Annotated in this window: 199 protein-coding genes, 1 tRNA gene and 8 pseudogenes (2 of these 208 only partly in view); 89 read left to right on the top strand and 119 right to left on the bottom strand. The window is 74.9% G+C overall.

Going from position 1 to position 224274, the window contains the following annotated elements:
- From HUT16_RS30110 to HUT16_RS30100, 3 genes are all read right to left on the bottom strand, one after another.
- On the bottom strand, positions 1-831 hold the 5' portion of the coding sequence (locus HUT16_RS30110; RefSeq protein ID WP_176191192.1) for a M24 family metallopeptidase. The gene continues 12 nt to the left of window position 1, outside the view; the window shows 831 of its 843 coding nt (coding positions 1-831); it begins with the start codon at positions 829-831; its stop codon lies off the left edge, out of view.
- Between the two features lies 1 nt (position 832).
- A complete protein-coding gene (locus tag HUT16_RS30105) occupies positions 833-1912 on the bottom strand; it encodes a PDR/VanB family oxidoreductase (protein WP_176191191.1) in 1080 nt (359 codons plus the stop codon).
- Positions 1913-2110: 198 nt separating this feature from the next.
- Positions 2111-3004, bottom strand: coding sequence for a metal-dependent hydrolase (locus HUT16_RS30100; protein WP_176191190.1), 894 nt, complete (start codon positions 3002-3004; stop codon positions 2111-2113).
- 205 nt (positions 3005-3209) lie between these two features.
- Here HUT16_RS30100 and HUT16_RS30095 point away from each other — a divergent pair, with 205 nt between their 5' ends.
- Both HUT16_RS30095 and HUT16_RS30090 read left to right on the top strand, forming a co-directional pair.
- Positions 3210-3500 (top strand): hypothetical protein, encoded by a 291-nt coding sequence (locus HUT16_RS30095; protein WP_254898049.1) that lies wholly within the window; start codon positions 3210-3212, stop codon positions 3498-3500.
- Positions 3497-4039 (top strand): pyridoxamine 5'-phosphate oxidase family protein, encoded by a 543-nt coding sequence (locus HUT16_RS30090; protein WP_176191189.1) that lies wholly within the window; start codon positions 3497-3499, stop codon positions 4037-4039. Before HUT16_RS30095 ends, HUT16_RS30090 begins: the two co-directional genes overlap by 4 nt.
- Positions 4040-4054: 15 nt before the next feature.
- Here HUT16_RS30090 and HUT16_RS30085 read toward each other — a convergent pair whose 3' ends face one another.
- Entirely contained in the window at positions 4055-4420 is a 366-nt protein-coding gene (locus HUT16_RS30085; RefSeq protein WP_176191188.1) for a hypothetical protein, read from the bottom strand.
- A 142-nt stretch (positions 4421-4562) separates the two neighbouring features.
- The gene (locus HUT16_RS30080) at positions 4563-5270 is read right to left on the bottom strand and encodes an SMI1/KNR4 family protein (protein ID WP_176191187.1); all 708 of its coding nucleotides are present in this window, start codon (positions 5268-5270) and stop codon (positions 4563-4565) included.
- A gap of 156 nt (positions 5271-5426) precedes the next feature.
- Between HUT16_RS30080 and HUT16_RS30075 the strand changes: the two are divergent.
- Positions 5427-5825 (top strand): annotated as a pseudogene (locus HUT16_RS30075) (helix-turn-helix domain-containing protein); the annotation flags it as partial.
- A 176-nt stretch (positions 5826-6001) separates the two neighbouring features.
- Here the strand turns inward: HUT16_RS30075 and HUT16_RS30070 are convergent.
- Positions 6002-6973: an alpha/beta hydrolase gene (locus HUT16_RS30070; protein ID WP_254898048.1), complete on the bottom strand. Its 972-nt coding sequence runs from the start codon at positions 6971-6973 to the stop codon at positions 6002-6004.
- 759 nt (positions 6974-7732) lie between these two features.
- On the opposite strand from HUT16_RS30070, the gene HUT16_RS30065 reads away from it, so the two are divergent.
- Positions 7733-8323, top strand: a complete 591-nt coding sequence (locus HUT16_RS30065) for a DUF3592 domain-containing protein (RefSeq protein ID WP_368662719.1) — start codon at positions 7733-7735, stop codon at positions 8321-8323.
- Between the two features lie 148 nt (positions 8324-8471).
- Positions 8472-10043, top strand: coding sequence for a Na+/H+ antiporter (locus HUT16_RS30060; protein WP_176191185.1), 1572 nt, complete (start codon positions 8472-8474; stop codon positions 10041-10043).
- A 21-nt stretch (positions 10044-10064) separates the two neighbouring features.
- Here the strand turns inward: HUT16_RS30060 and helR are convergent, their stop codons facing one another.
- Both helR and HUT16_RS30050 read right to left on the bottom strand, forming a co-directional pair.
- Positions 10065-12224 (bottom strand): RNA polymerase recycling motor ATPase HelR, encoded by a 2160-nt coding sequence (gene helR / locus HUT16_RS30055; RefSeq protein ID WP_176191184.1) that lies wholly within the window; start codon positions 12222-12224, stop codon positions 10065-10067.
- Positions 12225-12582: 358 nt separating this feature from the next.
- Entirely contained in the window at positions 12583-13896 is a 1314-nt protein-coding gene (locus tag HUT16_RS30050; protein WP_254898047.1) for a DUF3533 domain-containing protein, read from the bottom strand.
- A 222-nt stretch (positions 13897-14118) separates the two neighbouring features.
- On the opposite strand from HUT16_RS30050, the gene HUT16_RS30045 reads away from it, so the two are divergent.
- The gene (locus tag HUT16_RS30045; RefSeq protein ID WP_176191183.1) at positions 14119-15183 is read left to right on the top strand and encodes a helix-turn-helix domain-containing protein; all 1065 of its coding nucleotides are present in this window, start codon (positions 14119-14121) and stop codon (positions 15181-15183) included.
- 185 nt (positions 15184-15368) lie between these two features.
- On the opposite strand, the gene HUT16_RS30040 is transcribed toward HUT16_RS30045, so the two are convergent.
- From HUT16_RS30040 to HUT16_RS30005, 9 genes and pseudogenes are all read right to left on the bottom strand, one after another.
- Positions 15369-15995 carry a GNAT family N-acetyltransferase gene (locus tag HUT16_RS30040; RefSeq protein ID WP_176191182.1) on the bottom strand — a complete coding sequence of 209 codons (627 nt, stop codon included), beginning with the start codon at positions 15993-15995 and terminating at the stop codon, positions 15369-15371.
- Between the two features lie 52 nt (positions 15996-16047).
- Positions 16048-16830, bottom strand: coding sequence for an IclR family transcriptional regulator (locus HUT16_RS30035; protein ID WP_176191181.1), 783 nt, complete (start codon positions 16828-16830; stop codon positions 16048-16050).
- 185 nt (positions 16831-17015) lie between these two features.
- Complete coding sequence (locus tag HUT16_RS30030) at positions 17016-18476, bottom strand: catalase (RefSeq protein WP_176191180.1); 1461 nt, start codon at positions 18474-18476, stop codon at positions 17016-17018.
- A 125-nt stretch (positions 18477-18601) separates the two neighbouring features.
- Positions 18602-19750, bottom strand: coding sequence for an allantoicase (gene alc, locus HUT16_RS30025; protein WP_176191179.1), 1149 nt, complete (start codon positions 19748-19750; stop codon positions 18602-18604).
- 38 nt (positions 19751-19788) lie between these two features.
- The gene (allB, locus tag HUT16_RS30020) at positions 19789-21141 is read right to left on the bottom strand and encodes an allantoinase AllB (protein ID WP_176191178.1); all 1353 of its coding nucleotides are present in this window, start codon (positions 21139-21141) and stop codon (positions 19789-19791) included.
- 112 nt (positions 21142-21253) lie between these two features.
- Positions 21254-21427, bottom strand: coding sequence for a hypothetical protein (locus HUT16_RS39895; protein ID WP_368662754.1), 174 nt, complete (start codon positions 21425-21427; stop codon positions 21254-21256).
- Between the two features lie 91 nt (positions 21428-21518).
- Positions 21519-22363: pseudogene (locus HUT16_RS30015) on the bottom strand (glycerate kinase); the annotation flags it as partial.
- A 199-nt stretch (positions 22364-22562) separates the two neighbouring features.
- Positions 22563-23453: a 2-hydroxy-3-oxopropionate reductase gene (locus tag HUT16_RS30010; protein ID WP_176191177.1), complete on the bottom strand. Its 891-nt coding sequence runs from the start codon at positions 23451-23453 to the stop codon at positions 22563-22565.
- Between the two features lie 54 nt (positions 23454-23507).
- A complete protein-coding gene (locus HUT16_RS30005; protein WP_176191176.1) occupies positions 23508-24353 on the bottom strand; it encodes a TIM barrel protein in 846 nt (281 codons plus the stop codon).
- 197 nt (positions 24354-24550) lie between these two features.
- On the opposite strand from HUT16_RS30005, the gene HUT16_RS30000 reads away from it, so the two are divergent.
- From HUT16_RS30000 to HUT16_RS29970, 7 genes are all read left to right on the top strand, one after another.
- On the top strand, positions 24551-24853 hold the full coding sequence (locus HUT16_RS30000; protein ID WP_176191175.1) for a thiamine-binding protein: 303 nt from the start codon (positions 24551-24553) through the stop codon (positions 24851-24853).
- On the top strand, positions 24850-25221 hold the full coding sequence (locus HUT16_RS29995; RefSeq protein ID WP_176191174.1) for a helix-turn-helix domain-containing protein: 372 nt from the start codon (positions 24850-24852) through the stop codon (positions 25219-25221). The genes HUT16_RS30000 and HUT16_RS29995 overlap by 4 nt, the downstream gene beginning before the upstream one ends.
- A 153-nt stretch (positions 25222-25374) precedes the next feature.
- Positions 25375-25881: a 2-oxo-4-hydroxy-4-carboxy-5-ureidoimidazoline decarboxylase gene (gene uraD / locus HUT16_RS29990; protein WP_176191173.1), complete on the top strand. Its 507-nt coding sequence runs from the start codon at positions 25375-25377 to the stop codon at positions 25879-25881.
- A 44-nt stretch (positions 25882-25925) separates the two neighbouring features.
- Complete coding sequence (gene uraH, locus HUT16_RS29985; RefSeq protein WP_176191172.1) at positions 25926-26258, top strand: hydroxyisourate hydrolase; 333 nt, start codon at positions 25926-25928, stop codon at positions 26256-26258.
- 31 nt (positions 26259-26289) lie between these two features.
- On the top strand, positions 26290-27210 hold the full coding sequence (gene pucL, locus HUT16_RS29980) for a factor-independent urate hydroxylase (protein ID WP_176191171.1): 921 nt from the start codon (positions 26290-26292) through the stop codon (positions 27208-27210).
- Between the two features lie 211 nt (positions 27211-27421).
- Positions 27422-28843, top strand: coding sequence for a nucleobase:cation symporter-2 family protein (locus tag HUT16_RS29975; protein ID WP_176191170.1), 1422 nt, complete (start codon positions 27422-27424; stop codon positions 28841-28843).
- A complete protein-coding gene (locus HUT16_RS29970; RefSeq protein WP_176191169.1) occupies positions 28804-30186 on the top strand; it encodes an 8-oxoguanine deaminase in 1383 nt (460 codons plus the stop codon). The genes HUT16_RS29975 and HUT16_RS29970 overlap by 40 nt, the downstream gene beginning before the upstream one ends.
- Before the next feature lie 370 nt (positions 30187-30556).
- Here HUT16_RS29970 and HUT16_RS29965 read toward each other — a convergent pair whose 3' ends face one another.
- The 3 genes from HUT16_RS29965 to aceB form a co-directional block, all read right to left on the bottom strand.
- A complete protein-coding gene (locus HUT16_RS29965) occupies positions 30557-32182 on the bottom strand; it encodes a TROVE domain-containing protein (protein ID WP_176191168.1) in 1626 nt (541 codons plus the stop codon).
- A 354-nt stretch (positions 32183-32536) separates the two neighbouring features.
- Positions 32537-32625: transfer RNA gene (locus tag HUT16_RS29960), tRNA-Lys, on the bottom strand.
- 59 nt (positions 32626-32684) lie between these two features.
- Positions 32685-34331: a malate synthase A gene (gene aceB / locus HUT16_RS29955; RefSeq protein ID WP_176191167.1), complete on the bottom strand. Its 1647-nt coding sequence runs from the start codon at positions 34329-34331 to the stop codon at positions 32685-32687.
- A gap of 136 nt (positions 34332-34467) precedes the next feature.
- Between aceB and HUT16_RS29950 the strand changes: the two genes are divergently transcribed.
- Positions 34468-35238 (top strand): IclR family transcriptional regulator, encoded by a 771-nt coding sequence (locus tag HUT16_RS29950; protein ID WP_176191166.1) that lies wholly within the window; start codon positions 34468-34470, stop codon positions 35236-35238.
- Between the two features lie 7 nt (positions 35239-35245).
- On the opposite strand, the gene HUT16_RS29945 is transcribed toward HUT16_RS29950, so the two are convergent.
- The gene (locus tag HUT16_RS29945; protein ID WP_176191165.1) at positions 35246-36583 is read right to left on the bottom strand and encodes an SUKH-4 family immunity protein; all 1338 of its coding nucleotides are present in this window, start codon (positions 36581-36583) and stop codon (positions 35246-35248) included.
- A 103-nt stretch (positions 36584-36686) separates the two neighbouring features.
- Complete coding sequence (locus tag HUT16_RS29940) at positions 36687-37292, bottom strand: hypothetical protein (protein ID WP_254898045.1); 606 nt, start codon at positions 37290-37292, stop codon at positions 36687-36689.
- A 92-nt stretch (positions 37293-37384) separates the two neighbouring features.
- Here HUT16_RS29940 and HUT16_RS29935 point away from each other — a divergent pair, with 92 nt between their 5' ends.
- Positions 37385-37834, top strand: coding sequence for a hypothetical protein (locus HUT16_RS29935; RefSeq protein ID WP_176191164.1), 450 nt, complete (start codon positions 37385-37387; stop codon positions 37832-37834).
- Between the two features lie 214 nt (positions 37835-38048).
- Here the strand turns inward: HUT16_RS29935 and HUT16_RS29930 are convergent, their stop codons facing one another.
- Together HUT16_RS29930 and HUT16_RS29925 are read right to left on the bottom strand one after the other, a co-directional pair.
- Positions 38049-39230: a family 16 glycosylhydrolase gene (locus HUT16_RS29930; protein WP_176191163.1), complete on the bottom strand. Its 1182-nt coding sequence runs from the start codon at positions 39228-39230 to the stop codon at positions 38049-38051.
- 452 nt (positions 39231-39682) lie between these two features.
- Positions 39683-40105, bottom strand: coding sequence for a hypothetical protein (locus tag HUT16_RS29925; RefSeq protein WP_176191162.1), 423 nt, complete (start codon positions 40103-40105; stop codon positions 39683-39685).
- 347 nt (positions 40106-40452) lie between these two features.
- On the opposite strand from HUT16_RS29925, the gene HUT16_RS29920 reads away from it, so the two are divergent.
- Both HUT16_RS29920 and HUT16_RS29915 read left to right on the top strand, forming a co-directional pair.
- Entirely contained in the window at positions 40453-40848 is a 396-nt protein-coding gene (locus HUT16_RS29920; protein ID WP_176191161.1) for a ribonuclease domain-containing protein, read from the top strand.
- Positions 40849-40982: 134 nt separating this feature from the next.
- The gene (locus HUT16_RS29915; protein ID WP_176191160.1) at positions 40983-41312 is read left to right on the top strand and encodes a hypothetical protein; all 330 of its coding nucleotides are present in this window, start codon (positions 40983-40985) and stop codon (positions 41310-41312) included.
- Between the two features lie 128 nt (positions 41313-41440).
- On the opposite strand, the gene HUT16_RS29910 is transcribed toward HUT16_RS29915, so the two are convergent.
- The 3 genes from HUT16_RS29910 to HUT16_RS29900 all read right to left on the bottom strand — a co-directional run bounded on the left by HUT16_RS29910 (position 41441) and on the right by HUT16_RS29900 (position 44863).
- Positions 41441-42628 carry an esterase family protein gene (locus tag HUT16_RS29910; RefSeq protein ID WP_176191159.1) on the bottom strand — a complete coding sequence of 396 codons (1188 nt, stop codon included), beginning with the start codon at positions 42626-42628 and terminating at the stop codon, positions 41441-41443.
- A 380-nt stretch (positions 42629-43008) separates the two neighbouring features.
- On the bottom strand, positions 43009-43872 hold the full coding sequence (locus HUT16_RS29905; protein ID WP_176191158.1) for a universal stress protein: 864 nt from the start codon (positions 43870-43872) through the stop codon (positions 43009-43011).
- Between the two features lie 103 nt (positions 43873-43975).
- Positions 43976-44863 (bottom strand): alpha/beta fold hydrolase, encoded by an 888-nt coding sequence (locus HUT16_RS29900; protein ID WP_254898390.1) that lies wholly within the window; start codon positions 44861-44863, stop codon positions 43976-43978.
- Positions 44864-45895: 1032 nt separating this feature from the next.
- On the opposite strand from HUT16_RS29900, the gene HUT16_RS29890 reads away from it, so the two are divergent.
- From HUT16_RS29890 to HUT16_RS29880, 3 genes are all read left to right on the top strand, one after another.
- On the top strand, positions 45896-46447 hold the full coding sequence (locus tag HUT16_RS29890) for a sensor histidine kinase (protein WP_176191156.1): 552 nt from the start codon (positions 45896-45898) through the stop codon (positions 46445-46447).
- The gene (locus HUT16_RS29885; protein ID WP_176191155.1) at positions 46438-47124 is read left to right on the top strand and encodes a response regulator transcription factor; all 687 of its coding nucleotides are present in this window, start codon (positions 46438-46440) and stop codon (positions 47122-47124) included. Before HUT16_RS29890 ends, HUT16_RS29885 begins: the two co-directional genes overlap by 10 nt.
- Positions 47125-47204: 80 nt before the next feature.
- A complete protein-coding gene (locus tag HUT16_RS29880; RefSeq protein WP_176191154.1) occupies positions 47205-47609 on the top strand; it encodes a hypothetical protein in 405 nt (134 codons plus the stop codon).
- Between the two features lie 26 nt (positions 47610-47635).
- On the opposite strand, the gene HUT16_RS29875 is transcribed toward HUT16_RS29880, so the two are convergent.
- From HUT16_RS29875 to HUT16_RS29855, 5 genes are all read right to left on the bottom strand, one after another.
- Positions 47636-49288, bottom strand: coding sequence for a bifunctional aspartate transaminase/aspartate 4-decarboxylase (locus HUT16_RS29875; RefSeq protein ID WP_176191153.1), 1653 nt, complete (start codon positions 49286-49288; stop codon positions 47636-47638).
- Between the two features lie 25 nt (positions 49289-49313).
- The gene (gene aspT / locus HUT16_RS29870; protein WP_176191152.1) at positions 49314-51011 is read right to left on the bottom strand and encodes an aspartate-alanine antiporter; all 1698 of its coding nucleotides are present in this window, start codon (positions 51009-51011) and stop codon (positions 49314-49316) included.
- A gap of 6 nt (positions 51012-51017) precedes the next feature.
- Positions 51018-52700 (bottom strand): aspartate-alanine antiporter, encoded by a 1683-nt coding sequence (gene aspT / locus HUT16_RS29865; protein ID WP_176191151.1) that lies wholly within the window; start codon positions 52698-52700, stop codon positions 51018-51020.
- Between the two features lie 37 nt (positions 52701-52737).
- Complete coding sequence (locus HUT16_RS29860) at positions 52738-52884, bottom strand: hypothetical protein (protein ID WP_176191150.1); 147 nt, start codon at positions 52882-52884, stop codon at positions 52738-52740.
- Positions 52885-52949: 65 nt separating this feature from the next.
- The gene (locus tag HUT16_RS29855; RefSeq protein ID WP_176191149.1) at positions 52950-55130 is read right to left on the bottom strand and encodes an MMPL family transporter; all 2181 of its coding nucleotides are present in this window, start codon (positions 55128-55130) and stop codon (positions 52950-52952) included.
- A gap of 198 nt (positions 55131-55328) precedes the next feature.
- Here HUT16_RS29855 and HUT16_RS29850 point away from each other — a divergent pair, with 198 nt between their 5' ends.
- Positions 55329-55976, top strand: coding sequence for an RNA polymerase sigma factor (locus tag HUT16_RS29850; protein ID WP_176191148.1), 648 nt, complete (start codon positions 55329-55331; stop codon positions 55974-55976).
- Positions 55963-56904, top strand: a complete 942-nt coding sequence (locus HUT16_RS29845; protein ID WP_176191147.1) for a CU044_5270 family protein — start codon at positions 55963-55965, stop codon at positions 56902-56904. Before HUT16_RS29850 ends, HUT16_RS29845 begins: the two co-directional genes overlap by 14 nt.
- Before the next feature lie 131 nt (positions 56905-57035).
- Here HUT16_RS29845 and HUT16_RS29840 read toward each other — a convergent pair whose 3' ends face one another.
- The gene (locus tag HUT16_RS29840) at positions 57036-60410 is read right to left on the bottom strand and encodes a BTAD domain-containing putative transcriptional regulator (protein ID WP_254898044.1); all 3375 of its coding nucleotides are present in this window, start codon (positions 60408-60410) and stop codon (positions 57036-57038) included.
- A gap of 119 nt (positions 60411-60529) precedes the next feature.
- On the opposite strand from HUT16_RS29840, the gene HUT16_RS29835 reads away from it, so the two are divergent.
- Positions 60530-60901 carry a hypothetical protein gene (locus HUT16_RS29835; RefSeq protein WP_176191146.1) on the top strand — a complete coding sequence of 124 codons (372 nt, stop codon included), beginning with the start codon at positions 60530-60532 and terminating at the stop codon, positions 60899-60901.
- A 122-nt stretch (positions 60902-61023) separates the two neighbouring features.
- Entirely contained in the window at positions 61024-61650 is a 627-nt protein-coding gene (locus tag HUT16_RS29830) for a hypothetical protein (RefSeq protein WP_176191145.1), read from the top strand.
- A 21-nt stretch (positions 61651-61671) separates the two neighbouring features.
- Here HUT16_RS29830 and HUT16_RS29825 read toward each other — a convergent pair whose 3' ends face one another.
- On the bottom strand, positions 61672-62121 hold the full coding sequence (locus HUT16_RS29825; RefSeq protein WP_176191144.1) for a group III truncated hemoglobin: 450 nt from the start codon (positions 62119-62121) through the stop codon (positions 61672-61674).
- A gap of 143 nt (positions 62122-62264) precedes the next feature.
- Here HUT16_RS29825 and HUT16_RS29820 point away from each other — a divergent pair, with 143 nt between their 5' ends.
- Positions 62265-63254: an aldo/keto reductase gene (locus HUT16_RS29820; protein ID WP_176191143.1), complete on the top strand. Its 990-nt coding sequence runs from the start codon at positions 62265-62267 to the stop codon at positions 63252-63254.
- A 65-nt stretch (positions 63255-63319) separates the two neighbouring features.
- Here HUT16_RS29820 and HUT16_RS29815 read toward each other — a convergent pair whose 3' ends face one another.
- From HUT16_RS29815 to HUT16_RS29790, 6 genes are all read right to left on the bottom strand, one after another.
- On the bottom strand, positions 63320-64390 hold the full coding sequence (locus HUT16_RS29815) for an LLM class flavin-dependent oxidoreductase (RefSeq protein ID WP_176191142.1): 1071 nt from the start codon (positions 64388-64390) through the stop codon (positions 63320-63322).
- A 5-nt stretch (positions 64391-64395) separates the two neighbouring features.
- Entirely contained in the window at positions 64396-65304 is a 909-nt protein-coding gene (locus HUT16_RS29810) for an ABC transporter substrate-binding protein (RefSeq protein WP_176191141.1), read from the bottom strand.
- Between the two features lie 26 nt (positions 65305-65330).
- Positions 65331-66095, bottom strand: a complete 765-nt coding sequence (locus tag HUT16_RS29805) for an ABC transporter ATP-binding protein (RefSeq protein ID WP_176191140.1) — start codon at positions 66093-66095, stop codon at positions 65331-65333.
- A complete protein-coding gene (locus HUT16_RS29800) occupies positions 66092-66940 on the bottom strand; it encodes an ABC transporter permease (protein WP_176191139.1) in 849 nt (282 codons plus the stop codon). Before HUT16_RS29800 ends, HUT16_RS29805 begins: the two co-directional genes overlap by 4 nt.
- Positions 66937-67977 carry an NrtA/SsuA/CpmA family ABC transporter substrate-binding protein gene (locus tag HUT16_RS29795; protein ID WP_176191138.1) on the bottom strand — a complete coding sequence of 347 codons (1041 nt, stop codon included), beginning with the start codon at positions 67975-67977 and terminating at the stop codon, positions 66937-66939. The genes HUT16_RS29800 and HUT16_RS29795 overlap by 4 nt, the downstream gene beginning before the upstream one ends.
- Before the next feature lie 77 nt (positions 67978-68054).
- Positions 68055-69065 carry an ABC transporter substrate-binding protein gene (locus HUT16_RS29790; protein ID WP_176191137.1) on the bottom strand — a complete coding sequence of 337 codons (1011 nt, stop codon included), beginning with the start codon at positions 69063-69065 and terminating at the stop codon, positions 68055-68057.
- A gap of 355 nt (positions 69066-69420) precedes the next feature.
- On the opposite strand from HUT16_RS29790, the gene HUT16_RS29785 reads away from it, so the two are divergent.
- A complete protein-coding gene (locus HUT16_RS29785; RefSeq protein WP_176191136.1) occupies positions 69421-70191 on the top strand; it encodes an IclR family transcriptional regulator in 771 nt (256 codons plus the stop codon).
- A gap of 87 nt (positions 70192-70278) precedes the next feature.
- Here the strand turns inward: HUT16_RS29785 and HUT16_RS29780 are convergent, their stop codons facing one another.
- From HUT16_RS29780 to HUT16_RS29755, 6 genes are all read right to left on the bottom strand, one after another.
- Positions 70279-70920 (bottom strand): winged helix-turn-helix domain-containing protein, encoded by a 642-nt coding sequence (locus HUT16_RS29780; protein ID WP_176191135.1) that lies wholly within the window; start codon positions 70918-70920, stop codon positions 70279-70281.
- Between the two features lie 591 nt (positions 70921-71511).
- On the bottom strand, positions 71512-72123 hold the full coding sequence (locus HUT16_RS29775) for an ATP/GTP-binding protein (protein WP_176191134.1): 612 nt from the start codon (positions 72121-72123) through the stop codon (positions 71512-71514).
- Positions 72104-72613: a DUF742 domain-containing protein gene (locus HUT16_RS29770; RefSeq protein ID WP_176191133.1), complete on the bottom strand. Its 510-nt coding sequence runs from the start codon at positions 72611-72613 to the stop codon at positions 72104-72106. The genes HUT16_RS29775 and HUT16_RS29770 overlap by 20 nt, the downstream gene beginning before the upstream one ends.
- Before the next feature lie 8 nt (positions 72614-72621).
- Complete coding sequence (locus tag HUT16_RS29765; protein ID WP_176191132.1) at positions 72622-73041, bottom strand: roadblock/LC7 domain-containing protein; 420 nt, start codon at positions 73039-73041, stop codon at positions 72622-72624.
- Positions 73038-73439, bottom strand: coding sequence for a hypothetical protein (locus HUT16_RS29760; protein ID WP_176191131.1), 402 nt, complete (start codon positions 73437-73439; stop codon positions 73038-73040). Before HUT16_RS29760 ends, HUT16_RS29765 begins: the two co-directional genes overlap by 4 nt.
- 5 nt (positions 73440-73444) lie before the next feature.
- Positions 73445-75808 (bottom strand): nitrate- and nitrite sensing domain-containing protein, encoded by a 2364-nt coding sequence (locus tag HUT16_RS29755; protein ID WP_176191130.1) that lies wholly within the window; start codon positions 75806-75808, stop codon positions 73445-73447.
- A gap of 342 nt (positions 75809-76150) precedes the next feature.
- Here HUT16_RS29755 and HUT16_RS29750 point away from each other — a divergent pair, with 342 nt between their 5' ends.
- Both HUT16_RS29750 and HUT16_RS29745 read left to right on the top strand, forming a co-directional pair.
- Positions 76151-77971, top strand: a complete 1821-nt coding sequence (locus HUT16_RS29750) for a long-chain fatty acid--CoA ligase (RefSeq protein ID WP_176191129.1) — start codon at positions 76151-76153, stop codon at positions 77969-77971.
- Positions 77972-78122: 151 nt separating this feature from the next.
- A complete protein-coding gene (locus HUT16_RS29745; protein ID WP_176191128.1) occupies positions 78123-79241 on the top strand; it encodes a polysaccharide deacetylase family protein in 1119 nt (372 codons plus the stop codon).
- Positions 79242-79340: 99 nt separating this feature from the next.
- Here HUT16_RS29745 and HUT16_RS29740 read toward each other — a convergent pair whose 3' ends face one another.
- Positions 79341-80138: an SGNH/GDSL hydrolase family protein gene (locus tag HUT16_RS29740; RefSeq protein ID WP_176191127.1), complete on the bottom strand. Its 798-nt coding sequence runs from the start codon at positions 80136-80138 to the stop codon at positions 79341-79343.
- 1012 nt (positions 80139-81150) lie between these two features.
- On the opposite strand from HUT16_RS29740, the gene HUT16_RS29730 reads away from it, so the two are divergent.
- From HUT16_RS29730 to HUT16_RS39880, 4 genes and pseudogenes are all read left to right on the top strand, one after another.
- Positions 81151-82323 (top strand): exonuclease SbcCD subunit D, encoded by a 1173-nt coding sequence (locus HUT16_RS29730; protein ID WP_176191126.1) that lies wholly within the window; start codon positions 81151-81153, stop codon positions 82321-82323.
- A gap of 31 nt (positions 82324-82354) precedes the next feature.
- A pseudogene (locus tag HUT16_RS39890) lies at positions 82355-82852 on the top strand (AAA family ATPase); the annotation flags it as partial.
- A 952-nt stretch (positions 82853-83804) separates the two neighbouring features.
- The gene (locus HUT16_RS39885; protein ID WP_368662753.1) at positions 83805-84953 is read left to right on the top strand and encodes a hypothetical protein; all 1149 of its coding nucleotides are present in this window, start codon (positions 83805-83807) and stop codon (positions 84951-84953) included.
- Positions 84881-85378 carry an SbcC/MukB-like Walker B domain-containing protein gene (locus HUT16_RS39880; protein WP_368662748.1) on the top strand — a complete coding sequence of 166 codons (498 nt, stop codon included), beginning with the start codon at positions 84881-84883 and terminating at the stop codon, positions 85376-85378. The genes HUT16_RS39885 and HUT16_RS39880 overlap by 73 nt, the downstream gene beginning before the upstream one ends.
- 23 nt (positions 85379-85401) lie before the next feature.
- Here the strand turns inward: HUT16_RS39880 and HUT16_RS29720 are convergent, their stop codons facing one another.
- The 4 genes from HUT16_RS29720 to HUT16_RS29705 all read right to left on the bottom strand — a co-directional run bounded on the left by HUT16_RS29720 (position 85402) and on the right by HUT16_RS29705 (position 87543).
- On the bottom strand, positions 85402-86271 hold the full coding sequence (locus HUT16_RS29720; protein ID WP_176191125.1) for an alpha/beta fold hydrolase: 870 nt from the start codon (positions 86269-86271) through the stop codon (positions 85402-85404).
- On the bottom strand, positions 86220-86450 hold the full coding sequence (locus HUT16_RS29715; RefSeq protein ID WP_176184176.1) for a hypothetical protein: 231 nt from the start codon (positions 86448-86450) through the stop codon (positions 86220-86222). The genes HUT16_RS29720 and HUT16_RS29715 overlap by 52 nt, the downstream gene beginning before the upstream one ends.
- Positions 86451-86618: 168 nt before the next feature.
- Entirely contained in the window at positions 86619-87041 is a 423-nt protein-coding gene (locus tag HUT16_RS29710) for a secondary thiamine-phosphate synthase enzyme YjbQ (protein ID WP_176191124.1), read from the bottom strand.
- A gap of 226 nt (positions 87042-87267) precedes the next feature.
- Complete coding sequence (locus HUT16_RS29705) at positions 87268-87543, bottom strand: hypothetical protein (protein ID WP_176191123.1); 276 nt, start codon at positions 87541-87543, stop codon at positions 87268-87270.
- Positions 87544-88354: 811 nt separating this feature from the next.
- On the opposite strand from HUT16_RS29705, the gene HUT16_RS29700 reads away from it, so the two are divergent.
- From HUT16_RS29700 to HUT16_RS29690, 3 genes and pseudogenes are all read left to right on the top strand, one after another.
- A complete protein-coding gene (locus tag HUT16_RS29700) occupies positions 88355-90535 on the top strand; it encodes a bifunctional glycosyltransferase/CDP-glycerol:glycerophosphate glycerophosphotransferase (RefSeq protein ID WP_176191122.1) in 2181 nt (726 codons plus the stop codon).
- A gap of 231 nt (positions 90536-90766) precedes the next feature.
- A complete protein-coding gene (locus HUT16_RS29695; RefSeq protein ID WP_176191121.1) occupies positions 90767-91438 on the top strand; it encodes a 1-acyl-sn-glycerol-3-phosphate acyltransferase in 672 nt (223 codons plus the stop codon).
- A 123-nt stretch (positions 91439-91561) separates the two neighbouring features.
- A pseudogene (locus HUT16_RS29690) lies at positions 91562-92242 on the top strand (NADPH-dependent F420 reductase); the annotation flags it as partial.
- 46 nt (positions 92243-92288) lie between these two features.
- Here the strand turns inward: HUT16_RS29690 and HUT16_RS29685 are convergent.
- The 10 genes and pseudogenes from HUT16_RS29685 to HUT16_RS29640 all read right to left on the bottom strand — a co-directional run bounded on the left by HUT16_RS29685 (position 92289) and on the right by HUT16_RS29640 (position 104221).
- On the bottom strand, positions 92289-94097 hold the full coding sequence (locus tag HUT16_RS29685) for an ABC transporter ATP-binding protein (protein WP_176191119.1): 1809 nt from the start codon (positions 94095-94097) through the stop codon (positions 92289-92291).
- Positions 94098-94200: 103 nt separating this feature from the next.
- A complete protein-coding gene (locus HUT16_RS29680) occupies positions 94201-94974 on the bottom strand; it encodes an SDR family oxidoreductase (RefSeq protein WP_176191118.1) in 774 nt (257 codons plus the stop codon).
- 345 nt (positions 94975-95319) lie between these two features.
- Positions 95320-96453, bottom strand: coding sequence for an FAD-dependent monooxygenase (locus HUT16_RS29675; protein ID WP_176191117.1), 1134 nt, complete (start codon positions 96451-96453; stop codon positions 95320-95322).
- 71 nt (positions 96454-96524) lie between these two features.
- The gene (locus tag HUT16_RS29670) at positions 96525-97088 is read right to left on the bottom strand and encodes an ATP/GTP-binding protein (RefSeq protein ID WP_176191116.1); all 564 of its coding nucleotides are present in this window, start codon (positions 97086-97088) and stop codon (positions 96525-96527) included.
- A gap of 1 nt (position 97089) precedes the next feature.
- A pseudogene (locus HUT16_RS29665) lies at positions 97090-97440 on the bottom strand (DUF742 domain-containing protein); the annotation flags it as partial.
- A gap of 65 nt (positions 97441-97505) precedes the next feature.
- Positions 97506-97943: a roadblock/LC7 domain-containing protein gene (locus tag HUT16_RS29660; protein ID WP_176191115.1), complete on the bottom strand. Its 438-nt coding sequence runs from the start codon at positions 97941-97943 to the stop codon at positions 97506-97508.
- Positions 97944-98760: 817 nt separating this feature from the next.
- Positions 98761-100545 (bottom strand): annotated as a pseudogene (locus HUT16_RS29655) (nitrate- and nitrite sensing domain-containing protein); the annotation flags it as partial.
- A 324-nt stretch (positions 100546-100869) separates the two neighbouring features.
- Positions 100870-101760, bottom strand: a complete 891-nt coding sequence (locus HUT16_RS29650) for an SDR family oxidoreductase (RefSeq protein WP_176191114.1) — start codon at positions 101758-101760, stop codon at positions 100870-100872.
- Complete coding sequence (locus tag HUT16_RS29645; protein WP_176191113.1) at positions 101757-102683, bottom strand: alpha/beta fold hydrolase; 927 nt, start codon at positions 102681-102683, stop codon at positions 101757-101759. Before HUT16_RS29645 ends, HUT16_RS29650 begins: the two co-directional genes overlap by 4 nt.
- Entirely contained in the window at positions 102680-104221 is a 1542-nt protein-coding gene (locus HUT16_RS29640) for an NAD(P)/FAD-dependent oxidoreductase (protein WP_176191112.1), read from the bottom strand. Before HUT16_RS29640 ends, HUT16_RS29645 begins: the two co-directional genes overlap by 4 nt.
- Before the next feature lie 242 nt (positions 104222-104463).
- On the opposite strand from HUT16_RS29640, the gene HUT16_RS29635 reads away from it, so the two are divergent.
- Together HUT16_RS29635 and HUT16_RS29630 are read left to right on the top strand one after the other, a co-directional pair.
- Positions 104464-105210: a MerR family transcriptional regulator gene (locus HUT16_RS29635; protein WP_368662718.1), complete on the top strand. Its 747-nt coding sequence runs from the start codon at positions 104464-104466 to the stop codon at positions 105208-105210.
- Between the two features lie 126 nt (positions 105211-105336).
- Entirely contained in the window at positions 105337-106137 is an 801-nt protein-coding gene (locus tag HUT16_RS29630) for an inositol monophosphatase family protein (protein WP_254898388.1), read from the top strand.
- 61 nt (positions 106138-106198) lie between these two features.
- Here HUT16_RS29630 and HUT16_RS29625 read toward each other — a convergent pair whose 3' ends face one another.
- Entirely contained in the window at positions 106199-107767 is a 1569-nt protein-coding gene (locus tag HUT16_RS29625; protein ID WP_254898043.1) for a pyridoxal-dependent decarboxylase, read from the bottom strand.
- Positions 107768-107784: 17 nt separating this feature from the next.
- Positions 107785-109158, bottom strand: a complete 1374-nt coding sequence (locus tag HUT16_RS29620; protein ID WP_176191109.1) for a diaminobutyrate--2-oxoglutarate transaminase family protein — start codon at positions 109156-109158, stop codon at positions 107785-107787.
- A 250-nt stretch (positions 109159-109408) separates the two neighbouring features.
- Here HUT16_RS29620 and HUT16_RS29615 point away from each other — a divergent pair, with 250 nt between their 5' ends.
- Positions 109409-110014, top strand: a complete 606-nt coding sequence (locus HUT16_RS29615; protein WP_176191108.1) for a class I SAM-dependent methyltransferase — start codon at positions 109409-109411, stop codon at positions 110012-110014.
- A 7-nt stretch (positions 110015-110021) separates the two neighbouring features.
- Here the strand turns inward: HUT16_RS29615 and HUT16_RS29610 are convergent, their stop codons facing one another.
- The 4 genes from HUT16_RS29610 to HUT16_RS29595 all read right to left on the bottom strand — a co-directional run bounded on the left by HUT16_RS29610 (position 110022) and on the right by HUT16_RS29595 (position 113656).
- Positions 110022-110633, bottom strand: coding sequence for a two-component system response regulator (locus tag HUT16_RS29610; RefSeq protein ID WP_176192929.1), 612 nt, complete (start codon positions 110631-110633; stop codon positions 110022-110024).
- A gap of 89 nt (positions 110634-110722) precedes the next feature.
- The gene (locus tag HUT16_RS29605) at positions 110723-111691 is read right to left on the bottom strand and encodes a hypothetical protein (RefSeq protein WP_176191107.1); all 969 of its coding nucleotides are present in this window, start codon (positions 111689-111691) and stop codon (positions 110723-110725) included.
- Between the two features lie 58 nt (positions 111692-111749).
- The gene (locus HUT16_RS29600; RefSeq protein WP_254898042.1) at positions 111750-112508 is read right to left on the bottom strand and encodes a response regulator transcription factor; all 759 of its coding nucleotides are present in this window, start codon (positions 112506-112508) and stop codon (positions 111750-111752) included.
- A complete protein-coding gene (locus HUT16_RS29595; protein ID WP_176191106.1) occupies positions 112505-113656 on the bottom strand; it encodes a sensor histidine kinase in 1152 nt (383 codons plus the stop codon). The genes HUT16_RS29600 and HUT16_RS29595 overlap by 4 nt, the downstream gene beginning before the upstream one ends.
- Before the next feature lie 247 nt (positions 113657-113903).
- Here HUT16_RS29595 and HUT16_RS29590 point away from each other — a divergent pair, with 247 nt between their 5' ends.
- Entirely contained in the window at positions 113904-114551 is a 648-nt protein-coding gene (locus HUT16_RS29590; protein ID WP_176191105.1) for a DUF2306 domain-containing protein, read from the top strand.
- A 51-nt stretch (positions 114552-114602) separates the two neighbouring features.
- On the opposite strand, the gene HUT16_RS29585 is transcribed toward HUT16_RS29590, so the two are convergent.
- The 9 genes and pseudogenes from HUT16_RS29585 to HUT16_RS29550 form a co-directional block, all read right to left on the bottom strand.
- Positions 114603-115442, bottom strand: a complete 840-nt coding sequence (locus tag HUT16_RS29585) for an alpha/beta fold hydrolase (RefSeq protein ID WP_176191104.1) — start codon at positions 115440-115442, stop codon at positions 114603-114605.
- Positions 115439-115981: an MFS transporter gene (locus HUT16_RS38710; protein ID WP_254898041.1), complete on the bottom strand. Its 543-nt coding sequence runs from the start codon at positions 115979-115981 to the stop codon at positions 115439-115441. The genes HUT16_RS29585 and HUT16_RS38710 overlap by 4 nt, the downstream gene beginning before the upstream one ends.
- A gap of 116 nt (positions 115982-116097) precedes the next feature.
- A pseudogene (locus HUT16_RS38705) lies at positions 116098-116694 on the bottom strand (MFS transporter); the annotation flags it as partial.
- A gap of 158 nt (positions 116695-116852) precedes the next feature.
- A complete protein-coding gene (locus HUT16_RS29575; RefSeq protein WP_176191103.1) occupies positions 116853-117446 on the bottom strand; it encodes an ATP/GTP-binding protein in 594 nt (197 codons plus the stop codon).
- The gene (locus HUT16_RS29570) at positions 117427-117852 is read right to left on the bottom strand and encodes a DUF742 domain-containing protein (protein WP_176191102.1); all 426 of its coding nucleotides are present in this window, start codon (positions 117850-117852) and stop codon (positions 117427-117429) included. Before HUT16_RS29570 ends, HUT16_RS29575 begins: the two co-directional genes overlap by 20 nt.
- Positions 117853-117903: 51 nt before the next feature.
- The gene (locus HUT16_RS29565) at positions 117904-118305 is read right to left on the bottom strand and encodes a roadblock/LC7 domain-containing protein (protein ID WP_176191101.1); all 402 of its coding nucleotides are present in this window, start codon (positions 118303-118305) and stop codon (positions 117904-117906) included.
- Positions 118302-120548, bottom strand: a complete 2247-nt coding sequence (locus HUT16_RS29560) for a nitrate- and nitrite sensing domain-containing protein (protein WP_254898387.1) — start codon at positions 120546-120548, stop codon at positions 118302-118304. The genes HUT16_RS29565 and HUT16_RS29560 overlap by 4 nt, the downstream gene beginning before the upstream one ends.
- Before the next feature lie 368 nt (positions 120549-120916).
- Positions 120917-121699, bottom strand: a complete 783-nt coding sequence (locus HUT16_RS29555; RefSeq protein ID WP_176191100.1) for an MHYT domain-containing protein — start codon at positions 121697-121699, stop codon at positions 120917-120919.
- Positions 121700-121968: 269 nt separating this feature from the next.
- On the bottom strand, positions 121969-123333 hold the full coding sequence (locus HUT16_RS29550) for a cytochrome P450 (protein WP_176191099.1): 1365 nt from the start codon (positions 123331-123333) through the stop codon (positions 121969-121971).
- A 272-nt stretch (positions 123334-123605) separates the two neighbouring features.
- Between HUT16_RS29550 and modA the strand changes: the two genes are divergently transcribed.
- The 7 genes from modA to HUT16_RS29515 all read left to right on the top strand — a co-directional run bounded on the left by modA (position 123606) and on the right by HUT16_RS29515 (position 131571).
- On the top strand, positions 123606-124403 hold the full coding sequence (gene modA, locus HUT16_RS29545; RefSeq protein ID WP_176191098.1) for a molybdate ABC transporter substrate-binding protein: 798 nt from the start codon (positions 123606-123608) through the stop codon (positions 124401-124403).
- Positions 124400-125245 carry an ABC transporter permease gene (locus HUT16_RS29540; RefSeq protein ID WP_176191097.1) on the top strand — a complete coding sequence of 282 codons (846 nt, stop codon included), beginning with the start codon at positions 124400-124402 and terminating at the stop codon, positions 125243-125245. The genes modA and HUT16_RS29540 overlap by 4 nt, the downstream gene beginning before the upstream one ends.
- Entirely contained in the window at positions 125242-126336 is a 1095-nt protein-coding gene (locus tag HUT16_RS29535) for an ABC transporter ATP-binding protein (protein WP_176191096.1), read from the top strand. Before HUT16_RS29540 ends, HUT16_RS29535 begins: the two co-directional genes overlap by 4 nt.
- A gap of 276 nt (positions 126337-126612) precedes the next feature.
- The gene (locus HUT16_RS29530) at positions 126613-127137 is read left to right on the top strand and encodes an SMI1/KNR4 family protein (RefSeq protein ID WP_176191095.1); all 525 of its coding nucleotides are present in this window, start codon (positions 126613-126615) and stop codon (positions 127135-127137) included.
- 6 nt (positions 127138-127143) lie between these two features.
- Positions 127144-127536, top strand: a complete 393-nt coding sequence (locus tag HUT16_RS29525) for a hypothetical protein (RefSeq protein WP_254898040.1) — start codon at positions 127144-127146, stop codon at positions 127534-127536.
- Positions 127537-127684: 148 nt separating this feature from the next.
- Positions 127685-130381, top strand: coding sequence for an MXAN_6230/SCO0854 family RING domain-containing protein (locus tag HUT16_RS29520; RefSeq protein ID WP_176191094.1), 2697 nt, complete (start codon positions 127685-127687; stop codon positions 130379-130381).
- Between the two features lie 248 nt (positions 130382-130629).
- Positions 130630-131571 carry a DMT family transporter gene (locus HUT16_RS29515; protein ID WP_176191093.1) on the top strand — a complete coding sequence of 314 codons (942 nt, stop codon included), beginning with the start codon at positions 130630-130632 and terminating at the stop codon, positions 131569-131571.
- A gap of 57 nt (positions 131572-131628) precedes the next feature.
- On the opposite strand, the gene HUT16_RS29510 is transcribed toward HUT16_RS29515, so the two are convergent.
- Positions 131629-132450, bottom strand: coding sequence for an SDR family NAD(P)-dependent oxidoreductase (locus tag HUT16_RS29510; RefSeq protein ID WP_176191092.1), 822 nt, complete (start codon positions 132448-132450; stop codon positions 131629-131631).
- Between the two features lie 189 nt (positions 132451-132639).
- On the opposite strand from HUT16_RS29510, the gene HUT16_RS29505 reads away from it, so the two are divergent.
- From HUT16_RS29505 to HUT16_RS29495, 3 genes are all read left to right on the top strand, one after another.
- A complete protein-coding gene (locus tag HUT16_RS29505) occupies positions 132640-133560 on the top strand; it encodes a LysR family transcriptional regulator (RefSeq protein ID WP_176191091.1) in 921 nt (306 codons plus the stop codon).
- A gap of 184 nt (positions 133561-133744) precedes the next feature.
- Entirely contained in the window at positions 133745-134593 is an 849-nt protein-coding gene (locus tag HUT16_RS29500) for a 3'(2'),5'-bisphosphate nucleotidase CysQ (protein ID WP_176191090.1), read from the top strand.
- Between the two features lie 41 nt (positions 134594-134634).
- Positions 134635-135231 (top strand): NADPH-dependent F420 reductase, encoded by a 597-nt coding sequence (locus HUT16_RS29495; protein ID WP_176191089.1) that lies wholly within the window; start codon positions 134635-134637, stop codon positions 135229-135231.
- Positions 135232-135314: 83 nt separating this feature from the next.
- On the opposite strand, the gene pulA is transcribed toward HUT16_RS29495, so the two are convergent.
- From pulA to HUT16_RS29465, 6 genes are all read right to left on the bottom strand, one after another.
- On the bottom strand, positions 135315-138686 hold the full coding sequence (pulA, locus tag HUT16_RS29490) for a pullulanase-type alpha-1,6-glucosidase (protein ID WP_176191088.1): 3372 nt from the start codon (positions 138684-138686) through the stop codon (positions 135315-135317).
- 89 nt (positions 138687-138775) lie between these two features.
- Positions 138776-140482, bottom strand: a complete 1707-nt coding sequence (locus tag HUT16_RS29485) for a glycoside hydrolase family 13 protein (protein WP_176191087.1) — start codon at positions 140480-140482, stop codon at positions 138776-138778.
- A 124-nt stretch (positions 140483-140606) separates the two neighbouring features.
- Positions 140607-141500 (bottom strand): sugar ABC transporter permease, encoded by an 894-nt coding sequence (locus HUT16_RS29480; protein ID WP_176191086.1) that lies wholly within the window; start codon positions 141498-141500, stop codon positions 140607-140609.
- Entirely contained in the window at positions 141500-142381 is an 882-nt protein-coding gene (locus HUT16_RS29475) for a carbohydrate ABC transporter permease (protein ID WP_254898386.1), read from the bottom strand. Before HUT16_RS29475 ends, HUT16_RS29480 begins: the two co-directional genes overlap by 1 nt.
- Positions 142382-142577: 196 nt before the next feature.
- Complete coding sequence (locus tag HUT16_RS29470) at positions 142578-143855, bottom strand: extracellular solute-binding protein (protein WP_176191084.1); 1278 nt, start codon at positions 143853-143855, stop codon at positions 142578-142580.
- 342 nt (positions 143856-144197) lie between these two features.
- Positions 144198-145271: a LacI family DNA-binding transcriptional regulator gene (locus HUT16_RS29465; protein ID WP_176191083.1), complete on the bottom strand. Its 1074-nt coding sequence runs from the start codon at positions 145269-145271 to the stop codon at positions 144198-144200.
- 435 nt (positions 145272-145706) lie between these two features.
- Between HUT16_RS29465 and HUT16_RS39415 the strand changes: the two genes are divergently transcribed.
- On the top strand, positions 145707-148307 hold the full coding sequence (locus HUT16_RS39415) for an alpha-amylase family glycosyl hydrolase (RefSeq protein WP_176191082.1): 2601 nt from the start codon (positions 145707-145709) through the stop codon (positions 148305-148307).
- A gap of 291 nt (positions 148308-148598) precedes the next feature.
- Here the strand turns inward: HUT16_RS39415 and HUT16_RS29455 are convergent, their stop codons facing one another.
- Both HUT16_RS29455 and HUT16_RS29450 read right to left on the bottom strand, forming a co-directional pair.
- Complete coding sequence (locus tag HUT16_RS29455) at positions 148599-149339, bottom strand: peptidyl-tRNA hydrolase (protein WP_254898384.1); 741 nt, start codon at positions 149337-149339, stop codon at positions 148599-148601.
- A 104-nt stretch (positions 149340-149443) separates the two neighbouring features.
- Positions 149444-150361, bottom strand: a complete 918-nt coding sequence (locus HUT16_RS29450) for a hypothetical protein (protein WP_176191080.1) — start codon at positions 150359-150361, stop codon at positions 149444-149446.
- A gap of 143 nt (positions 150362-150504) precedes the next feature.
- Between HUT16_RS29450 and HUT16_RS29445 the strand changes: the two genes are divergently transcribed.
- Positions 150505-150876 carry a YbjQ family protein gene (locus HUT16_RS29445; protein WP_176191079.1) on the top strand — a complete coding sequence of 124 codons (372 nt, stop codon included), beginning with the start codon at positions 150505-150507 and terminating at the stop codon, positions 150874-150876.
- 64 nt (positions 150877-150940) lie between these two features.
- Here HUT16_RS29445 and HUT16_RS29440 read toward each other — a convergent pair whose 3' ends face one another.
- Entirely contained in the window at positions 150941-152044 is a 1104-nt protein-coding gene (locus tag HUT16_RS29440; RefSeq protein WP_176191078.1) for a vWA domain-containing protein, read from the bottom strand.
- A 377-nt stretch (positions 152045-152421) separates the two neighbouring features.
- The gene (locus HUT16_RS29435) at positions 152422-153624 is read right to left on the bottom strand and encodes an MFS transporter (RefSeq protein WP_176191077.1); all 1203 of its coding nucleotides are present in this window, start codon (positions 153622-153624) and stop codon (positions 152422-152424) included.
- 299 nt (positions 153625-153923) lie between these two features.
- Between HUT16_RS29435 and HUT16_RS29430 the strand changes: the two genes are divergently transcribed.
- Positions 153924-154823, top strand: coding sequence for a RimK family alpha-L-glutamate ligase (locus HUT16_RS29430; protein ID WP_176191076.1), 900 nt, complete (start codon positions 153924-153926; stop codon positions 154821-154823).
- Between the two features lie 14 nt (positions 154824-154837).
- The gene (locus tag HUT16_RS29425) at positions 154838-155992 is read left to right on the top strand and encodes an FAD-dependent oxidoreductase (protein WP_254898039.1); all 1155 of its coding nucleotides are present in this window, start codon (positions 154838-154840) and stop codon (positions 155990-155992) included.
- Positions 155993-156016: 24 nt separating this feature from the next.
- On the opposite strand, the gene HUT16_RS29420 is transcribed toward HUT16_RS29425, so the two are convergent.
- On the bottom strand, positions 156017-156976 hold the full coding sequence (locus tag HUT16_RS29420; RefSeq protein ID WP_254898038.1) for a YafY family protein: 960 nt from the start codon (positions 156974-156976) through the stop codon (positions 156017-156019).
- A 327-nt stretch (positions 156977-157303) separates the two neighbouring features.
- On the opposite strand from HUT16_RS29420, the gene HUT16_RS29415 reads away from it, so the two are divergent.
- Entirely contained in the window at positions 157304-157993 is a 690-nt protein-coding gene (locus tag HUT16_RS29415; protein WP_176191074.1) for an alpha/beta fold hydrolase, read from the top strand.
- Positions 157994-157999: 6 nt separating this feature from the next.
- Here HUT16_RS29415 and paaE read toward each other — a convergent pair whose 3' ends face one another.
- The 6 genes from paaE to HUT16_RS29385 all read right to left on the bottom strand — a co-directional run bounded on the left by paaE (position 158000) and on the right by HUT16_RS29385 (position 163018).
- Positions 158000-159067, bottom strand: coding sequence for a 1,2-phenylacetyl-CoA epoxidase subunit PaaE (gene paaE, locus HUT16_RS29410; RefSeq protein ID WP_176191073.1), 1068 nt, complete (start codon positions 159065-159067; stop codon positions 158000-158002).
- The gene (gene paaD / locus HUT16_RS29405; protein WP_176191072.1) at positions 159067-159552 is read right to left on the bottom strand and encodes a 1,2-phenylacetyl-CoA epoxidase subunit PaaD; all 486 of its coding nucleotides are present in this window, start codon (positions 159550-159552) and stop codon (positions 159067-159069) included. Before paaD ends, paaE begins: the two co-directional genes overlap by 1 nt.
- Positions 159546-160427, bottom strand: coding sequence for a 1,2-phenylacetyl-CoA epoxidase subunit PaaC (gene paaC / locus HUT16_RS29400; protein ID WP_176191071.1), 882 nt, complete (start codon positions 160425-160427; stop codon positions 159546-159548). The genes paaD and paaC overlap by 7 nt, the downstream gene beginning before the upstream one ends.
- 32 nt (positions 160428-160459) lie before the next feature.
- Entirely contained in the window at positions 160460-160753 is a 294-nt protein-coding gene (paaB, locus tag HUT16_RS29395; protein WP_176191070.1) for a 1,2-phenylacetyl-CoA epoxidase subunit PaaB, read from the bottom strand.
- Positions 160750-161715 carry a 1,2-phenylacetyl-CoA epoxidase subunit PaaA gene (paaA, locus tag HUT16_RS29390; protein WP_176191069.1) on the bottom strand — a complete coding sequence of 322 codons (966 nt, stop codon included), beginning with the start codon at positions 161713-161715 and terminating at the stop codon, positions 160750-160752. The genes paaB and paaA overlap by 4 nt, the downstream gene beginning before the upstream one ends.
- Positions 161716-161845: 130 nt before the next feature.
- Entirely contained in the window at positions 161846-163018 is a 1173-nt protein-coding gene (locus HUT16_RS29385) for a M20 family metallopeptidase (protein WP_217712106.1), read from the bottom strand.
- A 710-nt stretch (positions 163019-163728) separates the two neighbouring features.
- Here HUT16_RS29385 and HUT16_RS29380 point away from each other — a divergent pair.
- Entirely contained in the window at positions 163729-164634 is a 906-nt protein-coding gene (locus HUT16_RS29380; RefSeq protein WP_176191068.1) for an ADP-ribosylglycohydrolase family protein, read from the top strand.
- Between the two features lie 66 nt (positions 164635-164700).
- Here HUT16_RS29380 and HUT16_RS29375 read toward each other — a convergent pair whose 3' ends face one another.
- The 5 genes from HUT16_RS29375 to HUT16_RS29355 all read right to left on the bottom strand — a co-directional run bounded on the left by HUT16_RS29375 (position 164701) and on the right by HUT16_RS29355 (position 167887).
- A complete protein-coding gene (locus HUT16_RS29375) occupies positions 164701-164967 on the bottom strand; it encodes a GlsB/YeaQ/YmgE family stress response membrane protein (RefSeq protein ID WP_176191067.1) in 267 nt (88 codons plus the stop codon).
- A 169-nt stretch (positions 164968-165136) separates the two neighbouring features.
- Positions 165137-166153, bottom strand: a complete 1017-nt coding sequence (locus HUT16_RS29370; RefSeq protein WP_176191066.1) for a terpene synthase family protein — start codon at positions 166151-166153, stop codon at positions 165137-165139.
- A gap of 249 nt (positions 166154-166402) precedes the next feature.
- On the bottom strand, positions 166403-166753 hold the full coding sequence (locus HUT16_RS29365) for a hypothetical protein (RefSeq protein WP_368662717.1): 351 nt from the start codon (positions 166751-166753) through the stop codon (positions 166403-166405).
- The gene (locus tag HUT16_RS29360; protein ID WP_176191065.1) at positions 166750-167304 is read right to left on the bottom strand and encodes an RNA polymerase sigma factor; all 555 of its coding nucleotides are present in this window, start codon (positions 167302-167304) and stop codon (positions 166750-166752) included. Before HUT16_RS29360 ends, HUT16_RS29365 begins: the two co-directional genes overlap by 4 nt.
- A gap of 214 nt (positions 167305-167518) precedes the next feature.
- The gene (locus HUT16_RS29355) at positions 167519-167887 is read right to left on the bottom strand and encodes a VOC family protein (protein ID WP_176191064.1); all 369 of its coding nucleotides are present in this window, start codon (positions 167885-167887) and stop codon (positions 167519-167521) included.
- Positions 167888-167973: 86 nt separating this feature from the next.
- Between HUT16_RS29355 and HUT16_RS29350 the strand changes: the two genes are divergently transcribed.
- From HUT16_RS29350 to HUT16_RS29290, 14 genes are all read left to right on the top strand, one after another.
- Positions 167974-168408, top strand: coding sequence for a DUF4440 domain-containing protein (locus HUT16_RS29350; RefSeq protein WP_176191063.1), 435 nt, complete (start codon positions 167974-167976; stop codon positions 168406-168408).
- 251 nt (positions 168409-168659) lie between these two features.
- Complete coding sequence (locus HUT16_RS29345) at positions 168660-169367, top strand: response regulator transcription factor (protein ID WP_176191062.1); 708 nt, start codon at positions 168660-168662, stop codon at positions 169365-169367.
- Positions 169364-170806, top strand: coding sequence for a sensor histidine kinase KdpD (locus tag HUT16_RS29340; protein ID WP_176191061.1), 1443 nt, complete (start codon positions 169364-169366; stop codon positions 170804-170806). The genes HUT16_RS29345 and HUT16_RS29340 overlap by 4 nt, the downstream gene beginning before the upstream one ends.
- Positions 170807-171369: 563 nt before the next feature.
- On the top strand, positions 171370-171504 hold the full coding sequence (locus tag HUT16_RS39410; RefSeq protein ID WP_303392110.1) for a hypothetical protein: 135 nt from the start codon (positions 171370-171372) through the stop codon (positions 171502-171504).
- A 59-nt stretch (positions 171505-171563) separates the two neighbouring features.
- The gene (locus HUT16_RS29335) at positions 171564-173744 is read left to right on the top strand and encodes a Scr1 family TA system antitoxin-like transcriptional regulator (RefSeq protein WP_176191060.1); all 2181 of its coding nucleotides are present in this window, start codon (positions 171564-171566) and stop codon (positions 173742-173744) included.
- A gap of 179 nt (positions 173745-173923) precedes the next feature.
- The gene (locus tag HUT16_RS29330) at positions 173924-174307 is read left to right on the top strand and encodes a hypothetical protein (RefSeq protein ID WP_176191059.1); all 384 of its coding nucleotides are present in this window, start codon (positions 173924-173926) and stop codon (positions 174305-174307) included.
- Entirely contained in the window at positions 174304-174510 is a 207-nt protein-coding gene (locus HUT16_RS29325) for a hypothetical protein (protein WP_176191058.1), read from the top strand. The genes HUT16_RS29330 and HUT16_RS29325 overlap by 4 nt, the downstream gene beginning before the upstream one ends.
- Before the next feature lie 433 nt (positions 174511-174943).
- Positions 174944-175504, top strand: coding sequence for a cysteine dioxygenase family protein (locus HUT16_RS29320; protein WP_176191057.1), 561 nt, complete (start codon positions 174944-174946; stop codon positions 175502-175504).
- Positions 175498-175896, top strand: a complete 399-nt coding sequence (locus HUT16_RS29315) for a rhodanese-like domain-containing protein (protein ID WP_176191056.1) — start codon at positions 175498-175500, stop codon at positions 175894-175896. Before HUT16_RS29320 ends, HUT16_RS29315 begins: the two co-directional genes overlap by 7 nt.
- A gap of 130 nt (positions 175897-176026) precedes the next feature.
- On the top strand, positions 176027-177079 hold the full coding sequence (locus tag HUT16_RS29310) for an ABC transporter ATP-binding protein (protein WP_176191055.1): 1053 nt from the start codon (positions 176027-176029) through the stop codon (positions 177077-177079).
- A complete protein-coding gene (locus HUT16_RS29305) occupies positions 177066-177728 on the top strand; it encodes an ABC transporter permease (protein ID WP_176191054.1) in 663 nt (220 codons plus the stop codon). The genes HUT16_RS29310 and HUT16_RS29305 overlap by 14 nt, the downstream gene beginning before the upstream one ends.
- Complete coding sequence (locus tag HUT16_RS29300) at positions 177725-178471, top strand: ABC transporter permease (protein WP_176191053.1); 747 nt, start codon at positions 177725-177727, stop codon at positions 178469-178471. Before HUT16_RS29305 ends, HUT16_RS29300 begins: the two co-directional genes overlap by 4 nt.
- Positions 178468-179409, top strand: coding sequence for an ABC transporter substrate-binding protein (locus tag HUT16_RS29295; protein WP_176191052.1), 942 nt, complete (start codon positions 178468-178470; stop codon positions 179407-179409). The genes HUT16_RS29300 and HUT16_RS29295 overlap by 4 nt, the downstream gene beginning before the upstream one ends.
- A 327-nt stretch (positions 179410-179736) precedes the next feature.
- Positions 179737-181782, top strand: coding sequence for a glycosyl hydrolase family 18 protein (locus tag HUT16_RS29290; RefSeq protein WP_176191051.1), 2046 nt, complete (start codon positions 179737-179739; stop codon positions 181780-181782).
- A gap of 141 nt (positions 181783-181923) precedes the next feature.
- On the opposite strand, the gene HUT16_RS29285 is transcribed toward HUT16_RS29290, so the two are convergent.
- The 3 genes from HUT16_RS29285 to HUT16_RS29275 form a co-directional block, all read right to left on the bottom strand.
- Complete coding sequence (locus HUT16_RS29285; RefSeq protein ID WP_176191050.1) at positions 181924-183195, bottom strand: multidrug effflux MFS transporter; 1272 nt, start codon at positions 183193-183195, stop codon at positions 181924-181926.
- A 315-nt stretch (positions 183196-183510) separates the two neighbouring features.
- Positions 183511-183969 (bottom strand): hypothetical protein, encoded by a 459-nt coding sequence (locus HUT16_RS29280; protein WP_176191049.1) that lies wholly within the window; start codon positions 183967-183969, stop codon positions 183511-183513.
- 165 nt (positions 183970-184134) lie between these two features.
- On the bottom strand, positions 184135-185307 hold the full coding sequence (locus HUT16_RS29275) for an acyl-CoA dehydrogenase family protein (RefSeq protein WP_176191048.1): 1173 nt from the start codon (positions 185305-185307) through the stop codon (positions 184135-184137).
- A gap of 178 nt (positions 185308-185485) precedes the next feature.
- On the opposite strand from HUT16_RS29275, the gene HUT16_RS29270 reads away from it, so the two are divergent.
- Positions 185486-186892 (top strand): aspartate ammonia-lyase, encoded by a 1407-nt coding sequence (locus HUT16_RS29270; RefSeq protein WP_176191047.1) that lies wholly within the window; start codon positions 185486-185488, stop codon positions 186890-186892.
- Between the two features lie 115 nt (positions 186893-187007).
- Here the strand turns inward: HUT16_RS29270 and HUT16_RS29265 are convergent, their stop codons facing one another.
- Entirely contained in the window at positions 187008-187451 is a 444-nt protein-coding gene (locus HUT16_RS29265; RefSeq protein ID WP_176191046.1) for an SPW repeat protein, read from the bottom strand.
- Between the two features lie 494 nt (positions 187452-187945).
- Here HUT16_RS29265 and HUT16_RS29260 point away from each other — a divergent pair, with 494 nt between their 5' ends.
- The 8 genes from HUT16_RS29260 to HUT16_RS29225 all read left to right on the top strand — a co-directional run bounded on the left by HUT16_RS29260 (position 187946) and on the right by HUT16_RS29225 (position 196065).
- A complete protein-coding gene (locus HUT16_RS29260) occupies positions 187946-188905 on the top strand; it encodes a phosphoribosyltransferase family protein (protein ID WP_368662716.1) in 960 nt (319 codons plus the stop codon).
- Positions 188906-189038: 133 nt separating this feature from the next.
- Entirely contained in the window at positions 189039-190250 is a 1212-nt protein-coding gene (gene hppD, locus HUT16_RS29255; protein ID WP_176191045.1) for a 4-hydroxyphenylpyruvate dioxygenase, read from the top strand.
- Positions 190251-190285: 35 nt separating this feature from the next.
- Positions 190286-191473, top strand: a complete 1188-nt coding sequence (locus HUT16_RS29250) for a homogentisate 1,2-dioxygenase (protein WP_176191044.1) — start codon at positions 190286-190288, stop codon at positions 191471-191473.
- Positions 191452-192264: a hypothetical protein gene (locus HUT16_RS29245; protein WP_176191043.1), complete on the top strand. Its 813-nt coding sequence runs from the start codon at positions 191452-191454 to the stop codon at positions 192262-192264. Before HUT16_RS29250 ends, HUT16_RS29245 begins: the two co-directional genes overlap by 22 nt.
- Positions 192261-193478 carry a fumarylacetoacetase gene (fahA, locus tag HUT16_RS29240; RefSeq protein ID WP_176191042.1) on the top strand — a complete coding sequence of 406 codons (1218 nt, stop codon included), beginning with the start codon at positions 192261-192263 and terminating at the stop codon, positions 193476-193478. Before HUT16_RS29245 ends, fahA begins: the two co-directional genes overlap by 4 nt.
- Positions 193479-193737: 259 nt before the next feature.
- Positions 193738-193917 carry a hypothetical protein gene (locus tag HUT16_RS29235; protein ID WP_176191041.1) on the top strand — a complete coding sequence of 60 codons (180 nt, stop codon included), beginning with the start codon at positions 193738-193740 and terminating at the stop codon, positions 193915-193917.
- Between the two features lie 197 nt (positions 193918-194114).
- A complete protein-coding gene (locus HUT16_RS29230) occupies positions 194115-195176 on the top strand; it encodes an enoyl-CoA hydratase/isomerase family protein (RefSeq protein WP_176191040.1) in 1062 nt (353 codons plus the stop codon).
- 112 nt (positions 195177-195288) lie between these two features.
- A complete protein-coding gene (locus HUT16_RS29225; RefSeq protein ID WP_176191039.1) occupies positions 195289-196065 on the top strand; it encodes an enoyl-CoA hydratase in 777 nt (258 codons plus the stop codon).
- A 1209-nt stretch (positions 196066-197274) separates the two neighbouring features.
- Here the strand turns inward: HUT16_RS29225 and HUT16_RS29215 are convergent.
- Together HUT16_RS29215 and HUT16_RS29210 are read right to left on the bottom strand one after the other, a co-directional pair.
- On the bottom strand, positions 197275-198318 hold the full coding sequence (locus tag HUT16_RS29215; protein ID WP_176191037.1) for a VanZ family protein: 1044 nt from the start codon (positions 198316-198318) through the stop codon (positions 197275-197277).
- A gap of 173 nt (positions 198319-198491) precedes the next feature.
- Entirely contained in the window at positions 198492-200324 is a 1833-nt protein-coding gene (locus HUT16_RS29210) for an NAD(P)-binding protein (RefSeq protein ID WP_176191036.1), read from the bottom strand.
- 175 nt (positions 200325-200499) lie between these two features.
- Here HUT16_RS29210 and HUT16_RS29205 point away from each other — a divergent pair, with 175 nt between their 5' ends.
- Positions 200500-201099, top strand: coding sequence for an HdeD family acid-resistance protein (locus HUT16_RS29205; protein WP_176191035.1), 600 nt, complete (start codon positions 200500-200502; stop codon positions 201097-201099).
- Between the two features lie 90 nt (positions 201100-201189).
- On the opposite strand, the gene HUT16_RS29200 is transcribed toward HUT16_RS29205, so the two are convergent.
- From HUT16_RS29200 to HUT16_RS29190, 3 genes are all read right to left on the bottom strand, one after another.
- Positions 201190-202113: an RNA polymerase sigma-70 factor gene (locus HUT16_RS29200; protein ID WP_176191034.1), complete on the bottom strand. Its 924-nt coding sequence runs from the start codon at positions 202111-202113 to the stop codon at positions 201190-201192.
- A gap of 37 nt (positions 202114-202150) precedes the next feature.
- Positions 202151-202624 carry a carboxymuconolactone decarboxylase family protein gene (locus HUT16_RS29195; protein WP_176191033.1) on the bottom strand — a complete coding sequence of 158 codons (474 nt, stop codon included), beginning with the start codon at positions 202622-202624 and terminating at the stop codon, positions 202151-202153.
- Between the two features lie 149 nt (positions 202625-202773).
- Positions 202774-204105 carry a lipase family protein gene (locus tag HUT16_RS29190; protein ID WP_176191032.1) on the bottom strand — a complete coding sequence of 444 codons (1332 nt, stop codon included), beginning with the start codon at positions 204103-204105 and terminating at the stop codon, positions 202774-202776.
- 160 nt (positions 204106-204265) lie between these two features.
- Between HUT16_RS29190 and HUT16_RS29185 the strand changes: the two genes are divergently transcribed.
- On the top strand, positions 204266-205630 hold the full coding sequence (locus HUT16_RS29185) for a CdaR family transcriptional regulator (protein WP_176191031.1): 1365 nt from the start codon (positions 204266-204268) through the stop codon (positions 205628-205630).
- A gap of 121 nt (positions 205631-205751) precedes the next feature.
- Here HUT16_RS29185 and HUT16_RS29180 read toward each other — a convergent pair whose 3' ends face one another.
- The 3 genes from HUT16_RS29180 to HUT16_RS29170 are packed head-to-tail and all read right to left on the bottom strand — an operon-like array spanning position 205752 to position 208422.
- On the bottom strand, positions 205752-206426 hold the full coding sequence (locus tag HUT16_RS29180) for an MBL fold metallo-hydrolase (RefSeq protein WP_176191030.1): 675 nt from the start codon (positions 206424-206426) through the stop codon (positions 205752-205754).
- Positions 206427-206431: 5 nt separating this feature from the next.
- Positions 206432-207412 carry a zinc-binding dehydrogenase gene (locus HUT16_RS29175; protein WP_176191029.1) on the bottom strand — a complete coding sequence of 327 codons (981 nt, stop codon included), beginning with the start codon at positions 207410-207412 and terminating at the stop codon, positions 206432-206434.
- 56 nt (positions 207413-207468) lie between these two features.
- Complete coding sequence (locus tag HUT16_RS29170) at positions 207469-208422, bottom strand: aldo/keto reductase (protein WP_176191028.1); 954 nt, start codon at positions 208420-208422, stop codon at positions 207469-207471.
- 384 nt (positions 208423-208806) lie between these two features.
- On the opposite strand from HUT16_RS29170, the gene HUT16_RS29165 reads away from it, so the two are divergent.
- A complete protein-coding gene (locus HUT16_RS29165) occupies positions 208807-209262 on the top strand; it encodes a MarR family winged helix-turn-helix transcriptional regulator (RefSeq protein WP_176191027.1) in 456 nt (151 codons plus the stop codon).
- Between the two features lie 166 nt (positions 209263-209428).
- Here the strand turns inward: HUT16_RS29165 and HUT16_RS38685 are convergent.
- Positions 209429-209962 (bottom strand): annotated as a pseudogene (locus tag HUT16_RS38685) (LysE family translocator); the annotation flags it as partial.
- Between the two features lie 109 nt (positions 209963-210071).
- Here HUT16_RS38685 and HUT16_RS29160 point away from each other — a divergent pair.
- A complete protein-coding gene (locus HUT16_RS29160; RefSeq protein WP_176191026.1) occupies positions 210072-210542 on the top strand; it encodes an Lrp/AsnC family transcriptional regulator in 471 nt (156 codons plus the stop codon).
- 87 nt (positions 210543-210629) lie between these two features.
- Here the strand turns inward: HUT16_RS29160 and HUT16_RS29155 are convergent, their stop codons facing one another.
- A complete protein-coding gene (locus tag HUT16_RS29155; protein ID WP_176191025.1) occupies positions 210630-210995 on the bottom strand; it encodes an antibiotic biosynthesis monooxygenase in 366 nt (121 codons plus the stop codon).
- A 167-nt stretch (positions 210996-211162) separates the two neighbouring features.
- On the opposite strand from HUT16_RS29155, the gene HUT16_RS29150 reads away from it, so the two are divergent.
- Complete coding sequence (locus HUT16_RS29150; protein ID WP_033254825.1) at positions 211163-211420, top strand: hypothetical protein; 258 nt, start codon at positions 211163-211165, stop codon at positions 211418-211420.
- A 66-nt stretch (positions 211421-211486) separates the two neighbouring features.
- Here the strand turns inward: HUT16_RS29150 and HUT16_RS29145 are convergent, their stop codons facing one another.
- Both HUT16_RS29145 and HUT16_RS29140 read right to left on the bottom strand, forming a co-directional pair.
- Positions 211487-212692 carry a cytochrome P450 gene (locus HUT16_RS29145; RefSeq protein WP_176191024.1) on the bottom strand — a complete coding sequence of 402 codons (1206 nt, stop codon included), beginning with the start codon at positions 212690-212692 and terminating at the stop codon, positions 211487-211489.
- A gap of 82 nt (positions 212693-212774) precedes the next feature.
- A complete protein-coding gene (locus tag HUT16_RS29140) occupies positions 212775-213704 on the bottom strand; it encodes an EI24 domain-containing protein (protein ID WP_176191023.1) in 930 nt (309 codons plus the stop codon).
- A gap of 165 nt (positions 213705-213869) precedes the next feature.
- On the opposite strand from HUT16_RS29140, the gene HUT16_RS29135 reads away from it, so the two are divergent.
- Positions 213870-214331, top strand: coding sequence for a nucleoside deaminase (locus HUT16_RS29135; RefSeq protein ID WP_176191022.1), 462 nt, complete (start codon positions 213870-213872; stop codon positions 214329-214331).
- Between the two features lie 66 nt (positions 214332-214397).
- On the opposite strand, the gene HUT16_RS29130 is transcribed toward HUT16_RS29135, so the two are convergent.
- Positions 214398-216356 carry a hypothetical protein gene (locus HUT16_RS29130; RefSeq protein WP_176191021.1) on the bottom strand — a complete coding sequence of 653 codons (1959 nt, stop codon included), beginning with the start codon at positions 216354-216356 and terminating at the stop codon, positions 214398-214400.
- Between the two features lie 253 nt (positions 216357-216609).
- Complete coding sequence (locus tag HUT16_RS29125; RefSeq protein WP_176191020.1) at positions 216610-218094, bottom strand: lipase maturation factor family protein; 1485 nt, start codon at positions 218092-218094, stop codon at positions 216610-216612.
- Positions 218095-218474: 380 nt separating this feature from the next.
- Between HUT16_RS29125 and HUT16_RS29120 the strand changes: the two genes are divergently transcribed.
- Positions 218475-219419, top strand: coding sequence for an EamA family transporter (locus HUT16_RS29120; protein WP_254898037.1), 945 nt, complete (start codon positions 218475-218477; stop codon positions 219417-219419).
- Positions 219420-219579: 160 nt separating this feature from the next.
- The gene (locus HUT16_RS29115) at positions 219580-220668 is read left to right on the top strand and encodes a sugar ABC transporter substrate-binding protein (protein ID WP_176191019.1); all 1089 of its coding nucleotides are present in this window, start codon (positions 219580-219582) and stop codon (positions 220666-220668) included.
- Here the strand turns inward: HUT16_RS29115 and HUT16_RS29110 are convergent.
- Entirely contained in the window at positions 220662-221951 is a 1290-nt protein-coding gene (locus HUT16_RS29110; protein WP_176191018.1) for an MFS transporter, read from the bottom strand. The two genes, HUT16_RS29115 and HUT16_RS29110, sit on opposite strands and share 7 nt — an antisense overlap.
- A 197-nt stretch (positions 221952-222148) precedes the next feature.
- Between HUT16_RS29110 and HUT16_RS29105 the strand changes: the two genes are divergently transcribed.
- Both HUT16_RS29105 and HUT16_RS29100 read left to right on the top strand, forming a co-directional pair.
- Positions 222149-222640, top strand: a complete 492-nt coding sequence (locus HUT16_RS29105) for a hypothetical protein (protein ID WP_176191017.1) — start codon at positions 222149-222151, stop codon at positions 222638-222640.
- Positions 222637-223122 carry a hypothetical protein gene (locus HUT16_RS29100; RefSeq protein ID WP_176191016.1) on the top strand — a complete coding sequence of 162 codons (486 nt, stop codon included), beginning with the start codon at positions 222637-222639 and terminating at the stop codon, positions 223120-223122. Before HUT16_RS29105 ends, HUT16_RS29100 begins: the two co-directional genes overlap by 4 nt.
- On the opposite strand, the gene HUT16_RS29095 is transcribed toward HUT16_RS29100, so the two are convergent.
- Positions 223089-224084: a DMT family transporter gene (locus HUT16_RS29095; RefSeq protein ID WP_254898036.1), complete on the bottom strand. Its 996-nt coding sequence runs from the start codon at positions 224082-224084 to the stop codon at positions 223089-223091. The two genes, HUT16_RS29100 and HUT16_RS29095, sit on opposite strands and share 34 nt — an antisense overlap.
- 44 nt (positions 224085-224128) lie before the next feature.
- On the opposite strand from HUT16_RS29095, the gene HUT16_RS29090 reads away from it, so the two are divergent.
- Positions 224129-224274: the 5' portion of a PLP-dependent aminotransferase family protein gene (locus HUT16_RS29090; protein WP_176191015.1), read on the top strand. The gene runs 1270 nt beyond the window's last position; 146 of the gene's 1416 nt are visible here — the first part of the coding sequence; it begins with the start codon at positions 224129-224131; its stop codon lies off the right edge, out of view.

Below are 224274 nucleotides of genomic sequence, written 5' to 3'. Positions count from 1 at the left end.
CTCCTGGAGTGCCCAGCGCCGCACGTGCGGCAGGTCGTCGTCGAGCCAGTACGCGTCCTCGTCGGTGACGACGAGGAGTTCCTCGAACTTGATGCCCACGTCGCGGAAGCCGATGTGCGGCTCGACCGCCCACAGGCCCGGGGTCGGGGCGTGCCGGGAGGCCCGGCCGCCCGCCCACAGCGGGGACCTGCCCTCCAGGCGCTCCTTCACCAGTTCGCGTCCCAGGGTCTGCAGCGTACGCACCCCGAAGCCGAACAGGTTGACCCCGGCCGGGCCGCGGGCGGTGTTCCGGGTCACCTGGTGGCCGATCACCCGGCCCGGGTAGACCTGGTGCCGGTTGTCGTAGCCGTGCGCGGCGAGTTGGGCGTCGACGGCGGCGTACACCTCGGCGAGCGGCTTGCGGGCCCGGACCTCGCGCAGGATCAGCTCGCGGTAGACCTTGAGGTCCTTGGCGAGCAGGTCCCAGACGGGGTTCTCGCCGACCTTGCCGCCGTAGCCGATGTCGGCGGTGTAGCCGTCCACCACGGGGGCGCAGTCCAGCACGTACGGCATGCCCTCGGCGAGCACCCGGGAGCCGGCGAAGAACTGCAGCGGGGTGTGGAAGTGCCGGAAGGCGGTGCGGTCGCCGAACCAGGCGAACGGCACGTGGAAGAAGTCCTGCACCCCGGCGCGCACCAGGCAGCGGCGCAGCTCGGCGGTGGCCTGGCGTTCGGTGACGCCGGGCTCGATCCAGGCGGCGACCTGCTCGGCGCAGTGGTAGGCGAGCTGCTGGACCTCGCGGAACTTCGCCAGGTCGCGCTCGTCGTAGCGGAATCGCGGCGGCTGCGGCACCTCACACCTCCAGGACGAGGGTCTCGCCCTCGGCGGCCCGGGACACGCAGGGCAGCAGCAGGCCGGCCGCCCGCTGCTCCGCGGTCAGGCGGCGGTCGCGGTGCTCGGGCGTCCCGGCGGACACCTTGAGCACGCAGGTGCCGCAGAAGCCCTGCCGGCACGAGTACGGCAGGTCGGGGCGCGCCTCGCGGGCGACGTCGAGGGCGGAGCGGTCCGCCGGGACGGTCAGTGTCGTGTCACCGATCCGGAGGGAGAACGGGCGGCCGCCCTGGACCGGCGCGGCCCCGAAGCGTTCGAAGTGCAGCGCGGCGGCGGGCGAGGCGGGCAGCGCGCGCTGGACGGCGAGCAGCATCGGCGCGGGCCCGCACACGTAGACGGCGGCGCCCCGGGGCGCATGCGCGAGCAGTTCGGCCGCGTCGGGGACGCCGTGCGCGTCGTCGGTGCGGACGGTCACCCGGGCCGGGTCGAGCGCGGTCAGCTCGGCGGTGAACGGGAGCGCGGCGGCGGTGCGCCCGGTGTGCACCAACCGCCAGTCGACGCCCGCCCGCTGGGCGGCCCGGGCCATCGGGAGCAACGGGGTGACGCCGATGCCGCCGGCCAGGAACAGCACCTTCTCCTCCCCGCAGAACGCGAAGCCGTTGCGCGGCCGGCGCACCCGCAGCCGCACGCCCACGTGCAGCGCGTCGTGCACCTCGACGGAGCCCCCGCCGCCGTCCGCGATCCGGCGCACCGCGATCCGGTAGGCGTGCCGGTCGGCCGGGTCGCCGCACAGCGAGTAGTGGCGCTCCCGTCCGGACGGCAGGGTCAGCACGATCCGCGCCCCCGGCTGCCACGCCGGCAGCGTCCCCCCGGACGGGTCGGCCAGCCGCAGTTCCACCACGTCCTCGGCCACCACCCGGTGCGAGACCACCACCAGGTACAGCGGCGGCACCCCCCGCGCCTCCCCCCGGCGCGGGCTGCGCCGCAGCCCGGGCCGGCCCAGCGCGGGGCTGTACCAGTCGCCGAAGGCGGTCAGCCGGGCGAAGAAGCGGTCGGCCCGCGGCCGTCCGTAGAGGTCGGGGGGCGGCGTTTCGAGATCCATGGGGGCACGGCTCCATCGGGAGAGGGGCTGCGAAGCCAGGGGCGCGGGGAACTGCGCGAGGGGGGACGGGACGCGGTTAGGGTCCGGGCACGGACAGCCGCCCGTACGTGGACAGCCGTCCGGGCGCGGACGGCCGTCCGGGCGCGGACGGCCGTCCGCATGCGGGCAGCCGCCGGTCGCGGGTGGGCGGGGCCGGCTTCAGTGCGTCGCGGCGGCTTTCGCCGCGGGCGACTTCGCCAGGTACGCGAGCGCCTGGGAGGAGCTGCCCTCGCGGGTGGGGTGGTAGCGGGGGCCGAAGTACCGGGCGGCGGAGCGCAGGAAGCGTCCCGGTTCGGGGAGCAGGCCGCGCCGCGCGGCGCGCTGGGCCTCGCGCCAGGTGGGGACGATCCGGCCCTCCAGGGTGGGGTCGGCGGCGAGCATGAAGCGGGCGCCGCGGATCCACAGGTGGACCAGGAGCGGTCCGGAGACGAACATGCCGCGGACCCGGCGCAGGTAGCCGGGGTCGAGGTGGCGCATCAGGTCGTAGGCGACGCTGCGGTGCTCGACCTCCTCGGCGCCGTGCCAGCGCAGCAGGTCGAGCATGGTGGGGTCGGCCTTGGCCCGGTCGAGGCCGGGCGAGTTGAGGGCCCAGTTGCCGAGGAAGGCGGTGAAGTGCTCGATCGCGGCGACGAAGGCGACGCGTTCGATGGTGTTCTCGCGGCGCTGGCGGGCGGTCAGCCCGGGCTTGTCGCCGAGGACGCGGTGGAACAGCCAGCTGATCTGCCGGACGTACGGGCGGGGGTCGAGGCCCTGGCCGAGCAGGTGGTCGAGCACCTCCTGGTGGGCCTCGGCGTGGATCGCCTCCTGCCCGATGAAGCCGAGCACCTCCTCGCGCAGCTGCTCGTCCCGGATCAGCGGCAGGGCGTCCTTGAACACCTTGACGAACCACCGCTCGCCCTCGGGCAGCAGCAGGTGCAGGACGTTGATGGTGTGGGTGGCCATCGGCTCGTCGGGGATCCAGTGCAGGGGCAGTTCGGACCAGTCGAAGTGCACGTCGCGCGGTTCGAGCACCAGGCTGTCGTGCACGGTGACGGGCGGGGTGGGGCGGGGCATGGGGATGCCTCCTGACGCGCGGTGGACGAGGGGGCGGCCCGGGGACCGTCCGGCGGGCACACCGGCAAACTACTCGCGGGTAGCGGGCCCGACAAGGGTTTCGACCACTCTTATCAACATCGAGTCTAATAAGCCGCCCGATCGGGTGACTCCGGCCCCGCAAACCCGTTTGCCACCGCCCGCGCCAACCGCCAGTGTGTCTCCCGTGCCAGGGCAACGGAAGCGCAAGCGCCGGCAGGCGGAGACCCACCGCCGCCGGGCCGAGGCGTACGCGGGCTGGCAGTGGCACCTGCTCCACTCGACGCAGGACGCCGACGAGTTCCGGGACTACGTCCGCCGGCTGCGCACCGCGTCCTCCTCCCCGTACGACGAGTCCCGGCTGCGGCTGGACGTCCACTGCGGGCGGCTGGTCCACCCGACGAGCTACCGGGTCAGCGTGCTGATGCCGCCCGGCTCCCCGCCGCCGCAACCGCCCTTCCCCCCGGAGCACCCGTGACCGACGCCCCCTCCCCCCTCGTCCGCGCCCTGATCGCCCACCCGGTGCTGGCCGCCCCCGGCTACCCGCCGCCGGACCACGCGCCCACCGGCCCGGCCGAACTGTTCACCGCCTGGCTGCTGGACGCGCTGGCCGCCGGCCTCCCGGACGCGCAGGTGCTGACGCTCGCCACGGTCGACGCCGAGGGCCGCCCGGACGCCCGGGTGCTCGTCCTGCGGGACGTCGAACTCCCCACCGCCGCCTGGCACTTCTGGACCGACCCCGGCTCCCCCAAGGCCCGCCAGCTCGCCGCCCACCCGGCCACCGCCCTCACCGCCTACTGGCCCGCCCACGGCCGCCAGGTCCGCCTGCGCGGCCCGGTCCGCCCCTCCCCCGCCTGCCCCACCCCCGCCCCCGATCTGCACTGCTACGCCCTGCACCCCGACCAGGCCGAGTTCTGGCAGGCGGCCCCCGACCGCCACCACCTGCGCCGCCGCCACACCCGCACCCCCACCGGCTGGACCGACACCGGCTGGACCGACACCCGCCTGCCCGGCTAGGAGCCGTCCGGCCGATCATGCTGCTCGTTGGGCTTCAGGTGTGTCGAAGACCGGCGTGAGCTGGATGGCCCGCTCAACGGTGTTGCGCTCCTTGTACCGCTCCTCGTCGAAGCCCGGTGGCCGTCCACTGTGCGATCCCTTGCACAGGCGGGCGGTCCGGCTGTCGGCCTTCTCCTGGATCGCGTGCCGGATGCCGGGGCGCCGCAGGCACTGACGGCAAGGGCCGTTGCTGTACGCCTTGTCGGCCGCGACACCGCCGGGCCTCTTGCGGAGCCTGCCCAGCCCGAACCACTCCGGCAGATCGCACCAACGATCCGACCAGCCGACAGTCGCGTGATCGGCCGGACGGTTCCCAGTACTCCGGTGGGACTTCGCGATCATGTCGGTCTCCCGGTTCAACCTTGCCAGCCATGGGCCACGACGCGCACATCACGCGGCGTGTGAACTGGTGGGAAGAAGAAGGCCAGGGCATCGGCACGGCAGAATGGGAAGGCGTTGATCGCTCCAGCCGGCGTCTCGGACTCTACTCGTCGAACCAGCGGAGCCAGATGGGCGTACCTACGCCTGCGTTCCATCTCCGGTAAGCGGCATGGTGCTGTTCGGGCGTCGTCAGTGACTCCTCGTGAGCGAGCCAGTCGAGGTACCACTCCGCAAAGGTTGCGGCCTGGCGGTCATCGTTCAACAGCGGGTTCAGGCGATCGCACGTAGCGCGCCCGTCGAACCACATGGTTCCTCGCATGGGCCCGCTGACCACCAGGAGCGCGGAGAAGGCGCAGCCGTGGTCGACGAGGAAGACGGCTCCGGTGGTCCGAGCGGCTTCAGCCGCATCCGCGGCCTCCTCCCAAGCGTCGTGATCAGCTCGGTAAGCCGCATCGGAGACATGGTCCTCCCGCTTCGGCTCGCTCTCCCAGACGTCATCGCTTGCCGCGAGCGCGCTGTCGTGGTCGGGGAAGGGAACGTGCAGCTTCGCATGGTCCTCGTATCGGGCGCCGACCCAGTCCCAGCGCGCCCCGTCGAACCGCAGTGTCCGCACCCAGCCGCCGGCGCTGACATTGAGCAGATACTGGCGATAGTCGTCGGGGAACGTCACGCCGAACTGGTCCTCTGCTTGGCGTACTTGCGTCTCACTCAGGGCTCCTGGGAGACCACCACGTCTGTCGACGCCCATTCCCTGCCGTGCGTAGAGCGCAACAGTCCGATCCCGCACCTCGTTCCAGTCCACTGCCTGCATGCCCGGCAAGATAGCCGGTCGACCGACCACGCACTGCACCGACCCCGGACATCGCGCCGCGTCGGAGGCCACGACTCAGCGACGAAGATCACGATCTACGGCTGGAGTACTGCGGGACCTGAAAGGGTGATGTCGGGGCTGTTTGCCTGATGGTGAGTGGTCTCCTCCAGTAGCTCTGTCGGCGTGAGGTACGCGCAGGGCGGCGGGCCGACCGGCGCCGAGAGGGCTGCGCGGGAGCGGATCCGGTTGCAGGCCGTGGAACGCTTCGAGCCGGGGCGGAAGAACAGGGAGATCGCTGCCGCATTGCGGGTGAACAAGCAGTCGGTCGAGCGGTGGCGGCGGGCCTGGCGCGAGCATGGAAAGGTCGCCGTCCGGTCGAAGGGATCCCCAAGGCGCCCGGGGCTCGGACCTGGCCGGCCCACCAGGCTGGAAAGGGAGCTGGAGCGTGGCCCGCTCGCACACGGGTGGGCGGACCGGCGGTGGACGCTCGCGCGGATCAAGACGCTGATCGGCCGGCTGTTCCACGTCTCGTACCCCGTCGGGGGCACGTGGCATCTGCTCAAGCGCCTCGTCCGGTCGTGGCAGCAGCCCGCCCGTCGCGCGATCGAGCGCGACGACTGCTGTCGAGGTGTGGCGGCAGGAGACCTGACCGCGGGTAGGAGCATCGCGGCGGGGCGCAACACACGACCGGCCCTCGAGGACGAGGCCGGGCATACGCGCCCTGGGCGGGCTCAGTCGGCCGGGCCGAGCAGTCGCCGCAGCCAGTCGCGGCGGGCTGCCACCGCCGTGCGGCTGATCGCGGCGGCCGGGGCGAGGGTGTCGAAGCCGTGGCAGGCGCCGGGCCAGACGTGGAGTTCGGCGGGGGCTCCGTCGCGCCAGAGGGCGTGCGCGTAGGCGGTGACCTCGTCGCGGAAGGTCTCGGCGGAGCCGACCTCCAGGTAGGCGGGGGGCAGTCGGGAGAGGTCGCGGGCCCGGGCGGGGGCGGCGTACGGGGGGAGGTCGGGGGCGCGGTACAGCGGGCCGAGGGCGGCCTGCCAGGCGGTGGCGTTGGAGACGGCGTCCCAGGTGTCGTGCCCGGCGGCCTGCCGGGTGGAGGCGGTGGTGCCGCGGTCGTCCAGCATCGGGCTGAGCAGCAGTTGGCCGAGCGGCGCCGGACCGCCCTCGTCGCGCAGCAGCAGGGCGAGCGCGGCGGCCAGCCCGCCACCGGCGCTCTTGCCCGCGAGGACGATCCGCCCGGGGTCGATCCGCAACCGCTCGGCGTGCCGGACGGCCCAGTGCAGGGCGGTGCGGCAGGCGTGCAGCGGGGCGGGGTAGCGGGCGGCGGGGGCCAGCGGGTAGTCGACGGAGAGCACGGCCAGCCCGAGCGGCTCGGCCGACTCCCGCAGCACGCGTGGCAGGACGGCGTACGCGTTGCCGCCGATCAGGCCGCCGCCGTGCAGGTAGAGCAGCGCGGGCAACGGCCCGTGCGCCCCGGCCGGGCGGGCGGCGACCAGCGGGGTGCCGTCGGCGTCGTGCTCGGTGGCCTCGAAGCGCCCGCCGTCGGCGAGTTGCCGCAGGGTCGGCCTGGGCCGCCGGGCGGCGTCCCGACGCTGCCACTGCGCCAGGGCGTCGGGCGTCAGCGGGGCGGGCACGCCGCCGCGTGCGGCCAGGGCAGCGGCCAACTCGACGTCCAGGTGGGGCTGCTGCCCGGCGGCTCGGCTCACCGGGGAACCTGACCCGAGCCCGAGCCAGGCATCCACGAACAACGGGACGGCAAGGGCAGTTGCTCGGCCAGGGCGTCGGAGGCCAGCGGGGCGGGCACGCCGCCGCGCGCGGCCAGGGCAGCGGCCAACTCGACGTCCAGGTGGGGCTGCTGCCCGGCGGCTCGGCTCACCGGGGAACCTGACCCGAGCCCGAGCCAGGCATCCACGAACAACGGGACGGCAAGGGCAGTTGCTCGGCCAGGGCGTCGGAGGCCAGCGGGGCGGGCACGCCGCCGCGCGCGGCCAGGGCAGCGGCCAACTCGACGTCCAGGTACGGTTGGTGCCCGGCGGCTCGGCTCACCGGGGAACCAGACCCGAGCCCGGACCAGGCATCCACGAACAACGGGACGACGAAAGCGGCAAGGGCGGCGAGGGCGGCTGCTCGGTCATGGCGTCGAGTATCCGCCGGGCCCGGCCCGCCCGCCGGGAATCGAGCCATCGACATTGGACTGGACCATTCACCTGCGGCCGCTAGCATCACGCCCATGGACGACACGGTGGTCCCGGACGAGCCGCGCTGGCCGGGCCTTTCGGGCGGGCGCTGGTTCGGTGCCGGGTTCTTCGCGGCCCTGGTGGCGGCGGGCGGTTTCGGGGCGGCCCGGGCGCAGCTGTCCCAGCCCGCCGCCGAGGGGTGGGTGCTGGCGGGGCTGGCGCTGTTCGGCACGTTCCTGGCGTTCGTGTGCGGGCAGTTGATCGCCCGCGGCGGCGGACCGGACGGCGGTGTCCCGGTGTTCGGCGCGGGCACGGCCGTGCTGGCGGGGACGGCGCTGGGGGCGGGTGGCGCGGCGGCGGGCGGCTGGGGCGGCTGGCCGCTCGCGGGGCGCGCTGCTGGCGGCGGCGGGGTCGGTGCCCGCGGCCCGCAACTCGCGCCGGTGGTGGCTGGCGGACCGGACCGAGCAGCGGGAGGCGGCGCTGCTGGAGCGGCGGATCCGCGCCGAGGGAGAGACCGCGCGGGGCACCGTGGTCCGGGTCGACCGGATCTCCGACGAGCCGAACCACGAGGGCCGCTACTGGGCCACCCTGACGGTGCGTTACGAGGCCGGGGGCGTCGAGCACGAGGCGGAGCGCCCGGTCTCCTTCCCGGCCCACTCCCGTCCCCGGCCCGGCGCCACGGGCACCGTCCGGTTCCTGCCCGGGGCCCCGACCGACGTCCGCCTGGAGCTCGACGACCCGGACGCCCCGCGGGAGGACGCCGACCTGCCCGACCGGATCGGGCGCCTGCACCGGCTGCACCTGGACGGTGCGCTCACCGCCGAGGAGTTCGCCCTCGCCAAGCGGCGCCTGCTGACCGGGGAACCGGCCCGCGAGTAGGCCGGCACGGAGAGCGGCGCCGGGCCCGGAGAACACCCGGTCGGCGGTTCGGTCAATGCGGGGGCCCGTGGCCGGGCCGCAGTACCGTCCGAGGGCGAGGACCGTCCGGGAGGGCCGCGGCGGGCGGTACCGGAGGTGGCGGGCGCGCGTGGTCGGGCTGGAACTGGTCGTGCTGCTGGGGGTCGCCCTGCTGGCCTGCCGGGCGGCGGCGCTGCGGTTCGAGGTCGCCGCGCCGGTGCTGCAACTGGGCGCGGGCGTGCTGCTGGGGTTCCTGCCCGCGCTGCGGGAGGTGGAGCTGCCGCCGGAGGCGGTGCTGCTGCTGTTCCTGCCCGCGCTGCTGTACTGGGAGGCGATGACCTCCTCGTTGCAGGAGATCCGGCGCAACCTGCGCGGCATCGTGCTGGCGAGCACCGCGCTGGTGGTGCTGACGGCGGGCGCGGTGGCGGCGGCGGTGCACGCGACGGGGGTGCCGTGGGGTCCGGCGTGGGTGCTGGGCGGAGCGGTGGCGCCGACCGACGCGACGGCGGTGGGGGTGGTGGCGCGGCTGCTGCCGCGCCGGAACCTGATGGTGCTGAAGGCCGAGAGCCTGGTGAACGACGGCACGGCGCTGGTGGTCTACGGCCTGGCGGTGGGCGTCACGGTCGGCGAGGAGCACCTCGGGGTGCTGCACGTCTCCTGGCTGTTCGCGCTCTCGTACGTGGGCGGGGTGGCGGCGGGCGCGCTGGTGGCCTGGCTGGGGGTGCTGGTGCGGCGCCGGGTCGCGGACCCGCTGAGCGCGAACCTGGTCTTCCTGCTGATCCCGTTCGGGAGCTACCTGCTGGCGGAGTCGATCGGGTCCTCGGGGGTGCTGGCCGCGGTCGCCGCCGGGCTGATCATCAGTCAGACCTCGCCGACCACCGGCAGCGCGGAGGCCCGGCGGCAGATCGTCGCCTCCTGGTCGCTGGGGACGTTCCTGCTCAACGGCGCGCTGTTCGTGCTGGTCGGCATCGAGGCGCAGCGCGCGGTGCGCGGGCTGACCGGCACCACGCTGGCGCGCGGGCTGGCCATGGTGGTCGTGGTGGCGGTGGTGCTGAGCGGCACCCGGATCGTCTTCCTGTTCGCCTCCGCGTACCTGATCCGGGCGGTGGACCGGCGCCCGCAGCAGCGCGCGCGGCGGGTCAGCGGGCGGGCCCGGATCGTCAGCGGGCTGGCCGGGTTCCGCGGCGCGGTGTCGCTGGCGGCGGCGCTGGCCGTCCCGGCCGTGCTGGACTCCGGCGCGCCGTTCCCGGACCGGGACCTGATCGTCTTCGTCACCTTCGGCGTGATCGTGGTGACGCTGCTGCACGGCCTGGTGCTGCCGGGCGTGGTCCGCTGGGCCCGGCTGCCGGACCCCTCGGCGGACGGCGCGGAGGAGCGGCTCGCGCACGAGACGCTGCTGCGCACCGCGCTGGCGGCGCTGCCGGAGGCGGCGGCCGAGGCCGGCGCGGACGGGGAGCTGGTCGACCGCTACCGGCGGGAACTGGAGGGCGCGCTGGCCGACCTGACCGCCTCCGACGCCCCGGACGCCTTCGGGCGCGACCCCCGGGACACCGCGCTGCACCTGGCGCTGATCGCCCGCAAGCGGGCCGCGCTGGTCCGGCTGCGGGCCGAGCACCGGATCGACGACACCGTGCAGGTCGCGCTGGAGACCCGGCTGGACATCGAGGAGCTGCGGCTCACCCACCCCGAGGCGGTGGACTGAGCCGCACCCCCGCGCGGAGGGCTACCGCAGGACCGCCAGCTGTCCGGTGGCCCGGGTCATCGCCACGTACCGGTCGACGGCGCCCTCGATGCCCTCGCCGAAGGAGTCCGGGTCGACGATCACCACCAGGTCGAACTCCAGGCCCTTGACCAGTTCGGGGCTGAGCGAGCGGACCCGGCCCCGGCCGAGGTGGGACGGGTCGCCGATCACGCAGGCGGTGCCCTCGGGGTGCTCGGCCAGCCAGGCGTCCAGCAGCGCGTCGCGTTCGGCGCGGACGCCGTGGTGCACGGGCAGGCCGCTGCGCCGGATCGAGGTGGGGACGTTGGCGTCGGGCAGCGCGGCCCGGATCACCGGCTCGGCCTCGGCCATCACCTCTTCCGGCGTGCGGTAGTTGACGGTCAGCGAGGTGAGGGTGACCCGGTCCAGGCCGGCCCGCTCCAGGCGTTCGGTCCACGACTCGGTGAAGCCGTGCCGGGCCTGGGCGCGGTCGCCGACGATGGTGAAGGAGCGGGACGGGCAGCGGGCGATCAGCATCTGCCACTCGGCGTCGGTGAGTTCCTGCGCCTCGTCGACCACGATGTGGGCGAACGGCCCGGCCAGCAGGTCGGGGTCGACGGGCTCGGCCTCGGTGTGGTCGATCAGCGCGTCGCGCAGGTCGGCGCCGCGCAGCATGGCGACCGCGCCCTCACCGTCGTCGTCGGAGTTCAGCAGGTGGTCGACGACGCCGTCCATCAGCTCGCGCTCGGTGGCCAGCCGGGCCCGGTGGGCGCGCTGGCGGCGGTCGGCGTCGGTGTCGCCGAGGCGGCGGCGGGCGGCGTCCAGCAGCGGCAGGTCGGCGAGCGTCCAGGCGGCCGGGTCGGTGCGCTGGAGGGCGCGGACCTCCTCGCGGTCGAGCCAGGGCGCGCACAGCCGCAGGTAGGCGGGGACGGTCCACAGGTCGCCGACCAGGTCGGTGGGTTCCAGGATCGGCCAGGCCCGGCGCAGCGCGCCGAGCAGTTCGGGGTCGCGGCGCAGTTCGCGGCGCAGCACCTCGGGCGAGATGCCGTCCTCGTCGTCGAAGGAGTCGGCGTTCTTGTCGAGCAGGATGGTGATCAGCTCGTCGAGGATCTGCTGCCGGGCCTCGTTGTGCGGGACGCCGGGGCCGGGGGCGGCGAAGGCCTCGACCCAGTCCTGGGGGTCGATCCACAGCTCGTACCACTCGGTGGAGAGCTTGCGGCCCTCGGCGGGCGGTTCCTCGTAGACGGCGACGGCCTTCTCGATCGCGTGCACCATCCCGGCGGCGGCCTTGAGCCGGGCGACCTCGGGGTCGGGCTCGGGGGCGACGGCGGCGCCCTCGGGCAGCAGGTCGCGCAGGGTGCAGGTCTGCACGCCCTCCTCACCGAGGCTGGGCAGCACGTCGGAGACGTACGCCAGGTAGGGCTGGTGCGGGCCGACGAACAGGACGCGGCCCTTGCGGTGGCCCAGGCGCGGGTCGGAGTACAGCAGGTGGGCGGTGCGGTGCAGGGCGACGACGGTCTTGCCGGTGCCGGGGCCGCCGTCGACGACCAGGGCGCCGCGCGAGCCGGCCCGGATGATGGCGTCCTGGTCGGCCTGGATGGTGGCCAGCACGTCGCGCATCCGCGCGGAGCGGGAGCTGCCCAGGCTGGCGATGAACGCGGACTGGTCGTCCAGCGCGGCGTGGCCCTCCAGGCCGTCGGCGGTGAACACCTCGTCCCAGTAGTCGCCGACCCGGCCGCGCTGCCAGCGGTAGCGGCGGCGGCTGGCCAGGCCCATCGGGTTGGCGTGGGTGGCGGCGAAGAACGGCTCGGCGGCGGGCGAGCGCCAGTCGACCAGCAGGCGGCGGCCGTCGGCGTCGGCCAGGCCGAGGCGGCCGACGTAGATCGGCTCGGGGTCGTCGGCGTGGACGATCCGGCCCAGGCACAGGTCGTGGCCGAAGCGGTTCAGGGTGCGCAGCCGGGCGGAGAGCCGGTGCACCTCGTTGTCGCGGTCCATCGCGGCCTGTCCGGCCCCGCCGGGGCTGCGGCGCACCTGCTCCAGGCGCGCGGTCAGCTCCGCGGTGTCCCGCCGCAGGGTCTCGGCGACCTCGGCGAAGTGCCGGTCGTCGGCGGCGATCAGGGCCGGGTCCGCCTTGGCGGCGAGCCGCTCGGGCAGGTCGAAGGCGCTGGTCGTCGGCTGGTTCATGGGTGGTGGCTCCGATCCGCTGCCGGGTGGGCCGCGCTCCGTCCGCGTGCTGCTCGCGGTCTGCCCCGTCTGTGCTGTTCGCGCGGGTTCCCCGGTTCAGATCAGCGATTGTGCGGCATCGGGGGGCCCTTGCGGCAAGGCCCCCCTTGCGGTATAAGTTTGATAACGGCAGGAGAGCGCGCGCTCCCTGCCGTTCGTGTTCTCCGGGCCGCGCACCGCAGGCGCCCCTTCCCCGCGACGATCCCCGGTGACGACCCGGCCGTACCGCCTTCCCGTTCCCTCCTCGCGCTGTCCTGCCGCCCTGCCGACCCGCTGCGCCGCGCTGTTCGGGCCGGCCGTCCGTGCGCCCCGGGGTGGGTCAGGAGCGGTGGCCGGGTTCGAAGCGCAGGCCCCGGCGGTCGTAGTAGCGGGTCATGCCGAAACCGAAGAGCAGGGCGACCACGACGCCCAGCGGGAGCATCAGCCAGCCGCGGACGAGTCCGGCGCCGGCCTGGGCGTCGAAGTAGAGGATCGAGCGGACGGCTTCGACCATCTGCCGCATCGGCTCGAACACGCCGAGGAAGCGGTAGAAGCCGGGCGAGGCGCTCAGCGGCACGGTGGCGCCGGAGGCGGGCAGGTCGAAGGCGATGAACACGAACATCGCGATCAGCTGTCCGACGTTGCCGAACGCGGCGATGATCGCCAGCACGCCGAGGCCGACCGTGGTGACGGCGCAGTAGGCGTACAGCCACAGCTGCCAGGCGTGCGGGGCCTCCATGCCGAGGATGGTGATCGAGGCGAGCATCACCAGGCTGGCGGAGACCACCGAGACGCCCGCGGTCATGCCCATCTTGGCCAGCAGGACCTGGGTGCGGCTGATCCGCAGGGTGGGTTCGCGCAGGTGGAACGGGCCGATCTCGGCGTCCGCGAAGCCCATCGAGACGTCGAGTCCGGCGTGCACGATGTTGGCGGTCATGAAGCCGGCCAGGAGCAGCAGCAGGGTGAAGTAGAACGCGCCGAGGCCGGCGCCGGTGCGCTCGCCGATCGGGTGGCCCACCTCGACGGACACCTCGACCGGGTCGGCGAGGAACACCTTGGCGGTCTCCGTGGTGGCGGCGGCCGACAGCTGCCCGCCGATCGCCTGCGAGGCCTTCTGCGCGGCGCTCTGGTTGATCTGGCTTGCGATGCCGGAGCCGAGGCCGCCCATGCCGGGGTTGGTGAGCACCTGGATCTTCGGCCGGGCGGGCGCGTCGGCGGTGGTCAGCGCGGCCACCGCGCGGGAGAAGTCCTCCGGCACCACCAGGGCCCCGTAGACCTTGCCGGAGGACAGCTGGCGCTGGGCCTCCTCCCGGCTGACCCGCCGCCAGTCGATCTCCCCGGGCGGGCTGTCGGCCACCACCCGGTCGGTGATCTCCGCGCCGAGCGGGCGGGACTGGCCGGGCAGCGCCGGGCCGGTGTCGGAGTCGACCAGGGCGATCGGCATGTGGTGGAGGTGCTTCTGCGGGGTCAGGATGTTGCCCATGTAGAGCAGGGACAGGCCCAGGGCGACCAGGGCGCTGAGCACCACCGGGGTGAGCCAGTTCTTCCAGACGCCCAGCACCCGGCCCGCGTCGGCCGACCGGTCGGGGGTGTCGGAGCGGCCGGGGCCACCCGGCCGGTCCGGATGGTCAGGGGGGCTCCCGGTGCTCGCCATGCCGCTCCACGCACTCGTGCTCCGCGGCCCGCCGCCCCCGCCCGGGGGGCCGGTCCGCGCACCCCGGCCGGGGTACGAAAGCGACGATATGCGCAAAACGGAAACCCGGCGACCGAGTGCCACGCCCCGTCAGGACGGCCGGTGTCCACCCGCTCTGACCGCCTGAAATGCTGGACGCGCCGTCGGGGGGCCGTACGGCACGAAGGAGAAGGTGGACGGAGCATGACCACGACGACGGAGCACGGGGACCGGAGCGGGAAGAACGACTCGGAGGAGCGTTTCGAGAGCTGGCGGGAGCTCATATCGCTGACCAGGGAGTGCCGGGCCAGCACCCCGCACGTCGACGACTTCACGGCCGACCTGCGCCGGCTGGAGCTCGGACCGGTGACCTTCCTCGGCACCTCCTTCCCGTCCACCCGCTTCCGGCGCAGCGCCGCCCAGGTGCGGGGATCCGACCTCTCCGTCTTCCACATCACCCTGCTGCTCGACGGCGGGCTCGGCGTGACCCTGCCGGACGGGAGCGGCTTCACCTCCGGGCCCGGGGAGTTCAGCCTGCTCGACAGCTCCCGCCCCTACGACCTGCGGGCCTTCGGGTCCGCCGGGCCGGGCCGGCCGCGGGTCAGGGCGCTCGGCCTGGACTTCCCGTCCGCGCTGCTGCCGGTGCCGCCGGACCGGCTGCGCGGGCTGCTCGGCCGCCGCCCGGGCGGCTCGGGCACCTCCCGGCTGGTGGCGGACTTCCTGCACCACCTGGACCGGCAGGCCGACACGCTCGGCCCGGCCAGCGCGGACCGGCTCGGGCCGATCCTGGTCGACCTGGTGTCGGCCTGGCTGGCCGAGGAGCTGGAGGCCTCGGACCACCTGTCGCCGGAGACCCGGGGGCGCGCCCTGGTCCAGAACGTCCGGGCCTTCGTCCAGCGCAACCTGCACGACCCCGAGCTGACGCCCGCGGTGATCGCCGAGGCGCACCACGTCTCGCTCAGCCACCTGCACCGGGTGTTCACCGAGGGGAACGACGGGGAGCCGCTCGCCGCCTGGATCCGCCGCCGGCGCCTGGAGCGGGCCCACCGCGACCTCGCCGATCCCGCGCTGCACGGCACCCCCATCCACGTGCTGGCCGTCCGCTGCGGCATCCCGCGCCCGGACGACTTCAGCCGGGCCTTCCGCGCCGCCTACGGGATGTCCCCGCGCGAGCACCGCCACCAGGCGCGGACCGGGGCCGGGCGGACGCAGCGCCAACCCGGTGTGGACGCACCGCCAACTCCGGGGGGCGGCGGCTCGCTAACGTGATCACCGCGACGGAGGCCCTGGCCGCTCGGGGCTCCTCGCGGTCGACGTGCGAAGCCGCCCGGGGGGACCCGCCGGTGGCCGAGGGGACACGTCGAACGGAACGGGCCCGTCGGCCGGATCGCCCCCGATCCGGCCGCCGGGCCTCTTCGGTCCGCCTCGGCGGGCCGTGATCGCAGCGGGGGTGTTCAGCCGGTGGTGCGGCGGCCCAGGTAGGTGAGCGGGCCGGGGTCGGGGACGGGGATGACGTGGAAGCCGAGCCGGTCGTAGAAGGCGCGGGCGGCGGTGTTGGCGGTGACCATGCCCAGGTGCACCCGCGGGACGCCCTTGGCGGCCAGCGCGGCCAGCAGCGTGGTCATCAACTCCCGTCCGTGCCCGGCCCGCTGGTGGCTGGGCAGCAGGTCGATGTGCAGGTGGGCGGGGTAGTCGGCGAGTTCCGGCAGCACCATCCGCTCGGGGGTGTGCATCAGGTGGACCATCACCTCGCCGGGGGTGGTCGGTTCGCCGGTCGGCGGCGGGTAGCGGTCGGTGAGGGTCGGCAGCCACTCGTCCCGGAAGCGGCGCACGAACGCCGGGGTGTCCGCGGTCGCCAGCACGTAGCCGACCGCCTGCCCGCCGTCGTCCAGCACGAACGCCAGGTCGGGTTCCAGCTCGGCGTACGGGGCGGCGAAGATGTTGGGCAGCAGTTCGTGGTCCGGGTAGGTCTGCCGGGAGTCGCCGCCGTTCTCGGCGGTGCGCACGCAGATGTCGAACAGGGCGGCCCGGTCGGCGGGGCGGTAGGGCCGGACGGCGGGGCGGTGCGGGAGCTGGCTCATTCCGCGCATCCTGCTGCCGGAACGCCCGTTCGACAAGTGGATTGATCCGGGGTCAGACCGCCATCGCCAGCATCAGCGGCGCCGCCCGGACGGCCAGCAGCTCGGCGGCCTCGCGCAGCCGGTGGGCCTGGGCGACGGGCAGTGAGGTGGCCAGGCAGCCGACGGTGCTCCCGGCGACGACCGGGACGGCCGCGCACACCGTGTCCATCGAGTACTCCTGCAGGTCCAGCACGGGGACGGTGGCGGGCTGCCGGTCGAGCCGGTGCAGCAGGCGGTCGGTCCCGGTGATGGTGCGGGCGGTCAGCCGGGCGGCCGGGTGCCGGGAGAGGTGGTCGAGCCGGGCGTCGTGGTCGAGTTGCGCGAGCAGGCACTTGCCGATCGCGGAGGCGTGCGCGGTGGCCCGGAAGTCCGCCCACTCGTGCACGGCCGGGGCGTCCTCGCCCGCGCAGACCGCCTCCACCGAGAGCTCGCCGTCGTGGTAGCGGCTGAAGTACACGGCCGCGCCCAGCTCGTCGCGCAGCTCCTCCAGCCGGTGGTGCAGCCGGGCCCGCACCACCGGCTCCCGCTGCTGCGTCCCCAGCAGGGTGAAGGCGCCGCCGAGGGCCCAGCCGCCCTCCAGCCGGACCAGGTAGCCCTCGGTCTCCAACTCCTCGGCCAGCAGCCGGACCTGGGTCTCCGGCAGGGTCAGCTCGCGGGCCAGCTCGGCCTCCGTCGCCCCCTGCGGCCTGCGGTCCACCGCCTCCAGCAGCCGCAGCGCCCGCCGCAGCACCCCGAACGGGCCGCCCGCGCCCGCCCCGGGCAGACCGTCCCACCGTCCCCTGCGCACCGTGGACATGACCCAGCCCCCCGCTCCCGCCGGTCCCGCTTCGGTCCAGCGTAGACGGGCCACCGGCTCCGCACCGCCCCCGGCCGGATATTCGCCCCCGCGGACCACGGTCCCCTTGACAGGCATATGCCGCCGAGGGGCGGGGCGCGGCGCCGGGCGGGCGCGGGCGCCCTCCACCCGGCGCCGGGCGGCCGTCAGTGCTCGTCCGCCTCGCGGAGGCGGGTGACCGCGGCGGCCAGGCGGGCGCCGTACTCCGGGTCGGCGGCGTGGAAGTGCGCGAGGTTGCGCTCCACCACGTCGTCCCGGCCGACCTGGGCCAGCGCGCCGGCCAGGTTGGCGATCAGGCGGGACTTCTCGGCGTCCGTCATCAGCCGGTACAGCTCGCCGGCCTGGAAGAAGTCGTCGTCCTTGCCGTGCGCCGGCGCGGCGTACGTGCCGGTGTGGCCGGAGACCGGCAGCGGGGCGTGCAGCGGCTCGTCGCTCTGCACCGGGCCGCCGTACGAGTTGGGCTCGTAGTTCTTGTTCCGGCCGTTGGGGTTCAGCGCGCCGAGGCCGTCCTGCCCGTGGTTGGCGGCCGCGGTCGCCCGGGGGGCGTTCACCGGCAGCTGGGTGTGGTTGACGCCGAGCCGGTAGCGCTGAGCGTCGGCGTACGCGAACAGGCGGCCCTGGAGCATCCGGTCGGGCGAGGGGCCGATGCCGGGCACGAAGTTGTTCGGCGAGAACGCGGCCTGCTCGACCTCGGCGAACACGTTCTCCGGGTTGCGGTTGAGCACCAGCCGGCCGACCTTGACCAGCGGGTGGTCGGCGTGCGGCCACACCTTGGTCAGGTCGAACGGGTTGAACCGGTAGTCCGCGGCGTCCTCCACCGGCATCAGCTGCACGTACAGCGTCCAGGACGGGAACACCCCGCGCTCGATCGCCTGGTGCAGGTCCCGCTGGTGGCTGTCGGCGTCCCCGCCCGCGGTCCCGGCGGCCTGGGCGGCGTCCAGCGAGCGGACGCCCTGGTTGGTCTTGAAGTGGTACTTCACCCAGTGCGCCCGGCCCTCGGCGTTGACCCACTGGTAGGTGTGCGAGCCGTAGCCGTTCATGTGCCGGTACGAGGCCGGGATGCCGCGGTCGCCGAACAGCCAGGTGATCTGGTGCGTGGAGGCCGGCGAGTGCGCCCAGAAGTCCCAGACGTTGTCGGCCTCCTGGACGCCGGTGTACGGGTCGCGCTTCTGCGAGTGGATGAAGTCCGGGAACTTCAGCGGGTCCTTGATGAAGAACACCGGGGTGTTGTTGCCGACCAGGTCGTAGTTGCCCTGCTCGGTGTAGAACTTGACGGCGAAGCCGCGCGGGTCGCGCACCGCGTCGGTCGAGCCCAGCGCGCCCGCGACGGTGGAGAAGCGCAGGAACAGCTCGGTGCGCTTGCCGACCCGCGAGAGGAACGCGGCCCGGGTGTACTGCGAGACCTCGTCGGTCACCTCGAAGTACCCGTACGCACCCGACCCGCGGGCGTGCACCACCCGCTCCGGGATGCGCTCCCGGTTGAACCGGGCCAGCTTCTCCAGCAGGTGCTGGTCCTGTAGCAGCAGCGGGCCGTACTCGCCGGCCGAGGCGCTGTTCTGGTTGTCGGCGACGGGCGCGCCGGACTCGGTGGTGAGGGTTCTGGGCACAGGTGGTCCTTGTGTTCGGCGATCGGGGGGACGGACCGGGGGCTCGGGCAACGGCGAGCCCGGGTCTGCTGGCGGTGCACTGCCGTGGCGCGCCTCGGCTTCCGGTTCGGTCGGGGCCGCGCGGCTCAGCTCTCGTAGAGCGGCCGGACGGCCGTCGCGTCGGTGAGCGGGCGGGCCTCGGCGAGGCCGGTCGGCAGGCCGGCGGCGGCGAGCGCCTCGCGGGCCTCCGGCAGCGGGAGCGCGTTGAACCAGCGCAGCGCGAGGGCGTCCTGGCCGGCGGGGGTGAGGCGGCCGGTGAGGCGCAGGCGGGCGAGGCCGCCGTCCGGGTAGACGTTGATCCGGACGTGGGTGACGGGGGTGCCCGCGGGGAGGCGGTAGCGGTGGCGGGTGTCGGGCTGCAGGCGGGTGCGCGGCAGCAGGACGGTCTCCGTCTCGCCGTCGGTGCCGACGAGTTCGGCCCAGCCGGGGGCGTTGGCGACGAAGCAGGAGGTGTCCACCTCCGCCGCCAGCACCTCGCCGCCCCCGGCCAGGGCCACTCGCACCCAGTCGTTGGCCTTGTCGCGCCGACGCCGGGTCTCCCAGCCGTCGCCCATGACGGTGGCGCGGCCGGGAGCGTTCAGGTTGTGCGGGGAGGAGAAGTAGCGGTCCGAGGCGGCCTCGGCGACGCCGCCGTGCTCCTGGGCGGCCAGGTCGAAGGTGAGGCCGGCCAGGTCGCGCGGGTCGGGCAGCACCTCGCCGTGCACCCGCAGCCGGGCGACGCCGCCGTCCGGCCAGATGTTGAGGCGGACGTGGGTCCAGCGGGTGGGGTCGTCGACCGGGAAGGCGTGCGCGGTGTCGCCCTTGAGGGCGGTGCGCGGGACGAGGTCGGTCCACTCGGCGGCGGCGAGCTCCTCCGGCGAGGGGTGGCCGGGGACGGACGCGGCCTGGACGGACGCGGTCTCCGGGTAGTTGCCGGTGAAGTGCGCGGTGTCGACGACCACGCCGCGGATCCGGCCCGCGGCGCCGAGCCGGACCACCGCCCAGTCGTGGTCGTCCTCGGTGGGGTGCGGCTGTTCGGCGCTGGCGCCGCGGCGGCGGCGGGACTCCCAGCCGTCCATGATCTGGCCCTTGTGGCCGAAGGTGTGCGGGCGGAACTCGGCGGGTGCGGCGACCAGCAGGTTCTCGGCGTCGGCGAAGGTGTCCTCGTTGGTGGCGACCACGCCCGCGCCCAGCAGCCGGGAGGCCAGGTCGACCAGTTCGGTGAACGGCGCGCCCGCGGTCAGGTCAGTACTCAACTGGTGCTCCTTCTTTGAGCGTTGCGGTGTCTACGGTGTCAGGGTCGGACGATCTGCCGGCCGTGCGGGGCGCCGTCGGGGTCGACGGGCCGCCCGCGCAGCCAGGTGCGCCGGACCAGCCCGGTGAGGGTGCGGCCCGCGTACGGGGTGACCGGGTTCTTGTGGTGGAGGCGTTCGGCGCGGACGGTCAGCTCGCCGTCCGGGTCGAAGGCCACCAGGTCGGCGTCGCACCCGGGCGCGATGGCGCCCTTGGTGCCGGTCAGGCCGACCAGGGCGGCCGGTCCGGCGGACATCCAGCGGACCACGTCGGCCAGGGTGTGGCCGCGCCGGCGGGCCTCGGTCCAGACGGCGGGCAGGCCCAGCTGGAGGGAGGCGATGCCGCCCCAGGCGGCGGCGAAGTCGCCGCTGCCGCCGTGCCGGCGCAGGAGTTTGAGGTCGGGGGTGGAGGGCGAGTGGTCGGAGACCACGGCGGCGAACTCGCCGTCCGCGAGGGCCTGCCAGAGCAGGTCGCGGTTGGACTCGTCGCGGATCGGCGGGCAGCACTTGAAGGCGGTGTCCCCGTCGGGGACCTCCTCGGCGGCCAGGGTCAGGTAGTGCGGGCAGGTCTCGGCGGTGACCTCGACGCCGTCCGCCCGGGCGCGGCGCAGCAGCGGCAGCACGGCGGCGGAGGAGACGTGCAGGACGTGCACCCGGGCGCCGGTGCGGCGGGCGGCGGCCAGCAGGGCGGCGACCGCGGCGGCCTCGGCGTCGTCCGGGCGGGAGGCCAGGAAGTCGCGGTAGTGGGCGCCGGGGACGTGCGGGGCGGCGTCCAGCACGGCCGGGTCCTCGGCGTGGATGATCGCCAGGGCGCCGATCCGGGCCTGCTCGGCGAGCGCGGCCTCCAGGTCGGCGGGGGTGGCCAGGTGCGGGAACTCGTCCACCCCGGACGGGGCGAGGAACGACTTGAAGCCGAACACGCCCTCCCGGTGCAGGGGTTCGAGCTGGTCGGTGTTGCCGGGGACGGCGCCGCCCCAGAAGCCCAGATCGACCCAGGTCTGGCCCTCGGCGGTCCTCCGCTTGGCGTCGAGCCCCTCGACCGTGGTGGTCGGCGGGACCGAGTTGAGCGGCATGTCCACGAGGGTGGTGACGCCGCCGGCCGCGGCGGCCTTCGTCGCGGAGGCGAAGCCCTCCCAGTCGGTGCGGCCGGGCTCGTTGACGTGCACGTGGGTGTCGACCAGGCCGGGCAGCAGCGCGGCCTCGCCGAGGTCGGTGAGCCGGTGGCCGTCGGCGGACAGGGTGCCGTGCGGGGCGACCCGCTCGATCCTTCCGGCCCGGACCAGCACGTCGGCGGGGCGTTCGCCGTCCGGCAGGACCACCCGCCGGGAGCGGATCACCTCGGCGTCGATGGGCATGGGGGAACCTCCGAGCGTCGTGTGGGCGAGGGTGGGTCGAAGGAGTGCTGGGAGCCTAGGCTCGCCTTCAACAAAACGTCAATGTGTGAACGTACGAGAGTGCGACGGCCCGTCAGCGCAGCAGCCGGGCCGCCAGCCGCTCCCCCGCCAGCTCGGCCAGCTCGCCCGCCCGGGCCATCGACTCCGCCGGATCGCCCGCCAGGTCGGCCAGCGCCAGCGCCTCGACGAAGCCCGCCGCCCGCCACTCCCGCTCGGCCAGCTCCAGCCGCCCGGCGACCGCCGCCACCGGCACCCGGCCCGGGCCGCCGCCGCGGCCACCCCGCCGGGGCCTTGCCGTGCAGGGTCTGCGCGTCCAGGCAGCCCTCGCCGGTCACCACCAGGCGGGCGCCGCGCACCGCCCGCTCGAAGCCCAGCAGCTCCAGCAGCAGGTCGATGCCCGGACGCATCCGCGCGCCCAGCAGTGCCAGCGCGGCGAAGCCGACCCCGCCGGCCGCACCCGCGCCCGCCGCGTCCCGGACCTCACGGCCCGTCAGCCCGGCCACCGCGTCCGCCCAGCGGGTCAGCCCCTGCTCCAGCACCAGCAGGTCCGCGGCGTCCGCGCCCTTCTGCGGGCCGTACACGGCGGCCGCGCCGCGCGGGCCGAGCAGCGGGTTGTCCACGTCGCAGGCGACGACCACCTCCACCCCGCGCAGCCGCTCCGCGAGCGGGCCCGGGTCGACCCGGGCCAGTCGGCGCAGCGCGGCCCGCCGGGCGGCAGCGGCGCGCCGTCCGCGTCGTACAGCTCGACGCCCAGCGCCTGCACCATGCCCGCGCCGCCGTCGGTGCAGGCACTGCCCCCCAGGCCCAGCACCACCCGGGACACCCCCAGCGAGAGCGCCTTCGCGACCAGCTGGCCGACCCCGTACGAGCCCGCCGCGAGCGGCGCGGTCCGGCCCCCCGGCAGCCGGGCCAGCCCGGACGCCTGCGCCAGCTCCACCACGGCGGTCTCCCCCTTCACCGCCAGCCCCGCGACCACCGGCAGCCCGGTCGGCCCGGCGACCTTCACCTCCACCCGGGAGAAGCCCGCCGCGAGCGCCGCCGCCAGCGTCCCCTCCCCGCCGTCGGCCACCGGCAGCTCGCGCACCTCCACCCCGGGCGCCGTCCGCCGGATCCCGGCGGCGATCCGCGCGGCGACCTCGGCGCCCTCCAGCGACCCCTTGAACTTGTCGGGGGCGACAACCACATGACCTCGCACGGGACCGGGCCTTTCACGGGGGGAGGGAGCGGAGGAACTGTCGGGCAGCTCGGGTGAGCGCCGCCGGGGGCTCGGGGAACGGCGGGTCGATGCTGCTGCGTGTCTTCAAGAGAACCAGAAGCAGATGCGCGCAACGGCAGTGAACCGCCCGCAGACCGGGGCTCGCCGTTCCCCGAGCCCCTGGTGGTTACTGCTTGACCTCGCGGCCGGAGAGCCGTTCGACGCCGCGCAGCAGGGCCGAGTGGTCGAGGGAGCCGTCGCCGTTGGCGCGGGCGGAGGCGACCAGTTGGGCGGCGACCGCGCCGAGCGGGAGCGCGGCGCCGACGGCGCGGGCGGCGTCGGTGACGATGCCCATGTCCTTGTGGTGGAGGTCGATCCGGAAGCCGGGGGCGAACTCGCGGGCCAGCATGTTGCCCTTCTTGCGGTTCAGCACGGTGGAGCCGGCCAGCCCGCCGCCGAGCACGTCGAGCGCGGCGGCGAGGTCGACGCCCGCGTTCTCCAGGAAGACCACGGCCTCGGCCAGCACCTGGATGTTGACGGCGACGATCAGCTGGTTGGCGGCCTTGACGGTCTGGCCCGCACCGGCCGGGCCGACGTGCACGACGGTGGTGCCGAGCGCGTCGAACAGCGGCTTTGCCTCGGCGAAGTCGGCCGCCTCGCCGCCGACCATGATGGAGAGCACGGCCTCGACCGCACCGGCCTCGCCGCCGGAGACGGGGGCGTCCAGGCTGCGCAGGCCGGCGGCCCGCGCGGCGGCGTCCACCTTGATCGAGGTCTGCGGGGTGATGCTGGACATGTCGATGACCAGGGCGCCGGGCCTGGCGTGCGCCAGGACGCCGTCCTCGCCGAGGACCGCCTGCTCGACCTGCGGGTCGGCGGGGACCATGGTGATGACGACCTCGGCGTCGGCGACGGCCTCGGCGATCGAGGCGGCGCCGTGGCCGCCCGCGGCGACCAGGGCGTCGATGGGCTCCTGGGTGAGGTTGTAGCCGGTGACGTGGTGGCCGGCCTTGACCAGGTTGACGGCCATGGGCTTGCCCATGATGCCGAGGCCGATGAAGGCGATCTTGCGGCTCATCGCGTGCGGGTCCTTAGCTGTGAGGGTGCGGTGCGGGGGGAAGGGCTTCGGCGCTCAGCGCGCGGCGCGCAGCTCGCGCGGCAGCCAGCCGAAGCTCTCGGCGCTGACGCCGCCGGCCGGGCGGTACTCGAGGCCGACGAGCCCCTGGTAACCGACGGCGGTGAGGCGGGCGAACAGGGCCTCGAAGTCGAGGTCGCCGGTGCCGGGTTCGTTGCGCCCGGGGGTGTCGGCGATCTGCACGTGGCCGATCCGGTCGGCGTGCGCGTCGATGACGGCGGCCGGGTCCTCGCCGTTGCGGGCCAGGTGGTAGAGGTCGCAGAGGAACTTGGCGTTGCCGAGGCCGGTGGCGGCGTTGACCTTGTCGACGACGTCGACCGCGGCGGCGGCGGTGACCAGCGGGTAGTCGGGGGACTCGGCCCGGTTGAGGGTCTCCACCAGCAGGACGGCGCCGATCGAGTGCGCGGCGCGGGCGGCCAGGGTGAGGTTCTCCAGCGCGAGGGCGTCCTGTTCGGCCGGGTCGGCGCCGGGGACGCGGTTGCCGTAGAGGGCGTTGAGCGCGCCGGTGCCGAGGCGTTCGGCGAGGGCGGTGGCGACCGGGAGGTTCTCCCGGAAGCGCTCGCTCTCGGCGGGGACGGAGAGCGTGCCGCGGGCGCCGCGGGTCAGGTCGTCGAGGAGGTTGAGGCCGGTGAGCCGGACGCCGGCGGCCTCGAAGGCGCGCACCAGGGCGTCGGTCTCGTCCGGGCCGGGGGTGTGCTCCTCGCCGAAGGGCCACCAGAGTTCGGCGGCGGTGAAGCCGGCCGCGGCGGCCGCGGCGGGCCGCTCCAGCAGGGGCAGTTCGCCGAACAGGATGGACAGGTTGACCGTGAAGCGGTGCTGGGCGGCAGCGGTCACGTCGTTCACCTCAATCGCTCTCTCACCGGGCAACTTCCACGATCCGGAAGTCGAATTCTGCTTGATGGAAGCTTCTCTGCCGCCGCTCAGGCTGTCAAGAACGCCGCAACAATTTGTTGAAGCAGCCGAACGCCCGGCCGTCCGGCCCGGCGGTCCTGTCCGATCCCCCAGTGCGGCCGGGTCGATAAGCTGAGCGGGTGCGATTGATGGTGGAGTTCACGACAGAGCCGTTCGAACTGGACGGGTTCCCCGAGCACGCCAAGGCCGCGCGCCGCGCGGTGGACGAGGCGGGGCTCGCCGTCTCGGTGGGGCCGTTCGGCACCAGCGCCGAGGGCGACGCCGAGCAGGCCCTGGCCGCCGTCACCCGCCTGCTGCGGGAGACCCTGGCGGCGGGGGCGAGCCGGATCTCGGTCCAGGTCAGCGTGCTGGACGAGGAGCCCGGCGCCCCGGGGGGCCGCGGGCCCGAAGGAGCCGCGCCGACCGGACCGGAAGGAGGGGATAAGCCGTGAGCGACGCCCTGGACCACCCGCTCGCCGCCGCCCTGGAGCCGCTGCTGGCCGCCGTCGGCGCGACCGCGGTCGCACCGTCCGAGGCCCGCGCGGAGGACGTCGTGCTGGAGTGGGACGGCACGCCCGCCGTCGCGGTGCGGCTGCCACACCTGAGCAGCGCGCTGGACCGGCTGCTGGCCGAGATGGCCCGGCAGTTCGACGGCCGGCCGCTGGCCGAGCTGGACCGCGCGGAGAAGCAGCGGGTGGTCGCCCTGCTGGAGGAGCGCGGCGCGTTCACCGTCCGCCACGGGGTGGAGACCGTCGCGTCGGCGCTCGGGGTCAGCCGGTTCACCGTGTACAACTACCTGAACCGGCAGGAGAAGGCCTGACCGGCCGGCCCCGCCCTTGGCGGATCGCACACGGCGCCGGGCCGCGGACCCGGCGCCGCGCGCCGTCACCACAAACAGTTCAACAAAGTGTTGACGGCCTGTTGCGGCCGATCTAGCTTGTGCGGGTGGCACCAACCCTCAGGAGGTCCACCCGTGACCCAGCCACCCCCTGCCCTCTCGGCCCTGGCCGCCACCGGCGCGTCCGAGCTGAGGGAGATCCTGCTGGAGGTCTGCTCCAGCCCCGCCTGGGCCGCCGCCGTCGCGGCGTCCCGCCCCTGGCACGACCGCGAGGACCTGCGGGCCGCCAACGCGAAGGCGACGGCGGGGCTCTCCGCGGCCGACCTGCGCGACGCGATGGCCGGCCACGCCCGGATCGGCGCCCCCAAGCCGGGGGACGCCGTCTCCGAGCGCGAACAGGCCGGCGTCCGGGGCGTCGACCCGTCCGTGCTGGACGAGTTGCGCACGGCCAACGCCGCCTACGAGGCGAAGTTCGGCCACGTCTTCCTGATCTGCGCCACCGGCCGCACCGCGGACGGCATGCTCGCCGCGCTGCGCGAGCGGTACCCGCACGACGCCGCCACCGAGGCGGAGGTCGTCCGGGGCGAGCTGCGGAAGATCAACGACATTCGCATCAATCAACTGCTTGACGTTCGTCAGTGAATTGACGGACAGTCACTTACTGCCATCAGTGAGGTTCCCCGCCCGTGACCGGCATCTCCACGCACGTGCTCGACACCAGCCTCGGCCGCCCGGCCGAAGGCGTCCCGGTCGAGCTGGCACTGCACACCGAGGGTGGCTGGAAGGTGCTCGGCACCTCCGCCACGGACTCCGACGGCCGGGTCAGGGACCTGCCGGCCGCGGAGGCGGGCTCGGTCGTCCGGCTGCTCTTCGACACCGCGGCGTACTACGCGGGGTCGGCCGAGCGGCCGTTCTTCCCCGAGGTCTCGATCGTCTTCACGGTCGCGCCCGCGCAGCACCACTACCACGTGCCGTTGCTGCTCAACCCGTTCGGCTACTCGGTCTACCGCGGAAGCTAGGTAGACCGTCTGGACCCCTAGGAGCCACCTCATGGCCCACGTGCTCGGTCAGAACCAGTACGGCAAGGCGGAGAACCGCATCGTCCGGGTCTACCGCGATTCCACCCGCCACGAGATCAAGGACCTGAACGTCTCGGTCTCGCTGCGCGGCGAGTTCGAGGACGTCCACCTCACCGGCTCGAACGCCAACTGCCTGCCCACCGACACCACCAAGAACACCGTGTACGCCTACGCCAAGGAGCACGGCATCGAGTCCGCCGAGGGCTTCGGCATCCGGCTCGCCCGGCACTTCGTCGAGGACACCGAGCGCGGCGTGGTGCACAGCGCCCGGATCCGGATCGAGGAGTACGGCTGGGAGCGGATCAGGACCCCCGACTCGTCCTCCCGGTTCATCGGCTCGGAGGAGGTCGGCCACTCCTTCGTCCGCAAGGGCCAGGAGGTGCGCACCACCGAGGTGGTGTACGACGGCGACCGGTTCCGGGTGGTCTCCGGGCTCAAGGACCTGGTGGTGATGAACACCACCAACTCCGAGTTCTGGGGCTACATCAAGGACGGGTACACCACCCTCCAGGAGGCGTACGACCGCATCCTGGCCACCCAGGTGACGGCCCGTTGGGCGTTCGGCTTCCACGGCCGCGACGGCGAGCCGGAGCCGAACTGGAACCGCTCGTACCAGCAGGTGCGCCGCCACCTGCTGGAGGCGTTCGCCGAGACCTACTCCTACTCGCTGCAGCAGACCCTGCACGCGATGGGCACCCGGGTGCTGAACAGCCGCGCCGAGGTGGACGAGGTCCGCCTGGAGCTGCCGAACAAGCACCACTTCCTGGTCGACCTGGAGCCGTTCGGACTGAAGAACGACAACGAGGTCTACTACGCCGCCGACCGGATGTACGGCCTGATCGAGGGCACCGTGCACCGCGAGGGCGTCACCCCGGTCATCCCGGTCTCCTGACGCTCCGTCACTTCCTTTCGGCAGTACCGCACTCGACTCTCCTCCCCCACACCGTTCGGAGACCGTGCCCGCCCTCACGGCGGCAGTCCCGGGGGCCGGAGAGATGGCCGTGGGGACCCTCGTACCGTCGTCCCGCCCTCCGGCCGATCCACACCCTCTCTCCCGCGCCCGGGTTGCGCCGAGAGCCTGGGGCAGCAAAGGGGCTACTTCCATGGCACTCCGCACCACCCCCACCACTGACGACGGTTCCACCCCCACCCACCCGGTCGACGAGGTGCTCTCCCCGCCGAAGCTGTTCGGCACCGGGCTGCAGCACGTCGCCGCGATGTACGCCGGCGTGGTCGCTCCACCGCTGATCGTGGGCGCGGGCGTCGGGCTGACCCCCGGCGAACTCGCCCTGCTGATATCGGCCAGCCTGTTCACCGCCGGGCTGGCCACCCTGCTGCAGACCCTCGGCGTCTGGCGGATCGGGGCCCGGCTCCCGTTCGTCAACGGCGTTTCGTTCGCCGGCGTCGCCCCGATGCTGGCGATCGCGAAGGGCTCGATTGAAAGTAAGGGGGGACCGAAGGACGCCCTCCCGGTGGTCTTCGGGGCGGTGATCGTCGCGGGGGTCCTGTGCTTCCTCGCGGCGCCGTACTTCTGCCGGCTGGTCAGGTTCTTCCCGCCGGTCGTGCAGGGCACCGTGATCACCCTCATCGGGGTGTCCCTGCTGCCGGTGGCGGTCAACTGGGCGCGCGGCGGCTCGCCGGGCGCGCCCGGCTACGGCTCCCCGAAGGCGGTCGGCCTGGCCGCGCTCACGCTGGCCGCGGTGGTGCTGGGCAACCGGCTGCTGCGGGGCTTCTGGCAGCAGATGTCCCTGCTGATCGGCCTGGCGGTCGGCACCGTCGCGGCCTTCCCGCTCGGCCTGGCCGACTTCTCCGGGATCGGCGACGCGCAGGTGTTCGCGCTGCCCTCGCCGTTCCACTTCGGCGGGCCGCGGTTCGACGCCGCGGCGATCGCGTCGATGTGCATCGTCATGGTGGTCTCGATGACCGAGTCCACCGCCGACATGCTGGCGCTGGGACGGATCGTCGGCCGCGAGGCGGACGAACCGACCCTGGCGGCGGGCCTGCGCGCGGACGGCCTGGCCACCGCGGTCAGCCCGGTGTTCAACGGCTTCGCGTGCAGCGCGTTCGCCCAGAACATCGGACTGGTGGCGCTCACCAGGGTGCGCAGCCGGTACGTGGTCGCGGCGGGCGGCGGCATCCTGGTGCTGCTGGGGCTGTTCCCGGTGCTCGGCGCGCTGGTGTCGCTGGTGCCGCAACCGGTGCTCGGCGGCGCGGGGATCGTGCTGTTCGGCACGGTCGCGGCGTCCGGCATCCGCACCCTCGCGGAGGCCGGGATGGAGTCCACCTCGCACACCGTCCTGGTGTCGGTCTCGCTCGGGGTGGGGATCGTTCCGATCGCCGCACCGACCTTCTACGACGGGTTCCCGGAGGCCGTCCGCACCCTGATGCACTCCGGCATCTCGGCCGGCTGCCTGGCCGCGGTGCTGCTCAACCTGCTGTTCCACCACGTCGGCTCCGCCGGCCGTTCCCTCCAAGGAGTACCCCCATGGCAGTCCAGCCCCCAGCCGCCGACCGGCGGATCGTGATCGAGAACGTCGCGATCGCCACCGTCGACGCCCGCGACACCGAGTACGCCCGCGGCCACGTGGTGCTGCTCGGCAACACCATCGAGTCGGTCGGCGACGGGCCCGCGCCCGCCTGGCTGGACAACGTGGCGCGGCGGATCAACGGCGAGGGGCACCTGCTCACCCCCGGGCTGGTCAACACCCACCACCACTTCTACCAGTGGATCACCCGCGGACTGGCCCAGGACCACATCCTGTTCGACTGGCTGGTGGCGCTCTACCCGACCTGGGCCCGGATCGACGAGGACCTGGTGCACGCCGCCACCCAGGGCTCCGCCGCCGCGCTGCTCAAGTCGGGCTGCACCACCGCCTCCGACCACCACTACGTCTTCCCGCGCGGCGGCGGCGACGTGCTCGGCGCCTCGGTGGCCGGCGTGCAGGAGCTGGGGCTGCGGTTCACCGCGCTGCGCGGCTCGATGGACCGCAGCCAGAAGGACGGCGGCCTGCCGCCGGACCACGCGGTCGAGGACACCGACGAGATCCTCGCCGCGTCCGAGAGCGCCGTCGACAAGTGGCACGACGCCTCGTTCGGCTCGATGCTCCAGGTCGCGATCGCGCCCTGCTCGCCGTTCTCGGTCTCCACCGAACTGATGCGGCAGTCGGCCGAGTTGGCCCGTCGCAAGGGCGTGCGGCTGCACACCCACGGCTCGGAGACCGCCGAGGAGGAGGAGTTCTGCAAGCAGCTGTTCGGGATGGGCCCGACCGACTACTTCGAGTCGACGGGCTGGCTCGGCGAGGACGTCTGGATGGCGCACTGCGTGCACATGAACGACTCCGACATCGCCAAGTTCGCCGAGACCGGCACCGGCGTGGCGCACTGCCCGTCCTCCAACGCCCGCCTGGCGGCCGGGATCGCCCGCGTGCCCGACATGCTGCGGGCCGGCGTGCCGGTCGGCCTGGGCGTGGACGGCACCGCCTCCAACGAGTCCGGCGAGCTGGGCACCGAACTGCGCAACGCGCTCCTCGTCAACCGCCTGCACGGCCGGCCCGACGCCCTGACGGTGCGCCAGGCGCTGCGGCTGGGAACCATGGGCGGCGCGCGGGTGCTGGGCCGCCAGCGCGAGATCGGCTCGATCGAGGCCGGCAAGCTCGCCGACCTGGCCCTGTGGAAGGTCGACGGCGTCCTGCACTCCTCGATCGCCGACCCGGTCGCCGCGCTCGTCCTCGGCGCGCTCCCGCCGCTGGCCACCCTGTTCGTGAACGGCAACGCGGTCGTCGAGAACGGCCGCCTCACCACCGTCGACGAGGACCGCATCGCCCTCGCCGCCGCCCGCGCCGCCCGCGACCTCGCCGCCCGCGGCTGACCCCTCCCCCCAGCCCCGGGAGCCCACCGCCAGGGACGACGGCGGGCTCCCGGACCACGGCCCCGGACCCACGGCGAAGGGTCCGGGGCCGACCTCCGTCAGGAGGAACCCGTCAGGGCCGGACCTTCGGGTGCCGCTTCGAGCTCTGCCGGTCCCGCTCCCACGGCCAGGCCGCGTCCTGCCCCGCCTCCAGCCCCTCCCCTCCCCCTCCCGCTCCTGCTCTCCTCCACCTGAGAACCCGTCAGGGCCGGACCTCCGGGTGCCGCTTCGAACTCCGCCGGTCCCGCTCCCACGGCCAGGCCGCGTCCTGCCCCGCCTCCAGCCCCTCCCCTCCCCCTCCCGCTCCTGCTCTCCTCCACCTGAGAACCCGTCAGGGCCGGACCTCCGGGTGCCGCTTCGAACTCCGCCGGTCCCGCTCCCACGGCCAGGCCGCGTCCTGCCCCGCCTCCAGCAGCGGGACGAGGCGGAACGCGGCGTCGGTCAGGCCGCCGAAGGTGTGGCGGTTGCCGGTGCCGGAGGGGGCGTGGCCGGTGCGGTAGCCGGCCAGGTTCCAGGTGTAGCAGGGGACGTGGGCGGGGACGGACTCCAGCGGATCGTGCGGGAAGTCGCCGTAGGCCTGTTCGTCGGTGACGATCACCACCCGGTCGTGGCCCCGGTAGTGGGCGCGGACGGCCTCGGCGGTGTTGGTGCCGCCGAGGTTGCCGAAGCGGTCGACCGCCTTGAGCAGCGAGTCACCCGGCCGGAGGCCGATCTCCCGGCTGCCGGTGCCGAATTCGACCAGGTCGGCGGCGGCGGACCGCAGGGCGATCGCGGTGCCGAAGACCGCGGCGGTGTCGGCCCGGTTGAGCTCGCTCTGCGCGCTGGGCCGGTCGAACATCGAGCCGGAGCGGTCGACCAGGACGAGTGTGCGCCCGGGCAGTTCCGGCACGTTCTCCAGCGAGTGCCGCAGCGCCTGCTCCAACGCGTGCCCCCAGCGCAGCGAGGGCACGTTCCGGTGCGCGGCGAGGTAGCGGAACGGGAACTGGCGCGAGCGCCTGACCTCGCCGCGGTCGGCGATCCGGCGGGCGACGGCCTCGGCCGCCTCGTCCGAGACGCCGGCCCGGTCGAAGTTGCGCAGGTTGCGCACCAGCGCCATCGGGCCCATCGAGGGGATGACGGCCTCCCAGACGGCGGCGTCCAGCGGGCCCTGCAGCCAGCCGGCCAGCGCCTCCCAGGTCATTCCGGCGGCGGCCAGGCGTTCGGCGCCGCCCGGGCCGGTGACCAGCGCGCGGCGCTCGGCCACGGGCAGGTCCGCCAGCTCGCGGTGGGCGGTCAGCACGGCGTTCCCGGCGGGCGGGACGGCCTCGTCGGGGCGGTGGCGGCGCGCCAGCGCGTAGCGGAACAGCTCGCCCTGCCACGGCTTGTCGCGGTGCGGGGCCGGGTGGGTCAGCTCCAGGACGTCGCCGAAGCGGTAGCCCTTGCTCGCGGTGTCGTACTTGAGCAGGGCGCGCGCGTCGTACAGCCGGGCGGCGGCGTCGGCGACGCCGCGCTTGAGCGGCTTGGGCAGGGCGCGGCCGTACCGGGACGTCCAGTAGGCGAGCAGTTCGCCGGGCTCGTCGGGACGCTGGAGGACCGCGTCGACCACCTGGCGGGAGTGCCCGGGGAGCTTCGCGTCGAGCCGGGCGCGGGTGAACTCGGCGGCGCCGACCAGCGAGGCGGTGCGCATCGCGGCGCCGTAGCGCAGCCAGCGCAGCAGGTCGAGCGTCCACTCGGGGTCGCGGACGGCGAGTTCGCGGACGAGTGCGGTGTAGCGGTCGTCGCGGGCGCCGCCGCGCTCGTAGAAGGCGTCCTGGCCGACCAGGTTGGCGACGGTGAGCAGGAAGAGTTCGGACTTCTCGTCGCGCAGGTGGCCCGTCCCGCCGTTGTGGTTGCGGACGGTCCGCCCGGTGCTGGTCACGGGCGAGGTCGGGCCGGTGGCGGCCGGGGCGGCGGCGCGGCGGATGTTGAAGCGGGCCATGGGAACGTCCTCCTGCGGGGAGGCACGCCGCGGCGCGGGGCGTCCGAGATCACGCGGGCCGGTGCGGCCCGCGCCTCGGCGGAGGGGACCCGGGCCACCGGCCGCGCGCGCACGCGCGGCCGTCCGGGACTCGAACCCGGCGATGCCCGCACCAAGAAGTAACCCCCGCCTGCGCACCGGACGCCCCGGCGCGGCTGCCTCCCGAGATCAAAAGCGGTGCCGGTGGTTTCTTGAGAGGAAGTAACCGGCGCCTGCGCACCGGGAGGTGGCAGTCGTGTGAAGTTGGGTGTCCGGAGATCGAGAAGCGGTGGGGGTGACACAGTTGCTCTACCGAACTGAGCTACACCGGCCCGAAGCCGGTGACGGGACTCGAACCCGCGACACACTCCGCAAAAGGAAGTAACCCCCGCCTGCGCACCTGGACGAGGATCACCCTAACCGGCGCGCACCCCGTCCGACACCTGCTTTTCCCCGCTCCGGAGGCTCCCGCGTTCCGGGGCGCTCAGTCGATCAGGGCGAGCGCCGGGAGGGTGAGGAAGTCGGGGAAGTCCTCGGCGAGGGCGACCTGCTCGAACAGGGCGGCGGCCTCGGTCCACCGCCCGGCCGCGTAGGCGTCGTCCCCCGACTCGGTTCGCAGCGCGGCGAGTTCCTCGGCGACCAGGCGGCGGACGAGTTCGGCGGTGGTCTTCTCGCCGGTGTCGGCGAGCACCACGCCGTTGTGGATCCACTGCCAGATCTGCGAGCGGGAGATCTCGGCGGTGGCGGCGTCCTCCATCATGTGGAAGATGCCGACGGCGCCGAGCCCGCGCAGCCAGGCCTCGATGTAGCGGATGCCGACCTGGACGGCGTTGTGCAGCCCGGTGTGCGTGCAGCTGCCGCCCGCCCCGGCGACGTCGAGGAGTTGCTCGGGGGTGACCGGCTCGGGCGAGCCAGGGTCGTCCTTCTGGTGCGGGCGCTCGCCGAGCACCGCGTCGAAGCACTCCCGGGCGACGGGCACCAGGTCCGGGTGGGCGACCCAGGAGCCGTCGAAGCCGCCGCCAGCCTCGCGCTCCTTGTCGGCCCGGACCTTGACCAGGGCGGCGGCGTTGACCTCCGGGTCCTTGCGGGAGGGGATGAACGCGGCCATGCCGCCGATGGCGTGCGCGCCGCGGCGGTGGCAGGTCTGCACGAGCAGGCGGGTGTAGGCGGCCATGAACGGGGAGGCCATCGTGACGGTGTTGCGGTCGGGCAGGACGTAGCGCTCGCCGCCGTCCCGGAAGTTCTTCACGATCGAGAACAGGTAGTCCCACCGGCCGGCGTTCAACCCGGCGGCGTGGTCGCGCAGTTCGTAGAGGATCTCGTCCATCTCGAAGGCGGCGGTGATGGTCTCGATCAGCACGGTGGCGCGGACGGTGCCGTGCGGGATGCCGAGGGCGGCCTGCGCGTGGGTGAAGACCTCGTTCCAGAGCCGGGCCTCCAGGTGGCTCTCGGTCTTGGGGAGGTAGAAGTACGGGCCGGAGTTCGGGTCCTGCTCGCCCTTGGCGAGCAGCCGGGCGGCGTTGTGGAAGAAGTACAGGCCGAAGTCGACGAACGCGCCGGCCACCGGGGCGCCGTCGACGGTGAGGTGCCGCTCGTCCAGGTGCCAGCCGCGCGGGCGGACCACGACGGTGGCGAGTTCGGCGGCGGGCCGCAGGGCGTACGCCTTGCCCTGGGCGCTGGTGAAGTCGATCCGGCCCTCGAAGGCGTCGATCAGGTTGACCTGCCCGGAGACGACGTTCTCCCAGGTCGGGGCGGTGGCGTCCTCGAAGTCGGCGAGCCAGACCTTCGCGCCGGAGTTGAGCGCGTTGACGACCATCTTGCGGTCGGTGGGGCCGGTGATCTCCACCCGGCGGTCCAGCAGGGCGCGCGGCGCGGGGGCGACCTTCCAGTCGCCGGCGCGGACGTCGGCGGTCTGCGGCAGGAAGTCCAGCGTCCCGGTGCGGGCGATCTCGGCGCGGCGCTCGCGGCGGGCGGCCAGCAGGTCGCGGCGGCGGCCCTCGAACGTGCGGTGCAGGCCCGCGACGAACTCCAGCGCCTGCGGGGTCAGCACCTCCGCGGAGCGCGGCACCGGCGGACCGACGACCGTGACACCGGGGACGGAGGGGGACGGACCCTGATCTGCGGCGGCCATGGGCAGGACTCTCCTTGGGCTGTTCCGTTCTGTACAGTGGAGACTAGTTTCCGCGATACAGAATTTCAACGGTTTGTTGATGATCGCGTGGGACTCTACTCCTCCCCGGACTCCCCGGACAGCGAAGGGAACGCTCGTGGCCAGCACCTCCACCGAACGCACCACCGGCTCGGTGCAGTCCGTCGAGCGCGCCTTCCAGCTCCTGGAGGCGCTCGCCGACTCCGGCGGCATCGCCACCCTCAGCGAGCTGTCCGCCACCTCCGGCCTGCCGATGCCGACCATCCACCGCCTGGTGCGCACCCTGGTCGCCCAGGGCTACGTCCGGCAGGACACCGCCCGCCGCTACACCCTCGGCCCGCGTCTGATCCGCCTCGGCGAGACCGCCGGCCGCCTGCTCGGCTCCTGGGCCCGCCCCTATCTCGCCGAACTCATGGAGGCCACCGGCGAGACCGCCAACCTGGCCGTCCTGGAGGGCGGCGAGGTGGTGTACGTCGGGCAGGTCCAGTCCCGCCGCTCGATGCGGATGTTCACCGAGGTCGGCCGCCGCGTCCAGCCGCACTGCACCGGCGTCGGCAAGGCCCTGCTCGCCCAGCTCCCGGAGGACGAGGCCCGCGCCCTGCTCGGCCCCGGCCCGCTCCAGGCCCACACCCCGCACACCGTCACCGAGCCCGCCGCGCTGCTCGCCCAGCTCGCCACCGCCCGCGACCTCGGCTACGTCGTCGACGACCAGGAGCAGGAGATCGGCGTCCGCTGCATCGCCGTCGCCGTCCCCGGCGCGCCCACCCCCACCGCGCTCTCGGTCTCCGGCCCCGAGGCCCGCATCCAGGCCCTCGAAGCCCAGTCCGGCGCCGCCGGGCTGGTCCCCCTCATGCAGGGCATCGCCGCCCGCCTCGGCGAAGTACTCTGACGGACCGTCAACTTCCGCCGGGCACCGGCCAGTAGCCGTTCATCCCCTTGTGCACGTGCTCCAGGACGCGGTTCCAGTACGAGCCCGGGCCCGGCGGCAGGTCCGGGTCGGTGCGGCGCAGCAGGGCGAGGAAGCGCTCCTCCACGCCGTCCGGGTCGAGGTGGTCGAACCGCTGCCGCGCGGGGTCGTACAGCGGGCGCTCGGTCTCCAGCGCGGCCAGGGCCAGCACGAAGCGGTCCAGGCTGCTCGCGACCAGGGCCGGGGCGCCCTCCTCGGGGAGGTGGTACACCTCGCCGGTGCGGGTGTCGAGGCGGAAGCCCTCCTCGCCGAAACCGCCGATCAGCATCCCGCTCGGGGCGCCGGACGGCCGCGGGCGCCGCGCCCGGCACTCACCGTCGACCTCCGGTTCCCCGTCGCAGAACTCCCGGGTCAGCTCGAAGAACACCGTGTCGTCGGGCAGCCCGACCTCCCGCAGGAACACCCGGCTCGGGTGGTGCACGACCCCGGCCAGGGCCTCCGGCGCCGTCAGGGCGACCATCCGCTCGGCGCCGAACACCGCCACCGCGGTGCCCCGGTCGATCAGGAAGCCGCGGAGCAGCTCGTCGTCGGGCCCGGGCCCGGCCTGGTAGTCGATGGTCTCCGCCCGGGCCCGGAACGCCTCGGTCAGCAGGTCCGTCCGGTCCTTCAGGCGCTCCATCGCCTCGGCGGCCCGCGCCACCCGCGCCGCCGAGACCACCCGGTGGCCCGGGCCCACCCGCTCGCCCCGGTCGAGAGCGGCGAGCAGCCCCGCGGAAACCCGCTCCCCGGCCGGGGCGGCCGCCCGCTCGACGAGCGCCAGCAGCCGGGGCACCGCGACCTCGTTCACCTGGTCGACCACGTAGTGCAGCAGGTGCTCCTCCAGGTGGTCGACGTGCTTGCGCGCGGCGGCGGCGCGCGGCTCCGGCGGGCGAGCGCGGTCGGCGGCCAGCGCCGTCAACTCCTCGACCACCTCGCTCTGCATGACCGCGATCACCTCGGCCGCGACGTCCAGCCGGTCCGCGCACGCCCTGGTCCCCCGCACCATGTCGGCGAGCCGGCCCTCCGCACCCTCCCGGTACTCGGCGAGCAGCGCCTCGTACACCGGCCCCTGGAAGTGCTCCTTCAGGTCGGTCATGATCCGCAGCCCGGCGTGCAGGACCTCCTCCTGCCCGTCCGCGTACTCCCGGACGTACCGGGCGAAGGTCCGCAGCCCGCCCTCGTGCACCGGCTCCCACTCCACCCCGACGGAGTCGAGGAACTCCCGAGCCTGCTGCGGCAGTTCGGCCGTCCACGACTGCCGGCGCGCAGCCCCCCGCGAAGATCCCATGCGGCCCACGCTACCGCCGCGCGCCGACGCCGGGACCGCCTGGGGCCACCCGTGCGCGGCCTGGCCGGGGGCGGCCAGGCCGGAGGCTCAACCGGCCGGGGGATCAGCCGATCAGGTCCCGGTACTCGTTCCCCTCCGGGGTGAAGATCAGCCGGTAGTCGCGGCCGGTGACGGTGGCCGTCTCGCGCAGGCGGCTCAGCACCTCTCCCTCGTCCGGGAGTTCGAGCCCGAGGGCGGCGGCGGCCGCGTCCCGTCCGGCGAGCAGGTCGGGTTCGTCCTCCAGGTGGTCGGCGGCGAGTTCTCGGCTCTCCTCGGCGGTGAACTCCCGGCAGTCCCGCCACCACGGTACGACCAGCAGCAGGCGGAGCAGTTCGGGCAGGCCGACGGCGAGGAGCGCGGCGCCGCCCTCGGAGTCGGCGTACAGGACCGGCCGCTCCTCGCCGCCCTCCCCGCAGAAGAAGAAGGTGCCACCGGCGCCGTCCCCCGCGAAGCCCTCCAGCCGGGCGCCGGAGGCGAGGTGGACGGGTTCGACGTGGTCCGAGCGGTCGAGTTCGAAGTCGGCGGGCCAGGACAGGAAGTCGGCCGCGTCCTCGTGCGCGCGGATGGCGTCGATCAGCGAGGACGGGGAGGGCGGCGAGGACGGGGAGGGCGGCGGCGCGGATGAGGGGGACGGCGCGGGAGAGGGGGAGGGCGCGGACGGAGAGGTCATGCGGCGCACTGTAACGGCGTGGTCCGACACGGCCGGAAGCGCCCCGACCCTACGCTGGGTGAACGTTCTCTGACACTCCGCAGGAGGGCCCCGTGCACCGCCTCTTCTCCCTGCTCGCCGTACCCGCCCTCGCTCTGGGCGCCCTGGGCGCAACCACCGCACCGTCGGACTCGGATCTGCAGGTGGTGCGCCTCGACCCCGACCCCACGCCCCCCGGCGGCACCACCACCGTGCACGCCTTCGTGGCCAACGGCGGCCCCGAGACGACGGGTTCACCGTTCACGGTGCTGGTCGACCTGCCGCCCGGTTTCACCCCCGCCGGTCCGTACTTCCCGTCCTCGTGCACGGCGACCGGGCGGACCGTCAGCTGCACCTTCCCCGCCGGCCTGCCACCGCTGCGCTCCGCGACCGCGCTGGTTCCGGTGCGGGCGGACGCGCACCTGCCCCACGGCCTGAGGACCGTGGGGCAAGTGCGGGTGGTGAGCGCGGACGACCGCAATCCGGCGAACAACCGGACGCCGTTCACGCTCACCGTTTCCTGACACGTCATCAATGTCGCGCCATCGGTGAGTCGGCACGCGTGACGCGCCACCGATGTCCGGTCAACGATGAGCCGTCATGCATGACGCGACATCAATGACGCAGCATCGACGATCCGACATCGATGGCGCGGTATCGATGCCGCGCCATCGATACCGTGTCACCAATGCCGTGCCACCAATGCCGCATCATCGATGCCATGTCACCAATGACTCGTCACCGATAAACGCGCAGGTAGTCCGCGCTGAACGAGACCGGCGCGCTGCCGCTCGCCGCCGGGTGGTACTGCCCGGCGCTGAGCGACAGGTTGAGGATGGGGTAGGCCGACCAGTTGGCGCCGACGCCCGTCCCGTCGGAGAACACCTTCGCGCCGTTGACGTACCAGTCGACCGAGTCCGCGCCGTAGTAGGTGCCGATGGTGACCCAGCGGTCGGGGGCGATCGCGTTGGCGTCGGTGTGGTACTTCAGGCCGGAGCGGATCCGGTTGGAGAGTTCGAGCAGATTCGGGTTGTCGGGGTGGTACTCGAAGCTGTCGATCTCGTTGTTGCCGTCCTTCCAGGTCCACAGCGCGGGCCAGGCCCCGTTGCCGGCGGGCAGCTTGACCCGGGCCTCGATGTAGTCGCCGGTGCGGACCTGGAAGGCGTCCTTGCTGTACTCGGTGGTGAGCAGGCCGGTGTCCCAGGCCTGCTTGCCGTTCTCCAGGGTGTGTGCGGAGGGAGTGGCCGTGAAGGTGGCGGCGCCGCCGGAGACGGTGACGGCGGACGGGGCCAGCCAGTCGAGCTTGTTGTCGTCGGGGTTGTGGCTGCCGTAGCGGTAGGCGCTGCTGCGGTCTCCGGTCCACTTGCTGCCCCAGGCGATCGGTCCGGAGAACTCCTCCGACCAGGTCAGCGCCTTGCCGGGGACGGGCACCGGGGCGGGGGCCGGCGTCTGGTCGGGGGCGGTGACGGCGGCGGCCGCGACGGTCAGCGTCCGCGAGGGCAGGTTGTGCCAGCCGCCCGCGGTGTCCTGCCAGAACCCGAACTGGGTGTAGGTGCCGGCGGGGAGGGTCCGGGCGCCGGTGGTGACGGTGGTCCCGCCGGGGCAGATCCGGACGTTGCTCGCGCTGCCGGGGAAGTCCAGGTTCGCCCCGGCCGCGTCGCGGACGCCGACGCCGACGGTCTTGGCCGTGAAGCAGCGGTTCGCGTGCAGGGTGAGCGAGCCGGTGCTCGCGGTGCCGGCGGTCATCCCGGTCGGGGCGAGCCGGTCCTGGACGACGCTGGTGGCGGTGCTGGTGGCGGTGCTGGTGAAGCCGGCGGCGTCGGCCGGTCCGGCGGCGAGCGGTACGCCGACCAGTGCGGCGGCACCGGCCAGGACGCCGAGCCGGGCGGGGGTGGCGAGGGCAAGGGACGTGGGTCGCATGGGGTGGAGTCCTCCGCGACGCCTGCGAGGTGAGCTGTCGGGTTCGGGCCGCCGCGTGGTCGCCGCGGACGCCCGGCCGCGCGCGTGCGCGCGGCTTCACCCCGAGCCGTGCCCCGGTCCCCACCACCGGGCAGGGGCAGTGGCCTGGCACGGCGTACTGCCGTGGGTCCCCCGCTCCCGCCCGTGGTGTGCTGTGGGAACGCCGTCGGCCGGGCAGGATTCAGCGTCCCGACAGCGGGTGCACCCGGTCCGGGCGCCCTCGCAGGCTAGGCAGATTGTCGCTTTGTCTCCAAGGCTCCCGGCCCGGCTGAGAGCACTCTCACATCACGTTCCGTCACCCCCGACCGGCCCGGCTTCCCCTTCAGGGGGCGGACCCTCCGTGTACGCCCCCGACACGGACGGGCCCGGGCCGGGACCAGGAACGGGAAAAGGAACGGGAACGGGGAGCGGAGTCAGCGGAGCACGTCGGGGAGGTCGAGCCCTTCCATCCGGTCCAGGCAGCGGGCGAGCTCGGCGGCCAGGCCGTCGGCGCTCCGGACGAAGTCCTCGGGCCCGGTGCCGAGCAGTTCCTCGACGTTCCCGTCCTCGTCCTCGACGGCGACGCCGACCACGAGGTCGGTGCCCTCGGAGCGGAAGTCGACGGACAGCGAGAGGACCACCGTGCGGCCGCCCGCCAGGCCGATCGCCTGCCCGTCCAGGTAGACGGCCTGGTCCGGGGAGTCCGAGTACTGCCAGCACGGCCCCAGGGAGTCGCGTCCGCGCCTGGCGGCGACCGGTGCGTGCTCCTCCCAGCCCCGGGCCAGCCGCTTGATCCGGAAATGCGCGTCCCGCAGGGCCGTCGCCAGTACGACGGCACCCCGTCCCGTCTCGTCCATCACGCTCCGCTCCCGGCCCGGCGCCTTCGGCCGGGCCCTCGACCGACCCGCCCGGGCCCGCACGGTCCGCCCCGCCGACCGCGCCCCTCCGGGTCGGCGCCGAACCTACCCCGCCCCACCCACACGGCTCCGGTCCGGGTGGCAGTGCCCGTTCGGCCTCGCGGGCTTCGCCCCCGGCACGGGCTTCGACCCTGGCGCGGGCTTCGATCCCGGTACGGGCTTCGGCCCCGGTGCGGGCGACTCGACCGTGACTTTGACGAGGCGGGGCGGCGGTGGGGCGGTTACCCGTTCGTGAAGTGTTCGCGTCACGGGTTCCGCCGGGGCCGACGGGGCGTCAGACTGCTGCCATGCGAATGACTCTACGCGCGTTGAAGATCCGTGCCGTCTCGGTCGCCGCCCTCGGCCTGCTGACCCTGGTCCCCGCCGCCGTGGCGACCGGCCAGGCGCAGGCCGCCGTCAGCGGGAGCGTCTGCTACTCGGCGCTGCCCAGCCAGGGGCGCGACACCATCCGTCTGATCGACGCGGGCGGGCCGTTCCCGTACTCGCAGGACGGGGTGGTGTTCCAGAACCGGGAGGGCGTCCTGCCGGCGCAGACGTCCGGCTACTACCACGAGTACACCGTGATCACCCCGGGCAGTTCGACCCGTGGGACCCGGCGGATCGTCACCGGGAAGGTCTACCACGAGGACTACTACACGGCCGACCACTACGTGACGTTCCGCAAGGTGAACTTCGGCTGTTGACCTGCACCGGTCCGCGCCCCGGCCGGGGCCCCGGTCCGATAGGTTGGGCGGGTGCGGCCGTCCGGTCGCGCCCGCCCGCCGGTCCGGTGCCGACCGGCCCGCCGATCCGACTGCCCGAAGGACCGAGGACCTCCATGAACGCCCCCCTGCCGGGCTTCGCCGGCCGCACCTACCTCTTCGAGGTCGACAACGGCGCTTCCTTCCGCAACTCCTACTCCGCGGACGGCACCCGGCTGCGCTGGGAGGGCCTCGGCGAGTCGGCCGGCCAGTACGAGGACGTCCCGCTGCACGTCGCGGCCGTCGGCCCCGGCGTCTGGTTCGTGTCCTGGACGGAGCGCAGCGGCATCACCGTCAGCCACGTGATGGACCTCAACGCCCTGACGGTGAAGGTGTTCTGGACGTGGGAGGGCGAGACCGGCCGGGTCGGCGAGCTGCACACCGGCACCCTCACCCCGGCCCCGTAGCCCGGCAGCGGGAACCGGAAACCGGAAACCGCAGCCAGGAACCAGGAACCGGAAACCGCGGCCAGGAACCGGAAACCGGGAACCGCAGCCCGGCAGCGGAAAAGCGGAGCACCCGCGACGGGCCGCGCTCAGGCCTTCAGCCGCTGCGACAGGAACTGGAACCCGGCCGGCAGCAGCTTGATCCAGGTCGTGTAGTTGTGGCCGCCCTCCGGGACGGACGCCACCGCGACGGCCATCGGCGGCTTCGCGGCGGCGGTGAACGCGTCGGCCTCGGCGCGGAAGTCGCCGTCGCCCTTCTCCGCGCCGCTGAGCATGACCCCGGTGGCGGGCATCGGCAGGTTCCGCAGCCGCCACAGCAGGTCGGCCTGGTCGCGGCGCTGCTGGCTGCCCTTGAACAGGTCGCCGGTGGTGACGTCCTCCGCGGCCTTCAGGTAGCCGGAGATGGAGACGCCGCCCGCGAACACCCCGGGGTGCCGCATGGCGAGCTTCGCGGCGCAGTACCCGCCGGTGGAGTTGCCCATCACTCCCCAGGCCCCGGGGCCGGTGGCGATCCGGTAGGCGGCGCCGATCGCGCGCGGGACGTCCTTGGCGAAGTACGTCTCGGCCTGCGCCCCGCCGGGGACGTCCTCGCACTCGGGGTCGGCGGGCATCGCCGGTGAGGGGCGCATCAGGACGATGACGGTGGGCTGCATCCGTCCGGCCCGGATCTCGTCGAGCGCGACGCCCGGGTAGTTGAAGCGGGTGATCAGCGCCTTGGCGTCGCCGGGGAAGCCGGTCATCGCGATGATCGCGGGGAACTTGCGCTGCTCGTTGCCGGGCTGGAAGTACTGCGGCGGCAGGTAGACGTACCCGTCGGTACTCAGGCCGGTGCGGGCGCCGGGGATGCGGACGGCGCGGATCTCCCCCACCCGCCCGGGGTCGCGTGGCCCGGCGGTGTTGACCGGTTCGCTGCCGGTCTCCTGGGCGGGCAGCAGCGGGAGGTTCGGCGGGTCGGGCTCGTCGCTCGGGGCGGCGGACGGGGTGGCCGCAGGGGCGGGGCCGGGGGCGGGGGCGGCGGCGGCCCGGACGGAGACCGGGGCGTCCGGTCCGGTGCCCAGCAGGTCGTTCCAACTGCTGTAGAACGAGAAGTAGTTGTTCGCCAGCAGGGCGATCACGGCGAGCAGCGCGAGCTGGCTGCCGAGCAGCGCGCCGATCCGTCCCAGCACCGCCCGCCAGTGCCGCCGGGCGAGGGCGGGCCACCACCAGACGGTGGCTCCCAGCGCCGCCACCGCGATCGCGATCGTGAACAGCAGCAGTGTCGTGCTGGTGAGCCCCATGCCCGGTGGTCCTCGTGCTCTCCGGCGCGCGGCGGCTCGCGGCGCGCCCGCGAGCCCGCGAACCGGCGGGGCGGGTTCGCGGGCGCGGCCGTGGCGAGACGTCCGACGTGTGAACGCGCGACGCACGGCGCACGGCCCGCGACGCACGGCGGGCTGTGCGCCCGCCGTCGGAGGGACGCCCGGGCCCGGGCCCGCGGTTCCACCCGCCCGCGGTTCCGCGCCCACAGCGCAGAGAACTCACGGCCCCGAGAGCCCAGGGCCCACGGAAGCCTCAGGCGTGGGTGCCGCCGTCGATCCGGATCTCGGTGCCGGTGGTGCCGGTGGTGCCGGTGGTGCCGGTGACGAACGCGCCGTCGCGGGAGGCCCGCAGCCGCCCGCCGTCACACCGGGACGACCGCCACCGGGCAGTGCGCGTGGTGCAGGGCGGCGTGCACGGGCGTCGCCAGCCGCAGGCCGAAGCGCGGCGCGGGCTCGTGCCGGGAGACCACCAGCAGGGCGGCTTCGCGCGAGGACTCGACCAGGGTCGCCGCGGTGCCGCCGGTCAGCTGGTGGCTCTCCACCTCGACGCCGGGGTAGTCCTCGCGGACCGGGTCGCAGGTGCGGCGCAGCAGTTGCTCGTGCAGCCGGGACTCCTCGCCGAGTTCGTCGACCATCGGCGCCATCCGCCCCACGTCGGCGACCACCGGCGACCAGGTGTGCACGGCCCGCACCGGCAGGCCCCGGCGGGCGGCGGTCTCGCAGCCGAACCGCAGTGCGGCGGAGTCGCGTTCGTCGTGGACGGCGACCAGCACCGGCCCGTCCGGGTGGTCGGCGCCGCGGACCACCGCGACCGGGCAGGTGGCGTGGGCGGCGACCCGCAGGCTGACCGAGCCGAGCAGCAGCGAGGCGAACCCGCCGTGGCCGCGCGTCCCGAGCACGGCGAGCGCGGCGTGCTCGGCCGCCGTCAGCACGGCCTCCCCGGCGTCGCGCGGCACCACGTCCCCGGTGATCCGCAGCCCGGGGTGGGCGGCCTCCAGGGTGGCCTGCACCGCCTCCAGCAGTTCGGCGGCCTCCCGCAGGATCAGGTCGGTGACGGTGGCGCCGGTGCGCGGCGAGAGCGTCACCGTCCCGGTGTTGACGGCGTGCACCAGGTGCAGTCCCGTCCCGCGCCACTCGGCCTCCCGGGCGGCCCACTCGGCGGCCTCCGCCGCGGGCACCGACCCGTCGATCCCCGCCACCACCCCGTTCGCTGCCCTGATCTCCATGGCGCATCTCCATGGCACACTCGGCGCACTCGGCGCACTCCGCGGACCGGGCTCACCCCGGCCCTCCCCCTCCAGCATGCGCCGCCCGCCCCCGGCCGGACAGTCAGGGCCGCCCCGGGGCCGCCCCGGCCGGATCCGCCGCCCCCGGGTACGGCGCCCGCGGCAGCGGCGCGTCCGTGAGGAAGGCCAGCACGGCGGCCCGGTACTCGCGCGGGCGGTCGACGGCGATCGCGTGGCCGGCGCCGGGGACGTACAGCAGCCGGGCGTCCGGCAGGGTGTCGCGGTACTCGCGGGTGACCTCCCAGTGCTTGTAGTCGCACTCGCCGCGCAGCACCAGCGCCGGGACGCGCACGGTGCGCAGCACCGGCCGGGGGTCGGGGCGGCGGCGCAGGTCGGCGGTGATCAGCTGGTTCGCGTAGTAGCCGGGGGTCTTGAGGGGCAGGGCGCCGGAGCCCGCGCCGGGGGTGCAGGTGGCGGCGGTGCCGGAGGCGGTGAGCAACTGCCGGAAGAGCGCGTCGGCTTCGGCGTCGGGGAGCAGTGCGCGGGCCTGGGCGGGGTCGAGGGCGTCGAGCAGCGACCAGAGGACGGCGCGGGGGGTGGTGCCGATCTCCGCGACCGCGCGGCGCTGTTCGCCGGTGAGGCGGTCCCAGAGCTGTCCGGCCTGCTCGTCGGTGTACTCGGGGGCCCAGAGCGCGCCGGGCGAGGTGAAGACCACCTTGGCGACGTGCTCGGGGTGGGCGGCGAGGTACTCGGCGGCGAGGGTGGCGCCCCAGGAGGCGCCGATCAGGACGATCCGTTCGGCGCCGATCCGCTGCCGGACCGCCTCCAGGTCGTCGACCTGCCGCTGCACGGTGTAGCCGTCCAGGCCGGCCGGACGCGGGGAGTCGCCGGAGCCCAACTGGTCGTACTCGTGGACGGGGTAGCCGGCGGCGGCGAGTGCCGCGTCGAGCCCGTCCTCGGCTTCGCCGGGGGTGCCGGGGCCGCCGTGCAGCCGGACGACGGGTGTGTCCCGGGCTGGGCCGCGCGCGGGGGTGAATCGGTGGGCGAGGCGGGAGCCGGTGGGCAGGTCCCAGTACGCGGCGGCCGTCCCGGGCCGGGCCCGCTCGCCGGGCGGCAGGACGGCCGCGCCGAGCCCGGCGGCCAGCAGCGCACAGCACGGCCGGGGTCCACCCGGGCCGGCCGCCGAGCCGGGCCGCGCCCCGCAGCGGCAGCCCGCCGCCGACGGCGAGGCCCAGCAGCGCCCCGCCGAGCATCACCCACGGCACGGGCGCGAGCGCCCCGGCCGCCACCAGGCCGGCTCCGGCCCCGACCGTCCCGCCGATCAGTCCGACCGGCACCAACCCCACCGCCAGCAGTGTCTTCTTCATGCCGTCACGGTGGCCCGCCGCACCCCCGCCGGTCGTCCCTCCGCCCGGTCGTCCCGCTCCTCCTGGAAGGGGACCGGGTGTCGACTCCCGGGCTGACGCGGCGTCGTGGCGCCGCGCCCTAGCGTGGGCGGGGTGAGCCGGTGGCGGGCGGACGGGCGGGTGGCGCGGGGCTGGTGGGTCGCGCTGGACGGGGTGGTGGCGTGGGCGTCGGCCGGGATCGCGGTGGGCGGTTCGGGCTACACGGCCTCGCTGCTGGCGGGTTCGGCGGTGTCGCGGGCGGCGGTGGCGGTGTGGTTCGGGGCGCTGCTGCTGCGGCGGCCGGTGCCGGTGGCGGCGCTGTGGGCGGGCGCCGGGGCGACGGTGGCGGTGGTGGCGGCGGGCGATCCGGTGACGAACCTGTCGCTGGCCTCGGCGCTGCCGCTGGCGGTGCTGTTCCGCACCCGGCCACCGGCCGCCGCCGCCGCGCTGGCCGCGCCGCCCGTGCTCGCCGTCCTGCTCTGCCTCTCCGGCCGCCCCGGCCTCCTGCCCGCGTGCGTACTGCACGCCGCGGCGGCGGTGGGCGGGCGGCGCGGCGGCGCGANCGGGCCCGCCGGGTGGCGGCCGAGGAGCGGGCCCGGCGGCTGCTGGAGGAGGAACGGGCGAGGATGGCAAGGGAGTTGCACGATGCGGTGGGGCACGCGGTGACGGTGATGGTGACCCATGCGGGCGCGGCGCGGCTGGGCGCGGCCGACGGGCCGCCGCAGCTGCGCGAGACGCTGGAGCGGATCGAACGGGTGGGCCGCGGCGCGATGGGCGACCTGGACCGGGTGCTGGGCCTGCTGGAGCCGCTCCCGCCGCTGGGCCCGGCCCTGCGGGCGCTGCTCGCCGACCTTCCGCCGCACCTCGCCGTCACCCTCGAACTCCCTTGCCCGGCCGTGGATCTGACCGATCCGTACACCGAGGTGCTGCACCGCGCGGTCCGGGAGGCGCTGACCAACACCCTGAAGCACTCGACGGCCACCGCCGCCGCCGTCCGGCTCCGCCGCACCCGGCGCGCCCTGTGCCTGACCGTCACCGACAACGGCCGTCCGCTGCCCGCCGGTCCGCCGTCCTCCGGCCGTCGCGGGCTGGCCGCGGCGCACCACCGGGCGGCCGCGCTGGGCGGCACCCTGACCGCCGGGCCGGGGCCGGCGGGCTGGCGGGTGGAGGTCGAACTCCCGTGGCCGTGACGGTGCTCCTCGCGGACGACGAGGACCTGATGCGGGCCGGTCTGCGGATGCTGCTGGGCACCCGGGCGGACCTGCGGGTGGTCGGCGAGGCCGCCGACGGCGCGCAGGCGGTGCGCCTGGCCGTGGAGTCGAGGCCGGACGTGGTCCTGATGGACGTCCGGATGCCGGTCCTGGACGGGGTCGCCGCCACCGCCGAGCTGTCCGCCCGCTGCCCGCAGTCGCGCGTCCTGGTGCTCACCACCTTCGAGTCGGACGCGTACGTCTTCGCGGCGGTCCGCGCGGGCGCGGCGGGGTTCCTGCTGAAGCGGACCCCGCCCGAGCAACTCCTGCACGGCATCCGCACGGTGGCGTCCGGCGAGGCGCTGCTCTCGCCCTCGGTGACCCGCCGTCTGCTCGCCGAGTTCGCCCGCTCCGCGCCGCCGCCCGCCGCCCCGGCCGCCCGGGCCGCGCTGCGCCGCTTGACCCCGCGCGAGCACCAGGTCCTCCAACTGCTGGGCCGGGGGCGCTCGAACCGGGAGATCGCCGCCGCCCTGCACCTGGGCGAGGCCACCGTGAAGACCCATGTCCGGCGGGTGCTCGACAAGTTGGGCGTCCGTGACCGCATCCACGCGGTGGTCTTCGCCTTCGACCACGGCGTGGTCCGCCCCGGCCCGCACCCCGGCGCCGGAGGGGAGTAGCGTGCCGGGTACGGCGCCGGGAACGACCGGTGGTGCGGGGGCCGCCCCGCGCCCGCCCGGTGCCCGACCGGAGGTCCGCCATGAGCACGGTGTCCGTCCGCCGGGGGGCCGCGCGCCCGGCCGCGGCGAGGGCGGAGGGCGGCGGACGCTGGTACGCCCGGCTGGCGGCCCGCTACCTGCTGGCCGTCGCGCTGTTCTCCCTCGCCCTCGCGGCCCTGGTCACCGCCCTGGGGCCGCACGCCCCGGCCGACGCGCTCCGGCGCTGCCTCGCGGTCCCCGCCTTCTGCTCGGTCTTCCTGCTCTTCCTGCTCCCGGCCGTCCCGCTGCGCTTCTCCTCCCACCTGGCCCGCTGGGTGGGCGTCGCCCTGGTGCTGCCGCTCCTCCCCCTGCTGCTGCTCTTCGGCCCCTTCCCGCTGCCGCTGGTGGCCCTCCACCTCGCCTTCGCCCGCTGGTTCGTGCCCCGCCCGGTCTTCCGCGTGCGCTGACCGGGCGGGGCGGGGCCGCCGGGGTGTCAGCTGCCCCCGGCGGCCTGCCACTCGGCGCGGTAGTCGTCGAAGATGGCCTTCAGGTGGTGGCCGATCTTGAGGTAGTCGAGGTCGTCGAGGTTGGCGAGGGAGACCCGGACCGACCACTCGGGGCCGTCGAAGCCGCCGCCGTTGAGGAGGACAACGCCGGTCTGCTCGGCGAGCCGGAAGAGCGGTTCGGTGGGTTCGTAGTTCTGCTGCAGGAAGGCGGCGAAGTCGGGGCCGGAGGTGCGTTCGGCTTCGGCGAGCAGGTCGAGTTCGATGTAGTAGCCGGCCCGCTGCGGGTCCTCGGAGATCTTCATGCCGGAGCCTTCGAGCAGCAGGTCGAGGCGCTGCTTGACGATGGACTGCACCTTGGCCTTGTACGCCTTGCCCTCGGGGAGCATCGCGAAGAGCGAGAACAGGGTGAGCTGGGCCTGCTGCGGGAGGGAGAGCCCGGCGGTGTGGTTGAGGGCGACCTGCCGGGAGTCGGCGACCAGCCGGTCGATGAAGCGGATGCTCGCCGGGTCGAGGCTGAGGCTGCCGTAGCGCTTGGCGAGCCGGTCCTTGTCGGCCGGCGGGAGGGCGGCGATGGCGTCGTCGATGACGTTGTCGCGCTGGAGGCCGATGACGCCGAGGCGGTGGCCGGTGCAGCCGTAGTGCTTGGAGTAGGAGTAGACGAGCAGGGTGTTGCGGGGCAGGTCGGCGGCGATGCTGCGGAAGTGGTTGACGAAGGTGCCGTAGACGTCGTCGGTGACGATGATCAGGCCCGGGTTGTCGGTGGCGACGATGGACTTGATCTGGTCGGTGACCCGCTGGGAGAGCGCGAGGGAGGGCGGGTTGCTGGGGTTGACCAGGCAGACCAGCTTGACGGCGGGGTCGGCGAGCTTGGCGACCTCCTCGGTGGGGTAGCGCCATTCGCGCACGCCGGCCTCGGCGAAGGAGGAGGCCTCGACCCGGACGACGTCGAACTCGTAGGTGTCGAGTTCGGGGATCTCGATGTAGGGGGTGAAGACCGGCACCATCAGGGCGATCCGGTCGCCCTTGTGCAGGATGCCGTTCTTCATCAGGGAGTCGAAGATGTAGCACATGGCGGCGGTGCCGCCCTCGGTGGCGAACAGGTCGAGGGCGCCCTCGGGGGGCCGGCGGTCCATCAGTTCGTCGTGCAGGTAGCCGGTGACGATCTGTTCGGCGCAGGTCAGCATCCGGTCGGGGACGGGGTAGTTGTCGCCGATCGCGGCGTCGGCGAGCTCGTGCAGGAAGGCGTCGCGGTCGAGGTCGAAGCGGTCGACGGCGAGGCCGGCGCAGGCGGTGAGCAGTTCGATGCCGGGCAGTTCGGGGTGGGAGCGGGCGAAGTGGTCGAAGCGGGCGGCGATGCCGTTCTGCTCGGGCATGCCGCCGAGGTTGTCGGCGGTCCAGACCCGGCGGGACTCGCTGAGCGCGAAGTGGCCGAGGGCGAGCATGGCCTCGCGCGGGCCGGTGCAGACCCAGTTGGGGTTGCCGCGGCCGGCGTTGAGCATGTTGGCGGTGGACTTCTCCTTCTGCCCGGGCTGGTCGGCCTGGTAGTGCTCGGCGAGTTCGATGAACTTGCCCTTGAGTTCGAACGGGCTGAGCTGGGAGAGCCGGTGGATCTCCTCACGGCTGATCGAAGGCTTGCTCATGGGTGCGGGTCCTTCCGGGGGGCGGCTAGCCGAGCAGGGCGACGATGACGGCGCCCCAGATGGTCAGCAGGACGTTGCCTGCGGCGTACGGGATGGTGTAGCCGAGGGTGGGGATCTGGCTGCGGGAGGCTTCGTTGATGGCGCCGATCGCGGCGGTGGTGGTCTGGGCCCCGGCGACCACGCCCATCAGGATCGGCGGGCGCATCTTGAACACGAAGTGGCCGACCAGCAGGCCGACCACGAGCGGGGCGACGGTGGCGACGGCGCCCCACAGCAGCAGGCCCCAACCGGCTTGGGAGAGGCCGCTGGTGAAGCTCGGCCCGGCGTTGATGCCGACGATGGCGACGAACGCGCACAGGCCGAGGGTGTCCATGAACCACTGGGCGCCGGGCGGCACGTTGCCGTAGGTGGGGTACTTGCCGCGGATCCAGCCGAAGACCAGGCCCATGATCAGCGCGCCGCCGGAGGTGGAGAGGCTGATCGGCACGCCGCCGAGGGTGAGCGCGGGGATGCCGATGCAACCGCCGAGGAAGATGCCCAGGCCCACCCAGGTCATGTCGGTGGCGAAGCTGGTCGGCACCGGCTTGCCGATCGCCTTGCCGGCCGGTGCGACCAGCCGCTGCGGGCCGGAGAGCAGCAGGGTGTCGCCGCGTTCGACCTGGGTGGTGAGCAGGTAGGGGAACTCGGCGCCGGAGCGGTAGACCTTGTCGATGAACACCCCGACCATGAACGGCTCGCGCCGCAGCTCGGCGATGGTCTTGCCGAGCTGGGCCTTCTCGGAGGCGACGACGTGCAGGTGCTCGGTCTGGTAGCCGAGCAGTTCGATGTCGTCGCTCTCCGGGCCGATGGCGCTGACCGGGTCGAGTTCGACCAGGTCGTGGCGGAGCGCGCTGACGGCGAGCACGTCGCCGCGTTCGATGACGGTCTGCTGGTCGTGGTCGAGGATCCTGCCGTCGCGGCGGACCCGGGTGAGGTAGATCCGGCGCCCGGCGGCCTGCTGGCGCTGCTCGAACTGCTCGATGGTGGAGCCGATCGGGCCGTTGACGGCGGTGTAGGCGCGCAGCACGACCTCGTAGTAGCCCTCGGCGAGGTCGGGGTCGTCGGCGGGGGCGTCGAGTTCGGCGGCCAGTTCGCGGGAGTCGGCGGCGAGGTCGCTGCGCAGGAGGCGGGGGGCGATGTTGGCCAGCAGGATCGCGCACAGGATGGTGCCGAGCGGGTAGGTGACGGCGTACCCGATCGGGACGAGGTTCTGCTGGGCGGTGACCTGGTCGGCGCTGAGGCCGGGCAGGCCGGCGATGGCGTCCTGGGCGACGCCGATGACGGCGGACTGGGTGAGCGCGCCGCCGAGCAGTCCGGCGCCCAGCCCCGGCCCGTAGCCGAGCATCTTCGCGAAGCCCCAGCAGATCGCCAGGCCGCTGAGGCAGACCGCGAGGGTGACCGCGACCTGCGGCAGGCCGTCCTTCTTGAGGCCGCGGAAGAACTGCGGGCCGACCTTATAGCCGAGGGCGAACAGGAACATGATGAAGAACACCGACTTGACGGTGCCGTTGATCTCGACGTCGGTGAGCCAGCCGGTGAACAGCCCGGCGATCAGGCAGCCGGTGACGGCGCCCAGGCCGATGGCCTTCCAGTGCAGGCGGCCGACGAGGAAGCCGATCGCGATGGTCAGGAAGATCAGCAGTTCGGGGTAGGGCTTGAAGACGTGGTCGGTGATCCAGTCCATCGGCCCTCAGCCTCCGTTCAGTCCGACCAGGCCGACCAGCAGCGGCCCGGTCAGCGGGAGCAGGAAGTTGGAGATGGTGTAGGTGATCGTGTAGCCGAGCATCGGGACGCTGCTCTGGGCGACGTTGCCGACGGCGGTGATCGCGGGGGTGGAGCACTGCTGTCCGGCGATCGCGCCGACCAGGATCGGCGGTTCGATCTTGAGGAAGCGGCGTCCGATGAACAGCCCGAGGAAGGCCGGGATGACGACCATCAGGATGCCGGAGACCGGGAGCAGCACGGGGTACTGCTTGAGCAGCGGTCCGGCGTCGGGGCCGGCCGCCATGCCGGTGACGGCGATGAACATGGCCAGGCCGAGGTCCTTCATGGTCTGCGCGGCGACCGGCGGGTAGGCGCCGAAGGTGGGGCGCAGCGAGCGGAACCAGCCGAAGACCAGGCCGGCGATCAGGCAGCCGCCGCCGGTGCCGAGGGTCAGGTTGATCTCGCCGAAGTGGACGTTGACCTTGCCGAGCAGGACGCCGAGGCAGATGCCGAGCGAGATGTAGATGTAGTCGACGGTGTCCGAGCGGACGGTGGCGCCGACCTTGGCGGCGAACCGCTCGACCCGGGAGCGGGCGCCGACCACGGTGAGGGTGTCGCCGCGGTGCACCTCGGTCTCGCCGACGGCGGGCAGGTGGTGGTCGACGCGCTGGATGTCGGTGAGGAACACGCCGCCGGTGGCCTCGTGGTCCTCGTCGCGGATGGCGTTGAGGGTGTGTCCGGCGACGGCCTTGTTGGTGACCACGATCTCGCGGACCGCCATCGGGCTGTCCAGGCCGGGGACGCCGCTGGTCTCGGGGCCGAGTTCGTGTCCGGCGTCCAGCACGGCGGCGCGCCGGCCGACCACCAGCACCTGGTCGCCGCGGCGCAGCACCGGGTCGTCGTCGACGCCGATCTTCTTGCCGCCGCGGCTGAGCGCCTCGACGGTGACGAGCTGGCCGGAGCGCTCCTGGATCTGGCTGACCCGGGTGCCCTCGCCCTGCGAGACCAGGTAGGTGCGGCCGACCAGGGCGGGCAGCGAGGGGGCTTCGCCGGGCTCCAGTTCGCCGCCCTCGCCGCGCATCTTCTCCCAGACCTTGCGGGAGGCGTCGGCCAGGTTGATCCGCATCAGCATCGGGAACAGCTGGCTGGTCAGCAGGACGATGCTGATCAGGCCGAACAGGTAGCAGACCGAGTAGGCGGTGGCGACGTGCGCCTGCAGCTGGGTGGTCTGGTCGGCGGTGATGCCGGGGAGTTTGGCGATCGCGTCCTGCGCGGTGCCGACGGCGGCGGACTCGGTGGCGGCGCCGGCCAGGATGCCCGCGGCGGTGCCGACGTCCAGGTCGAAGGCCTTGGCGATGCCGAGCGCCATCAGGACGACGACGACCGCCTCCATGACGGAGAGCACGCCGAAGCGCAGGCCCTTGGCGTTCATGTTGGCGAAGAACTGCGGGCCCGCGATGTAGCCGAGCGAGAAGATGAACAGGGCGAACGCCACGTTCTTGACGTCCGCGTTCACCGAGACGTGCTGGGCGCCGACCAGCATCGACACGATCAGGACGCCGCAGATGCCGCCCAGTTGGATCGGTCCGACGCGTAGTTTTCCGACCAGGTAGCCCAGGCCCAGGCAGAAGAAGAGGGCGAGAACGGCGTTCTCACGCAGGAGGCTCATGAGCGTATTAGAGCCGAATTATTGACGTATGTCCGATTTAACACGCCGTCATGATCATCATCTCCCCCCCGAGGCGCTCCCGCACCACCTCCAGCAGCACCTCCGCGTGGCTGCGCTCCGGCTCCTTCACCGCCGTCAGCAGCACCAGCTCCCCGCCCCCGGCCGACTCGCACAGCCGCTCCACCCGTGCGCCCCCGGGCCCCACCGTAAGCACGGCGGGGCCCGGGGGGCGGGAACGGCGCGGGCGGGTCAGACGGTGACCGGCTGCTCGGCGGGGGCCGGGGCGGCGGGGGCGGCGCCGTGCTCGATCCGCAGCTGCGGCAGCAGGCGGTCCAGCCAGCCGGGCAGCCACCAGTTGTGCCGGCCGAGCAGGGTCATGGTGGCGGGCACCAGGACCATCCGGACCACGGTGGCGTCGACCAGGACGGCCACCGCCATGCCGACGCCGATCATCTTGACCGTGATGTCGGGGTCGATCGCGAAGCCGGTGAACACCGCCACCATGATCGCCGCGGCGCTGCTGATCACCCGGCCGGTGGAGGACAGTCCGCGCACCACGCTGCCGCGCGGGTCGCCGGTGGCCAGCCAGTCCTCGCGGACCCGGGAGAGCAGGAACACCTCGTAGTCCATCGACAGGCCGAACAGGATGGTGAACATCAGGATCGGCACCCAGCTGGAGACCGGCACCGCGTGCGGCAGGCCGAGCAGCTCGGCGCCCGCGTCGTGCTGGAAGACCGCCGTCATCACCCCGTACGCGGCCGCCACCGACAGCAGGTTCATCGCGGCGGCCTTGACCGCGATCACCGGCGCCCGGAACAGCACGGTCAGCAGGATCAGCGAGAGCACCACCACGAACGGGACGACCACCCACAGCCGCTCCGAGAGCCGGTCGGAGATGTCGGAGAAGGCCGCGACCTGGCCGGTGACCTGCACCCCGGCCGGGAGTTCGCCGCCGCGCAGCCGCTCCAGCAGCTTCACGGTGGCCTCGTCCTGCGGGCCGGTGGTGGGCTGGAGGCTGATCACCGCGGCGTCGCCCGCCGCGTTGACCAGGGCCGGCTGCACCGCGGCGACCCCCGGGTCCTGCGTCAGTTTCCGCTCCAGCGGCGGGAGTTCGGACGCCGGCAGTCGGTCCAGGTCGACCGCCAGCAGCAGCGGCCCGTTCGCGCCCGGGCCGTACGCCGCGGCGACCAGGTCGTACGCCTTGCGGGTGGTGTTGCCGGTGGCCTGGCTGCCGGCGTCCTGCGGCCAGGTCCGCATGCCGAGCATCGGGGCGGCCAGGGCGAGCAGCACGGCCAGCGAGAGCACCGCGGCGGTGACCGGGCGGCGGCCGATCAGCCGGGCCCAGCGCTCGGTGCGGGTCGGGGCGGGCGCCTTCCCGGTGGGCGCGGCGGCGGCAGTGGCGGTGGTGTTGGTGGCGGCGGCGGTGGCGGCGGCCCGGCGTTCGGCGCGGCGCAGCAGGCGCGGGCCGGAGAGCGCGGCCAGCGCGGGCACCAGCGTCAGGGCGGCCAGCATCACGGCGCCGACGGTGGCGAAGGTCGCGTAGCCGAACGAGGCGTAGGTGGACAGGCCCGCCAGCTTGAGGCCGAACAGCGAGACCAGCACCGTCGCACCCGCGACCACCACCGAGGAGCCCGCGGTGGCGTTCGACTCGACGGCCGCGGCCCGGGCGTCCAGGCCCCGGCGCAGCCCCTCCACGTGCCGGGAGACCAGCAGCAGCGCGTAGTCGATGCCGACGCCGAGGCCGACCATGGACGCCACGGTGGGCGCGATGTCGCTGATGTCGATCACGGCCGACAGCAGGGTGATCAGCCCGGTGCCGGCGCCGAGCCCGGCCAGCGCGACCAGCAGCGGCAGGCCCGCGGCGACGATCGAGCCGAGCGCGACCACCAGGATCACCAGCGCGGCGCCCATGCCGATCGCCTCGGCCATCCCGTTCGGGGCGCTGAAGTTCTCCGGCAGCTCGCCGCCGAACTCGACCTGGTACCCGGCGTCGGTGGTGGCCCGGGCGGCGGCGCGCAGCGCGTCCAGCCCCTCGGCGTCCTTGAACGCGGTGACCTTGACGTCGTAACCGACCGTCAGCAGCGCGGTGTCACCGGCCTTGGACGGTATCGGCTCGCTCACCGACAGCGCGTGCGGCACCTTCGCCAGGCTCCCGCGCAGCGCGGCCAGCGCGTCGGCGGGCAGCGCCCGGCCGCCGCGGTCGTGGACGACCACCCGGGCGCTGGTGCCGGAGGTCTCGGGGAAGCGTGCGTTGAGCAGGTCCATGCCCGCGGTGGACGGGGTGCCGGGAATCCGGTGGTTTTCGCGCGGCTCGCCGCCGAACACCTGCGCCAGGCCGAAGATCGCGCCGATCAGCAGCACCCAGGCCGCGACGGTGCGCCAGGGCCGGGCCGCCGCGGCCCCGCCGAGGCGGCCGAGGAGTGTGGACATTGCAGAAGCCTTCCGTGCAGTGGTCGATTCGAGGTCGGACCCCAGTGTGGGAGGCCGCTCTTGGAGCCCACTTGGCGGCCGTTCCAAGCCCCGGCGGGGCGGCGGGGCCGGTCCTGGAACCGGTTCGCTCCGGGCGGGCGGTAAGAATCCCGGGGGTGCCGGACAAGGACGGGGTGGGAACGACGAGAGGGGGGCACGGTGGGTGCGGCTGAGGAGTTCAGCGCGCTGTACCGGGAGCACCACGGCGCGGTGCTGCGCTACTTGCACCGCCGGGTCGGCGCGGACAGCGCGGGCGACCTGGCGGCCGAGGTGTTCACGGTGGTGTGGCGGCGCTGGACGGAGGTGCCCGGCGAGGCGCTGCCCTGGTTGTACGGGGTGGCGCGCAACGTGGTGGCCAACCACGTGCGGGGGCGGGAGCGGGCCGGGCGGCTGGCCGCCGGGCTGGCGGCGGACGCGGCACGCCCAGGCCGGGACGTCGCGGAGCAGGTCGCGGCCCGCGACGGCGTGCACGCCGCGTGGGCGCGGCTGGCGGAGCGGGACCGCGAGGTGCTGGCGCTGGTCGGCTGGGAGGGCCTGGACGCCCGGCGGGCCGCCCGGGCGCTCGGCTGCAGCCCGGCGGCGTTCTCGGTGCGGCTGTACCGGGCCCGGCGGCGGCTGCGGGCCGTGCTGGACGAACAGGCGGCGACGGCGGACTCGACGGGGGCGGCCCCGACGGCAGTTGCCCCGACGGCGGTGGAGTCGGCTGCGGTGGACTCGACGGCAGTGGGGTCGGCTGCGGTGCAATCGGCTTCGGTGGATTCGACGACGGTGACGGGCATCCTGGAGGTGGGCCGTGCGCGCGGCTGACGGAGTGAAGGACCTGATGGCGGCGGCGGACCCGGCGGCGGGCGTCACCGGCGACCCCGACCGGTGGCGGGCCGACCTGGAGCGCATCCTGGCCGGGCCCGGGCCGGGCCCCCGCCGGCCCCGGCGAGGGCGCGCCCCGCGCCTGTGGGTGCCGCTCGGGGCCGTCGCGGCGGCCTGCGCGGCGGCGCTGGCCCTCACCCTGCTGCCCTCCGGCGGCGGGCACGCCTACGCGGCGACTCCCCCGCCGCTCGACTACCGGCCCCCGGCCACGGCCGTCCCCGCCGCGCAGGAACTGGCGGAGATCGCCCGGCGCACCGCGGCCCGGTCCGAACCGGACGGCGGCCCGGACTCCGTCCTGGAGTGGCGGGACTGGAACCTGTCCACCCGGGTCGACGGGAACACCGTCACCTCGCGGGTGCTGACCGAGCAGCACCGGGCCCTGCTGCACCCGGACGGCACCGGCACCCAGAGCAGCCGGTTCGACGGGCGGCCGGAGCGCACCGAGCCGTACGCGGCCGGCCTGTACCGGCAGCCCGTCCCCGCCGACCCGGACGCGCTGCGCGCGCTGCTCCGGGCGTCCACCCCCGCCGTCGACACCCCCTCCGGCCTGGCGCAGGCCCTGCGCGGGCTGCTGCGCACCCAGGTGCTGGACCCGGGGCAGCGGGCCGCCGTGCTCCGGCTGGTCGCCGCGCTGCCCGGCCTGTCCTACGACGGCTCGGTCACCGACCGGGCGGGGCGGCCGGGCGAGGCGTTCTCCGCCGAGTCGGACGGCAGCGGCCTGCCCACCCGGTACACCTTCGTGGTGGACCCGGACAGCGGGCGGATCCTCGGGGACGAGGCGACCCTCACCACCCGGGCGGGGGCGCTCAACGTGCCGGTGCCGTCGGTGATCTCCTACACCGCCTACCTGTCCGCGCGGCGGCAGTAGGCGGCCGGGCGGGGAAGGGACGCGGGGACGGCGGACGGCCTGGCAAGGAAGGGGCGCGGGGACGGCGGACGGCCTGATTCTCCGTCACTTCCCTTCCGGTGAGCGCCGTTCGCCGTCCCCGGCGGGTCGGATCACCCGTCGGGGGCGCCGAGGGCGGCCAGCGCGGCGCGGGCCTCGGCCACCCAGCCGGGGGCCTCCCAGCGGCGGGCGACCTCGACGGCCTGCCGGAAGTGCGCGACGGCCTCGGCGGTGCGGCCGAGGTGGCGGGCGAGCTCGCCGAGGGTGAGCGCGATCGGGCGGATCGCGATCGAGGTGGACGCCGCGCCGGCCACCAGGTGGGCCAACGGGCGCATCTCGTCCAGGAGTTCGGCCGCCTCCGCGCGCTCGTCCAGACCGATCACCAGGTCGGCGCGCAGTTGCAGGAACAGCGAGCGGAAGTAGTCGGCCTGGATGCCCTGGCGCTCGCCCCTGGCCCGCCGGACCTCCTCCGGGTCGCGCCCGGCGGCGAACATGGCGAGCGCGGTGACGTCGGCGATCAGCGGGCCGTACTGGGCGCGGTGCCGCTCGATCAGCGGCAGCATCTCGGCGAGGCGGCCCTGCCGGTGGGCGATCACGATCCGGATCAGCGCGCCCAGGCCGGCCGCGTGCAGCGAGCCGCGTTCGCGCAGGCCGGTCAGCGCCCGCTCGTACAGGACGACCGCCTCGTCGACCCGGCCGGCGGCCAGTTCCAGCATGCCGCGCTGGAACAGCACCACGTCGACGAACTCGGCCAGCCCGTAGCGGTGCGCGATCTCCTCGCCGGCCGCCATGTGGCGGCGCAGCGCGGGCAGGTCGCCGCGCACGGCGGCGGCGGTGGCGGCCAGGTGCTCGGCGTGCCAGCGGTAGGCGGGCAGGTCGTGCTCGGCGGCGAGCGCGCCGAGTTCGGCGGCCAGCGCGGCCCGGTCGACGGGCGCCAACTCGTGGTCGCAGGCCCGGGCCTGGGCGGCGAGCGCCAGGCAGAGCAGCCGCGGGTCGCCCTCGGCGCGGGCGATCTCGACCGCCTCGCGCCCGACCCCGACCGCCTCGGTCGAACCCGCGCAGTCGAGTTCCTGGGTGAGCGCGTCGAGCAGTCGGCAGCGGGTGGCGGGCGGCAGGTCGGTGCGGCGCAGCAGCCGGGTGAGCTGGTCGACGGCCTCCTGGTCGATCGCGCCGTACGGGTGGGTGACCCACGGGGTGGGTTCGGTCCAGGCCGTCCAGGCGGCCACCAGGAGTTCCTCCCGGCCGCTCTCCCGGGCGAGTTCGAGCGCGCGGGCCTTGGTGCGGGTGGCGGCGGTGACCTGGCCGGCCCGGACCTGGGCGCGCAGCAGTGCGCCGAGCAGGTCGATCCGGCGGGCGGGGCGGTCCTCGCCGGGCTGTTCGGCGGCGCGCTCCAGGTTGTCGACGGCCTGCCGGAGCAGGTTGACGGCGCTGGCGTGGGCGTAGCGGCGTTCGGCGGCCTCGGCGGCGCGCACGCAGTGGTCGACCGCGAGGGCGGCCGTGGCGGCGGTCGCGGCCTGGGTGAAGTGGTGGGCCAGCGCGGTGAGTTCACCGGGGCGCAGGTCGTGCAGGGCGTGCCCGATCCGGCCGTGCAGGCGGGAGCGGCGCAGGCCGCCGAGGTCGGCGTACAGGGTGTCGCGGACCAGCACGTGGGCGAACCGGACGGTACCGGGCCGGGGTTCGAGCAGCAGGCCGCCCGCGACGGCCGCCTCGACCGCCTCGGTGGCGGTGTCCTCGTCCTGCTCACCGGCCCGCAGCAGCAGGTCGACGTCGCTCTCCCGGCCCGCGACGGCCGCCAGCCGCAGCAGGTCGACGGCGGGCGCGGGCAGCCGCTCGAAGCGGCGGCGCAGCACGTCCCGGACGCCCTGCGGGACTTTCCGCAGCGCGGTCGACTCGTCCTCCAGCGCCAGGAGTTGGGCGCTCTCGGCGAGGTAGAACGGGTTGCCGCCGGTGCGTTCGGCCAGCGCCCGGACGGTCTCCGGGCGGACGGGGGCGGCACACACCGCCTCGATCAGCCGCCCGGCGTCGGGCTCGGTGAGGCCGCCGAGCGGCACCCGCACCGGCGAGCGGCGGGCCAACCTGGCCAGCACGTCGGCGAGTTCGCCCTCGCCGGGGCGCAGCGCGGCCACCACCAGCAGGCCGCCGGCCGCGCCGGGCACGCCCTGGTCGGCGGCCAACTCGCCCAGCAGCTCCCGGGTTTCCGGGTCGGCGGCGTGCAGGTCGTCCAGCAGCACGGCGAGCGGCGCCGCCTGTGCGGCGGCGTGCAGCCGGGCGACGACCGCGCGGTGCAGCCGGAACCGCCCCGACCGCGGGTCCTGGCGGCCCGTCGGGCCCGGGTCGGCGAGCAGCGGGGCGAGCAGCGGATCGGACGCGGTGGACGGCTCGTACCCGGCGAGGTCGCGCAGCACCTCGGTCCACGCCCAGGCGGCGGGGGCGCCCTCGCTCTCCGGGCACCGGCCGGTCACCACCCGCCAGCCCGCGCCGTCCAGTTCCTCGCGCAGCCGCCCCAGCAGGGTCGACTTCCCGGCCCCCGCCTCGCCGCTCACCAGCGCGAAGGCGGCCCCGCCCCGGGCCTGTCCGGCCGCTCCCCGCAGCGCCGCCAGCTCTCCCTGCCGCCCCACGAACACCTGCGCCCGGGCGGCGGGCCTGTCCGGCCTGTCCGCCTGGTGTCGGGAGTGAGAGTGGGAGCGGGAGTGGGGGTGGGCCCGGCGGGGGGCCAGGTCCTCGGTGCGCTGGTGCAGGATGGCGGACTCGACGGTGGTGAGCAACGGGCCCGGGTCCAGGCCGAGTTCGGCGGCGAAGTAGTCGCGGGCGCGGCGGACGGCGGCGAGCGCGTCGGCCTGGCGGCCGCTGTGCCACAGGGCGAGGGCGAGCAGCCGCCAGGCCTCCTCGCGCAGCGGGTGGTCCTCGACGAGGGCGGCGGCGTCCTGCGCGGCGGCGCGGGCCCGCCCGGCGGCGAGGTCGGCCTCCACGGCGGACTCCCGTGCGGTGGCGCGCAGTTCCTCCAGGCGGGCGATCTCGGGGGCGGCCCAGGCCCGGTCGGCGAACTCGCCGTACGCCGGGCCCTGCCACAGGCCGAGCGCCCGCCGCAGCCGCCCGGCTCCGTCACCGGCCCCGCCGCTGTCACCGTCGCCATCACCGTCGCCGGGGTGCGGGCCGTCGAGGAGCTCCTCGAACTCCTGGGCGTCGGTGCGGATGCCGCGCAGCGCGTAGCCGCCCGCCTCGCTGACCAGCAGCCGGGCCTCCTGCCGGGGGCCGCGCTCGGGTTCGAGCAGGCGGCGCAGGTTGGAGACGTACGCCTGGAGGGAGGTCGCGGCCTTGGCGGGCGGGCGGCCGTCCCACAGGTCGTCGATGAGCCGGTCGGCGGGGACGGCCGTCCCGCGCGCGACCAGCAGTTGGGCGAGCACGCCGCGCTGGCGCGGGCCTCCCAACCGGGTCGCGGCCCCCGCCACTTGCGCCGTCAGCGTCCCGAGCACAGTGATCCGCACCATCGTGGGGTCGAGCCTATGCGATGCCCGCGCGCAACCGCCGCCGACCTGCGTTCCAAGCACGCTCCAAGCGGGCTCGAAACCGTTGGACGCGGCGAGCGCGGTGCTGTCAGCCTGACCTCATGGGAACGTACGTGACGATCTGCGGCTGGGTGGAGTGTGGTGATGACGACCAGCTGCCGCTGATCCAGGAGATCGCCGAGGCCGAACGGATCGGGGAACGCCACTACCGGGGTGGGTGGACCTTCCCCGCCGAACAGCCGATGTGGAGCACGGTGGCATTCTTCGCCACCTGTGGGCGCGCCGGATACGAGGAGTCGGTCCGCGCGCTGCTGGAGCGGGTCGCGGCCCTCCCGGCGTACAGCGCGGACGAGCGGGTGTGCGGCCTGTTCCGGGTGTGCCACGAGGTGGAGGGCGTGACGGAGTGGCGGCTGCACGGCGGCGTACTGCACTGCGCCCCGGCCGTCCCGGAGCACGCGTACCTGGACGAGTGAAGCGGGTTCCGGGGCGGTCCGGAGGTCGTGACAACCCCGGCCGGGGGGTCGGGCGTGTAGCGGGTGGAGCCCGCCCCCGCCGGTGTGGGGCGGGCCGCCGCGAACAACGTGAGGAAAGCCCCGTGCCCGGACGCATCGCCAGCCGCCCCGCCCGTACCGTCGTCTCCGTCCTCGCCCTGGTGGCGGCGGGGGCCCCGCTCGTCGGCTGCGACGGCGCCGGATCGGCGCCCCGGCCGGTCGGGGCGCGCAGCCGGGCGGCGACCGAGCAGCAGCTGGACCAGGTCCTCGACGGGGCGAAGGAGGGCGTGGACGACGGGCGGTACGTCTCGCGCGTCGGCCGGTTCTCGGTGTTCAACACCTGCGCGAGCGGCCTGCGGGTCGCCGAGGAGGCGGAGCCGTACCGCTACTCCGTCGCGACCGCCGTCGAAGTCCCGGCCGACCAGCTGTCCGCCCGGATCGGGGGGCTGCGGGACGCGCTGGTCGCGCGGGGCCTGCGGGTGGAGGGCTACCGGGAGGTCGCGCCGACGCCCGGCGGGTCCGTCTCCGACCCCTGGTTCACGGCCCGGCGGGAGGACGGGGCGGCACTGGAGCGGTACACGCTGGAGGTGAGCGCCCGGGTCGACGACGGGGTCACCTCGGTGTTCCTCACGGTCTCCTCCGCGTGCCTGGCGCCCGGCGGCGGCCCGTCCGGGGGCTCGTCCGGCGGCCCGTCCGGGGGCCCGTCCTCCGGGGGCGGCGCGCGCTCCTGACCCGCGCCCCGGGGCCCGTGCTCAGACGGCGGCGCTGCCGGAGGCCAGCCGGACGGCGCTGAGCGGCACGAAGCCGCCGGTGCCGCCGCCGGTGCCCTCCTCGCCGAGGCGGCGCAGCATGGCGACGGCGATCCGCTGCGACTGGGCCTTGGCGCGCTCGGTGACCGGGCCGGCGTGGCGGCCGTCGAGGGTGGCGCGCCAGAGCTGGACCCAGCGGCCGAAGTGGGCGGCGGTGAGCGGGGCGGCGGCGTGCAGCGCGGCGTGCGGGGCGAGCGCGTTGCCCCGGTAGGAGGCGGTGCGCAGCAGGGCGCTCTCCCAGAAGTCGGTGATCCTGGGGAGGTGGGCCTCCAGGTCGAGGCGGGCGATCTCGGTGAAGTGGGGGCCGATCAGCGGGTCGGCGAAGGCGGCGCGGTAGAAGAGTCGCAGGGCCTGTTCCAGGTCGGTCCGGCTGGTGATGTCCGGCAGTGCCACGGCGGTGTCCTCCTCGAGCTGTCACGCGCTGTCACGGGTGGTGGCGTGCTGCTGCGCCCGCCCGGCCAGGCTACGCCGGGTCGGGCGTCCACGGGCAGGGCCGTTGGTCCCGTCGGGGGTCCCCACCTGGCAGGATGCTCGGCATGAGCTTCCTCCCTGCAGAAGACCGCTACGCCTCGATGACCTACCGCCGCGCCGGGCGCAGCGGCGTGCAGCTGCCCGCCGTCTCGCTCGGCCTGTGGCACAACTTCGGTGACACCCAGCCGCTGGAGGTGCAGCGCGCGGTGCTGCGCCGGGCCTTCGACCGGGGGGTGACCCACTTCGACCTGGCGAACAACTACGGCCCGCCGTACGGCAGCGCGGAGCGCAACTTCGGCTACCTGTTCGCGCAGGACTTCCGCCCGTTCCGCGACGAGCTGTTCATCGCCTCGAAGGCAGGCTGGGACATGTGGCCGGGCCCGTACGGGGACGGCGGCAGCCGCAAGTACCTGCTGGCGAGCCTGGACCAGTCGCTGGAGCGGATGGGCCTGGACTACGTCGACGTCTTCTACTCGCACCGGTGGGACCCGACCGTCCCGCTGGAGGAAACGATGGGCGCGCTGGACACGGCGGTGCGCTCGGGCCGCGCGCTGTACGCGGCGATCTCCAACTACCCGGCGGAGCAGCACCGGGAGGCGGTGGCGATCCTGCGCGAGCTGGGCACGCCGTGCCTGCTGAACCAGGCGAGCTACTCGATCCTGAACCGGGAGCCGGAGCAGGGGCTGCTGGACGCGGTGGGCGAGACGCAGACCGCGCTGATCGCCTACTCGCCGCTGGCGCAGGGCCTGTTGACGGACCGCTACCTGTCGGGTGACGTGCCGGCGGGTTCCCGGATGTCGGTGGGCCACTTCCTGAAGGAGGAGGCGCTGACCGGGGCGAAGCTGGAGCAGCTGCGGGCGCTGGCGAAGGTCGCGGAGGGCCGCGGGCAGAGCCTGGCGCAGCTGGCGCTGTCCTGGGTGCTGCGGGACGAGCGGGTGGTCTCGGTGATCATCGGCGCGTCGAGCGTGAAGCAGCTGGACCAGAACCTGGACGCGCTGGCGGCCGGTCCGCTGACCGCCGAGGAGCTGGCGGAGATCGACCGGATCAGCAAGTAGTCCGCGAGGGCTGAACGGGCGGGTGGCCGGGGAGAGTTCGGCCGCCCGCCCGTTCCGCGGCGCGGTCAGGGGTGCAGCTTCGGCAGGACGGTCTCGGCGACCCGGTACGCCTCCTCCAGCAGCGGGTTGCCGGAGAGGATGAAGGTGTCGACGCCCAACTCCTGGAACTCCCGGAGCCGTTCGACGACCTGCTCGGTGGAGCCGACCACCGCGGTGCCGGGGCCGGGGCGGAACAGGCTCATCCCCGGCCACAGGTTGGGGTGGGCCTCCAACTCCCGGGCGCGGGCCGGGACGCGGCCGCCGTGCTGGCGGAACTGCCGCTGCCAGCCGACGCCGTCCTCGCCGGCCCGGCCGCCGAGCTGGCGGGCGTAGGTGGCCTCGCTGGTGACGTCGAGCAGGCGGTCGGCGGCGGCCCAGGCCTGTTCCTCGGTGTCCCGGACGATCAGGTGCAGGCGCAGGCCGAGCCGCAGGGTGCGGCCGTGGGCGGCGGCGCGTTCGCGGACGCGTTCCAGCTTCTCCTTGAGCAGGTGCGGGGGTTCGCCCCAGGTGAGGTAGACGTCGACGTGTTCGGCGGCGACCTCGATGCCGGCCGGGGAGGAGCCGCCGAACCAGAGCGGGATGTGCCCCTCGCGCAGCGGCGGCAGGTCGCGCAGCGAGGCGCCGGCGTCCTTCAGCTGGTAGAACTCGCCGTCGTGGTCGAAGACTTCGCCGCTGGTGAGGCGCTTGACCAGGCTCCAGTACTCGGCGGAGAGCCGGTAGCGGTCGTCGTGCTCGACGTGCAGGCCGTACTCGCGCAGCTGGGGGGTGGAGCCGTTGACCACGTTGAAGCGGAGCCGGCCGGGGCCGTGCAGGTGCTCGAAGGAGAGCGCCATCTTGGCCAGCAGGGTCGGCGAGACCAGGCCGGGGTGGACGGCCAGCAGCGGCTGGAAGCCGGGGCCGGTGGCGGCGGCCAGCGCGGAGCCGAGCGTCCACACGTCGTACTGGTCGGTGGCGAGCAGGGCGCCGGTGTAGCCGAGGCGTTCGACGGTGGCGGCGAGGTGCTGGAGGTAGCCGAGGTCGACCGGGCGGCGGCCTTCGGGCTCCCACGGGTAGTGGCCCTCGCGGGGGATCAGGTACCAGAGGACTTCGGTGGCCATCGGGCTCACGCCTCCTTCGCGGCGCGGGAGACGGCGTCGGCGACGGGCTGCTCCAGCTCGGGCAGGTGGATGTCGGCGACGGTGACGGCGCGGTCGATGAAGCCGACGCGGTGGAAGATGTCGGCGGCTTCCTGCTGCTCGGCGACGAACTCGGCGGTGGCGGGCTCCAGTTGCCAGGGCAGGGCGGCCAGCGCGGTGTGCCAGTCGGCGGCCTCGCCGCCCTGGTCCTGGGCGGCGATGGCGGCGGCCTCGGCGGGGTGGGCGGCGGCCCAGTGGTCGGCGCGCTGCAGGGCGGTGACGATGGCGGCGACCACCTCGGGCCGCTGGACGGCGAGTTCGCGGCGGGCGAAGAACACCGAGCGGTCGGTGATGACGTCGCCGGTGCGGACCAGTTCGCGGAAGGCGCCGGTGCGGCGGGCGGCGGCGAGTTCGGCGCCCTGGGCGATCCAGCCGGCGATCCGGCCGTCGGCCAGCCGCTCGGCCTCGTCCCCGGCCGGGCGCTCGGCGCTGATGTCGTCGCGGTACGAAAGCCCGTGCTGGTGCAGGGCCTTGGCGAGCAGGTGGGTCTGCCAGGAGCCGATGCCGAGCACCACGGTGGTGCCCTTCAGGTCGGCGACGGAGTGCACCGGCCCGTCGGCGGCGACCAGCAGCGCGCCGTGGTCGGGGCGGGGCGCGGAGACGGCGGTGTAGACGATGTCGTGGCCCGCGGCCTGGGCGGTGATCGGCGGGGTCGAGCCGGTGCCGCCGAAGTCGATGGTGCCGTCGGCCAGGTAGGGGCCGGTCTTGGTGCCGTCGGTGTAGTGGTGGAACTCGGCGCTCTCGCCGAGCGGGGCCAACTCCTGCTGGAGGTAGTCGAGTCGGGCCAGGTGGTAGAGGGACGGGTTGGATCGGTGCACCCCGACGGTGATGGTCATGGCGGTCTCTTCTCTTCTGGAGCTGGCTAGTTGACGTGCTGCGGTGCGGAGTCCTGGTGCACGCCGAGGTCGGCGAGCAGGCGGCGGCGCAGCGCCGCGAAGTCGGGATCGGCCGCGTCCCGGGGGCGTTCGACGGTGACGGTCTCGTCCCGGACGAGGGCGCCGTCGCGCAGCACGGCCACCCGGTCGGCGAGCCGGATCGCCTCGTCCACGTCGTGGGTGACCAGCAGGACGGCGGGCCGGTGCTTGCGGCACAGTTCGCCGACCAGGTCCTGCATGCGCAGCCGGGTGAGGGCGTCCAGGGCGGCGAACGGCTCGTCCAGCAGCAGGAGTTCGGGCTCCCGGACGAGGGCCCGGGCCAGGGCGGCGCGCTGGGCCTCGCCGCCGGAGAGGGTGCCGGGCCAGGCGTCGGCGTGGTCGGCGAGGCCGACCTCGGCGAGGGCCCGGCGGCCGGTCTCCCGGGTGGCGGCGCCGCGCGGCAGGCCGACGGTGACGTTGCCCAGGACGCGCTTGGAGGGGATCAGCCGGGGCTCCTGGAAGACCACGGTCCGCGAGGGCGGCACGAGCACGGTGCCCCCGTCGGCGCGGTCGAGGGCGCCGAGGATCCGCAGCAGGGTGGTCTTGCCGGTGCCGGAGGCGCCGAGCAGGGCGAGGAACTCGCCGCGGGCGATGTCCAGGTCGATGCCGTCCAGGACGGCGCGGGTGCCGAACACCCGGCGCAGGCCGCGCAGGTGGACCGCGGGGGTGGTGGCCCCGGTGGTGGCCGTGGCGCCGGTCGTCGTGGTGCTCATCGTCCGGCCCCCGGTCGTGCGCCGACGGGCCGCCAGGGCATCAGGACGCGTTCCAGGACGCGGACCGCGCCGTCGGCGGCCAGGCCGAGCAGGCCGTAGATCAGGATGCAGACGGCGAGCACGTCGGTGCGGGAGAAGTTCTGCGCCTGGGCCATCAGGTAGCCGATCCCCTCGGTGGAGTTGATCTCCTCGGCGGCGATCAGCGCGATCACGCTGAGCGTCATCGACAGCCGCAGTCCGGAGAGCAGGGCGGGCAGGGCGCCGGGCAGCACGACCTCGCGGACGACCGCCCAGCGGGAGAGGCCGAAGCTGCGCATCGCCTCGACCAGCTTGCGGTCGGTGTTGCGGACGCCGCCGGAGGCGGAGACGTACATCGGGAAGGAGGTGGCCACGCCGATCAGCGCGACCTTCGCCGTCTCGGTGATGCCGAACCAGACCATGAACAGCGGCACCAGCGCCAGGAAGGGGACGGTGCGCAGGACTTGGATCGCCGAGTCGAGCAGTTCGTCGCCGAGCCGGAAGAAGCCGGTGACCACGCCGAGCACCAGGCCGGTGCCGGCGCCGAACAGCAGGCCGAGGGCGGCCCGGGTCAGCGAGGTGGAGAGCGCGTCGGTGAGCTGCCCGTTGCCCCACAACTCCCTTACGGCTTGCAGGACCTGGCCGGGCGAGGCGAGCACGTCGGGGGTGAGGACGCCGGTCGCCGAGGAGATCTGCCAGGCGGCGATCAGGGCGATCGGGCCCAGGGTGCGCAGGGCGAGCGAGACGCCGCGCGGCCGGGTGGCGGTGGTGCGGGCCCGCGGGGCGACCAGCCCGGCGGCCCGGGCCGCCTCGGTGGTGACGGTCATTTCCCGCTCCCGGCGAGGGAGTCGACGTCGATCAGGTAGGGCTTGACGTCGACCAGGCTCTTGGTGACGCCCTGGTCGGCGTAGAACTTGGCGACCACGGCGAACCGGGCCGCGTCGGCGTCGGTGATCGGCGAGTCGACGGCGCGCTGCTTGCCGAAGTCGACGGCGATCTCCTTCTCGGCGGGGGTGACGGCGGTCGGACCGGCGTCGGTGAACACGTTGAGGTAGGCGGCCGGGTCGGCCTTCTCCTTGGCCCCGTTCTCGTGCAGGTAGCCGTAGAACGCCTTCACCACCTCGGGGTGCTGCTCGGCGAAGGCCGAACGCACCGCCCAAACGGCGTAGTTGTCGCTGCCGACGGCCTTGCCGTTGGCCAGGAAGTGCGCGTTCGCATTGGCGATGGCGGGGATCGAGAAGGTGCCCCAGGTCGCCCAGGCGTCGACCTGGCCGGAGTTGAAGACGCCGGAGGTCTGGTCGGCCCGCAGGTAGACCCGCTCGACCTTGTCGGCCGGGATGCCGTTCTTCTCCAGGGCCTTGAGCAGCAGGTACTCGGAGGTGCCGCCCTGCGAGACGGCGACCTTCTTGCCGACCAGGTCCTTGATCTCGTTGATCGGGGAGCCGTTCTTCACCAGGATGCCCTCGCCGGCCACGTCCGGTTCGGTCTGCGCGAACAGCTTGAAGCCGGGCTTCTGGGCGAGCGCGGCGACGGCCGAGGTGATCGAGCCCTGGGCGACGTCCAGCTGGTCGGCGTTGAGGGCCTGCGCGGCGGGGGCGAACGGGCCGGCGCTGCCCGTCCACGCCACCTTGGCGTGCACGGCGGCCAGCGCCCGGTCGAGCGAGCCGTCCTTCTTGCCCTTGGCGAGGAAGCCGGAGTTGCCCGGGTCGGGCACTCTCAGCACCACCTCGGCGCCGCCCTTTCCGTCGGCGGCGGCCGAGGCGTCCTTGGCCGAGGAGCCGCAGGCGGTCAGGGCGAGCGCGGCGACGGCGGTCAGCGCGGTGGCGGCGAGCAGGGTGCGGCGGCGGGCGGGGGTGGTGCGCATGGGGCTCTCCAACAGAGGGGGGCGGCAGGGACGGGAACGGCAGGAACGGCAGGGACGGGGCGTCGGGAAGGGGGGCGTCAGGGGCGGGCGGCGAGCAGGGCGCGGGCGGCGGCCAGCGGGGCGGGGTCGGCCCAGGCGTGGACGTCGACCCGGTCGGCGAGGAAGCCGTGCGCGTGCAGGAACTCCTCCTGGCGGGCCAGGAGTTCGAGGCGTTCGGCGGACAGGTCGGGGTGCAGGGTGCGGTGGCTGCCCGCCGCGTAGGCGCCGGCGACGCCCTCCGGGCCGGCGCCGGTCTCGGCGCCGAGGATCCGGGCGACGTCCGCGGGCCGCTCGGCGGCCCAGTCGGCGGCGCGCAGCAGCACGGCCAGGAAGCGGGCCACCAGCTCGGGGTGTTCGTCCAGCAGCTGCTGGTGGACGGTGATCGGGCGCGGGGTGCCGTTGTTGACCCGGTGGCGGCGGTCCGGCAGCGCGTCCAACTCGACGGCGGGGACGGCCCCGTGGCGCCGGGCGGCCTCCACGGCGAGCGCGCCCTTCACGTACACGGCGTCGACCCGGCCGTCGGCCAGCGCGGCCAGTTCGGCCTCCCACTGGCCGCCGCCGGGGGCGGCCTCGACGTCGACCCATCGGACGTCGTCCGGGGTGAGTCCGGCGGAGGCCAGGGCGCCGTGGTGGCCGGCCAGGGCCATCGCCCGCCAGAAGTCGATCGCGATCGGGTGCCGGGGCACCGCGAGCCGCAGTCCGCGCAGCCGCTCGGCGGAGTCGGTGCCGCTGCCCTCCCGGACGAGCACCGCCTGGCGCTCCTCGATCCAGGTCAGGCCGATCAGCCTGGTCCGCTCGCCGCGCGACCGCGCCCACAGCGCGGGGACGTTGCCGCCCTCCCGGAACAGGCCGGTCAGCGCGTGCGTGTAGTGGTGGTCGGCGGCGACCTCCGGCGGGACGTCCTGCAGCGAGCGCACCGCGATGCCCTCGGCCGCGAACTCCCGGGCCAGCCAGCCGCGGTCGGCGGCGATGCCGGTCGCGGTCGGCACCGGGCAGCGGGTGAACCACAGGGTGTCGGGGTACGGGGGCGCGGCGGGGGACGTGCTCATGGCGGGGCTCCGGGGATCGGCAGGAGGCGCGCGGGCGTCGTTCCGCATGGTGGGAACGGCCGGGCGGGGAAAGGGGGTTCGGGGGCGGTCAGCGACAACAGGAGGAGTGGCACCGGTGCGTCTTCACGGCGGACTCCCTCCTGTTCGGGCCGGTTGCTCGAACCGGCCGGTGACCTGATGACCTGAGCGTTCCATCCGACCAGGGGCGGAATCAAGCCTTGCCAGATGATGGGATCACCTGTTCACAGCAGGCCGGGCAGCCGCAACACTGCCGACACACTGCCGCAGTGATCACTCCCATATCCTGGGAATCGCAAGGAAGTTGACCCTCCACGAACCGAACCGGAGAAGTGCGATGCCCGCCCCCGGAACCCTCCCCGCCCCGCCGAACGGCGCCCAGGCGGTCCACCGGGCGCTCGGCCTGCTGAGCTGCTTCCACGACAACGGGCCCGACCTCAGCGCCTCCGAACTCGCCCGCCGCACCGGCCTGTCCGTCTCCACCGCGCACCGCCTGGCCCGCACCCTGGTGGCCACCGGCTTCCTCGACCAGGACGAGCGCACCGCCCGCTACCGGCTCGGCCCGGCCGTCGCCGAGCTGGGCCAGCTCACCTTCCACCAGCGCGGCCTGCACCTGGCCGGCCCGGAACTCGACCGGCTCGCCCGGCGCACCGGCGCCACCGCCGACCTGGCCATCCGCTCCGGCCCGCACGCCCTCATCCTGGTCGGTGGCTCCGTCCTGCCCTCCACCGGCCTCGGCCTGCGCCGCCCGCTGCACTCCACCGCCCTCGGCAAGGTGCTGCTGGCCTGGCCCTCTCCCGCCGACCCGCCGCTGGACGGACCACTGCCCGCCTACACCCCGCACACCCTCACCGACCCCGCCGCGCTGGCCGCCGAACTCGCCCGCACCCGCGAGCGCGGCTACGCCCTCAACGACGGCGAGTCCGCCCCCGGCGTCCGCACCCTCGCCGTCCCCGTCCTCGACCGCACCCCCAGCGCCCGCTTCGCCCTCGCCGTCCGCTCCACCCCCACCCGCCTCACCGACGAGTCCCTCCCCCGCACCCTCACCCACGCCCGCGCCTGCGCGGCGGCACTCACCGTCCTACTGCTGCCCCCGGACCAGCGCTAGGCCGTCGGCGGGGGCCGCGAACGCGCAGAGGCCGCGACGCGGGGGGCGGGCTGCCCCCGTGTCGCGGCCTCTGCGGGCTGCCGGGTCCTACGCGGCCGGGGCGTACTTGTAGCCGACCCGGCGGACGGTGACGATGGTGTCGCGGTAGGCCGCGCCGAGCTTGCGGCGCAGGCGGGCGACGTGGACGTCGACGGTGCGGCCGTCGCCGACGTGGCCGTAGCCCCAGACGGTGTGGACGAGCTGGTCGCGGGTGTGGACGCGGTGCGGGTGCTCGGTGAGGTGGGCGAGGAGCTCGAACTCGAGGTAGGTGAGGTCGAGCAGCGCGCCGTCGACGTAGGCGTTGCGGCGGTCCAGGTCGACCGAGATGCCGCTGTCCGCGGGGCGGGTGAACGGCCGGGGGGCCGCCGGGGCCCCGGTGGCCGCCGCGGGGGCGGGGGCGGCCGGCGTCTCCGCGGGCACCAGGACCAGGTAGCCCACCAGCGGGGAGTTGGCCGCGCCGAGCTGCGCCAGCAGCCCCTGCGGGAGGACGGACTGCGGGAGGGCGGCGACCACGGCCGCGCCGTCCTGGAGCCCGGCGAGCAGGCTCTCGGGGGCGGGCGCGGGGGCGACGGCCGGCCGGGGCTGGGCGGCGATCCGCCGGTGCTCGGCGGGGGTCGCGGCGGCGAGGTTGGGGAGGGAGCGGACCGCGCGCAGGTGCGGGGTCGCGGTGGCGGTGGCGGCGTACGACATGTGAGGGCTCTTTCGCGCGTGACGGTCGGTGGGTGGTCGTCGTCTGCGCTTCCGGCGCACGGGAGTTGACGGTTGGTCAGGTCCGGTGCCGGGAGGCGCTGGTCGCGCGCCGACAGGTCTGGTCGAAGTGGTGGTTCCGGCGCGAGGGCCAGAAGGGTTCGAGGAGGGTGCGAGTGTGCACGGCTGCTCTCCGGAGCGCTGCGAGGTGTCGACGGGGTCAACGGAGGGGTCGACGGGGACGCGGAACCGCCACCGCCCGGCAGGAGGGCGCGGGGTGACGGTGCGTCAGCGACAGCAGGCGCTGTAGATCCGGCCGTGGTCGATGTACCGACGGACGGTGAGCAGGGGGAGCGCGGCGATGCGGACCGATGCGGTCATGGTGCGGCTCCTCCCCCCGGGTGTGTCCGGCCCGGCGGCCGATCGGCGGCGGGCACGGCTATGAGACTTCCACGCCCGGTGCCCGGAAGGCAACCCGCTGGAGGGTCACATCCGCAGGCCGAGACGGAAAACGTCCACCATCCGGACGCCACCGCCCCGACCTGCACCGACGTCAGAAGTGTCTGGGGCAGAACTACCTGGGCCCGGGGCCGGTCAGAGCCGCACGCCGGCCCGGAGCGCCGCGTGCTCGACCAGCCGGATGAGCAGTTCCTTGCCGTCCTCGCGCCGCCGGGCGTCGCACAGCAGCACGGGCACCGCCTCCGGCAGGTCGAGCGCGGCGCGCACGTCGTCGGGGGCGTACACCTCGGTGCCCTCGAAGCAGTTGACCGCGACGATGAACGGGATGCCGCGCTGCTCGAAGTAGTCGACCGAGGGGAAGGAGTCGGCCAGCCGCCGGGTGTCGGCGAGGACGACGGCGCCGAGGGTGCCGCGGGCGAGCTCGTCCCAGACGAACCAGAACCTGTCCTGCCCGGGGGTGCCGAACAGGTACAGGGCGAGGCCGGGCCTGAGGTCGATCCGGCCGAAGTCCATGGCGACGGTGGTGGTGCGCTTGGCCTCCACCCCGGCGGTGTCGTCGACCGGGCGGCCGATCTCGCTGAGCGACTCCTCGGTGCGCAGCGGGCGGATCTCGCTGACCGCGCCGACCAGGGTGGTCTTGCCGGCGCCGAAGCCGCCGGCGATCAGGATCTTGACCGCGCTGGCGCCCCAGGGGGCCTTGCGGGGGGCGGTGGAGGTCGACGGGGCGTCAGAGTGCACGGAGGCCATTGATCACGTCTCGCAGCAGGCGCTCGTCCGGTTGCCGGGCGAGCTGGAAGGGTCGGGTGACGCTGATCAGCTCGGCGTCGTGGAGGTCGCCGAGCAGGACCCGGACCACGCTCACCGGGAGGTCGGTGTAGGACCCCAGCTCGGCGACGCTGAGCGGCTCGTCGCGGCAGAGTCCGAGGATGGCGTGGTGCTCCGGGTCGAGCGCGAGCTCGGGGCCCCCGCCGGGGCCGGCCAGGGCCGGCACCGCGGCGGTGACCAGGGAGATCAGGTCGAACAGGCCGTCGTCGACCGGGCGGGCGCGTCCCCTGGTCATCGAGAACAGCCGGACCACCGGCCCGGCCTCGTCGTCGAACCAGCGGTCGTCCACCGGGGTGCGGGGCGCGAACAGGTCGACCGGCGTCCCGTCGGCCGCCCCCTCGCCCGCGGGCGCGCCGCCGGGGCCCGCCGGGGCGGGGGCCGCGGTCGGCTCGGTCGGGTCGGGCTCGCTCATCGGGTCGGTCACCTCCCGGGCGGGGTGGTGTCGGTCCTCGGTTCGGCGGCGAGGTGCTCGCCGACGCGCTTGACCAACAGCGCCATCTCGTAGGCGATCTGGCCCACGTCGGACTCGGCGTCGCTGAGCACGGCCAGGCAGCTGCCGTCACCGGCCGCGGTGATGAACAGGAACGCCTCGTCCAGCTCGACCATGGTCTGGCGGACGCCGCCGACCTGGAAGTGCCGTCCGGCGCCCTTGGCGAGGCTGTGGAAGCCCGCGGCGACCGCGGCGAGGTGCTCGGCGTCCTCGCGGCCGAGGCCGCTGGAGACGCCGGTGGCCAGGCCGTCACTGGACAGGATCACCGCATGCCGAAGGGTCGCCACCCGGCCGACCAGGTCGTTGAGGAGCCAGTCGAGGTCCCCGGACGGCGGTGTTGTTGCGGTCATGATTCGGTTCCTTCTGCTGGTGCGGGCGGTGCGGTCGACGGCTGGTGGGCCGACGGGACGGAACGGGCGGGGGGCAGCGCGTGCGGCACCGGCGCGGAGGGCAGCGCGACCCGCAGCCGGGGCTGTCCGGGCGCCAACGATCTTACGGGCGTGGGCCGTTCGGGGGCACCGTCGGCACCGGGCGGCTCCGGTTCGGAGCGCACCACGGTGAGCGAGGCGGGCTGCAGCCGGTCGCCGCGGCCGCGGGCGAAGCCGCGCTGGAAGGAGGCGAACGCGGAGCGGGCCTCCTCGGGGTCGCGCTCGCGGGCCGGTTCGACGGGCTCGGGCCCGGCGCCGGGCCGCAGCTGGGGCGCCAGGCTGGCCTGCCGGACGCGCTTGGGCAGCAGCCCGCCGGCCACCGGCGTCAGCGCGGGCCCGGCGGGCGCGGCCGCCGGGCCGTCGGCGGCGGGCGGCGCGACGGCGGCCGGGCGCCCGGCGGGCAGCGCGGCCGGGCGGCGGCGTCGTCCCCGGCGCGGCGGTGGCGCCCGGTGCCCCGGCGGCCTCGGCGGCCTGCTGGGCGGGCGCCGGCGCGGCAGCCCGCCGGGGAGCGCGGCCGGCTCGGCCGCGGACGGGCGGGGCCCGCCGAGCGCGCTCGGCGCGGCGTGCGCGCCGCCCCGGCCCTGGGCGCCCTGGGCCCGGACCGGCAGCGCCTGCACGGCGGCCGGGGCGGCGCTCCGGACGCCGCCCTGCCCGGCGCTCTGCGCGGCGGTCTGCCCGCGGGCGAGACGGCGGGCGAAACGGCGGCCGGGCCGGCCGGCGCGGGGGGCCGGCGGTGGCTGCCGGTGTCCTCGCCGCCCGGCCGGGGCCCGTCGGGGCCGGTCTCGACGGTCTCGGCGAGCAGTTCGCGCGGGACGAGCACGACCGCGGAGGTGCCGCCGTACGGGCTGGGCCGCAGGTGCACCCGGATGCCGTGCCGGCGGGCGAGCCGGGAGACCACGAACAGGCCGAGCCGGTCGGTGTCGGCGAGGTCGAACTCCTGCTCCACCGCGAGGCGCTGGTTGATCTCCTCCAGGTGGTGCTCGCTCAGGCCGAGGCCGCGGTCGTCGATCTCCAGGCAGAAGCCGTGCGCGACCACCTCGCCCTGGACGGTGACCTGGGTCTGCGGCGGGGAGAACACGGTGGCGTTCTCGACGAGTTCGGCGATCAGGTGGGTGACGTCGGCGACCGCGGAGCCGAGCAGGCCGGTGCCGGGGAAGGGGCGGACCTGCACCCGGGCGTAGTCCTCGACCTCGCCGACGGCGGCGCGCACCACGTCGACCATCCGGACCGGCTTGCGCCAGGCGCGGCCGGGCGAGCCGCCGGAGAGGATGATCAGGCCCTCGGCGTGGCGGCGCATGCGGGTGGTGAGGTGGTCGAGCCGGAACAGGTCCTCCAGCTCGCGGGGGTCCTCGGTGCGGCGCTCCATGGTGTCGAGCAGGGTGAGCTGGCGGTGCAGCAGCACCTGGGAGCGGCGGGCCAGGTTGACGAAGACGGCGGAGACGCCGCGGCGCAGTTCGGCCTGTTCGACGGCGGCCTCGACGGCGACCCGCTGGACCTCGTTGAAGGCCCGGCCGACCTGGCCGATCTCGCCGGTGCCGAACTCCAGCTGGGGCACTTCGGCGACCACGTCGACGGCGTCGCCGCGGCGCAGCCGGAGCATCACCGAGGGCAGCCGGGTGGCGGACAGGTCGGCGGCGGCGTTGCGCAGGCCGACGAGTTCGCGCACCAGGCGGCGGCCGGTGCGGTAGGAGATGACGATGGAGAGGATGACGGCGGCGAGGCCGACCAGGCCGGCCGCTCCGCCGCGGACCAGCGCGTCGACCGCGCTGTCGCGGGCCTGCTTGCCGAGTGCGCCGGCGAGCCGGGAGTTGATGGCGTCGAGGTCGGTGAGGACCTTGCCGGCGGTCTCGCCCCAGGCGTCGGTCGGGCCGTTGCGGGCGGCCACGGCCCGGTCGGCGGCGGTGGCGAAGCCGTTCTCGGCGGCGGTGAGCCGGCTCCAGTCGGGGCCCAGGCGCAGCGCGTTGTAGGCCTGCCGGTCCTCGGTGCCGAGTTCGGCGATGTAGATGCGGAACAGCGCCTGCTGGGCGTTCATCGCGTCCAGGATGACCCGCTGCTTGCGGTCCTCGCCGGCGGTGGTCTCGGGGCCGGCCCGCAGGGCCCGCATGGCGGCGGTCTCCTGGGCGAGGTACTCGCCGGCCCGGGAGAGTTCGACCAGGATGGTGCCCTGGCGGGGCAGCGAGCCGGACTGGTTGGCGATGAAGGAGGAGCGGAACGCGAACACCGGGGTGATCAGGTCGCTGTAGTCCTTGAGGGCGCCGTCCCAGCTCTGCTTCTGCTGGCCGATCTGGCTGCGGATGGCGCCGAGCTGGTCGGCGACGGACAGCAGGTCCTGGTAGCGGGCGCGCTGGTCGGCGTCGAGCTTGCCGGCGTCGTGGCTGGTGCCCTGGTAGCGCAGCAGTTGCAGGTCGCGGTCGGTGGTCTCGCGGGCCTTGGCGTAGGCGGCGGCGTAGGCGGCGTCGCCCGGGGCGGCCAGCCGCAGGACGGCGGCGGCGCGTTCCTGCTGGAGGTCGTAGGCGTACTGGTCGGCGGGGTTGCCGAAGGCGGTGTAGGTGGAGCTGAGGTCGAGCTGTTCCCACACGTCGCCGGTGGTGACGAGCGTGGCGTACACCCACAGGCCGCTGAGCGCCGCGATGGGCACCAGGAGCAGCGCGATGATCCTCGCGCGGATCGAGCTGCGGCGCAGGCGCATACGGGTCCTTCGTGGTCCGCTGGCGGGGGCCGCCGGACGCGGGTGGGCGGGCGCGGGTGGGTGCGCGGGGGCAGGGGTGGGCACGGGTGGGGACGAGAGCCGCGAGCCTACTACTTCCTGACCATCCGTTCGTAGGGTGGAAGGGCATCGTGATCGGCTGTTGTCCGGATCGTCCTCGAATTTCCGGACCGGGTCCTGGCATGGCCCCGACCTGCGGGACTGCCTCCGGTGCGGGGTGTCGCCGGTCGGTGACTCTGGGCAGCGCCGCGCCGATCCGGTAGCTTCGCCGGTGCCGCCCGGAACGCGCGTGCCGGGGACGGGGGCGGCGGGATCGGGGGGACCGTGCGAGAGTTCAGCAGCCCCGCGCCGGGCGGTGCGCCGACCGGCGGGCTGGCCGACTCGGTGTTCGACCGGGCGGAGCGGGAGCCGCGGCTGGTGCAGCTGTCCCGGCCGGTGGACGGCGGCTGGGTGCCGGTGACGGCGCTTCAGTTCCGCGACGAGGTGTTGGCGCTGGCCAAGGGCCTGCTGACCCGGGGGGTGCGCTACGGCGACCGGGTCGCGGTGATGTCGGCGACCCGCTGGGAGTGGACGCTGTTCGACTACGCGCTGTGGTCGATCGGGGCGATCCCGGTGCCGGTGTACCCGACGGCCTCGCCGGACCAGGTGCGCTGGATCCTGGCGGAGACCTCGGCGGTGGCCTGCGTGGTGGAGGACGAGGACCAGGCGATGACGGTGGGCGCGGTGTGCGACGCGCTGCCGGAGCTGACCGGCATCTGGCAGCTGGACCGGGGCTGCGTGGCGCAGTTGGCGGCGGACGGCGCGGGCGTGCCGGACGCGCTGGTGCACCGTCAGCGGCTGGGGGTCACGCCGGACTCGCTGGCGAGCGTCATCTACACCTCGGGCACCACGGGCCGGCCGAAGGGCTGCCTGCTGACGCACGGCAACTTCGCCTCGGTGGCGGACGCGATGCTGGAGGGCTGGGCGGAGGTGTTCGCCGACACCGGCGGCGGGCAGCCGTCGACGCTGCTGTTCCTGCCGCTGGCGCACGTGTACGGGCGGACCACCCAGGTCGCGGCGGTGCGCGGCGGCATCCGGATCGGCCACCACCCGAAGGTGTCGGCGGACAGCCTGTTACCGGCGCTGGCCGCGTTCGGCCCGACCTTCCTGCACGCGGTGCCATACGTCTTCGAGCGGATCCACCGGCGGGCCCGGGAGTCCGCGGAGGCGGCGGGGCGGCTGGAGCTGTTCGTGCAGGCGGAGCGGGTGGCGGTGGAGTGGGCGGCGGCGTGGGAGCGCCGGGCGCACCGGAAGGGGCCGGGCCCGTCGCCGGCGCTGCGGCTGCGGCACGCCGCGTACGAGCGGATGGTGTACCAGCGGGTGCGGGCGGTGCTGGGCGGCCGGGTGCGGGCGGTGATGTCGGGCGGGTCGATGCTGGGGCGGGAGCTGGGGCTGTTCTTCGCGGGCGCGGGCCTGCCGGTGTACGAGGGCTACGGGCTGACCGAGTCGTCGGCGGCGGTGACCGCGAACCCGCCGCGGCGGCCGAAGTTCGGCACGGTGGGCCGTCCGCTGCCGGGGTCGACGGTGGCGATCGCGGAGGACGGCGAGGTGTGGGTGAAGGGGCCGGGGGTGTTCTCCGGGTACCTCAACCACCCGCGCTGCTCGGACGAGGCGCTGTGCCGGGGCTGGCTGGCCACCGGGGACCTGGGCGAGCTGGACGGGGACGGCTACCTGACGCTGACCGGCCGCAAGAAGGAGGTGATCGTGACCTCCAGCGGCAAGAACCTGGCGCCCGCGGTGCTGGAGGAGCGGGTGCGGGCGCACCCGCTGATCGCCCAGTGCCTGATCGTGGGCGACAACCGGCCGTACCTGGCGGCGCTGATCACGCTGGACCGGGTGGCGCTGGCGCACTGGCTGCGGGCCCGCGGGCGGGACCTGCTGGACGTGTGGGAGGCGCTGGACGATCCGGAGCTGCACCAGGAGGTGCAGCGGGCGGTGGGGGCGGCGAACACCACGGTGTCGCGGGCCGAGTCGATCCGGGCGTTCCGGCTGCTGCCGCGGGAGTTCTCGCTGGAGGAGGGGCTGTTGACGCCCTCGCTGAAGATCCGGCGGGCGGCGGTGGCGGAGCGCTACGCGCAGGACATCGAGGAGCTCTACGCCGGTTGACCGATCTCGGCCGCCGGTTGGGCGATTCCGCTTGACCACCGGGATTGGTCTAGTCCATGGTGTGCACCGGCCTGGTGCGGCAGGGCCCCCACCCGACCCCCGCCCCTCCGGGAGTCACTCCTCCGCCCCTCCCCCACACTGGAGTTGACCCGTGCTCAGTTCCTCCCGTCGCCGTCTCGCGGCCCTCGCCGCCACCGCCGCGCTGGCCTCCCTCGCCACCGCGCCGGCCGCGCACGCGGACGCGCCGGCCCCCGCGCCGAACCTGGCCACCAACCCGGGCTTCGAGATCCCCACCCTGCCGCTGGCCGACTGGGGGTCGATCCCCGGCTGGCACTGCGCGGCCGGCGAGGGCGCGGTGACCGCCGCCGCCCGCACCGGGGGCTCCGCCCTGGCGATCACCCCGGCCTCGGGCGACTCCACCGGCCAGTGCGCCCAGACCCTCGCGGTGCGCCCGAACACCACCTACACCTACAGCGCCTGGGTGCACGGCTCGTACGCCTTCCTGGGCGCGAGCGGCACCGGCCACGACGTCCCCCCGGCCTGGACGGCGTCCACCGGCGCCGGCTGGCAGCGGCTGAGCACCACCTTCACCACCGGCGCGGCCACCACCTCGGTGCAGCTGTACGCGCACGGCTGGTACGGGCAGGGGCCGGTCTCGGTGGACGACGTGTCGGTGACCGGCGACCGCCCGACGCCCGCGCCGCTCGTCACCGGCGTGCCGACCGGCGACAAGGTCGTCTTCGTCACCATCGACGACGGCTGGACCCGCGACCCGGCGGTGGTGCAGCTGATCGCCGACCGCAAGGTCCCGGTCACCGCGTTCCCGCTGCCGATGCCGGAGGGCTTCGAGCCGGACTACTTCAGCCGGGCCACCGCCGTGCCCGGTTCGGCGATCGAGGACCACAGCGTCTCGCACCGGGACCTGACCACGCTGTCGCCCGCCGAGCAGCAGGCCGAGATCTGCGACGCCCGGGACGCCGTCGCCGCGCACTACGGCACCGTCCCGACGCTGTTCCGCCCGCCGTACTTCGCGGTGGACGCGAACCTCCAGCAGGCCGCCGCGAACTGCGGCATGAAGTACCTGGTCACCGCCAACGCCGACTTCGGCTGGGGCGCCTCGAACACCTCCCACCCCGGCGGCGCCCTGCAGGCGGGCGACATCGTCATCCTGCACTTCACCGACACCCTGGCGGACGACCTGCAGCGCACCCTGGACGCGGCCGCGCGGGCCGGTCTGAAGCCCGCGGCGCTCGGCGACTACCTGCGCTGACCCGGGGAAGGGAAGGGACGCCGGTGGCCGGGCTCCTCGCACGAGCCCGGCCACCGGTCATCCGCCCCCCGCGGACGTCGCGTCCTGCCGCGCGGTGCCTCAGGCGGCGGCGCTGAACGACGGCAGGTAGCCGCTCGCCTGGCCGCTGGCGTTGGGGTGGTAGCTGTCGCTGATCGGCAGCGTGGTGCTGTTCAGCCACTGGGTGGAGGAGCCGCAGATCTCGTGCTCGGCGAAGACCGTGCGGACGTCCTTGAAGGTGAACCCGGCGCTCGCCGCCTGCTTGGCGATGACGGTGTCCAGGGTGTCCGCCGCGCCGTTGATCGCGGTCCGCTTGGTGTCGGAGATGCCGAGGATGCAGGAGCCGGGCACCTTGTACAGGTGCGGGTAGCCCAGCACCACCACGTGCGCGTTGGGCGCCTTCGCCTTGATCTGCCCGTACAGGTTGGCGAGCTTGCCCGGCAGGGTGTTGTTGGCGTAGCTCTTGGCGGTGTTCACCGCGCTCAGGCAGGAGCTCTCGCTGTTGAGCACGCAGGTCTGCATGGTCGAGGCGAAGCCCGCGTCGTTGCCGCCGATGGTGAGGGACACCAGCGTGGTCGAGGAGTTCAGCACGCCGAGCTGGTTGGCGATCACGTCGTCCGTCTTCGCGCCCGAACAGGCCACGAAGGAGAACGAGGTGGGCGCGTGCGCGGTCTTCCAGAGGTACGGGTACGCCTTGGTGCTGCGGCTGCAGCTGCCGCTGTCGCTGGTGTAGCTGCCGGACCCGACGCCGGCCGAGTACGAGTCGCCGAGGGCGGCGTAGTTGACGCCGGCGGCGTTCGCCTGGGTGGCGGCGGCGAAGGTGGTGAGGGTGAGGGCCGCCGCGGTGAGCGCGACGGAGACGGCACGGAAGCGGGACATCTGGTTCCTCCAAGAGTGACGCAGGCCACACATTGGATACCAGCCGGTAGCCTCGCGGGGAAGCGGTCATGCCAAAGAAATTGACGAACACTCATCGAACGCCGCCCCAACGTCCGCTACGCGCGCAGATGCACCCCTGACCTGGGCTGCGACGATGCCTCCGGGTGACCGCCGCACCACTCCCCCGCGCCGGGGGCACGCGCGCGGCGCGCGCTCAGCAGAACCGGCAGCCCGCGGGCGGCAGTTCCTCGATCGTCTCGTCCGCGCGCGGCGGCACGCCCCACCGCGCGGCCGCCGCCGCGACCGCCGCCCGGGCNTGCCGCAGCCCCGGCACCCCCCAGCCGAGCAGCTCGACCGCCAGGCCGGGCGCCAGCAGCAGCCGCCGGTAGTGCCGGCCCGAGGCCGGGTCCGGCGCCGACGGGCCCACCGCGCGCAGCAGCGCGGCCATCCGGACCCGGGCGCACTCGTGCCCGCCGTTGGCCGAGCCGACCCGGTCGTACAGGTACCCGAGGTAGACCGGCCCGCCGATCACCGCCTGCGCCTCCTCGGCGGCCTCCCGCGCCAGCGCCCGCCCCGGGTCGCCCGCGTCCTCCGGCTCCAGCGAGCCGCCCGGCAGGCTGACCACGCCGTCCCGCGGGTTGACCAGCGTCAGCACCCGCCCGTCCGGCACGAACAGCCAGCCCCAGGACTGCTTGACCGTCAGCCCGGCCGGCACCTGCTCCCCCGGCCGCCACGGCCAGCCCGCGTTGGGCCGGCGGCGCACCCGCCCGAGCAGTTCGGAGATCTCCGGGCTGTACTCGATGCCCATCCCGCTCCCTCCGCTCTCCAGGCCGGCCCGCCGCACCACCTGATGATCTTCCCCGAACACCCGACCGATGAACAGCCCCGACCGCCACCCGGGTCACCGCGTCTGCTACGGGGACGACCCGGAGCGGTGTCCGGCACCTGTGATACTCGTACCGGAGCACCGGATCGACGAGGGGTGGCGCGGGATGCGGCGGGGCGTGGCGGAGTGAGGCTGCTGCACACCTCGGACTGGCACCTGGGCCGGTCCTTCCACCGGGAGAACCTGCACGACGCCCAGCGGGCCTTCCTGGACCACCTGGTGGAGACGGTCACCGCCGAGCGGGTCGACGCGGTGCTGGTCGCGGGGGACGTCTACGACCGGGCGCTGCCCGGCCTGGAGGCGGTGGCGCTGTTCGACGAGGCGCTGTGGCGGCTGGCCGAGCTGGGCGTGCCCGCCGTGTTCATCTCCGGCAACCACGACTCGGCCCGCCGCCTGGGCACCGCCGCCCGGCTGATCGACCGGGCCGGCATCCACCTGCGCACCGACCCCGGCGCCCTGGCCGAGCCGGTGCTGCTGGCCGACGCGCACGGCCCGGTCGCCGTCTACGGGCTGCCCTACCTGGAGCCCGCCCTGGTCCGCGAGCGGCTCGGCCTGGAGAAGGGCGGCCACGAGCAGGTGCTGGCCGCGGCGATGGACGGCGTGCGCGCCGACCTGGCCGCCCGCCCCGCGGGCACCCGCGCGGTGGTGCTGGCGCACGCCTTCGTCACCGGCGGCACCGCCAGCGACAGCGAGCGGGACATCGCGGTCGGCGGCGTCCAGTCGGTGCCCGCCTCGGTGTTCGACGGCGTGCACTACGCGGCCCTCGGCCACCTGCACGGCTGCCAGACCCTCGCCCCGCACCTGCGCTACTCCGGCTCCCCGCTGGCGTACTCCTTCTCCGAGACGGCGCACGAGAAGTCGATGTGGCTGGTCGACCTGGACGCGGCGGGCGCCGTCGAGGCCCGCCGGGTGCACTGCCCGGTGCCGCGCCGGCTCGCGCAGCTCAGGGGGCGGCTGGAGGAGCTGCTGACCGCCGAGACGTACGAGTACGCCGTCGAGCGCTGGGTGCAGGCCACCCTGACCGACCCGGTCCGCCCGGCCGACGCGATGGAGCGGCTGCGCGAGCGCTTCCCGCACACCCTGCAACTGCTCTTCGAACCGGACGGCGGCGAGCGGGCCGACACCGCCTCCTACGCCCGGCGGGTGCGCGGGCGCACCGACCGGGAGGTGGTGGAGGGCTTCGTCGCCCACGTCCGCCCCGGCCGGGAGCTGGCCGGGGACGAGCGGGCCTGGCTGCTGGAGGGCCTGGAGTCGGTGCGCCGCACGGCGGCCGGCCGGGCCGAGGAGAACGGCCGATGACCCCCCGCCACCACCCGTGGGAGCACACCCGATGAGGCTGCACCGGCTCGCCCTCACCGCCTTCGGGCCGTTCGCGGGCACCGAGCGGATCGACTTCGACCGGCTCTCCGCCGCCGGCCTGTTCCTGCTGCGCGGGGCGACCGGCGCGGGCAAGAGCAGCGTGCTGGACGCGGTCTGCTACGCGCTGTACGGCGAGCTGCCGGGCACCCGCCGGAGCAACGGGGTGCGCAGCGACCACGCCGAGCCGGGCGTGCGCACCGAGGTGGTGCTGGAGGTGACCCTCGGCGGGCGGCGGCTGGAGGTCACCCGCAGCCCCGAGCAGTGGCGGCCGAAGAAGCGCGGCACCGGCCTGACCGCGGACAAGGCGCAGACCCTGCTGCGCGAGTGGGCCGCCGACGCCGGGCGGGGCGAGCCGGGCTGGGTGGCGGTCAGCCGGTCGCACCAGGAGGCCGGCGAGGAGCTGACCCGGCTGCTGGGCATGAGCCGCGACCAGTTCTGCCAGGTGGTGCTGCTCCCGCAGGGCGACTTCGCGCGCTTCCTGCGGGCCGACTCCAAGCAGCGCGCCGACCTGCTGGGCCGGCTCTTCGACACCGGCCGCTTCGAGCAGCTGGAGCGCTGGACGGCCGAGCTGCGGCTGCGCCACGAGCGCGAGGTGCAGGGCGGGCGGCAGCGGGTGCACGCCCTGACCGCCCGCGCCGAGGAGGCCGCCGGGCCGCTGGCGGCGGGCGTCGCCGCGTACCGCCCCGGCGAGGACGCCCCGCTCGCCGAGGTGCTGGCCTGGGCGGCGCTGCTGCGCGCCGAGGCCGTCGAGCGGGCCGAGGCCGCCGCGCTGCGGCTGGAGGCGGCCGGGGCCGAACGGAGCGCCGCCCGCGAGCGGCTGACCGCCCAGGAGTCCCTGGCCGAACGGCAGGCCCGCCACCAGCGGGCCCGGCAGGAACGGCTCCGGCTCGCCGACCGGGCCGCCGGTTCCGCCCGCGAACGGGCCCGGCTGGAGGCCGCGCTGGCCGCCGAGGGCCCCGCCCGCTGCGCGCCCGCACCTGGCCGCCCGCGCCGCCTGCGCCGCCGCCGCCGAGGAGGCCGGCTGCCGCACCGCCCTGGCCGCCCGGGCCGCCGCCGCCGGCTGGACCGCCCTGCTCGACCGCCCCGACGACCTGCGCGCCGCCGAAGGGCTCCTGCACGCCGAGGCCGGCCGCCTGGAGGCCGCCGTCGCGGACGAGGACCGGCTGCGGGCGCTGGGCGCCGAGCGGGCCCGGCTGGAGCGCCGCCGCGCCGACGCGGAGGAGCTCGCCGAGGAGGCCCGGCGCTGGCTGGAGACCTTCGAGGGCAGGCTCGGCCGGCTCCAGGAGGACCGCGAGGCGGCCCGCGCGGCGCGCACCGAGCTCGACCGGCTCGACACCCGGCTCGCCGAGCTCGCCCGGCGCCGGGAGGCCGCCCGGGACCACCTGCGGCTGCTCGCCGACCACGCCGCGGCCGAGCAGGCGGTGCGCGCGGCGAAGGACGCCGCGCAGGACGCCCGGCAGCACGCCCTCGACCTCCGGGAGCGCCGACTCGCCGGGATGGCCGCCGAGTTGGCCGCCGCGCTGAGCCCGGGCGACCCGTGCCGGGTGTGCGGTTCGCCCGAGCACCCGGCCCCCGCCGAGCCCGCCGCCGACCGGGTCACCGCCGAGGACGAGCGCCGCGCCCGCACCGCCCAGCACGCCGCCGAGGCCGAACTCGCCGCCGCCACCGACCGGGTGGGCGCCGTCGCGGCGCGGGCCGCCGCCGCCGGAGCGGCCGCCGAGGGCCGCACCCCGGACGAACTCGCCGCCGAGATCCAGGAGTCGGACGAACGGCGGCGCTCCGTGCTGCGCACCGCGGAAGGCTGGCTGCCGCTCGGCCAGCAGCTCGAACAGCTGGAACGCGACGGCGCCTCCCGCCGCGAGCAGCAGCGCCAGGCCGGCGAGTTGACCGCCCAGCTGGCCGGCCAGCTGGGCGCCCTGGACGCCGAACTCGCCGCCCTGGAGACCCGGCTCGCCGCCGCCCGCGGCGACGCCCCGTCGGTCGCCGCCCGGGCCGCCGCCGTCGCCGCGCTGTCCGCCGCCACCACCGCCGTGCTGGACGCCGCCCGGGCCGCCGCCACCGCCCGCGACCACCGCGACGAGAGCGCCGCCGCCCTGCTCCGCGCCGCCCGCGACGCGGGCTTCGCCGACCTGGCCGCCCTGGACGCGGCCGCCCTGCCCCCGGACGAACTGGACGCGCTGCGGCGCAGGTTCAAGCAGCTCGACGCCGACCTCGAACTGGCCGACGCCCAGCTCGCCGACCCCGCCCTGCGGGCCGCCGCCGAACTCCCGCCCGCCGCCGCCGAGTCGGCCCGCGCGGCGGCCGCCCGCGCCGACGGGCTCTCACCGACGCCCACGCCGCCCACGACCGGGCCCGCCGCCGGGTCGCCGACCTGGCCCGGATCGGCCGCGACCTGGCCGCGCTGGCCGCCGAGCTCGCCCCCGTCCTGGACGCGTGCGCCCGGGTCGGCCGGCTGGCCGCGCTGCTGGCCGGCGCCCCCGCCGAGAACGCGCTGCGGATGCGCCTGGAGTCCTACGTGCTGGCCGCCCGGCTGGAGCAGGTCGCCGCGGCCGCGACCCGGCGGCTGCTGAAGATGTCCGGCGGCCGCTACACCCTGGTGCACAGCGACGGCCTGGTCTCCGGCACCAAGCGCTCCGGCCTGTCCCTGCACGTGGTCGACGCCTGGACCGGCCGCGAGCGGGACACCGCGACCCTGTCCGGCGGCGAGTCCTTCTTCGCCTCCCTCGCGCTCGCCCTCGGCCTCGCCGACGTGGTCACCGACGAGGCCGGCGGCATGCCCCTGGACACCCTCTTCATCGACGAGGGCTTCGGCACCCTCGACGAGAACGCCCTGGAGGAGGTCATGGACGTCCTGGACTCCCTGCGCGAGCGCGACCGCGCCGTCGGCATCGTCAGCCACGTCCCCGACCTGCGCACCCGGATTCCCGCCCAGCTGCTGGTCCGCAAGCACCGCACCGGCTCCACCGTGCACCACACCGCCCGCGCGGACGGCTGACCGGCGGGCGCGGGCCGGCCGTCCTACCCGGCGGCCAGGAAGTCGGCCGCCCGGCGGCCCCAGCTCCGCACGTCCGCCAGGGTGTGCGAGACGTGCAGCCGGGCGTCCGGGAGGTGGGCGGCGAGGGTGCGGGCGGTGGCCAGGGGGTGCAGGGGGTCGGTGTCCCAGGCCAGCAGCAGGACGGGGTGCGGGAGGGCGCGGAGCGTCCCGGGCTCGGGCAGGTCGGACTCGGCGGCGGCCCGCAGGGCGGCCGGGAGGAGCGGCTCGGGCAGGTCGAACTCGGTCGTGTACTGCGGGACTTCGGCGAGGACGGCGGGCGGGCCGGACAGCCGGGCCGCGGCGTCCAGCGCGCCCCGGCCGCGCCGCTCGACCAGGGTCGCGGCGGCCCGCAGCCCGCTGCGGCGGGGCTCCCGGGCCGCCCAGGCGACGGCGGGGACGGCCAGCACCAGGCGATCGAAGCGCTCGGGGCGCTCCAGCGCGGCCCACAGCACGGTGGCGGCGCCCATGGACGCGCCGAGCCCGGTGACGGGCGCGTCGGGCGAGAGGTGGTCGCACAGGGCCAGCAGGTCGGCGGCCAGCTCCGGGTAGCGGTAGTCGGCGGGCACGGCCCGGCCGGTGGACGCGCCGTGCCCGCGCGCGTCGTAGCGGGCCAGCCGGTGCGTCGCGGTCAGCGCCGTCCAGTCGAACAGCCCGGCCCGCCGCTCGTGCGCCCGGCTGGAGAGCGCCCCGTGGGCGTGCACGGCGAGCGGCCCGCGGCCGCCGGTGGTGCTGTAGGCGAGCGTGGCGTGCGGCCGCTCCAGGCGTCCGTCGGCGACCGGACCGGGCAGCGCGGGCACCGCGGTCAGCCGGAGCAGGCGGCGCGCTGGGCCTGCTGCCAGGTGCAGACGGGACACAGCGGGCTACCGGGCGCGTCGGCCGGGTACTCGCTCTCCGCCCCGCACCGCACGCACGCGGCCCGCTCCCCCGGCCCGCCGGGACGCAGCCCGCGCAGCGCCTGCTCGGGATCGGCCGCCACCTCGCAGACCTGCTCGCCGACGGACGCGCTCCGGCTCTCCGACTGCTGCTCTCCCATGCCGCACAGCCTACGCCGCCCCGGCCGGCGGCCGTCCGGCGCGCCCCGCGGCCGCCGGCGACCGGGCCGGTCCGGCCGCTCGTCACAGCGGTGCCCACCGCACCGCCGTGACCTGCGAACTCCGGTGGTGCGCCGGGAGGTCGGGGCGAAAGGGCGGGTGGTGGCCGGTCAGCCGAGGAAGGAGAGGCGGAGCCGGCGCTGCGGGTTGTCGCGGTTGGTGTCGATCAGGACGACGGACTGCCAGGTGCCGAGGGCGATCCGGCCGCCGACCACCGGCAGGGTGGCGTGCGGGGCGACCAGGCCCGGCAGGACGTGGTCGCGGCCGTGGCCGGGGCTGCCGTGGCGGTGCTGCCAGCGGTCGTCGGCGGGCAGCAGCGTGCGCAGGACGGCGAGCAGGTCGTCGTCGCTGCCGGCGCCGGTCTCGATCACGGCGATGCCGGCGGTGGCGTGCGGGACGAAGACGTTGAGCAGTCCGTCCCGCCCGTCCGCGACCTCTCGCAGGAAGGCGTGGCAGCGGTCGGTGACGTCGAGGGCGACCTCGTCGCGGCCGGTGGCGATGTCGAGCGTCTGGGTGTGGAAGGTGTCGGACATGGGGCCATCCTGGCCGATCTTGCGGCGCGCCTCGTAGGGGCGGCGGCCGAACGCCACCCGAGCGCCAGGGTGCTCGCCAGGGCGCGCCAGCGTGCCGCCACCTCGCGCCGGGACCGCAGGAGCCCGGCCGGACGGTGCGCGGGGACGCCGAAGGCCCGACGGACTCCCCGTCCGTCGGGTCGTGGCAGCGGGCGGCGGACCGCCCGGGCGGGTCACCCGCCCCGGGTCAGCCCCGGCTGCCGAACAGGCTCCGCTTCAGGCGGCGCAGCGGCGCCATCAGGGAGACCCGGGCGCTGCGGCGCGGCGAGGCGGCCGGCACGGGGACGCCGGGCCCGCGCGGGGTCAGCTCCCTTATCAGGCCGAGGGCCTCCGCCGTGTCCACCGCCGCGAGCGCGGGCGCGCCGAGGACGGCCAGGTGTCGATCGATCCGGCGGCCGGTCGTGCCGACACCGCACTGGATCGCGGGCACCCGGGGCCGCGGTCGCACGTGCATCTGTTCCATCTTGTTTCCCACCCCTACGAGGCGCCAGGGCCGTGAGGCGAAGACTATCCGGCTACGACGGCCTTCACACAACCGTCCTGGTGTTCTGCCACCGTATCGTGCGAACGGAACTGACGCGGCACCAGGGCTCGGTGGTCTCGGTCACGACTACGCATCGGTTGATGGTGCACCATCCAAGCACGGACCGGGTGTTGGGCTCTGCGGCGGTCCGGGGCGTTGCCGGGGCGCGCCCCCGGCGGCGGGTGCGCCGGGCGCACGGACGCCCGCCCCTCCCGCACCCGTTCGACGGCCCCCGCCCGACCCCGCGCCCGGATGACACCCTGCGTTCAGAAATTGAACACATACGAGGGATTGACGTGGCCGAAACCTCCAAGCAATATCTGTATCGACACGGGATAGCGGGGAACACCCACCCATCCCCGGTCGGGTGATTTCGAGTATGAACGGATCACCCGACTATCCCGTTACGCTTCCGACACCACGGTGAGTCACTGTCCGGCCGTCTCGACGCTGCGGCGGCCCGACTCCGACGTGGTGGACGGACCGGCGGTCGATCGTTGAGGGTCGGTCGGACCGCCAACCGGGCTGCCGGTGCCGCCGCTGGTACGGCGCGGCACCGGCGGTCGCGTTTCCGCCGTCCGCGACACCCCGGTCACCCCGACCACCTGCGCCCGGGGTGCCGCGGCCCGGCGCCGCGCGCCCGCACCCGTCCCCCGCCCGCTCCCAGGGACCGCCCAGGCCCGCTCGGTAGAGTGTCCGTACCGGGCGACCAGCCGGCAGCCGCCCTCATCCCTTCGCGGAGTGAACGCACGTGCCACCCCTGCTCAGCATCGTCCTGCCCGTTCACGGCGTGGAGCGCTTCCTGCCGCAGTGCCTGGACTCGCTCCGGGCGGACGGGGCGGCCCCCGGCGAGGTCGAGCTGATCGCGGTGGACGACCGCTCCCCCGACAACTGCGGCGCCCTGCTCGACGCGCACGCCGCCGGCGACCCGCGGATGCGCGTGCTGCACCTGGCCGAGAACCGGGGCCTCGGTGGCGCCCGCACCGTCGGCCTGGCCGAGGCCACCGGCACCTACGTCTGGTTCGTCGACAGCGACGACTGGCTGCCCGAGGGCAGCATCGACGCCGTCCTGGCCGAGCTGCGCGCCGAGAGCGCCCGCGAGGTGCCGGCCGACGTGCTGCTCACCGACTTCACCCACGTCTACCCCGACGGCGGCCGGGAGCCGAACCCGTGGCGCAAGGTGCTGGCCGGCTCGCCGCTGGTCTCCGGCTGCACCGCCGCCGAGCACCCGGCGCTGTTCAACGCCGTGCTGGCGGTGTGGAACAAGGTGATGCGCCGCGCCTACCTGCTCGACCTGGACGTGCACTTCGGCCGCGGCCACTACGAGGACATCTCGGTCACCTACCCGCTGCTGCTGGCCGCCGACCGGCTGCTCTACCTGGACCGGCCCTGCTACGACTACCGGCGCGGCCGCCCCGGCGCGATCACCGCCACCGCCTCCGCCAAGCACGCCGACGCCTTCGCCCAGTACGACGCGATCTTCGCCTTCCTGGACCGCAACGAGCGCGCGGACGCCCTGCGCACCCTGGTCTTCGACCGCACCGTCAAGCAGGCGCTCACCCTCTACGACACGCCGGGGCTCGTCCCGGTCGGGCTGCGCCCCGAGTTCTTCGCCCGGATCACCGGCCACTTCGCCAAGCACCGCCCGGCCGGCTACCAGTACCCGTCCGGCGTGCGCGGCGTCCAGTACCGGCTGGCCGCCCGCGGCTCCCGGCGGGCCTACGCCGAGCTGCGCCGCGGCGGCCGGCTGCCCGGCGCGGTCAAGCGCGGTGCCGGGGCCGTGGCGCCCGGCGTGAAGCGGGCCGTCCGCAGCGGGGCCCGGTTCACCGCGTACAACGCCTTCAAGCGGCTGCCGATCGACCAGAACCTGGCGGTGTACGCGGCGTACTGGCACCGCGGGTACGCCTGCAACCCGGCGGCGATCTACGCCAAGGCCCGGGAGCTGGCCCCGCAGGTGCGCGGGGTGTGGGTGGTGGAGAACGCCGAGCGGGCCGCCACGCTGCCCGCCGGGGTGCCGTACGTGATCGTCAACACCCCCGCGTACCTGCGGGCGATGGCCACCGCCAAGTACTTCGTCAACAACGTCAACTTCCCGCACACCATGACCAAGCGCACCGGCACCGTGCACGTGCAGACCCAGCACGGCACCCCGCTGAAGGCGATGGGCATGGACCTGGTGGACCGGCCGCTGGCCGCGGACGGGATGGACTTCGAGCGGCTGCGCGAGGTGGTCGGGCGCTGGGACTACCTGGTCTCGCCCAACCCGCACACCAGCGAGCACTTCGCCCGGGCCTTCCCCGGCACCTACCAGGTGCTGGACACCGGCTACCCGCGCAACGACCGCCTGGTGCTGGCCACCCCGGAGCAGTGCGTGGACGCCCGCCGGGCGCTGGGCATCGCCGACGGGCAGCGCACCGTGCTGTACGCGCCGACCCACCGCGAGTCGCGCGGCGGCTACCTGCCGCTGCTGGACCTGCCCGCCCTGGCCGAGCGGCTCGGCCCCGGCTGGACGGTGCTGGTGCGCACCCACTACTTCCACGAAGGCGGCGCGGGCGACCTGACCGCCGCCCCCGGCGCGGCGACCCTGCTGGACGTCTCCGACCACCCCTCGGTCGAGGACCTCTACCTGGCGGCGGACACCCTGGTCACCGACTACTCCTCGATGATGTTCGACTACGCGGTGCTGGACCGGCCGATCGCCGTGTACGCCCCCGACTGGGAGGAGTACCGGGAGGTCCGCGGGGTGTACTTCGACCTGATGGCGGAGCCGCCCGGCGCGGTCGCCACCGACCAGGACGCGCTGACCGCGGCGCTGCTCGCGGGCGACCCGGAGCCGGGGGCCCGGCAGCGCTTCCGGGAGCGGTTCTGCCCGTGGGACGACGGCCGGGCCGCCGAGCGGGTGGTCAGCCGGATCTTCCCGGTCCGCGCCTGACCTGCCGTCTCACCCTTCGAGAAGGCGTCCGTCCGACAGGCGGGCGTGACCAGGATCGCAGCGCCGCCCCGGCGGCGGATGTGGACGAACCGCGGGGTCCATGTCGTAGTCTGCGGTCCGTTGCCCAGTGGTCCGGCCCAGTCCGAGCCGCGCGCCTCGCCCCCGCGGCGAGACCCCGGCCGGGGACGTCCCCCGGTCGGAACCGTTTGTCCGGCCAGGGAGGGCCACACCGTGATCGACCTCGTCACCAAGCTCGTGCTCAAGCCGCTCGCGAAGGCCCTGTACCGGCCGACGATCGAGGGCCTGGAGAACGTGCCGCGCAAGGGCGGGGTGATCCTGGCGAGCAACCACCTGTCGTTCGTCGACAGCGTGGTCATCCCGCTGGCCGCGCCGCGCCAGGTGTTCTTCCTGGCCAAGGCCGAGTACTTCACCGGCACCGGCCTCAAGGGCGCGGTCTCCCGGTTCTTCTTCACCCACGTGATCAACGCCGTCCCGGTGGAGCGCGGCAGCGTCCGGGCCGCCACCGCCTCGCTGGACGAGGGCCTGGAGATCCTGAACTCCGGCCGGGCCTTCGGCATCTACCCCGAGGGCACCCGCTCGCTGGACGGCCGGCTGTACCGCGGCAAGACCGGCGTGGCCTGGCTGGCGCTGACCGCCGGCGTCCCGGTGGTGCCGGTGGCGCTGGAGGGCCCGCAGCACATCCTGCCGGTCGGCAAGCGGATCCCCCGACTGCGGAAGATCAGCGTGAAGTTCGGCGAGCCGCTGCGCTTCGACGACCTGCACGGCCAGGCCCGCTCGGCCAAGGCCCGCCGCCAGGTCACCGACGAGGTGATGGCCGCCATCCAGGCGCTCTCCGGCCAGGAGCCCGCCGAGCAGTACAACGAGTCCCCCAAGGCGGCCTGACGCCCGCGCCCGACGCCCGCGCCTGACGCTCCGTCACCCGTCCGGGCCGCGCGGGAACAACCGCGCGGCCCCTCCTGTTCGGCATCCTCGTGGGCGCGCCCTCCCGGCGCCCGCGACACGGACCCGAACGGAGCGCGTTCCATGAAGATCGGCATCATCGGTGCGGGGAACATCGGCGGCAACCTGACCCGCCGCCTCACCGCGCTCGGCCACCAGGTCTCGGTGGCCAACTCCCGCGGCCCCGAGACCCTGGCCGAGCTGGCCGCGGAGACCGGCGCGACCCCCGTCCCGGCCGCCGAGGCCGCGAAGGGCGCGGAACTGGTCGTGGTGACCGTCCCGCTGAAGAACGTCCCCGACCTCCCGGCGGGCCTGCTGGCCGGCGCGGCCGAGGGCTTCGTCCTGCTCGACACCAACAACTACTACCCGCGCGAGCGGGACGGCCGGATCGACGCCATCGAGGACGGCGGCCTGACCGAGAGCCGCTGGGTCGAGCAGCAGCTCGGCCACCCGGTGGTCAAGGCCTTCAACGGCACCTACGCCCAGGACCTGCTGGACGCCCCGCGCCCGGCCGGCGACCCCGACCGGATCGCCCTCCCGGTCGCGGGCGACGACCCGGCCGCCAAGCAGCTGGTCCGCGAGCTGATCGACGCCCTCGGCTTCGACACCGTCGACTCCGGCGGCATCGACGACTCCTGGCGCCAGCAGCCCGATTCGCCGGTCTACGGCCTGCGCGAGGGCGTCGAGGGCGTGACGAAGGCCCTGGCCGCCGCCTCCCCGGAGCGCCCGGCCGGCTTCCGCGGCTGAGCGGCCGGTTCCGCCCGCCCCCGGCTCCGGGGGCGGGCCCCGCCGCTCAGGCCACCGGGACCGGGACGGGGAGGGCCTCGCGGCCGAGGAGGGCGGCGTAGCGGCCGCCGCGGGCCACCAGCTCGTCGTGGGTGCCGAGTTCGGCGATCTCGCCGCGGTCCAGGACGGCGATCTGGTCGGCGTCGCGGACGGTGGAGAGCCGGTGCGCGATGGTGAGGGTGGTGCGGCCGGCGGCGAGGGTGTCCAGGGCCTGCTGGACGGCGTGCTCGGTCTGGTTGTCGAGCGCGCTGGTGGCCTCGTCCAGGACCAGGATGGGCGGGTTGCGCAGCACGGTGCGGGCGATGGCCAGGCGCTGCTTCTCGCCGCCGGAGAAGCGGTAGCCGCGTTCGCCGACCACGGTGTCGTAGCCCTCCGGGAGCGCGGCGATCATGTTGTGGACCTGGGCGGCCCGGGCGGCCTCGACGAGTTCGGCGTCGGTGGCGTCGGGCTTGGCGAAGCGCAGGTTGTCGGCGACCGAGGCGTGGAACAGGTAGGTCTCCTGGGAGACCACGCCGACCGCGCGGGCCAGCGTCTCGAAGGACAGCTCGCGCACGTCCACCCCGTCGATCAGGACCCGGCCGCCGGTGGCGTCGTACAGCCGCGGCAGCAGGTAGGAGAGGGTGGACTTGCCGGAGCCGGTCTCGCCGACCACGGCGAGCGAGCCGCCGGCCGGGACGGTCAGGTCGATGCCGGCCAGGGTGGGGCGGTCCTGGTCGGGGCGGTAGTGGAACGCGACGTCCTCGAAGCGGACGTCGCCGCGGATGTGCTCCAGGTGGACGGGGTGCTCGGGCTCGTCGATCTCCACCGGCAGGTCGAGGTACTCGAAGATCCGCTGGAACAGGGCGAGCGAGGTCTGCACCTCGACGCCGGTGGACAGCAGGCTGACGGTGGGCCGGAACAGGCCCTGCTGGAGCGAGACGAACGCGACCAGGGTGCCCAGCGAGACGATCGGCGCCCCGGCGGCGGAGGCCAGGCCGGCCGCCCAGTAGATCAGCGCGGGCATCGCGGCCATCACGATCCCGATGGTGGACATCCGCCACCGCCCGGCCATGCTGGAGCGCACCTCCAGGGCGGCCAGGTCGTCGGAGCGGTCGGCGAACTCGCGGGTCAGCGAGTCGGAGCGGCCCATGGTGCGGCCGAGCAGGATGCCGCTGACCGACAGCGACTCCTGGACGGCGGAGGAGAGTTCGGCGAGCCGGCGCTGCCGCTCGCCGGTGATCCTCTTGCGCTCCCGGCCGACCCGGCGGCTGATCCAGACGAACACCGGGAGCAGCAGCAGCGAGACGACGGTCAGCCGCCAGTCGAGCGCGACCATCGCGGCCACGCTGGCGACCACCGCGGTCAGGTTGGAGACCAGCGAGGTCGCGGTGCCGGTGACGGTGGCCTGCATGCCGCCGATGTCGTTGGCGATCCTGGACTGCACCTCGCCGGTGCGGGTGCGGGTGAAGAACGCCAGCGACATCCGCTGGAGGTGCCGGTAGACGGAGGTGCGCAGGTCGTGCATGACGCGCTGGCCGACGGTGGTGGAGATCAGGGTCTGTAGCACGTTCAGCACGCTGGTGACCACGGCGGCGGCGATCATGCCGAGCGCGAGCAGGCTCAGCAGCCCGGTCCGCCCCTGCGGTATCGCGGTGTCCAGCACGGCCCGCAGCAGGAACGGCGTCACCACCGAGACCACCGCCGAGGCGGCGACCAGCAGCCCGACCACCCCCAGTCGGCCCGCGTACGGCCGGAACAGCCGCAGGATGCGCCGCACCTGGGCGGGCTGCCCGGTGCGGCCTTCGGGCGGCGTCCAGTCGATCCGGTTCACCTGCACGGGGACCTCCTGGGGGTCGGTGGGCGGGGCGGGGCGGGGCCGAGTTTAACGAGCCTTGCTCATCATTAGCAAACCTAAACTTCTGGGCATTCCCGCGCCGGCCCTACGGCTTGCGGTAGTCGCGCCCCGCCGTGTTGGAGAGCTTGCCGAGGCCGCCGGGCGGCAGCAGCCGCGCGGCGGCGACGGCGGCCCGGTAGCGCTTGCTGGGGACGCAGAGCGGGCGGTTGCGGGCCAGGTCGCGCAGGGAGTCGTCGACCACCCGGTCGGCGGTGAGCCAGCCCCAGCCGGGGACGGAGGAGGTGCCCATGCCGGCCCGCTGGTGGAACTCGGTGCGGGTGAAGCCGGGGCACAGCGCCTGTAGGCGGACGCCGCTGCCGGCCAGGTCGCGGGCGATGCCGAGGGTGAAGTTGACCACCCAGGCCTTGGTCGCGCCGTAGGTGCCGCGGGGCAGGAAGGCGGCGACCGAGGCGACGTTGACGACCGCGCCGAAGCCGCGCTCGCGCATGCCGGGGACGGCGGCGGTGGTGAGCCGCAGCACCGCCTCGATGTGGACCTTGAGCATGTCGAGCTCGTCCTGCACGGGGACGTCCAGGTAGGTGCCGCGGTGGCCGAAGCCCGCGTTGTTGACCAGCAGGTCGACGGGGCGGGCGGGGTCGCGCAGCCGGTCCTCGACGGCCTCGATGCCCGCCTCGGTGGCGAGGTCGGCGGTCAGCGTCTCGACCCGGACGCCGTGGCGGCCGGAGAGGTCGGCCGCGGCGGCGGCCAGGCGGTCGGTGTCGCGGGCGACCAGCACCAGGTCGCGGCCGTCGCGGGCCAGGCGGCCCGCGTAGGCGGCGCCGATGCCGGCGGTGGCGCCGGTGATGAGAGCGGTGGTCATGGCCCGACCGTACCGGGCGGTAGGGCACCGCCGCACCGCCCGACCGGACGACGGCCCCTCGGCCCTTCGGGCGACCCGGGCCGGATCGGCGGCGCGCCCCGCACCGGCGTTCGTCCGATCACCCTACGGTTTCGGGCAGCGCCGCTGTCCCACGCGGCGCCCATCCCTTCCAGGAGAACCGATGTCCGTCCAGTTCCACCCGCGCTCCATAGAAGTCGCACCGCCGGTCCGCCGCCGCCCCTCGGGGCGCTGACGGACCGGCACCGCCTTCGCACGCCCGGGCCCGCCCCCTCCCCACGGGGCCGGGCCCGACGCGTGTGCGGCCCCCCGGGGGCCGGTGGCGGGTCAGTACGGCTTGACCAGCACGTGGGCGGCGCCCGGGATGCCGATCTTCAGCAGCTCGTCCTCCTCGGGGGTGGTCGCCGAGCCGGTCTCCTGCTTGAGGACCGCCCGGGACAGCGACTGGACGAACATCGCGCGCGGGCGGCGGCGGGCCTCCCAGGCGGCCAGCGCGGCGGGCACGTCCGCGGCGGCGTCCAGCTCCTGGGCCAGCACCAGGGCGTCCTCGACGGCCATCGCGGCGCCCTGCGCCAGGTGCGGGGTGGAGGCGTGCGCGGCGTCGCCGGCCAGCGCCACCCGGCCGACGTGCCAGGGCTCCTCGACGGTGACCTGGGAGATCCGCGAGTACACCACCGCGTCCGGGGCGGTGACGTGGGTCAGCGCCTCGGCGACCGGGCCGGAGAAGCCGGCCAGCCGCTCGGCGAGCTGCTCGTGGGCCCGCTCCGGGTCCGGACGGAAGTCCTCGGCCTCGGCGAACACCGCGCCCAGGTACATCAGCCCGTCGGTGATCGGGGTGAGCAGCGCCTTCGCGGCCTGGTTGCCGGTGCTCATCACCACGCCCTGCACCCCGTCCTGCCGGGGCACGGTGACCCGCCAGTTGGCGAAGCCGGTGTACTCGGGGCGGTAGCGGTCCCCGTACAGGCGGGTGCGCAGCGGCGAGCCGATGCCGTCGAAGCCGACCACCAGGTCCCAGCGGCCGGTCGAGCCGTCGGAGAGCGTGACGTCCACGCCCGCGCCGTCGTCGGCGAGTTCGGTGATCGTGGTGCCGAAGCGAACGGTCGCGCCGGCCTCGGCGGCGGCCCGGCCGAGCACCTCGGCCAGCGCCGGGCGGGGGATGCCGTTGTTGGCGGGGGCGCCGTCCATCCGGGGCTGCGGGATCTTCGCCAGGGGGTTGCCGGCCGGGTCGCAGATGGTCAGCACCTCCCACTCGAAGCCGACCTCCAGGCAGGCGTCCAGCACGCCGAGTTCGCGCATCACGTGCAGCGCGTTGGAGGGCTGGATGATGCCGACGCCGAGCGCGTCGAGCCGGTCGCGGAGCTCGGCCACCTCGACGGTGTGGCCGCGGCGGGCCAGGGCGGTCGCGAGGCTGAGGCCGCCGATGCCGCCGCCGTGGACGAGGACGCGCAGGGGTGTTGCCATGGTCTCTCCGTGGGTTCGGGGGACGGCCCGGGCGGGGGCGCGGGCCGTGCGGGTGCGGCGGGGCCGCCGGGTCAGCCGACGGGCAGCGCCATCAGGTGGTCGACCAGGGCCAGCAGGGCGTCCCGGCCGAAGGACCGCTCGCGGACGTCGCCGACCAGCATCGGCACGTGCGGGTCGAGGTCGAGGGCGGCCCGGATCTCGGCGTCGCTGCGGGTGTTGACGCCGTGGAAGCAGTTGATCGCCACCACGAACGGGATGCCGCGGCTCTCGAAGAAGTCGATCGAGGCGAAGCTGGTCTCCAGCCGGCGGGTGTCGGCGATGACGACGCCGCCGAGCGCCCCGTTGACCAGGTCGTTCCACATGAACCAGAACCGCTCCTGGCCGGGCGTGCCGAACAGGTACACCACCAGCTCGGGGCTGACGGTGATCCGGCCGAAGTCCAGGGCGACCGTGGTGGTGGTCTTCTGGTCGACCCCGGACAGGTCGTCCACGCCGACGCTGGCGGTGGTCAGGTACTCCTCGGTGCGCAGCGGTGCGACCTCGCTGACCGCGCCGACCAGGGTGGTCTTGCCGACGCCGAAGCCGCCGGCGATCAGGATCTTGACCGCGGCTGCGGCGGCCGGGGTGGTCGTCATCTCAAAGCCTCCTCAGGCCCTCACGTACGGCGGCCAGCAGGCCGCGGTCGGCGCCGCCCGCGGCCCGGGCCACCGAGATCGGGGCCCGGGCCGTCAGGAGGCCCTGCGCGACGAGGTCGCCGAGCAGGATCTTGGTGACCGAGACCGGCAGGTCGAGGTCGGCGGCGACCTCGGCCACCGCGGCGGGGGTCCGGCACCGGTCGATGATCATCCGGTGCTCGGGCTGCAGCCGGGCGGGCCGGACCGGCGCGCCGTAGGCGTCGACCGGGGCCGGCACGCTGGTGAGCAGGGTGATGAGGGTGAGGTCGTCGCGCTCGGGCGCGGTGCGGCCGCGGGTGATCGTGTACGGCCGCACCATGCTGTCGGAGCCGTCGTCCCCGTCCTCGTACTCGTACTCGTCGTCCCAGGGGAGGGCGTTCACCCGCGGTGCCCGCCGCGGGCCCCGAACGCGTCGAAGTCGCCGCGCTGCGGGGTGCTGAGCTTCTGCCCGACCTGCTGCACCAGGTTGTGCATGGCCAGCGACATGACCTCGGCGTCGACGTCCTGCGAGGCGATCACGGCCAGGTGGGTGCCGGAGCCGGCGGCGATGACGAACAGCCAGAGGTCGGCGAGTTCGACGATCACCTGGTGCACCGGGCCGCCGGCGAACAGCTGGCCGACGCCGCGGGCGAGGCTCTGCTGGCCGGTGGCGACGGCCGCGAGGCGTTCGGCGTCGGAGCGGTCGATGGTGCGGGAGTGGCCGACCACGAGGCCGTCGTCGGAGAGCAGCACGGCGTTCTTGGTGCCGGCCACCGAGTCCACCAGGCCGTCCAGCAGCCAGTCGAGGTCCTGGTGAGTGGCGGTAGTGCGCGTCATGACCGATCTTCTCTCGTCGGGATGTGGTTGTTGTTCCAGCCCTCGGCCGGACCGGTCCGCTCCTCGCCGCCCGCGGGGTCGGCGGTCGGGGCGGCCTGGCCGCCGCGCGCCTCGCGGGAGCGCCGCTGGAACGCACCGATCGCTGCTCCGGCCCGTCGGGGGGCCGGTCGGAACAGCGGGTTCTCGTCCCAACGGGGCGGTGCGGGCGCCTCCTTGGGGGCGGTCGGATCGATCCGCAGCTCGTCGGCCAGGCTGGCCTGGCGGATCCGGCGCGGCAGCGGGGGCTCGGCGCCGCCCCCGGGCTGCGGGTACGCCGCCCCGGGGAACGGCGCGGCGGCCGCCCGGGGTTCGGCCGGCGGGGCCACGAGCCGGCCGGGGCGGGCTCGGGGTGGGGCGCGGCGGGCAGCGCGTACGGGACGGGCGCGGGCCGCAGCGGCAGGATCGCGTCGGGGAACGGCTGCTCGTGGCCGGCCGCCGGGTACTCCTCGTGCTGCGCGGCCGCCGGCTCGTGCTGCGGGTACGGGTGGCCCTGGAGGTACGGGTCGACGGGGAGGTACGGGTCCGCGGGGAGGTAGGGGTCCTCGACCGGCGGCTGTTCGGCCACCGGCGGCGGCCCGTACGGCGCGGGGGCCGGTTCGGGCGCGGCGGCGAGGGCGGTGACGCCGGCCAGCGCCTGGCCGCGGTTGCGGGTCGGCAGGCCGCCGGCGGTCGGCGCGGGGACGACGGTGGGCCGGGCGTTCGGGTCAGGGACGATCAGCTCCTCGGGGACGAGCACCACGACCCGGGTGCCGCCGAACGCGGACTGGCGGAACTCGACCCGCAGGCCGTGCTGTTCGGCGAGCCGGGAGATGACGTAGAAGCCGAGGCGGATGTCGTTGCCGCGGGCGAGCACGTCGGCCCGGGGCGGGCGGGCCATCATCTCGTTGGCGCTGTCGATCTGGTCCTCCTCCATGCCCAGACCGCGGTCCTCGACCTCGATGGCGACGCCGCGGCTGACCCGGCCGGCCCGGACCTCGACCGGGTTCGGCGGGCGGGAGAAGGACAGCGCGTTCTCGATCAGCTCGGCGAGCACGTGGGCGACCGGGCCGACGGCCCGCTCGGAGATCCACGGGCTGCCCTCCAGGTCGATGCTGACCCGCTGGTAGTCCTGCACCTCGCCCTGGGCGGAGCGCATCACGTCCAGCAGCGGGACGGGCTTGCGCCAGCGCCGGTGCGGGGAGCCGCCCGCCAGGATGACCAGGTTCTCCTCGTAGCGGCGCAGCCGCGCGGTGAGGTGGTCGAGGTCGAACAGGCCCTCCAGGAACTCCGGGTCCTCGTGGCGGCGTTCCAGTTCGTCGAGCTTCTTGAGCTGCTGGCCGATCAGCTGCTGGGTGCGGCGGGCGATCCGCTGGAGCAGCCGCTCGTAGGCGCGGTGCTGCTCGGCCTGGGCGACGGCGGACTGCACCGCGCTGGCCCGGGCCTGGTTGAACGCCTCGGCCAGCTTGGCGAGTTCGTCGCCGGTGCGGCCCCACGGGTCGGGGGCGACGGCCCGGGCGTGCTCCTCCGGGTCGACCTGTTCGCCGTTGCCGAGCCGTTCGACGACCGCGGGCAGCGTGGTCTGGAGGTCCTCGGCCTGCGCCTGGAGCCGGTCGATCCGGCGGCGCAGGGTGCGGGTGATCCGCCAGGAGGTGACGGCGACCACGATGACGGCGATCAGGCCGATGACGGTGGTCAGGACCAGCCGGACGGCGAGCGAGATGATGCTGCTCTTGCCGTTGTCGACCACGTAGTCGGTCCGGTACTCCAGCAGGTCGACGATCTGCGGGTTGAGCGCGTCGATCGCCTGGCGCCAGTCGGCCTGGCTGCCCGCGAGGGCGATCCGGCCGTTGCGGTCGGCGGCGGCGGGCGCGAGCAGCTTCTGCTCGACGTCGCCCTTGGCCTGCCAGGCGGAACTGCCGGTGATCTGCTTCCACTTGGCGGCCTGGTCGGCGGCCAGGTAGGGGGCGACCTTGGTGCCGAACTGGAAGTCCTGTTCGGCGACGGCCTGCCGCAGCTGCTGGTAGTCCTTGGTGCTCAGGCTGCCGGCGGTCCAGCCGCGGGCCAGCAGGGCGTCCGAGCGGGAGATCATCTCCTTGCCCCAGAACAGGTCGACCAGCGGCGCCGAGATGGTGGTCATCCTGCCGTTGTCGACGTGGCTGAGCGCGGCGAACAGCTTGAGGTCGACCGCGATCAGGTCGGTGTAGTAGCCGTAGACCGCGGCCTGCTGCTGCTCGCTGCCGCTGTCGACCAGGGCGCGCTGGGCGGGCAGTTGGTTGATCGACTGCCGGGCCAGTCCGACGGCCTCCTTGACCTCGTCGGGGGCGTCGGAGGCGGCGACGTCGGAGGCCTTCTGGAAGTCGCGGATGGCCTGGTCGGTCTTGGCGCGCTGGCCGCGCAGCGCTTCGGTGACCCCGCTGTGGGTGGCGAGGACGTCGGCGCTCAGGCGCCGTTCCTCCTGCAGGTTGTAGTAGACGATGTTGGACGGCTGGCCGGCCTCCTGCGCGAGCAGGCCCTGGGCCGCCTGGCGCTGGAAGTCCAACAGGAGCTGTCCGCTGGTGACGGCCCACAGCGCGGCCAGGGCCACGCTGGGGACGATCGCCAGGACGAGCAGGGTCGCGCGGAGCGAGAGCCGACCCGTTCTGACCGTTCTGATCCGCCGAGACGCGCGCGTGCGCAGGGCATTCTCCTTGGAGACATCACCAGTTGTTCACAACTGGCCGAATCTGACAGGACTCTGACGGATGGATATTAGTCACACGGTATATGGAGACGAAAAATCGCCGTCCCGGCCCGGTATCCCGGCGGTCAACGGGCCTTTCCCCCGGATCGCCGGATTCCCCGGTCGCACGCGCGGACGGACCGCCGGCCCCCCTGCGGGGCGGGCGGTCCGTCCGGTCGGCGCGCGCGGTCAGCCCTGCCGCTCCTCCCGGGCCCGCTGGTCGGCCAGGCCGCCCGCGCCGACCGGGCCGAGCCGGCTGGCGGCGGTGGCCTTCAACTCGGGGGCGAGGCGGGCCACGTCGCGGGAGCCGACGGCGGCGATCAGGCCGGGCAGGAAGCCGCGGACCGGCTGCATGCCGCGCAGCCAGGCCTGGGCGTAGACGTGCGCGGAGCGGCGGGCCAGGCCCGCCACCAGCCGGTCGACGGCCGGGCCGATCGGGTAGGTCCGGTTGGCGGGCCAGGGCAGTTTGGCCCGCATCTGCCGCAGCACGGCGTCCTGGTCGGCGCCGCGCACCATGTCGGTGTCGGTCCAACTCAAGTACCCGACGCCAACCTTGACGCCCCGGTGGGCGACCTCGGCGCGCAGCGCGTGGGCGAAGGACTCGACGCCCGCCTTGGAGGCGCAGTACGCGGACATCAGCGGGGCGGGGGTGAGCGCGGCGAGCGAGGCGATCTGCAGCAGGTAGCCGCGGCTCTCGGCGAGCGCGGGCAGGAAGGCCCGGGCGGTGGCGACGGAGCCGAGCAGGTTGACCTCGACGACGCGGGTCCAGGCCCGGTGGTCGCTGTCCTCCAGCGGGCCGCCGAGCGCGATGCCGGCGTTGGCGACCACCGCGTCGATCCGTCCGTACCGGTCCTTGATCCGGTTCGCGGTCTCGGTGAGCGCGTCCAGGTCGGTGACGTCGGCCTCCCAGGCGGAGGCGTGCGGGCCGCACTGGGCGGCCACCGCCTTGAGTTCGGCGGGCTCCAGGCCGACCAGCGCGACCTTGGCGCCGCGTTCGGAGAGCTTGCGGGCCATCAGCGCGCCGAGGCCGCGGGCGGCTCCGGTGATGACGACGACCTGCGAGGACAGCGGCGGTGTCATGCGGTCTCCTCAAGGGGCGTGGCGGCCAGGGCGGCGAGGCGGCGGATCTCGGCGGCGACCTCGGCGGGGCGCTCGACCGGGCTCATGTGGCCGGTGCCGGGCAGTTCGAGCAGGCCGCGCGGGTCGGCCAGGGCGGCGGCGATCCGGCGGGCGTGGACGGGCGGGGTGAGCCGGTCGCGGCTGCCCGCGATGACGGCGGTGGGGGCGGCGACCCGGGCCAGGGCGTCGTGCACGTCGAGGGTGTCGAGCACGCCCGCCCAGTGGAAGCGGACCTTCGCCGGGCAGGCGTGCACCACCTGCGCGCAGGCCTCGACCCGGTCGGCGGGGGTGGCCGGGCCCATGGTGGCGTACTTGAGGGCGGCCCTGGTGACGGCCGTGACCGGGCCGAGCGGGAGCCGGGAGCGCAGGATCTGCCGGTGCAGGAAGCGGCGCAGCCCCTTGGCCCGGACGGCGGGCGGCAGCACGGCCAGTTCGGCGATCAGCTCGCCGGGGCCGGTGTTGACCAGCAGGTTGGCGGCGGTGCGGGCGGCGACGCCGGGCCGGTCGCCGGCCGCCATGACGGTCATGCCTCCCATGCTGTGCCCGACGACCACGGCGCGCCGCCCGTCGGGGACGGTGGCGGCGAGCACCGCTTCGAGGTCGTCGGCGAGCTTGGCGGTGGAGTAGCCGTCGGCGCCCGCGGGGGCGGGGCTGCGGCCGTGGCCGCGCTGGTCGTAGGCGACGACCCGGAAGTCGGCGGCCAGCCGGTTGACCACCGGCGCCCAGAACGCGGTGGAGCACGTCCACCCGTGGGCGAGCACGACCAGCGGCGCGCCCTCGGGCCCGTACTCCTCGACGTTCAGTTCGGCGCCGTCGGCGGAGCGGACGGTGCGCACGGCGGCCGGGTCGGGCAGCACGCAGTCGGCGGGGACGCGGGGGCTCACGCGGTCACCGCCTCGGCGGCCAGCGGGGCGGTGCGCTTGATCAGCTCGTACTCGGCGAGGTCGACGTGCCGGGTGGCGCGGCGGAAGGCGCTGGTGGAGGCGGGCCACAGCACGGTGTTCTTGCCGTCCTGGTCGAGGTACCAGCTGCGGCAGCCGCCGGTGGTCCACACGGTGCGGCCCATCCGGTGCTGGAGCTCCAGGTTCCACTGGCGCTGGGCCCGTTCGGTGGGCTGCATGGCGGTGGCGCCGACCGAGTCGAGGGTGGTGAGCGCGTCGATCAGGTAGTTCAGCTGGGACTCGATCATCAGGATCATCGAGTTGTTGCCGAGGCCGGTGTTCGGGCCGATCAGGAAGAACAGGTTGGGGAAGCCGCGCACGGTGGAGCCGCGCAGCGCCTCCATGCCGTCCTTCCAGCTCTCGGCGAGCGCGGTGCCGCCGATGCCGAAGACGCGTTCGGCGATCGGCAGGTCGGTGACGTGGAAGCCGGTGCCGAACACGACGGCGTCCACCTCGTGCTCGCTGCCGTCCGCGCCGACCAGGGTGGAGCCGCGCAGTTCGCGCAGGCCGCCGGCCACCACCTCGGTGTTGGGGGCGGCGAGCGCCGGGTAGTAGGTGTTGCTCAGCAGGATGCGCTTGCAGCCGATCCGGTAGTCGGGGGTCAGCTTGGCGCGCAGCGCCGGGTCGGCGACGGCCCGGTGCAGGTGCCGCAGCGCGACCTGCTGGACGAGCTTCAGCAGCTGCGGGCGGCGGACGAACGCGTCGACCTGGAGCTCGCGCATCGCGAACAGCCCGGCGCGGCGCAGCAGCCCGGTCGGCGGGAGCTTGGCGTGCAGCCACTTCTCCACGCCGCTGACCTCGCGGTCGGCGCGCGGCAGGACCCAGGCGGGGGTGCGCTGGAAGACGGTCAGGGCGCCCACGGTCGGCTGGATCGCCGGGATGATCTGGGCGGCGGAGGCGCCGGTGCCGACCACGGCGACGCGCTTGCCCGCGAGGTCGTAGTCGTGGTCCCAGCGGGAGGAGTGGAAGACCTTGCCGGGGAAGGTGTCCAGGCCCGGCAGGTCGGGGATCTGCGGGTCGGCGAGCGGCCCGGCCGCGGAGACCACGGCGTCGGCGGTCCAGTTCCCGACGGCGGTGGTGACCTGCCAGCGGGCGTGCTCCTCGTCCCAGCGCAGCTCGGTGACCTCGGCGCCGAAGCGCAGGTGCGGGCGCAGCCCGAAGGTGTCGGCGACCCGCTCCAGGTAGGCGCGGATGTCGGGCTGGCCGGAGAACACCCGGGGCCACTCGGGGTTGGGCGCGAACGAGAACGAGTACAGGTGCGAGGGCACGTCGCAGGCGCAGCCCGGGTACGAGTTGTCGCGCCAGGTGCCGCCGACGGAGTCCGCGCGCTCCAGGATCACGAAGTCGGTGATCCCGGCCCGGCGCAGCCGGACGCCGGCGCCGAGGCCGCCGAAGCCGGAGCCGATGACGGCGACCCGCACGTGCGGGACGGCGGCCGGGTCGGTGCCGGGCGCGGGGGGCTTCTTGGTACGGGGTGCCATGGGCGGGCCTCCTGGCGAGGGTGGGGGGTGCGGGTGGCCGGCGGTGCTCGATCGGATGGTGCTGTCGGGTGCTGCTGTCGGGTGGTGCTGTGGGGCGGTGCTGTCGGGCGGTGCTGTCGGGTCGTGCTGGATGCTGCCAGTAATCACTGGCGCGTTCGGCAGCGTAGCCCTTGTTGACACCGAGTGGAATAGCGCGGGACGCGGCTGTTTCCGCGTCGCCCGGCGGGCCTATGCTGACCGGCGTGGCGGAGACCGAACAGGAAGACGAGCCCCGCGCCTACCGGGTCGCCGAACTCGCCGAGGCGGCGGGCATCAGCGTGCGCACCGTCCGCTTCTACCGCGAGCGCCGCCTGCTCCAGCCGCCCCGCAAGGAGGGCCGGATCGCCTGGTACGGGGACGAGCACCTGGCCCGGCTGCGCCTGGTCGCCGAACTCCTGGAGCGCGGCCACGCGCTGGGCGGCATCGCCGAGCTGATCGGCGCCGGCGAGGACGGCCGGGACGTCGCCGAGCTGATCGGGCTGCAGGCCGCGCTGGTCGCCCCCTGGTCCGACGAGACGCCCGTCCACCTCGACTGGGCCGAGCTGCGCGCCGCGTTCGGCGATCAGCTCACCGAGGCCAACACCGCCGAGTCGATCGCCCAGGGCTACATCACCGTCGACCCCGACGGCATCACCCACGTCAGCCGCCGCCTGATGGACGCCACCGTCGCCCTGGTCGACGAGGGCGTGCCGCTGGCCGCCGTCCTGGACGTGAGCCGCCGCGCCGCCGAGTACGCGGACGCGATGGCCGACCTGTTCGTCGCGCTGATCCGCGACCGGCTGCTCGGCGCGCTCACCCGCGTGCAGGACCTCACGCCCGCCGAGGCGGCCCGGCTGACCGAGCAGATCCAGCGCGTCCGCCCGCTCGCCCGGGCCGTCAATGACGCCCAGTTCGCGCTGGCGATGGACCGCCGGGTGCGGGCCGAGTACGACGGCCTCACCGCGGAGTGACCCGCCCCCGGGGCGCCGCGTCCGCCCCGCCGCCGCCCCGCCGCCGCCCCGCGCGTCACCTGCGCACCGTCCGCACCGCCCCGGCGTGGGAGAGTGGGAGGCGGTGAAGGGAGCACGGGCGTGTTGATGGAGAAGGTCACCGAGATCCTGGTCGAGGCCTCGGCCGAGGCGGTGGAGCCGCGGTTCCGGGCGCTGAGCGACGGCGAGGTGATGGAGAAGGCCCCCGGCGAGATCGTCACCGTCGCCGACCGGGAGGCCGAGCGGATCATCTCCCGGCGCCTGCGCGAGCTGCTCCCCGTCCCCGTGGTCGGCGAGGAGGCCGTCTCCGCCGACCCCGCGCTGGCCCGCGCCCTGCACGAGGAGCCCGCCGCCTGGCTGGTCGACCCGGTCGACGGCACCCGCAACTTCGTCGCCGGACAGCCCTCGTACGCGGTGATGGCCTCGCTGGTCCGCCGCGGCGAGACGGTCGCCTCCTGGATCTGGCAGCCCTGCACCCGCACCGCGTACACCGCCGAACTCGGCGCCGGCGCCTGGCGGGACGGCGAGCGGCTGGTCCTGCCGAAGGTCACCACCGCGCCCGAGAAGTGGACCGGCATCCTCAAGACCCGCTACTTCGCCCCGCCCACCGGCCACCGCCTGCTCGCCAACACGCTCGCCCTCGGCCCCCTCGACCCCGGCCGCGGCGCCGCCGGCATCGAGTACCCCCTGATCGCCACCGGCAGCCGCGACTTCGTCCTCTACTGGCGCACCCTCCCCTGGGACCACGCCCCCGGCTCCCTCCTGGTCACCGAGGCCGGCGGGCGCAGCGCCCGCTTCGACGGCACCCCCTACCGCCCCGAGGCCCCCGGCGGCACCGACGGCCTCCTGGTCGCCTCCGACCCGGAGCAGTGGGAGACCCTCCGGGAGATCCTGCTCGACGGCGTGTGAGGGGACGCGGACCGGCCGGCGCTCGCCGCCGGGGAGCGCCCCGGCCGCGGCCCGTCCGGTCCTAGACGTCCGCCCCGGCTTCGACCACCGCGTGCAGCAGGGAGGCCAGTTCGTCCTCCGTGGTGTGCGGGTTGAGCAGGGTGAGCTTGAGGCGGACCCGGCCCGGGCCGCGGCCGGGGAGTTCGGTGCGGCCGACCACCGCCCGGCCGGCCCGCAGCAGGCGGCGGCGGAGTTCGGCGTTGACGCGGTCGCTCGCGGCCGGGTCGGGCACCGCGTAGCGGAAGACCACGGTGGTCAGGACCGGGTCGCAGTGGAGTTCCAGCGCGGGGGCGGCCCGGACCAGCTCGGCCGCCCGCAGGGCGCTCGCGTGGCAGCGGTCGACCAGCGCGCCGAGCCCGTCGCGGCCCAGCACCCGCAACGTCGCGGCGAGCTTGAAGGCGTCGGGGCGGCGGGTGGTGCGCAGCGACTGGCCGAGCAGGCTGGGGTAGCCGGCCTCCTCGTCGTCGGCGGGGTTGAGGTAGACCGCGCGCCGGGCCAGCGAGGCGTAGGTGCGGGCCTCGCGGGCCAGGAAGACCCCGGCGGCGGCGGGCTGCCAGCCGAGCTTGTGCCAGTCGAGGGAGACCGAGTCGGCGCGGTCGAGGCCGTCGAGGAGCGGGGCGAGCCGCTCCGAGAAGAGCGCGCCGCCGCCGTAGGCCGCGTCGACGTGCAGCCAGGTGCCGTGGCGGGCGGCGAGGTCGGCGACGGCGTGCAGCGGGTCGATCGCACCGGTGTCGGTGGTGCCCGCGGTGGCGACCACGGCGACGGGGGTGGCGCCCTCCCAGCCGGCTTCGGCGAAGGCGTCGGCCAGCGCGGCGGTGTCCATCCGCAGCGTGCGGTCGACGGGCACGGTGCGGACGGCGCGTTCGCCGAGGCCGAGCAGGGCGGCGGCGCGCTGGACCGAGAAGTGCGCGGCCTCGGAGGCCAGGATGCGGGGCCGGACGCCGCTCGGCAGGCCGTTCAGCTCGACGTCCGGGCCCAGCCGCTGGTCCCGGGCGAGCATCAGGCCCATCAGGTTGGACTCGGTGCCGCCGGTGGTCAGCACGCCGGCCGCCCGGTCGGGGTGGAAGCCGACCAGCCCGGCGAGTTCGGCGAGCAGTTCGCTCTCCAGGGCGGTCGCGGCGGGGGCCTGGTCCCAGGAGTCCTGGGAGGGGTTGAGCGCGCTGACGGCGAGGTCGGCGGCGACCGCGACGGCCAGCGGCGGGCAGTGCAGGTGCGCGGCGCAGTGCGGGTCGGCCGGGTCGGCCGCGCCGTACGCCAGCAGTTCCGCCAGCTGCCCGAGCGCGGCGGGCCCGCGGGCGGCGGCGAGCGCCTCCCGGACGGCCGCCGCGATCCCGTCCGGCTCGCCGGGGACGATCGGTCCGCCGCGCCGCCGCGCACCGGCGGTGAGCCCGGCCAGCACCTCGGCGACCAGCGGCCGCAGGGCCTGGGGCCCGGCGGTCCCGCCGGAGAGCCCGTCCGTTCCCGGCCCGCCCGCTTCCCGCTGGTCCGTTCCCGGCCCGCCCGCTCCCCGCCCGCCCGTTTCCCGCCCGTCCATCGCCCCGCCCTCGGTCATCGCCCCGCCCGCCCCTGCTCGCTTCCGACTGGTCGTCACGTCCGCCGCGCCGCGGCTCACTTCTCCGGGTCGGGTTGCCGCATCGCGAACTCGACGGCGTCGCAGAGCCGTTCGAGGACGGCGTCGGCCTGCTCGTCGGTGATGGTGAGCGGCGGCAGCAGGCGCAGGACGGCGTCGTGGCGGCCGCCGAGCTCGACGATCAGGCCGCGGGCCAGGCAGGCTTCGCGAACCCGGACGGCGAGGCGCGGGTCGGCGGGGCGGGCGCCGCAGCTGTCGGGTTCGCCCGCGGGGTCGACGAGTTCGACGCCGAGCATCAGGCCGCGGCCGCGGACGTCACCGATCACCGGGAGGCGGTCGCGGGCGCCGTCGAGCCGGGCGGCGATCCGGGCGCCGACCGTCTCGGCCCGGGCCACCAGTCCGTTGGCGGCGACGTACCGGAGGGTGGCGGCACCGGCGGCCATCGCGAGCGTGTTGCCGCGGAAGGTGCCGGTGTGGGCGCCGGGCTGCCAGCCGTCGTACTCCTCGCGGTAGACCACCACGGCGAGCGGGAGGCTGCCGCCGATGGCCTTGGAGAGCACCATCGCGTCGGGTTCGATGCCGCTGTGCTCGACCGCCCACATCCGCCCGGTGCGGCCGACGCCGGTCTGCACCTCGTCGAGGACCAGCGGGATGCCGCGCTCGGCGGTGATCCGGCGCATCTCGCGCAGCCAGCCGTCGGGGGCGGGGACGACGCCGCCCTCGCCCTGCACCGGCTCCAGGATCATCGCGGCGGGCGGGAGCACGCCGCCGGAGGGGTCGTCGAGCAGGCGCTCGGTGTAGGCGGCGGCGAGCTGCGCGCCGCGCTCGCCGCCGACGCCGAACGGGCAGCGGTAGGCGTACGGGTAGGGCAGCCGGGTGACCTCGCCGCCGCTGGGCAGCGGGGCCTTGACGGCGGTGTTGCCGGTGACGGCGAGGGCCCCGGCGGTCATGCCGTGGTAGGCGCCGGTGAAGGCGAGCGCGCCGCGCCGGCCGGTGGCGGTCTGCATCAGCTTGAGGGCGGCCTCGACGGCGTCGGTGCCGGCCGGGCCGCAGAAGTGGACCCGGGACCTGGCGGCGAACTTCTCCGGCAGGCTCTCCAGCAGCGCGGTGGTGAAGTCGTCCTTCTCGGCGGTGGCGAGGTCGAGCAGGTGCAGCGGGGCGCCGCTGTCCAGGGTGCGGCGGATCGCGTCGAGCACCACGGGGTGGTTGTGGCCGAGCGCGAGGGTGCCGGCGCCGGAGAGGCAGTCGAGGTAGCGGCGTCCGTCGGCGCCCTCCACGGTCATGCCGTTCGCGCGCACCGGCACGATCGGGAAGGACCGGGCGTAGGTGCGGGCGGCCGACTCGCGGATGCGCTGGCGGCGCAGGATCGCGTCGCCGACCGGTGCGGCGGAGGTGCCGACGGTGAGGGTCACAGCAGGAGCTCCCTTGGGAAGTTAGGTAAGCCTAACTTTACCTTCGGGGGTTCGGCGAATGCCGCCACCGGGCCCTTCGATCACCCGTCCGGGTGAGCGATTTCCCCCGCCCGCTCCCCCGGCCGGCCGCCGGGCCGCCGCCGGGCGCCGTCGGGCACCCCCCGGTGGACACCCCCCGGTGGACACCCCCGCCCCTCCAACGAGCCGGACCGCCGCGGGTCACGGCCCGCGCCCGGGTAGCCTCCCGTCCATGGACCCCACCGCCCACGCCCGCGAACTCGCCGACACCCGGGCCTTCTTCGCCGAACGCGCCGCCACCTGGGACAGCAAGTACCCGGACGACAGCCCGCGTTACGCCGCCGCGATCGCCGACACCGGCCTGTCCGCCGGGCAGTTCGTGATCGACGCGGGCTGCGGCACCGGCCGCGCCCTCCCGCTGCTGCGCGCCGCCGTCGGCCCGGGCGGCACCGTCCTCGGCGTCGACCTGACGCCCGAGATGCTGGAGCGGGCCGCCGCGCACCGCGCCGACGCCGCGCTGCTGCGGGCCGACTGCACCCGGCTGCCGCTGCCCGACGCCCGCGCCGACCTGGTGTTCGGCGCGGGCCTGGTCTCCCACCTGCCCGACCCGGCCGCCGGGCTGCGCGAACTCGCCCGGGTCACCCGCCCCGGCGGCCGGCTCGCCCTCTTCCACCCGCTCGGCCGGGCCGCCCTCGCCGCCCGCAAGGGCCGCCCGCTCACCCCCGACGACCTGCGCGCCCGCGAGCGCCTCTTCCCGCTGCTGGCCGCCAACGGCTGGACCCCGCTGTCCTACGCCGACGAACCGGACCGCTACCTGGCGCTGGCCGAGCGCGTCTGAGGCCCGGTCACCCACCGCTCCACCGGTAGCCCAGCTCGGGGCGGCCGACCTGCCCGTAGCGGGGCTCGCGGGTGGCGCGGCCGGTGGTGACCAGGTGTTCGAGGTAGCGGCGGGCGGTGATCCGGGAGACGCCGGTGGCCGCGGCGGCGGCGCCGGCCGAGAGGCCGTCGGGGGCGGTGCGCAGCGCGGTGGCGAGGGTGTCCAGGGTGTCGGCGGCCAGGCCCTTGGGGAGGCTGCTGCGGTCGGTGCCGCGCAGCAGGGCGAGCGCCCGGTCGACCTCGTCCTGGCCGAGCGCCCGGCCGGGGCGGTCGAGGTTGGCCCGGTAGCGGGCGTACTGGCGCAGGCGCTCGCCCAGGGCGGCCGCGCCGAAGGGCTTGAGCAGGTACTGGACGACGCCCGCGCTGACGGCCCGCCGGACCACGGCCAGGTCCCGGGCGGAGGTGACGGCGATGACGTCCGCACCGTGCCCGGCGGCGCGCAGGGCGGCGCACCAAGAACGGCGGGGCGTGTATCCAGGGGCTCGGGGAACGGCGAGGCCCGGTCTGCTGACGGTGCGCTGCCGGAGCGCGCATCTGCTTCTGGTTCCTGTCACTGCACGCAGCAGCACGGACACACCGATGGGCTCCGACCGCCAGCAGCACGGACCCGCCGTTCCCCGGGCCCCTGATGGTGCCTCCCGCCGTTCTCGCCGGGCCCCGCGTTTTCTTCCTACGCGGGTTCGGGGGTGGTGCCGGAGAGGGCCCAGGCCAGGCCGGTGGCGGGGTCCTCCAGGGCGAGGTGCAGGTGGCGGAGGTCGTCGGCGGGTTCGGTCCAGGCGAGGCAGCGCAGGCGGGCGACCAGGGACTCGGCGGCGGCCCGGGCGGGCACGGCGGTGCCGTCCATCGCGGCGAGCACCTGCCAGACGGCGAGCCGCCCCTGGGCCGCGCCGCGGTCGGGGCGGGCGGAGGCGAGGTGCACCAGGGCGGGGTAGAGCGCGGCGAACGGGAGCGGGCCGCCGGTGACCTCGGGCCCGCCGGCGAGTTGGGCGACGGCGTCGGCGGCCCGGCCGCGGACGCACACGGCGGTGGTCCAGTCGGCGAGCCCGGCGAGCGCGCGGGTGGCCGCCAGGCCGGTCAACCGGCCCGCGGGGTTGGGGAGTTCGATGACGGCGAGGCCCTCGCGGGTGGGCGGGGCCAGGTGCAGGGCGCGGCGGGCGCCGCCGGCGGGCAGGTACTCGCGGACCCGGGTGTCGCGTTCCCAGCCGCTGTCCTCCCAGGGCAGCAGCCGGTACGGCACCCCGCCCTCGTCGGGGGTGTCGTCGCCGGGGTCCTCGCCGAGCAGGGCGCGGGTGTGGGCGGTGAGGCGGCGGATCGCGGGCGGCAGCGGCAGGGCGTCCAGGACGGGCCGGGGGTGGCGGGTGGCCAGCACCTCCCAGAGCGGTCCGGCGTCGTGGTCGGCGGCGGTCGCGGGGGCGCCGGGGCCGCCGTCGGGGTCGAACAGCCGGGCGGCGAGGGCGGCGGGGGCGCCGTACGCGACCAGGTGGCCGAGCGGTCCGGACAGCGGGTCGCCCAGCGCCCTGGCCAGCCGGAAGCGTTCCAGCAGCTCCTCCCACCGGCCCTGCTCGGCGAGCCGCCGCCCGGACGGGCCCCGCCCGTAGCGCACCTGCCGCGCGGGCCCCGGCCCGTTCTCCACGATCATCCGCTCAATGTACGACCGGGTCGGCGCGATGAGCTGACACCCCGTCAGTGGCGGAGTGTCACGGAGCCCCGGGCCCGGTCGACGGGCGGGGCTGCGGCACCATCAGCCCGTGCCGGTAGGCGGCGGCCACCGCCTGCGAGCGGTCGCGCGCGCCGAGCTTGCCGAGGATCCGCTTGACGTGCGTCTTCACGGTGGACTCGGCGAGGTGCAGCAGCGCGGCGATCTCCTCGTTGGGGTGGCCCTCGGCGGCCAGTCGCAGCACCTCCCGCTCACGGACGGTGAGCGCCGCCAGCGGGCCCGGGTCGGTCGGCGGGGGCGGCCCGGGCGCGGGGGCGGACAGCAGGTGGCCGAGCAGGTCCCGGGTGACGGCCGGGTCGAGGACGGCCTCCCCGGCCGCGACGGCGTGCACGGCGTCGATCAGCCGCTCCGGCGAGGCCCGTTTGAGCAGGAACCCGGCGGCCCCGGCCCGCAGCGCGCCCCACACGTACGCGTCGTGGTGGAAGGTGGTCAGCACCAGCACCCGGCTCGGGGTACCGGCCAGTCGGCGGGTCGCCTCGACGCCGTCGCAGCCGGGCATCCGGACGTCCATCAGGACCACGTCGGGCCGCAGCGCGCGGGCGAGTTCGACCGCCCGCAGCCCGTCCTCGGCCTGGCCGACCACCTCGATCCGGTCGGCGGTCTCCAGCACCACGGCGAGCCCGGCGCGCAGCAGCGGGTCATCGTCGGCGATCAGCACCCGGACGGCGGCGGGGGCGGCGGCCGGGACGGGGGCGGGGGCGGGGGCCGGGACGGGGGCGGCCGGGACGGGGGCGTTCACGCCCCGCCCCCGGTGGGGAGGGAGACCCGGACCAGGAAGCCGCCGTTCGGGCCGAGGCCGTGCTGGGCGGTGCCGTTCAGGCGGGCGGCGCGCTCGGCGATGCCGGTCAGGCCGCGGCCGGGCCGGTGGCCGGGCGGCGGGCCGGAGCCGTCGTCCAGCACCTCCACCAGGGTGCGCTCCTCCTGCCGGACGATCCGGACGGTGGCGTAGGCGGCGCCGGAGTGCCGCAGCGCGTTGGTCAGCGACTCCTGGACCACCCGGTACGCGCAGCGGTCCTGCTCCGGGGGCAGCGGCGGGGCGTCCCGGTGCAGCGCGACGGCCAGCCCGGCCCGGCTCATCCGCTCGACCAGGTACGGGAGTTCGGCGACGCCGGGCTCGGCGGGCGGCGCCCCGTCCGGGTGCCGGGGCGCGGCGCCGCGCAACAGGCCCAGGACGCGGTCGAGTTCGCCGAGCGCGTCGTTGCCGGTGCGTTCGATCTCCACCAGCAGTTCGCGGCTGCGCTCGGGGGTGCGGTCGATCAGCCGGCGGGCGGCCCCGGCCTGCACCAGCATCAGGTTCAGTGAGTGGCCGACCAGGTCGTGCACCTCGCGGGCGATCCTGGTCCGCTCCTCGGCGAGCAACTCGGCCCGGGCGCGCCGCCGTTCGACCGCCTGCTCGGCAAGCCGCCGCGCGTCCGCGTAGCCGTACGCCCACACCGCCAGCCAGAGCGCGAGGAAGCCGACCGGCGTCACCGCCTCGACGTCCTGCCCGGCGAAGTACCCGACGATGCCGAGCACCACCAGCGGCGGCCCCCACCCCGCCCGGCCCCGGCCCGCGTACCGGCCCACCGCGTACGCGCCGAACAGGTTGGCGTACGGCGAGACCGGGCTCGGCGCGACGAGCTGCGCCTCGGCGGTCAGCGCCAGCGTCCCCACCAGGAAGGCCGTCAGCGGGGCCCGGCGGCGGGCGGCGACCGGGAGGGCCAGCGCCACGGTCAGGGCCAGCGCGTACGGCATCCGGTCCCCGATCCGGGCCGCCGCGCCGAACCGTTCGACCAGCATCGCGACGAACAGCACGACGGCGGGCGCGGCGTCCGCCAGCGGGGCGGGGACGCGGCCCGACACCTTGGGGAGGGCGGGGAGTCGGAGTCTGGCGGTGTTCGGCGGCATGGTGCGGTGTCCTCGGTGCCGGTGGGGTGCGGTGTCCTCGGTGCCGGTGGGGTACGGTGTCGGGTCCCGTGGGGTGCGGGGCCGGGTCCCGCGGTGACCGGGGAGAACCTACCCGACCCGGCTCGCCCCCGACCCTGGCGTCCACCGGGCTCCGGGGCGAACCGGGGGCGCTACCCCCAGCGGGGTAGCCCGGAAGACCCCCGCGGGGGGACGCCGCAGGTCAGGGCCGGTCCGTAGCGTCCCCGCCATGACACCCCACCGTCCCGCCGCGCTCGAAGTCCCGACCCCCGCGCGGAGGTCCGGCGCCCTGCGCCGGACCGGCCGGATCGCCGTCCCGACCCTGGCGCTGCTCATCGCGGCCGTCTCCGCCCGCTACTTCACGCTCGACCCCGACACCTTCCTGGAGGAGCAGCGCGCCGTCTACCTCGCCCACCTCGCGCCGCTCCTGCTCCACATCGGCGGCGGCGTCGTCGCGCTCTCCCTCGGCCCGCTCCAGTTCCTTTCCGGTCTGCGCGCCCGCCGCCCCGCCCTGCACCGCTGGACCGGCCGCGTCTACGTCCTGGCCGCCGCCGCGATGGGCCTCGGCGGGCTGCTCGTCGCCCCGCACGGCCTCTACCCCCCGGTCGCTCCGCTCGGTTTCGTCCTGCTCGCCGTCCTCACCCTCACCACCACCGCGCTCGGCCTGCACCACGCCCGGCACGGCCGCATCCCCGCCCACCGCCGCTGGATGCTCCGCTCCTACGCGCTGATGTTCACCGCCGTCACCTTCCGGCTCTGGCTCGTCCTGCTCACCCCCACCGGCCTGCCCGCCGCCCTGGTCTACGCCTCCGGCGCCTGGATCTCCTGGATCATCAACCTGGCCGTCGCGGAGCGGCTGCTGCGCAGGGCCCGCTGAGAGCGGCGGGGACGTGCCGGGGGCCCGGTCGGCGGCGCGCCCCCGCCGCTCTCAGCGCAGTGCCAGCATCGCCCCGGCCACCTCGTCGGCCGCGGAGGCGGGCAGCGCCGTCGCGGCGTCCAGGACGAGCAGCCGCGCGCCCGGGATCTCGCGGGCCAGCGCCTCGGCGTTGCCGACGGGGAAGAACCGGTTGCGGCGGCCGTGCACGACCAGGGTGGGGAGGCCGATCCCGGGCAGCCGCTCGCGCCAGCGGGGGGCGCAGTCGAGCGCGGAGAACACCAGGCCGAGCTGGTTGGCCAGGTGCACCGGGGGCGTGTCGCCGGGCGTGCGGTCCCAGATCCGGGCCGCGGTGGCCCGGGCGGCGTCCGGGTCGTCCCCGAGGGCCTCCGCGCCCGCGGCGGCGAACGCGGCGACCGCCGCCCGGTCGGTCCAGTCCGGCGCCGGACGGGAGAACAGCCGGCCCATCGCCTGCCGGTCGTGGTCGGGCAGGTCCGCGTCGACCGGGCCGGGGGCGACCGGGCGGGTGCCGACCAGGGTGAGCGCCGAGAACGCCTCCGGGTGGTCGAGCGCGGCCACCTGCGCGACCATTCCGCCCACCCCGGTCCCGGCGAGGTGCGCGGGGCCCCCGCCGAGCGCCCCGGCGAGGGCCGCCGCGTCGGCGGCGAGGGTGCGCAGGGTGTAGCCGGGCGCCCGCGGGTCGCCGGTCGCCGACTCCCCGCTGTCCCGCAGGTCGTAGCGCACCACGCGGCGCCCGCCGGCCGCGAGGCGCTCGCACAGCGCGTCCGGCCAGGAGAGCATCGTCGTCCCGCCCGCGAGCAGGACGAGCGGTGCGTGCCGGTCGCCGAAGGACTCGGTGCCGAGGGTGGTTCCGTTGACGTCGATTCGGGTCATACCGGGTTGGACGGGTCGGGCCGCCGGAACTCATCGGTGTCCGGGCGGGCGCGTTCGGGGGCTCGCGCGGGGCTTCCGGCCGGGCGGGGCTTCCGGCCGCGCAGGGCGAGCGCGGCGAGCGGCGGGGTGGCGGCGAGCAGGAGGCAGCTGGGGAGCGGGAGGTGGGTGAGGAGGGTGCCGGTGAGCGCGGTGGCGGTGGAACTCCCGGCGTTGTAGGAGGTGTTGACCCAGGCCCCGGCGCGGGTGCGCTCGGCGGGGGTGGCGAGTTCGTCGGTGAGGAGGTAGGCGGTGGTGAGGGTGGGGGCGACCGCGAGACCGGCCAGCGCGGCGACGACGGCCAGGGCCGGGACGGTGGGGGCGAGCGCGGCGAGGGCGAGCGCGGCGGAGAGCGCCGCGCTCAGGGCGGTGAGCCGGGTCGCGGCGGGGGTCCGCCGGTCGACCGCCCCGAGGGCCAGTCCGCCCGTCGCACTGCCGGCGGCCAGCGCGGCCTCGACCCAGGCGACGTCCGCGGGGCGGCCGTGGCGACCGGCGAAGACCACCGCGAGCAGGGCGAACGCGGCGAGGCCCGCGCCGACGCCGGCCGCGGCGGCGAGGGTTGGCGGGCCCGGCCGAGCAGTCGGCGGGTGCCGGCCCGGGACGCGGGCGCGGCGGCGCCGGTGGCGGCGACCGGGACGGCGACGGCCGCCAGGGCGAGCGTCCCGGTGAGGACGAGGACGGCGCTGAGCAGCAGTCCGGCGGCGGGGCGGGTGGTGGTGGCGAGCAGCCCGGCCAGCAACGGGCCGGTGACGTAGAGGAGTTCCTCGGCGACGGTGTCCAGGCTGTAGGCGCGGCGGCGCAGCCCGGGGTCGGCGGCGAGGACGCTCCACTGGGCCCGGGTGACCGGGCCGAGCGGCGGGGCGGACAGCCCGGCCGCGGTCGCGAGCGCCAGCAGGACGGGGTAGGGCGTGCCGGGCCGCCAGGTGGCGGCGGCCAGGGCGAGCAGCGCGGCGGCGTGGCCGACGGCCATCGGCGGCAGGGCGCGCCGGGGGCCGTACCGGTCGACGAGCCCGGCGCGGGTCGGGAAGAGCAGCACGCCGATCGCGGAGAAGAGCGCCATCAGCCAGCCGGCCCGGGCGTACGAGCCGGTGGTGGCGGTGGCGGCGAGCAGCAGGGAGAGCGGCGCGGTGCCGTAGGAGAGGCGGCCAAGCAGGGCGGCCGGGATCAGCCGGGCTGCGCCGGGTACGCGCAGCACGGCCAGGTAGGACGTCGACATGGCGGAGCGGGGTTCCTCAACGGTGACGGCGCGCGGGGCGCCGGTGGACGGGGACGCCGGAGCGACCGCGGCGCCGGGTACGGCGGGCGGTCGCGGTGCGGGGTCCTAGTCGCGGGAGAGGAACATGCCGGGCATGCTAGCCCGGCGGCGCGCGGACGTCAGCTGCGGGCCTGGGCGAGCACCCGGGCGGCGTGGACCTTGCCGGCGTGTTCGACCAGGCTGATCAGGACGCCCTTGCCGGAGGCGCGTTCGCGGGCGTCGCAGAGGACCACGGGGGTGGCCGGGTCGAGGTCGAGCGCCCTGGAGACGTCCTCGGGGCGGAAGGAGCGGCTGCCCTCGAAGCGGTTGACGGCGACCACGAAGGGGATGCCGCGGTGCTCGAAGAAGTCGACGGCGGGGAAGCAGTCGGTGAGGCGGCGGGTGTCGGCGAGGACGACGGCGCCGAGGGCGCCGTGGGCGAGTTCGTCCCAGAGGAACCAGAAGCGGTCCTGGCCGGGGGTGCCGAAGAGGTAGACCGACAGGCCCTCGCGGATGGTGATCCGGCCGAAGTCCATGGCGACGGTGGTGGTGGTCTTGCGTTCGACGCCGCCGAGGTCGTCGACGTGGGTCCCGGCGGCGGTGAGCTGCTCCTCGGTGCGCAGGGGTTTGATCTCGCTGACCGCCCCGACCAGGGTGGTCTTGCCGACGCCGAAGCCGCCGGCGACCAGGATCTTCAGGGCGAGGTCGGTGCTGTCAGAGGGCGCGAAGCCCATGGATGACCTCCTGGAGGACGTGTTCGTGCGGGAGCAGGGCCGGCGGGACGGGGCGGCTGACCCGGATGTGCTCGCCGTCGAGGAGGTCGCCGAGCAGGACCCGGACCACGCCGAGCGGCAGGTCGAGGTCGGCGGCGATCTCGGCGACGGACAGGGCGTTGCCCCGGCAGGTCTCCAGGATGGCGAGCTGCTCGGGGCCGACCGGCAGCACGGCCGGGTCGGGGACGTCGGTGACGACCAGGGCGATCAGGTCGAAGGCCCGGCCGGGGCGGGTGCGGCCCCGGGTGAGGGCGTAGGGGCGGACCATCGGCCCGGCGTCCTCGTCGTACCACTGGACGGGGCGGTCGGGCGGCGGCGGGTAGCCGGACGGGGTGCCGGGCAGGTGGTCCCGGGGCGGGTGGGCCATCGGCGAACTCCCCCTTCTCGATCGGGTGTTCGGGGTCGGTCCGGACGGGCCCTAGTAGCCGCGCGGGGCGGCGTCCAGGTGCTCGCCGACCCGGCGGACCAGGCGGGCCATCTCGTAGGCGACCAGGCCGAGGTCGGCGTCGGGTTCGGCGAAGACGGCCAGGCAGGAGCCCTGTCCGGCGGCCGCGACGAACAGGTAGCCGCGTTCCAGTTCGACCATGGTCTGGCGGACCCGACCGGCCTCGAAGTGGCGTCCGGCGCCCTTGGCCAGGCTGTGGAAACCGGAGGCGACGGCGGCCAGGTGTTCGGCGTCCTCGCGGCCGAGGCCGGTGGAGTTGCCCATCGGGAGTCCGTCGGCGGAGAGCATGACGGCGAACCTGACCCGGGCGGTCCGGGTCACCAACTCGTCCAGGAGCCAGTTGAGTTCGCCGCTCTGGCGGGTGGTGCCGATCATCGGGCGCGGTCTCCTCGGTCGTGGGGGGCGAAGGGGGTGCCGTCCGGTCCGCCGCCCCGGCCGCGCTGCCAGCCCTGCTGGAAGGCGGCCATCGCGGAGCGGGCCTGCTCGGGGTCGCGGTCGGCGGGTTCGGCGGGGCGCCGCCCGGGGCGGGGCGGTTCGGGGGCCTCGCGCAGTTGCGGGGCGAGGCTGGCCTGCCGTACCCGGCGCGGGAGTTCGTCCTCCGGCACGGCGGGCACGGCCGGGTCGGGCGCCGGGTGCGGCGGCAACGTCCTTACGGGCGGCCGGAGTTCGGATGCGGCGGGGACGGCGGGGACGGCGGAAGCGACGGGGACGGCGGGAGCGGCCGCGGGCCGGGCTGCGGGTTGCGGTGCCTGCGGCCGGGATTCGGCCTCGCGCGGGTCGAGCAGGTCGGTGGGCAGCAGCACGACCGCGGTGGTGCCGCCGTACGCGGAGGGGCGCAGCGCGACCTTGACGCCGTGGCGCTTGGCGAGGCGGCTGACCACGAACAGGCCGAGGCGGTCGCTGTCGAAGAGGTCGACCTGTTCGCTGGCGCCGATCCGCCGGTTGGCGTCGGCGAGCGCCTCGGGGCCCATGCCCAGGCCGCGGTCCTCGATCTCCAGGGCGTAGCCGTTGCCGACCGCCTCGCCGCGGATCCGGACCTTGGTGTGCGGGGGCGAGAACCCGGTGGCGTTCTCGACGAGTTCGGCGACCAGGTGGGTGAGGTCGGCGACGGCGGGGCCGGTGACGGCGGCGTACGGGAGGCGGTGGACGTCGACCCGGGCGTACTCCTCGACCTCGGCGACGGCGGCCCGGACCACGTCGGTGAGCGGGACGGGCTTGCGCCAGGCCCGGCCGGGGGCGGCGCCGGAGAGGATGATCAGGCCCTCGGCGTGGCGGCGCATCCGGGTGGTGAGGTGGTCGAGCTTGAACAGGTCGTCGAGTTCGGCCGGGTCCTCGGTGCGGCGCTCCATCGCGTCCAGCAGGGTGAGTTGGCGGTGCACCAGGACCTGGCTGCGGCGGGCCAGGTTGACGAACACGCCGGAGACGCCGGAGAGCACCTCGGCGCGTTCGACGGCGGCGGTGACGGCGGCCCGCTGGACGCGGTCGAGGGCGTGGTGGACCTGGCCGATCTCGTCGTCGCCGTGGTCGCGCGGCGGCACCTCGGCGTCCACGTCGACCTCCTCGCCGGCCCGCAACCGCCGCATGGTGGCGGGGAGTTTGCGGCCGGCCAGTTCGAGGGCGGAGTTGCGCAGGGCGTGCAGTTCGGCGACCAGGCCGCGGCCGATCCGGACCGAGATCAGCAGCGAGGCGAGGACGGCGGCCAGGCCGAGCAGCACGGTGGCGCCGGAGGTGCCGAACAGGCCCAGGGCGTAGGGGTTCGCGCGCTCGGCGGCGGCCGAACCGGCCTGCCGTTCGACGCCGGCCAGCGCGCGAGCGACGCTGTCGGTGGCGGCGGCCCAGCGGATGGCGGAGACGGACTGCAGGGCGGCGGCCGGGTCAACGGCGTTCGCCAACTGCTCCTCGTAGCGCCGCAGTTCCTGGTACTCGGGGCTGCCGGTGACGGCGGCCAGCGCGGTGCGGTCGACGGGGCGCAGGTCGGGGGCGGCGGTCCGCTCGAACTGGGCGCGGGCGTAACCGGCCTGGAGGATCTGCCGGTACTGCGCCTCGGTGAGCCGCCCGCCGCACTGGGCGGCGCGCACCAGGGCGTCCTCGCGGGCGAGTTGCTCTCGGGAGCGGGCGAACTCCAGCAGCACCCGGGCGTCGGCGGCGACCCGGTGGTCCTGGAGGGCGGTGAGCGAGCCGGTGGCGGCGAGCGCGTCGTCGACGGCGGCGGTGTAGACGGTGTAGGCGTCGTCCCAGGGGACGGTGCGTTCCAGCAGCTTGGCGCGCAGCGCGGGGAGGGCGCCGACGACGCGGCTGAGGGTGTCGAGGCGGTCGGCGGCCTCGGGGCCGAGCCCTTCGGCGTCGGCGCGGTTGTAGCCGGGGGCGAGGGTGAGCGGGGCGGCGGCCCGGTCGGTCTCCCGGGCGGCGGCGCGCAGGACGGCCTCCGGGTCGGGGCCGGGGGCGGCGAGGTACTGTCCGGCGGCGCTGCGTTCGGCCTGCAGGGCGGCGGCGGTGCGGTCGAGCGGGGTGCGCAGGGTGGCGTCGACGTTCTTGATCCGCAGCAGGTCCCAGACGTCGCCGGCGGTGGTGACGGTGGCGAACGCCCACAGGGCCATCACGGACACCACGGGGACCATCAGCACGGCGACGATCCGGGCCCGGACGGTGCGCGGGCGCAGGCCGACCCGGGCAGCGGCCGGGACGGCGGCCGGCGTCTCGTCGGCGGGCGGCCGCGTGGGCGCCGCGCCGGGGCGGGCCGGGCCGGGTGCGGGCGGGGCCGCGCGGGGTGCTGGGGGCGGGCGGTCCGCTGCGGGAGGTGCCTCGGCTTGCGCGCATGGGGGTGGCGGCCTTTCGGGCTACGGATCGTCGGGGCGGTGGCGGCGGGCGGCCGTCCGGGCCGGGGTGCGGACGGCGGGCGGCGCGGGGCGCAGTTGAACGCGGTTTCAGGCGGCGCGGGTTGAGGCGGCGCGGGTTCGGGCGGCGCGGGACGCAGTTGAACGCGGCTTCAGGCGGCGCGGCCGAGGTCCTCGACGGCGAGTTCGCCGGCCTCGCGGTAGGCGGCGCGCTCCTGCGCGGTCGGGGAGAGCGCGACGAAGGCGGCGGTGAGGAAGAGGAAGGAGCCGAGCCCGACGGCCAGCGGGAAGACGAACTGCATGGGGGTCGCGCCGCCGAGGCCGGTGCGGGCGGGTTCCATGTGGATGTGGACAGCGGCCATGCCGGTGTAGTGCATGCAGCTGACCGCGATGCCCATGACCAGGGCGGCCGCGGCGGCGGCGTACACGTTGCGGATGGTGACGGCGGCCCAGAGCGCGGCGGTGGCGGCGCCGACGGCGATCAGCACGGAGAGCGCGACCGTGCCGAACTGGTAGCGCAGTTCGCCGTGGATGCGGACCGCGGACATGCCGAGGTAGTGCATCGCGGCGACGCCGACGCCGGTGGTGAGGCCGCCCAGCAGCAGGCTGCGGCCGCGGTGGCGCCCGTACCCGACCACGAACACGCCGAGGCCGACCACGACGACCGCGATCAGCAGGCTGAGGACGGTCAGCGGGACGTCGTAGCGCAGGTCGGTGCCGTCGACGGTGAAGCCGAACATCGCGACGAAGTGCATCGTCCAGATGCCGGAGCCGATCGCGGCGGCGGCGGTGAGCAGCCAGTTGCGCCGGGAGGCGCCGGTGGCGGACAGCGCGCGCAGGGTGCAGCGCAGGCCGAGGGCGGCGCCGACGCAGGCCATCGCGTAGGAGAGCGCCGGCGTGAGCCAGCCGAAACTGAAGTGGTCCATCGATCCCATCTGGTGCCTCCCGCGAGAGGTGTCTGCCGCTCGCCCAAGCTCTTGTGGTCCGGGGATCGTGGACGCTACCCAGAGCTGATGAATGGTCAACGGAAGATGTGAAAAGCACTACACGGCACGGGTCTTGTGTGTTCGAATGGTCCGACGACGTGTGACCGCCCCATGTCACGCCCACGCCCCTCCCGACCTGGCCGAACGCCCGGGAAAGGGCCCGGGGAAGCATGCCGCCCGCCCCGGGCCGGGGCGGGCGGGGGCGGGGGCGGGCCGGATCAGCCGCGCGGGGTGAGCTTCACCCGGGCCGGGCCGTGCAGTTCCAGGGTGATCCCCTGCCCGAGCGGCACCTCCCGGTCGACCGTGGTGACCTCGAACCCGCGCAGCAGGACGGCCAGCGCGAGCACCGACTCCAGCATCGAGAAGTGCTGGCCGATGCAGGCCCGCGGGCCGCCGCCGAACGGGAACCAGGCGTAGCGGTGCCGGGCGGCCTCCCGCTCGGGGGTGAAGCGCTCGGGGTCGAAGCGCTCCGGGTCCTCCCAGTGCGCGGGGTGGCGGTGGGTGACGTACGGGGCGACCAGGACGTCCGCACCGGCCGGGACGCGGACGCCGCCGATCACGGTGTCCGCGACCGCCCGGCGGCCGATCGCGGGGGCGGCCGGGTAGAGCCGCATGGCCTCCTTCAGCACCTGGGTCAGGTACGGGAGCCGGGCGTAGTCGGCGGCGGTGGGGCGGCGGCCGTCGCCGAGCAGGTCGGCGACCTCCCGGTGGGCCCGGGCCTGCTGCTCGGGGTGGGCGCCGAGCAGGTGCAGGGCGAAGATCAGCGAGGTGGCGGTGGTCTCGTGGCCGGCCAGCAGGAAGATCAGCACCTGCTCGCGCAGTTCGGTGGCGTCCAGCCGCTCGCCGTCCTCGCCGCGGGCGTCGGCGAGCAGGCCGAGCAGGTCGTCCGCCCCGCCGTTCCCCTGGGCGGCGCGGCGGGCGATGATGCCGTCGCACACCTCGTACAGGGTGCGTTCGGCGGCGAGCGCCCTGCGGTGGCCGGGCAGCGGCCAGTCGCGGGGCAGCCGCAGCGGGGAGAGCGCGCGGGCGCGGACGAAGCGGTTGAGGACCGGGAAGGCGTGGTGGACGGTCTCGACGGCCTCCTCGACGTCCTGGCCGAACAGGATGCGGGAGACGGTGCGCAGCGCGAAGCGGTTCATCTCCTCGGCGAGGTCGACGGTGCCGTCGGGGACGGCGGCCCAGCGGGCGGTCAGCGCCTCGGCCTCGGCGCCGACGGCGTCGGCGTACTGGTCGACCCGCTTGCGGGTGAACAGCGGCTGGACCAGGCGGCGCTGGCGCAGGTAGTCGGCGTCCTGGGAGGTGAGCAGGCCGTTGCCGAAGCTCTCCCGGATCTCGCCGTAGAAGACGTTGTCCTTGCGGAAGTTGGCCGCGTCGGTGGCGAGCACCTGCTGCGCGGCCTCGGGCGAGAAGGCCATCCAGATCTCGGCCCGCAGGCCGGGCGGGCCGGCCTGGATGCGGACCACGTCGCCGTGGTCGCGGTGGGCGGCGAGGTAGGTGGCGAGCGCGTCGCGCTTGAGATCGAGCAGCGAGCCGATCAGCGGCAGGCCGGTCGGGCCGGGCGGGCGGGCGGTGGTGGCGACCATGGGGATCCCCCTCCGTCGGTGGTCGAACCGCCTTGCTGCGGCGGCTCGCTGAAACTCCGTCAGTATCCCGCGGACGACGGCGGCGGGCGAGGATCCGCCCGGGTGCGGCCCCGGAGGGGCTTGAGGTATCGCACATGCAGCCCTTAAGTTCGCCTTAAGGTCGCTTGTGCGATGAGACAGCTGTCTCGCCCCCCGCAGTTGCGGCACTATGATCGCCTGATCACGTCCCCACCCTCTCCCGCCACCGCCCACACGACCAGGGGAAACCATCCATGCGCAGCGTCAGACGACTCCTCGCCGCCTCCGCCGTCCTCGCCCTCGCGGCCGGGCTGACCGCCTGCAGCAGCTCCGGCGGCGGCGGCACCGTCAGCACCGACTCCGCCCCGGCCCGGCCCGAGGTCAAGGGCACCATCACGGTGTTCGCGGCCGCCTCGCTGAAGGAGTCCTTCACCGAGCTGGGCAAGCGCTTCGAGGCGGCCTACCCGGGCACCACGGTGACCTTCAACTTCGGCGGCTCCTCCGCGCTCGCCCAGAACATCGTCTCCGGCGCGCCGGTCGACGTGTTCGCCGCGGCCAGCCCCGCCACCATGAAGACCGTCACCGACGCCAAGCTGACCGGCGGCGACCCGACGGTGTTCGTCCGCAACACCCTGGAGATCGCGGTCGCCAAGGGCAACCCGAAGAACATCGCCGGGCTGAAGGACCTCAAGGGCGTCAAGACCGCGCTGTGCGCCAAGGAGGTGCCGTGCGGCGCCGCCGCCGTCACCGCGCTCAAGGCGGCCGGCGTGGAGCTCACCCCGGTCACCTACGAGCAGGACGTCAAGGGCGCCCTGACCAAGGTCGAGCTGGGCGAGGTCGACGCCTCGCTGGTGTACCAGACCGACGTGAAGGCCGACGCCGCGAAGATCGAGGGCGTGAACTTCCCGGAGGCCGCGCAGGCGGTCAACGACTACCCGATCGCCACCCTGGCCAAGGCGCCCAACGCCAACGGCGCGGCCGCCTTCCTCGGCTACATCGGCTCCGCGGACGCCCGGCGGGTGCTCACCGACGCCGGCTTCCAGGCGCCGTGACGCCGGAGGACCCCCGCACCACCACCGCACCACACCCCCGGGGCCGGCGGCGGCCCCGGGGGGCCGGGCGGGTCCCGGCCGCGCTGCTGCTGCCCGCGCTGCTCGGCCTGGCCTTCCTGGTCCTGCCGCTGCTGGGCATGCTGGTCCGGGCCCCGTGGAGCGCGCTGCCCGAGCTGCTGACCGGCCCCGAGGTGTGGCAGGCGCTCAAGCTCTCGCTGCTCTCGGCGACGCTGGCCACCGGCGTCGCGCTGGTGCTGGGCGTGCCGCTGGCCTGGCTGCTGGCCCGCACCGAGTTCCCCGGCCGGCGCCTGGTGCGCGCCCTGGTCACGCTGCCGCTGGTGCTGCCCCCGGTGGTCGGCGGCGTGGCGCTGCTGCTGGTGCTGGGCCGCAACGGCATCGTCGGCCGCTGGCTGGACGCCTGGACGGGCGTCACCCTGCCGTTCACCACCACCGGCGTGGTGGTCGCCGAGGCCTTCGTCGCGATGCCGTTCCTGGTGATCAGCGTCGAGGGCGCGCTGCGGGCCGCCGACCCGCGCTACGAGGAGGCCGCCGCCACCCTGGGCGCCTCCCGGCTGACCGCGTTCCGCCGGGTCACCCTGCCGCTGGTCGCCCCGGGCATCGGGGCGGGCGCGGTGCTGGCCTGGGCCCGGGCGCTGGGTGAGTTCGGCGCCACCATCACCTTCGCCGGGAACTTCCCCGGCCGCACCCAGACCATGCCGCTGGCCGTCTACCTGGCCATGGAGTCCGACCCGGAGGCGGCGATCGCCCTGAGCCTGATCCTGCTCGCCGTCTCCGTCGCGGTCCTCGCCGGGCTGCGCGACCGCTGGATGTCCACCCCGTGAACCCTCCCGTCACCGCCACGAAGGCCGCCCCGGACGCCCCCGCCCTGGACGCCCGACTGACCGTCTCCCGGGGCGCGTTCACCCTGGACGTGCCGCTGGCCGCCGAGCCCGGCGAGGTGCTGGCCCTGCTCGGCCCGAACGGCGCCGGGAAGTCGACCGCGCTGCGCGCGCTGGCCGGGCTGCTGCCGCTGACCGACGGGCACCTGCGGCTGGACGGCACGCCGCTGGACTCCCCCGCCGACGGTGTGTTCCGGCCCGCCGAGCAGCGGCCGATCGGCGTGGTCTTCCAGGACTACCTGCTCTTCCCGCACCTGTCCGCGCTCGACAACGTCGCCTTCGGCCCGCGCTCCCGGGGCCTGCGCAAGGCCGCCGCCCGGGCCGAGGCGCTGCCCTGGCTGGAGCGGATGGGCCTGGCCGAGCACGCCGGGCGCCGCCCCGCGAAGCTCTCCGGCGGCCAGGCCCAGCGCGTCGCGCTGGCCCGGGCGCTGGCCGTGCGGCCCCGGCTGCTGCTGCTGGACGAGCCGCTGGCCGCGCTGGACGCCCGCACCCGGCTCGACGTGCGGGCCGAACTGCGGCGCCATCTCGCCGAGTTCGAGGCCGTCGCGGTGCTGGTCACGCACGACCCGCTGGACGCCATGGTGCTCGCCGACCGGCTGGTCGTCATCGAGGGCGGGCGGGTCGTGCAGAGCGGCCTGCCCGCCGAGGTGGCCCGGCACCCGCGCACCGACTACATCGCCCGCCTGGTCGGCCTCAACCTGTACCAGGGCACCGCCGACGGCCGCCGGGTCACCCTCCCGGAGGGCCAGGTGCTGGCCACCGACGAGGAGCTGACCGGCCCCGCCTTCGTCGCCTTCCCGCCCGACGCGGTCACCCTGCACCGGCACCGCCCCGAGACCAGCGCCCGCAACCTCTTCCCCTGCACCGTCGCCGGTCTCGACCTGCACGGCGACCGCTTCCGGGTCGACCTCACCGGCCCCCTCCCGCTCGCCGCCGACCTCACCCCCACCGCCGCCGCCGAACTCGACCTGACCCCCGGCACCCGGGTCTGGGCCGCCGTCAAGGCCACCCAGACCCACGCTTACCCGGCCTGAGCCCCACCCGCCCACCAACCGAACGGACGGCGACGGCGGCCGGACGGTCGGGACGGAACGGGACGGCGGACGGTCGCGGCGAACGGCGGCGGCAGCAGCCGGACGGCGGCGGCAGCCGACGACGGCGCGGGGCCCGACCTCGGTACGGAACCCGACCGCGGCAACGGCCCGACCGCGGCAACGGCCCGGCCGCAGCCCGGCGACGGCCGGACAGTCGCGACGGCGCGGGCGGCGGCGGGGTGCGGGGCCGTCGGGGGTACGCCCTACCCTTGGCCCGTGAACCTCCCCCGCCCGTTCTGGGACGTGGACCGTCCCGCACCGCCGCCGCTCACCGAGCCGGACCGGCTGGCCGCCGAACGCCTGCTCGGCGTCGCACTGCCCGCCGCCCTGCTCGCCCTGCTGCGCGAACAGGACGGCGGGCTCGTCGCGGACGGGTGCTCCGCCTTCCGCACCGACCGGCCGACCTCCTGGGCGCCCGACCACGTCCCGTTCGACCTGCTGCACGGCGCGGGCCGCCATCCGCAGGTGCCGCTGTCGCTGCTCGACGGCCCCTACCTGGCCGCCGAGTGGGGCCTGCCGACCGGCCTGGTCCCGATATCCGGCGACGGCCACCACTGGATCGCGCTCGACTACCGCCGCTGCGGCCCGGCCGGTGAGCCCGCCGTCACCTGGTACGACGCCGAGTTCGCCGCGGAGCAGCCGCTCGCCCCGGACTTCGCCGCCTTCCGGCGCGGCCTCACCTCGCCCGGCGCCTTCGAACCTGGCGCCCCCGAACCCAGCAGCGCTTCCGGGGAGGGCTGAGTCCCGGTGCCCCGCCGCGACCGCGCCCTGCGCCTGCTCGTCACTCCCGACGGCCACCGCTACCGGTGGCGGGTGGGGCACCGGCACGACCCGTCCCCGCGCGGCGGTCCGGGCTGCGCGGAGACCCTGTCGCTGTGTCCCGAAGGGCGGTCGAACCGGCTCCGGCTCGTCTTCCGCCCCGGGCCCGACCGGCTGGTCCCGGACGGGTGGACGCCCTCCGGGTCGGTCGGCACCGGCGGGCGGTGGCTGAACCTGCACGAGCCGGGCACCGTCCGGGCGCTGCTGGAGGCGGCGCTCGCCCGCGGTTGGCCCCCCGGGCGGCCCGGGGTGGTGGAGGTCGACGGCTGGGAGCTGTTCGACGCGGCGGCCGGTCCGGCCCCGGAGCCGACGGCCGGTTAATTCGTTGGTGCGCGCCGCGCGTCGGCCCTAGGGTGGCGGTCGCGGGCGGCTCCGCGGCGTGCTTCCTTCTCCCTTTTCCGAAAAGAACCAGCGCGCCCCCTCTCCGCCCGCTCCTTCGTCTTCCGCCTCCCCCGGGGGTTCCTTCCGCATGCCCCGAGCCATCCCGGTGACGTTCGACGTCCGTGTCGACCTCGACCTCGGCTCCTTCCTGCTCCGCCGCCGCACCGCCGTCGCGGTGGACCCGGCCGCCCTGCTGCCCGCCGCCGACCCGTGGAGCCTGCGCGGGCTGACCGCGCTGGACGCCGACCTGGCGAACCGCGGCTACCTGCTGACCGTCGAACTGCGGTCCGCACTGGCCCGGTTGGCGCCGCTGCGGCTGGCCGAGCTGGGCGGCGCGCTGCTCGCCCGGATCGACCACCTGCTGGGCACCCACCGCGAGCACACCCCGCTGTTCCGCCGCTTCCCGGACGCGGTGCCGGAGATCGCGCACCTGCACCACAGCCGCCGGATGCAGGCGTTCCTGCGCGGCCAGCCGCACCAGCCGTGCGCCCGGTGCGGGCGGCGCGGCGCGGAGGTCGGCATCGGCCTGCTCGCCCCGTGCGCGCACCTGCTGTGCCCGGACTGCCTGGACGGGCAGGACGGCGCGCCGCACTGCCCGTCCTGCGGAACGGCGCTGGCCGTCCACCCGTTCCTGTTCGGCGGCCGGCGCGCGGCCGTGCGCGAGCAGGCCCCGCCGCGCAAGGGGGACCCGGAACCCCGGGAGCCGCGCGGCTCGGTGCTGCGCCCGCTGCGGCTGCTGAACCAGGACGAGACCACGGCCGCGCTGGCCGAGCTGACCGGCCTGCTGACCCGCCGCACGCCGCTGAACCCGCAGGACCGCGACGACCTGGCCACCCTGCTCGCGCACGCCCCGGCGGACCTGGCGGCGCTGCTGCCCGACGAGGTCCCGGTCCGCGAGACCAAGGCGCTGGCGCTGGCCGAACTGCTGCGCCGCCAGGGCGCGTCGGCGCTGCCGGTACTGGCCGAGCGGCTCACCACCGCCACCGACGTGCTGCGCCTGCTGTGGGCGCACTCGGGCGCCGAGCCGGACCTGCTCCCGGCCACCGCCCGGACGCTGCGGCTGCGCAACCTGCCGCGGCCGCTGCGCCGCGGCCTGCTGGGCGTGCTGGACGCGCTGCCGACCGCCTCGCTGGCCGAGGACCTCCGCCGCCACCGCGAACCCTGGCTGCGCGTCGGCGAGTTGCTGCACCCGTTCGAGTTCGGCCGTCGATTCCCGTCCGCAGCGGCGGCGTTCGCGCTGCTGCGCGGCACCGACCTGGACGCCGCCACCACCGCCCCCGGCCTCGCCGAGCCGCCCGCGCCGCTGCGGGTGGAGCGGGTGCGCGGCCGCCGGGTGGCGCACACCGGGTTCGCCGCCCGGGTGGAGGGCCTGCTCGCGATCGGCGACGTTCCCGGCGCGCTGGCCGAACTCACGCACCGGCCGGGCGAGTTGGTGCGCCACCTGCACCACCTGCTGCGGGTGCACACGATCATGGCGCCCGGCACGCCGCCGCCCGCCGAGCTGTCGGCGGCGCTCGCCCGGGCGCTGCCCCGGGTCGGCCCGGGGCCGCTGCTCGGCGCCTACGGCCGGCTGCGCGGGCCGCGCACCGCGGGCGAGCGGCGGCTCTACTTCCCGCGCGGACTGGTCTCGTTGGCGCACGGGCGGGAGGACCACGGCACCGTCGTCCCGGCCGCGCTGAGCGCCCCGGTGGTCGCCGCGATCGAGGCCGAGCTGCTCCGGCGGTCCGCCGCGACGCTGCCCGAACCGCCCGAAGTCGCCCTGCTGGACGAGGCGTTGACCGGCATGTCGGTGCCGTTCGCGGAGCGCTCGGCGTCCCGCGCCCTGGTGTCGGTGCCGCGCGGCAGCCTGCTGCCGCTGCCGCCGGGCGAGCGGCTGCGGCTGTTCCTGCACTGGGTGCAGCCGCACCACCAGCGCGTCGACCTGGACCTGTCGGTGGCCCTGTACGACGCCGACTGGAACGCCCGGGGCCGGTGCGACTACACGCAGTTGACGTTCGGGCGGCGCGCGGCCGTGCACTCCGGCGACTACGTCTCGGCCCCGCCGCCGAAGGGCGCCAGCGAGTTCGTCGACCTGGACCTCGCCGCGCTGGAGGCCGCCGGGGCGCGCTACGCGGTGATGGTCGTGTTCAGCTACAACGACGTGTCCTTCGACCGGCTCCCGGAGGCGTTCACCGGTTTCGCCGGGATCGACGACGGCCGTCCGGGCGGCGGTCCACTGTCGGCCCGGGCCGTCCGCCAGCGGATGGACCTGACCGGGGACGCCAAGGTGTCCGTCCCGCTGGTCGTCGACCTGGCGGAGCGCCGCTTCACCTGGACCGACCTCAACACCGCGGCCGCGGGCGGCTACCACAGCGTCGCCCGGCACCGGGACGAGCTGGCCGCGCTGTGCGGCGACGTCCTCGACCACTTCGCCCCGGACCGGCGCGCCACCCTGTGGGACGTGGCCTGCGCCCGGGCCGCCCACACCACCGGCGAGGTGCTGGTGCGCGGCCTGGACGGCACCGTCCGCCGCTGGCGGCGCGAACCCGGCGAGGAGCGCGGCGGGTTCGCCGAGCGGCTGCGCCTGCTGCACGCCCCGGACGGGCCGCCGGTCACCGGGCCGCTGCCCGACCTGCTGGCCGGCCGGCGCGCCTTCCTCGCCCTGCTGGAGGCCGACCTGCCCGCCGCGGCGGGCCTGCACGGCGAGCTGTACCGCCTGTACCCGGGCCAACTGGACGCCGCGCCGGACGCCCTGCGCCGCCTCACCGCCCCCGACCTGGTCGCCACCCTCGCGCCGACCCGGTGAGCGCCCGGGCCCGGGCCCGCCGACCCGGGTCCGCGCCCGTTCCCGCACCCGTTCCCGTTCCCGTCCCTGTCTCGTACAGTGGCGGGCATGCATCACGGCGTCCTGCCCCCTCCCGCTCGCTGAGCGGGCGGCCGGCCACTTCCTGAGCCCGCCCGGGCCCGTCCCCTCCGTGGACGTCCGCCCCGGGCCGGTCGGTGCTGCCCGCTTCCGCAGCCCACCGACCATGACGGCTTTCCGGGAGTCCACCCGTGTTCTCGTTGCATTCCTCCGCCCTGCCCGCGCGGCGGGGCCTGCTGTACGTCGCCCTCGCCGCCACCGCCTGGGGCACCGCCGGGGCGGCGGCCGCGCTGCTGTTCCAGCGCAGCGGCCTGGGCCCGCTCGCGCTGACCTTCTGGCGCTCGGTCGGCGGCGCGGCGGTGCTGCTGGCACTGCGCCCGTTCACCAAGGGGCGCCCCTTCGCCGAGGGCCGCCCGGCGCGGCGCCCCGCCGCCGGGCGAATCCTGCTCAACGGCCTGGGGCTGACGCTGTTCCAGGCCGCGTACTTCCTGGCCGTCCGGCACACCGGGCTGGCCGTGGCCACCGTGGTGACGCTGGGGTCGGCGCCGGTGCTGGTGGCGCTCGGCGGGCGGCTGCTGATGAACGAGCGGCTGGGCCGGGCCGGGCTGGCCGCGGTGGCCGGGGCGGTGCTCGGCCTGGGCGTGCTGGTGCTGGGCGGCGGCGGCTCGGGCGGGGTCGAACCGGCGGGCCTGGGCTGGGCGCTGGCCTCGGCGGCGGGCTACGCGTCGATCACCGTGGCCACCCGCCACCGGGCCGCGCGCACCGGCGCCGCCGACGACCCGGCGCTCACCACCCTGTGGTCGTTCGGGGTGTGCGCGGTGTGCCTGTTCCCGTTCGCGCTGGCCGAGGGCGCGCTGCCGTCCACCGGCGCGCTGCCCTCGACCCTGCTGCTGCTCGGCTACCTGGCCACCGTGCCGACCGCGCTGGCGTACGCGCTGTACTTCGCGGGCGCGGCGGTGATCCGGGCGGCGACGGCCTCGGTGGTGGCGCTGATCGAACCGCTCAGCGCCACCGTGTTCGCCGCGGCGGTGCTGGACGAGCCGCTGACCCCGGCGGCGCTGCTGGGCACGGCGGTACTGCTGCTGTCGGTGACGGCCCTGGCCCGCTCCGAACTGCGGACGCCCGCCGCCTGACCCGCCGTCCGACCCGTCCGACCCGTCCTCCCACGGCCGGTCCGCCCCGCCGGAGCGTCAGCGCGGCAGACCGGCCAGCAGCTCCTCGGTGATCCCGTGCAGCCGTCGGCCGTCCGCCGGGTCGAACGCCGGACCGGACGTCGGCACCTCCCGGCCCTCCAGGACGGCGGTCAGCCCGGTGGCCGGGGAGTCGAGGTGGGGCAGGATCTGGGCGACGGCCGCCGAGACCGGCTTGCCGAGGACCCGCAGCCGGTCGACGTGCGCGGCGGTCGCCGGGTCGTACTCACCGGCGAAGCTGGTGGCCACCACCCCGGGGTGGTTGAGCACGTAGTGGACGTCGGGGTGGAGTTCGGCGAAGTGCGTGCCGAGCAGGTCGCAGAGCGAGCCGCCGTGGCCGAGCGCGCCGGTGCCGGGATAGTCCTGGCGCAGTTGCAGGTCGTGCCAGCGGACCGGTCCGGTCTGACCGGAGCCGCCGAAGTTGAGGACGGTCGGGTGGTCGGCACGGCGGAGCAGTTCGGCCGTGCCGTGGCCGAGCAGGTAGCGGCTGAGGTAGTGGAGCGCGAAGTTGCCCTCGAAGCCGTCGGCGGTCTCGGCCCGGGTGGAGCGGTGGTAGCGGGCGCCGAGGACCAGCAGGTCGAGGACGGGGTGCAGCTCGGCGATCCGGGCGGCGATCCGGCGGTTCTCGGCGACCAGGCCGAGGTCGGCGGTGAGGAAGCGGGGCCGCCCGGCGGTGCCGCGCCCGGCCGCGGCGCTCAGGAACGCCTCGCCCTTGGCCTCGTTGGTGCCGATCACCAGGACGTCGTACCCCCGGTCCAGGTAGGTGTCGGCGAGGGCGCGGCCGATGCCGTCCGTCCCTCCGGTGATGACTGCTGCGGGCATGGTGCGCCTCTCGGACGGCGAGGGAGGATCCCCGATGCTTTGATCGATCAAAGCACAGGGGCGAGGACGGCCACAACCACCTTCCCGCCGAGCCGAATTGGCCACCCGACGGCCCCGCCCGCCCCGGGCGCCGCCGGGCGGGCGGAGCCTCACGGCAGGCGCATGATCCCCGCTCGTATAGTCACCGCCATGCAACTGGACTTGAACCTGCTCACGGCCCTGGACGCGCTGCTGGAGGAGGGCAGCGTGGCCGGGGCCGCGGAGCGGCTGCACGTCACCGCGCCGGCGATGAGCCGCTCGCTGGGCCGCATCCGCAAGGCCACCGGCGACCAGATCCTGGTCCGCACCGGACGGCACATGACGCCCACCCCGCGCGCCCTGGCCATGCGCACCGAGGTCCACGTCCTGGTGCAGCAGGCCCACCAACTGCTGTCCGCCCGTACGGACCTCGACCTGGCCGGGCTGGAGCGGGTGTTCACCGTCCGCCTGCACGACGCCCTCACCACCGCCTGCGGGACCGCCCTCGTCGCCGCGATGCACCGCCAGGCCCCGAAGGCGAAGATCCGGCTCACGGTCGAGCCCGGCCACGACACCCCCGAGCTGCGTCGCGGGGAGGTCGACGTGGCCTCCAGTGCCGCGCCGCCGTCCCAGCCCGACATCCGGCACCGCCTCATCGGCCGGGACCGGATCGTCCTCGCGGTCCGGGCGGGCCACCCGCTCACCGAGGGGCCGGTGACCGTCGCGAGGTACGCGGCGGCCGAGCACGTGACCGTCTCCCGGCGCGGGAGCCTGCGCGACCGGGTCGACGAGGCCGTCGCCGCCCTCGGCCACGAGCGCCGCGTCACCGTCTCCGCCCCCGCGACGGACACCGCGCTGCAACTCGCCCGCGACACCGACGTCGTGGTGACCCTCCCCGAAGCGGTCACCCGCTCGGCCCGCGACCAACTCGGCCTGACCGTACTGCCGTTGCCGTTCGACCTGCCACCCGTGCCGCTCTACCTGCTCTGGCACCGGCGCTACGACGACGACCCCGCCCACACCTGGCTGCTCGACCTGGCGACCCGGACCCTCCGGGGCCTGTTCACCGCTCCGGACGCCTCCGGCCGGTAGTGCTCCGGGGGCTCACCGGGCGGCGCGGGAAGGCGGCACGTTCAATTGCACGGGAGTCATCCCAGCAGTGAACAACATGCACTTGAGGTTAACGATCGGCCCCTCTACCTTCGAAACGCAGGCGAGAACGGAGCACGGTTCGCCCGATCCGCTTGATCCCCCCTCCACAGACAGGAGCACCGCCATGTCCGAGCCGATCCGGACGGCCGAAACCGCCGCACCCACCGACGCCGTGCCCACCGGCACCGCACCCGGCGCCGACCTGCTGGCCCGGACCGCCGACGCCGTGCGCGCGGCGGGCGCGGTGCTGCGGGAGCGCTTCGGCGACGTGGTCCCGCACCGGACCCGCGCGGAGCTGATGGACGCGCTGGCCGCCAACGACGCCGCGGTCCTGGAGGTCCTGCGCCCCGCCCTCGCCCGCCTCCGCCCGGACGCCCGCTTCGTGGCGGACGAACTCGCGGGCGGAGCCCTGCCCCCCGGCGAGTGGTGGGTCGTGGACCCGGCCGAAGGCAACGTCAACCACCTGCACGCCCTGCCCGATTGGGCGGTGACCGCCACCCTCGTGCGCGACAACCGGCCGGTGCTCACCGCGGTCCACCTGCCGCTGACCGGCGAGACCTACACCGCGCTCACCGGCGCGGGCGCCCACCTGGACGGCCGCCCGCTAAAGGTGTCCCGGACCACCGACCTCGGCCTGAGCCTGGTGGCCACCAGCCAGGCCAGGCCGGACGAGGACGAAGAGGTCGTGCGGCGCACCGGCTCCGCGATCACCGCGATGCTGCTCGACGCGCTCGTGGTGCGCACCTCCGTGCCCGCGACCCTGCACCTGCTGAACGTGGCCGCCGGCCGGATCGACGCCTTCTGGCAGTTCGCCGGTGCCCGCGCCGACCTGCTGCCCGGGGCGCTGCTCGTCACCGAGGCGGGCGGGCAGGTCTCCGACGCCGAGGGCCGCCCCTGGACCCCGGAGAGCGACAGCTTCCTGGCCGCCGCGCCCGGCGTCCATGCCCCGGCCGTCACCACGCTCTCCCGCTGACCCCGCGCCACCGTCCGCACCCCCGAAGGGAACCGAATCCCATGACCACGATCGCCGTTCTCGGAAACGGCCGCGTCGGCGGCAACCTCGCCCGGGCCCTCGTCCGGGCGGGCCACCGGGTGACCGCGGTGGACCGCGCGCCGGGCGCCGCCGCCGACGCCGCCCGCACCGCCGAGGTCGTCATCAACGCCACCCCCGGCGCCGGCTCGCTGGAGCGGCTCACCGCCCTGCGCGGGGAACTGCGCGGCAAGATCCTCGTCGACGTCTCCAACGCCACCACCGACGGACCGGACGGACTGCCCGCCGACCTGGTCTACCCCGGCTCCAGCCTGGCCGAGCGGCTCCAGGAGGCGCTCCCCGGAACGCACGTCGTCAAGACGCTCAACACGATGCTCTTCCCGGTGATGACCGCCCCCGCCGCCCTCGCCCAGGCGCCCACCGCCTTCCTCTCCGGCGACGACCCCCGGGCCAAGCAGGCCGTCCGCGCACTGCTCACCGACCTCGGCTGGCAGCAGGACTGGATCACCGACCTCGGCGGCATCGAGACCGCCCGCGCCACCGAGGCCGCGATCCTGTTCGTCCCGCACGTCATCCGCTCCAGCGGGTTCACGCCCTTCGCCCTCTCGATCAGCCGCTGAGCGGGGGCCGTAGCGCGTGCCGCCTTCGAATGCGGCAGTAGGCCCGCGGGGTTACTGCTGGGCGGGGTTACTGCCGGGCGGGGTTACTGCTGGACGAAGACGGCGACGGTGTGGGCGGGGACGGTGAAGGTACCGGTCCTCGGGTCGTAGGCGGACTGCTGGACGGTCGGGTCGGTGCCGCGGGCCTGGACGGGGTGGAGGCTCTGGCGGGTGCCGGCGAGGGCGGGCAGGGTCTGGGTCCGGGTGGCGGGGGTGGCGTTGTAGACGACGGTGATGGAGCGGTAGGTGTTCAGGCCGCGGCCGTCGAGGTGTTCGGTGATGACGCCGGGGGTCTCGGCGGGGGTGCCGGACAGGGGGAAGCTCAGGCGCTGCTGGACGTCGCGGGCGGTGGGGAGGGAGAACAGGGGGCTGGAGCGCTTGATCTGCAGGAACTGCTGGTACTGGGCGGTGGTGGCCCGGGTCTGGGCGCAGGTCGGGGTGAGGGCGGGGTCGGCGAGCAGGGGCTTGGCGAGGGCCCACTGGTTCTGGTTCCGGCCGGAGCCGGCCAGGGGGAGGCCGTGGCCGAAGCCGTTGCCCTGGGTGCAGTCCCAGTGGATGGAGTTGAACCAGTCGCCGCTGTCGTAGGAGTCGCCGTCGAGGGACTTGGAGCGCAGCAGGTCGGTGCCGGCCTGGGCCATGGCGGGGCCCTGGGCGAGGGTGGTGGTGGCGAGGGCGAGGGCCTGGGCGCGGGCGCGTTCGGTGGGGGTGGTGGCGGCGGGGAGCTTGTAGGCGAGGGCGTCGTAGAGGGCGAGGTTGTCGTGGGCGTCGACGTAGCTGACGGCTTCGCCGGGGTCGGCGGTGTAGCCGGCGGGGGTGCCGTGGTAGTCGATCTGGGAGCCCTTGCGGCGGGTGCCGTCGCTGGTGGTGAAGGTGTAGTCCTTCAGGTTGCCGGTGAGGCCGAGCTTGACGAGGTCCATGTCGTGCAGCAGTTCGTTCTTCTGCTGGGCGGTGGTGCCGTTGAGGGCGGCGCCGTTGGGGTCGGTGTACTGGCCGGTGGCGAAGCCCTGCTCGCGGGGGTCGTCGTCGGAGGGGCCGCCGCCGCGGACGCCGTCGCGCAGGCGGTCGTTGAAGGTGCCGATGCCGGTGCCGGCCAGGTTGGCCTGGGTGGCCTGGACGAAGCGGGCGCCGTCGGCGACGGTGCCGTAGTTCCAGCCTTCGCCGTACAGGGTGGTGGCCTTGCCGTCGATGCCGTCGCGGTGCGGGGTGAGGCGGGCGAGGGAGTCCTTGACGTCGAGCATGGTCTGCCTGGGGTCCAGGCCCATGAGGTCGAAGCGGAATCCGTCGATGTGGTACTGCCTGGCCCAGGTGGTGACGGAGTCGACGACGAGCTTGTTCATCATCGCGTTCTCGGGGGCGGTGTCGGCGCAGCAACTGTCGCGGGTGACGGTGCCGTTGGCGTCCTGGCGCTGGTAGTAGCCGGGGACGATCCGGTCGAGGACGGAGTCGGGGTCCTGGCCGGAGGCGGCGGTGTGGTTGTAGACGACGTCCATGACGACGCGCAGGCCGGCCTGGTGGAGGGCCTGGACCATCTGCCGGAACTGGACGGTGCGGGCGGCGCCGTCGGGGGCGGTGGCGTAGGAGCCTTCGGGGACGGTGAAGTGGAGGGGGTTGTAGCCCCAGTTGTAGGCGTCGCGGGCCTGGGTGGCGGCGACGCAGGCCTGCTGCCGGTCGGAGTCCGGCGCCATGGCGGGCAGGTCGCAGGCGGGGGCGGCCTGGTCGGCGCGCTTCTCGGCGGTACCGGCGAAGTCGAAGGCGGGCAGGATCTGGACGGTGGTGACACCGGCGGCGACGAGGTCCTCGAGGTGCTTCATGCCGGCCGAGTTCGGGTCGGTGAAGGCGAGGTAGGTGCCGCGTTCGTCGGCGGGCAGCCCGGTGTCGGCGGCGGAGAAGTCCCGGACGTGGAGTTCCTGGATCTGCTGCTGCCCGGCGGTGATCGCCTTCGGGGAGGTGGTGCGGTCCCAGCCGCGGGGGGCGAGCGCGTCGTCGGAGAGGTCGACGATCTGGCTGCGCGTGGAGTCGGCGGACAGGGCCAGGGAGTAGGGGTCGGTGACGGTGTTGGTGACGGTGCGCAGGACGGTGGGGGCCCAGACCTTGACCTGGTAGCGGTAGTAGGCGCCGTTCCAGCTCTTGTCGCCCTTGACGGACCAGATGCCGGTCTTCTCGTCGAGGGTGAGGGGCACGGTGCGGGAGGCGGTGGAGGTGGCGGTGTCGTAGAGCTCGACGCCGACCGACTGGGCGGTGGGCGCCCACAGGGACAGGGTGGGCTTCTTGCCGTCGAAGACGGGGCCGAGTTCGGCGCGGGCGGCCTGATCGGCGTAGAGGCTGTCGAGGACGCCGGCGGTCTGCAGGCCGGTGGCGGCGACGAGGTTGCCGGTGTTGTCCATGGCGGCGACGGCGCTCTGGCCCTTCACCAACTGCTTGGCCTGGCCGGCCCATTCGCGGGGGACGTGCAGGGCGGTGAGGCCGGCCAGGTGCGGGTACTCGGCCTTGAGGGCGGCGCTCAGGCCCTTGGGGTCGCGGGTCAGCGGAATGGCGGTGCCGCCGGTGATGCCGGTGCCGGCCGCGGTGAGGCCGCCGTCGGGGGCGGTGGCAAGTTGGAAGGTCTTGGCGGTGGTGGCGTTGTCGCCGAGGTCCCAGGCGATGGTGTCGGGGGTGAGCCAGTAGCCGGAGCGGGGGGCGAGGCTGGGCTTGGGCCGGCCGGGGTAGACGGACAGGACCCGGGAGGCGGCGGTGTAGCTGAAGGTGGTGGCGTCTCCGTCCTTGGCGACGGTGAAGGTGGTGTCGGTGCCCTCGACGGGGGCGGCGGGCAGGCCGAGGGCGGCCTTGGCGTGGTAGGTGCCGGCGGGGAGCGCGGTGGTGGTGAAGGTGGCCAGGCCGTCGCCGTCGGGGTCGGTGAGCCAGGCCGCCAGGCAGTCGGTGGCGCCGGGGGCGCAGCCGAGCGCGGGGAGGAAGTCGCCCCCTGCCGTGACCACGGCGGTGTTGAGGGTGTCGGTGATCCAGTGGGTGGCCGGGTCGTAGAGGAAGGTGACCTCCGCGCCGCCCGCGGGCACGGCGAGGGGGATGTTCGCTCCGCCGGGGGCCGCGTTGAGGCCGTAGTTGACGGCCCAGCCCTTGTCGAGGGCGGCCTTGTAGGAGTAGGTGCCGGCCGGGAGGCGCGCGGAGAGGGACCAGGTGCCGTCGCCGCGGCGGGTCATCTGGGCCTGGTCGCAGTCGGGGGACCAGTCGCCGGGGCAGCCGAGGAGGTGGTCGAGGTCTCCGGCGACGGCGACGGCGCCCGGCGCGTCGGCGGTCCCTGCGGCCAGGGCCGGGGCGGGGGCCAGTCCGGCGGGGGCCAGTCCGGCGGCGGCGAGGACGACGGCGGTGGCGGCGGCCTGCCGGGCTCGGCGGGGTCTGCGGGGGGCGGGGCGGGGGGTCATGGCACCTCTTCGGGTCGCGGCGGGTCGGGTGGTGGGCGGCGCCGCACGGCGGGTGGGGGCCGGGTGCGGCGCCGCCCGGTCGGGAGGGGTCAGCCGGTGGTGGTCCACCAGGCGGCGGTGTCGGCGGGCAGGACGGCGTGGCCCGCGCTCCGGGTGACGGCGTCGCTGGCGATGGCGAGGTCGCCGGGGGCGGGCACGGTGACGGGTGCGCCGGTGAGGTTGACGGTGCAGCGCAGCCGCTGGCCGCCGGGGGCGGTGCGGTCGAAGGCCAGGACGCCTTCGGGCGCGGGCAGCCAGGTGAGGTTGTCGTCGGCGCCGAGGGCGGGGTGGGCGCGGCGGAGGGCGAGGGCGGCGCGGTAGAGCTCCAGCGTGGAGGCCGGGTCGCCGGTCTGCGCCTCGACGGAGAGCCGGGCCCACTCGGCGGGCTGCGGCAGCCAGCTGGGGCCGCCTTCGGGGCCGAAGCCGTAGGGGGCCTCGGTGCCGGACCACGGGATCGGGACGCGGCAGCCGTCGCGGTAGCCGTCCTGGCCGTCGGCGCGGAAGTAGGAGGGGTCCTGGCGGACCTCGTCCGCGAGGTCGGTGACGTCCGGGAGGCCGAGTTCCTCGCCCTGGTAGAGGTAGGCGGAGCCGGGCAGCGCGAGCATCAGCAGGGTGGCGGCGCGGGCCCGGCGCAGGCCCAGTTCGCGGTCGCCGGGAGTGCGGATCTGGGTGCCGAGGCCGGGCGGGTTGGCGAACCGGGTGGCGTGCCGGGTGACGTCGTGGTTGGACAGGACCCAGGTGGTGGGGGCGTTGACCGGGCGCATGGCGTCCAGCGACTCGTCGATGACCCGGCGCAGCGGTCCGGCCTGCCAGGAGCTGGCGAGGTACTGGAAGTTGAAGGCCTGGTGGAGTTCGTCGGGGCGGACGTAGTGGGCGGTGCGCCGGGCGGTGGGGGTCCAGGCTTCGGCGACGCCGATGCGCTGGCCGGGGTAGGAGTCGAGGATCTTGCGCCAGGCGCGGTAGATCTCGTGGACGCCGTCCTGGTCGAAGCAGGGGGTGGCGCCGGTACCGAGCAGCTTGAGCGGGTCGTGGTCGCCGAGGTCGGGCAGGCCGGGGGCCTTGACCAGGCCGTGGGCGACGTCGATCCGGAAGCCGTCGACGCCGCGCTCCAACCAGAACCGCAGGATGGACTCGAACTCGGCGCGGACTTCGGGGTGGTCCCAGTGGAAGTCGGGCTGCTCGGGGGCGAACAGGTGCAGGTACCACTCGCCGGGGGTGCCGTCGGGGTTCGCGGTGCGGGTCCAGGCCGGGCCGCCGAAGACGGACTCCCAGTCGTTGGGCGGCAGTTCGCCGTCCTCGCCCTTGCCGGGGCGGAAGTGGTAGCGCTCGCGCAGCGGGGAGCCGGGGCCCTCGCGCAGGGCCTGCTGGAACCACTCGTGCCGGTCGGAGGAGTGGTTGGGGACGAGGTCGACGATGATCCGCAGGCCCAGGTCGTGGGCGTCGGCTATCAGGTGGTCGGCGTCGTCGAGGGTGCCGAACATCGGGTCGACGGCGCGGTAGTCGGCGACGTCGTAGCCGGCGTCGGCCTGCGGGGAGGCGTAGAAGGGGGAGAGCCACACCGCGTCCACGCCGAGGTCGCGCAGGTGGGGCAGGCGGGCGCGGATGCCGGGCAGGTCGCCCATGCCGTCGCCGTCGGAGTCGGCGAAGCTGCGCGGGTAGACCTGGTAGATCACCGCGTCGCGCCACCAGTCGGCTCTGCGCGCGGCCGCGGCGGGGGCGTCGGCGGGCCGGTCGGTGGTGACGGGATGCTGGGTCATGGGGTCCTCACGACAGCGGCGGGTAGCGCCGCGATGACGGATGGTGACGGGGCTGGGGTGGTGCGGGCCCGCGCGCCGGGCGGATGGTGCCGGGCGCGGGCCGGGCGGGGGTGCGGGCGGGCCGTCAGCCCTTGGTGCCGCCGGCGGTGAGCCCGGCGACGAGGTGCTTCTGGACGACGTAGAACACGGCGGCGGCGGGGATCGCGATGAGCACGGACGTCGCGGCCATGTAGTTCCACTGGGAGTTGAACTGGCTGATGTAGGTCTGCAGGCCGACGGCGAGGGTGTACTTGTCCTGGGAGAGCATGAAGTGGGAGGCGTAGGCGACCTCGCCCCAGGCGGTGATGAAGGTGTAGAACGCGGCGACGGACAGGCCGGGGCGGGCGAGCGGGACGACCAGGCGCCAGAACGTGCCGAAGGGGGAGAGGCCGTCGATGCGGCCGGCTTCGTCGATGTCGACCGGGATGGTGTCGAAGTAGCCCTTGAGCAGCCAGGCGCAGTAGGGCACCGCAGTGGAGCAGTAGATGAGGATCAGGCCGGTGTAGGTGTCCAGCAGCCCGAGGTTCGCCATGATCTTGTAGAGCGGGACCATCAGGACGGCGACGGGGAACATCTGGGTGAGCAGGAAGGTGTACATCAGGCTGCCGCGGCCCAGGAAGCGCATCCGGGAGACGGCGTAGCCCGCGCTGGCGGCGATCAGGACGCCGATGGCGGTGGTGCCGAGCGCGACGATGACCGAGTTGAGCATCCAGGTGCCGAAGTCGGTGCCGGTCAGGACGTGGCCGTAGTTCGCCAGGGTGGGGTGGTCGAGGATGCGCGAGGGGTGCTGGTAGTCGAACTTGTCGCCGCCCAGGGAGATGTAGGCGATCCACAGGATCGGGAACGCGGCGACGAACGCGGTCGCGGTCAAGATGGTGTGCAGGGTCGCCGAGAGCGAGGTCGTGCGGCGTCCGCGCGGCAGCACCTTGGGCGCTGCGGCGGCCCCGGGGGCGGGGGGCGGGACGGGTGCGGTGGCCATCAGAGAGCCCCCTCGTTGGTGCGCTTGAGCCAGCGGCGGTAGACGCTCGTGAAGACGACGAGCAGGGACAGGCACAGGATGCCGACGGCCGCCGAGGAGGCGTAGTCCTGGGGCTGCTGGCCGAAGAAGAGCTTGTAGGCGTAGGTGACGAGGATCTGGACGCTGTCGCTGTTGGTGCCGAACAGCAGGAAGATCACGTTGAACTGGTTGAACGTCCAGATCACGCCGAGCAGGACGACGGTGGAGCTGACCGGGCGCAGGCCGGGCAGGGTGACGTTGACAAAGCGCTGCCAGGGGTTGGCGCCGTCCATCTCGGCGGCCTCGTACAGCTCCTGCGGGATCGACTGGAGTCCGCCGAGTATCGAGACCATCATGAACGGCACGCCGCACCAGACGTTGACGCCGATGGCGGCGGCCTTCTGCGCGAGGGGGTCGGAGAGCCAGGAGGGGCCGGTGATGTGGAGCAGGCCCAGCAGTTGGTTGACGGCGCCGTCGTCGGCGAGGATCAGGCGCCAGGCGAAGACGGTGACGAACGTGGGCACGGCCCAGGGCAGGATCAGCAGCATCCGGTACAGGCCGCGGGCCCGCAGGTCGCGGTTGAGCATGACGGCCAGCGCCAGGCCGATCCCGTAGGTGAGGGCGACGCACAGGATCGTCCAGGCGATCGTCCACACCAGGTGCGGCCAGAACTGGTTGTTGTCGCCGGTGAGGATGTCGACGTAGTTCTTCAGGCCGACCCAGCCGTAGGTGTCGGGGATGTGGTGGACGCCGATGGTGCGCCCGACGTTCTCGCTGGTGGCGTCGGTGAAGCTGAGGTGGATGCCCTGGATGAGCGGGTAGCCGACGATCGCGCCGAGGACCAGGACCACCGGCAGGCACATCGCCCACGCGTACCAGTGGCGGTCCCAGGAGTGTCCGATGCGGCGCAGCAGGCTTCGTCGTGGCTGGTCGGGGCGGTTGCGGCAGGCGGTTTCGCCGCGCACGGCGGTGGTCATGGGGCACCTCGGGAGCGGAAGGGGAGTCGGCAGCGGGCGGGCCCGGCCCGGGGCGTGACGGCGTCCCGGGCCGGGGGCCGGGTCACTGCGAGGCGTAGTCCGGGAGGAGCTTCTTGGCGGAGGCGGCGACGTTGTCCAGGCCGGCCTTCGTGCTCTCCTGACCGGAGAGGATCTTGATCAGCTCGGTGCCGAACGGGTCGTAGAGCGAGGAGTACTGCGCGACCGCGGGCCGGGGGCGGCCGGAGGACAGCACCTGCTGGTAGCCGGCGATGGCGACGTTCCGGGTGACGTCGGCGGTGTAGGCGTCGGTGCGGGTGGGCAGGGTGGAGTTCTTCGTCGCGGTGAGGACCTGGGAGTCGGCCGAGGTCATGAACGCGATGAACTTCTGCGCGGCGGCCTGGTGGGCGGCGTCGGAGCCCGCGTAGGCGACCAGGTTGTGGCCGCCCAGCGGCGCCCCGGCCTTGCCCGCGGAGCCGGCCGGGACGGTGGCGATGCCCAGGTTGGCGTTGTTCTGGAACGAGGAGCCCTTGAAGACGTTCGCGCTCTCCCAGGGGCCCTGGATGATGGCGGCGACCTTGCCGTTGCCGAAGGCGTCCATGATGTTCGCGTAGCCGTTGCTGGTGGTGTCGAGCTTCATGACGCCCGGCGCGGAGACCAGCGACTTGACGGTGTCGATGCCCGTGACGGCGGCGGGCGAGTTGACGGTGATCTTCTTCGCGGAGGCGTCGATCATGTCGGTGCCCTCGCCGTACAGGAACGGCATGGCGTAGTAGCCCTGCGGGTTGAACGCGAAGCCGTCGACGCCGGTCCTGTCCTTCACCAGCGCGGCGTCGGCCTTCAGCTCGTCCCAGGTGGCGGGGGCCGCGGTGATGCCGGCCTTCGCGAACAGGTCCTTGTTGTACATCAGGGCCAGGGTGTCGGTGACCTGCGGGAGGCCGTAGAGCTTGCCGTCGACCTTGGCCTGCTCGATGAGCGCCGGCTCGAACTCGGCGGCGTCGGCCGCGGCCGGGGTGCCGTCCAGCGGCGCCAGGAAGCCGGACTTCACGAACCCGGCGGTCCAGCCGACGTCGGCGCGCAGGACGTCCGGGGCGCCCTTGCTGCCCGCGGCGGTCTGGAACTTGCTCTGCGCGTCGGCGAAGGGCACGTTGACGTAGGTGACCTTGACGTCCGGGTTCGCCTTCTCGAAGTCGGCGACCAGGGTCTTGAAGGTCCCCGCCTCGTTGGTCGCGTCCGAGGTGTCCCACCAGGTGATGGTGACCGGACCGGAGGAGGCGGTACCCGATCCGCTGTCCGAACTGCAGGCGCTCGCAGAGACGGTGACGGCAGCCGCGAGGGCGACTGCGGCGATGCCACGACGCATGGTGGGGCTCCTAGATGGAGGAGGGGTGTCGAGGTGGGGGCCGGGCCCCGGCGCGGGCCGGGACCGGCGGTCGGCCCCGGCCGCCCCGCACGGGCGGGCCGATCAGGCCGGAGGCGTCCACGGGGAGCGGGGCCGCCCGGAACTCCGGTGCCGCGGCGTCCCGCCTCCGCGTGGCGTGATGGCTCCGACGTTAGCAGGCTATTAACAGGAGTTAGCTAACGTTTATGTAACACGGTCGACGCATTCGGGACAAGCGCGGGGCGGGCCGGGAGACGGCTCCGCCCCCCGGGCCGCTGGCACGGGGGGCGGAGCTGGGCGGCGCGGGTCAGCCGGCGGCGCGGGTCAGCCGGCGGCGGGGACGCGGCCGCTGGAGTCGCGGACGATGAGACTGGTGCCGAGCACCTGGTGGGGGTGCTGGTCCTCGTCGCGGATGGCCGCGATGAGGAAGTCCGCGGCGCTGCGGCCCTTGGCGGATATGGGCTGGCGGACGCTGGTCAGGCGCGGCCTGAGCCAGGCCGCGTCGGGCAGGTCGTCGAAGCCGGTCACCGACACGTCCCCGGGCACGCTCAGCCCCAGGTCGTGCAGGGCGTTGATGGCGCCGAAGGCGAGGATGTCGGACAGGGCGATGATCGCGGTGGGCGGGGCACCGGCCCCCATCAGCGCGCGGGTGGCACGGAAGCCGTCGGAGCGCGTGGCCGGGACTTCGGCGAGCGCGACGTCGGCCAGCGTCAGGCCGGCCTCGGCGAGCGCCTCCCCCACGCCGTCCAGGCGGCGGGCCAGCGGCCCCCGGTAGCCGCGCTCGGCGCGCTCGGGGCCCGGGTCGATGGAGAGCAGCGCGATGCGCCGGTGGCCGAGGTCGAGGATGTGGCGGGCCACCTCGTACGCGCCCGCCCGGTCGTCCACGTCGACGCTGGGCACGTCCTCCCACGGGGAGCTGTCCACCAGGACGAAGGGGATGTTCCTGCGCCGCAGCTCGGCGACCTCGCCGCGGTCGTGCTCCAGTCCGCACACGATGAACCCGTCCACCGCCGCGTACGGGATGGCCTTGAGCATGGAGTCGCGCAGCGGCGGGGTGAGCAGCAAGGTGTAGCCCTGCTCGTCGCACACCTGGCCGACGCCGGTCAGGAAGCGGGAGTAGTACGGGTTCTCCATGATCTTGGCGAGGTTCTGCGGGAGCAGGACGCCCAGCGACTGGGTCTGTCCGGCCTGTAGCATCCGCGCCAGCGTGTTGGGCGAGTAGCCGATCTCCTTGGCCGCGGCCAGGATCCGGTCGCGGGTCGCCTCCGAGAGCCGCTCGGGGCTGTTGAAGGCGAAGGAGACGGCCGAGCGGGAGACGCCGGCCGCCTTCGCCACGTCGGTGGAGGTGGGCGGCTTCCGCCCGGTGGGCGCGCTCGCCCCTGGCGCCTTCGCCGGCATGACTCTCCCCCGTCTCGGTTGGTTGCGCCCCACGATAACGCACGTTACTAACACTGCGACATGGCTGGTCGCGGCGGTGTCGCCCGGCCGCCGCCCGGCCGCCGCCCGGCCGCCGCACGGCCGCCGCACGGGCGAGGGTCGGCCGCCGCACGGGCGAGGGCCGGGCGAGGGCCGGGCGCGCGGGCCCGTCCGGGTGGAGCGGGTTTCGGTCCGGAGTCTTGACCCGGCCCTCATTTACGCATTATTAACATGAGTTAGCAACCCGACAGCCGTGGTGTGTCCGCCCCGGCCGCCGGGTGCTCTCCCCGGCACGACCTGCTTCCACCCGGCACGGCCGGATCCACCGGCCCGCACCCGCACCCGGCTTCGCAGGGCACCATCCCCCACCCGCGCCGGACGGCCCACCCGCCCCCGGCACAGCCCAGGAGAGTCCCCATGCACCCCGCTCCCCGACCCCGCAGGCGCAGCACCGCCGCCACCGTCGCGAGCGCCGCGGCCGCGGTCCTCGCCCTCACCCTCGTCCCCCTGCTGCCCGCCACCGCCAGTGCCGCCGCCCCCACCGCGGTCTCGGTGCCCGGCACGTTCAACAGCGAGATCGGCTGCCCCGGCGACTGGGCCACCGACTGCCCGCAGGACCAGCTCACCCAGCGCTCCGACGGCAAGTGGGCCGCCACCCTCAACCTCCCCGGCGGCACCTGGGCCTACAAGGTCGCCGTCGACAAGTCCTGGAACGAGAACTACGGCCAGAACGGCACCCCCGGCGGCGCCGACATCGCCCTGACCGTCCCCGGCGGCGGCAAGGCCGTCACCTTCGTCTACGACCCCGCCACCCACCTGGTCACCGACAACGCGGCCAGCCACACCGTCACCGCCGCCGGCGACTTCCAGTCCGAGCTCGGCTGCCCCGGCGACTGGGCCCCCGACTGCCTGACCTCCGCCCTCCAGGACCCGGACGGCGACGGCACCTACACCTTCACCACCACCGCCGTCCCGGCCGGCTCCTGGCAGGTCAAGGCCGCCGTCGACAAGTCCTGGACCGAGAACTACGGGCAGAACGGCGCCCCCGGCGGCGCCAACATCCCCTTCACCGTCGCCGCCAACGGCGACACCACCACCTTCACCTACACCGGCTCCACCCACCTGCTCACCGTCCAGTCCGGCAGCGGCACCGGCCCCTCCCCCAGCCCCACCTCCTCCCCCGGCGGCCCGCCGGCCTCCTCGCGCAACACCCTCGGCGCCCTCTACAGCACCGCCTCCACCACCTTCCGCATCTGGTCGCCCGACAGCTCCGACGTCAAGGTCAGCGTCGGCGGCACCACCTACCCGCTCGTCCCGGTCACCCTCAACGGCTACAGCGGCGTCTACCAGACCGTCGTCCCCGGCGACCTGAAGAACCAGGCCTACCAGTTCAGGATCCGCGGCAACGACGTCCGCGACCCCTACGCCCAGATGGTCAACCCCGGCACCACCCAGGGCATCGTCATCGACTCCGGCGCCGTCGCCCCCACCGGCGGCAGCTGGGCCCCGCGCCCCGCCCGCGCCAACCGCGAGGACTCCGTCGTCTACGAGCTCGACGTCCGCGACTTCACCATCGACCCCTCCTCCGGCGTCGACGCCGCCAAGCGCGGCAAGTTCCTCGGCCTCGTCCAGAGCGGCACCACCGACAACGGGGTGAAGACCGGCATCGACCACCTCAAGGAACTGGGCGTCACCGACGTCCAGATCATGCCCGCCTTCGACTTCAACGCCACCGTGCCCAACTGGGGCTACGACCCGCTGAACTACAACGTCCCCGAGGAGCAGTTCTCCCAGTTCACCGCCCCCGAGGACCGCATCCGCGAGTTCAAGGACATGGTCGACGGGTTCCACCGGGCCGGCATCCGCGTGAACATGGACGTCGTTTACAACCACACCTCCGGCAAGGGCGTCTTCGACAACATCACCGCCAAGTACTACAACGGCACCGACCTGTCCGGCACCGGCAACTCCATCGACGACGGCAACCCGATGGTCAGCCGCATGATCCGCGACTCCCTGGAGCACTGGGTCCGCGACTACGGCATCGACGGCTTCCGCTTCGACCTCCTCGGCGTCCACTACGCCGCCAACGTCGCCGACTGGGCCACCTACCTCAACACCACCTTCCCCGACCGCCAGCTGCAGATCTACGGCGAGCCCTGGAGCGGCGGCGTCAACGACCCCGACGAAGCCCGGAAGGTCCGCTACGCCACCGTCCCCACCCTCGCCGCCGCCCACGTCGGCGTCTTCAACGGCGCCTACCGCGACGCCATCAAGGGCGGCACCCAGGACAACGTCATGAACTACATGAACGGCGCCGGTGACACCGGCGCCGTCATCCGCGGCCTGCGCGGCTCCCTCCTGTCCGTCAAGAGCACCGCCGCGCTCACCGACCCGTGGAACCCCGCGTTCGCCTACGACCCCGAGCAGACCCTCAACTACGTCTCCGTCCACGACGACCTGAGCCTCTGGGACAAGATCACCTACTCCGGCGCCACCGGCGGAGCCACCGGCCGGGCCGGCCGGATCGACCGCTTCGCCACCGGCATGGTCCTCACCTCCCAGGGCATGGCCCTCATCACCGAGGGCGACGAGTTCCTGCGCACCAAGGTCGTCGGCGGCAACTACGCGACCGCCAAGAACTCCTACAACGCCGGCGACGACGTCAACGCCATCCACTGGGGCGACAAGTCCGCCAACGCCGCCACCTTCACGTACTACAAGGACGCCATCGCCCTGCGGAAGTCCACCCCCGCGCTGCGCCTGACCACCTGGGACGCCGTCAACAACCAGCTCTCCACCCAGACCAGCGGCTCCGTCATCACCACCCGCATCAGCTCCAGCCCCGCCGCCCCCACCGCCTACGACACCGTCGTCGTCTACAACCCCACCAACAGCACCTACACCCCCGCCCTGCCCGCCGGCACCTGGACCAAGGTCCTCGACGCCAACGGCGCCACCAGCAGCACCGACACCACCGCCGGACCTCTCGCCGTGACCGTCTACAAGAAGAACTGACCACCCCCCAAGCGGTCCCGTGGGCCGGGGCCGACCGCCCCGGCCCACGGCCGTACGCCGTCCACCCGCAGCGCTCCCGCACGGCGGATGCCGAGCGGTCGGTGGAGCGGTGGCACCGACGACGGGCCGAGGGGCTCCGGTCGGCGCGACTTCCGGGGCCTGATCGCCCGCGCCCGCATCCGGCTCAACGGCCCGATCGCGCCCCCCGTGAAGACCGACCGGGGCCCTACCACCACCGGGCACCCACGCCTCTGACCTGCCACCTTGCCGGGTCGCGAGCGGGGTGGCGGCTCACGAACGCCGCAGGCGCGGGGTGGGGCAGTAGTCCTCCCCGCCCTCGGCGGCGACGGTGGCGCTGCCCGGGGCGATCTCGGTGAAACCGGCGTCGCGGACGAGCGGGAGGCGGCCGTCGGTGAGGGCGGGCCAGTCGGTGGCGGGGGCGGTGCGGACGGCCAGCGGGAAGCCGGCGGCGGCCCACTTCTCGCGCTGGGTCCCGTCCAGTTCCCACCAGGCGAGTTGGGCGGCGTGGCCGGTCTGCGCCATGGTCTTGCCGGCGCTCATCTCGAGTCCGGGGTTGAGCCAGAGCACCGGGACGCCTGCGGGGGCGGGGCCGGGCGGTTCGGGGTCGTCGAGGTCGGTGCCGGAGACCTGGAGCTTGGCGAGCTCCTTGGGCCAGCCGTCCAGCGGGATCGGCGGGAAGACCCGCACCTCGGCGCCGTCGCCGGTGACGGTGATGCCGGGCAGTTCGGAAGCCTTGCGCCACTCGGCGCCGCGGGCGCGCCGGACCACCTTGCGGATCCGGGCGTCCTCCCAGGCCGCGACCCGCTCGGCCCACTCCCCGTCCGGGTCGGTGACCCGGGGATCGGCGAGCAGGGTGAGGACGGCGCGTGCGGCGGTCTCCAGCGCGTCGGTGCGGGCGGGCGGGTCGGCCCGCTCCAGCCGGACCACCAGCGGCAGCACGTACTGCGGGCGGGTGTCGCGGTCCTCGGCGTGCCCGCCCACGGCGGGGACGGGCACGGCGGCGGCGGGCACGGCGGCGTCAGGCGTGGAAGCGGCGGGCACGGCGGAGTCGGACGCGGCGGCGGGCGCCGGGGCGGGCGGGTCGAAGGGTGAGCTCACCCTCCCAGGATGCCAGTTCAGCGGCGGTAGCCCCGGCCGGGGTCGCGGTCCTCGGCGTCCTCGTAGCCGAGGAACCAGCCCTCGGGGTGGGTGGCGGCGAGGAGCCGGTCGATGCGCTGGCCGGCGTCGAGGTCGCCGCCCTCCTCGTCGGGGCCGTAGACGCCGAACAGCTCGTCCGCGCAGCCGTCCCAGTCGTAGTCGTACAGGTCGGCGGGCAGCTCGCCCATCATGTCGGCGACCGACTCGGGCTGGGCACCGAGCAGGGCGCGGGCGTCGGCCAGGGCCAGCCGCAGCGCGACGTCCTCGGCGGGGCAGCGGGGCAGCGGCCACTCGCCGATGGCGAGGTCGTCGGCGAGGTCGTCGAAGGCCCGGGCGAAGGCGCGCCGCCAGCCCCGGTGCAGGTTCCAGGTGCGCTGCTGGAGGCGGCCGAACACCGACCAGTCGTTCTCGTCGGCGACGGTGACGGGGTCGTCGCCGTGGTCCTCGAAGTCCTCGTAGGCGGCGTCGGCGAGGCTGATCAGCTGGGTGTGGACCAGGCAGGCGGTGCGCGGGGTGAGCGTCCAGTCGCCGGTGTCGCCGTCGTCGTCGAGCGGGAACAGCTCGGCGAAGTCGGGGGCGAAGTCGTCGGTGACGCTGATCTCCAGGGTGCCGCCGAGGGCCTCGATGCCGGGCAGCGCGGCGACCAGCCGGTCGGGGTGGAGCAGGGCGCCGAGGGCGGCGTTGGGGTCCTCGGCCACCTCGCGCAGCAGTTGGGCGCGCTGGCCCTCGGGATCGATGCCGTCGAACTCCAACTCCTCGACGGCCGCCCGTGCGGCGGCCCGCAAGGCCGGCCAGTCGGTGATCCGCAGGCCCAGTACCACCGTGGCCTCGATCTCCTGCGCGCCGGATTCCTCCGCCGCGTGCGACCCCTGTGGCTGATCGTTTCGCTCGCCCATGCGACAAGGTTGACAAACCCGGTGCCCGGTGTCCATCAGCTCTCCCGATCCGTTGTCCGGCGGCGGTGGCGCGCGGGCGCGGAACGCGTCCGCCCGGCGCGCCGGGGTAGCCGACCGGCCGGGCCGGGAGGGAGGCTGGGGGCATGAGCGAACTGAACGATTTCGGCGGCGGGCAGGACCCGTCCGGTGGTGTCCTGGTGGTGACCACGAACGACGTTCCCGGTCACCGGGTGGTGCGGGTGATCGGCGAGGTGTTCGGCCTGACGGTGCGGTCGCGGCACATCGGCTCGCAGATCGGCGCGGGTCTGAAGTCCCTGATGGGCGGCGAGCTGAAGGGCCTCACCAAGACCCTGGTCGAGACCCGCAACCAGGCCATGGAGCGCCTGGTCGAGCAGACGAAGGCGCGCGGCGGCAACGCGGTGCTGATGATGCGCTTCGACGTCACGGAGGCGGCGGACGTCGGCACCGAGGTGTGCGCGTACGGCACGGCCGCGGTGATCGAGCCGGTCGGCTGACCGCGGGACGCACCGACGGCCCCGGAGCGGTGTGCTCCGGGGCCGTCGGCCTGCCCGCCCGGGGCTACAGCATGACGAGCAGCCGGGTGCCGGGCAGCAGCTTGCGGTTGACCGACGTCGACTGCACGAACACGGTGTAGGCCGGGTTGTCGCCGGGGCGCACGGTGGTCTCCGCGGCGGGCAGGCCGAGCAGGCCGCGGGCGGCGGGGCCGGAGAACACCCGGCCGGTCAGCTCGCCGGTGACCGGGTCCTTCTCGGCGACGGCGAGCTGCTTGGCGGCCTGGATCTTCTCCCGCTTGGACAGCTCGTAGAAGGAGCAGCCCGTCCGGTACGGGTGCCCGGCGCCGGTGACGAACTCGCGCAGGGCCGCCTGCCGGTCGACCGGGACGAGGGCGTAGGTGTCCGCCGCCAGCGCGTCGAGGCCGGCCTTGACCTCGTCGGCGCTGAGGCCCTGCCCGACGGTGAACAGCTGCTTGGTGCCGCGCACGCCCTTCTCGCGGCCGCGCAGGAAGGTGGTGGCGGCGGTCTTGACGGTGTCGATCGCCTCCTCGACGCCGCCGGTGGAGTCGGCGTCCCAGATCGCGATGTTGCCGGCGGGGAAGCCGTACTCCTGGGCGGTGCGCTTGGCCAGCGAGTTGGGGACCAGGATCGCCGACGTCCAGTGCTCGGGGAGCTCGGCCAGCTCGCCGCGGATGCGGTCCATCCACCCGCGCAGGACGGCCTTGCCCTCGGCCTTCTTCATCCGGGCGTGCATCCGGCCGTGCTCGGAGCAGCCGGAGGCGTTCTCCTCGCCGTCGGTGACGACGACCTGGAGGAAGGAGTGCTCGCCGTACCCCTCCCAGACGTGCTTCAGGTCGTCGATGGACTTGACCGCCGCCTCGATCAGCGCCGTCGCGCCGTTGTCGACCGTGTAGAGGCCCTGCAGCGACGGCAGGTGCTTGACGTCCATGTCCCACACCAGGTTGTGCACCTCGTGGTCGAAGGCGTAGAGGCTGATCCGGGTCTCGTGGCCGAGGCGGTCGGACTCCTCCTGGAGCCCCTTCACGAATTCGTCCACCACCCGGATCAGCTGCGCTTCGTGGCGCTGCATCGAGCCGGATTTGTCGACCACCAGCGAGACGTGGTTGACCTTGTGCGCGATGCGGTTCGCGGAAACGTTCGCGGACATGCTCGACCCCTTTTCCAACGCCTTTCCCGACGCCTTTCCCGGCGCCCCCTCCAGCGTTGTTCCCACACTACGGGGGGCCACTGACAATTCCGCCGGGCCCGACGGGACGTCAATTCTGCCGAACGCAGGGCCGCTTCGGGGATTCCGGCGGCTACCCGGCGAACTCGGGGGCGGTGAGGTCGAGGACGAGCGGGCGGTCCAGGTCGTTGGTGAAGGTCACCGGTGGCCAGTCGACGGCGATCCGGACGAACTCGTTGGACTCGCCGAGGTGCAGCAGCCGGACCGGCGCGCCGTCCGGGTCGAACGGTTCGCCGAGGGCGAAGTCCGTCAGGTCGGGCCCGGTGACCCGGGCGTCCAGGCAGTGGCCGTCCGCGACCCTAGTGGGCCGCGGCGGCGGGCTCGCGGCGGGTGCCGGTGGCCGGGGAGAGCGCGGCGGCGGTGAGGGCGAGCAGCAGGACGGGGAGCATCGCGGCGCGCAGGCCGAGGTGTTCGCCGAGCAGGCCGAGCAGCGGCGGCCCGGACAGCAGGGCGACGTAGCCGATCCGGGAGGTCAGCGCGATCCGGCCGGTGGTGTCCGGGCCGGACTCGCCGGCGGCGGAGAGGGCGAGCGGGAAGCCGAGGGCGGTGCCCAGCCCCCAGAGCAGGACGGCGCAGCCGGCGGCGGCCGGGGAGTCGACGAAGGAGACCAGGGCGATGCCGGCGGCGGTGAGCAGCGCGCCGCCGCCGAGCACCGCGGGTCGGCCGAGCCGGGCGACCACGGGGCCGCCGGCGAAGCGGCCGATCGCCATGGTGGCGGCGAAGCCCGCGTACACCGAGGAGCCGAGGCCGGCGGGCATGGCGTGGCCGTCGACCATCAGCAGCGGCAGCCAGTCGGTGGCGGAGCCCTCGGCGAGCGTCACGGCGAACACCACGCCGCCGATCATCAGCAGTCGCGGGTCGAGGTGCAGCCGCCGTTCCCGGCCCGCGGTCGGCGTCCCCCGCGCTCCGTCGGGCCGGGCGCGTCCGAGGCCGGGGCGCAGGCCCGGCAGGGCCCGAACGAACAGGGCGGTGACCAGCAGCAGCACCGCCGCGAGGTGCCAGGGCACCGGGAGGCCGGCCGCGGCCCCGGCGACGCCGAGGAGCGCGCCGACCACGGTGCCGAGGCTGTAGCAGCCGTGCAGGGCGGGCAGGACGGGGCGGCCGTACTCGCGTTCCACGACGGCGCCGTCGACGTTGCTGGCGACTTCGGACAGGCCGGTGCCGGCGCCGATCAGGAACAGTCCGGCGGCCACCAGCGGCGCGGAGGCGGCGGCCGTGCCCAGGGCGGTCACCGCGACGCTCGCCAGCACCAGGCCCATGCCGGTGACGACCACGGGGCGGGTGGCGAACCGGGCGACCAGGGCGCCCGCGACCAGGATGCCGAGCATCGAGCCGATCGCCATGCCGGAGAGCACCAGGCCCATCTCGGCGGTGGAGGCGTCGAGCCGGTCGCGGACGTCGGGGGTGCGGGTCACCCAGGTGGCGAGCGACAGGCCGGGTATCGCGAAGCAGAGTTGCAGGGCCAGGCGGTGGCGGCGGACCGCCGGGGGCGGGGGTGGCATGGGGCGCGGTTCTCCGGGGCGGGACGGGGCGGGACGGGGCGGAGCGGGGGGAGCGGGGGCGGGGCGGGACGGGCGGAGCGGGGCGGGGCGGGGCGGGGCGGGCGGGGCGGTCCCGAGGTCCCACGTACCCTAACCACTCGCCGCCGCGCCGGTGCGACCGCTCCCGGACGATCACGTTCCGGGGCCGCGCGAACACCCGGTGGTCATTTCGTCCGTCGGTACGAAATACCGATTGACACTGCTCAGGGGCCAGGTGGACGCTCGGTGCGCACCGCCCGCCCCCGATGCCAGGAGCCCCCGTGAGCACCGCCGCGCACCCGCCCGTCCGCCGACCCGCGCGGGTCGCGTACGCCACCTGCCGCGGGGTGGAGGACGTCGAGGAGCTGCCGGTGCTGGCGGCCTTCGCCCGGCTCGGGGTGGACGCGGAGGCGGTGCACTGGAACGACCCGGCGGCGGACTGGGCGCGGTACGACCTGGTGCTGGTGCGCAGCGTCTGGGACTACATCCTGTACCACGAGGAGTTCCTCACCTGGACGCGCCGCGTCTCCGCGCTGACCAGGCTGGCGAACCCGGCCCGGGTGCTGGAGCGCAACACCGACAAGACCTACCTGCGCGGGCTGGCCGAGGCCGGGCTGCCAGTCGTGCCGACGCTCTGGGTGGCCCCGGGCGACCCGGCGGACGCGGTCGCGGCGGTCGACTGGCCGGAGCTGGTGGTGAAGCCGACCGTCTCCTCCGGCGCGCGGGACACCGTCCGCACCGCCGACCGGGCCGAGGCGCTGGCGCAGGTCGCCGCGCTGACGGGGGCCGGGCGGACGGCGATGGTGCAGCCGTACCTGCCGATGGTGGAGGAGGAGGGCGAGACCTCGCTGCTGTACCTGGGCGGGGAGTTCAGCCACGCGGTGCGCCGCGGCCCGATGCTGGGCGGCGGCTTCGAGGACGTCGCCCGCGAGCCGGACGCCGACCAACTGGCGCTCGCCGCACGGGTGCTGGCGGCATCGGCGGAGCCGGGCGAGCTGCTGTACGCCCGGGTCGACCTGGTCCGGCTGGCGGACGGCTCGCCCGCGCTGATCGAGCTGGAGCTGACCGAGCCCCGGCTGTTCCTGGCCCTGTGCCCGGACGGCCCGGCCCGGCTGGCCGCCGCCGCCTGCGCGCTGCTGCCGGGGAACACCCGCCCGCGGCCCGGTGTTTCACCGGTGTGACTGTTGAGCGTGCAATGACCGAGCCCGGCGGCGCCGCCACCACCACCGAAGTGGACGCACCGGCGGGCGCACCGGCGGGCGCCGTCCGCGAGGTGGACGTGCTGGTGATCGGCGCGGGCCAGGCCGGGCTGTCCGCCGCCTACCACCTGCGCCGCCGCGGCTTCGCCCCGCACACCGGCTTCGTGGTGCTGGACGCGGACGACGCCCCCGGCGGCGCCTGGGCGCACCGCTCCCCCTCGCTCACCATGGCGACCGTGCACGGCTTCCACGACCTGCCGGACTTCGAGCTCCCCGCCACCGACCCGGCCACCGCGGCCCGGGTCGCCGTCCCCGGCTACTTCGCCGCGTACGAGGCGAAGCACGCGCTGCCGGTGCTGCGCCCGGTGAAGGTGCTCGCGGTGCGCGAGCGCCCGGACGGGCGGGCCGACGGCGGGCCGGACGGGCGGCTGCTGGTGGAGACCGACGCCGGCCGCTGGGCCGCCCGCGCCCTGCTGAACGCCACCGGCACCTGGACCCGGCCCTTCCTCCCCCGCTACCCGGGCCGCTTCGCCGGGCGGCAGCTGCACTACGCCGACTACCGGGGCCCGGACGGGTTCGCCGGGCAGCGGGTGGTCGTGGTGGGCGGCGGCGCCTCGGCGGTCCAGGTGCTCTCCGAACTCGGCGCGGTCGCCGGGACGGTCTGGGTGACCCGCACCCCGCCGGTGGTCCACCGGGGGCCGTTCACCGAGGAGTTCGGCCGTGAGGTGGTCGCCAGGGTGGAGGAGCGGGTGCGGGCCGGGCTGCCGGTGCGCAGCGTCGTCTCGGTGACGGGCCTGGGCCCGAGCGTGGCCTACCGCCGTGCCGAGGAGCTGGGCGTGCTGCACCGCCGCCCGATGTTCGACCGGCTCACCGAGCACGGAGTCGCCTGGGGCGACGAGGAGTTGCCCGTCGACGCGATCATCTGGGCCACCGGTTTCCGGGCCGAGCTCACCCACCTCGCCCCGCTCGGCCTGCGCACCGCGGGCGGCGGCATCCGGATGGACGGCACCCGGGTCGCCGACGACCCCCGGATCCACCTGCTCGGCTACGGCCCGTCCGCCTCCACCGTCGGCGCCAACCGCGCGGGCCGCGCGGCCGTCAACGAGGTGGTCCGCCTCCTGGGCGCCCCGGCCCGGTCCGTCACCGTCTGAGCCCCGCCCGCCGCCGTCCGGGCCTCACTCCTCCGCCGCCGCCGCGAGCCGGGACGCCAACGCGGCCACCGCCGCCCGCAGTTCGGGCCCCTCCAGGACCTTGAACGGGAACGGGACGGCCGCCAGCCACTCCCCCGCGTACATCGCCGGGTTGCGGGTGCTGCCCTCCAACAGGCAGTGCCCGCCCGCCGGTTCGAGCCGGCCCATGGTCGGGCCGACCCAGGGGGCGACCTGCTCGAACGGGGCCTCGAACAGCACCCGGGTGCGGAACGCCCAGCCGGTGCCGAGGTGGTGCTCCAGCGCGGCGACCGGGTCCAGCCCCTCCGGCGGGTCGAACGGCGTGCCGGAGCGCTCGGCGGCCCGGACCCGGTCGATCCGGTAGGTCCGCACGGCGTCCGCACGGTGCGAGTGGCAGAGCAGGTACCAGCGGCCCCGGCGCACCACCACCGCCCACGGGTCGACCTCCGCCCGCCACTCGCTCCCGCCGCCGCTGCGGTAGTCCACCACCGCCCGCCGCCGCGCCGCGATCGCCTCGACCAGCGTGCTGACCACCGCCGGGTCCGGGTGCGCGGGGTACGGGTCGGGCGCGGCCGCGGCGTGCGCCCGCAGCGCGGCGGCCTGCCGCCCGATCGCCTCGGGCAGCGCCCGGACCACCTTCCCCAGCGCCGCCCCCACCGGGTCCCCCGGGTCGGCGGCCGCCGGCCGCCCGTCCAGCACCGCCATCACCAGCCCGAGCGCCTCCTCCTGGGTGAACGAGACCGGCGACAGCCGCGCGCCCCGCCCCAGCCGGTAGCCCCCGTACGGCCCGCGCTCCGACTCCACCGGCACCCCGGCCTCGCGCAGGATCGCCACGTACCGCCGCGCCGCCCGGTCGCTCACCCCGAGCCGCTCCGCCAACTGCTCCGACGTCGTCCCGGGCCGCTCCCGCAGCACCTCCAGCGCGCGCAGCGCCCGGGCGGTGGGGCTGATCTCCGTGTTCGCCACACCCGACACCCTAGGGACGGGGCGCGGGGAAACGCACCAGGGGCTCGGCAAGAACGGCGGGAAGCGAAACCAGGGGCTCGGGGAACGGCGAGCCCGTGGCTGCGGGCGGTGCACTGCCGTCGCGCGCATCTGCTTTCGGTTCTTGTTACTACACGCAGCAGCACGAACCTCCGATGGGCTCCGGCCACCAGCGGCATCGACTCGCCGTTCCCCGAGCCCCTGGTGGTGCTCCTCGTGGAAGAGGCCCCGCATTCAGGAAGCAGATCGTCCGGAACCCTTCCTAGCATGGTCAGTGACCTGCTCGAACGTTGAACGGAGGGGACTCCCATGGACGTCCTGTTGATCGGCGGCCTCTGGCTGAACGGCACCACCGCCTGGGACGCGGTCGTGCCCGCCCTGGTCGCCCGCGGCCACCGCCCGGTGCCGCTGACCCTGCCCGGGCAGGGGGACGGGCGGGCGGACGCGACGCTGGCGGAGCAGCTCGCGACGGTGCTCGCCGCGGTGGACGCGGCGGCGGGGAAGCCGCTGGTGGTGGCGCACTCGGCGGCCTGTTCGCTGGGGTGGATGGCGGTGGACGCCCGGCCGGGCGAGGTCGCGGGGCTGGTGCTGGTGGACGGCTTCCCGCACGGGGACGGGCACCCGTACGCGGACCTGTTCCCGGCGCGGGACGGGGTGGTGCCGTTCCCGGGCTGGGAGCCCTTCGCGGGGTCGACCAGCTCGGACCTGGACGCGGGCCTGCGGGCCCGGTTCGAGGCGGAGGCCGTCCCCGTCCCGGCGGGGGTCGCGCAGGCGCCGGTCCGGCTGTCGGACGAGCGGCGCTACGGCGTGCCGGTGACGATGCTGTGCGCCGAGGCCGCGCCGGAGCAGGTGCGGGAGTGGATCGCGCAGGGCGCGGCCCCGGAGGTGTCCCGGATGGAGCGGGTCGAGTACGTGGACCTGGACTCCGGCCACTGGCCGATGTTCACCCGGCCCGCCGAACTGGCCGCCCTGGTCGACGCGGTGGCCGCCCGGAGCTGAGCCCGCTCAGCGGTCGTAGTCGACGGTGACCCGGTCGGAGACCGGCCGGGCCTGGCAGGTGAGGACGTACCCGGCGGCCAACTCGGCCTCCTCCAGGGCGAAGTTGCGCCGCATCTCGACCTCGCCCTCGCACACCAGGGCGCGGCAGGTGCCGCAGACGCCGCCCTTGCAGGCGAACGGCAGGTCGGGGCGGGCGCGTTGGGCGCCGTCCAGGACGGAGCGGTCGCGGGGCAGCGCGAGCGTGCTGGAGCGGCCGTCGAGGACGAGGGTGACCTCGCTGGCGGCGGCGTCCGGCGCGGGCTCGGGGTGCCGCTCCTCGGGGCGCTCGTCCTCGGCGTGGAACAGCTCCTGGTGCACCCGCCCGGCGGGGACGCCGAGTTCGGCCAGCAGCTGCTTCGTCCCGGTGACCATCCCGTACGGCCCGCACAGCCACCAGTGGTCGACCGCGGGGACGTCCACCAGGGCGCCGAGCAGGGCGGTGAGCCGTTCGGGGTCGAGGCGGCCGCTGAGCAGTTCGGCGTCGCGGCTCTCCCGGGAGAGCACGTGGACGAGCTGGAAGCGTTCCAGGTGGCGGTCCTTGAGGTCGGCGAGCTCGTCGGCGAACATCACCGTGTCGCTGCGCCGGTTGCCGTACAGCAGGGTGACCCTGGAGTCGGGGTGCCCGGCCAGCACGGAGGCGGCGATGGAGAGCATCGGGGTGATGCCGGAGCCGGCCGCGATCAGCACGTGCTCGCCGGGCTGCGCCGGGTCGGCGGCGAACGCCCCGGCGGGGGGCAGGACTTCGACGACCTCGCCGGTCTTCGCCCCGCTCACCAGCCAGTGCGAGAACAGGCCGCCGGGCACCTCGCGGACGGCGATCCGCAGCGGGCCGCCGACCGGGGAGCAGAGCGAGTAGGAGCGGCGCTCGTCGGCGCCGTCGACGAGCCGGCGCAGGGTGAGGCTCTGGCCGGGGCGGAAGGCGAACTCGGCGGCCAGTTCGGCGGGGACGTCGAAGGTGACCGCGACGGCGTCCTCGCAGAGCCGCTCCAGCGAGCCGATCGGCAGCGGGTGGAACCGCGGGCGGCGGACGGCCATCAGATCTCCTTGATCCGGTCGAAGGGTTCCCGGCAACTGCGGCACCGCCACAGCGACTTGCAGGCGGTGGAGCCGAACCGGGACAGCTCCTCGGTGTCCGCGGACCCGCACTGCGGGCAGGCCACCGCCCGCCGGGTGGAGCCGAGTTGCAGCAGTCCGCCGGGCACCGGGGGCGCGATGCCCGCTTCGGCGAGCTTGCGGCGGCCCTCGGCGCTGATCCGGTCGCTGGACCACGGCGGGTCGATCCGCAGCCGCACCTCGACCTGCGCGCACCCGGCGGCGCGCAGCCGCCGGGCCACGTCGGCGGCCATCTCGGCGACGGCCGGGCAGCCCGAGTAGGTGGGCGTCAGCCAGGCGGTGACGGTGCCGTCCGCCTCCTCGACCCCGGCCAGCACGCCGAGGTCCGCCAGGGTGAGCATGGGCAGTTCGGGGTCGGGCACGGCGGCGGCGGCCTCCCGGGCGCGCTCCAGCAGGGTGCTCACCACGTCGCCCCCGGGTGCGCCCGGGCCAGCACCTGCAGTTCGGCGAGCAGCGGCCCCATCGCCTCGGTGTGCACCCCGTGCCGCCCGGCCCGACCGTCCACGTACGCCCGGCCCGGGGTCTCGGGGACGGGCAGCGTCGCCTCCGCCAGCACCCCGGCCAGCCGGGCGAGTACGGGGGCGCGCAGCTCCGCCGGGTCGACGCCGAGCCGGAGTTCGACCTCGTGCGGGGTGAACAGCTCCTCCAGCCAGGGCCAGAGCGCGTCCAGGGCGGCCCGCATCCGCCGGTGCGACTCCCCGGTGCCGTCGCCGAGCCGCACCGTCCAGGCGGCCGCGTACTCCCGGTGGTAGGCCAACTCCTTGACGCCGAGCGCCGCGACGGCCGACAGCACCGGGTCGGCGTGGTCGGCCAGCCGCCGGTACAGCTCCTCGCGGGCGGTGGCGAACAGCAGCAGCCGCACCACGCACTGCGCGAAGTCGCCGTTCTCCAGCTCCACCAGCCGCACGTTGCGGAACTCGGACTCCGGCCGCCAGTAGGCGAGTTCGTCCTCGCTGCGGCCGCTGCCGTCGAGCTGCCCGGCCCGGGTGAGCAGGCGGCGGGCCTGGCCGAGCAGGTCGAGGCCGAGGTTGGCGAGCGCCACCTCCTCCTCCAGCTCGGGCGCCCGGGTGATCCACTGGATCAGCCGCTGGGAGAGCACCAGCGCGTCGTCGCCCAGCATCAGGCAGTACGCGGCGAGTTCGGCCGGGTCGACGCCGGCCGGCGGCGCGGCGTCCACCCCCAGCAGCGGGTCGGCGAACCCCGTGCCGTACGCCCAGCGGGCCTCGCCGTCCGGCCCCCCGCCCGCCCCGGCCAGCGAGAGGTACACGTGGTCGTCGCTCATGTCGCCTTCCCTGCTCGGTTGCTGACCGCCGGTCAGATGTGCGGGACGTCCTCGGGGATCGGGTAGAACGTCGGGTGCCGGTAGACCTTGTCGCCGCTCGGCGCGAAGAACGGGTCCTGTTCGTCCGGGCTGGACGCGGTGATCGCGTCCGAACGCACCACCCACAGGCTCACCCCCTCGTTGCGCCGGGTGTACAGGTCGCGCGCCGCGAGCAGCGCCATCCGGTCGTCCGCCGCGTGCAGCGATCCGACGTGCACGTGGTTCAGCCCGCGCCGGGGCCGGACGAACACCTCGTACAGCGGCCAGGAGGCCCGTTCCCTGCTCATCCCGAACTCCCTTCCCGTGCGGCCCGCTTGGCCGCGTACGCCGAGGCCGCCTCGCGCACCCAGGCGCCGTCCTCGTGGGCCGTCCGGCGCCGCTCGATCCGCTGCGCGTTGCACGGCCCGTCGCCCTTGATCACCTGCTGCAGCTCGGACCAGTCGGGCTCGCCGAAGTCCCAGCCGCCGCGCTCCTCGTTCCAGGCGAGGTCCGGGTCGGGCAGCGTCACGCCCAGGTGCTCGGCCTGCGGGACGGTCATGTCGACGAAGCGACGGCGCAGTTCGTCGTTGCTGTGCCGCTTGATCCGCCAGGCCATCGAGCGCTCGCTGTTGGGCGAGGCGCCGTCCGGCGGGCCGAACATCATCAGCGACGGCCACCACCAGCGGTCCACCGCGTCCTGCACCATGGCGCGCTGGGCGGCCGTCCCGGCCATCAGCGTCATCAGCAGTTCGTAGCCCTGCCGCTGGTGGAACGACTCCTCCTTGCAGATCCGCACCATCGCCCGGGCGTACGGCCCGTAGCTGCACCGGCACAGCGGCACCTGGTTGCAGATCGCCGCGCCGTCCACCAGCCAGCCGATCACGCCGACGTCGGCGAAGGTCAGCGTCGGGTAGTTGAAGATCGAGGAGTACTTCTGCCGGCCGTCGATCAGCTTCTCGGTCAGCTCGGCCCGGTCGGCCCCGAGCGTCTCGGCCGCCGCGTACAGGTACAGCCCGTGCCCGGCCTCGTCCTGGGCCTTGGCCAGCAGGATCGCCTTGCGCCGCAGCGAGGGGGCCCGGGTCAGCCAGTTGCCCTCCGGCTGCATGCCGATGATCTCCGAGTGGGCGTGCTGCGCGATCTGCCGCACCAGCGTCGCCCGGTACGCGTCCGGCATCCGGTCCCGCGGCTCCACCCGCGCGTCCGCGGCGATCACCGCTTCGAACTGCGCCTCCACGACCCACCTCCCGACTGACCGTTCGGTCGGTTCCATTCTGTACACAGCGGCCGGGCGGTGGCAAGGAGGTCACGGACAGCAGTGATCAGGGGCTCGGGGAACGGGCGGCAGCCGGGCAGGCACCACCGGCGGCACGGCCCCGCCGTTCCCCGAGCCCCTCGGGGGCTCAGCGCAGGCGCGGCAGCGGCACCGCCAGCATCGCGGCCAGCAGGGCGATGCGCGGCCCCAGTTGGTCGATCCGGAGGTGTTCGTGGCGGGCGTGCGGTCCGGCGCCGACCGCGCCGAGGCCGTCCAGGGTCGGCAGCCCCCTCGCGCCGGCCAGGTTGGTGTCGCCCGCCCCGCCGGCGGGTGCGCCGTCGAGGTGCTGGCCGAGGGCGGCGGCCAGCGAGCGGACGTGGCGCAGCAGCGGGTTGCCGGTGCGTTCGGGCCAGGCGGGGCGGCTGGAGAGCACCTCGGTGCGGACGTCGGCGCCGGGCCGGTTGGGGGTGAGGTGGGCGAGCGTGTCGAGGGTGCGGCGCTGGGCCTCGGTGGTGGCGAAGCGCAGTCCGAGTTCGGCTTCGGCGTGGCCGGCGATGACGTTGGCGCGGGTGCCGCCGCCGATCCGCCCGGTGTTGAGTTCGGTGCCGGGCTGGCGGGCGAGGCCGCGGACGGCGATCAGCTGGTCGACGAGTTCGTCGATCGCGGAGAGCCCCTCGGCGGCGTCGAGGCCGGCGTGGGCCTCGCGCCCGGTGACGGTGAGCCGGACCCGGGTGGAGCCGCGGCGGGCGGTCTTCAGACGGCCGTCGGGGTGGCCCGGTTCGAGTCCGAGGACGGCGGCGGCGCCGCGCAAGTGCCGTTCGACCTGGCGGCGGCCGTCGGGGCTGCCGATCTCCTCGTCCGAGACGATCACCATCCGGACCGGCCGGTGCGGGCGCTGCCCGAGGTCGGCCAGGAGCGCGAACGCGCCTTCCAGCAGGGCGAGTCCGCCCTTCATGTCGAGGACGCCGGGGCCGGTGAGCCGTCCGTCGCGCTCCTCGACGGGCCAGTCGGCGAGGGTGCCGACGGGCCACACGGTGTCGTGGTGGCCGACCACCAGCAGGTGCGGGAGGTCCTCCTGCTGGCCCGGCCAGTCCAGGACGAGGTGGTCGCCGTGGTCGCAGTGCTGCCGGACGGCGGTGGCCCCGGTGGCGGCGTAGCCGGCGGCGAGTTCCTCGGCGAGGGAGTCGAGCCGGGCGGCGTCGCCGGAGGGGGACTCGATCCCGGCGAGGTCGGCGCAGCGCTTGCGGACGGCCGCGGCGAGGGTGCGGGCCCGCGTGGTGAGGGTGCGCGGGAGGCCGGGCAGGGCGGCGGTGGGGGTCACCGCCGTTGCGGTGGAAGGCGGTTCAGTGCTGTCGGGGGCGTCGGCGGCGTCCGTGCCGGCCGGCGCTGCGACGGGTGCTCCGGCGGGTGTTCCGGCGGGGTGCGGCTCGGGGGCCACCGTATGGGGACTCACCGTTCACCTCCGGCGGGCCGCGGGGCGCCCGGTGGTATCGGCGGGGCGAGCGGCCGGGGGGTCCTGCGCGGCGTCGGGCCCGGTCGCGACGTATGGTGCGTCCTGGGGTTGGGCAACACTGCGTCCTCCTCGCTCGGTCCGCGGCTCCGGCTCGGCCCGGAGCCCGGGGACGTCGGTCTCCACTCCTCGGCGCGGACGGGCACCATGGCAGGGGACCGATGAGCGAGCCTAGAAGATCGGTTCGTCTCCCTGCGAGGTGGCCTGCCGCTCGGCGCGTCGCGGCGGGTCCGGGGGCGCGTGCCCGGCGGACGGCGTCCGTCGGGGCGCGGGCACCGGCCCGGACCCGGAGCGACGAGCGGGACGCGGTCTTCCGAGTGCGTCCTGGTCCCACCTTGGACCCGCGGGGACGGTTCGGCAGCACGAACCGCCCACGATCGAGCGAACCCCGTCCGACGGGTGACCGCGGATCGGCCTTTGGTACCGGTCGGGCGCGCGGGGCCGGGAAATCGGCTGGCGGAGGTTCGTCCCCGACCGGAACAATCGCTCCGACCAGTCCGCCTCCCGTCCTTGGAGCTCCGGTGTCCGTCTTCCGGTCCGTCCCGCCGCCCGCCGTCGACAGCCTGCGGGGGCTGGCCCTGGGCGACGCGTTCGGCGACCGCTGGTTCCACCCGCCGGTGGACCTGGCGGCGGCGGAGCCGGCGGCCCGGATCGTCCGCCCGGCGCCCTGGCACTGGACGGACGACACCGCGATGGCGCTGGTCCTGACCCGGCACCTGCGCGACCGCGGCGAGGTCGAACCGGCGGCGCTGGCCCGGGAGTTCGCGGCCGAGTACACGGCCGTCCCGCACCGCAAGTACGGGCCGTCGATGCACCGGGTGCTGCGGGCGGTGCAGGACGGGGCGGACCACGTCGCGGTCACCTCCGAGCTGTTCGGCGGGCAGGGTTCGCACGGCAACGGCGCGGCGATGCGGGTCGCCCCGCTCGGCGCGTGGTTCGCGGACGACCTGGCGGTCGTCGCCGAGCAGGCCGCGCGCTCCGCCCGGGCCACCCACGCGCACCCGGAGGCGGCGGTCGGCGCGCAGGCGGTGGCGCTGGCCGCGGCGCTGGCGGTGCGCTCGCGCGGGGCGGCCGCGCCGGGGCGGGCGGAGTTCCTGGCGGAGGTCGCGGGCCTGCTCCCGGAGAGCGACGTCCGCTCGGGGCTGCGGATCGCGGCCCGCTTCCCCGCGGGGACGGGCGTGCGGCACGCCGCGACGGTGCTCGGCTCCGGCTTCGAGGTCTCCGCGCAGGACACCGTGCCGTTCGCGCTGTGGTCCGCCGCCGGGCACCTGGACGACCTCACCGAGGCGCTGTGGCAGACCCTGGCCGGCTGGGGCGACATGGACACCACCTGCGCCGTCGCGGGCGGTGTGGTCGCCGCCCGGACCGGCCTCGGCGCCGTCCCCGCCCGCTGGCTGGACGCGCAGGAGCCCCTGCCGCCGCGGTGAGCGCGGTGGCGGGGGCCCGGGCCGGGCCGGGCTGGGCCACCGGGTTCCCCCCCCCCGACGGCCCGGTCAGTCGCGGGACTTGCCGAAGACCAGTCGGTAGGCGATGAGCAGGACGAGCGCGCCGGCGATGGCGGATATCCAGGTCGGCAGGTCGAAGAAGCCCACGTTCACGGACTTGTGCAGGAACTTCGAGGACAGCCAGCCGCCGATGAAGGACCCGGCGATGCCGATCAGCGTGGTGACGATCAGGCCGCCCGGGTCCTTCCCGGGCAGCAGGAGCTTGGCGATGGCCCCGGAGAGGAGCCCGAGGACGATCCAGCTGAGGATGGGCATGACGTTCTCCTGCCCTGCGGCGCACCGGGCGACACCGCGCGCCCGTTCCCCCCTGATGACGCGCTCCCCGCACCGCACGGTTCCGGCCACCCGCCCGCCGCGCCCCTCCGGCGCCCCTCGACGGCCTGAACGCGGCCCCTCGACGGCCCGAGCGCGGCCCCTCGGCGGCCTAGCCGCGGCCCCGGGGCGGCGGGACGGGCTGCGGGCGGTAGCGGGCGGTGGTGGCCGTCCAGTGCAGCAGGGCGTGCGCGAAGCGGACCAGCGCCCGGACGTAGCAGCGCACCTGCGGCGGCCAGTGGGAGCCGCGGGCGATGCCCTCGGCGAGGAACTCCAGGGTGGTGAGTTCGGCCTCGCAGAGGGCGGCGACCCGGGCGGCGGCGGTGTCCCGGGGCAGCCGCTCGTGCACCTCCAGGGCGCTCAGCAGGTTGTTGCCGTGCCCGGCGGCGTTCTCGACCCGGTAGGAGCACAGGTCGTTGGCCCAACCGATCAGGTGGTCGAACCTGGCGCGCAGGTCGACGAGTTGGGGGTGGCGGTGGAACTGCTCGGACAGGTCGAGGCGGTGCGCGAGCTCGACCGCGCCGGTGGCGCAGCGGACGGCGCCGTCTTGGTCGCGGCGGGAGAGGTACTGCGGGACGGTGGGGGTGGCGCCGCGCAGGCGCAGGAAGTCGAGCGAACTCTCCAGGTAGCTGCGGAAGTCGGCGGTCTGGCGGGCCCGCCAGGACGGTCCGGCGAGGGCGATGCTGTCCTGCCAGAGGGTGCGGAACGCCCGGGCCAGGGCGGTCGCGGGGACGGGCGGGACGGTGCCGGGGACGAGCTCCGGGCCGAGCGGCGCGGTGAGTTCGCGGACGGTGCGGTCGGCCTCGTCGGACGGGTCGCCGAGCCAGTGCCGGTCGAACTGGTCGTCGAGGATCCAGCCGAGCAGCAGCCACTGGATGCCGGCCCGCAGCGCGGGCCCGAGCGGGAGGTCGCCCCAGCAGCGCGCGGCCAGCTCCAAGTGGCCCTGTTCCAGCAGCCGTTCGACGCCCTCGCGGTCGAGCAGGCCGGTGCCGGACAGCCAGTGCTCGGCCTCCTCGCGGAGCGCGTCGGCGTGCGGGTGGAGCGCGGGGAGGGGGACCCGTTCGAGCAGCCCGGCGAGCGGTCCGGCCGGGAGGCGTTGCGCGGCGGCGGGGCTCACGGCGGAACTCATGGCGGGTCCTCCTCGGGTGCGAACGTCCGGCGCGCACGTCGGACGCGTACGTCAGGGGTTGCACGTCGGACGTCCGGGCGCACCGGGCCGCGGGGTGCGGGTCCGTCCGGTGCGGGCCGTCCGGAACGGGTCCGTTCGAACCGGCCGCCCGACGGGACGAGTCTGGTGGACCGTCCCGGTCGGGCGGCGCAGAACCGGCGGCCGTTCCCCCACCCGGCGCATCCCTGCGCTCATCCGATGATCGGCCCGCTACCGCTCCTTGGGGCGGGCCGCGATGCTGCACCGGCCGTCCGCGCACTCGCGCCGCAGCCGGCCCCGGGAGACGGTCTGGACCAGCCCGATCGTCCAGCACATCGGGCAGCCGCGCAGGGCGAGCAGCCCGACCGGAACCAGCAGCAGCACCGCCGCCCCGAGCACCGGCAGCAGGCCGAGGCCCGCCGCGATCGTCCCGAATCCGAGCGCGCCGCGCAGCAGGTGGCGCGGCAGCGAGGCGCTCGCGAAGTCGGACCGCCCGGCCGCCCCGGGCTCCGTCCGCTCCCCCGGCTCCGTCGGTTCCCCGATCGGCGCCCACCGTTCGGCCACCGCACGCCGCCCGGTCACCGCACGGCGCCCGAGAGGTCGGCGAGGTCGGCCCGGACGGCCGCCCGGGCCCGGTGCAGGCGGGACTTCATCGCGGCCGTGCTCAGCCCGAGCGCGTCGGCGACGGCCCGCCCGCCGAGCCCCTGCAGGTCGCGCATGATCAGCACCCGGCGCTGGTCGGCGGGCAGCGCGGCGATCGCGGCGGCGACCCGCTCGGTGTCGAGCCGCCGCAGCGCCTCCTGCTCCGCCGAGTCCGCCGAGTCCGCCGTCCCGCCGGGCGGTTCGGCGGCGACCGGGCGCGGCGCCCGAATCCGGCGCAGGCACTCGTTGCGGACGATCCGGAACAACCAAGACGCGAGCGCGCCGCTGGCCCGCAGCATGCCGATCCGCCGGTACAGCACGATCAGCGCCTCCTGCGCGGCGTCCTCCGCGTCCTCCGGGCTGGCGCACAGCGAGTGCGCGAACCGGCGGACGTTCGGGTGCGCCCCGGCGACCAGCACGGCCAGCGAGTCGCGGTCGCCGCCGCGCGCCGCCAGGATCACCTCCTCGCCGGGCCAGGCGGTCTCAACCACGGCTCCCCCGCTTCCGCTTGAGCACCAGCACGCAGGTGCAGAGCAGTACCGCACCCGCGCCGACCAGAACGGCGACCACCATGGTTCTCTCCTCCGGGCTGTTGCGTGCCGTCCGGTGCCCTCGGGCACCGTCCGGCGTGATGCCCATAAGAGGCGCGGGCCGCCGGAAAGGATTCACCCCGTTCGCGGGCGGCCCCGGCGGGCCCTCGGCGGCTCAGGCCGCGCGCTCGGCCTTGCTCCGCTCCACGCAGAACTCGTTGCCCTCGATGTCCGCCAGCACCGCCCAACCGGTGCCGTCCGCGCGCCGCTGGTCGTCCACCAGCACCGCGCCCAGGCCGACCAGCCGCTCGACCTCCTCGTCCCGGGTGCGCTCCTGCGGCTGGAGGTCGAAGTGGATCCGGTTCTTGCCCGCCTTCTTCTCCGGCACGGTCACGAACAGCAGCCCCGCGGCCTCGATCAGCGCCTGCGGGTCCCCGGGGAAGTCCTCCTCGTGCAGCGGCTGGCCGAGCACCTCGGACCAGAACGAGGCGAGGCGGTAGGGGTCGAGGCTGTCGACGGTCACGTGCTTGATCACAGATGTCATGTCCGGGATTGTCGGCGTCCGGGTAAGGACCTGCAAGCCCGTTTCCTCCTGTCGCCACCCCGCCCGCGCGCGGTACCGTTCGCCCCATGCCCGAGACCGACACCCGCACCGAGGCCGACACCCTCGCCAAGGCCGAACTCGATGGCCTCACCGCCGAGTTCTTCGGCGCCTTCGACAACCGGCACGGCGGCCCGGCCGACGTCGGGCGGCTCCGGCGGCTGATGCTGCCCGGCGGCGTGATCGTGGTGACCTCGCCCCGCTACGCCGCGTACGGCGTCGAGGAGTTCATCGCCCCGCGCGAACTGCTGCTCTCCGGCGGCCGGTTGACCGACTTCCACGAGTGGGAGACCGGCGAGCGCACCGAGATCGCCGACGGGGTGGCCTGCCGGATCGGCACCTACCGCAAGTCCGGCCTCCTCGACGGCGAACCGTACGAGGGCACCGGCACCAAGACCTTCCAGTTCGCCCGCACCCCGGACGGCTGGCGGATCACCGCCTTCTCCTGGCACGACGAGCCGTAGCCCCCGCCCCGCCGCCCACCCACCCGCTCCTTCTCCTCCCGACACCACCCCACCCCACCCCACCCACCGCCGGAACCCCCGCCCCACCCCCGCTCATCACCCACCCCGCCACCCACCCACCCGCTCCTTCTCCTCCCGACACCACCCCACCCCGCCCCACCCCACCGCCGGAACCCCCGCCCCACCCCCGCTCATCACCCTGTGCGAGAGTCGTGCCCCCGCAAGGGGCGGGTCGGGCGGAGGTGTGGCGGGTGAGCGGGTCGGCCGGGCGGGTGCTGGTGGTGGACGACGACGCGGCGATCCGGCGGAGTCTGGAGCGCGGGCTGCGGCTGAGCGGGTTCCGGGTCTCGGTGGCCGCGGACGGGGCGCAGGCGCTGGCCGCGGTCGGGGTGGAACCGCCGGACGTCCTGGTGCTGGACGTCGGGATGCCGGGGGTGTCGGGGACGGAGGTGTGCCGGACGCTGCGGGCCCGGGCGGACGACACCCCGGTGCTGATGCTCTCCGCGCTGGACGAGCTCGCGGACCGGGTCGCCGGGCTACAGGCGGGCGCGGACGACTACCTGGTGAAGCCGTTCGCCTTGGAGGAGCTGGTGCTGCGGCTGCACGCGCTGTTGCGCCGCCGCCCGCCGCAGCCCTCGGACCTGATCCGGGTCGGTCCGCTGCGGGTGCACCCGGAGACCCGGCAGGCGTTCTGGGAGGAGGACGAACTCCGGCTGACCAGGCGCGAGTTCGAGCTGCTCGCCCAACTGGCCCGGAACGCGGGCATCGTGCTGTCCCGGGAGGTGCTGCTGGACCGGGTGTGGGGCTACGACTTCGAGGTGCGCAGCGACGCCGTGGACACCTTCGTCTCGTACCTGCGGCGGAAGTTGGAGGCCGGCGGCCGTCCCCGGACGGTGCACACGGTGCGCGGGGTGGGGTTCGTGCTGCGGGCTCCGGGCGAGGGCGGGGCGGGCCGGTGAAGCTGTCGACCAGGATCGCGATCGGCGCGGCGGCGCTGGTGCCGCTGCTGGTGGCGGCGGCCGGGCTGCTACTGCTGCCGCTGGTCGGCGCGGACCTGCACCGGCGCCAGGACGCGCAGTTGAACACCCGGGCCGCGGCCGTGCTGCCGAACGCCCGGGCGCTGCTCGCGGCGGACAGCCGGGGCCGGTCGAAGGTCGAGCAGAACCAGCAGCGCAAGCTGGTGAACGCGGCGCTGGACGCGGGCGTCCGGCTGTCCGCGGCCGACGGCACGGTGCTGCTCGCGGCGGGCCCGCAGCCGGACGACCCGCTGCTGTTCCCGGGAACGCCGGGCGACGGTGCGGTGACGATCCGTCAGAACGGCGCCTCCTGGCGGGTGTTGACGGTTCAGGTGGACGGCGGGAGCACGAGCGGGACGCTGTGGGTGCTGGCCCCGGCCGGGGAGCCGGCGGACGAGCTGCGGGCGGTGCGACGGCGGGTGCTGCTGGTGGCGCTGGTCGCGGCGCCGCTCTCGGGGCTGGTCGCCTTCGTGCTCGCCGAGCGGGCCACCCGGCCGCTGCGCCGACTGGGCCGCCGGGCGGCCGTGCTGGACCCGAGCACGGGGCACGCGGCGTTCGCGCACGCCCGGACGGGCACCGCCGAGGTGGACGAACTCTCCGGCGCCATCGCCCTGTTGCTGTCGCGGTACGACGAGCAGGCGGCCCGTACGGCGCAGGCCCTGGACACCGCGCGGTCGTTCTCCTCGGCGGCCTCGCACGAGCTGCGCACCCCGCTGATGAGCCTGCGCACCAACCTGGACGTGCTGGCCGCGCACCCGGATCTTGCGGCGGACGAGCGGGCCGAGGTGCTGGCCGAGTCGCAGCAGGACCACGCCCGGATGCTGGACCTGCTGAGCGCGCTGTCGGCGCTGGCCCGGGGCGATCTGGTGGAGGTCTCCGCGTTCGGCCCGGTCGACCTCGCCGAGCTGGTGGACGCGGCCGTCGCGGAGGCCGCCCGACGCCACCCGGACGCCGTCTACCGCACCGAACTACCGCCCGAGGCGCGGGTGTTCGGCTGGGACGCGGGCCTGCGCATCCTGCTCGCCAACCTGCTGGGCAACGCCGCCGTGCACGGCCGGGGAGCCGGTCGCGGCGCCGAGGTGGACGTCCGCCTGCGCATCGAGGACGGCACCGCCCTGCTGACCGTGGACGACACCGGCCCCGGCGTCCCGCCCGCCGAACGCACCGCCGTCTTCCACCGCTTCCACCGCCGCCCCGACAGCCCGGGCTCCGGCCTCGGCCTGACCCTGGTCGCCCAACAGGCCGCCCTCCACCGGGGCACCGCCCTCGCCACCGACCGCCCGGACACCCCGGGCGGCCGCTTCGAAGTCCGCCTGCCGCTCCTGCTGCCCGACGCCCCGACCGTCCGACTTCCGCCCCCGCAGGACTGGCTGAGCAGCTGAGGGTGGGAACGGGGCCGCGGGAGGACCGATTGCCGGTCGACGGGTTCGAGCCCGCCGACCGGCAGGTCCGGAACCGCTACCACACGGCTCCGGGGAGATGACGCGTGTCCGGTCTAAGAACGAGCGTCATGCCGGCCACCGCACGGCGGCGGGGCGGCACGGTTCCACTATGCAGATGGTGCGGATTCAATGGAGGCATAAGTACGCCGTTGTACTCGTGCTGAAAGAAAAACCGGCCTTGACCTGCTCCGATGCACAGCAGAACGCGATTGTTCAAACCCTGTGATTTGTCCCTTTTGCGAGCCCCTCGACAGGGCGTGAACCGATTTCCCCGCACCTCGATGGCTGTGCAAGAGTGATGCCCCGAGGGATCGATCGGCCGTCTACCACCGGCTTCTGAATCCTCATCAGGTCTTGTCCGGTCTACTGACCGGCCCGGGCTCGGACGTGTGCGTCCCGGAGTCCCGGCCGGATCGAAAGTGAGCACAATCGTGCACATCAGCCTGCCCGCAGTGCGGGTGGCCCCGTTTCGGTTGCCCGTCCCCGTCGCCACCACGCGTCGCGTGAGAGTGCTGATCCTCGTGGTCGTCGAGGTGCTGTTGACGGTCCTGTCGGTCAGCGGCCTCCCCTTGGAGAGGGCAGCCGAAGTCCTCTGGGTCGGCGCTCTGCTGGCCGCAGCGCTCACCGCCGGATTCTGACCCTCCCCGCCGGGGCCGGCCGGTCCGGCCCCGGCACTGCGCGAGAGGAGGTGAGCGCTGTGGGTCGTTCCATGATGCCGCCGTCCCCGACCACACCGGTTGGCCGCTTCGCCTGCGATCTCCAGTCCTTGAAGCAGCGCAGCGGGCTGACCCTCGCCGCGATATCCGAGCGGTGCGGCCTCTCGGTGCCCACCCTGTCAAGGGCGTTCAGCGGTCGGAACCTGCCGAGCCGGTACACCCTGCAGGGGATCGTCGAAGTCTGCGGTGGCGACGTCCGGTCCTGGCACCAGCGTCTGGAGCGGTGCGAGATCGAGGCACTCGGCCCGTCCAGCGAGGACGAGCTGCTGCTCAGGGCACTTCGCTCGTGGACGCCGTCACGATCCTGGGTTCCGCTGGACAAGGTGTGGGATCTGGACGAGTACCGCACCTGGTTGCGGGTGGCCAAGCGGTACTCGGGGCGGTCGTTCCAGAAACTCGCCCACCTGTCCGCCCTGGGGCAGCGCAGTTGGTCCGCGGAATCGTTCGCCGCCCTGCTCACCGGGCGCCGACGGATGAACCCCCACTGCGTGCTGTCCTTCCTGACGGCCTGCGGCATCAGTCGGAGAACCGATCTGGTCAGCTGGCTCTGGGCCATGCCGTCCAAGGGGAATCAGCGTCTGGCCATGGAAGTCATGGCGGCGCACACCTCGCTGGTCACCGGCGGTCAGGGCGAGCGCGAGCGGGGGGCCCGCGCGGCGGGCGCCGCCGGCTACGGCGAGGGCCCGACTCACCGGAACTCCGCCAACGGCGCACTCGAATCCCTGCTCGGCACCGTGCTGAAACAGCTCCGGCGCGATGAGGCCGTGGTCAACACCCCTCACGGGTTGATGGTCGTACCCGTTGGCGGGGCTCCGGCGACGATCCCACCGGTCAGGGAAACCCCGAGCGGTGGGCCGAATCCCGTGAACACCACGGGAGCCGACAATCTGGCCCACCAGGCCGGTTACATCCCGCTCGAACCGTACCCGGGGAACGCCGTGGCACGCTGGCGCTGCATGTGCACGTACTGCGGGACCGAGACCTCCGCGTCACTGCGCCAACTCCAGGCCCGGAAGAAGTGCTGGTCCTGCGGGATGCCGTCCGGCGGCTCGACCGCACCACTGACCGATCAGGACGGCGGCGACCACCTGCCCGGCGGGCAGACCACGCACACCCGGGAGCACGCGAACGTCGAAAGTCACCCCGGGCAGCCCCGGACGGGTACGAAACCGGGCGGCACCGGGGAGTCGACCGGATCCGGCGGGGCACGGTCGGAGTCCGTCTCCTCGAAGAAACCCGTGGACCCGTCGGGTTCCTGGGCGGTTCCCGCTCTGCTCCTGGGCGCGAAACTGAGGTCCGCACGCGGTGCCTCGACACTGGCGGGAATCTTGACCAAGGCCAGGCCCCGGATGTCCCTGTCGCTCTACAGTCGGATCGAGAGCGGCGAGCAGCGGATCGACAACCCGGCGGTGGTCGGCGTCCTGCTGGACGCCCTGGGGGTACGGTCCGGGCCACAACGCCGACAGTTCCTCCAACTCGCGCACGATGCCTCGGTGAAGGGGTGGGCCGACTCGCTGTCCAGTCGCGAACTGGGCGCGGCTGCTCCTGCCACGATCAGACGCCTCACCAGTCTCGAGGAACGCGCCCAGCAGCAATTCGTCATCGACACCACCGTCATTCCGGAGGTGCTCCAGAGCCGGCGCTATCGCGAGGTGATCACCCGCCGGACCTTGCCGGCCAGCCAACAGCACCTGGCCGACCGGACCATCGAGGTACGGAGGATGCGCGCCGATCGGTTCAAGGCCGGAAAGCAGAGGTCCGTCTTCTTCGTCCGGAGCAGCGCCCTCTACGCCAACTTCGGCGCCCCCGAGATGATGGTCGAGCAACTGTCGCTCCTGTTGCAGCACGTGGAGAACGAGAAGTCACCGGTGGGCATCAGGGTGATGGAGACCGAGAGGCCGCTCGCGCTCTCGGTGAACTCCCTGACCCGCTTCAGCTTCGAGCAGGGGCCGGTCGCCGTCCCCGACGTCATCTACGTCGAAGCGGGTAAACACACGTCGTTCGAACGCGGACCGGTACCCGGCGAGGAGCAGGACTCCTGCTACCTCGACTACTTCGACTACACGGACATCATCGACGATGTGGTCCTCCGTGCTCCGGGGTGGGCCCGCAGCCGCGAACTGATCACCGAGGCACTGGAGTGGCACCGCGCCCGCTCGTAACCGCACAGCCGCGCCATGGACGTCCGGCCGCTCTCCGGAGCCCGCACCGGCACTCCACCGCCTCCGCGGCCCCGCCGCCCGCCGTCGCGGCGGGTTCCACAGGGTTTCCACAAGAAGGCTCCCTACCGTCGGGCTCGGCCGGGGGAACCGGCCGGGATTCGGAGTGGAAGGGGATACCCATGCGCATCAACCGGGCGGCGGCGGCCGTCGGAGTGCTGGCGTTGGCGGGCGCGTTCCTGGCTGCGGGGCCCGCGCAGGCGGCGGGCGGGGCGCCGAAGGGGGACGGGGCGAAGGCGGTCTGCAAGCGGCTGCCGAAGACCCAGGACCGGATCGACAAGGCGCTGGAGCGGCTGAACGGCGACGCCACCGTGACCGGTTCGGTGGCCCGGCTGCAGCAGCGGGTGGACAACGCCCACAAGGAGGGCCACGCCGAGATCGAGAAGTACCTGAACGACCGGCTGACCTTCCGGCGCAGCCTGCTGCCGACGCTGCAGACCCGCAAGACGGACCTGACGGCGGTGGCCGAGTGGTGCGCGAAGAACGCCCCGGCGGCCGGGAAGTGACCCGTCGCCCGGCCGCGCGCGCGGCCCTGGCGGCCCTGGCGCTGGCCTGCGCGGCCGTGCTGACGGCCTGCGGCCCGACCTCCTCCGGCACGTCCGGGGGCAGCGGTCCGGACGACGCGCAGGTCCGGCAGATGCAGCAGAAGGTGGACGCCGCGGACAGCGCCGCCGCCCAGGCCGAGGAGAACGCCGGCCAGGACAACTGAAGGAACGGCACCACCCCCGGAACCCCGGCGGCCCGCGCTCTCCCCGGAGCGCGGGCCGCCGGCCTGTCCGAAGTGCGGGCCGCCGGCCTGTCCGCGCACCGAGACGGCGGCGTCCACGATGCGATCCGCGGCGTGGCGGAACTTGACGGGCTGCCGCCGGGTCGTGAACCATCGGCGGCATGAACTCCGGCACCTTCCTGGTCTGCCGCCTGCACGTCGATCTGCGACGCCAGGCGAGCGACATGTGTGCCTGCTGTTGACGCTCTCCGCGTGACCTCCGCGCGCCCCCTGTGAGTCGACCAGGGCCGCGTACGCCTCGCCCGCCCGTCACCCGCCCTTTTCCCCCTGCCGTCCGCGCGCCGCCCGCCCGGTCCGTGCTCCCCGCACGCGCCACCGGCGAAGGCCGCCGCCCCGGCGCACCCCGGAGGACCCCATGAGCATCGACCTCGCCGCCACCCCCGCCACCGCCACCTCCGTCCCCGCCACCTCCACCACCGCCAAGACCGCCACCGCGACCGCCACCGCCCCGGCCGCCCGCCCCCCGCTGTCCCCGAACGCGCTGCGCCGGATCGTCCGCGACCTGGCCGAGCGGCCCGAGCGCTGGCTGCACCGGGTCCGGCTGTCCGCGGAGGACCGCTGGTACGAGCGCCTGGAGCTGGCGGAGGACTACGAGGTGTGGCTGATCAGCTGGCTGCCGGGGCAGTCCACCGGCTTCCACGACCACGGCGGTTCGCGCGGCGCGTTCACGGTGGCGCTGGGCGAGCTGGAGGAGCTGGCGCTGGCCGGGCCGGAGCACGGGTTGACGGTGCGCCGGCTGCCGTCGGGCAGCGAGCGGGCGTTCGGCCCGCAGTACACCCACGACGTGCGCAACACGGCGCAGGGCCCGGCGGTGACGCTGCACGCGTACTCGCCGCCGCTGAGCGAGATGTCGCACTACGAACTGCGGGTCGACGGCCTGGTGAAGACCTCCACGGAAGGAGCGGAGCAGTGGTGACGACGGTGGACCAGTTGCTGGCGAAGGCCCGGACCGGCCTGGACCGGCCGGACCCGGCCCGGGCCTGGGCCGAACTCACGGACGGCGCGCGGCTGGTGGACATCCGCCCGGCGGCGCAGCGGGCCCGGGAGGGGGAGATCCCGGGGGCGCTGGTGATCGAGCGGAACGTGCTGGAGTGGCGGTTGGACCCGACCGGCAGCCACCGGATCCCGGAGGCGGTGGACCACGACGTGCGCTGGATCGTGGTCTGCTCGGAGGGGTACGCGTCCTCGCTGGCGGCGGCCTCGCTGCAGGAGCTGGGGCTGCACCGGGCGACCGACCTGGACGGCGGTTTCGTGGCGTGGGCGGCGGCCGGGCTGCCGACCCGTTCGGTGGATCAAGGTTTGCAGTGAGATCGGTGCGGGAAGCCGGACAGGCGACACATTCATACCGTTGTTCGATATCTGCGCCGGCCCGAGCGGCCGGCCGCAGCGCCGTTCCGGCCGCCCCGGCCGTTCCGGCCGACCCTCCGAGGACGCTTCCGTGATCAGTTTCGAGGGCGCCGCCAAGCGCCACCCCGACGGCACGGTCGCCGTCCGCGGCCTGGACCTGGAAGTCCCGGCGGGCCGGACCACCGTGCTGGTGGGGCCGTCGGGTTGCGGCAAGACCACCATCCTGCGGATGGTCAACCGGATGGTGGAGCCGACCGCCGGGCGGGTGCTGCTGGAGGGGACGGACGTGGCCTCGCTGCCCGCGGCCCGGCTGCGGCGCGGCATCGGGTACGTGATCCAGCAGGCGGGCCTGTTCCCGCACCGCCGGGTGGTCGACAACGTGGCGACGGTGCCCCGGCTGCTCGGCTGGGACCGCAAGCGGGCCCGGGCCCGGGCCGCCGAACTGCTGGAGCTGGTCGGCCTGCCGCCGGAGACGGCCCGCCGCTACCCGGCCCAGCTCTCCGGCGGCCAGCAGCAGCGGGTCGGCGTGGCGCGGGCGCTGGCCGCCGACCCGCCGGTGCTGCTGATGGACGAGCCGTTCAGCGCGGTCGACCCGCTGGTGCGCGCCGGGCTCCAGGACGAACTGCTGCGCCTACAGGCCGAGTTGGGCAAGACGGTGCTGTTCGTGACGCACGACATCGAGGAGGCGGTCCGGCTCGGCGACCGGGTGGTGGTGCTGCGCGAGCACGGCGAGATCGCCCAGCTCGCGGACCCGCACACGCTGCTGACCGCCCCGGCGGACGCCGGCGTGGCCGCCTTCCTGGGCCGCGACCGGGGCCTGCGCGGGCTCGGCCTGCGCCCGGCCGGCTCCGTCCCCCTCACCGCCCTGCGCTCCGCGTACGAGAGCTGGGAGCTGGTGCTCGACCGGGACGGCCGGCCGGAGCACTGGCGGCGCGGCGCCGAGCACCACCCGGCTCCGGTGTTCGCCCCGGGGCGGGACTCGCTGCGCTCCGCGCTGGACGCCGCGCTGCTCGCCCCGTCCGGCCACGCCGTCGCGGTGGACGCCGAGGGCCGGGCGGTCGGCACCGCGAGCCGCGCGGCCGTGGTCGAGGCGCTCGCCGCCGGCGACCCGACGCCCGAGCAGGTGCCGCATGCTGGACGGTGAACCGCTGGTCCGCTGGCGCTGGCTGGGCGACCACCTGGGCTACCTGACCGACCTGACGGCCGACCACGCGGTGATCGCGCTCGTCCCGGTGCTGATCGCGCTGCTGCTGGCGGTGCCGCTGGGCCTGGCCTGCGCGCGCTTCCCCCGGCTGTACCAGCCGCTCGCGGCGGTGTTCAACGTGGTGTACGCGCTGCCCTCGCTGGCGGTGTTCGTGGTGCTGATCCCGTACACCGGGCTGGCCACCCGCGAGACGGTGATGGTGCCGCTGACCTGCTACGCGCTGGCGGTGCTGCTGCCGACCGCGGTGGACGGGCTGCGGGCCGTGCCGGAGCCGGTGCGGCAGGCGGCCACCGCGATGGGCTACGGCCCGTGGCGGCGGCTGGCGGCGGTCGAGCTCCCGGCGTCCGTGCCGTACCTGATCGGGGGCCTGCGGGTCGCCGCGGTGTCCTCGATCTCGCTGGCGGCGGTGGGGGCGCTGGTCGGCCGCGGCGGGCTGGGCTACCTGTTCGTCGACGGCTTCCAGCGGACCTTCCCCACCCCGATCCTGGCCGGGATCGCCCTGGTGGCGCTGCTGGCGCTGGCCACCGACCTGCTGCTGGTGGCGGCCCGCCGGGTGCTGGCGCCGTGGGAGCGGGGGGTGGCGCGGTGAACTGGCTGGGCTGGCTGCACGACTTCCTCGCCGATCCGGCGCACCGCTCCGGGCCGGACTCGCTGGTCCACCGGCTGCTGGAGCACCTGGCGTTCTCCGCCGAGGCGCTGGGCCTGTCCGCGCTGGTGGCGCTGCCGCTGGGGCTGCTGATCGGCTACTCGGGGCGCGGCCTGTTCCTGGTGACGGCGCTGGCCGGCGTCGCCCGGGCGCTGCCGACGCTGGGCCTGGTGACGCTGGCCGTGCTGCTGGCGGGCGTCGGCGACACCGCGGTGCTGCTGCCGCTGACGGCGCTGGCCGCGCCGCCGATCCTGGTGGCCGCCGCCGAGGGGGTGCGCGGCACCGACCCGGACGTCCGGGACGCGGCCCGCGGCATCGGCCTGACGCACCCGCAGACGCTGCTGCGGGTGTGCGTGCCGGCCGCCGCGCCGACCCTGCTGGCGGGCCTGCGGACGGCGTCGGTGCAGGTGATCGCGACCGCCACGGTGGCCGCGTACGTCGGCCTCGGCGGCCTGGGCCGGTACGTGATCGACGGGCTGGCCACCCGGAACTACCCGACCACGGTCGGCGGCGCCCTGCTGGTGGTGCTGCTGGCGGTGGCCGTCCAACTGCTGTTCGCCCTGTTCATCCGGTTCGCCGCGCCGCCCGGCACGCGCACCGGCCGCACCACCGCAGAACCCGTACCCGTACCCGTACCCGTAGACGATCCCGCGGGCTCCCCCGCACTCGTGAAGGAATCCACATGACGACCCGTCCGGTCCGCATCGCCCTCGCCGTCGCCCTGCTGGCGGGTGCGGCGGCCTGCTCCTCCTCCGGCGGCGGCGACCCGCTGGCCGCGAAGTCCTCCGCCCCGGCGACCTCCGGCGGCCCCTCCAGCCCGGCGGGCGGCGCGGCCGGGGGCACGGTGGTGGTCGGTTCGGCGAACTTCCCGGAGAACGTGCTGCTGGCCTCGATCTACTCGCAGGCCCTGCAGGCCAAGGGCGTGAAGGTGGAGGAGAAGTTCAACATCGGCAGCCGCGAGGTGCTGTACGGGCAGTTGCAGTCCGGCGCGCTGACGGTGCTGCCGGAGTACAACGGCGCGCTGCTGGGCTACCTGGACGCCAAGTCCACGGCCACCGGCAAGGACGCGGTGAACGCCGAGCTGAAGGCGAAGCTGCCGGCCGGGCTGGCGATCCTGGACTCGGCGGCGGCGGAGGACAAGGACTCGCTGACGGTCACCCAGGAGACCGCCGACAAGCTGGGCGTGAAGTCGATAGCCGACCTGGCGGGCAAGGCGCAGGACCTGGTGGTCGGCGGCCCGCCGGAGTTCAAGTCCCGGCGCGAGCAGCAGTTCAAGGACGTCTACGGGCTGACCTTCAAGGAGTGGAAGCCGACCGGCGACACCACCGCCAACGCGCTGAAGGACGGCGGCATCCAGCTCGGCAACGTGTTCACCACCGACCCGAAGATCGTCCAGCTGAAGCTGGTCTCGCTGGACGACCCGAAGAACGTCTTCAGCGCCCAGAACGTCACCCCGCTGGTGAACACCGCCGGTCTGGGCGAGGCCGGGACGGCCGCGCTGAACGCGGTCTCGGCGAAGCTGGACACGGCCGGGCTGACCGCGTTGATGAAGCGGGTCGCGATCGACAAGGAGGACCCGTCGGCGGTCGCCAAGAGCTGGCTGAAGAGCGCGAACCTGGGCTGATCCCCGCCGCCGCGCGCCGTCCGTCGGCCCCGCCCCGAGCAGTCGGGGGCGGGGCCGACGGCACGTCAAGGGCCTTATCCCCAAGGGTTGGCAAAGCTCTCGGAGGGCCTTGCCGGGGAACTGTAAAGAGTCTTGACAGACGCAGTGGTCCAGACCAACCATGAGTCCGCTGTACTTCCCGACCGGAACGCATCGTGGGGGTGTGACCACCGGCCGGGGCGATCGTCCTGCCCCGCACCACCCCGGCACTCCCTGTACCAGGCCGACCCCCGCCCCGTGCCCGAGCACCGGCACGCGGGCCACCCTTCCATGCCTGATGGAGACTCGATGCGCCTTCACCGACCACTCCAAGCGCTGCTCGCCACGGGCGCGATGGCGGCCGCCTCGCTGGGGCTGATCTCCGCCCCCGCGCAGGCCGCCACCCCGCTGCCGCAGCACGTCTTCGCCCCGTACTTCGAGGCGTGGACCGGCGAGAGCCCGGCCACCCTGGCCGCCCAGTCCGGTGCCAAGCACCTCACCATGGCGTTCCTGCAGGCCGCCACCAAGGGCTCCTGCACCGCGCTGTGGAACGGCGACACCTCGATGCCGGTGTCCAACTCCGTCTTCGGCGCCGACATCGCCACCATCCGCGCCAACGGCGGCGACGTGATCCCGTCCTTCGGCGGCTACACCGCGGACAACACGGGCACCGAGCTCGCCGACTCCTGCACGGACGTCAACCAGATCGCCGCGCAGTTCGAGAACCTGATCACCACCTACGACATCTCCCGGATCGACCTGGACATCGAGGACAACTCGCTGACCAACACGGCCGGCATCGACCGCCGCAACAAGGCGATCAAGATCGTCGAGGACTGGGCGGCGGCCAACGGCCGCAGCATCCAGTTCAGCTACACCCTGCCGACCACCACCAGCGGCCTGGCCTCCAGCGGCCTCAAGGTGCTGAAGAACGCGGTCACCAACAACGCGCGGATCGACGTCGTCAACATGATGACGTTCGACTACTACGACAACCAGTCGCACGACATGGCCGCGGACACCCAGACCTCCGCGCAGGGCCTGTACAACCAGTTGGCGAGCCTGTACCCGACGAAGACCTCCGCCCAGCTGTGGAACATGATCGGCATCACCGAGATGGTCGGCATCGACGACTTCGGTGCCGCCGAGACCTTCACCGTCGCCAACGCCACCACGGTCTACAACTGGGCCGTCTCCAAGGGCATCAACACGCTGTCCTTCTGGGCGCTGCAGCGTGACAACGGCGGCTGCCCGGGCCAGGCCGGCCACGACGAGTGCTCCGGCATCGCGCAGGGCACCTGGGACTTCAGCCACATCTTCTCGAAGTTCACCAGCTCCTCGGTGCCGGCGAACGACTTCTCGGTGTCGCTGAGCCCGGCCTCCGGCTCGGTCGCGGCCGGCGCGTCCACCTCGGCGACGGTCAACACCGCGGTCACCTCCGGCTCGGCCCAGAGCGTCAACCTGTCGGTGACCGGCGCCCCGGCGGGCGTCACCGCCGCGCTGAGCTCCTCCACCGTCACCGCGGGCGGCTCGGCCACCCTGAACGTCTCCACCACCTCGGGCGTCGCCAACGGCAGCTACCCGCTGACCGTGACCGGCACCGGCGCGAGCGGCACCCACTCGGCGACGTACACCCTGACCGTCACCGGCGGCACCACCGCCTCCGACTTCTCGGTCGCCCTGTCGCCCGCCGCGGGCTCGGTCCAGGCCGGCTCCGCCGTCTCCAGCACCGTGAACACCGCGGTCACCTCCGGTACCGCCGCGACCGTCAACCTGACCGTCTCCGGCGCCCCGGCGGGCGTCACCGCCGCGCTGAGCGCCTCCAGCGTCACCGCGGGCGGCTCGGCCACCCTGAACGTCTCCACCACCGCCTCGGCGGCCCCGGGCACCTACACCCTGACCGTCACCGGCACCGGCGCGGGCAAGACCCACACCGCCACCTACGCGCTGACCGTCAACGGCACCACCCCGCCGGCCGGCCTCGGCAACGGTGACCTGGAGAGCGGCAACCTCGCCCCGTGGACCTGCCAGAGCGGCGGCGCGGTCGTCACCAGCCCGGTGCACGGCGGCTCCAAGGCCCTGAAGGCCGTCCCGACCGCGGGCGCCACCGGCCAGTGCGAGCAGACCGTCACCCTGGCCCCGAACCACGCGTACACCCTGACCGCCTGGGTCCAGGGCCCGTACTCGTACGTCGGTGTCAGCGGCGGCGCCACCGCCTCCTCCTGGGCGAACGGCTCCTCCTGGACCAAGCTGACCGTCCCGTTCACCACCGGCGCCAACGGCACCGTCACGGTCTACCTGCACGGCTGGTACGGCCAGGGCGCGGTCTACGGCGACGACTTCTCGATCGCCTGACCCCCGCTCGACCCGCTCGACGCGCTCGACGCGCTCGACGCACTCGACGCGCTCGACGCACTCGACGCGTGAACCGGGCCCGGTCGGTGGCACCCGCCACCGGCCGGGCCCGGCCCGTTCCGCTCCTCCGCCGCGGCTCCCTCAGCGCTCCCGGCACAGCGGCAGGTACGAGCCGAGCGCCAGCAGCGCGCAGCCCAGCACGACCGCGCCGAGCGCCGTCGCGGACGGGCCGCCGCCCAGGCTGCTGAGCGGGGCGACCACCGCGCCGCACAGGTAGGTGCCGGTGCCCAGCAGCGCGGACGCGGAGCCGGCCGCGTGCGGGGCCATGGTCAGCGCCCGGCCGTTGGCGTTCGGCAGGACGACGCCCATCGAGGCCATCAGCAGCGTCAGCGCGGGCCACACCCCGGCCAGGCCGGTGTCCCACACGGTGGTGCACAGCACCACGGCGGCGCCGGCCGTCGCGGCGGCGGACAGGCCGCACAGCAGCAGCGTCCGCTCCGAGTGGCGCTGCACCAGGAAGCGGCCGTTGACCTGGGTGACGGCCAGCAGCGCGATCGAGTTGACGGCGAACACCAGGCTGTAGGTCTGCGGGGTGATCCGGTACACCTCCTGGAGCACCACCGAGGAGCCGCTGACGTACGCGAACAGCGCGCCGAAGGCGAAGGTCCCGGTCAGCAGGTAGCCGAGGAACACCCGGTCGCGCAGCAGCCCGCCGATCGCCCGGACGGTGGTGCCGAGCCCGCCGCCGTGCCGCCGTTCGGGCGGCAGCGTCTCGTGGACGCCGAACGCGCAGGCGACGGTGAGCACCGCGCCGAGCAGGGCGAGCGTGACGAAGGTGCCGCGCCAGTCGGTGACGTGCAGCAGCTGGGCGCCGGCCAGCGGGGCGACGATCGGCGCGAGGCCGGAGATCAGGCCCATGGTGGCCAGGAAGCGGATCATCGCGACCCCCTCCAGCCGGTCGCGGACCACCGCCCGGGCGATCACCAGCGCGGCCGAGCCGGCCGCGCCCTGCGCCACCCGCCCGGCGACCAGCACCGGCATCGATCCGGCGAAGGCGCACAGCAGGCTGGCGGCGGTGTACGCGGCCAGGCCGGCCAGCATCGGGCGGCGGCGGCCCAGGCGGTCGCTGAGCGGGCCGAACAGCAGCTGGCCGACCACCATGCCGAGCAGCGAGCCGGTCAGGGTGAGCTGGGCGGCGGGTGCGGTGGAGTGCAGGTCCGCGGTCAGGTCGGGCAGTGCGGGCAGGTACAGGTCGGTGGTGAACGGCCCGAGCGCGACGAGGCTGCCCAGGGTGATCACGGTGGCGGTGGCGAACGGGGCGCGCCGCGGGGTCTCCGGGCGCACCTCCTCCGGCCGGAGCGGGACGGCGGGCGCGGTCTGGTCGCCGTCGGGGCCGACGGTCGGGCCTGGCATGGGGCTCCTCACGGGTGGCGGGGTACGCGCACCGTCCTATCCCATCGGCCCGCCCGCGGGAAAGCCGGGCGGCCGGGGGCGTGTCCGACGATCCGCGTCGCATCGGCGTGCGGCGCCGGCCGGCCGGGCGTGCGCCCGGGCCGCCCCCGTACTGGATGCACCCGGGTGATCCGGGCGTGCGTCCGGGCGGGATGCCCGGCGTCGCGCGCGCGACGGGAATGGTCGGACACCCGCCTAGGGCGCGACTGGAGCCGCGCTGCGGCCGGCGGCCACCACGGCGGCGTCGGGCACCCGGCAAGACCGGCCGGACAGGCCTTAGCGCGCGACTGGAGCCGCGCTGCGGCCGGCGGCCACCACGGCGGCGTCCTGCCAGCCGTAAAGCTGGTCGCCGATCAGGGCGACGTCGTACAGGCCGCAGTGCGCGGTGGCCCGCTGCGGGGCGTCGGCCGGGAACCAGCGGGCCCTCAGGTGGACGCCGCCGAGCGGGCTGCCGCTGGTGCATCCGGCGGGCAGCGCGCGGTCCGGGAGGGTCGCGCGGATCAGCCGGTCGCCCTGCCGGTCGGCGCCGAGCAGGACGACGCCGGTGGCGGAGTCGGGCAGCCAGCCCGGCGCCGGCCCGTCGTGGTCGGCCTTGGCGGCGGCCCCGCTGGGGTAGCGGGCGGTGTGGTCCATCCGGTCCTGCACCCGCTGGAGCGCCGCGGGTGCCACCATCACCAGCAGCATCGCGGCGGCCCCCGCACCCAGCACCACCGTCGCCACCCGTCCGCCGTTCATGTCCGCTCGCCCCTTCGCGCCGTTCCCGTTCCTTCCATCGTGGTCGCGCCGGCCCCGGGGGACCATGCGCACCAGGTACCGATCCGGCTCCCCCGGAAGTCTGACCCCGCCCCCCGCGGCCCCGACCTCCGGCGGACCCGGCACCCCCCGCGAGGCGGACGCCGGTCAGCGGTAGGCGGACTCGCCGGTGATCGCCTCGCCGAGGACCAGGGTGTGGATCTCGGCGGTGCCCTCGTAGGTGAGCACCGACTCGAGGTTGTTGGCGTGCCGGAGCACCGGGTAGGCGGTGGTGATGCCGTTGGCGCCGAGGACGGTGCGGGCGGTGCGGGCGATCTCCAGCGCGGTGCGGACGTTGTTGAGCTTGCCGAAGGAGATGTGCGCGCTCCGGGCGCGGCCCTCGTCCTTGAGCCGGCCGATCCGCACCGCGACCAGGTAGGCCTTCTCCAACTCCAGGGCCATGTCGACGAGTTTCGCCTGGGTGAGCTGGAAGCCGCCGATCGGCCGGCCGAACTGGACGCGGTCGCGGGCGTATTCGACGGCGGCCCGGTAGCAGTCCCGGGCGGCGCCGACGGTGCCCCACAGGATGCCGTAGCGGGCCTCGCCGAGCGAGGACAGCGGGGCGCGCAGGCCGCGGGCCTCCGGGAGCACCGCGTCGGCGGGCAACCTGACGCCCTCGAAGGCGAGTTCGCTGGTGACGGAGGCGCGCAGGGAGAGCTTGCCGGGGATGTCGCGGGCGGTGAACCCGGGGGTGCCGCGCGGGACGAGGAAGCCGCGCACGCCGTCCTCGGTGCCCGCCCAGACCACCGCGACGTCGGCGGCCGAGCCGTTGGTGATCCACGCCTTGGCGCCGTCGAGGACCCAGTCGGCGCCGTCGCGCCGGGCCCGGGTGCGCATCGACGCCGGGTCGGAGCCGGCCTCGGGCTCGGTCAGGCCGAAGCAGCCCACGGCCCGGCCGGCCGCCAACTCCGGGAGCCAGCGCAGCTTCTGCTCCTCCGAGCCGAAGGCGTGGATCGAGCGCATCGCCAGCGAGCCCTGCACCGAGACGAAGCTGCGCAGCCCCGAGTCGGCGGCCTCCAGCTCCATGCACGCCACCCCGTACTCGGTGGCCGTCGACCCGGTGCACCCGTAGCCCTCCAGGTGCATCCCGAGGACGCCCAGCCTGCCGAGCTCGGGCGCGAGTTCGCGGACCGGGAAGGTGCCGGCCTCGTACCACCCGGCGAGGTGCGGCCGGACGTGCCGGTCGGTGAACGCGCGGACGCTGTTGCGGACCAGCCGCTCGTCCTCGGTGAGCAGTTCGTCGACGCCGAGCAGGTCGAGCGGGTCGGGGGCGGTCGCCATGGGTGGGGGCTCCTCTGCGGTGCGGGCGGGCGGCGGGTGTGCCACCGCTGTCCCTACCGGCCGGTACGCCGCCGGGTCAAGGGCGCCACGGCGGCGGCCGTCCGCGACACACGGCCCGGGCGCACCGGGAATGCCGGGCGCCCGTGGAAGGCTGACCGGTCCAGGAGGTGTACCGACCATGGCGGACGGACAGCAGGAACGGCAGTGGCGGACCGAGCACGACTCGATGGGCGAGGTCCGCGTCCCGGCGGCGGCGAAGTGGCGGGCGCAGACCCAGCGGGCGGTGGAGAACTTCCCGGTGTCCGGGCAGCGCCTGGAGCGGGCCCACATCGCGGCGCTGGCCCGGATCAAGGCGGCGGCGGCCGTCGTCAACGCCGAGCTGGGCGTGCTGGACGCGGAGACGGCCGCGGCGATCCGCTCCGCGGCCGAGGAGGTCGCCGAGGGCCGCTGGGACGACCAGTTCCCGGTGGACGTGTTCCAGACCGGCTCCGGCACCTCCTCGAACATGAACGCCAACGAGGTGATCGCCACCCTGGCGGCCGAGCGCCTGGGCCGCCCGGTCCACCCGAACGACCAGGTCAACGCCTCGCAGTCGTCGAACGACGTCTTCCCGTCCTCGATCCACGTCGCGGCGGCGGGCGCCGTCCTGCACGAGCTGGTCCCGGCGCTGGAGCACCTGGCGCACGCGCTGGAGGCCAAGTCCGCGCAGTACGCGGAGACCGTCAAGTCCGGCCGCACCCACCTGATGGACGCCACCCCCGTCACCCTCGGCCAGGAGTTCGGCGGCTACGCGGCCCAGGTCAGGTACGGCGTCGAGCGGCTGCACGCGACGCTCCCCCGGGTCGCCGAACTGCCGCTCGGCGGAACGGCCGTGGGCACCGGCATCAACACCCCGCCCGGCTTCTCCGCCGCCGTCATCGCCGAGGTCGCCCGCACCACCGGCCTGCCGCTGACCGAGGCCCGCGACCACTTCGAGGCCCAGGGCGCCCGCGACGGCCTGGTCGAGCTGAGCGGCCAGCTGCGCACCGTCGCGGTCGGCTTCACCAAGATCGCCAACGACCTGCGCTGGATGGGCTCGGGGCCGCGCACCGGCCTCGCCGAGATCAACCTCCCCGACCTGCAGCCCGGTTCCTCGATCATGCCCGGCAAGGTCAACCCGGTCCTGCCCGAGGTGGTCCTGATGGTCGCCGCGCAGGTCATCGGCAACGACACCACCGTCACGGTGGCCGGCGCGAGCGGCAACTTCGAGCTCAACGTGATGCTCCCCGTCATCGCCCGCAACGTGCTGGAGTCGATCCGCCTGCTCGCCTCCTCCGCCCGCCTGCTCGCCGACCGCGCCGTCTCCGGCCTCACCGCCAACGCGGAGCGCGCCCGCGAGTACGCCGAGTCCTCCCCGTCCGTCGTCACGCCCCTCAACCGCTACCTCGGCTACGAGGAGGCGGCGAAGGTCGCCAAGCAGTCCCTCGCCGAACGCAAGACCATCCGCCAGGTCGTCCTCGACCGCGGCTACGTCGAGCGCGGCCTGCTCACCGAGGCCCAGCTCGACGAGGCCCTCGACGTCCTGCGGATGACCCGCCCGGAATGACCGGGAACGGCGGAGGGGGGACGAACCAGGGGCTCGGGGAACGGCACACCCGGCCGTCAGCAGCACGGCCCCGCCGTTCCCCGGGCCCCTGATGTCGCGTCCCGCCGTTTCCCCCTTACCTGCTGTGGCGTGCCGTCATGCCCGCGAAGACCATGCCGACCGCGGCCAGGGCCAGGCAGGTCATGACGCCGCCGGTGATGACGTTGGTGAGGATGGTGCGGCGGACGTGCGCCCCGCCGTTGACCGCCCAGGGGGCGATGACCGTCCAGGCGCCGATCGCGACGCACGCCCAGGCCCGGGCGTGGGTGCGGCCGAAGGCGGAGCCGTAGCCGGCCATCAGGACGGCGTAGGCGATGCCGAGCACCAGGTTGCTGATGGTCAGGCCGGTGAATCCGGAGAAGCCGACCACCCAGGGGGAGATCGCCAGGAACAGGCCGGCGCAGATGGCGAGGGCTTCCGTCCCCTGGCCGGCGGTGGTGGATGTGACGCGCTCCGCGTGTTCACGCAGGGCCAGGATGTCCGGATGGTGTTCCATACCCGACGGCAGTTGGGTCGACACCGGGACCACCTCCTCGTAGTCGGGACATGCGAGCCACTTGGTCGCTACCCGCCCGGGGCGATATGTAACGCTACCCACGGGTTTGTCCTTATTTTTTCCTTACCCGGGCGCGTACCGTGGAAGGTGGAGAGGTTCCGCCATGCACTTCACCGACCGGGCCGACGCGGGCCGCCGCCTGGCGGCAGCCGTCCGCGAGGCCGAGACCGGGATCGGGACGGACGCCGTCGTGGTCGCCCTGCCGCGCGGCGGCGCGCCCGTGGCCGCCGAGGTCGCGGCCGCCCTGGGCGCCGAGCTGGACGTGTGCGTGGTGCGCAAGGTCGGCGTCCCGGGGCAGCCGGAGCTGGCGATGGGCGCGGTCGGCGAGGACGGCGCGCGGGTGGTGAACCAGGAGGTGGTGGACGCGGCGGGCGTCCGGCCGGAGGAGTTCGCCGCCGTCGAGGCCCGGGAGCGGGCCGAACTGGCCCGCGCGCGGCCTACCGCCGGGCGGGCCGCCGGTGCCGCTGGCGGGGCGGACGGTGCTGGTGGTGGACGACGGGGTGGCGACCGGCTCGTCCGCGCTGGCGGCCTGCCGGATCGTCCGGGCGCGCGGCGCCTCCCGGGTGGTGCTGGCGGTGCCGGTCGCCCCGCACGACTGGGCGCAGCGGCTGGGCGGTGCGGCGGACGCGTACGTGGCGGTGCACGCGCCGCGGCGGTTCCGGGCGGTCGGCGAGTTCTACCGGGACTTCCGGCAGACCGCGGACGCCGAGGTGCTGGCCGCGCTGGAGCGCCCCGGGGCCGGGCAGGCCGCCGGGTGCGCCGCGTACGAGGTGCCGCTGGCCACCGGTCCGGCGGAGCTCGCGGTGCCGGCCGGTCCGCTGGGCGTGGTGCTGTTCGCGCACGGCAGCGGCTCGGGCCGGGAGAGCCCGCGCAACCGGGCGGTGGCCGAGCGGCTGCGGCGGGCCGGGCTGGCGACCGTCCTGTTCGACCTGCTGGCGCCGGGGGAGGCCGAGGAGCCGTGGAAGGTGTTCGACCCGGGGCTGTTGGGCGGGCGGCTGGCCGGGGCGACCCGGACGGTGCTGCGGCACCACGCGCTGGCGGGCCTGCCGTACGGCTGGTTCGGGGCGAGCACGGGCGCGGCGGCGGCGCTGTGGGCGGCGGCCGAGCCGGACACCGCACCGGCCGCGATCGTGGCGCGCGGGGGCCGCCCGGACCTGGCCGAGGCGCGGCTGTCGCTGGTCACCACCCCGGTGCTGCTGATCGTGGGCGGCGCGGACGGCGAGGTGGTGGAGTTGAACCGGCGGGCCCGGGCCGAGCTGCGCGGCGAGAGCGCCCTACAGGTCGTGCCGGGCGCCGGGCACCTGTTCGAGGAGCCGGGGGCGCTGGCGGCGGTGGCCGACCTGGCGGCGCACTGGTTCGTCCGGCTGCTGCCGGCCGGCCGGCGGGACGACGATGGAGGCGATCGGGCCCATCACTGAGCAATCCGTACAGCCGGAACGGCACCGCGCTGCTCATCTTGTACACATTGAGCAGCCGGTTTCGGACCTGTTGCCCACTCCCCCGAGCAGGAGCAAGCTCTGCGCAACCGACCTCGACGTGGAGGAATGCCCCATGACCGCCGACGCCGCTGTTGAACTGACCCCCGAGGAACTGCAGGCCGGTCTGACGGCCGAGCAGCTGCGCACCCTGGTGGGCCTGGTGGAGTACGACGCCTCGACCGACCCGTTCCCGGTCACCGCGCAGGACGCGGTCGTCTTCGTGGTGGGCAACGCGACCCAGACGGCCCAGTTCTACCAGTCCGTGTTCGGCATGGAGCTGGTCGCCTACTCGGGCCCGGAGACCGGCCGCCGGGACCGCAAGGCGTTCGTGCTGCGCTCGGGCTCCTGCCGCTTCGTGATCAAGGGCGGCGTCTCGCCGGACAGCCCGCTGCTGGACCACCACCGCCGGCACGGCGACGGCGTGGTCGACCTGGCGATGGAGGTCCCGGACGTGGACAAGTGCATCGCGCACGCCCGCTCCCAGGGCGCCACGGTCCTGGAGGAGCCGAACGACGTCTCGGACGAGCACGGCACGGTGCGCCGGGCCGCGATCGCCGCGTACGGCGAGACCCGGCACACCCTGGTCGACCGCTCCCGCTACACCGGCCCGTACCTGCCGGGCTACGTGGCCCGCACCTCGACGGTGGTCCGCCCCGAGGGCGCGCCGAAGCGGCTGTTCCAGGCGCTCGACCACGCGGTGGGCAACGTCGAGCTGGGCAAGATGGACGAGTGGGTGTCGTTCTACAACCGGGTGATGGGCTTCGTGAACATGGCGGAGTTCGTCGGCGACGACATCGCCACCGACTACTCGGCGCTGATGTCGAAGGTGGTGGCGAGCGGCAACCACCGGGTGAAGTTCCCGCTGAACGAGCCGGCCGTGGCGAAGAAGAAGTCGCAGATCGACGAGTACCTGGAGTTCTACACCGGCCCGGGCTGCCAGCACATGGCGCTGGCCACCAACGACATCCTCACCACGGTCGACGTGCTGCGCTCGCGCGGCGTCGAGTTCCTGTCCACCCCGGACTCGTACTACGAGGACCCGGAACTGCGCGAGCGGATCGGCCACGTCCGGGTGCCGATCGAGGAGCTGCAGTCGCGCGGCATCCTGGTGGACCGCGACGAGGACGGCTACCTGCTGCAGATCTTCACCAAGCCGATCGGCGACCGGCCGACCGTCTTCTACGAGTTCATCGAGCGGCACGGTTCGCTGGGCTTCGGCAAGGGCAACTTCAAGGCCCTGTTCGAGGCGATCGAGCGCGAGCAGGACCGGCGCGGCAACCTCTGACCGAGCCACCACCGGCGACAGGGAGATGTAGGGCGATGGCGTACTACCGGCAGCTGGGCTCGGTGCCGCCCAAGCGGCACACCCAGCACCGCACCCCCGAAGGGGGCCTGTACTACGAGGAGTTGATGGGCGAGGAGGGCTTCTCCTCGGACTCCTCGCTGCTGTACCACCGACACATCCCCTCCGCGGTGACGGCCGCCTCGGTCTGGGAGCTGCCGGACCAGTCGACCACCGCCAACCTCCCGCTGCTCCCCCGCCACCTGAAGCTGCACGAGCTGTTCCCGGGCGAGGAGTGGAAGTCGGCGGACGCGGTGACCGGCCGCCGGCTCGTCCTCGGCAACGCGGACGTGCGGATCTCCTACGTCGCGGCGGGCGCGCCCAGCGAGCTGTACCGCAACGGGCTGGGCGACGAGTGCGTGTACGTGGAGTCCGGAACGGCCGTGCTGGAGACGGTGTTCGGCACGATCACCGCCGGGCCGGGCGACTACCTGCTGGTCCCCCGGGCGACCACCCACCGCTGGGTGCCGACCGGGGACGCCCCGCTGCGCGCGTACTGCATCGAGGCGAACAGCCACATCACCCCGGCCCGCCGCTACCTGTCGAAGTTCGGCCAGCTGCTGGAGCACGCGCCGTTCTGCGAGCGGGACCTGCGCGGGCCCGAGGGCCCGCTGCTGGTCGAGGGCGGCGAGGTGGACGTGCTGGTCAAGCACCGCGGCCCGGGCGGCGTGGTCGGCACCCGCTACACGGTGCCGCACCACCCGTTCGACGTGGTGGGCTGGGACGGCTGCCTGTACCCGTACGCGTTCAACATCGCGGACTACGAGCCGATCACCGGGCGGGTGCACCAGCCGCCGCCGGCCCACCAGGTGTTCGAGGGCACCAACTTCGTGATCTGCAACTTCGTCCCGCGCAAGGTGGACTACCACCCGCTGTCGATCCCGGTGCCGTACTACCACGCGAACGTGGACAGCGACGAGGTGATGTTCTACTGCGGCGGGAACTACGAGGCCCGCAAGGGCTCCGGCATCGGACAGGGGTCGATCTCGCTGCACCCCGGCGGCCACACCCACGGCCCGCAGCCGGGCGCCTACGAGCGCTCGATCGGCGTGGAGTTCTTCGACGAGCTGGCGGTGATGGTGGACACCTTCCGCCCGCTGGAGCTCGGCGAGGCCGCCACCGCGAGCGAGGACCCGAACTACGCGTGGACCTGGGCGAGGCGATGAACGTACCCGAGCTGTACCGGGGGCTGTTCGACGACGCGGCGGTCTTCCCGCCGGGCGACCTGCCGCTGGCCGGGGCCGTCCCCGCGCACCGGGCGCACCGCGCCGCCTGGTACGCGGGGGCGGTCGGCCCGCTGCTCGCCCCCGTCGACCGGCTGGCCGAACTGCGCGCGCTGGCACCGGGGTTCGCGGTCGGCCTGGTGGTCGGCCCGGGCCGGCTGGCCGAGGCGCTGGAGGCGGCGGACGGCCTGGAGCTCGCCATCGTCGAGTACGCGGCGGGCGAGGACGTCCGGGCGGCGGTGGCCGAACTGGACGCGCTGCTGCCCGAGGGCGTCGGGGCGGCGGTCGAGCTGCCCCGCTCGGAGCGGCTGGAGGACGGCTTGGACGCCCTGACCGGCACCCGCTACCGCGCCAAGTACCGCACCGGCGGCCTGGGTTACGCGGCCTTCCCGTCCGTCACCGAGCTGGCCGCCTTCCTGCGGGGCTGCGCCGAGCGCGCCCTGCCGTACAAGTGCACGGCGGGGCTGCACCACGCGGTGCGGCACACCGACCTGGGCACCGGCTACGAGCACCACGGCTTCCTCAACCTGCTGCTGGCGGCCGCGGCCTCCGACCGCGCGCAGGCCGTCGAACTGCTCGCCGAGCGGGACGGCGCCCGACTGGCCACCGCCGTCGAGTCGCTGACGGGTCGTCAGGTGACGGATGCCCGCGCCTCGTTCACCTCCTTCGGCACCTGTAGCATCGCCGAGCCGCTGGAAGACCTCGCCCGACTCGGCCTCCTGGAGACCCCTTGACCACCGCCACCTGGCTCGACCTGCCCGCCGACTCCCCGTTCGGCGTCCACAACCTCCCCTACGGCGTGTTCACCGCCGCCGACCGGCCCGGCCGGCGGCGGATCGGCGTCCGGATCGGGGAGCTGGTGCTGGACGCCGGGGCGGCCGCCCGGGCGATCGGCCCGTCCTCGGCGCTGCTGGAGGCGGAGAACCTCAACCCGCTGATGGCGTCCGGCCGTCCGACCTGGCAGGCGGTGCGCGCCGCGCTCACCTCCTGGCTGACCGACCCGGCGCACCGGGCGGCCGTCGAGCCCTGCCTGCTGCCGCTGGCGGAGGTCGAGCTGCACCTGCCGTTCGAGGTCGCCGACTACGTCGACTTCTACGCCTCCGAGCACCACGCCACCAACCTGGGGAAGATCTTCCGGCCGGGCCAGGAGCCGCTGACCCCCAACTGGAAGCACCTGCCGATCGGTTACCACGGCCGGGCCGGCACCGTGGTGGTCTCCGGCACCCCGGTGGTGCGCCCGCACGGCCAGCGCAAGGCCCCCGCCGACGCGGCGCCGAGCCACGGCCCGTCCCGCCGCCTCGACATCGAGGCCGAGGTCGCCTTCGTGGTCGGCACGCCCAGCTCGATGGGCCACCCGGTGGCGCTGGACGGCTTCGAGGACCACGTGTTCGGCGTCTGCCTGCTCAACGACTGGTCGGCACGCGACATCCAGGCCTGGGAGTACGTGCCGCTCGGCCCGTTCCTCGGCAAGTCCTTCGCCACCTCGCTCTCCCCCTGGGTGGTACCGCTGGACGCGCTGCGGCACGCCCGGGTCGCCCCGCCGGAGCGCGACGTGGAGCCGCTGCCGTACCTGGACGACCGGAAGGCCGAACCCTGGGGCCTGGACCTGGCGCTGGAGGTCTCGCTGAACGGGCACCCCGTCTCCCGGCCGCCGTTCGCCACCATGTACTGGACCGCCGCCCAGCAGCTCGCCCACCTGACCGCCAACGGCGCGAGCCTGCGCACCGGCGACCTGTACGCCTCCGGCACCGTCTCCGGGCCGGAGCCGGACACCCGGGGCGCGCTGATCGAGCTCACCTGGAACGGCGAGCACCCCCTCGAACTGCCCGACGGCACCGCGCGCACCTTCCTGGAGGACGGCGACGAGGTGTCCATCACCGCGACCGCCCCCGGGCCGGGGGGCCTGCGGGTCGGGTTCGGCGAGGTCACCGGCACGATCGCCGGCTGACCCCGCCGCGGAGGGCCGGCCGACCTGGCAGTGGGCCGGTCCCCCCGCGCGGCTGCGGGCGCGTCGCCGCGACGTCAATGGCGCGCCCGCAGCACGCCGCCGAACGGGTGAGGTTCCGCGGCCGCAAACCCCTCCGCCACTAGAAGTTTGTCCCGACAGAACCGGCGACCTCCCCCCGAGCCGGGCCGCCCACGCCAGGCGCCGACGGGGCGGGTCGCGACCGTTCGAGGACGACTCTCTTCCCCGGAGGACCCCGATGATGAAGCTGCGCACCCTGGTCTGCGGAGCCGCGCTCGCCGCCGCCAACCTGCTGATGCCCGTGCCGCAGGCCCAGGCGCTCCCGCTGGTCCCGCACCCCGTGCAGCTCTGCGGCTTCGCCCCGCGCCCGCTCGCCCCCGCCACCCCGGTCCTGCTCGCCATGCCGCTGCGTCCCTGCTGAGCTGCGCGCTGCGTCCCTGCTGAGCTGCCCGCCGTGCCGCTGCGCCGCTGCTGAGCTGCTCGCCGTGCCGCTGCTGCGCGCGGCCCCGCCGCCGACCCGGGCCTGCCGACCCGCCGGACAGGCCCGGTACGGTGCACCGGAAGGTCTTCGGACCGGAAAAGACCTCGGTACGATCCGAACGGACGGGAGCGGCGGCCATGAACACCCCCGACAGCCAGGGCACCCAGCAGGACGTGCTGATCGAGCGGACCGGCCCGCTCGGGCGGATCACCCTCAACCGGCCGCGCGCCCTCAACTCACTGACCCGCCCGATGCTGGAGACCGTCCGCGCCGCCCTGGACGCCTGGGCCGGGGACGACGCGGTGAGCGCCGTCCTGCTCTCCGGCGCGGGCGGGCGCGGCCTGTGCGCGGGCGCCGACATCCGCGCCGTGCACGACGACGCCAAGCTCGGCGGCGCGGGCACCCGGGCGCTCTTCCGGGTCGAGTACCCGCTCAACGAGCTGGTCTCCCGCTACCCGAAGCCGTACGTCGCGCTGATGGACGGCATCACCATGGGCGGCGGCGTCGGCCTGTCCGGGCACGCGGGCATCCGGATCGTCACCGAGCGCTCGGCCGTCGCCATGCCGGAGACCCGGATCGGCCTCGTCCCGGACGTCGGCGGCAGCCGCCTGCTCGCCCTCGCCCCCGGCGAACTCGGCACCCACGTCGGCCTCACCGCCGCCACCATGACGGCCGGCGACGCCCTGCACTGCGGCTTCGCCGACCACTTCGTGCCCTCCGCCGCGCTGCCCGACCTCGCCGAACGGCTCACCGCCGGGGACGACCCCGCCAAGGCCGTCGCCGCGCTCGCCGCGCCCGCCCCGGCGTCCCCGCTGGCCGGGCAGCAGGAGTGGATCGACCACTGCTACGCCGCGGACCGCGTCGAGGAGATCCTGGAGCGGCTGCGCGCCACCGGCCTGCCCGCCGCCGCGGAGGCCGCCGCGCAGCTGCTCGGCAAGTCCCCCACCATGCTCAAGGTGACGCTCGCCGCGCTGCGCCGGGCCCGCGCCCTGCCCTCGCTGGCGGCCACCCTCGACCAGGAGTACCGGATCTCCTGCGCCGCGCTGGCCCACCACGACCTGGTCGAGGGCATCCGCGCCCAGGTCGTCGACAAGGACCGCGACCCGCACTGGTCCCCCGCCACCCTGGACGGGGTGTCGGCCGCCGACGTCGCCCGCTTCTTCGCCGTCCCCGCCGACGGGGACCTGGGGCTGGCCTGAACTCCCCCGGGGTGACCATCGTCTCGCCTGTCGAGACTGGCATCCGGGGCGGCGTTCGGAGATCGTATCCACCGTCAGAGGTTCCGCTCAGTGTGGAGAGGAAGAAGCGGCGATGACCGAGTACGAGACGATCCTGGTGGACCGCAAGGGCCGGGTCGGCATCATCACCCTCAACCGGCCCGAGGCGCTCAACGCGCTCAACACCCGGCTGATGAACGAGGTGGTGGCGGCCGCCCGGGACTTCGACCGCGACCCGGAGATCGGCGCGCTGGTGGTCACCGGCTCGGCGAAGGCCTTCGCGGCCGGCGCCGACATCAAGGAGATGCAGGACAACCGCTTCCCCGCCGTCTACCTCGACGACTGGCTCGGCCCCTGGGACGAGCTGGGCCGGCTGCGCAAGCCGGTGGTCGCCGCCGTCGCGGGCTACGCGCTGGGCGGCGGCTGCGAGTTGGCGATGCTCTGCGACATCCTGATCGCCGCCGACACCGCCAAGTTCGGCCAGCCCGAGATCAAGCTGGGCGTCATCCCCGGCATCGGCGGCTCCCAGCGGCTGACCCGCGCGGTCGGCAAGGCCAAGGCCATGGACCTGTGCCTGACCGGCCGGACGATGGGCGCCGAGGAGGCCGAGCGGGCCGGCCTGGTCTCCCGGGTCGTCCCCGCCGAACAGCTGCTGCCCGAGGCGCTCGCCGTCGCCGAGGCGGTCGCCGCGATGTCGCTACCCGCCGCCGTGATGATGAAGGAGTCCGTGAACCGGGCCTTCGAGACCACCCTCGCCGAGGGCGTCCGGTTCGAACGGCGGCTCTTCCACGCCGCCTTCGCCACCGCCGACCAGAAGGAGGGCATGGCGGCCTTCGCCGAGAAGCGCCCGGCCACCTTCACCAACGGCTGACCCCCCGCCCGCAGCCCGGCGGCGGCCGGCCCCGCTGCTCGCTAGCCGCCCCACCCGGCCAGGGCCGCCGCGACCGCCTTGGCCGTCGGCCTGTACGCCAGCGGCCCGGCCGCCAGCGGCGGGGCCAGCCGCTCCAGTTCGGCGCGGGCTTCCGGGCCGCCCCGGGCGGTCAGGGCGCGGACGGCGGCGGCGGCGGTCAGCGGCGAGCGCGGGCCGAGGCCGCGGACCCGGACCAGCGCGGCCTCCACCAGCGCGCCCAGGGCCCGGGCGCCGTCCGGGTGCGGCGGGGTGAGCGCCAGCAGGGCGGACAGGCCGTGCAGGGCGCGCCAGTTGAACGGGTCCGGGTCGAGCAGGGCCGGGCCGGAGCGGTGGCAGGACGCGACCGCGTCCCGGCGCGGCTCCCGCACCAGGGCGAACCAGCCGNCCACCGCCGCGCGCAGCCGGTCCGGCCCGACGGCGTCCACCAGCGGGCGCCCGGCCCGCAGCCACTTCGCGGTCGGCCTGGCGCCGGTGGCGGTCAGCGCGTGCCCGAGCAGCTCCCGCCAGGCGGCGCCGTCCGGGGCCCCGGCGAGGTCGGCGAGCGCCCGATCGGCCCACGGCTCACCGGGGTTGAGCACCGGCGTGCCGAACCCGGCGGCGAGGGAGGACAGTTCGGCGACGGCGGTGCCGATCAGGGCGGTGCGCCGGGCCGTTGCCACCACCGCGTCCGGCGGTTCCCGTCCGGCCTCCCGGTCGGCCGCCAGCAGCGCGGTCAGCCGCCAGCCCTCCCAGAGCGCCATCCGCCCCGCCGCCTCGGCCAGCAGCGGTTCCCGCCAGGGCGCCAGCTCTTCGGCCGAAAGCCCTTGTGCCAGCAGCACGTTGAGCGTCGCGAGGCCGCGGCACTCCGGCGGGGCGTGCACCGCGGCCTGCTCCAGTGCCCCGCTCATCCGGCACAGCAGCCGGACCCGGCGCTCGACCGGCATCTCCCGCAGCAGCCGGACCAGCCCGCCGCCGTCCAGCGTCCAGTCGCCGCGGTGGGCGGCGTTCTCCTGCTGGAGGCGCCGGCCGAGGACGGTCAAGTCCCCCGCGTCGGCGAGCTGCCGGACGGCGGCCGGTCGGTCGGTGCTCCGGTGCTGCGGCACGGACGCGCTCCCCACGGTGCCGGGCACCGGGCCGTCCGCCGGTGCGATCACGCGGAACCCTATCCGGCGGCGCCGACGGCCCGGCCGGTCACGGCATGGTGCCGAACTGGACCAGCCGGCCGTCCGAGGCGATGTCGACGGACAACTCGTCCGCGCCGGTGCCGTAGGTGAAGCGGTGGCTGCCGTCCCGGCCGCCGCCCGGCACGACCCTGGGCTCGGTGCCCGCGCCGCGGCCGGGGAGCCAGCGGGCCGCGAAGGCGTCGGCGGCGCCCCGGACGGCCTGCGCGGCCGCGGCGGCCTCCGTGGCGGGGGCCGCGGGCCGTTCGACGCCGGGCCGGTCGGGGACGGTCATCAGCGTGCGCAACCGCCCGGAGGGCCAGTCCACGGTGAAGGTCCCCTTGTCCAGGTCGACCACCAACTGGTCCACCCCCTCGCCGGTCCAGCGCTGGGTGCGGAACGCTCCGGCGTCCGGTCCGAACAGCAGCGCGACGTCCTGGCGGGCCAGTTGCTCCTGCTCCGGGGTGGCCTCCACCGCACCGGTGGTGCCCGTCCACGTCAGCACGAAGGACTGGAGCAGCAGGACCGGGACGCCCACCGCGGCCACCAGCAGGCCGGCGGCCCTCCACTCGGCCCGGTCCGGGGCCACCCGGCGGCGCAGCGCCAGCCGCACCACGACGCCGAGCAGCACGCCGAGCAGGCCGCCGGCCGCGTTGGCGGCGAGGTCGCTGCTGTCGCAGGCCCGGCCGACGGCCGGGATCAGGCCCTGCGCGGTCTCGGTGGCGGCGGTCAGGCCGAGCACGCCGCAGGAGACGGCCAGCGGCCGGCCGAGGGCCAGTACGCCGAACAGGCCGATCGGCGCGTACATCAGGAGGTTCAGCCGGCCCTGTTCGGTGCGGAAGGCGAGTGCCAGGTCGTCGCTCCACCCGCACACCGCCTGGGTGCCGCCGCCGCTGAAGGTCGGGTAGAGCGTGACGGCCAGTTCCCCGGCCAGGGCGGCGGCGAGCAGCAGGGTGGGCAGGAGCGGCAGGCCGTGCCGCCGGGCGAGGCGGTGGCCGACGGCTCCGAGCAGTAGGGCGAGGACCAGGAAGGCCGGAATCATCCCGGTGTTGCCGTTCAGGGCGGCTCGGATCATCGGTGCTCCATCGGGGAGGTCGGGGCGCGCGGCCGGATCGGCTCGGCCCCCCGACCATCCTGATGCCGCGTCATCAGTGAGGAAGGACACGGTTGTTGCGACATCAGTGACTGATCATCGATGCCGCCTCAATAATGCTCTGTCATCGAACCGTGCGCCACTCCCTCCCCGAATCACTGGATGACGCGGGCGAGTCCGGCCCGGGTGGCGGCGACCACGATCCGGTCGCCGGGGAGCAGCCGCCGGGAGCGGTCGGCGAAGTTCCACTGGTAGTCCTGCGGGCGGCGGTGCAGCCGGACGGCGAGCACCCGGACGCCACCGGGGCCCTCCAGGTCGCCGGTGTTCCGGCCGTCCAGGCCGGAGCCCTCCTCGACGGTGAGTTCGGCGATCAGCAGCACGTGCCGGAAGACCGAGAGGGTGCCGAGCACCTCGCGTCCCATCAGGGCGGCGGCGAAGGCGGGGGCGGCCAGGTAGGAGACCGAGCGGGAGGCCACGTTGCCGAGGGTGGCGTACACGTGGTGGGCGAAGTCGTCGTCGAACAGCCGCACCACGATCCGGACTTCGGGGCGGACCGCCCGGGCCTCCAGGGCGGCCTCCAGGTTGGCGGCGTCGTCGGAGGTGACGGCGACCACGGCCCGGGCGTGCTTGACCCGGGCCTGCTTGAGCTGGGCCTCCAGCGGGCCCTCGCCGATCAGGACGGGGATGCCGAGGGCGCGGGCGGCGGCGATGCCGCGGGCCTGCGGGTCGCGCTCCAGGCAGACCACCGGCAGCCCGGTGCCGTGCACCAGGGTGGCGACCCGGGTGCCGACGTTGCCGAGGCCGACCACGATGACGTGGTCGCGGGTGCGGGCCCCGGGCGGTCGGGGGACGCCCCGGCGCCCGCTGGCCAGGGCCTCGACCACGATGGCGGTGGCGACGGGGACGAAGGTGATCCCGCAGAAGGTGATCAGCACCTGGGCGGCCCGGGCCCAGGAGTCGCCGAGCACCTGCCCGGGCACGTCGGGCTGGACGGCGCCGGCCGCGTCGAGCAGCGTGAAGTACACCGTCCAGCCGAAGCCGCCGGAGTGGGTGGTGTGCCGGGCCAGCACCAGGCCGCCGAGCAGGATGGCCACGAACGCGGTGATCAGGATCATCCGCAGCCGGGTGTTGGTGAAGTGCTTGAGCCCGTCCAGCAGCCACCACTTGAGCCGCTTGCGCAGCGGCGGGCGCAGCGGCTGTTCGGTGTCGAGCGTCTGCAGGGCGGCCAGGCCGCCCGGTTCGGCGGCGGGTGCCAAGTCCGGGCGGCCGCGCGGGACGACGCCCTCGCCGCCGCCGAGGAACTCGGCGATCCGGATGAAGTCGGCGGCCCGGCCGCCGGTCCCGGGGAGCAGCCGGAGCCGGGTGAGGTCCTGCCGGTCGATCCGGTCGGCGACCAGGCAGACCTGGTCGGACCGGATCTCGGCGTCGTAGGCGACGTACAGCTGCCGGCCGCCGACCTCGACGGTGTGCGGGCGGCTGAGGGCGCCGTTGGCGAAGGCGGGGGCGGCGGTGGCGGAGCCGGAGAGCGCGGCGCAGTTGGGGAGCAGCTTCTCCAGGTGCTCGCCGAGGCGCTGGTTGAAGATCCGCAGCACGATCCGGACGCCGGGGTTGCGGTTCTCGGCGGCGAGCGCGGCGTGGATGTTCTCCTGGTCGGTGCCGTCCATCAGCGCGATGCCGCGGGCGTGCCCGACGTCGGCCGCGCCGAGCGCCTCGCCGGTGACCGCGGCGTGCTCCAGCACGGCCCGGACGCCGGGTATCCGGGCGATCGCCGGCCCGTGCTCGCGGGACCGGTCGGGGACCACGGCGACCACCGGCACCTCGTACTGCTCGGTGAGCTCCAGGATCAGCCGGTACGCGAGCGAGTTGCCGCCGCACACGATGTAGTGCCCGCCGACGACCGCCCCGGCCGCCTCGGCCGCCCCGACCGCCTCGGCCGCCCCGGTCGGCTCCGTCCCGCCCTCCGGGCTCCCCCGCCCCTGGTCCGTCATACCGTCAGATGGTAGACGGCCCACCCGGGCGGACGGGTGAACGGACGGTAGCGGATGCGGGTGCGAACGGAGCGGCCGGTTCGTCCGTCCGGCGGATTCCGCCGCGCCCCGGGGGTGGTGGGGCGCGGAGGCTGGAGATGTCGTGTCCGTTCCGTCCAGCCCCCTCGGAGGAACCATGAGTGCCCCGTATCGGATCGATTCCCGTGACGACCTGCCCGGGCCGTTCCAGCAGCTGGCCCGGCTGGCCTGGCAGGCGGTGCTGGCGGGCGGTCTGATCTCGCTGGCGCTGGGGATCGTCGTGCTGGTGTGGCCGAAGCAGACGCTGTGGGTGATCGGCGTGCTGTTCGGCCTGTACCTGCTGGTGATCGGCGTGGTGCAGCTGGTCGGGGCGTTCGGCACGCACGCGTCGACGGCGCTGCGGGTGCTGGCGTTCATCAGCGGTGCGATCTGCGTGCTGCTGGGCCTGCTGTGCTTCCGTTCAGCGGCCCAGTCGGTGCTGCTGCTGGCGCTGTGGATCGGCATCGGCTGGCTGTTCCGCGGCATCACGCACCTGGCGGCGGTGGCCTCGGACCCGATGATGCCGGCCCGCGGCTGGCAGGGTTTCGTCGGCGGTCTGAGCGTGCTGGCGGGCATCGTGCTGATGGTCTGGCCGGCCCACTCGATCACCGCGCTGGCGATCCTGGCGGCCTGCGGCCTGGTGGTGATCGGCCTCACCGAGATCGTCGCGGCGCTGCGGATCCGCAGCGGCGCCAAGCAGTACCCGCGCGACCTCTGAACCCGCCTCCCCCGCCCGGGGCCCGTCCGCCGCACCGGTGGACGGGCCCCGCCGTTCGCACCGGTGGACGGGCCCCGCCGTTCGTGCCGGTCAGCGTTCCCGCCTGCGGGCCCGCCGGACCTCCCGGTCGACGGCCCAGGCGTCGGCGACCGGGCCGAGGTGGCCGAGCTTGTCCGGGTTGATGACCGAGCGGACGGCCCGGACCCGCCCGTCGAGGACCTCCAGCGCCAGCACGTGCAGGACCTTGCCCTCGCGGTCGCGGAACAGCGCGCCCGGCTGCCCGTTGACCTCGCGCGGCTCGCAGCTGATGCCGGTGCGGACCATCAGCGGGTAGAAGGTCGCCAGCAGCCGCGCCACCTGCTCGGCCCCGGTGACGGCGCGGGCCAGCTGCGGGGCCTTGCCACCGCCGTCCCCGACCAGCTGGACGTCGGCGGCCAACAGGCTCTGCAACCCCTCCAGATCGCCCCGGGAGAGCGCCTCGAAGAACCGCTGCGCGAGTGCGCGCTGCTCCCCGGGGTCGGCCTCGAACCGGGGCCGTCCCTCGCCCAGGTGGCGGCGGGCCCGGACGAGCAGCTGGCGGCAGGCCGCCTCCGAGCGCCCGACCGCGGCGGCGACCTCGTCGAAGCCGAAGGCGAAGACCTCCCGCAGCACGAACACCGACCGTTCCAGCGGGCTGAGCCGTTCCAGCAGCAGCAGCGCCGCCATCGACAGCGAGTCGGCCAGCTCGGTCGCGCGGGCCGGGTCCTGGTAGGGGTCGTCGAGCAGCGGTTCGGGCAGCCAGTCGCCGACGTACGCCTCGCGCCGCACCCGGGCGGAGCGCAGGACGTCGATCGCGATCCGGGTCACCGTGGTGCACAGGTACGCCCGGGGCGATTCCGGCCGGACGGGCGCGGCGTCGTAGCGCAGCCAGCTCTCCTGCACCGCGTCCTCCGCCTCGCCGACGCTGCCCAGGATGCGGTACGCGACGGAGAACAGCAGCGGCCGCAGTTCCTCGAACTCCTCGACCTTGCTCATCCGGTGGTCCTTCTCCGTGGTGCGGACGCGTGGCGGTTCAGTGGAACTCTCCCACCTCGTAGTCCCCGGCCGGCTGCCGGGCGATCGCGTTCAGCCGGTTCGCCATGTTCATGAACGACACCAGCATCACCAGGGCCGTGAGCTGCGCCTGGTCGTAGTGCCGGGCGGCGGCGGCCCAGGTCGCGTCGTCGACCCCGGCCGCCCCGTCCGCCAACCGGGTGCCGCGCTCGGCCAGTTCGAGCGCGGCGCGTTCGGCCTCGGTGAAGACCGTCGCCTCCCGCCAGGCCGCGACCAGGTGCAGCCGCAGCTGGCTCTCCCCGGCCGCGGCGGCCTCCTTGGTGTGCATGTCGATGCAGACCGCGCAGCCGTTGATCTGGCTGACCCGCAGCGCGACCAGTTCCCGGGTGGCCGCGGGCAGCGGCAGCGCCTTCAGCTCCCGCCCGGCCGCCATCGCGTACTTGAGGACCTTGCCCGCGGCCGGATCGGCGAAGTAGTCCAGTCGTGCGCCCATCGTGTGCTCCTCGGTGCTCGTCGGTGCCCTTCACCCCTCAGGACGGGACGGCCCCCGCGCCTGTGACACGGCGCGGTGTGACGTGCGTCTCCGCCCCGGGGGCTCCGGGCCCGGCACGAACACCCTCCGGACGGAACTACCGGACGCAACTAGCGGCCGGGCGCGACCGGGCGCTCGGGGGCGAGCGAGTTGCCCGCCGGGATGCGGCCGCAGTCGGACGGGGCGGCCTTCCCGGCGAAGCGGTCGTTCAGGTAGAGCACCGCGGTGGGCGCCCACGGGACGGCCGCGCCGAGGTGGCTGAGCAGGTCGTACTGCTGGTACTTGATGCCGTTGTTGCCGGTGGCGCAGTACTGCCGGGCCAGGGCGCGGACGTCGCCGGCCACCATCACGCCGTCGCCGGTGCCGATGCCGGAGACGTTGCTGAAGGTGCCCTCCAGGACGCCGCCGTTGCCCTGGGCGATGTAGCCGGGGACGGTGGGGGTGGGGGCGGAGCCGAGGTTGACCTTGTTGACGGCCGTCAGGTACTCGGGGATCGAGTTCGGGTTCGCGTAGGCGGGCTTGGCGAGCTTCTGCCAGGTCAGGCCGGGGTACTGGCCGAGCGCGTTGACGATCGAGGCGTCCCGCATCTTCGCGAACACCTGCTTGCCGTAGTCGCTCAGGTAGGGCTGGAGGTCGAAGCCGTAGGCGCGGGCCACGCCGGTGACCGCCATCGGGATGACGCCGGGCCACACCACGCCCCCGGCCACGTACGTGAGGTTGTGCGCGGGGTCGACCAGCAGGCCGCCCTCGGCGAAGCCGACCAGGCGGCGGTTGACGTCGGGGGCGTAGGAGGGGGCGAGCGCGGCGGCCCAGTTGGTGGCGATCGCGCCGCCGGAGTAGCCGAGCATGCCGAACCGGGTGTCCGCGTTCATCCCGGTGGCGGACGAGGCGGAGGCGGCCCGGATCGAGTCGAGCGTGGTGGTGCCGTACTCGGGCCCGGCGGCGAAGTCCGCGCTCTGGCCCTCGGTGTCGGGGATCACCACGTCGTAGCCCTGGAGCACGAACGGGACGACGAACAGCGCCTCGGCGTTGGCGATCGCGCCGCCCAGGCTGACGTCCCCGGCCACCGCCCGGGACGGGGCGTGCTCGGGGTTCAGCGAGTCGTAGAAGGACTGGTACGAGACGGCCCGGCTGCCGTCGCTGCCCAGTCCGCGCACCACGGTGGTGACGCCCGCACTGGGGCGGCCCTGCGCGTCGGTGGTGCGGAACAGCAGCTGGACGGCCCGCACCGGGGTGGCCAGGCCGAGCAGGTGGTACGAGAGGGTGCGGGTCTTGAGCACGGTGCCGGGCGCGATCGACGACAGCGGGGCGGTGCCGTCGTACGCGTAGAACGGGTCGGCCGCGGTGGCGGCCGTCGCGGCGGTGGCGGTGGCGACGGGGGCGGCGGTGGCGATCGCGGCGGCGGCGAGGGCGGTGGCGATCAGCCGGGCGGCTCGGTTCATGGCGGTTCCCGTTTCTGACTGGGGGGATGGGGGCGCGCGACCTGAACAAGGTGGGGGATCGCGGGAGTTACCTACGGGTAGGTAACCTCCGGGGAACCATGATGACCGCGCCGCCCGGCCCCGTCGCCGGGCCGCCGCCCAGAGATTCGCGAGGTGGATTGTGACCGCACCCAAGACCGGGACCGACGCCCACACCACCGCCGCACCGCTCCCGGCCGCACCACTTCCGGCCGCCGCACCGGGGCCGCTCGTCCCCGCGCCGACGCCGCTCGTCCCCGCGCCGGGGCCGGTCGGCGCCGAACTCGCCGACGACGGGCCGAGGTTCGGCGGCCGGCCGGTCCACCTGCGGCTGCTCGCACTGGCCCCCGCACTGGCCACCGAGGTGATGGTCCGGCTGCTGGACCGGCTGCCGGCCTACCACGCGCTGCCGCCCGAGCAGTTGCGCGGCGAGATCACCCGCCAGGTCGAGCGCGGCATCCGGGCCTTCGTCGAGGTGATCCGCACCGGCGTGCTGCCCGGCGAGGCCGAACTCGCCCGGATCCGCGAGTCCTCGGCCCGCCGCGCCGACGAGGGCGTGCCGCTGGAGTCGGTGGTCGGCGCCTACCACCTGGGCGCCCAGCTGTGCGCGGCCCGGGTGCTGGCCGAGGCCGCCCCCGCCGACCTGCCCGACGTCGCCACCGCGCAGGACCGGCTGCTCGGCTACCTGCGGGTGGTCAGCTGCGCGGTCGCCGCCGGGTACGTGCAGGAGCGGCAGACCGCGCTCGGCGACGAACAAGTCTCCCGGCAGGCCCTGCTCTCCCGGCTGCTGGAGGGCGGCGACCCGCGCGCCGCCGCCGACCGGGCCGGCATCCGGCTGCCCGCCCGCTACCTGGTGCTCTCGCTGGCGATCGGCCCGCACCCCGACGAGGCCCGCCCGGGCGTCAACCGCTCGGTCGTCGCCCGCCGCAAACTCCGGCGCCTGCGCACCGAGTTGGAACGCCACACGGACGGGGTGCCGCTGGCCGCGCTGTCCGCCGACGGCGGTCCGGTGCTGCTGCCCGACGACTCCCCGGGCCCGGTCGCCGACCGCACCGCGCTGGCCGGCCTGCTCGAACGGCTCGCCCGGGCCTGCGGCGCCGAACTGACCGCCGGGGCCGCCACCGCCGCCCCCGAGGAGGTCGCCGACGCGGCCCGGCTGGCCACCGAGATCCGCCGGGTCGCGGAGGCCACCGGACGCGGTCCCGGCCCGCACCTGCTCGACGACGTCCTGGTCGAGTACCAGCTCAGCCGCCCCGGCCCGGCCCGCGACGCCCTCGCCGCCCTGCTCGCCCCGCTCACCGGACGGCCCGAACTCCTCGACACCCTGCGGACGTTCCTCGGCTGCGGCCTCGATCGCCGCCGGGCCGCCGCGCGGCTGCAGGTGCACCCCAACACCGTCGACTACCGCCTGCGCCGCACCGCCGACCTCACCGGCCTGGACGCCGTCCGCGGGCCCGACCTGCTCACGCTGCGCGCGGCCCTGGCCGCGCACGACACGGCGTCCTGAGAGCGGCGCGGGAAAGCGCGGTCCGACACCCCGGGCCCGCCGTTCCCCGCGCCCCGACCGGGCCTCAGGCCGTCGCGCTCCGACCGGGGATCGGGCCTCGGGCCGCCGCGCCCCGACCGGGTCAGGCCGTCGCGCCCCGCAGCAGCGGGAGGGCGCGGCGGGCGGTGCCGAGCGCGGCGGCCGGGCCGTGGCCGGGCAGCAGCACCGTGCTGTCGTCCAGCGGGCCGCAGACGCGGCGCAGCGAGGACTCCAGCCGGGTGCGGCTGCCGCCGGGGAGGCCGGAGTCGCCGGGGCGGTCGGCCAGCAGGGTGTCGCCGGTGAACAGGAGGGCGGGGTCGCCGTCCCGGACCGGGTCGACCCGGAACATCGTGGAGCCCTCGGTGTGCCCCGGGCTGTGGTGCGCCCGGACCCGCAGTCCGGCCAGCTCCAGGTCGGCGGAGCCCTCCAGGAGGGTCAGCCGCTCCGGTTCGTCCTGCGGGTAGCCCGTGAGCAGGCGGCCGGGGAAGGCCGGGGGCAGCGGCGCGGCGGGGTCGGCGAGCATGAAGCGGTCGGCGGCGTGCAGCACGGTCGGCGCGCCGGTCCGCTCGCCCAGCTCCCGGGCGCACCAGCTGTGGTCCATGTGCCCGTGGGTGAGCAGCAGCGCCGCCGGCTCCAGCCGGTGTTCGGCGAACAGCCGCAGCAGCGGGTCGGTGGCGGCCTGGCCGGGGTCGACCACCAGGCAGGGCCCGCCCGGCTCGGCGGCCAGCAGGTAGCAGTTGGTGCCGAAGCCGCCGGCCGGGAAGGAGAACAGGAGCATCCGGATCAGCCGTTCACCCGCAGCACCAGCTTGCCGGTGGAGGAGCGGTCGGTGAGGATGCGGTGGGCCTCGGCGGCGTCGGCGAGGGCGAACTCGGTGAAGTCCACCCGGACGTCCCCGGCGGCGACCAGCTCGGCGGCCCGCTCCAGGTGTCCGCGCACCAGCGCGGGGGCGCGGTGCGCCAGGTCGCCGATGTTGTAGCCGACCAGGGCCCGGGAGCCGAACCACAGGTGGTCGGGCTGGACGGGCGCGTCCTGCTGGGCGGCGTCGCCGAAGATCAGCTGGCGGCCCAGCGGGGCGAGCAGCCCGGCCGCCGCGGCGCGCTGCTCGCCGCCGACCGAGTCGAGGACCACGTCGACGCCGCGGCCGCCGGTGCGGTCCGCGACCAGCTCGGCCAGCGCCTCGTAGCGGACGACCTCGTCGTAGCCGAAACCGGCGGCGTACTCGGCCTTGGTGGCGGTGCTCACGGCGCCGAGCACCAGGGAGGCGCCGGCCCGGCGGGCGAGCTGCGCGGCGGCGGTGCCGACCCCGCCGGCCGCGGCCAGCACCAGGACGCTCTCGCCGGGGAGCAGCCGGGCGGCGGACTCCAGCAGGCCCAGGGCGACCGGCACGTTGCAGGGGAAGGCGGCGGCGAGGGCCGGATCGGCGATCGCCCGCGGGCCCTCCAGGACGACCGTCAGGTCGGCGCGGGCCAGCACGACCTCGGCGTAGCCGCCGCCGTCCAGGGTGAGCGCGGCGACCCGCTGCCCGGGGCGCAGCCCGGTGACGCCCTCGCCGACGGCCCGCACCGTCCCGGTCACCTCCAGGCCGGGGACGTGCGGCAGGCCGACCGGGATCTGGCCGCGGCGGAACATCACCTCGGCGAAGTTCACCCCGGCGTGGGTGACGTCGACGGATATCCGGCCCGGTCCGGGCTCGGGCGCGGGCAGTTCGGCCTCGGTGAGGACGTCGGGGTCGCCGTAGCGGTCGAAGAGGACGGCACGCACGGGGTCTGCTCCTGGGGTGAGGTGGGACGGGGCGGGACGGGGTGGACGGCGCCGGGTCAGTAGCGGGGCGCGGCCGGGGCGGGCAGGGTGTCCAGCTCGGCCAGGACGGCGGCGTCCAGGGCGGGTTCGGCCGCGGCGGCGTTCTGCTCCAGGTAGCGCGCGGTCTTGGTGCCGGGGATCGGCACGACGTGCTCGCCCTGGGCGAGCAGCCAGGCCAGCGCGACCTGCGCGGGGGTGGCCCCCAGGCGGGCGGCGACGCCCTCGATCCGCTCCACCAGCGCCCGGTTGGCGTCGATCTCGGTGGGCTGGAAGCGCGGGCTGCCGTGCCGCCAGTCGCCGGCCGGGAGGTCGGCGGAGCTGCGGATCGCGCCGGTCAGGAAGCCGCGGCCGAGCGGGGAGAAGGGCAGCAGGGTGATGCCGTGCGCGGCGGTGTGGGCCAGCACCCCGTTCGCCAGGACGTCCCGGGACCAGAGCGAGAACTCGGACTGCACGGAGGCCACCGGGTGGATGGCGGCGGCCCGTTCGATCTCCGCGACGCTCACCTCGGAGAGGCCGATGGCGCGGGCCTTGCCCGCCTGCACGGCCTCGGCCATCGCGCCCCAGGACTCCTCCAGCGGGACGGCCGGGTCGACCCGGTGCAGCTGGTAGAGGTCGACGTGGTCGGTGCCCAGGCGCAGCAGCGAGGCGTCGATGGAGGCCCGGATGTGCTCGGGGCGGCCGTTGCGGTGCATGGTGCGGCTGCCGTCGACGACCAGGCCGACCTTGGTGGCGAGCACGGCGTCCGCGCGGCGGCCGGCCAGCGCGCGGCCGACCAGGTACTCGTTGGTGAACGGGCCGTAGGCGTCGGCGGTGTCGATCAGGTTGACGCCGAGGTCCAGGGCGCGGCGGACGACGGCGATCGAGGCGGCGTCGTCCCGGCCGGGCTCGTCGTAGGCCCAGGACATGCCCATGCAGCCGAGGCCGATCCGGCCGACGGCTGGTCCGGTGGTGCCGAGGGTGGTGGTGCGCATCGCGGTGGTCTCCCTGAACGTCGTGCGGGGGTGCGAGGGGGGCGGGGGTGCGGACTCCGCCGGGCGGCCGGCGGTGCGAGCGGGGTCGCCCGCCGACGCTGCGACGCCTTCCGCCCCAAGGCCCTTGCTCGCTATCGAGCCCTGAGTCTATGCAGAAGATCCACCAAATATAAAGACCCTGATACACATCACCGAACGGACACCCGGGACCGGCGGCCGGAGACTGTCATGGCCTTGATTCGACCGTCCTTGCCCGTCCCTCTCCACCTCCTGGTCCGAGCCAGGGTCCGGAGTTCTGCCCGCTGCGGCCGAACAGGTAGCCTGCGATGACCACCGGACCGGCGCCGCCCGCACCGCGCGCCGGGGTCGCCCCGAGGAGGAAAGATGCCGACGACGGAGTCGGAACTGCCGTTCGACCAGCGGCTCGGCAGTCTCATCAAGCAGGCCGAACAGGCGCTGATCGCCGAGAAGAACCGGGTGCTGCGCCCCTTCGGCCTGACGGTCCCCCAGTACTCGGCCCTCCTGCTCCTCGCGGAGAACCCGAACGTCTCGGGCGCCCGGCTGGCCCGCATCTGCGGGGTGACCGCGCAGGCCATGAACGGGGTCATCTCCCTGCTCGACCAGCGCGGGCTGATCAGCCGGACGAGCTCGCCCGACCACGCCAAGGTCCTGCTGCTCCGCCTCACCCGGACCGGTGCGGCGCTCCTGCGCAAGGCGGACCGCGAAGCGGTGGCCGTGGAGCGCCGCCTGATGGGCTCCTTCGGCGACCGGGAGCTGGCCGCCTTCCGCCGGCAGCTCGCCACCGCCGTCGCGGTCCTGTCCGAGCACGCCGACTCCTGAGCCCGCCGACTCCTGAGCGCGCCACCGCCCCGGACCGCCGCCGAACCGCCCCGGCCACGCCCCCGGGCGGCTCAGGCCGCCGCGGTGACGCCCGCGACCGCGAGCAGCAGGACCGCCGAGACCGCCGAGAGGCGGCGGGCGCGGCCGGGGTGGCGCCGATGCGGCCGCCGAGGCGGGCCGCGCCCAGCGCGACGGCCGAGTAGACGGCCGCGCAGCACAGGACGTTGACCGCGCCGAGGGCGGCGACCTGGGCGCCGAGCGGGAGGGCGCCGTCCGGGGCGACGAACTGCGGCACCAGCGACAGGTACAGCAGCAGGCCCTTCGGGTTGAGGAGGGCGGTCAGCAGCGACTGGCGCAGGACCGTCCGCCCGGGCTGCGGCCGGGCCGCCGCGACGGCCCGGCCGGCCTCGCCGCGGCGCAGGGCGAGCAGCATGCCGACGGCGAGGAGGGCCAGGTAGCCGGCACCGGCCAGGCGCAGCGCGGGGAGCAGGGCGGGCACGGCCCGCAGCGCGGCGGCGAGGCCGGCGGCGGAGAGCAGGGTGTGCACGGCGTAGCCCGCGCAGACGCCGGTGACGGCGGTGAGCGCGGCGCGGCGGCCCTGGCCGAGGCCGCGGGCGACGATGTACAGCCAGTCGGGGCCGGGCGTGCAGACCAGCAGCACGTCGACGCCGAGGAAGAGCAGCAGGGCGTGCGGGTCCATGGCACCTTCAGCAGGGGAAATCTCAGCACCTGGACGCTATCCGTCCGGCGTTGGCAGCCGATGTCCCGTTTCCGCTGGTCACGGCCCCGCTCTGGCAGAATGTTGCGCCATGGACCGCATCGACCGCAGAATCCTCCACGAGCTCCAGCAGGACGGCCGGATCAGCAACGCCGAACTGGCCGACCGGGTGGGGCTGACCCCGTCGCCGTGCCTGCGCCGGGTGCGCCACCTGGAGGAGCAGGGGGCGATCCGCGGCTACCGGGCCCGGCTCGACCCGGCCGCCGTCGGGCGCGGCTTCCAGCCGTTCGTCACGGTGGTGATGCGGCACGAGGACCGGGCCACCGTCGGCGAGTTCGAGCGGCGGGTGGCGGAGCTGCCGGAGGTGGTGGAGGCGCACCGGCTGTTCGGCGACCCGGACTACCTGCTGCGGGTCGCGGTGGCCGACCTCGCGGCGTACGAGCGCTTCGTCACGGACGTGCTCTCCGGCCTGCCCGGCATCGCGCAGGTGCACTCGCACCTGACGATGAAGCAGGTGAAGGCGGACGCGGGCATCCCGGTGGAACCGGCGGCGCGCGGCTGAGCGCGGTGCGCGCCACCGTACTTCGGAGCACCGCCTCCGGTCCGACGGCCGGATCGGGTTCCGGTGGTCTCCGCCGCGACCCGCCGGTCAGCCGGCCGCCGCCGCGGGCCGGGCGGCGGGCTGGGCGGCGGGCCCGCCCGCGGCGGTGTCCAGGCGGCGCAGCGAGTGGAAGTGCACCACGGTCGGCGGGTGCTCCAGTTCGCGCAGCTCGCCCTCGGACCAGACCGGCCTGATCCGCCACATCGGCCCCGCGTACGCCCGCAGCGCCTCCTCGTCCCGCCAGCGGGTGATCATCTGCACCCGGTGGTCCTCGTCGGAGCAGGCCCGGAGCAGTTCGCCGCCGAGGAAGCCGTCCCAGTGCCCCAGGCTGGGCAGCACGGTGGAGGCGAGCCTGGCGCAGAAGTCCTCGGCCCGGTGCGGGGCGACCTGCGCCTCCCAGATTCGGATGATCATCTCGGCCTCCTCGGCTGAACACCGGACCCTGCTGCCCATTATCGGACGGCTCCCCGGTTTTTCGTCCGGGTTCCTGGCGCTTTGTCCGTTCGGACCGCCGCCGATTGCCGCCGGACCGCTCCGGGCCAAGACTCGGCGGTGGACCCGTACGGCGAGAGGAGCCCGACATGGCGGTCTGCGTGGTGTGCCAGAACGACTACTGGCTGTCCTTCGAGATCAAGACGATCACCGGCGACACGTACGTCTTCGACAGCTTCGAGTGCGCGATGGAGAAGCTCGCCCCGCGCTGCGAGCAGTGCACCGTCCGCATCGTCGGCCACGGCGTCGAGGTGGCCGGGCGCTTCTTCTGCGGCGCCCACTGCGCCCGCGCCAACAGCGTGATGGGCGCGGAGATCCACGACACGGTGGGCAGCCACCCGTCCTGAACCCGGGGACGGGCCGGAGGGGCGGCCACCGCGCGCAGCGGTGGCCGCCCCTCCGGCAGGTCTCCCTCAGAACGCGAAGGGCAGCGAGCGGACGCGGTGGCCGACGGGGGACGGGACGGTCACGGGGGCGGCCGTGGAGCGGGCCTCCGGGAGGCGGGCGAACAGCTCGCGCAGCAGCGCGCGCACCTGGCGGCGGGCCAGCCGGGCGCCCGGGCAGAAGTGCGGGCCGCCGCCGCCGAAACCGAGGTGCGGGTTGGGCGAGCGGGTGATGTCGAAGGCGTCGGGGTCGCGGAAGACCGCCTCGTCGCGGTTGGCGGAGCCGTAGCACAGCACCACCCGGTCCCCGGCGGCGAGCCGGATGCCGGACAGCCGGTGGTCGACGGCGACGGTGCGGTGGAACCGGTCGACCGGCGTGGCGTACCGGACGATCTCCTCCACGGCGCCGTCCAGGTGCGCGTCCGGGTCGCCGAGCAGCAGGGCCCGCTGCTCGGGGTGGACGGTCAGCAGGTGCAGCCCGTGGGCGAGCGCGTCGCGGGTGGCCTCCGCGCCGGTGGCCAGCAGCAGCGAGCAGAACGCGCCGAGTTCGCGCAGGCCCAGCCGGCGGCCGTCCGCGTCGGCGGTGACCAGCGCGGAGACCAGGTCGCCGGTCGGCCGGCGGCGGCGCTCGCGGCCCAGCGCGGCCACCGCCAGCCGGGTCGAGACAAGCGCCCGCAGGCCCTGCCCCGGCATCCCGAACCCGTCGGGGCCGGTCCGGGCCAGGATCCGGCGGCGCTGCTCGTCCGGGAGGCCCAGCATCGAGCAGACCACCCGGTACGGGAGTTCGGCGGCGACGGCGGGGACGAAGTCGGTGGGCCGCTCCCGCTCCAGCCGGTCGACCAGCTCGGCGGCGGTCCGCTCGACGTCCCGCTCCACCGCGGCGAGCAGCCCGGGCGTGAACGCCCGGCCGACCACCCGGCGTAGCTCCGCGTGCCGGGGGTCGTCCAGCTCCAGCATCGAGTCGCCGAACACCGCCCGCACCCACCGGGCCGGCTCCGGCGCGGCCACCCCCGGCCCCGAGAGGTACACCTCCGGCGACCGGCTGGCCGCCGCCACGTCCGCGTGCCGGACCAGCGCCCAGCACCGCCGCCCCGTCGCCCGGTCGGTGAACCCGACCGGGCCGCGACGCTCGCGCAGGCGGGCGAAGGCCGCGCCCCGCGCCTCCTCCGGGAGCAGCCAGAACGCGGGGTCACCGAGATCGATGCCGCGCGGGGCGGCGTCCACGGGTACGGCCATGGGGACGTTATCGCGCAGACCGTGACGCTGCGTCAAGCACCTGTGTCGTTCGGTGATTGGTTCGGTCGCCCGCCCCGCCCGGTCATCCGTTCCGCGGATCGGCCGTGTACGGGTTCTGCTGGTACGGATTCTGCTGCTGGTAGGGGTTCGACTGCTGGTACGGATTCTGCTGCTGGTACGGGTTCGACTGCTGGTACGAATCCGGCTGCGGCCCGTCGTCGTCGCCGTCACCGCCGTCATCGCCGTCACCGCCGTCCTCCTCGGCGCCCTCCACCTCGTACGGGGAGATCTCCCGCACCAGCAGCGTCGCACCGGCCACCGCGCCCGGCATCGCCAGCACCGTCGCACCCGGGACCAGGAACAGCAGCGCCAGGCCCGTCCCGAACCCCAGCGTCATCGACATCCTGGAACGCAGCAGCCGCAGCCGCTCCTTCTGCGCCAGGCCGCGGTTCTGCAGCGGCGTCCCCGTCAGCTCGGCCGTCAGGTAGTACCCGGACACGCACAGCGCCAGCACCGGGACGACGGTCTGCCCCAGCACCGGGATGAACCCGCACAGGAACAGCACGATCCCGAACGCCACCGCCCGCAGCACCACCGCGAGGCTGTCCCGCGCCGCCACCCACAGCTGCCGCCACAGCGGGACGTCCGGCTCCGGCGGGCCGCCGCCCTCGGTGGCCTCGACCTTCGCCGACAGCGACTCGTAGAACGGATCGCCGATCAGCAGCGTCACCGCCGTGAACGTCAGCATCGCCAGCAGCCCGCCCGCGCCGATCGCCACCCCCGCGACGACCGCCCGCACCGCGTTCCGCCACAGCTCGCTCCACCCGTCCGCGAACGGCGTCGCCCACGCGGCCAGATCACCCGCGTACACGACCAGCACCACCAGCGCGGCCACGTACCCGACCAGGGCGATCAGCGCCGGGATCATCCCGAACGCCCACCACCGCCCGTGCCGCGCCACCCACCGCTGCCCGCTGAACAGGAACCGCAGTCCCACCCCGAAATCTCGCATTCCCGCACCTTAAAGGAAACGTCAAAGGCGTCCGACACCGGTCCGCACCTGACGCCGCGCCACCCGCACGACCGGGGGGACGCCCGGGCCAGGAGGTGCCGACGGCGTGGCGGGGTGCGTCACGGGCGGACGGGTGGGGAGAGTGAACGGCGAGGAGGTGACCGGATGAGCGGTCGGGTGACGGTGGAACGGGCGCGGACGTGGCTGGACGTCGCGGTGGCGGAGGCGGAGGCCGGGCTCGCGGAGGGCGGCGTCCCGATCGGGGCGGCCCTGTTCCGGTTGGACGGCGAACTGCTGGGACGCGGGCACAACCGGCGCGTCCAGGACGGCGATCCGTCCATGCACGCGGAGACCTCGGCGTTCCGCGCCGCGGGCCGGCTGCGCGGCTACCGCGACACGGTGATGGTCACCACCCTCTCGCCGTGCTGGTACTGCTCGGGGCTGGTCCGCCAGTTCGGCATCGGCCACGTGGTGATCGGCGAGTCCACCACCTTCACCGGCGGCCACGACTGGCTGGCCGCCCACGGCGTCGGCATCACCCTGCTCGACGACCCGCGCTGCATACGCCTGATGACCGACTTCACCGCCGCCCACCCCGACCTCTGGTACGAGGACATCGGCGAGTGACCCCGCCCCGCCCGCCGCTGTGCGCGAAGCACAACGGCGGGCGGAGCGAAACTTCCTGACGACCCGTCAGGCGCGGACGGTGGCCACCGCGGCACCCAGCGCGTCCTTGATCCGCGGCCCGAGCCGGGCGAACCCGAGCTCCTTCATCGCGGCCCGCAGCAACTCGTCGTCGCTGCGCTTCTCCCCGTCCGAGTCCAACCAGCCCACCAGCGCGACCAGTTCCTCCGCGGAGTACCCGGTGATCGGCTTCCCCGGCACCAACTCGGGCTTGACCCACCCCGCCGCCACCGCAACCGGCGCCGGCTCCTCGACGACGACGCCAGCCTCCGGCTCGACCTCAACGACCGGCTCGACGGCGACAACCTCGGGCGCAGGCTCAGCCTCGGGCTCGGCCTCCGCAGCGGGCTCCACGACCGGCTCGACGGCCTCGGCCACGGCTACCGGCTCCTCGACGGCCGCCTCGGGCTCAGGCTCAGCCTCGGGCTCGGCCTCCGCAGCAGGCTCCTCAACCGGCTCAACCGCCTCGGCCACCGGCTCCTCGACGACTGCCTCGGGCTCGGGCTCGACCTCAACGGCCGGAGCCTCGACCACGACCTCCGCCACGGGCTCCTCGGCGACAACCTCCGCCACAGCCTCGGGCTCGGCCACCGGCTCGACCGCAGCCTCCTCGGCAACAACCTCCGGCTCGACCTCGGCCACAGCTTCCTCAGCCGCAACGACCTCGGGCTCGGCCTCGACCACCGGCTCCTCGGCCACGACGGCCTCCGGCTCCGGCTCGACCTCAGCCTCGGCCACCGGCTCCTCGACGGCCGTCTCGGGCTCGGGCTCGACCTCAACGGCCGGAGCCGCGACCACGACCTCCGCAGCGGGCTCCTCGGCGGCAGCCACAGCCTCAACCTCGGGCTCGGCCTCCGCAGCGGGCTCCTCGACCGGCTCGACAGCCTCAGCCGCAACCTCAGCCTCGGTCTCGGTCCCAACCTCCTCCGCCGTCTCCTCGACAGCAGCCTCAGCCTCGGGCTCGACCTCCACCGCAGCCTCAGCCTCGACCTCGACCTCGACCTCGGTCACGGCCTCCGCCGCAGCCTCCCCCTGTCGCGGCCCCGCCGCCAGCGCCGCCTTCGCGGCGACGTGCCGGTCGTAGGCGGCCAGCGCAGCGTCCTTGTCGGCCTGCCGCTCGTTCAGCTCCTCCAGCAGCTCCGTGAGCCCCTGCTCGGCGAGTTCCAGGCGCAGCTGGCGCAGCGCGGAGAGCCGGTAGAGGGTGCCTTCGTCGGCGGCCAGGCGGTCGACCAGGTCGGCGAGTTCGGTGAGCGGGAGGGAGTCGAGGGCGCGCTCGGGGAGGAGGCGGGCCAGCGAGCGGACCGCGTCGGTGAGCGACTCGACGACGTTGGCGGTCTCGGTGAGCAGGGTGCCGTCCACGGGCACCGCGGGGCGGGAAGCCGCGGTGGAGAGGATGTTCCAGTCGCGGTGGGCGGCCGCGGCGGCGACCAGCGCGGCGTGCAGGTCGGCGCGGCCGGGGCGGGTGCCGGCGGCGGCGAGGGCGCGGGCCTGGGCGCGGAGCTGGCGGCGGCGGTTCCAGCCGAGCTTGGCGCCGCTGTCCTTGCGGTAGGCGGCGTTGCCGGTCGCGGCGGCGAGCTCGACGAGGTCCTGCTCGTAGATCTCGGTGCGCAGCGTCGCGCTGGTGGCGTGGACGCGCTGGAGGAGGTCGAGCAGGGTGCTGAGGCCGCCGAGGGTGTCGGGGATGGTGAGGCCGGCCTTGGCGGCGATGGCCTCGGCGGCCCGGCCGACGGCGCGGGTGTCGCGGCTGCGGAGTTCGGCGAGGACGGTGGAGGCGGCGCGGGCGTCCTCGGGGCCGGTGACCGTCTCGGCGGCCTCCAGCCAGGGGTTGGTGTCCGCGGTGAGGGCGAAGCCGCCCTGTTCGGCGAAGCGGCCGAGTTCCTCACGGGTGCTCTGGCGGGTCTCGCCGTCCGTCGCGGACGCGGTGTCGGACGCGGCGTCGTCGGCGTCGTTCAGGGTGCGCACTGTCATGTGAAGTCCGGTTCGTGGCGTTTGGCGGGCAGAAGGACTGGCGGGGCGGGTGGGGTGGTTGCGGCGGCGGTGGCGTCGCGGGAGGCCAGAATACGGGTGCGCGTTCGAGCCGTGCACGCACCGGACCTCCGTGCGTTCACCGGGCCGCGGTGGACCGTCGGCGGGGGCGCGGGGCCCGTCCGCGTGGTCCGTACGGTAGGGAGCGGCACCGACAGTACGCCCCGGCCGGGTGGGGGTCGGGAGTTGGGTGGGGTCATCGGTGTCCTCCCGGCCGGTGGGGGGATCCGCCGTCGGGGGGCCGGGGGGCGTGGGGGCGCAGTTCGGCGAGCCCGACGGGCGGCTGGTGGGTGCGGACGCGGCGGCGGTGCCACCAGGCGCCGGTGTCGCGCAGTTCGGGGCCGTCGGTGAAGCGGTAGTGGTGGAGGTCGGCGCGGACGAGGGCGGGCGGGGCGTCGGGGAAGGGGTTGTGGCGCAGCAGGCGCAGGGTGTCGGGGTCGTTGACGAGCAGGCGGGCGAGCAGCGGGCGGAACCAGGGGCGGGCGTAGGAGGGGGAGATCGCGGCGAACCACATCAGCCAGTCGAGGCGCAGGTGGTAGGGCGCGAACTGCCGTGGCAGCCGCCGTACTTCGCCGGGCTTGCCGTGGAATTCGTACTCCTGCCAGCCGTCCGCGCCGTGAACGTCGCGGGTGCCCGAGAGGACGATCTCGTACCGGACGCGGTTGACCGAGCCGAACGCGCCGTAGCTGTTGACCAGGTGGAGGCGGTCCCAGGAGCGGTTCATCTGCTGGTGCGGGGAGACCAGGTTGCGCAGCGGCTGCCAGGAACGGGCCAGGACCAGCAGGGCGTACCCGGCCACCAGGGCCTGGTACCAGGCGGGTTGGGGGCCGTAGGAGGGGTCGGGGCCGATCGGCAGGACGCGGCGCAGGGTGCCGGTGTCCAGGACGGAGAGCGCGAGTGCGACGGTGAGCCAGTTGAGCCAGGCGAAGTTGCCGGAGGCGATCAGCCACAGCTGGGTGGCGGTCATCAGCAGGGCGGCGTCGGAGGCGATCGGCTGCGGGAGGAACAGGCCGAAGGGGACGAGGAGTTGGACGAAGTGGTTGGCGACGGCCTCGGCCTTGTGCAGCGGCCGGGGCAGGTGGTGGAAGAACCAGCTGAGCGGGCCGGGCATGGGCTGGGTCTCGTGGTGGTGGTAGAGGCAGGTGAGCTTGCGCCAGCACTCGTCGCCGCGCCACTTGATCAGTCCGGCGCCGAACTCGACCCGGAACAGCACCCAGCGCAGCAGCCACAGAACGAGCAGCGGCGGGGCGACGCGGTCGTTGCCGAGGAACACGGCGAGCGCCCCGGCCTCCAGCAGCAGGGACTCCCACCCGAAGGCGTACCAGGTCTGCCCGGTGTTGACGATCGACAGGTAGAGCACCCAGAGCAGGGCCCACAGGGCCATCGCGGCGCCGAGCGGGAGCAGGTCGGCCGCTCCGGCGAGCAGGGCGAGCGACAGCAGCAGGCCGGTCCGCGCGAGGGCGGCGTAGCAGCGGTCGCTGTAGTGCCAGTGGAACAGGCTGGGGGCTCGGCGGAACGGGACGCGGGCCAGGAAGCGCGGGATCGGGAGCATGCCGCGGCTGCCCAGCAGGGCGCGGAACTGCCGGGCGGCGGCGAGGAATCCGCAGGCGTAGACGAGGGCGAGCAGACGCAGGAACAGCTCGCGGGCGAGCCGGTACTCGGGGGCGGCGAACCATGCCATGCGGCCGCTCCTCCGATCGGCTGCGCTCGGGCCGCCCCCATGCCTACCATCCGGCGCGGCCGGGGCGGGGCGGCTGGGGGCGCGGTGGTGCGCCGGTTCATCCGGTCGGCCCTGTCCGGCGTGCGGCGGGGGGCGTTCGCGCGTAGTGCTCCCGCCGTGCTCTCGCCGTCCGTACCGAGTGGCGAAACTCCCTGCCGCGCACGAACGGGGTGTGGTGTCATTCCGCCGAACGCACATGTCAGGACCAAGACAAGGAGACGCCCATGTCCGCGCCCTCTCCGCAGTCCCCCGCCGACGCCGACCCCGACTGTCCGCCCCCGGCAGGCTCCCCGACGGGCTCCCCGACGGCCCCTGCGACGGACTCCCCCGCGAACTCGCCGGTGAACTTCCCTGCGGCGGCCGCGAAAGCGCGTGCGGGGGCGGACCCGGACGCGCCCCGGACCGGCGGGCTCGGGGCGGCGGTGTGGGCGGCGCTCGGCATCGTGTACGTGGTGTGGGGGTCGACCTACCTGGCGATCCGGGTGGTGGTGGAGACCATGCCGCCGCTGCTGTCGGGCGCGCTGCGCTTCGGTGCGGCGGCGCTGCTGCTCGGCGCGGGCCTGGCGGCCCGGAAGGGCCGGCGCGCACTGCGGGTGACGCGGGGTCAGCTCGGCTCCGCGCTCCTGGTGGGCCTGCTGCTGCTGGTCGGCGGCAACGGGCTGGTGGTGCTGGCCGAGCGCACCGTGGCGTCCGGCCTGGCGGCGCTGATGGTGGCCAGCATGCCGCTGTGGGTGGTGCTGCTGCGCCGGCTGTTCGGGGCGCGGACGGGCCGGGCGACGCTGGCGGGCGTGCTGGTGGGCATGGTCGGCCTGGTGGTGCTGACCGCGCCGGGGCTGACCGGCGAGGCCGGGCTGTCGGGCCTGCTGCTGCTGGTGGGCGCGGCGGTGGTGTGGGCGCTGGGCTCGGTGCTGGCGGGGCGGCTGCCGATGCCGGCCGATCCGTTCGTGGCGAGCGTGTACGAGATGCTGGCGGGCGCGGCGGGCGCGCTGGTGCTGTCGTTCGCGCGGGGCGAGCCGGGCGGTTTCGACCCGGGCGCGGTGTCCGCGGCCTCGTGGGGCGGGCTGGTGTACCTGGTGCTGTTCGGCTCCATTGTCGCGTTCACGTCTTACGCCTGGCTGTTGCAGCGCGCGCCGCTTCCACTGGTGGCGACCTACGCGTACGTCAACCCGGTGGTGGCGGTGTTCCTGGGCTGGATCTTCCTCTCCGAGGCGCTGACCTGGCCGATCATGCTGGGCGGCGCGATCGTGGTGGGCGGGGTGTTCTTGGTGGCGCGCAACGAGCGGTGATCGATCCGTGGACGAACCTCCCGGTATGCATTCAAGAAGGTAACGACTTGGTCGATTTGCCCCGACCAATGATTTACTTCTTGACGACACCTGGTCGGTGGGCTTGACTCCCTTCACCTCGCCGTAGGGACACGGCGCTGCCAGGGAGGCACCACCCACCATGAATTCGATGACGCGTCGACTCGTCATCGGCACGGCTGCCGTGTCGATGGCGATGTCGCTCGCCGCCTGCGGGGACGACAAACCCTCGTCGTCCACGGGCAACCAGTCCATCGGACTGCTGTTGCCCGAGCGCTCCTCGTCCACCCGCTACGAGGCGTTCGACAAGCCGCTGATCCAGACGTCCGTCGAGGGGTTGTGCACCAAGTGCACCCTCGACTACGCCAACGCCGACGGCGACGAGAAGGTGCAGAAGGAGCAGTTCGACGCACTGCTCGCCCGCGGGGTCAAGGTGATCCTGCTCGACCCGGTGAACGCCGCCGTCACCGCGCCCTGGGTGGAGGCCGCCGCCAGCAAGGGCACCAAGGTGATCGCGTACGACCGGCTGGCCGCCGGGAACGTCGCCGCCTACATCTCGTTCGACAACGAACGCACCGGTGAACTCCAGGGCCAGGCGCTGCTGGAGGCGATGGGCAAGCAGGCCTCCGCCGCCGAGATCGTGATGATCAACGGCGCCGAGACCGACCCCAACGCGGCGTCCTTCAAGGAGGGCGCGCACAAGGCCCTGGACAGCAAGGTCAAGCGGGTCGCGTACGAGCAGTCCGGCGAGTGGAAGCCGGACGTCGCCGGGGCGAAGATGGCCGAGGCGATCTCCAAGCTCGGCAAGAACGGCTTCCAGGCGGTGTACTCGGCCAACGACGGCATGGCCGGCGCGATCATCGACGAGCTGCACAAGGCCGGCCGCACCGACGTGCCGGTCGGCGGGCAGGACGCCTCGCTGGACGCGATCCGACGCATCCTCACCGGCGACCAGACGTACACCATCTACAAGCCGTACCAGCCGGAGGCCGACGCGGCCGCCAGCATGGCGGTCTACCTGCTGAAGGGCATCGACATCACCTCGGTGGCCTCCACCATGACCGACTCGAACGGCCTGCAGATCCCGTCGATGCTGCTCACCCCGGTCGTCGTCACCAAGGCCAAGGTCGCCGAGACGGTCGTCGCCGGTGGCCTCTACAAGGCCGAGGAGATCTGCACCCCGCAGTTCGCCAAGGCCTGCAAGGACGCCGGCATCCCCGGCTCCTACTGACCGGAGCGGGCGGCGCGGCTCCTTGTGCGGGGGTGCCGCCCCGCCCGCTCCTCCTCCGGCCCGTCCGGGCCGTCGTGCCCGCCCGGCCCGTCCCCCGGCTGCTCCGGCTGCTCGGCGGTGACGGCCCGCCAGACCGGGACGGCCAGCACCACCATCGCGGCGCCGAACAGCAGGAAGGTGCCGGGCGTGCCGAACGCCCGTTGCAGCAGCAGGCCCGCACCCGCGCCGGCCGGCATCGCACTCATGATCACCGCCCGGTAAGCGCCACCGACCGCCCCGCGCATCCGCGGCGGCGTCAACCGCTGCCGGAGCGACACCGTGAGCACGCCCCACATGCCGCCCAGGCAGCTGCCCGCGGTCATCGCGGCGAACAGCGGCACCCCGCGCAGGAACACCGGCGCGACGAACATCAGCCCCCAGCCCAGCCGGGTCGCGCACAGCACCGGCGCGGCGCCGAACCGGTGCTCGGCCCGGTGCGCGGTGAGCGAGCCGATCGCGGTGCCGACGCCGACCGAGCTGAGCAGCACCCCGTAGCCCGCGTCGCCGAGGTGCAGCGGGCCGGTGGTCGCGTACACCACGAACAGCGCCAGGAAGGACGTGTTGGCGAGGGTGGTGAGCACCCCGGCGACGGTGATCATCCGGATCGCCCGGTGCCGCGCCAGGAACGCCAGCCCGGTCCACGGCCGCACCCGCTCGACCGGCCGCGCCGGCGGCGGGACGCGGCCGACGTCGCGCGGCAGGGCGGTGAGCCGGAGCATCGAGCCGAGGTAGCCCGCCCCGGCGACCAGGAAGGTCACGGGGGCGGCCAGCGCGGTCAACCAGCCCGCCAGCGACGGGGCGACGAACTGGCCGGTGACCCGGACGGTGGTGGCGAGCTGCCCGTTGGCCCGGGTCAGCTCCGCGGCCGGGACGAGGATCGGCAGCACGGTCTCGCCGCTGGTGTTGAACACCGTCTCGGCCACGCCCACCAGGAACGCCAGGGTCAGCAGCAGCGGCAGCGACGGCTCCCCGGCCCAGGCGGCCGCCCCGATCGCCAGGATCAGCACCGCCCGCGCCCCGTCCGCGGCCACCATCGCCGCCTTCCGGCTGACCCGGTCGGCCAGCATCCCGGCGGGGATCCCGAACAGCAGCCACGGCACCGTGGTCACCGCCATCACCAGCGAGGAGGTGTCCACCGAACCCGTCAGGTGCGCCACCACCAGCAGCAGGCCCGTCCGCAGCACGCCGTCACCGGTGTTGGCCAGCACGGACGCGCCCAGCAGGACGCGCAGCGGACGGTTCACCGGACGGCGTCCGGCGGCCCCCGGGGGTGTCGGCAACGGCGGCAACGGGCTCACGGACGAAAGCTAGTACGCGAACTTCACCGGCGGAACAGCCCGTTGGCACGTGGGAGGCAGATCACAGGACGGCGACCGGGTACCCGCCCCGGCGCGGACTGTGATGCACTGGGCGCCTTGCCGAGCGATGGGGAGCGTGCGACATGGAGCTGCGGACCGACTACTTCCGGGCCGCCGACGAGGCCGCGGTACGGAAGGTGATGAAGCTGGGCGCGCGTCCGCCCGCCGAGACCTTCGAATCGGTGCAGGCCCGGGGGATCGACCCGACGGTGGTGCTGCCGCACCTGGTCGCCGCGCTGCGCGACGAAGACTCCCCGGTCAAGGACGGCCCGGACCGCTCGGTGTGGCCGACCGGCCTCCAGCCCTGGCACCCCGAGGCCCCGGCCACCGCCGTCGACTTCGAGGACCCGTGGATGACCGGCCCCTGGGTGGTCGAGCTGTCCGACGAGACCCGGGACGCGCTGGCCGGCATCGAGCGCAAGCGGCTGCCCCAGCTCACCACCCAGTGGGGCCGCACCGACGAGGTGAAGAACGTGGAGCGGGTCGAACTGATGCGGCTGATCCACCAGTTGGGGGTGCTGGCCCGCCGCGCCCAGAAGGACGGGCAGCACCTGTACTGCGCCCTGGCCGAGTGAACCGCCCGCCCGTGTACGCCTTCTTCCGCGCCCCGGGCCCGGACGCCGTCCGGGCCGCCTTCACCGCCGGCCCGGCCCTGCGCGACCCGGCCGCCGCCTTCGACGCCCTGAGGCCGGCGGACACCGACCCGGACGCCGACCCGGGCGACCTCCTGGAGCTGCTGGACGAGCTGGTCCTCACCCTCCCGGACGCCGAGCTGGTCGAGCACACCGTCCGGCCCGCCACCGGGCGGCCGAGCTGCTTCGTCCTCCCGGACGACCCGTGGAGCACCGGCCCCTGGGCCCACCAGCTCTCCCCCGCCGTGCGCGACCTGCTGGCCGACTCCCCCGCCGAGTCCCTGCGCGCCCTGCGCCCGCAGGGCCGGGCCCCGGCCGCCCCGGCCCTCGCCGCGCTGCCGGGCTTGGCCGCGCTGGCCCGCCGGGCGGCGGCCGCCGACGAGCGGCTCTACTACTGGCTGGACGACCCGATGCTCCCGGACTGACCGGCCCGACCGGACTGACCGGCCGGGCCGGGCTCCCCGGCCCGGCCGGAGCCGACGGGCCGCCCGGGCCGCCCGGCCCGTTGGGTCGCGGCGATGCAGGCGACCACGGCGAGGGCGGTGGGCACGGCGGTGGCGGGCAGGGTCTCGGCGAGCAGCAGGACGGCCCAGCAGAGCGTCAACAGCGGCTGGGCGAGCTGGAGTTGGCTGGCCCGGGGGACGCCGATGGCCGCCATCCCGCGGTACCAGACCACGAAGCCGCCGAACTGCGAGACCGCCGCCAGGTAGGCCAGGCCGGTGACGCCGTGCCAGTTCCAGTGCACGGGTTCGACGGTGAGGGCGAGCGCGCCGGTGAGCGCGGTGACGGGCAGCGCGGCGACCACGCCCCAGCCGATCACCTGCCAGCCGGGCAGGTCCCGGGCCAGCCGTCCGCCCTCCGCGTAGCCGAACGCGCAGAGCAGCAGCGCCCCGAACAGGTACAGGTCGGCGGTGGTCAGGCCCGCGCCGCCGCTCTGCTGGACGGTGAAGCCGAGCACGACGGCGGCCCCGGCCGTCGCGGCGAGCCAGAACGCGCGCGGCGGCCGCGCTTTGGCGCGCAGCGCGCCGACGGCCGCGGTGGCCAGCGGCAGCAGGCCGATCACCACGGCGGAGTGCGCGGTGGAGGAGAGCCGCAGCGCGAGCGTGGACAGCAGGGGGAAGCCGACCGCACAGCCGACCGCGACGGCGGCCAGGCCGGGCCGGGCCGCGCGGGGCGGGACGCGGGCGCCGGAGGCGAGCAGGCAGGCCCCGGCCAGCAGCGCGGCGAGCGTGCCGCGCAGGCCGGTGACCGTCCAGGGGCCGAAGCCCTCCAGGGCCCAGGCGGTGGCGGGGAAGCTGAAGGAGAAGGCGAGCACGCCGAGGGCGGCCTGGGCGGTGCCACCCGCCGCTATCGGGCGGAGCACGGTAGCGCTATTCTGAGCTGACATACAGGACGGTAGCAGTTGCCGCCCGCCTGCCGGAAGGGCCGTCGATGAGCGTGCAGGAGCTGACGGTGGCGCTGCGCGCGCTGGTGATGCGCTACTCGCCGGGCGCCCGGATTCCCAGTAGCAGGGAGCTGGTGGAGCGCTACCGGGTCAGTCCGGTCTCGGTGTCCCGGGCGATCCGGGAGCTGGTCGC

This window comes from Kitasatospora sp. NA04385, from assembly GCF_013364235.1.
In the GTDB taxonomy this organism is placed as follows: Bacteria; Actinomycetota; Actinomycetes; order Streptomycetales; family Streptomycetaceae; genus Kitasatospora.
This window is presented reverse-complemented; position numbering and strand designations above follow the sequence as displayed.

Coding starts and splice junctions, on each gene's coding strand:
- HUT16_RS29795 (WP_176191138.1), bottom strand. CDS start 67,977: ATGCGCACCACCCCCGCCCGCCGCCGCACCCTGCTCGCCGCCACCGCG.
- HUT16_RS29910 (WP_176191159.1), bottom strand. CDS start 42,628: ATGGGGCTCACCAGCACGACACTGCTGCTGTTCACGATCGCGATCGCG.
- paaE (WP_176191073.1), bottom strand. CDS start 159,067: ATGGCCGTCCGCCGCCCGCGGTTCCACCCGCTGCCGATCGGCTCGCTG.
- HUT16_RS29330 (WP_176191059.1), top strand. CDS start 173,924: ATGCGCATCAACCGGGCGGCGGCGGCCGTCGGAGTGCTGGCGTTGGCG.
- HUT16_RS29145 (WP_176191024.1), bottom strand. CDS start 212,692: ATGGCCGTACCCGTGGACGCCGCCCCGCGCGGCATCGATCTCGGTGAC.
- HUT16_RS29435 (WP_176191077.1), bottom strand. CDS start 153,624: ATGCCACCCCCGCCCCCGGCGGTCCGCCGCCACCGCCTGGCCCTGCAA.
- paaA (WP_176191069.1), bottom strand. CDS start 161,715: ATGGAACCGACCGAACGGTCAGTCGGGAGGTGGGTCGTGGAGGCGCAG.
- HUT16_RS30045 (WP_176191183.1), top strand. CDS start 14,119: ATGACCACGACGACGGAGCACGGGGACCGGAGCGGGAAGAACGACTCG.
- HUT16_RS29250 (WP_176191044.1), top strand. CDS start 190,286: ATGGCGTACTACCGGCAGCTGGGCTCGGTGCCGCCCAAGCGGCACACC.
- HUT16_RS29785 (WP_176191136.1), top strand. CDS start 69,421: ATGCCCGCCCCCGGAACCCTCCCCGCCCCGCCGAACGGCGCCCAGGCG.
- HUT16_RS29705 (WP_176191123.1), bottom strand. CDS start 87,543: ATGGAACAGATGCACGTGCGACCGCGGCCCCGGGTGCCCGCGATCCAG.
- HUT16_RS29835 (WP_176191146.1), top strand. CDS start 60,530: ATGGGAACGTACGTGACGATCTGCGGCTGGGTGGAGTGTGGTGATGAC.
- HUT16_RS29555 (WP_176191100.1), bottom strand. CDS start 121,699: ATGGGATCGATGGACCACTTCAGTTTCGGCTGGCTCACGCCGGCGCTC.
- HUT16_RS29590 (WP_176191105.1), top strand. CDS start 113,904: ATGACACCCCACCGTCCCGCCGCGCTCGAAGTCCCGACCCCCGCGCGG.
- HUT16_RS29210 (WP_176191036.1), bottom strand. CDS start 200,324: ATGACGGACCAGGGGCGGGGGAGCCCGGAGGGCGGGACGGAGCCGACC.
- HUT16_RS29875 (WP_176191153.1), bottom strand. CDS start 49,288: ATGAGCAAGCCTTCGATCAGCCGTGAGGAGATCCACCGGCTCTCCCAG.
- HUT16_RS29125 (WP_176191020.1), bottom strand. CDS start 218,094: ATGGCATGGTTCGCCGCCCCCGAGTACCGGCTCGCCCGCGAGCTGTTC.
- HUT16_RS29585 (WP_176191104.1), bottom strand. CDS start 115,442: ATGACCCGAATCGACGTCAACGGAACCACCCTCGGCACCGAGTCCTTC.
- HUT16_RS29215 (WP_176191037.1), bottom strand. CDS start 198,318: ATGATCCGAGCCGCCCTGAACGGCAACACCGGGATGATTCCGGCCTTC.
- HUT16_RS29975 (WP_176191170.1), top strand. CDS start 27,422: ATGGCACTCCGCACCACCCCCACCACTGACGACGGTTCCACCCCCACC.
- HUT16_RS29675 (WP_176191117.1), bottom strand. CDS start 96,453: ATGGCAACACCCCTGCGCGTCCTCGTCCACGGCGGCGGCATCGGCGGC.
- HUT16_RS29445 (WP_176191079.1), top strand. CDS start 150,505: ATGAGCGAACTGAACGATTTCGGCGGCGGGCAGGACCCGTCCGGTGGT.
- HUT16_RS29710 (WP_176191124.1), bottom strand. CDS start 87,041: ATGTCCGACACCTTCCACACCCAGACGCTCGACATCGCCACCGGCCGC.
- HUT16_RS29740 (WP_176191127.1), bottom strand. CDS start 80,138: ATGTCCCGCTTCCGTGCCGTCTCCGTCGCGCTCACCGCGGCGGCCCTC.
- HUT16_RS29160 (WP_176191026.1), top strand. CDS start 210,072: ATGGACCGCATCGACCGCAGAATCCTCCACGAGCTCCAGCAGGACGGC.
- HUT16_RS29930 (WP_176191163.1), bottom strand. CDS start 39,230: ATGCGACCCACGTCCCTTGCCCTCGCCACCCCCGCCCGGCTCGGCGTC.
- HUT16_RS29295 (WP_176191052.1), top strand. CDS start 178,468: ATGACGACCCGTCCGGTCCGCATCGCCCTCGCCGTCGCCCTGCTGGCG.
- HUT16_RS29270 (WP_176191047.1), top strand. CDS start 185,486: ATGGCGGACGGACAGCAGGAACGGCAGTGGCGGACCGAGCACGACTCG.
- HUT16_RS29450 (WP_176191080.1), bottom strand. CDS start 150,361: ATGGGCGAGCGAAACGATCAGCCACAGGGGTCGCACGCGGCGGAGGAA.
- HUT16_RS29640 (WP_176191112.1), bottom strand. CDS start 104,221: ATGGCACCCCGTACCAAGAAGCCCCCCGCGCCCGGCACCGACCCGGCC.
- HUT16_RS30085 (WP_176191188.1), bottom strand. CDS start 4,420: ATGATCGCGAAGTCCCACCGGAGTACTGGGAACCGTCCGGCCGATCAC.
- HUT16_RS29630 (WP_254898388.1), top strand. CDS start 105,337: ATGGAGAAGGTCACCGAGATCCTGGTCGAGGCCTCGGCCGAGGCGGTG.
- HUT16_RS29650 (WP_176191114.1), bottom strand. CDS start 101,760: ATGACACCGCCGCTGTCCTCGCAGGTCGTCGTCATCACCGGAGCCGCC.
- HUT16_RS29565 (WP_176191101.1), bottom strand. CDS start 118,305: ATGATCGGCACCACCCGCCAGAGCGGCGAACTCAACTGGCTCCTGGAC.
- HUT16_RS30040 (WP_176191182.1), bottom strand. CDS start 15,995: ATGAGCCAGCTCCCGCACCGCCCCGCCGTCCGGCCCTACCGCCCCGCC.
- HUT16_RS29280 (WP_176191049.1), bottom strand. CDS start 183,969: ATGAACGGCGGACGGGTGGCGACGGTGGTGCTGGGTGCGGGGGCCGCC.
- HUT16_RS39415 (WP_176191082.1), top strand. CDS start 145,707: ATGCACCCCGCTCCCCGACCCCGCAGGCGCAGCACCGCCGCCACCGTC.
- HUT16_RS29765 (WP_176191132.1), bottom strand. CDS start 73,041: ATGACCGCAACAACACCGCCGTCCGGGGACCTCGACTGGCTCCTCAAC.
- HUT16_RS29970 (WP_176191169.1), top strand. CDS start 28,804: ATGGCAGTCCAGCCCCCAGCCGCCGACCGGCGGATCGTGATCGAGAAC.
- HUT16_RS30010 (WP_176191177.1), bottom strand. CDS start 23,453: ATGAGCCGCAAGATCGCCTTCATCGGCCTCGGCATCATGGGCAAGCCC.
- HUT16_RS29370 (WP_176191066.1), bottom strand. CDS start 166,153: ATGAGTTCCGCCGTGAGCCCCGCCGCCGCGCAACGCCTCCCGGCCGGA.
- HUT16_RS29680 (WP_176191118.1), bottom strand. CDS start 94,974: ATGACCACCGCTCTCATCACCGGCGCCACCGCCGGCATCGGCGCCGCC.
- HUT16_RS29905 (WP_176191158.1), bottom strand. CDS start 43,872: ATGGAGATCAGGGCAGCGAACGGGGTGGTGGCGGGGATCGACGGGTCG.
- HUT16_RS29815 (WP_176191142.1), bottom strand. CDS start 64,390: ATGGCCACCGAAGTCCTCTGGTACCTGATCCCCCGCGAGGGCCACTAC.
- HUT16_RS29945 (WP_176191165.1), bottom strand. CDS start 36,583: ATGGGATCTTCGCGGGGGGCTGCGCGCCGGCAGTCGTGGACGGCCGAA.
- HUT16_RS29170 (WP_176191028.1), bottom strand. CDS start 208,422: ATGCGCACCACCACCCTCGGCACCACCGGACCAGCCGTCGGCCGGATC.
- HUT16_RS29290 (WP_176191051.1), top strand. CDS start 179,737: ATGCGCCTTCACCGACCACTCCAAGCGCTGCTCGCCACGGGCGCGATG.
- HUT16_RS39880 (WP_368662748.1), top strand. CDS start 84,881: ATGCGCCTGGAGTCCTACGTGCTGGCCGCCCGGCTGGAGCAGGTCGCC.
- paaC (WP_176191071.1), bottom strand. CDS start 160,427: ATGAGCGACGACCACGTGTACCTCTCGCTGGCCGGGGCGGGCGGGGGG.
- HUT16_RS29550 (WP_176191099.1), bottom strand. CDS start 123,333: ATGGTCGCCACCACCGCCCGCCCGCCCGGCCCGACCGGCCTGCCGCTG.
- HUT16_RS30100 (WP_176191190.1), bottom strand. CDS start 3,004: ATGCCCCGCCCCACCCCGCCCGTCACCGTGCACGACAGCCTGGTGCTC.
- HUT16_RS29140 (WP_176191023.1), bottom strand. CDS start 213,704: ATGCGAGATTTCGGGGTGGGACTGCGGTTCCTGTTCAGCGGGCAGCGG.
- HUT16_RS29115 (WP_176191019.1), top strand. CDS start 219,580: ATGAATTCGATGACGCGTCGACTCGTCATCGGCACGGCTGCCGTGTCG.
- HUT16_RS29595 (WP_176191106.1), bottom strand. CDS start 113,656: ATGCCGCCGAACACCGCCAGACTCCGACTCCCCGCCCTCCCCAAGGTG.
- HUT16_RS29775 (WP_176191134.1), bottom strand. CDS start 72,123: ATGGCCTCCGTGCACTCTGACGCCCCGTCGACCTCCACCGCCCCCCGC.
- HUT16_RS29925 (WP_176191162.1), bottom strand. CDS start 40,105: ATGGACGAGACGGGACGGGGTGCCGTCGTACTGGCGACGGCCCTGCGG.
- HUT16_RS29575 (WP_176191103.1), bottom strand. CDS start 117,446: ATGGGCTTCGCGCCCTCTGACAGCACCGACCTCGCCCTGAAGATCCTG.
- HUT16_RS29560 (WP_254898387.1), bottom strand. CDS start 120,548: ATGGTCCCCGTGGTGTCCGTGATGGCCCTGTGGGCGTTCGCCACCGTC.
- HUT16_RS30080 (WP_176191187.1), bottom strand. CDS start 5,270: ATGCAGGCAGTGGACTGGAACGAGGTGCGGGATCGGACTGTTGCGCTC.
- HUT16_RS29920 (WP_176191161.1), top strand. CDS start 40,453: ATGCGAATGACTCTACGCGCGTTGAAGATCCGTGCCGTCTCGGTCGCC.
- HUT16_RS29570 (WP_176191102.1), bottom strand. CDS start 117,852: ATGGCCCACCCGCCCCGGGACCACCTGCCCGGCACCCCGTCCGGCTAC.
- HUT16_RS29770 (WP_176191133.1), bottom strand. CDS start 72,613: ATGAGCGAGCCCGACCCGACCGAGCCGACCGCGGCCCCCGCCCCGGCG.
- HUT16_RS29275 (WP_176191048.1), bottom strand. CDS start 185,307: ATGGCGACCGCCCCCGACCCGCTCGACCTGCTCGGCGTCGACGAACTG.
- HUT16_RS29150 (WP_033254825.1), top strand. CDS start 211,163: ATGGCGGTCTGCGTGGTGTGCCAGAACGACTACTGGCTGTCCTTCGAG.
- HUT16_RS29095 (WP_254898036.1), bottom strand. CDS start 224,084: ATGTCAGCTCAGAATAGCGCTACCGTGCTCCGCCCGATAGCGGCGGGT.
- HUT16_RS29440 (WP_176191078.1), bottom strand. CDS start 152,044: ATGTCCGCGAACGTTTCCGCGAACCGCATCGCGCACAAGGTCAACCAC.
- HUT16_RS29105 (WP_176191017.1), top strand. CDS start 222,149: ATGGAGCTGCGGACCGACTACTTCCGGGCCGCCGACGAGGCCGCGGTA.
- HUT16_RS29195 (WP_176191033.1), bottom strand. CDS start 202,624: ATGGGCGCACGACTGGACTACTTCGCCGATCCGGCCGCGGGCAAGGTC.
- HUT16_RS29500 (WP_176191090.1), top strand. CDS start 133,745: ATGTCCGAGCCGATCCGGACGGCCGAAACCGCCGCACCCACCGACGCC.
- HUT16_RS29480 (WP_176191086.1), bottom strand. CDS start 141,500: ATGGCCACCGCACCCGTCCCGCCCCCCGCCCCCGGGGCCGCCGCAGCG.
- HUT16_RS29155 (WP_176191025.1), bottom strand. CDS start 210,995: ATGATCATCCGAATCTGGGAGGCGCAGGTCGCCCCGCACCGGGCCGAG.
- HUT16_RS29375 (WP_176191067.1), bottom strand. CDS start 164,967: ATGCCCATCCTCAGCTGGATCGTCCTCGGGCTCCTCTCCGGGGCCATC.
- HUT16_RS29200 (WP_176191034.1), bottom strand. CDS start 202,113: ATGAGCAAGGTCGAGGAGTTCGAGGAACTGCGGCCGCTGCTGTTCTCC.
- HUT16_RS29180 (WP_176191030.1), bottom strand. CDS start 206,426: ATGCTCCTGTTCTCCTTCCCGGCCGGCGGCTTCGGCACCAACTGCTAC.
- HUT16_RS30000 (WP_176191175.1), top strand. CDS start 24,551: ATGGTGGAGTTCACGACAGAGCCGTTCGAACTGGACGGGTTCCCCGAG.
- HUT16_RS29520 (WP_176191094.1), top strand. CDS start 127,685: ATGCCCCGAGCCATCCCGGTGACGTTCGACGTCCGTGTCGACCTCGAC.
- HUT16_RS29425 (WP_254898039.1), top strand. CDS start 154,838: ATGACCGAGCCCGGCGGCGCCGCCACCACCACCGAAGTGGACGCACCG.
- paaB (WP_176191070.1), bottom strand. CDS start 160,753: ATGAGCAGGGAACGGGCCTCCTGGCCGCTGTACGAGGTGTTCGTCCGG.
- HUT16_RS29165 (WP_176191027.1), top strand. CDS start 208,807: ATGCCGACGACGGAGTCGGAACTGCCGTTCGACCAGCGGCTCGGCAGT.
- HUT16_RS29320 (WP_176191057.1), top strand. CDS start 174,944: ATGAGCATCGACCTCGCCGCCACCCCCGCCACCGCCACCTCCGTCCCC.
- HUT16_RS29810 (WP_176191141.1), bottom strand. CDS start 65,304: ATGACCATCACCGTCGGGGTGCACCGATCCAACCCGTCCCTCTACCAC.
- HUT16_RS30105 (WP_176191191.1), bottom strand. CDS start 1,912: ATGGATCTCGAAACGCCGCCCCCCGACCTCTACGGACGGCCGCGGGCC.
- HUT16_RS29475 (WP_254898386.1), bottom strand. CDS start 142,381: ATGTGCCTGCCGGTGGTCCTGGTCCTCGGCGCGATCGTCGGCTACCCG.
- HUT16_RS29235 (WP_176191041.1), top strand. CDS start 193,738: ATGAAGCTGCGCACCCTGGTCTGCGGAGCCGCGCTCGCCGCCGCCAAC.
- HUT16_RS29305 (WP_176191054.1), top strand. CDS start 177,066: ATGCTGGACGGTGAACCGCTGGTCCGCTGGCGCTGGCTGGGCGACCAC.
- HUT16_RS29670 (WP_176191116.1), bottom strand. CDS start 97,088: ATGACGACCACCCCGGCCGCCGCAGCCGCGGTCAAGATCCTGATCGCC.
- aspT (WP_176191151.1), bottom strand. CDS start 52,700: ATGAGCCTCCTGCGTGAGAACGCCGTTCTCGCCCTCTTCTTCTGCCTG.
- HUT16_RS29820 (WP_176191143.1), top strand. CDS start 62,265: ATGAGCTTCCTCCCTGCAGAAGACCGCTACGCCTCGATGACCTACCGC.
- HUT16_RS29840 (WP_254898044.1), bottom strand. CDS start 60,410: ATGGTGCGGATCACTGTGCTCGGGACGCTGACGGCGCAAGTGGCGGGG.
- helR (WP_176191184.1), bottom strand. CDS start 12,224: ATGAACCAGCCGACGACCAGCGCCTTCGACCTGCCCGAGCGGCTCGCC.
- HUT16_RS29470 (WP_176191084.1), bottom strand. CDS start 143,855: ATGCGTCGTGGCATCGCCGCAGTCGCCCTCGCGGCTGCCGTCACCGTC.
- HUT16_RS29880 (WP_176191154.1), top strand. CDS start 47,205: ATGAGCACGGTGTCCGTCCGCCGGGGGGCCGCGCGCCCGGCCGCGGCG.
- HUT16_RS29855 (WP_176191149.1), bottom strand. CDS start 55,130: ATGTCCACACTCCTCGGCCGCCTCGGCGGGGCCGCGGCGGCCCGGCCC.
- allB (WP_176191178.1), bottom strand. CDS start 21,141: ATGCCCATCGACGCCGAGGTGATCCGCTCCCGGCGGGTGGTCCTGCCG.
- modA (WP_176191098.1), top strand. CDS start 123,606: ATGCGCAGCGTCAGACGACTCCTCGCCGCCTCCGCCGTCCTCGCCCTC.
- HUT16_RS29510 (WP_176191092.1), bottom strand. CDS start 132,450: ATGCCCGCAGCAGTCATCACCGGAGGGACGGACGGCATCGGCCGCGCC.
- HUT16_RS29130 (WP_176191021.1), bottom strand. CDS start 216,356: ATGACAGTGCGCACCCTGAACGACGCCGACGACGCCGCGTCCGACACC.
- HUT16_RS29205 (WP_176191035.1), top strand. CDS start 200,500: ATGAGTGCCCCGTATCGGATCGATTCCCGTGACGACCTGCCCGGGCCG.
- HUT16_RS29415 (WP_176191074.1), top strand. CDS start 157,304: ATGGACGTCCTGTTGATCGGCGGCCTCTGGCTGAACGGCACCACCGCC.
- HUT16_RS29780 (WP_176191135.1), bottom strand. CDS start 70,920: ATGTCGTACGCCGCCACCGCCACCGCGACCCCGCACCTGCGCGCGGTC.
- HUT16_RS29715 (WP_176184176.1), bottom strand. CDS start 86,450: ATGGGAGAGCAGCAGTCGGAGAGCCGGAGCGCGTCCGTCGGCGAGCAG.
- HUT16_RS29800 (WP_176191139.1), bottom strand. CDS start 66,940: ATGACCGTCACCACCGAGGCGGCCCGGGCCGCCGGGCTGGTCGCCCCG.
- HUT16_RS30050 (WP_254898047.1), bottom strand. CDS start 13,896: ATGGCGAGCACCGGGAGCCCCCCTGACCATCCGGACCGGCCGGGTGGC.
- HUT16_RS29915 (WP_176191160.1), top strand. CDS start 40,983: ATGAACGCCCCCCTGCCGGGCTTCGCCGGCCGCACCTACCTCTTCGAG.
- HUT16_RS29805 (WP_176191140.1), bottom strand. CDS start 66,095: ATGAGCACCACGACGACCGGCGCCACGGCCACCACCGGGGCCACCACC.
- HUT16_RS29615 (WP_176191108.1), top strand. CDS start 109,409: ATGGACCCCACCGCCCACGCCCGCGAACTCGCCGACACCCGGGCCTTC.
- HUT16_RS29135 (WP_176191022.1), top strand. CDS start 213,870: ATGAGCGGTCGGGTGACGGTGGAACGGGCGCGGACGTGGCTGGACGTC.
- pulA (WP_176191088.1), bottom strand. CDS start 138,686: ATGACCCCCCGCCCCGCCCCCCGCAGACCCCGCCGAGCCCGGCAGGCC.
- HUT16_RS29505 (WP_176191091.1), top strand. CDS start 132,640: ATGCAACTGGACTTGAACCTGCTCACGGCCCTGGACGCGCTGCTGGAG.
- HUT16_RS29790 (WP_176191137.1), bottom strand. CDS start 69,065: ATGAGCACGTCCCCCGCCGCGCCCCCGTACCCCGACACCCTGTGGTTC.
- HUT16_RS29190 (WP_176191032.1), bottom strand. CDS start 204,105: ATGAACCGAGCCGCCCGGCTGATCGCCACCGCCCTCGCCGCCGCCGCG.
- HUT16_RS29485 (WP_176191087.1), bottom strand. CDS start 140,482: ATGACCCAGCATCCCGTCACCACCGACCGGCCCGCCGACGCCCCCGCC.
- aceB (WP_176191167.1), bottom strand. CDS start 34,331: ATGGCCGCCGCAGATCAGGGTCCGTCCCCCTCCGTCCCCGGTGTCACG.
- hppD (WP_176191045.1), top strand. CDS start 189,039: ATGACCGCCGACGCCGCTGTTGAACTGACCCCCGAGGAACTGCAGGCC.
- HUT16_RS29225 (WP_176191039.1), top strand. CDS start 195,289: ATGACCGAGTACGAGACGATCCTGGTGGACCGCAAGGGCCGGGTCGGC.
- HUT16_RS29965 (WP_176191168.1), bottom strand. CDS start 32,182: ATGGCCCGCTTCAACATCCGCCGCGCCGCCGCCCCGGCCGCCACCGGC.
- HUT16_RS29940 (WP_254898045.1), bottom strand. CDS start 37,292: ATGACCTCTCCGTCCGCGCCCTCCCCCTCTCCCGCGCCGTCCCCCTCA.
- HUT16_RS29355 (WP_176191064.1), bottom strand. CDS start 167,887: ATGACATCTGTGATCAAGCACGTGACCGTCGACAGCCTCGACCCCTAC.
- HUT16_RS29285 (WP_176191050.1), bottom strand. CDS start 183,195: ATGCCAGGCCCGACCGTCGGCCCCGACGGCGACCAGACCGCGCCCGCC.
- aspT (WP_176191152.1), bottom strand. CDS start 51,011: ATGGACTGGATCACCGACCACGTCTTCAAGCCCTACCCCGAACTGCTG.
- HUT16_RS29465 (WP_176191083.1), bottom strand. CDS start 145,271: ATGCCGGCGAAGGCGCCAGGGGCGAGCGCGCCCACCGGGCGGAAGCCG.
- HUT16_RS29605 (WP_176191107.1), bottom strand. CDS start 111,691: ATGATCGTGGAGAACGGGCCGGGGCCCGCGCGGCAGGTGCGCTACGGG.
- pucL (WP_176191171.1), top strand. CDS start 26,290: ATGGCCCACGTGCTCGGTCAGAACCAGTACGGCAAGGCGGAGAACCGC.
- HUT16_RS29495 (WP_176191089.1), top strand. CDS start 134,635: ATGACCACGATCGCCGTTCTCGGAAACGGCCGCGTCGGCGGCAACCTC.
- HUT16_RS29755 (WP_176191130.1), bottom strand. CDS start 75,808: ATGCGCCTGCGCCGCAGCTCGATCCGCGCGAGGATCATCGCGCTGCTC.
- HUT16_RS29660 (WP_176191115.1), bottom strand. CDS start 97,943: ATGACGCGCACTACCGCCACTCACCAGGACCTCGACTGGCTGCTGGAC.
- HUT16_RS29350 (WP_176191063.1), top strand. CDS start 167,974: ATGCCCGAGACCGACACCCGCACCGAGGCCGACACCCTCGCCAAGGCC.
- HUT16_RS29230 (WP_176191040.1), top strand. CDS start 194,115: ATGAACACCCCCGACAGCCAGGGCACCCAGCAGGACGTGCTGATCGAG.
- HUT16_RS30035 (WP_176191181.1), bottom strand. CDS start 16,830: ATGTCCACGGTGCGCAGGGGACGGTGGGACGGTCTGCCCGGGGCGGGC.